This is a genomic window from Pseudocitrobacter cyperus (assembly GCF_039889165.1).
GTDB classification, from domain to species: Bacteria; Pseudomonadota; Gammaproteobacteria; order Enterobacterales; family Enterobacteriaceae; genus Pseudocitrobacter; species Pseudocitrobacter cyperus.
In genome coordinates, this window is record NZ_JAYMYY010000001.1 from 230687 (window position 1) to 459581 (window position 228895).

The window sequence follows — 228895 nt, forward strand, 5'->3', positions numbered from 1 at the left end:
TCACTCTTCCAAAAATTCGATCGAAAACCACTTTGATACCAGCTTCGAGCTTGAAGCCATGCTGGAAAAACGCGTGAAGCGTCAGCTTCTGGAAGAAGTGCAATCTATTTGTCCGCCACATGTCACCATTATGCAGGTGCGTCAGGGGCTGGCTAAAGGTCTGGGGCACGCGGTACTGTGCGCACACCCGGTTGTTGGTGATGAGCCGGTGGCGGTTATTCTGCCAGACGTTATTCTTGATGAATTTGAATCCGATCTCTCCCAGGATAACCTGGCAGAAATGATCAAGCGTTTTGATGAAACCGGCTCTAGCCAGATTATGGTTGAGCCCGTTGACGACGTAACGGCCTACGGTGTTGTTGATTGCAAAGGCGCGCCTCTGGCACCTGGCGATAGCGTACCGATGGTTGGGGTCGTTGAAAAACCAAAAGCGAACGTAGCGCCGTCTAATATGGCTATTGTTGGCCGCTACGTGCTGAGCGCGGATATTTGGCCGTTGCTGGCTAAAACCCCTCCGGGAGCGGGTGATGAAATTCAGTTAACCGATGCCATCGATATGCTGATCGAGAAAGAAACCGTTGAAGCCTACCACATGAAAGGTAAGAGCCACGACTGCGGTAATAAACTGGGTTATATGCAGGCGTTTGTTGAATATGGCATTCGTCATAAGACGCTGGGCGAAGATTTCAAAGTGTGGCTTAAAGACGAGCTGGGTATAGCGAAGTAACTTTTCCACATGATAAGCCGGGTTATCGTACATAACTGTCGATATCCCGGCTTTTTTATTGCCTGGAGATAGGGACGTAAAAAAACAACCCGGTCTGTAGCCAGTCAAAGCACAAACAGATAAAAAAAACCCGCCGAAGCGGGATTTTTTAAGCAATTCAGGATTACTCCTGGATCAGGAAATCATCCAGAGATTTACCTTGCTCATCCATTGCTTTTTTGATTACTGCCGGTGTACGACCCTGGCCAGTCCAGGTTTTAGTTTCACCGTTTTCATCAACGTAGCTGTATTTAGCAGGACGTGCAGCGCGTTTTGCTTTGGTGCCGGATTTAGCGGCAGCCATGCTGTTCAGCAATTCATTAGGGTCAATGCCATCAGCAATCAGCATTTCACGATATTGCTGCAGTTTACGAGTACGCTCTTCGATTTCAGCGGCTGCCGCGTTTTCTTCTTCGCGACGCTCGTTAACAACAACTTCTAATTTTTCCAGCATTTCTTCAAGCGTTTCAAGGGTGCATTCTCTTGCCTGCGCACGAAGAGTACGGATGTTGTTCAAAATTTTAAGTGCTTCGCTCATTGTAGTAATCTCAAACTTATATTGGGGGTGGTTTGTTGAAGTAATAATAGAGCGATAAATTCAGATGTGCAATAGGCAGCAATGTAAGGAATTCAAAATAACGTGTTATTTGGTGCTTTTATTAATATCTAAAAGTTAAATTCTTAGTGTTGCCTCACAACTTTGCCCTGCCTATTGTCTGGGATAACTGAACTATAAGGCGCAGGAATGCTGAGCTATAGGGGAGGAGATAAGGGAGAGAATACTCCGTATGGATAAATATCAACCTTATGTATTAGTCACCTCGTATCAATTTTGTTCGCTTCTTTATAGGTTATGAATGGTTACTATCCTAAATCATATGCCTGATACGTTGTCGAAGCCGCTACCTTACAGTGATAGTAACATTGCGGGTCAGGGGTCGAGCAACATAATAACAGTGTGATACGCCGCATACTGACAATAGCTTCATACAGAAGAAACGTAGCGATTATTCCCTGTGATTTTCCTATTAAATCCATAGTTATGACGATGTTATTATACTGCTATTGACATTTTAATCCTCTGGCGCGGCGGGGTTCACATCACATCGGTATCCGTTCTTGCGTTAAACGATATTTCCTATTTATTGAAGGAACTATTATTTTTGATGTTGGTCGGTGTCGTTGTCGCTCAGGATGAGATTTTTTGGGTAAAGCCACAACTGCCGTGCCCTGGCTGCAAATTATCGTTTTAGGTTGGCTCAACTGGCAGCAGCGCGGAATGATTCATCTTCATTAATGTTTAAACACATCTGCTCAAATACGTTAACCACAAGTTTTGTATGTCCAGAGTCTGGTCAGGATAAAATATGGTACACTGCCGACGTCTGAAAACGTATTGATTAGGGTTTCCCGGCCAATGGCACAACTTTATTTCTACTACTCTGCAATGAATGCAGGTAAGTCTACGGCGCTTCTGCAGTCATCCTACAACTACCAGGAACGTGGGATGCGCACCATGGTTTATACCGCCGAAATTGATGACCGTTTCGGCGCGGGTAAGGTGAGCTCGCGTATCGGCCTCTCATCGCCGGCAAAGCTGTTTAACCAGAATAGCCAGCTATTCGATGAAATACTCGCTGAGAACGCCCGTGAGGCCATCAACTGCGTTTTGGTGGACGAATGCCAGTTCCTGACGCGACAGCAGGTCTACGCGCTCTCTGACGTTGTTGACCAACTGGATATCCCTGTTCTGTGTTATGGGCTGAGGACAGACTTCCGGGGTGAGTTGTTTAGTGGCAGCCAATATTTACTGGCGCTGTCAGACAAACTGGTAGAATTAAAAACAATTTGCTTCTGTGGTCGCAAGGCCAGCATGGTATTACGCCTGGATCAGGAAGGTCGCCCCTATAACGAAGGTGAGCAGGTGGTTATCGGCGGCAACGAACGCTACGTTTCCGTTTGTCGTAAACATTATAAAGAAGCACTGGAAGAGGGCTCTCTGGCTGTCATCCAGGATAAACATCGTCGCAGTCGTTAAACCTCCTGACAACGTCACGATACGCTCCGTTTACGCTGTGCGCTAATCTGGCGTGAGCGGAGAACTCTTCTTTTTTATTCATGCTGTTTATTTGAAATGACGATGTAAAAAAAAGCCCCATCCTGAGATGGGGCTTCGTTTAATGCGCTAGCTTAGCGGGGAATTAAGCGGATTTCTTCGCTTTCTTCTCAGCCTTAACCGGTGCTGCAGTTTCTTTCTTCGCGACGATATCACTTTCTGTAAATTCACGTCCGTAGAAGGTATCCAGCAGAATCTGTTTCAGCTCGGCGATCAGCGGGTAGCGCGGGTTAGCGCCGGTACACTGGTCATCGAAGGCATCTTCAGACAGCTTGTCTACGTGAGCCAGGAAGTCTGCTTCCTGAACGCCTGCTTCGCGGATAGATTTAGGAATACCCAGCTCAGCCTTAACGCTTTCCAGCCATGCCAGCAGTTTTTCGATTTTCGCTGCGGTACGGTCGCCCGGAGCGCTCAGGCCCAGGTGGTCAGCAATTTCAGCGTAACGACGACGTGCCTGCGGACGGTCATACTGGCTGAATGCAGTCTGTTTAGTCGGGTTATCGTTCGCGTTGTAGCGAATGACGTTACAGATCAACAGGGCGTTCGCCAGACCGTGAGGAATGTGGAACTGAGAACCCAGTTTGTGCGCCATGGAGTGACATACACCCAGGAAGGCGTTAGCAAACGCGATACCTGCGATGGTTGCGGCACTGTGAACGCGTTCACGAGCAACCGGGTTTTTAGACCCTTCGTGGTAAGACGCCGGCAGGTTTTCTTTCAGCAGTTTCAGAGCCTGCAGAGCCTGACCATCGGAGAACTCAGATGCCAGTACGGAAACGTAAGCTTCCAGGGCGTGAGTGACCGCATCGAGACCACCGAAAGCACACAGGGATTTCGGCATGTCCATAACCAGGTTGGCATCGACAATCGCCATATCCGGAGTCAGCGCGTAGTCTGCCAGTGGATATTTCTGACCAGTTGCATCATCGGTTACAACAGCGAACGGCGTCACTTCAGAACCCGTACCAGAAGTGGTAGTGACCGCGATCATTTTCGCTTTCACGCCCATTTTCGGGAATTTATAGATACGCTTACGGATATCCATAAAGCGCAGCGCCAGTTCTTCGAAGTGGGTTTCCGGATGTTCGTACATTACCCACATGATTTTCGCAGCATCCATCGGGGAACCGCCGCCCAGCGCGATAATCACATCTGGTTTGAAGGAGTTAGCCAGTTCTGCACCTTTACGAACAACGGTCAGCGTCGGGTCTGCTTCAACTTCAAAGAATACTTCAGTTTCAACGCCAGCCGCTTTCAGCACAGAAGTGATCTGGTCAGCGTAGCCGTTGTTGAACAGGAAGCGGTCAGTCACGATGAGCGCACGTTTGTGGCCATCAGTAATCACTTCATCCAGCGCGATTGGCAGAGAGCCACGGCGGAAGTAGATAGATTTCGGAAGTTTGTGCCACAACATGTTTTCAGCTCGCTTAGCAACGGTTTTCTTGTTGATCAGGTGTTTCGGACCAACGTTTTCAGAGATGGAGTTACCACCCCAGGAACCACAACCCAGAGTCAGGGAAGGTGCGAGTTTGAAGTTATACAGGTCACCGATACCACCCTGAGACGCCGGGGTGTTGATCAGAATACGTGCGGTTTTCATCATCTGACCGAAGTAAGCGACGCGTTCCGGCTGGTTATCCTGGTCGGTGTACAGGCAAGAGGTGTGGCCGATACCGCCCATTGCAACCAGTTTTTCCGCTTTCAGCACTGCATCTTCGAAATCTTTGGCGCGATACATTGCCAGAGTCGGAGAGAGTTTTTCGTGTGCAAACGGTTCGCTTTCATCGACAACTTTTACTTCGCCGATCAGAATTTTGGTGGTCGCCGGGACGGTGAAACCAGCCAGTTCAGCGATTTTAACCGCAGGCTGACCTACGATTGCCGCATTCAGCGCGCCATTTTTCAGAATGATGTCCTGAACGGCTTTCAGCTCTTTGCCCTGCAGCATGTAACCGCCATGGCTTGCAAAACGTTCACGAACAGCGTCATAGACGGAATCAACCACAACAACGGACTGCTCAGATGCACAGATTACGCCGTTATCGAAGGTTTTAGACATCAGAACAGATGCAACGGCACGTTTGATATCAGCAGTTTCATCGATAACAACCGGGGTGTTACCTGCGCCAACGCCGATTGCTGGTTTACCGGAGCTGTATGCTGCTTTAACCATACCAGGACCACCGGTCGCGAGGATCAGGTTGATGTCCGGGTGGTGCATCAGTGCGTTAGAAAGTTCAACAGACGGTTGGTCAATCCAGCCGATCAGATCTTTCGGTGCGCCAGCAGCGATAGCTGCCTGCAGGACGATGTCTGCTGCTTTGTTCGTTGCATCTTTAGCACGCGGATGCGGGGAGAAGATGATGGCATTACGGGTCTTCAGGCTGATCAGTGATTTAAAGATAGCGGTAGAAGTCGGGTTGGTAGTCGGGACGATACCACAGATAATGCCGATAGGTTCAGCGATGGTGATGGTACCGAAAGTGTCGTCTTCAGAGAGGACGCCACAGGTTTTTTCATCTTTATAGGCGTTATAGATGTATTCGGAAGCAAAGTGGTTTTTGATGACTTTATCTTCAATAATACCCATGCCGGATTCGGCAACAGCCATTTTTGCGAGAGGGATTCGAGCATCTGCGGCAGCCAGAGCGGCAGCGCGGAAGATTTTGTCGACTTGTTCTTGAGTGAAACTGGCATATTCACGCTGGGCTTTTTTTACGCGCTCGACGAGTGCGTTAAGTTCAGCGACATTAGTAACAGCCATAAATGCTCTCCTGATAATGTTAAACTTTTTTAGTAAATCATTTGCTCGACAAGTCAGTATAGACAGTGCACTACCAGCTTGCTTAGACCTTAAAGGAACAATTCACAACCCGTTCCCGATTCACTGATTTACTAAAAGAGCTTCGTACTCAAAGAGCCTGAGACATCCGTTTTCAGGTAACCCCTGGGGGCTATCGGCGTAATCAAGATTACTCACTTCTGAGTATGAAATATGTGATCGGCGTCAAGATTATGCCAAGCTGACACCTTTCAGCAGCCCCATTTTAGTAAAGATTGTAAATTGTTAACATATGGTTGTAATGATTAAACGCAGATTAGCATAATTTAAATCAATATATAACATTCTGTATTTTCCGGCTTTTTGTAGAATTTTGATGAAGAATCCTGATAAACAGCGTATCTTCAGCGGAGTTTTTGCATTCATTTTTCGTCAACTACCACTTTTAGTCATGTTTCGGAGTTCGCTGTGACTCAGGTTTTGTTCGATTTTCCGATTTTTGTGAAATTTTTCATTGGCTTATTCGCGTTGGTCAACCCTGTCGGGATCATTCCTGTCTTTATCAGCATGACGAGCTACCAGACGGCGGCGGCGCGCAACAAGACCAATATGACGGCGAACCTCTCGGTTGCCATTATCCTCTGGACATCGCTGTTTCTGGGGGATGGCATCCTGCAACTTTTCGGGATTTCCATTGACTCTTTTCGAATTGCAGGCGGCATCCTGGTGGTGACTATCGCGATGTCAATGATCAGCGGTAAGTTGGGGGAAGATAAGCAGAACAAGCAGGAGAAATCAGAAACGGCAATTCGTGAAAGCGTGGGGGTTGTGCCGTTGGCGTTGCCGCTGATGGCGGGGCCGGGGGCGATCAGTTCCACTATTGTATGGGGCACTCGCTTTCATACGCTGCCTTATCTTGCTGGTTTTACGTTGGCGATTGCGTTGTTTGCCTTCTGTTGCTGGGGGCTGTTCAGAATTGCGCCCTGGCTGGTTCGCTTGTTGGGGCAAACGGGGATCAACGTGATTACCCGTATCATGGGGCTGTTGCTGATGGCGCTGGGGATTGAATTTATTGTCACCGGAATAAAAGCAATTTTCCCCGGGCTCGTTGGTTAACCTCTTTTTATTGACCGGCAGAGACAATCTGCTTTGCCGGTTGCTTAATTATTCGCAAAACATATCGAAAATAGTGCTAAGTCGTTTAATGATAAGTGTTAGTGATAGTTTGAAAAATATTTTAATATCATCAGGTTAACACTGCCCATCTCACCTCGTCCTCCTCTCTTTCATGTTATTTCCCTCACACTATACTGTTACGCTTGCTGTTAGATAATTGAAATGATATTAGTAATTTTGCCAGTCAGGCAGATTAATGTACTAAATAACGAACAAATGTTAATTTTTTGTACATAAAGTGAGCGGTGGCATCCTCACGGAGTTTGTTGTCGGGAAGGGTATTTGTTTGTTATTGAAATATAAGGAAATACCTCTCTTTTATAGGCGCGGACGCTGGCTTGTTATTGAGCGAGATGCCGATGAAAAGAGAATTGCTTAACAAATTTGCAAATTATATTGGCGGCAAAGAAAGCCATTTGGTACTTTCCGGCCTTATACCTTCGCGGTAATAGAAATATAAAGGGTGGCTCGACAGGGGAGACGCCTTGAATGAATCGACGTCAGGTTGCCAAAGAGCGGCCGTAATAAAAAAGTCGGTGATAGCAAGCAGTACAAAAAACTGGCAGACGCAAAAGCTCCTGCGCTGTACAGAGACCCCAAAGGGGATAACAGGCTGGCCTTAGCCAGTAATTATAATGAGCGGAGTATCAACACAATGTCCATCATCACGAAGAAAAGCGTAATCGCTGCGGGAATTTTAACGGCGCTATTGGCAGGGAATGCAGCAATGGCTGCTGATGTGCCCGCAGGCGTACAGTTGGCAGAAAAACAGACGCTGGTGCGTAATAACGGCTCTGAAGTACAGTCTCTCGACCCGCACAAAATTGAAGGCGTTCCGGAATCCAACATTAGCCGTGACCTGTTTGAAGGCCTGCTGGTCAGCGACCTTGAAGGTCATCCGGTAGCTGGCGTAGCGGAGTCCTGGGATAATAAAGATTTTAAAGTCTGGACGTTCCATCTGCGCAAAGACGCGAAGTGGTCTGATGGTTCTCCGGTTACAGCGCAGGATTTCGTGTATAGCTGGCAGCGCTCGGTTGATCCCAATACCGCCTCACCGTATGCAAGTTACTTGCAGTACGGCCATATCGCCAATATTGATGGCATCCTTGAAGGGAAAAAACCGATTACCGATCTTGGCGTAAAAGCCATTGACGATCACACGTTAGAAGTCACGTTGAGTGAGCCTGTTCCCTATTTCTATAAACTGCTGGTTCACCCGTCAACCTCCCCGGTTCCAAAAGCCGCCATTGAGAAATTTGGCGAAAAATGGACGCAGCCTGCCAATATTGTCACCAACGGCGCATATAAATTAAAAGACTGGGTCGTCAATGAGCGTATCGTTCTTGAGCGTAGCCCGACATACTGGGATAACGCTAAAACCGTGGTGAATCAGGTAACGTACCTGCCAATCTCTTCCGAAGTGACGGACGTTAACCGCTATCGCAGCGGTGAAATCGACATGACCTATAACAATATGCCGATTGAGCTGTTCCAGAAACTGAAAAAAGAGATCCCTGACGAAGTTCATGTCGACCCATATCTCTGCACCTATTATTACGAAATTAATAACCAGAAAGCGCCATTCACCGATGTGCGCGTGCGCACCGCGCTGAAACTGGGTATGGATCGCGATATTATCGTTAATAAGGTTAAAGCCCAGGGCGATAAACCTGCGTTCGGTTATACACCGCCGTATACCGATGGCGCAAAATTGACCCAGCCAGAATGGTTTAGCTGGAGCCAGGAAAAACGTAATGAAGAAGCGAAAAAACTGCTGGCTGAAGCGGGTTATACCGCAGATAAACCATTAACGATCAATCTGCTGTACAACACATCTGATCTCCACAAAAAGCTGGCCATCGCGGCCTCTTCTCTGTGGAAGAAAAACATTGGCGTCAATGTTAAACTGGTCAACCAGGAGTGGAAAACCTTCCTCGATACACGTCATCAGGGGACATTCGATGTCGCGCGCGCTGGCTGGTGTGCCGACTATAACGAGCCGACATCCTTCCTGAATACCATGTTGTCAAACAGCTCAATGAATACCGCGCACTATAAGAGCCCGGCGTTCGATAGCATTATGGCGGAAACGCTGAAAGCAACGGACGAGGCGCAGCGTGCTGCGTTGTACGATAAAGCAGAGCAGCAACTGGATAAAGACAGCGCAATTGTTCCGGTTTATTACTACGTGAACGCGCGTCTGGTGAAACCGTGGGTCGGCGGTTATACCGGTAAAGACCCATTGGATAATACGTATACTAAAAATATGTACATTGTGAAGCACTAATGGCAGTACGTGAGGCAGGCATTGCCTGTCTCACTGTGTCTCGCTTATCGCATTATTGAAGGCACTGGCCAAAAGGTACGGGCAATGTTGAAATTTATACTTCGTCGCTGTCTGGAAGCGATTCCGACGCTATTTATTCTTATTACCATTTCATTCTTTATGATGCGTCTTGCGCCGGGAAGCCCTTTCACCGGTGAGCGCACCTTACCGCCAGAAGTTATGGCGAACATTGAAGCGAAATACCATCTGAACGACCCCATCACCACGCAATACTTCAGCTATCTGAAGCAACTGGCGCATGGCGATTTCGGGCCTTCTTTTAAATATAAAGATTATTCGGTTAACGATCTGGTGGCGAGCAGCTTCCCGGTATCGGCAAAATTAGGCGCAGCGGCTTTTATTCTCGCGGTGGTGTTAGGTGTTAGTGCGGGAGTGATTGCCGCGTTGAAGCAAAACACCAAATGGGATTACTCAGTGATGGGGATTGCCATGACCGGGGTGGTCATACCCAGTTTTGTGGTCGCTCCGCTGCTGGTGATGATCTTCGCGATTACGCTGAAATGGCTTCCCGGCGGAGGCTGGAACGGCGGGGCGCTTAAATTCATGATCCTGCCGATGGTGGCGCTGTCGTTGGCTTATATCGCCAGTATCGCGCGTATTACCCGCGGCTCGATGATTGAAGTGCTGCACTCCAACTTTATCCGCACCGCGCGCGCCAAAGGCCTGCCGATGCGGCGGATTATATTCCGTCACGCCTTAAAGCCAGCGTTGCTGCCGGTGCTCTCTTATATGGGGCCCGCGTTTGTCGGCATCATTACCGGTTCGATGGTTATCGAAACCATTTATGGCCTGCCGGGGATTGGGCAACTGTTCGTCAACGGCGCCCTGAACCGCGATTACTCGCTGGTGCTGAGTCTGACCATTCTGGTGGGGGCACTGACTATCCTGTTTAACGCGGTAGTTGATGTCCTCTACGCCGTGATTGACCCCAAAATCCGCTACTGAATCTGGAGTTCGCCATGATATTGAGTAAGAAAAATAGCGAGGCGCTGGAGAACTTCAGTGAGCAACTGGAGGTTGAAGGCCGCAGCCTGTGGCAGGATGCGCGTCGCCGTTTTATGCATAACCGGGCTGCGGTCGCAAGCCTGATGGTTCTCGTTCTGATAGCTCTTTTCGTCACCCTGGCACCGATGTTGTCGCCGTTTTCCTATTTCGATACGGACTGGGGAATGATGTCGAGTGCGCCTGAAATGGAATCCGGGCACTATTTCGGTACTGACTCTTCCGGGCGCGATTTGCTGGTACGCGTGGCTATTGGCGGGCGTATTTCCCTGATGGTGGGGATTGCAGCAGCGCTGGTGGCGGTCATTGTTGGCACATTATACGGCTCGCTTTCCGGTTATCTCGGCGGCAAGGTGGATTCCGTCATGATGCGTCTGCTGGAAATCCTTAACTCCTTCCCGTTCATGTTTTTCGTCATTCTGCTGGTCACCTTTTTTGGTCAGAACATCCTGCTGATTTTCGTGGCCATTGGGATGGTCTCCTGGCTGGATATGGCGCGTATTGTGCGTGGGCAAACCCTGAGTCTGAAGCGCAAAGAGTTTATTGAGGCGGCGCAGGTTGGGGGTGTTTCCACCGCAAGTATTGTCGTGCGCCATATCGTACCGAACGTGCTGGGCGTGGTGGTGGTTTATGCCTCCCTGCTGGTACCGAGTATGATCCTCTTTGAATCATTCCTGAGCTTCCTCGGCCTGGGTACCCAGGAGCCGCTGAGTAGTTGGGGCGCGTTGCTTAGCGATGGGGCCAACTCAATGGAAGTTTCGCCATGGCTGCTGCTGTTCCCGGCAGGGTTCCTTGTCGTGACGCTATTCTGTTTCAACTTTATTGGCGATGGCCTGCGTGATGCCCTCGACCCGAAAGATCGTTAAGGAGAGCCGTGATGAGCGTAATAGATACGGCTAAAGCGCCGCAGACGCAGGCACAAACGGGCCTGTTGCTGGATGTAAAAGATCTGCGCGTCACTTTTAAAACGCCCGATGGCGATGTGACGGCGGTCAACGACCTTAACTTTAACCTGCGAGCGGGTGAAACGTTGGGTATCGTCGGTGAGTCTGGTTCAGGTAAGTCACAAACCGCCTTTGCCCTGATGGGGCTGCTGGCCGGTAATGGGCGAATTGGCGGTTCGGCGACATTCAACGGCAAAGAGATCCTTAATCTGCCCGAGCATGCGCTAAATAAGCTTCGCGCCGAACAAATTTCGATGATCTTCCAGGACCCAATGACCTCGTTGAATCCCTATATGCGGGTGGGTGAGCAGTTGATGGAAGTGCTGATGCTGCATAAGGGCATGCGCAAGGCGGAAGCATTCGAAGAATCGGTAAAAATGCTGGATGCGGTAAAAATGCCGGAAGCGCGTAAGCGCATGAAAATGTACCCCCATGAGTTTTCAGGCGGTATGCGTCAGCGTGTGATGATTGCCATGGCGTTACTGTGTCGGCCAAAACTGCTGATTGCCGATGAACCAACAACGGCGCTTGACGTGACGGTACAGGCGCAAATTATGACTCTGCTTAATGAGCTTAAGCGTGAGTTTAATACCGCGATTATCATGATCACCCACGATCTGGGCGTGGTCGCAGGTATTTGCGATAAAGTGCTGGTGATGTATGCCGGGCGAACCATGGAATATGGCAATGCGCGTGATGTTTTCTATCATCCGGCCCATCCGTACTCTATTGGCCTGCTCAATGCGGTTCCTCGTCTCGATGCGGAAGGTGAATCGTTGCTGACTATTCCGGGGAACCCACCGAACCTGCTTCGTCTGCCGAAGGGGTGCCCGTTCCAGCCTCGTTGCCCACACGCAATGGAAATTTGCAGCAGCGCGCCGCCGCTGGAGTCGTTTGCACCTGGCCGTTTACGCGCCTGCTATAAGCCTGTGGGGGATCTGCTATGAACGCCGTCACTGAAGAAAGAAAAATACTGCTCGAAATTGCGGACTTAAAAGTCCACTTTGATATTAAAGATGGTAAGCAGTGGTTCTGGCAACCAGCGAAAACGCTGAAAGCTGTAGATGGCGTCACCCTGCGTCTGTATGAAGGTGAAACGCTGGGCGTAGTGGGCGAATCCGGCTGTGGAAAATCCACTTTTGCGCGTGCGATTATCGGCCTGGTGAAAGCCACTGACGGACGCGTGGCCTGGCTGGGGAAAGATCTGCTCGGGATGAAGCCGGACGAGTGGCGCGACGTGCGCAGCGATATCCAGATGATTTTCCAGGATCCTCTGGCGTCACTGAATCCGCGTATGACGATTGGCGAAATTATCGCTGAACCGTTACGCACCTACTATCCGAAGATGTCGCGTCAGGAAGTTCGGGATCGCGTTAAAGCCATGATGATGAAGGTGGGGCTGCTGCCGAATCTGGTCAACCGCTATCCGCATGAGTTCTCGGGCGGGCAGTGTCAGCGTATCGGAATTGCGCGAGCGCTTATTCTGGAGCCGAAACTTATCATCTGTGATGAACCTGTTTCAGCGCTGGATGTCTCCATTCAGGCTCAGGTGGTTAACCTGCTGCAGCAGTTACAACGCGAAATGGGGCTGTCGCTGATCTTTATCGCTCACGACCTGGCGGTTGTGAAGCATATTTCTGATCGCGTGCTGGTCATGTATTTGGGCCACGCTGTGGAGCTGGGTACCTATGATGAGGTGTACCACAACCCGCTGCATCCCTATACTAAAGCGCTAATGTCAGCGGTGCCGGTTCCTGATCCGGATCTGGAAAGACAGAAAAGTATTCAGTTGCTGGAGGGTGAACTGCCTTCGCCGATTAATCCCCCGTCAGGCTGCGTCTTCCGTACCCGTTGTCCCATCGCCGGGCCTGAGTGTGCGAAAACCCGGCCAGTGCTGGAGGGAAGTTTCCGGCATGCGGTTTCCTGCCTGAAGGTTGACCCGTTATAATCGCAAGGGCTGGCAGATGTCAGCCCTTTTTCTTATGAGGTCAAACGTGTTGTCCATTCAATCTTTTCGGCGGCGGATATTCCACGCGCTGTTCGATCATCACCATCTTTCAGCCCGACGCTTCGAAGCGCTGTGCGGGGTATTTGCGTTACTCAGCGTAGTGGTGATTTTTATTGAATCAGGCGTCGGAACGACTTATCACCTGACCTATGATGAGTGGCACGTTTTTGTCTGGGTCGAAGTCTTTTTTACTCTGGTGTTTACCCTTGAATATTTGTTGCGTATTTTCAGTTGGCCGCAACCTGCACGCTACGTTTTCAGCATTTGGGGTTTTATTGACCTGGCAACGATTTTGCCGCTGTACGTTATTATGCTGTGGCCGCAAATAGGTATTGATTATCTCTTTGCCTGGCGCGCGATGCGCGTCATTCGCGTGCTGCGAATTTTGAAATTACTGCGCCTGATGCCGGCATTAAATGGCATTTGGGGGGCTATTGTTAAATCACGCCATCAGCTTATTCTGTTCTATGCTTTTATCTCAATTGTCATGGTGGTGGCTGGCGCTTTGATGTATGGCATTGAGGGGCCGGAGCATGGTTTTACGACTTTAAGCACTTCGGTATATTGGGCAATCGTCACGGTAACTACGGTGGGTTATGGGGATATTACGCCGCACACTGCGCCGGGGAGAGCCGTCGCATCGGTACTGATTTTAATTGGCTATTCGGTTATCGCCATCCCTACCGGGATTATTACCTCGCAGATGAGCAGTGAAATTGCCAAACGTCAGTTGGCCAGAATTTGCCCGGATTGCCATCAAAGTGGGCATGAGACTACGGCGAAATATTGTAAAGCCTGCGGTGGGAAATTACCGGATGTATAAAACAAGGGGTAGCGCTGGCTACCCCTTTAACCACTCTTATTCTCGCCAGAGAATATGGCAGAGTTTGTGATCTTTTTCGCGGCACAGCAGAACGCGGGCGAAGATATCGTTAATTTCGCCGCCGTCGGTATCGGCAAGACCAATGACCACTTCGGCGAAGAAGTCCGGGTTCAGATCGAAATCAACATGCTCCTGCCAGTCTTCCGCTGGGTCGAATAACTCCGCACCGCCGCGCTCTTCAAACTGCAAGTTGAACAGAATGACATCGGCTGGATCGAGATTATCAACCGCCAGTTCGAGAAAAATATCGTAAGCCTGTTCGAGTGTTTCGTCTTCGGTCAGGCGATTGTTTAAATCCATATCCATGATGATTACCTGTTTAACATCTGATGGGCACGTTTTACAGCAACGGGCTGAAGAAGTAAAACAGTCGCTCGGCGATACGATGCCAGAACGGACGTTTCATCCACAACCGGGCATCCAGCAGACGGGAGCGGGAGATATAATCATCCTGAACCGCTGCCAGATCGCCGCCAAAGCCGGCATCATCAATCACCAGCGTAATTTCGAAATTGAGCCACAGGCTGCGCATATCAAGGTTTACAGTCCCTACCAGACTTAATTCACCGTCGACCAGCACGCTCTTGGTGTGCAGCAGGCCACCTTCAAACTGGTATATCTTCACGCCGGCTGCCAGCAGTTCAGTGAAGAATGCCCGGCTGGCCCAGCCGACCAGCACCGAATCATTTTTACGCGGCAGAATAATACTGACATCCACTCCACGCTGCGCAGCAGTGCAAATCGCATGCAGCAGATCGTCGCTGGGGACGAAATAGGGGGTAGTCATAATCAGATACTCACGTGCCGCATAGGTGGCGGTAAGCAGTGCCTGATGAATCAAATCTTCCGGGAAGCCCGGGCCGGAGGCGATAGTGTGGATGGTGTGGCCGCTGGCCTCTTCAAAAGGCATGATGTTGGTATCCGGCGGCGGTGGCAGAATGCGTTTTCCGGTCTCAATTTCCCAGTCGCAGGAGTAAACGATACCCATCCCGGTGGCGACCGGGCCTTCCATTCGCGCCATCAAATCAACCCACTGGCCTACGCCGGAGTCCTGTTTAAAGAATCGAGGGTCAACCATATTCATACTGCCAGTGTAGGCAATATAGTTGTCGATCATGATCATCTTACGGTGCTGACGTAAATCCATGCGTCGCAGGAATACGCGCATCAAATTAACTTTCAACGCTTCAACCACTTCGATGCCTGCGTTACGCATCATCGCGGCCCATGGGCTACGGAAGAAGGCCACGCTACCCGCAGAGTCGAGCATCAACCGGCAATGAACGCCGCGTCGTGCCGCCGCCATCAGCGACTCCGCGACCTGATCGGCCATACCGCCGGGCTGCCAGATATAGAACACCATCTCGATATTGTGGCGCGCCAGTTGAATATCGCGGATCAGCGCCTGCATTACATCGTCGGAGCTGGTGAGTAATTGCAGCTGATTCCCCTTCATGCCAGCAATCCCCTGGCGGCGTTCACAGAGCTTAAATAAAGATGACGCCACCGGGCTGTTGTCTTCGGCGAAGATATGTTTACAGGCTTTAAGATCGTTTAGCCATTTTGCTGTTGAAGGCCACATCGCGCGTGCGCGCTCGGCCCGGCGCTTGCCGAGATGCAGTTCGCCCACGGAGAGATAGGCGATGATCCCCACCAGGGGAAGAATATAGATAACCAGCAGCCATGCCATTGCCGAGGGAACCGCGCGGCGTTTCATCAGAATACGCAAAGTTACCCCTGCAATTAACAACCAGTACCCCAGAATAGCCAGCCAACTCACGACGGTGTAAAAGGTTGTCATAGTCAGAAAGTCCTTTTGAAATCGTTTGTTATGAGTTTACGCATCAAGATTCATCTGGCAAATAAAAACGCGAGGGAAAAGCGCTGGTAAGCCGATTTGTCGGGGGTATAATGACGACTCTTCTTCGATAAGAGCGGTAGAAATGAAGCGTAGTAGACCGGAAGTGGGGCGCTGGCGTATGTTGCGTCAGGCGAGCCGCCGCAAAGCCCGTTGGCTGGAAGCTCAGTCGCGTCGTAATATGCGCATCCACTCCATCAGAAAGAGCCTGGTCGGACGGCAGCGTAACTGTTTGTTGTTCGCCATTTACGATCTCTGATGGCAAAAAGGGCACCGCTTGCGGTGCCCGATGTTTTTTCTGCGCTCAGAATACTTTTTTGTAGGGACGCACGGTAACGCGTTCATATACGCCCGCCGCAACATAGGGGTCGTCCTTTGCCCAGGACTGCGCCGCTTCCAGTGATTCAAATTCAGCAATAACCGTAGAACCGCTAAAACCAGCGGCGCCAGGTTCATTGCTATCAACGGCAGGCATTGGGCCTGCGGTCAACAGACGACCTTCATCGTGCAGCAGTTGTAAACGCGCCAGGTGAGCCGGGCGAACGGACTGACGTTTCTCGAGGGTATCGGCGTAATCTTCAGCGTAAATGACGTAAAGCACGGGCAGAACTCCTGTTTTAGTTAGCTGTAAATTACGGTAAGTGAAAGCGGCAACGACTGCAACGCAAAGTTAAGACAATGATAAAGTGGGGTGGCCGGGCGTGCTTTTTTTCAGCAAAAGCGACGGAAACTTGACGGAAGATAAGAAGGCTTATTGAATATGATTGCTATTTGCATTTAAAATCACCTACATCATTTTTCAACAGTAGCGATTATGACTTCAATGACCCTCGATTTACCTCGCCGCTTTCCGTGGCCAACATTGTTGTCCGTTGGTATTCACGGTGCCGTCGTGGCGGGCCTGCTTTACACCTCGGTACATCAGGTTATTGAACTGCCCGCGCCCGCTCAGCCGATTTCCATCACTATGGTTGCGCCTTCCGATCTCGAACCGCCGCAAGCCGTTCAGCCGCCGCAGCCCGTCGTGGAGTCGGAACCAGAGCCTGAACCTGAAGTGGTTCCGGAACCGCCAAAAGAAGCGCCGGTCGTTATTGAAAAGCCAAAACCTAAGCCAAAGCCTAAACCAAAACCGAAGCCGGTGAAAAAGGTAGAAGAGCGTAAACCGGAGGTAAAACCGGTTGAAACGCGTCCATTGTCGACAAGGACGAATGATGCGCCGCCAGCCCGTTCTGTGGCAAATAACCAGACGGGCACCAGTAAGCCGACCATCACCGCACCTACCGGGCCGAAGGCGTTAAACCGTTCGCAGCCGAGCTATCCGCAGCGTGCGCTGGCGCTGCGAATTGAAGGTAAAGTGCGCGTGAAGTTTGATGTGACGGCCGATGGCCGGGTTGAAAACGTTGAGATCCTTTCCGCACAGCCGTCGAATATGTTCGAGCGTGACGTGAAAGCCGCTATGCGTAAATGGCGTTACGAAGCCGGTAAGCCGGGCAATGGCTTAATCATGAATATTGAGTTCCGCCTCAAAGGCGTACAGATGAGCTAAACAGAAAAGCCCCCATGTTTGGGGGCTTTTGCTATCTGATTTACGCTGCCTGATTTACGCTGCCAGCACATTATCGAGCGCTTTCTGCGCAATCACCAGATGTTGCCCCCCGAACAGGATCGCCCGGTTAAACAGGGTATAGAGCTGATAGACCGACTGACGTTCCAGAAAATCTGCCGGTAACGGTGAGACAGATTGATACCCATCATAGATCTGTGGCGGCTGCTCCGGATGCAATGGCAGCATCGCCAGGTCACACTCACGGTCACCCCAATAACATGCCGGATCAAAAATATAGGGGCCGTTGGGGCCGAGCGCGCAGTTATTAGACCATAAATCGCCATGGAGCAATGCGGGTTGTGGTTGATGTGAACTCAGACGTTGCTGGACATGATCGACAATGGCGTCAATATCGCCAAATTCCATACCCTTTTCCGCCGCCAGTTCCAGTTGCCAGCCGATACGCTGCTCGGCAAAAAAGGTGGCCCAGCGTCGTTGCCAGGCATTAGGCTGTGGGGTGGTGGAGAGATCGTTGTCAAAATCGAGGCCAAACTGGGGTTGATCGCTCCACTGGTGGAGTCGGGCAAGCTGTTGCCCCAGCAGGAAAGCATTGTGCGCGTCAAGCGGGCGGGGAGGGAGATACTCCATCACCAGAAAGCTATAGTCGCGATCTGCGCCGACGGCAAAAACCTCCGGTACCGATACGGTTTTGCTGCGTGACAGCAGTTCGAGCTGGTCAGCTTCCGCGGTGAAGATAGGTAATAACTCACGTTCGTCACATTTAACAAAGAGGTCGCGCCCCGCGTAGCGAATGTGCCATGCGGCGTGGATCTCACCGCCTGGCAGTTCGTTGCGCTGCTCGATTTCCCCTTTGCCGAGTTGTTCACTTAACAGGTTACCGATCGCTTGCCACATGATGTCTCTCCCCATGTTTTCTGCCATATCATAAGGTTAGCGCACAAATGCGGTGCAAAAACTCGAACTAACGCACAACCACGACTTAAAATGCCACAACAGCATTTATTGATCTTTCAACCACTGTTCGAATGTGATGACCTCCACCTCTACCGGTTTACCGATGGCGGTGTTGGCAAGGCCGACGACCAGTTCTTTAATTTCTTCAACGGATTGCAGGGTTATTAGCCCAAAGGAGTTGGTGCCAGGCTCATGCACCTTGCCTTCATCATCGCTCAACGTTAGCGTAAATCCGGCTCGCGTCAGGTGATTATTGAGCTCATTGAGTTCGGTTAGCGTCTCTTCCTTGAATTTAATGGTCACGATATAACGGGTGACATCACCGCTCATATTTTCACCTCATTGTTAACAATGGCGTTTGTTAGCATAGTCGAAAGCCCGGATTTCGCGACCCGGGCTGGCGGTTGTTATTACTTACGGGATAAATAGTCGAAGATCTGCTGCGTATTTTCGTGTGAGCACAGGCGGGTGCCTTGGTTGATGGTGGCTGCACTCCCGGCGGCTACGCCGTAACGCACCATCTCATCGAGCCCGGCGTTTTCCGCCAGTTTCAGCACCATTGCCCCAACCATACTGTCGCCCGCGCCCACCGTGCTCTGGCTCTTAATCGGCGGAGGAACGACCTGCACGCAGCTATTTGCGTCAACGGCGAGCGCGCCCTGGGCCCCCAGTGAAACCACCACGCGCTCAGCTTTCCCACTGCGCACGATCTCTTCAGCCGCATTACGGACATCATCAGGCTGAATTAACTTGCGCTGAACGAGTGCGCTGAGCTCCTTCTGGTTGGGTTTTACCAACTCAATGTTACCGATATCCAGTGCGGTAGCCAGCGCGTCGCCGGAACTATCCACCACACAGCGCACACCTTTTTTCTGGGCCGATTTGATCAGTGCGGCAAAGCGTTCGAGACTCACGCCAGGAGGAAGGCTACCGCTGATAACCAACAGTGAACCGGCGTCAATCCGGGTCACTTTCTCTTCCAGCTTGTGGATCTCGTCTTCCTTTAGCGCTGCGCCGGGCATTACGAAGCGATACTGTTCTCCGCTGGTTTCAACGTGAACATGTAAATTCTGGCGCGTCCACTCGCTGGTTTCTACGCATTCAACGTTGACACGTTCGCCAGTCAGCAGGGTCGCGAGATGTTCTCCCGTTGCGCCGCCGACCGGAAAAATTGCTGTCGCTTCGCCGCCTAAAAATGTAATCGCGCGCGCCACGTTGATGCCGCCACCGCCGGGTTCAAATACCGGCGAACTGCAACGGAGTTTTCCTTCCGGATAAATTTGTGGTGTTTGCGTGGCGCTGTCGAGTGATGGGGCGAATGTGAGCGTATAGATTTTAACCATAACGAATACCTCCCTTTATGACCTTACGGCCAGACTTATCTCAGTCAGAATATAAGTCTGGCACCGAAAGGGGGAGAGTGAAAGTAACAACATCATAATTTTCAATAAAATGGATACTTTTACATGCCACTATCTATATGAAATAAAGCGCGTTTTGAGATCGTTCTTATTCAAAAAATGAAAGAAGAATTCATTGCTATGTTATGCGGCGCTTTTTATAATTTGTTACCTTTCTATGGACCGTCTGTCGTTGATCCTCGCGAAAGTTTCCGGGACCGTTAAGGTCTCTTTTTTTGTTGTACGGACTCTTAATAAATGAAGCTTTTGAAGACAGTACCCGCGGCTGTGATGCTGCTGGGGGGCGTGTTTGCGTCAATGTATGCAGCCGCTGATGATTCCGTTTTTACTGTCATGGATGACCCTTCCTCCGCGAAGAAGCCTTTTGAAGGCACCGTTAATGCAGGCTATCTGGCCCAATCGGGTAACACAAAAAGTTCTTCTCTGACCGCTGATTCCACCATGACCTGGTATGGTAATACGACAGCCTGGTCGTTATGGGGAAACGCCAGTAATACCTCTTCGAATGATGAGCGTTCCTCCGAAAAATATGCGGTGGGCGGGCGTAGCCGTTATAACATGACGGATATGGACTACTTATTTGGCCAGGCCAGTTGGCTGACCGACCGTTATAATGGCTACCGCGAACGTGACGTATTCACTGCCGGTTATGGTCGCCAGTTCCTCAACGGGCCGGTACATAGCTTCCGTTTTGAATTTGGCCCGGGTGTACGTTATGACAAGTACACAACCGATGAAACGAAAACACAGGCGCTGGGGTATGCTTCAGGCACCTATGCCTGGCAAATGACGGACACGGCGAAGTTTACTCAGGGCGTATCCGTCTTCGGCGCTGACGACACCACGGTCAATTCAGAAAGCGCGATGAACGTCGCCATCAATGAACATTTTGGCCTGAAAGTGGCGTATAACGTCACCTGGAACTCCGAACCTCCAGCCTCCGCACCGGAGCATACCGACCGCCGTACCACGGTTTCCCTCGGTTATAAAATGTAGTTTTAAACAGGCCGGAATTATTTCGGCCTGTTTGTCATAAATTACGCCAGAGTGTACTATTAAATTCTCAACGCCGTTTTAATTTTAATAAAAAGAAATATTCTCCATAATATCTCCATAATTGATTTTATTGATATATTTTTACTTACTTTGACACGAAAAGCTAAATAATGGGGCTGGTCAAAAGTGTGATCTGGATCTACACTATCAACAAGGGCGAAAAATGACGTCCGGATCCAAAAGTGATAATCAAACCAGAGAATAACCAATATGAAAAATATTAACATCGCAACAGCAGCAGTTGTGCTGTCTGCACTTTCATTCGGTGTATTTGCCGCTGAACCTGCAACGCCTTCTGCCAGTATTCCTGCAACCCAACACGTCGGTATTACCTCCGCACACGACGTAGAAGCGGGCTCTAACATCGCACCTGGCTCCCAGTCCACTGGCCATTCAATGGATGATGCCTTCAATGTACACACCCTGGTTGCGGGTGAGTGGTCCTGATAGTGTTACACCGTAAATAATAAGCGGTTCTTATTGTTGGGTGGTGAGAAAAAACCGGGTAGAGATGTACCGGTTTTTCTGTTTTTGCGTTTTAGCCTATTTGAAATTAATTGTCGGAATCGTCTGTGAAATAGCGAATGCATAATTTTTGCGGTTCTGGTAAGCCGATAGTCATCCTGCCTTTTTGTTTCTTTTACCCTGGTATTAAAATCATCGCGTTGCCATTACGCTATTTTTCCTCTTACTTCTTCAACAATTCGTCCCCGCCCGCATCCCACAGTACCGGGATGGAGGTAAAAGCAGCATCAGAAGCAGGGAAGGGTAATTGCGACTTTAATCACGCAACAATGATGTGTAAACTAGCTTGCGGTGTTATCAGCAGGCGGATGTAGGTGGTGTCTGTACCTCGTATCGGTGCCTCATATTTCGCAGAGTGAAGCGGGAATCAGTCCATAACTTGTTGATAAATTTCATTATATTGTTTTGTATGTGCTCTTTCGTGTGGGGCACCACTGCAAATAAGGACATAACATGCCTGTAATTACTCTTCCTGATGGCAGCCAACGCCATTACGACCACGCAGTAAGCCCAATGGATGTGGCTCTGGATATCGGTCCAGGGCTGGCTAAAGCCACTATCGCTGGCCGCGTTAATGGTGAACTGGTCGATGCGTCTGATGTGATTGAAAACGATGCGACTCTCTCTCTGATTACTGCAAAGAATGAGGAAGGGCTGGAGATCATTCGTCACTCCTGCGCGCACCTGCTCGGCCACGCTATTAAGCAACTTTGGCCGAACACCAAAATGGCTATCGGTCCGGTTATCGACAACGGTTTCTACTATGACGTTGATCTTGACCATACCCTGACCCAGGAAGACATCGATGCGCTCGAAAAACGTATGCACGAGCTCGCCGAGAAAAATTATGATGTCATCAAGAAGAAAGTGAGCTGGCATGAAGCCCGCGAGACTTTTGTGAAGCGTGGTGAAACCTATAAAGTCACCATCCTTGATGAAAACATCGCTCATGATGATAAGCCTGGCTTGTATCATCACGAAGAATACGTCGACATGTGCCGTGGCCCGCACGTGCCGAATATGCGTTTCTGCCATAACTTCAAACTGATGAAAACAGCAGGCGCGTACTGGCGTGGTGACAGCGACAATAAAATGTTGCAGCGTATCTACGGTACCGCGTGGGCAGATAAAAAGGCGCTGAATGCCTATCTGCAACGTCTGGAAGAAGCAGCGAAACGCGATCACCGTAAAATCGGTAAGCAGCTTGACCTGTACCACATGCAGGAAGAAGCGCCGGGTATGGTCTTCTGGCACAACGACGGCTGGACTATCTTCCGTGAACTGGAAGTGTTCGTGCGTTCGAAACTGAAAGAGTACCAGTACCAGGAAGTGAAAGGCCCATTCATGATGGACCGCGTGCTGTGGGAAAAAACCGGCCACTGGGATAACTACAAAGATGCGATGTTCACCACCTCTTCTGAGAACCGTGAATATTGCATCAAACCGATGAACTGCCCAGGCCACGTTCAGATCTTCAACCAGGGTCTGAAATCCTACCGCGACCTGCCGCTGCGTATGGCGGAATTTGGTAGCTGCCATCGTAACGAGCCGTCAGGCGCGCTGCATGGCCTGATGCGTGTACGTGGCTTCACTCAGGATGATGCGCATATCTTCTGTACAGAAGAGCAAATCCGCGATGAAGTGAACGCCTGTATTCGTATGGTCTACGATATGTACAGCACTTTTGGCTTCGAGAAGATCGTCGTCAAGCTCTCCACTCGCCCGGAAAAACGTATCGGTAGCGACGAGATGTGGGATCGTGCTGAGGCGGACTTAGCGGTTGCGCTGGAAGAGAACAACATCCCGTTTGAGTATCAACTGGGTGAAGGCGCATTCTACGGTCCGAAAATTGAATTTACCCTGTATGACTGCCTCGATCGTGCATGGCAGTGCGGTACTGTACAGCTAGACTTCTCCTTGCCGTCTCGTTTGAGCGCCTCTTATGTGGGCGAAGACAACGAACGCAAGGTACCGGTAATGATTCACCGCGCGATTCTCGGTTCTATGGAGCGCTTTATCGGCATCCTGACCGAAGAGTTTGCAGGCTTCTTCCCAACCTGGCTTGCGCCAGTGCAGGTAGTGGTCATGAATATTACTGATTCTCAGTCTGAATATGTTAACGAATTGACCCGTAAACTACAAAATGCAGGCATTCGTGTAAAAGCGGACTTGAGAAATGAGAAGATTGGCTTTAAAATCCGCGAGCACACTTTACGTCGTGTCCCTTATATGTTGGTCTGTGGTGATAAAGAGGTGGAAGCAGGCAAAGTGGCCGTTCGCACCCGCCGCGGTAAAGACTTGGGCAGCCTGGACGTAAATGAAGTGATCGAAAAGCTGCAACAAGAGATTCGCAGCCGCAGTCTTCAACAACTGGAGGAATAAGGTATTAAAGGCGGAAAACGAGTTCAAACGGCACGTCCGAATCGTATCAATGGCGAGATTCGCGCCCAGGAAGTTCGCTTAACTGGTCTGGAAGGTGAGCAACTGGGGATTGTGAGTCTGAGAGAAGCAATCGAAAAGGCTGAAGAAGCTGGAGTAGATTTAGTTGAAATCAGCCCTAACGCCGAACCGCCAGTTTGTCGTATCATGGACTACGGCAAGTTCCTTTATGAAAAAAGTAAGTCTTCTAAGGAACAGAAGAAAAAGCAAAAAGTTATCCAGGTTAAGGAAATTAAATTCCGTCCTGGTACCGACGATGGCGATTATCAGGTAAAACTCCGCAGCCTGATTCGCTTTCTGGAAGATGGCGATAAGGCCAAGATCACACTGCGTTTCCGCGGTCGTGAGATGGCCCACCAACAGATTGGTATGGAAGTGCTGACGCGCGTCCGTGACGATCTGAGTGAACTGGCAGTAGTCGAATCCTTCCCTACGAAGATCGAAGGCCGCCAGATGATCATGGTGCTCGCTCCTAAGAAGAAACAGTAAGGCCATCAAGTAATCATTCCTGTGGGCCTCGGCTCACAGGGTGATTCGCCTTTGTTTCTGTTTATTAACAATGCGAAGTGGAAGTTATTAAAATGCCAAAAATTAAGACCGTACGCGGTGCTGCTAAGCGCTTCAAAAAAACCGGTAAAGGTGGTTTTAAGCACAAGCACGCTAACCTGCGTCACATTCTGACCAAAAAAGCTACCAAGCGTAAACGTCACCTGCGTCCGAAAGCCATGGTTTCCAAAGGCGATCTGGGCCTGGTTATCGCGTGCCTGCCGTACGCATAAGCCGTTAACGTTTTTTTAACTTTTTAATTAGAATAGATACAGGAGAGCACATATGGCTCGCGTAAAACGTGGTGTAATTGCACGTGCACGTCACAAGAAAATTTTGAAACAAGCTAAAGGCTACTACGGTGCGCGTTCTCGCGTTTACCGCGTTGCCTTCCAGGCTGTTATCAAAGCAGGTCAGTACGCTTACCGTGACCGTCGTCAACGTAAGCGTCAGTTCCGTCAACTGTGGATTGCACGTATCAACGCTGCAGCACGTCAGAACGGTATTTCTTACAGCAAATTCATCAACGGCCTGAAAAAAGCCTCTGTTGAAATCGACCGTAAGATCCTGGCTGATATCGCAGTATTCGACAAAGTAGCGTTCACCGCTCTGGTCGAAAAAGCGAAAGCAGCTCTGGCATAAGCCAGTTGAAGAGGGAGCTTGTCTCCCTCTTTTCGTTTCAACACTATCAAAACATTGACTTTTATTGTGGTAAGTCTTTCAATAAACGTCTTACAGTTTTTACCATTAAGGTAACGCAAGCATGAATGCTGCTATTTTCCGCTTCTTTTTTTACTTTAGCACCTGAAACCAGGAGGCTAGCGCGTGAAAGAAGAAACGAAAAACAGCGCCTGAAAGCCTCCCCAGTGGAGGCTTTTTTCGTATGTGCAGCACACAAAAGTTAAGTCCAACGAACCAGTGTCTTCACCGACACAATGAGGAAAACCATGTCACATCTCGCAGAGCTGGTTGCCAGTGCGAAGGCAGCCATTAACCAGGCCTCGGATGTCGCCACGTTAGATAACGTTCGCGTCGAGTACCTTGGCAAAAAAGGGCATCTGACCCTTCAGATGACAACACTGCGTGATCTGCCGCCAGAAGAGCGCCCGGCAGCAGGTGCGGTCATTAACGAAGCAAAAGAGCAGGTTCAGCAGGCGATGAACGCCCGTAAAGCTGAACTGGAAAGTGCGGTACTGAATGCGCGTCTGGCAGCCGAAACCATCGACATCTCTCTGCCTGGGCGTCGTATCGAGAACGGCGGCCTGCACCCGGTGACTCGCACTATCGATCGTATTGAAAGTTTCTTCGGTGAGCTCGGCTTTACCGTGGCGACCGGCCCGGAAATCGAAGATGATTACCACAACTTCGATGCGCTGAATATTCCAGGACATCACCCGGCGCGCGCTGACCACGACACTTTCTGGTTTGACGCTACCCGTCTGCTGCGTACCCAGACCTCCGGCGTACAGATCCGCACCATGAAAGATCAGGAACCGCCTATCCGTATTATCGCGCCGGGCCGCGTTTATCGTAATGACTACGACCAAACGCATACCCCGATGTTCCATCAGATGGAAGGCCTGATTGTTGACAAAAACATCAGCTTCACCAATCTGAAAGGCACGCTGCATGACTTCCTGCGCAACTTCTTTGAAGAAGATCTGCAGATTCGTTTCCGTCCGTCCTACTTCCCGTTCACCGAACCGTCCGCAGAAGTTGATGTAATGGGTAAAAACGGCAAGTGGCTGGAAGTGCTGGGCTGCGGCATGGTGCACCCGAACGTGCTGCGCAATGTCGGCATTGACCCGGAAGTTTACTCTGGTTTCGCCTTTGGTATGGGTATGGAGCGTCTGACCATGCTGCGATATGGCGTGACGGATTTACGTGCATTCTTCGAAAACGATCTGCGTTTCCTCAAACAGTTTAAATAAGGGCAGGGCAAAACAATGAAATTCAGTGAACTGTGGTTACGCGAATGGGTTAACCCGGCCATCGATAGCGAAGCGCTGTCCGGTCAAATCACTATGGCAGGCCTGGAAGTTGACGGTGTTGAGCCGGTAGCGGGCACCTTCAACGGTGTGGTTGTGGGCGAAGTGGTTGAGTGCGGTCAGCACCCGAACGCCGACAAACTGCGCGTAACAAAAGTGAATGTGGGCGGCGAACGCCTGCTTGATATCGTCTGCGGCGCGCCAAACTGCCGTCAGGGTCTGCGTGTGGCTGTTGCTACCATCGGCGCGGTACTGCCGGGCGATTTCAAAATTAAAGCCGCCAAACTGCGCGGTGAGCCGTCCGAAGGGATGCTGTGCTCATTCTCCGAGCTGGGTATCTCCGATGACCATAGCGGTATTATCGAACTGCCGGCAGATGCGCCGATCGGCACCGATATCCGCGAATACCTGAAACTTGATGACAACACTATCGAAATTAGCGTGACGCCGAACCGCGCCGACTGCCTCGGTATCATCGGTGTGGCCCGCGATGTGGCCGTACTGAACAAGTTGCCGCTGGTTGAGCCGGAAATCGTGCCGGTTGCCGCGACCATCAACGACACTCTGCCCATTACCGTCGAAGCCGCCGACGCCTGCCCGCGCTATCTGGGTCGCGTAGTGAAAGGCATCAACGTCAAAGCGCCGACGCCGCTGTGGATGAAAGAAAAACTGCGTCGTTGCGGTATTCGTTCTATCGATGCAGTGGTTGACGTCACCAACTATGTGCTGCTTGAACTGGGCCAGCCGATGCATGCGTTCGATAAAGATCGTATCGAAGGCGGTATCGTGGTGCGCATGGCGAAAGAGGGCGAAACGCTGGTTCTGCTCGACGGTAGCGAAGCCAAACTGAACGCCGACACGCTGGTCATTGCCGACCATAACAAAGCGCTGGCAATGGGCGGCATCTTTGGTGGTGAACACTCTGGCGTGAACGGCGAAACGCAAAACGTCCTGCTGGAGTGTGCATTCTTCAGCCCGCTCTCTATCACTGGCCGCGCGCGTCGTCATGGCCTGCACACGGATGCCTCTCACCGCTATGAGCGTGGTGTCGACCCGGCGCTGCAGTACAAAGCCCTCGAACGTGCCACCCGTCTGCTGATCGATATCTGCGGCGGCGAAGCGGGCCCGGTTATCGATGTCAGCAACGAATCCACGCTGCCGAAACGTGCGACCATCACCCTGCGTCGCAGCAAACTGGATCGCCTGATTGGCCATCATATTGCCGATGACGTGGTGACGGATATTCTCCAGCGTCTGGGCTGTGAAGTGACCGTTGGTAACGACCAGTGGCAGGCCGTTGCGCCGAGCTGGCGTTTCGACATTTCAATCGAAGAAGATCTGGTAGAAGAAGTTGCGCGTCTGTTTGGCTATGACAATATCCCGAACGAGCCTGTGCAGGCTGGTCTGGTTATGGGTAGCCATAAAGAAGCCAATCTGTCGCTCAAACGCGTGAAAACCATGCTGAATGACAAAGGCTACCAGGAAGTGATCACCTATAGCTTCGTTGACCCGAAAATTCAGCAACTCATTCATCCTGGTGAAGAAGCGCTGATCCTGCCGAACCCAATATCCAGTGACATGTCTGCGATGCGTCTTTCTCTGTGGAGCGGTCTGCTGGCAACGGTAGTGTATAACCAGAACCGCCAGCAGAGCCGTGTGCGTATCTTCGAAACCGGTCTGCGCTTTGTGCCTGATACCCAGGCACCGCTGGGTATTCGTCAGGACACGATGCTGGGCGGCGTGATTTGCGGTAACCGCTATGAAGAGCACTGGAACCTGGCAAAAGAGACCGTTGATTTCTATGATTTAAAAGGCGATCTCGAAGCTGTTCTCGATTTGACCGGTAAACTGTCTGATATTCAGTTTAAAGCTGAAGCCAATCCGGCACTGCATCCGGGCCAATCCGCGGCGATTTATCTGAAAGGTGAACGCATTGGTTTCATTGGGGTTGTTCACCCGGAACTGGAACGTAAACTGGATCTCAACGGTCGCACACTGGTATTCGAACTGGAGTGGAACAAGCTCGCAGACCGCGTGGTTCCTCAGGCGCAGGAGATTTCTCGCTTCCCGGCAAACCGTCGCGATATCGCGGTTGTGGTGGCAGAAAACGTACCGGCAGCGGATATTTTGGCCGAGTGTAAGAAAGTTGGCGTAAATCAGATAGTTGGCGTAAACTTGTTTGACGTGTACCGTGGTAAGGGTGTTGCGGAGGGGTATAAGAGCCTCGCTATCAGCCTGATCCTTCAGGATACCAGCCGTACACTTGAAGAAGAGGATATTGCCACTACCGTTGCCAAGTGTGTAGAGGCATTAAAAGAGCGATTCCAGGCATCATTGAGGGATTGAACCTATGGCGCTTACAAAAGCTGAAATGTCAGAATATCTGTTTGATAAGCTTGGGCTTAGCAAGCGAGATGCCAAAGAGCTGGTTGAGCTGTTTTTTGAAGAGATCCGTCGCGCTCTGGAGAATGGCGAACAGGTTAAACTTTCCGGTTTTGGTAATTTTGACCTGCGAGACAAAAATCAACGCCCGGGCCGTAACCCGAAAACGGGCGAAGATATTCCCATTACAGCCAGGCGCGTGGTGACCTTCAGACCCGGCCAGAAGTTAAAAAGCCGTGTCGAAAACGCGACGCCCAAAGAAGAGTAATCTGAACTAACTAAAAAGGCCGCTATGCGGCCTTTTTTCTTTTCTGGCTCGCTTAACCACCGTAAAATCAAACACCTCTCTCGCTGGTACACGGATTACTATGCTGGATTACCTGAATCTTCAGCAGCGGCGCAACCGGCGCTGGCTGATACTGCTGGCGCTGGCGCTCTTCATAGCGTTGACAATCAGCCTGTGCGCCGGCGACCGATGGATCTCCCCTGACAACTGGTTTAGCGCCAGCGGCAAGCTCTTTATCTGGCAGATTCGCCTGCCGCGCACGGTCGCTGTCCTGTTGGTCGGTGCCGCGCTTGCGCTTTCCGGGGCGGTGATGCAGGCCCTGTTTGAGAACCCGCTTGCTGAACCAGGACTTCTTGGCGTCTCTAACGGCGCAGGCGTCGGCCTTATTGCTGCCGTCATGTTAGGCCAGGGTATGCTGCCCGGCTGGGCGCTAGGGCTTTCGGCTATCGTTGGGGCCTTACTGGTCACCTTCGTTCTGATGCGTTTTGCCAGACGTCATCTTTCAACCAGTAAGCTATTATTAGCCGGAGTTGCGCTGGGTATTATCTGTAGCGCAATCATGACCTGGGCGGTCTATTTTTCGACGTCCTTTGACCTGCGCCAGTTGATGTACTGGATGATGGGAGGATTCGGCGGCGTCGACTGGCAGCAGAGCTGGCTGATGCTCGGACTCATTCCGGTGATTATCTGGATCTGCCTGCAATCTCAACCGCTCAATCTACTGGCGCTTGGCGAGAACTCAGCCCGACAGCTAGGCGTACCGGTCTGGTTGTGGCGCAAGCTTCTGGTAATAGCCACAGGGTGGCTGGTGGGGGTTAGCGTGGCGCTGGCGGGCGCGATAGGTTTTGTCGGCCTCGTTGTGCCACATATTTTACGCTTGTGCGGCCTGACCGATCACCGGGTGCTGTTGCCCGCCTGCGCATTGGCTGGCGGGTGCATCCTGCTGGTGGCGGATATCATCGCCCGGCTGGCGCTTTCTGCGGCGGAACTTCCTATCGGTGTTGTGACGGCGACCACGGGAGCCCCCGTCTTTATCTGGCTATTATTGCGTTCTGGGCGCTGACGTTCAGGACATATGCTAATGAGGATATTATGGAAAATTCGATACTGAACATTGAAGTGACAACGATTGATGGCGAGAAAACGACCCTTGAACGTTTCAGAGGGAACGTTCTGTTGATTGTGAATGTGGCATCGAAATGTGGGCTAACGCCACAGTACGAACAGCTCGAAAACCTGCAAACGTCGCTGGAAAGCGAGGGCTTTGCCGTGCTGGGTTTCCCGTGTAATCAGTTTCTGGGGCAGGAGCCTGGCAGCGAAGCGGAGATTAAAACGTTTTGTAGCACGACTTACGGCATTACCTTCCCGATGTTTAGCAAAATTGACGTTAACGGCGAAGGGCGTCACCCGCTATACCAAACTTTAACGCGCGTAGCCCCCAAAGCCATTGCTCCTGAAGGCAGTGAATTTTATGACAAGATGGCCAGCAAAGGGCGCGCACCTGTTCAGGAAGGCGATATTCTGTGGAATTTTGAGAAGTTCCTTGTTGGGCGTGATGGGCATGTAATTGCACGCTTCTCGCCGGATATGACGCCGGAAGATCCCACATTAATCAAAGCGATTAACAAAGCGTTGGTATAGCAATGACTTTGCTGATGCAACTGCAAAATGTCGACGAAGGCACCCGTTTACAGCAATTCAGCGCCGGGGTTGAGGTGGGTGAGATAATCCACCTCGTTGGGCCGAATGGCGCGGGTAAGAGCACGTTACTGGCCCGTATGGCGGGGCTGAGTTCGGGGAAGGGGGTCATAACACTCAACAACAAGCCGTTGGGTGAGTGGAGCGCGCTGGAACTGGCGCAGCATCGCGCCTGGCTTTCCCAGCATCAGACGCCGCCGTTCGCGATGCCGGTCTGGCACTTTCTCCTGTTGCATCAGCACAATAAAACCGACCATGCCCTGAGTTTGCAGGTTACAGAGGCATTAGGCCTGGTAGATAAACTGGGGCGTAATGTTAATCAACTCTCCGGAGGCGAGTGGCAGCGTGTGCGGCTTGCTGCGGTGATCCTGCAAATTCATCCAGCCGGAAATCCTCACGGGCAACTATTACTGCTGGATGAGCCAATGAACAGCCTGGACGTCGCACAACAGGCGGCGCTTGATCGTCTGCTTGATGAACTCCGTAATCAGGGCGTTAGTGTGGTGATGAGCAGCCACGATCTCAATCATACTTTGCGCCACGCCGACAGCGTCTGGCTTCTGTGCAAGGGGCGGTTAATCGCCAGCGGTACAAAGGATGACGTGTTAACGCCATCATCACTCTTTAGCGCCTATAATATTTCTTTTCAGCGACTGGAGATTGACGGTCACCAGATGCTGGTTGCGGGGTAAGATTCCGCGAGGAAAGCCTGGCGACAATAGCGAAACATTAAGTATCACTGCTTACTTGCCAGAGAATAAGTAACCGGGCTAAATTATCGGAAAATTAAAAAACAGAGGATTCGCCGGATATGCGTTTCTGGATTATTTTTATAGCGGCTTTATTTTTGGCTGGATGTAGTCATCACGCGCCGCCGCCCAACCCCAGGTTGTCGGATTCCATTACTGTTATTGCCAGTTTAAATGATCAACTGCGCAACTGGCATGGTACACCTTATCGTTACGGCGGTATGAATCGCCGCGGTATTGATTGCTCTGGTTTTGTTGTCACCACTTTCCGCGATAAATTTGAAATGCAGTTGCCGCGCGAGACGCGCCAGCAGGCGAAAATCGGCAGTGAAATTGATAAAGACGATCTCCTGCCCGGCGACCTGGTGTTCTTTAAAACCGGGTCAGGCGATAGCGGTCTTCACGTGGGGATCTACGATACGGATAACCAGTTTATCCATGCATCGACCAGTCAGGGCGTGACCCGTTCGTCGCTTGATAACGTTTACTGGCGGAAAAAATTCTGGCAGGCGCGAAGGATTTAAAAAGCAAATGAATGAGGGCATTACGGCCCTCATTCGTATTTTAATTAATGCTATTTAAAACACAGTACGACTCATTATTGTTTTCGTTAACAATTATTGCGTAACTTCGTCATAGATTGTATTAATCTGTGATTTTCGATTACAATCATTACATTCCAGCGAGGGAATGCGAAAATAAAACGGAAATGAAAGCAATCCGACTAAAATCAATCAATTCAAATTTATTGTTTTGTGACTTCAGGACCCTTGAAATGGCTTATCGAGAAGGGCTGTCGCAATGATTGTATCCCTTGACCGTGCATGGCGTTCAGAGCTGCTGTTTTTACCTGCCCGAAATGCCGGTGGCAAACTGATTGGTTTGAAAGTCATTGTGCATTTTATTGGTGTAGAAAACGCTGTGCGCATTCCCACCAGTTTGATCTTACCGCGACTCTCCCCCGATGAGGAATTGACCCTGTTCAGGGAAAAGCTGGCGTTGCTGAATACCTGCCAGTTATTTTTTATTCAACACCAGGTGACGGCCTGGGTGGCCATTACACCTGCCATTACCCATGCATTACTCACCGACCCCTCTCTTGCCGCAGAAGTCACACGGTTCTCCTTTATCGAGCTGGTGGCGGCTGAGCGTTTTCCTGGCCTTAATCAGCCTGATGAAAAGCATCCGTTGGTACATCTCGCGCAGATATTTCCGCTGGTGTTATCGAATTTTGGCTCGGGCGAAACATCCACACGCGCGGTTTTTGCAGGCTTGTTTAAGGGCGTTATTCTTGACCGACAGTTTGTACAGCGGCAACTGGCCTCCGCCTCTTTTGAACCTTTTATTCGTGCGATCACCACCCAAGTCCAGCCCTATTGTCAGAGCATTATGATTGCCGGCATCAACGATGACGCGACGCGTCAGCGCGTATTGCCATTTGGTTTTAGTGCGATGTTTGGCGACCTTTGGCCAGCCGTTGCAGAATCATCATTGTTGACGCTGGTACAGGGATAACCCTGCTGATTGCCGGGTGTTTAAACCGGCATTAACTCATACACTATAGGCAGGAGGATCTATGAACCTGTCTTTTAATACCCGCTGGCGTGATGAGTTGCCAGGATTTTTCAGTGAACTGAACCCGACACCGTTGCAGAATGCGCGCCTGGTGTGGCATAACGCGCCGCTTGCCCGGGAACTGGGGCTCGCGGAATCACTCTTTACCCCTGAATACGGCGCGGGCGTTTGGGGCGGTGAAACGCTCCTCCCCGGAATGGCACCGCTGGCGCAGGTTTATAGTGGGCACCAGTTTGGTGTCTGGGCGGGGCAACTTGGCGATGGTCGCGGTATTTTACTCGGCGAACAGCAACTGGCTGATGGCCGCTCGCTGGACTGGCATCTGAAAGGCGCCGGTTTAACGCCATATTCGCGAATGGGCGACGGGCGCGCTGTTCTGCGTTCAACGATCCGCGAAGCACTGGCTTCGGAAGCCATGCATTATCTCGGTATTCCGACAACCCGGGCGCTCTCTATTGTCACCAGCGACACCCCTGTTCAGCGCGAGACCATAGAGCAGGGCGCAATGCTGATGCGCATTGCGCAAAGTCACGTCCGTTTTGGCCATTTTGAACATTTCTATTATCGTCGAGAGATGGACAAGGTGCAGCAACTGGCTGATTTTGTTATTCGCCACCACTGGCCGCATCTGCAACAGGAGCCAGATCGCTATACCCGCTGGTTCCGCGATGTTGTGGCGCGCACAGGACTGATGATCGCCCGCTGGCAGACGGTAGGCTTTGCCCATGGGGTGATGAATACCGATAACATGTCTATCCTCGGATTGACTATCGACTACGGGCCATTTGGCTTTCTGGATGATTATCAACCCGGTTTTATCTGCAACCATTCTGACTACCAGGGGCGCTATAGCTTTGAAAATCAGCCTGCTGTCGGGCTGTGGAATCTGCAACGTCTGGCACAGTCGCTTTCCGGGTTTATCGATGTAGACACCCTTAATGATGCGCTGGATGGTTATCAGCTTGCACTGTTTAGCGAATATGGTTTACGGATGCGGCGGAAACTGGGGCTGTTTAGCGAAGAAGTGGGTGACAACGATCTCCTGAACGCGCTGTTTGCGCTGATGGCGAGAGAGGGCAGTGACTATACGCGAACCTTCCGCATGCTGAGTGAAACGGAACAGTTGAGCGCGGCGTCTGCACTGCGCGATGAGTTCATTGACAGAGAGGCTTTTGATACCTGGTTTACGGGCTATCGCGAACGCTTACAGCGCGAAAATGTCGAGGATGCGGTGCGTCAGCGGGCGATGAAGCAGGTGAACCCGGCAATCGTTTTACGCAACTGGCTGGCGCAGCGGGCAATTGATAGCGCAGAGAAGGGCGATTATCAGGAGCTGCATCGCTTGCACGAAGCGTTGCGCAACCCGTGGATTGACCGGGACGATGACTACGGTCAGCGTCCGCCTGACTGGGGCAAACGTCTGGAAGTGAGTTGTTCCAGCTAACGTTTGCCACCGGCGCTGCCCGCATTGTCGGGCGGCGTTACTTCGTCAAAATCAGCTTTCCCGCCTGCGTCTGGCGCAACAGGTAGTTCTGTCCCTCATGTTCAATAACCACCCGGCCTTCGTGGCCTAACAACGCGTCACTCCTTATCCGTCGGTCATGTTTCTGTGGGCGAGGGGTATTATCTTTAGCGGTCGTTTGCTCTGCGTTATCGTCCATAATCATCAAAATAACACTAATAAAAACAACAATGATAACTATTATCAATAATGATAAAAATGACGCAACACTTATTTAGGGAAATGTTAAACAGAGAGGAGAAAACTTCCCCACCGCGGGTGCGCTGGGGAAGAGCGTATTACAGACGCGTGGCAACAGCGGCGGCGAGTTTTTCCAGCAGTAGCTCTGTGTCTTCCCAACTCAGACACGGATCGGTAATCGACTGGCCATAGGTGAGCGGCTGATCGGCAACAATTTTTTGGGTACCTTCACGCAGGAAGCTTTCAGCCATGACACCGGCAATAGCAGTAGAGCCGTTGCGGATTTGCTGGCAGATATCATCACAAACATCGAGCTGGCGGCGGTGCTGTTTTTGACAATTACCGTGGCTGAAATCCACTACCAGATGTTCCGGCAGATCGAACTGATGCAGCGTATCGCAGGCTGCGGCGATATCTTCGGCATGATAGTTCGGTTTTTTACCTCCGCGCATGATGATGTGCCCGTAGGGGTTACCGCTGGTCTGGTAGATTGTCATTTGGCCATTTTTATCCGGCGACAGGAACATATGGCTGGCACGTGCTGCGCGGATGGCATCCACCGCGATACGCGTGTTGCCATCGGTGCCATTTTTAAAGCCGACCGGGCAGGAGAGCGCTGAGGCCATTTCACGGTGGATCTGGCTTTCGGTTGTACGCGCGCCAATGGCGCCCCAGCTAATCAGGTCGGCGATAAACTGACCGGTCACCATATCGAGAAATTCAGTGGCGGTCGGCACACCCATCGTGTTCACCTGCAACAGCAGTTTGCGCGCCAGTTCAATGCCATGGTTCACCCGGTAGCTGCCATTCAGGTCAGGATCGGAGATAAGCCCCTTCCAGCCAACAACGGTACGCGGTTTTTCAAAATAGGTACGCATGACGATCTCAAGCTGACCCTGGTGTTTTTCACGCATGATTTGCAGGCGGCGGGCGTAGTCCAGCGCCGCGTCGAGATCGTGAATAGAGCAGGGCCCGACAATCACCAGCAGACGACGGTCTTCACCGTTAAGGATCTTTTCAATTCGCTGACGAGAGGCGGTGACGTTTCCGGCAACATCCGGGGAGATGGGGTAGCGCTGAGCTAATTCAGCAGGCGTAACGAGGCTCTCAATACGAGCGGTACGCAATTCATCGGTCTTATTCATTAGGGATCTCAGAAATTTGTTTCTTCACCAGACAAAACGCCGGGAAGTGATGCACATCACGATAAACCAATCCCGGCTGATTTCAAGAGCGGGGCGTCATGTGCATTCATTCACGGCGCTATGATAAACAAATTTATCGTATTGTACTAGTTCATTAGTACATTCTGCGGCTTAATCCCATAATGTCCATGATTTTGGTGGCAATTTCTTCAACGGAATAGTTAGTACTGTTAATCCATGGAATTTGATTTTTGCGATACAGCGCTTCCACTTCCGCCACTTCCATTCGGCATTGGCGCATCGAAGCGTAGCGGCTATTTTCCCTGCGCTCTTCGCGGATTGCCGCCAGGCGCTCAGGATTAATCGTCAGGCCGAACAGTTTGTGTTGCAGTGGCTTGAGCGATGCCGGAAGGATGAGGTTATCCATATCATCGGCGATAAACGGGTAGTTAGCGGCGCGGATACCGAACTGCATCGCCAGATAGAGGCTGGTAGGGGTTTTTCCACAGCGAGAAACGCCAAGCAAAATAACCTGCGCCTGATCGAGATTGCGTAGCGAAATACCGTCATCATGGGCCAGGGTGTAATCAATCGCGGCAATACGGGCATCATATTTCAGTAGATTACCCGGATTAAGCCCGTGGGTGCGATGCGCAACCGGCGTTGGGTCGAGTTTAAGTTCTTCCTGAAGCGGAGCGACCAGCGCCTGCACGATGTCCTGACAAAATCCTTCACATTGCAAAATGATGTCGCGAATTTCCGGAATGACAATGGAGTAGAACACCAGCGGGCGAACGCCGGTTTGCTGATAAATCGCGTCGATCTGATCTTTTACGGCCCGGGCGCGGCTTTCACTTTCAATAAACGGCAGGGTGATGCTGTTGATCACCACCGGAAACTGTGACATCACAGCGTGGCCCAGCACTTCCGCGGTGATGGCGGTACCATCAGAAATATAAAAAACCTGCCGATCGACTGCATTTTCCATTTCAACAATCCAGAAAAGTGAGGTTAATTGTCTGAAAGCATAAATTAAATTCGCAGAAAACCCCACCGCATTTGTCTGATTTGTGAAAGTGGAACGCTATTTTTATTTTTTATGAAAAGTCCGGTTCATTTTTCAAAATAGACAGATTATGCCGCTGATTATTACGCCTTTCCCGCAGAATCAGCGGGTTATATCGTTTCTGGTATCAATCCTAAAAACGAAAAAATTAATTTGCTTGAACGATTCACCGTTTTTTTTGGCTGTTTAAATATGCCAGGATAATTTGAGTAGTCAGTAGTTTCTTAATCACTGCTTTTTTAATCAAAAAAGGATTGTCTCGATGACCAACAATGGCTCGTCAACGCTGGTGCTTTGGTATAACCAACTCGGCATGAATGATGTAGACAGAGTTGGGGGCAAAAATGCCTCCCTGGGTGAAATGATTACAAACCTGTCCGATCTGGGGGTTTCGGTTCCCAACGGATTTGCAACCACTGCCGATGCGTTTAATCAATTCCTCGACCAAAGCGGCGTGAATCAGCGCATTTATCAACTGTTGGATCAGACAGATATTGATGATGTGACCGCGCTGGCGAAAGCCGGTGCGCAGATCCGCCAGTGGATCATCGACACACCTTTCCAGGGCGAACTGGAAACGGCTATTCGTGACGCGTACAACCAACTCTCTGCGGATGACGCAGACGCCTCTTTTGCTGTGCGTTCTTCAGCAACGGCGGAAGATATGCCGGATGCCTCCTTCGCCGGTCAGCAGGAAACCTTCCTCAACGTACAGGGCTATGATGCGGTACTGGTTGCAGTGAAGCACGTCTTTGCATCGCTGTTTAACGACCGCGCGATCTCCTACCGTGTCCACCAGGGGTACGACCATCGCGGTGTTGCGCTCTCGGCGGGCGTTCAACGGATGGTGCGCTCCGATCTTGCCTCTTCCGGGGTGATGTTCTCTATCGACACCGAATCTGGTTTCGACCAGGTGGTATTTATCACTTCGGCCTGGGGCCTGGGTGAAATGGTGGTGCAGGGCGCGGTGAACCCGGACGAATTTTACGTCCATAAACCGACGCTGGCGGCCAATCGCCCGTCGATTGTGCGCCGTACCATGGGTTCCAAAAAAATCCGCATGGTCTACGCCCCGACGCAGGAGCACGGCAAGCAGGTTAAAATTGAAGATGTCCCGCAGGCACAGCGCGATATTTTCTCGTTGACCAACGAGGAAGTGCAGGAGCTGGCAAAACAGGCCGTCCAGATTGAAAAACACTATGGTCGCCCGATGGATATCGAGTGGGCCAAAGATGGTCATACCGGCAAGCTATTTATCGTGCAGGCCCGCCCGGAAACTGTACGTTCACGCGGCCAGGTCATGGAGCGTTACACGCTGCATTCGCAGGGTAAAATCATCGCTGAAGGTCGCGCGATCGGCCATCGCATTGGCGCGGGTAGCGTGAAAGTTATCCATGATATTAGCGAGATGAACCGCATTCAGCCAGGCGACGTGCTGGTGACTGACATGACCGACCCGGACTGGGAACCGATCATGAAAAAAGCGGCGGCGATTGTGACTAACCGCGGCGGAAGGACTTGCCACGCGGCGATTATCGCGCGTGAACTGGGGATCCCTGCGGTGGTGGGCTGTGGCGATGCGACTGAACGCATGAAAGACGATGAGAGCGTCACCGTCTCCTGTGCGGAAGGCGATACCGGTTATGTCTATGCAGATCTGCTCGACTTTAGCGTGAAGAGTTCCAGCGTCGATACCATGCCGGATATGCCGCTGAAGATCATGATGAACGTCGGTAATCCGGATCGCGCCTTTGACTTCGCTTGTCTGCCGAATGAAGGTGTTGGCCTCGCGCGTCTGGAATTTATTATCAACCGGATGATTGGCGTTCACCCACGCGCACTGCTGGAGTTCGATGACCAGGAGCCCGCGCTGCAGAACGAAATCCGTGAGATGATGAAAGGCTTTGACTCACCGAGAGAGTTTTACGTGGGTCGTCTGACGGAAGGGATCGCGACGCTGGGCGCGGCGTTCTACCCGAAAAGGGTGATTGTGCGTCTGTCCGATTTTAAATCAAATGAATATGCCAACCTCGTCGGTGGTGAGCGCTATGAACCGCACGAAGAGAACCCGATGCTGGGCTTCCGTGGAGCGGGTCGTTACGTTTCCGAAAGTTTCCGCGACTGCTTCGCGCTGGAGTGCGAAGCAGTGAAACGCGTGCGTAACGAAATGGGCCTGACGAACGTGGAAATCATGATCCCATTTGTGCGTACCGTCGACCAGGCGAAAGCGGTGGTGGATGAACTGGCGCGCCAGGGGCTCAAACGCGGTGAGAACGGTCTGAAGATCATCATGATGTGCGAGATCCCGTCTAACGCGCTGTTAGCTGAGCAGTTCCTCGAACATTTCGATGGTTTCTCTATCGGTTCCAACGACATGACACAACTGGCGCTGGGCCTTGACCGCGACTCCGGCGTCGTGTCAGAGCTTTTCGATGAGCGTAATGACGCAGTCAAAGCGCTGTTGTCGATGGCTATCCGTGCCGCGAAGAAACAGGGCAAGTACGTGGGCATTTGCGGTCAGGGGCCTTCGGATCATGAAGACTTCGCTGCCTGGCTGATGGAAGAGGGCATCGATAGCCTCTCTCTGAATCCGGATACCGTGGTGCAAACCTGGTTGAGCCTTGCGGAATTAAACAAGTAATCCTCTAAATAAGCCCCCCGGCATGTCAATTCCGGGGGCTTTCTTAAATTTGTTGTATCAGACTCTCCTTATTTGCGACCGATCACACTCCGATAAAAAAACGAAAAAACATAAATCTCCTGCGAAATTAGACAATTGTTGTCGCCATACCTCTTCTGAATACTGGTTTTATTCAACCTGTCCAGGAGAAAGCCATGACCCCGATTTATAAAGATCCTCAGCGCCCGATAAACGAGCGCGTGACCGATTTACTTGCCCGTATGACTCCGGAAGAGAAATTTGCCCAGATGCATGCGTACTGGCTGGTGCTGTCTGAAGATGGGCAACATCGGGAAAGAAGTGACATGAGCGATGAATTTGCGGGCGTCAGCGAACAGGCGTCACTGGCAGAGCGATTAACCCTGGGCGTCGGGCAAATCACTCGCCCGCTGGGTACGCATATTGTTGATGCGAAAACGGGCGTCAGGGCGGCGAATCGGCTGCAAAAAATGTTGATGGAAGAGACGCGCCTTGGCATTCCTGCGCTGTTCCACGAAGAGTGTCTGGTCGGTTTATTGTGCAAAGATGCCACGTTGTTCCCCTCGTCGCTGAATTACGGTTCTACCTGGGATCCTGAGCTGGTTAAACGCGCCGCGCAGCAGATAGGCGAAGAAGCGCGCTCAACGGGCTGTAAGCAGGGGCTGGCGCCGGTGCTGGATGTGTCGCGCGACGTGCGCTGGGGACGTACTGAAGAGACGTTTGGTGAAGATCCCTGGCTGGTGGGGGTGATGGCCTGTGCCTATGTTGACGGGCTGCAAGGCGAAAAACGCGATGTGCTGGCGACGCTCAAACACTATGTCGGGCACTCTTTCAGTGAAGGCGCGCGCAACCATGCGCCGGTGCACCTGGGCTTTCGCGAACTCAACGATACCTTCCTGTTGCCGTTCGAAATGGCGGTGAAACTGGCGAATGCGGGTTCGGTGATGCCCGCGTATCACGATATTGATAATCAACCGGGGCACAGTGATGCATTCCTGCTGACCACTTTGCTGCGGGAACGCTGGGGGTTTGATGGCATTGTGGTGGCGGACTACGGCGGTGTAAGCCTGCTGCATCAGCATCATGGCGTAAGTGCGGATGCTACGCACTCTGCGGCGCTGGCCTTCAATGCCGGTCTGGATGTCGAGCTGCCAAAAGATGATTGCGCGCGTCATCTGGCGCAGGCGCTGGAGCGTGGTCTCATCACGATGGCGAAAGTGGATGAAATCGTCTCGCGCGTTCTGACGGAGAAATTTCGTCTTGGCCTGTTTGAGCACCCGTACACGGACGAAAAGGGGATCGCCCTCCAGTCGCCAGCCACACGGCAGGTGGCCAGAGATGTCGCAACCCGTTCCATCACCTTACTGGAAAACAGCGGTATTTTACCGCTGTCGGGCAAACCTCGCGTGGCGCTGATAGGGCCGACGGCGGACGATCCCCTGGCGCTGTTGAGTGGTTACAGTTTCCCGGTACACCTGATTATCAGCGACATGGTTGACAATACATCCCAGGTTACGACGCCGCTTGCGGCACTACGCACTTATCTGGGAGAGGAAAACATCCGCTATGCCAAAGGTTGTCATATCATCAAAGAGCGTCTGGCGGGCGCGCCGGTGTTCCCTGGCGATAGTTCTGGTAAGCCGATACAGTCGTCACCCGTCTCTCCCGATACCTCGCTTATCAATGATGCCGTGAAGGTGGCGCAGGAAAGCGAGGTGGTGATTGCCTGTGTGGGCGATCTGGCCGGGCTGTTCCAGAGCGGTACGGTAGGAGAAGGTTCTGACACCGATAGCCTGAATCTGCCAGGCGTACAGCAGCAACTGCTGGAAGCGCTGGTGGCGACGGGTAAACCCGTCATTGTGGTCATGACCGGCGGCCGTCCATACAGCCTGCAAGGGCTGGAGTCAAAAGTGGCTGCATTTATGCTGGCGTGGGCTCCCGGTCAGGAGGGCGGCTGGGCGATTGCTGACGTGCTGACCGGGCGTGCAGAACCGCAGGGCAGGTTGGTGGTGAGCGTTCCCAAAAGCGCAGGTGCGATGCCGTTTTACTACAACCACAAACTGAAAAGCGGCGGTACGCCTTTTGCCTTCCATTTTGGTGCGCGCTATCCGTTTGGCTATGGTCAGAGCTGGACTACGTTTGAATATGGCGCACCGACGCTGCTGGCATCGGAAGTCGATATTTGCGGCAATGTCGTGCTGCGCGTGACTGTCAAAAACCAGGGCGAGCGCCGCGGCAGCGATGTCGTACAGGTTTATGTTCACGATAAACTCGCCTCAATGGTACGTCCGCTTCAGGAACTGAAAGCGTTCCAGCGTATTGAACTGGATCCTGGCGCTGAGGCTGTGCTGACCTTTACGGTGCCGGTGGATATGCTCAACTTTACCGGTTTCGATGGTCAACGCCTTGTTGAACCTGGGGAGTTTGAGTTCCAGGTAGGGCGCTCGTCAGCGGACATTCAGGGAGCGGTTACGGTGCGGGTGACGGGTGAGGCGCGGGTGCTGCCGGAGAAATGGAACATGATGAGCCGGTGTGATGTGAAGTAAGCAAAAAAACGGCAGGCAAAACGTGTGTTTTGCGCTGCCGGTTTTTTACGCCTTGTACTGACTCCTCCGTTGTACGATATCCTGGCGAAGCTGGAATTTTTGTACTTTGCCGGAGGCGGTACGTGGTAACGCATCCACAATGACTACGTGTTCCGGATATTTATATTTTGCCACCCGTTTACGGCTAAAAAAGGTGACAATCTCGTCGAGCAGTAGCGTGTCGAACGCAGGTTTGAGCACAACATAGGCGCAGGATCGCTCGCCTAAACGCTCATCCGGCATGGCAACGACGCAGGCGTCGTGAATTTTAGGATGTTGCAAGAGAATATCTTCCACCTCCCGACTGCTGATATTCTCCCCGCCGCGCACGATAATATCTTTTCTGCGCCCGGTAATTTTAATATAGCCCGCTTCATCCATGCGGCAGAGATCGCCGCTGTAGTACCAGCCTTCGTCATCCAGCGCTTTGGCGGTGAGTTCCGGCTCATCAAGGTAGCCCATAAAGACATTGGGCCCGCGTGAAGCTTCTTCACCTTCCTCACCTGGCGGAAGTGTATTCCTCGCGTTATCCACGACCTTGATTTCCACTCCTTCGGCGGCATACCCGTCTGTATTCATCATCCGGGAAATTGAATCATCAAGATTGACCAACGCATGGGGTGAACTCTCCGTCGAGCCGTACACGCTGAGTAAGCGGATACCCCGTTGCTGGCAGCCGTGAGCCACCGTCTTCGGAATGGTGGTGCCACCGCACAGAAAAAAACGCAGGGAGGAGAGGTCTGCCGGTTGTTTTTCGAGGGCGCAGAGCAGGTCATAGACAAAGGGTGTTGCGCCAGGCATGCAGGTGCAGTGTTGTTGTTCAAGCAGGGCGAGGCAGGCGGTTGGCGTAAACACATCCAGCAGTACACTGCGTGCGCCAATCAGAAACGGGGCAGTCACGCCATGCAAAAAACCGGTGGCGTGGCCCAGCGGCGCAGGCATTAAAAACACATCCTGCCAGCTCAGGTTGAGGCGCGCGCAGTAGGCGCGTTCGCTGGCGAGGATATTATTGTGGGTAAGCATGACGCCCTTTGGCATGCCTTCCGTGCCGGAGGTAAACAAAACGGCAGCCAGCTCATCGCCATGGACGTTGGCTGTGCTGGCAAGCGGCGCGTGTTCGGCGAGGATCTGGCTCAGCGCGAGCGAGGTGGTTGCCGGGGCGAGCTTATCGACGCCGACAATCTGCCGCAGATGGGGCAACTGATTTTGCAGGGGAAGGATAAGCTCGACCGGGCGAGTTTGCTTAAACAGGGTTGGCGCGAAGAAAATCTTTGCCTGACATTTGTTCAGCACCCATACCAGTTCCGCTTCTCGCCACGCAGGGAGCAGCGGTACGCAAACCGCGCCGATCTTCAGGCAGGCGATATAGATAAGGGTAAACTCGCACCAGCCTGGCAACTGAAATGCCACCCGATCGCCAGGCTGAACGCCGTTTTGCAGTAGCCAGCTCGCCAGGCTCCCGGCCGCGCGATCCAGTGCTGCGTATGTCCAGGACGCGCCGTGATTATCCACCACGGCGATTTTATCCGGCACGGCCAGCGAAGTTTGCCGCCAGTAGTCGCCCAGTGAGGCGTCGCCCCAAAAGCCAAGCTCGCGGTACTTTTGTCGGCGGCTGGCATTAAACTGCAGTGTGATACTCATTAGTTTATTCTCACTCAATACAAACGATGCTATCTCCTCTTTGTTGACTGTTCGTCAGCCGTAACGGAAATCGACGCCAAAGGTACCCGCCGGATAGTTCCATTTTTCGAGGATGGTTTCGCCGCACAGTACCCGGCAGGTTCCGCACTCGAGACAACCCGCGGAATCAAAATGGATGTTGCCAGCCTCATCCTGCTTGTAGAGCCCGGCGGGGCAGGCGTTCAACAGCTTCCGAAACTCGGTTGCGTCTGGATGATTGGCGAGAACAATATGCGGGTTGCCTTCATCGACATGAAATTTATTGACGCCCAGCTTGACGTCGACGTTAACGCGATTCTCCTGGCTCATAATGCTGTCGCTCCCTTGATGCCGTCTTTCAGTAAATTCATCAGGCCGATTTTTTTCATGTGTGACATCACCATTTTGCGAACTGGCTGATTAGCGCGGCCGTCAATGGTAAACATATCGTTCATGATGTCCGCCAGCATCTGCGGGTACTGGCTGAACAGGCGCGGATTTTCCATCAGCGCAGGTAGTTTGCGAAAATGCTGCATATCGCGGATAACGCAGCCCTGTTCCAGCGCGCTTTTGTATGCTGACAATGTGCCCGAAGAGAAGTCCTGCTGCGCTTTTGCGGCAATTGCCGTGTTGGCCGCCGCTTCGGCAGACGCGATAGCTAAGTCCATCCCGCGCACCGTATAGCCGAGGTTCAGGCAAAAACCGGCGGCATCGCCGACAATCATCACTCCATTGCCAAAGAGTTGCGGCACCATCGCCATTCCGCCCTCAGGCACCATATGCGCCGAATATTCGAGCAGTTTTCCTCCCTTGATAAGAGGGCGAATATCAGGATGCTGTTTAAAATCTTCCAGCATCTGCGGTACGCTCTTTTTCGCATGGGCCATATCGCCCAGCCCGCATGCCAGCCCAAGCGAGACGGAGTCCTGGTTGGTATAAAGAAAGCCGCCGCCCATCAGACCATTCGAAGGTGAACCTGCGAACAACCAGGCCGCCCCCTCATTTTCGTTGAGATTGAAGCGATCTTCGATTTGAGCCGCAGAGAGGGCGATCACCTCTTTCACGCCAACGGCGTAGTGATGTGGCGATGGGGTCGGCACCATACCAAGCGAACGGCCTAACAAGGAATTGACGCCATCCGCCAGAATGACCACGTTGGCTTCAAGCACATCATCCCCGGCCTGTACACCGCAGACCTGGCCGCCTTCCTGAATCAATGCATCAACGCGAACGCCGGGAATAAACTGCGCGCCAGCCTCTTCTGCCTGCGCCATTAGCCAGGGGTCGAAGCGGTTGCGTAGCACTGTCCAGCAATCCTGCGCGGGTGAGTCCGGTCTTTGGCGATGAAAATCGAGTGTGACCGCGCTGTCGTCGGTCATAAAGGCGATCTTTTCACGGGTAACTTTGCGCTCAAGGGGAGCATGTTGCGCAAAACCGGGCATAATATTTTCGAGGCTATGGGCGTACAAACGTCCCCCGGTCATATTTTTGCTGCCTGCTTGATTGCCACGCTCAATGACCAGAACATCCAGCCCCGCTTTCGCCATCACATAAGCCGCCACCGAACCCGCGACGCCGGCGCCTACCACGATGGCATCAAATTTCTCATCCGACATATTTATTCTCCCTTCCTGCTGTCGTCGCCTGGGAATTAACGCAGATGGGCGATCAGTGACGGAACGACCTTGTAGATATCGCCCACCAGCCCGTAATCGGCATAGCTGAAGATGGGCGCGTTTTTATCTTTATTGATAGCGACGATGACTTTCGCGCCGTTTCCCCCCACCATGTGCTGAATTTGTCCGGAAATACCCAGCGCCAGATAGAGATCAGATTTCAACAGGACGCCGGATACCCCGATGTAACGTTCGCGCTCCATCCAGTTTTCCCCTTCGGCAATAGGGCGGGAACAGCCCACTTCCGCACCCAATGCGGCAGCCAGCTCTCGTACCATCGCCAGATCGTCCTGCGCGACCAGGCCGCGTCCCACACCGACCACGCGCTTCGCTTTACTGAGATCCACGCTGCTGAGTGACCTGGCGCGGCGTTCCAGACAAAGAATTTCATGACGCGGGGCAACCCGGACGGCGTTAACCACCGGGCAGCGGTGCGCGGGATTTGCCACGACAGGTTCCATCACGCCCGGAGCGAGGGTAATGATGGTCATTGGTGTATTCAGTTTCTCTTTACCAAAGGCCAGACCACCGTACATACGGTGTTCGGCATACACCGTGCCGTTGTCGATATTGACCGATGTGGCATCATTAACCAGGGCTGCATTCAGCAGAACGCTCAGGCGAACGCCGAGCGCTTTGCAGCGCCGGGTGGCCGACATCAATAACAGCCCGTTGCCTTTCTCGTTGAGTAAACTGACAATGGTTTCAGCATAATTTTCAATTCGTTGCAGGTCATTACTGCTATCCAGCACAATAATGCCATTCGGGGCAAGTGCGGTAACGTGCGCAATATGTTCGGCAGTCACGATGGCAAAAACCTGCTGCCCCCACTGGCGAGCGCCTGCCATTAATTCTGCATAGCGCTCAACATTGTCGCTGAATACCCAGACGTGGGTTAATTGGCTCATGATCTTTTCTCCGTTGGGTTCAGTTCAGGGCTTTCTTCAGATGCTCAGCCAGTTCGGCAATGGCTTCCGGGGAGTCGTTATCCAGCATGATGTGCCGGCGTTCCGCCTGTGGCGGTACACTGATTTCGACAAGCTCCGCCTGCAGCGTTTCCTGATGCCAGTCGATATCGTTTGCTGTCCACTGGATGACGGGTTTTTTGCCTGCACCGAGGATGGCCTTCATGGAGGGGATACGCGGTGCGTTGATGTCTGAGGTGACGCAAATCACGGCGGGGAGGGGGAGCGAGATCACTTCTATATCGTCTTCGAGCGTGCGTTCAACGATAATGCTGTCGCCCTTGCGTTGTATATTGCTTACCGCATTGACGGCGGGGATCTGCAGATATTCCCCTGCCAGCAGGCCCACCTGCTGGGCATAGAAATCGCCGGATCCTTCTCCGAATATGAGCAGGTCGAAGCCAATTTTTTCGACGGCGGCGACAAGGGCGCGGGCGGTTTCTTTCGGCAGTGCATGTTCCAGGTGGTTATCCTGAACCATGTACAGTGCATGCGGCCCCCGGGAGAGTATATCTTTGCGCACTTTCGAGTTTTGCAGCAGCGAACCGCCGACGGTCAACGCCGCAATCTCATCTTCATCGCCAGCCAGTTGTGCTGCAGCCTCAATGGCATTCAAATCGAACTGGCTGATTTTCGCATCGGCGTTGTCAAAACTGAGCGCCCGTTCAGGGGTAATAACAATATCCTGTTCCTCAGGAACCAGCTTAAAACAGGTAACTATTTTCATGGCATCTCCTTTGAGCCTCGAGCTGAAGACACAATTGCGGCCTGCAGCGGCGAAATAGAAATTTGGACTGGAAATAGTGTGCGGCAGCGCGAGCAGAGTTTCGACATGTCAAGCTGTTTTCATTACCAATAATCTTGCAAAAAAATTGCGAGCAACTGAACAAAATAAAATGATGTCATTATTTTCGGTGAGGGAGGACGTATTATCTTGCATGCCAGGCTAATAATCTTGTTTTGTGGGGAAACAGAGGAGTTGTGCAAGGCGAAATCTCGCTCTATGTTATCCCTAATATTTTGCACAGGATGGTTCGCAACCAGTGGAGGTTATTATGTATCAACGTTGCTTTGATAATGTTATGGAAAATATTTTTGAACAGGGAAAAATGCCACGACTCTCACGTTTTGTTATCAGTGATGACCCAAAATGGGAATCTGGTCATCATGTTCATGATAATGAAACGGAACTTATTTATGTCAAAAAAGGCGTTGCCCGTTTAATTATCGACTCTTCCCTGTATGTTGCCCATGCTGACGATATCGTGGTGGTGGAAAAAGGGCGACTACACGCTGTGGCCTCCGATATCAATGCGCCCGCGACCACTTACACATGCGCGCTGCATGGTTTTCGTTTACGTGGCTGGGAGGAAAATCAGCTACTGCAGCCTCACTCCTGCCCGGTAGCCTCGGTGGTACAGGGAAAGGAGGTAATCAAAAGTATTTTTGACGAGCTAAGCGTGTTGTTACCACAAAGTCATAATCTTCCTTCCCTGCATGATGCATTTGCCTATACGCTGACTGTTTTATTTTACGAAAATTTCAAGAATGTCTATCGCTCTGAGCAAGGGGTAATCAGAAAAGATATTCTGATAAAAGATATTCTGGTTTATCTTAATAATAATTATCGAGAGAAAATAACGTTAGGTAATTTATCGAAGAAGTTTCGTGCCAGTGTTAGTTATATTTGTCATGAGTTCACTAAAGAGTATCACATTTCGCCAATAAATTATGTTATCCAGCGGCGAATGACGGAGGCGAAATTTTCACTGACAAATACCGATTTCTCCCTGGCGGAGATTTCAGTTCAGGTAGGTTATGAAAATGTCGACCATTTTACCAAATTATTTCAGCGTCACGTAGGATGCTCTCCGAGTGATTATCGGAAGCAATTTAAAAATTATATGGCTGAGTCAGCCCATTATTCGGGTCATTGCGGGCAATCTCCGCTGTTTATGTAAAATAAGGCGCGCAGTCGCGTACTGCGCGCCTTGCCATTTATTTGTTCTGGTAATCTTTCAGGATTTGTCGACCTGCTACGTAGATCATGATTTCGTCGGTGCCGCCGCCGATACGTTCGCAACGAACATCACGCCAGAAGCGGGAGACACGCGCCTCATCCGTATACCCCAGCCCGCCCATAATTTGAATCGCATCGTCAATCACTTCCATGGCGGTGCGCGCGCAATGAAGTTTCGCCAGCGCTGCACTGGTGCGCAACGACTGTTCCTGATCCGCCTGCCAGGCGACCTTTAGCACCATATTGCGCATGTTTTCTATTTTAATCGCCATCAGGGCCAGCTTTTCCTGGATCATCTGATTATGACCAATCGGTTTTCCAAAGGCGATGCGCTGATTGGCATAGCGGGCAGCGTCTTCGAATGCGCATTCGGCAAAGCCGGTACTGCGGGCTGCGTTAATTAGGCGCTCCATTTCAAAGTTGTACATCACATTGAGGAAGCCCATGCCTTCTTCGCCAACCATATCGCTTTCATCGACCTCGACATCGTCGAGATAGACTTCGCAAGTACTCAGCATGTGCCAGCCGATTTTGTGCAGAGGATTTATTTTAATCCCCGGTTTGCTGGAATCCACCCACCAGAGGGTGAAAGCTTTTTTCGGATCTTTCGGCTCAGGATCGCGCGCCAGCACCAACATGTAGGGGTACTCCTTCGCCCCGGTAATAAAGGTTTTCTGGCCGTTCAGATAAACTTTGCCATTTTTACGGGTGTAGCGGGTGGTGGCGCTATTATTGTCAGAACCCGCCCCCGGTTCGGTTAATGCCAGCGCGTAAGCGGGGTCGCCGGTCTCCAGCGTGCTTTCCGCGGTTTTGCGGAGTTGCTCGGGGGAGCCGAAACGGCGCATGCTGTGAATACACTGGCCATTGGTGATGAGAAAGGCTGGCGCGCCGCATTTAGACACTTCCATCAGCGCCAGCATCTGGGTGACATAATCTGCCGGAATACCGCCGAACTCTTCCGGCACACCAAGCAGGGAGATACCGTTTTCGGCCAGCGCCTGCATAAACTCGCGGGGGTAGGTACCTGTTTGATCGCAGGTGCGGAAGTATTCTTCCGGGAAATGCGTGGTGATCAGTTCACGAATGCTGGCAAGTAACAATTCCTGCTCTTCGGTTAAAGCAAAATCCATCTTCTTACTCCTTCTCGTTGCTCGATTCCGGCAATACAAAGCCCATTGCTGCATCGATAAATAATCGTTTATCCATCATTTTCAGGTCAGGCGAAATAACCGGGACAAAATCCATTCGACCGAGAATGTCTTTTTCCAGATCGGCGCCAGGGGCAATCTCAATTAAGTGCAGACCATCCTCTTTCAACGTGAATACGGCACGTTCAGTGATATAACGCACGTCCAGCCCGCGTTCGAGGGCAATTTTCCCGCTGAAGGTAATTTCGGGTAGTTCACGGATAAATTTATTCACCCGACCTTCCTGAAGAATATTTAATTTGCCGTCGGCAATTTCTGTCTTCAGGCTGCCTGCGGTTAACGTTCCGCAGAACACAATTTTCTTTGAGGTGGCGCTGATATCAATAAAACCGCCGGTGCCCATGATTTTGCCGTTGAATTTATGCACGCCGACGTTGCCGTGGCTGTCAACCTCAGCAAAGCTCAGGTAACAGACATCCAGGCCGCCGCCGTGGTAGAAGTCAAACTGCGAGGTCATATCCAGAATGGCGCGAGTATTGACGTTGGCGCCAAAGGCGATGCCCTGCGAGGTGATCCCACCGATGGGGCCGGTTTCTACTGTCAGGATAAAGTCATCCGCGCAGCCTTCTTCACGCGCGACCAGCCCGATGCCGTCGGCAATGCCAACGCCGACATTACCGACCGCGCCTTTACGCATTTCAAACAGGGCGCGACGGGCGACCAGCTTACGTTGATTCAGGGGGAGGGTGAGTTTGGTACTGTCGTCGAGGGTAAAATCGCCGGAGATAAATCGGTTCACCGGCGCGCCGCCGTAGAGCTGCGTCTGCTCAGAGTCTACCACCACAATATCCACCAGATAACCGGGAATGCGCACGGATTTTGGATGCAGGGTGGCTTTTTTCACCATTTTTTGCACCTGCATCATGACGATGCCGCCGTTGTTATGTACCGCCTGAGCCAGTACCAGCGCATCCAGATACATCACTTCATCTTCAAAGGAGGCATAGCCTTCGCTATCGCAGGTGGTGGCGCGGATAAAGGCGATAGTCGGCGCGATGGCTTTGTAGTAGAGATACTCTTTGTTCTCAATTTCGACCACTTTAATCAGGTCTTCTTTGGTCATTTCGTTGAGCTTGCCACCCTGAAGGCGGGGATCAACAAAGGTGCCAATGCCGATATCGCTGATAATGCCCGGTTGGTGAGCGGCAGAGGCGCGTAGAGTCTGCGTTAATACCCCCTGTGGATAGTTATAGGCGACAATTTTATTTTGTTCGGCTAAATCAGAGATGCGCGGCGATTGTCCCCAGTGCCCGCATAACGCCCATTTCACCAGCCCCTCTTGCGCCAGCGGGCTGATACCGCGATCGGCGCGATCGCCAAGACCAGTCGGGCTGATAATGGATAAATTACGCGGCGTCTGCGTTTGCTTATATTTATCCGCCAGTGCGTTAATTAAGGTTGTGGCTTCCAGAATACCGCCGCCAGCACCCAGAATACACAGAATGTCTTCGTCTTTAATATAATCTATCGCCTCCTGTGCAGAGAGCACAGGTACGCGTCCATTGACGCGCGGTGGTCGTCTGTTTTTCATTGCTACTCCTCGTACAACTCCCGGGCGGGTGCTCTGTGCCGGATTAAGGGCGCAGATAGCCATTGAATATTGACCTCAATATTCACATTTGGGGGTTATATTTTATTGAGAGCGGGGTTTTTAATTCCCGCTAAATTTAAAAACTTAAGCCTGATGCAGAATCGTTAATACCGTGCGCAGGTCGCTTACGGATATTTGCCCTGGCGCCGAGGCCTTCTTCACTGCGCCAAATGTGGCGGCGGAACCAAAGGTTTCTCCCGCCAGGCGCGAAATAACGCCAGATTTTGCCATCGACATAGTGATAATCGGTCGATCGGCAAACTGTTCCTGCATGGCAAGCGTCGCGCTAAGCAGCGTCAGTACATCACTACGATTTTGCGGCATCAGGGCGATTTTGGGGATATCCGCACCCAGTTCCTGCATTTTACGCAGTCGCCGGACTATCTCATCCGCTGCCGGGGTCTTGTGGAAATCATGGTTGGAGATAATGACTTTCACATTTTTGCGCTGCGCGTAGTCAACCGTCGCTTTAACGAGCTCATCACCGGTATACAGTTCGAGATCGATCATATCCACCACGCCACTATCGACAGCGGTGCGATTCAGCGCAATATAAGCCTCGGTAGAGATGGCCTGCTCGCCGCCTTCCTGTGCGCTGCGGAAGGTAAACAGCAGGGGAGTGTGTGGCATGATATCTCTGATAGCCCTGGCAGCTTCCATTACCACATCAACAGAGTCGACATTGGCGAAATGATCCACGCGCCACTCCAGCACATCAAAGTCAGCCTCGCGATAGGCCAGCGCTTCCGCTTTGACGCTGGCGATATCTTTGCCCATCAACGACACAATGATTTTTGGCACACCTTCGCCAATAACGAGGTTCTTAACGCATACGGTTTTCATTGAATACCCTTTTTTATTGACAGATTCAGGCGCTAAATCCCATAACCTGCTTCACATAATCCAGCGGGAAATCTTTCCCCGTCCACAGCTTGAACTGTTCAGCCCCTTGCCATAACAACATGCCGTAGCCATCGATGGTTTTGCAACCCGCTTGTTGCGCCTGTTGCAGAAGTTTTGTCATATGAGGATTGTAAACACACTCAGTGACCAGAAGATCCGGACGCAACAGAGAGATATCGCTGATAAGTGATTCATTTTCCAGCGGTTTCATACCTACTTTAGTGCCGTTGGTTAAAATATCTGCGCTGGCGAGCGCGGCCTCGAAGGCTTGCTTATCGGCCAGGTCTGTCACTGTGACTACGCAGTGGGTGTTTTCATTAACGCGTTTTGCGAACGCCTGCGCCTTGTCGAAAAATTCGTCGCGGCGGTTAAAGATCTTAATCTCTTTCAGCCCTTCGACTGCGCCCTGAGCGCCAATCGCAGTGGAGGCGCCGCCCGCGCCCAGCAGCAGCATGGTTTTACCTTTGATATCGAATCCGCTCTCTTTAATGGCGCGAATATGGCCCGTGCCATCGGTGTTAAAGCCCCGAAGATAGCCGTCATCATTGACAATGGTGTTGATCGCCCCAACCAGTTTGGCGGCTGGCGTCAATTCGTCAACAAATTCACACGCCAGTTGTTTATTGGGCATTGAGACGCCGGTGCCGCGCATTTTGAGTGCTTTTAGCCCTTCAATTGCTCCGGCAAAGGTGCTGTTGTCGACTTCAAAGGCCATATAGGTATAAGGCAACCCGGCTTTTTCCAGCGCCTTATTTTGCATTTCCGGCGACAGGCTGTGTCTGATGGGGTAGGCCATCAGGCCGATCAATTCATATTTAGCGGTTACGTCCATAGCATGACTCCTTTTTATTGAAAATAACGTTCACCCAGCCGGATATCGTTTTGTGGGATATGAAACACACGGTAATAGCGAACGAAAACGATGATGGCGGTTATGAGTGTCAGCAGGGCAAAGGCGAAATCGAGTAAGATGATGTATTGCAGGCCGATTCTGGAGAGGTAGCCGGTGATCAGTGGGATAATAAAGTTAGCCACGCCACCCATCATCATATAGATGCTGGTCACTTTGGCCTTGCTCTTCGGGAAAAACTCCGACATCACCGAAACCCCCAGTTGCAGGATGCCGCCGGCTGCAGAGAAACCGATAACAAACGCACCGCCGTTACAGACCAGCGGAGAGGGATAGAGATAAATAATGGCAGCCGTCACCGTGGCTAACCCGGCGTTAAAAACGTTAGCCCAGATTGGGCGAACCTTTTTTTTCAGCAGTGCGGCAAAGATAAAGACGCAGACCAGCGACCCCATGCTGTAGTAAGAGATGGTTTTTAGCGCCTCCGCCTCCGTCATTCCGGCGAATGCCATGGCATATTTTGGCATCCAGACGACGATGACATAAAACGTAGAAAAGGCGGCAACGCCAAACAGCACCGAGGCGACGCCTTCCAGCCAGACCAGAGGCTTGCTGTTCATTTGCGGCAAATCTTTTGCGATGCTGGCATCAATAGACTGACCAGGGAACCGGCTTCGCAGTAGCATCAGGGTAATCAACACAAACAGGATGCCGGGGCAGATCACGGCATAGCCATACCAGATATTATTAAGCAGCATATAGCTGACGATCATCGGGTAGATCATCTGGCCAAACGAAATCATGGCCTTCACCAGAATGACGGCCGAACCGGAGGCTTTTGGGAAACACTCCATCAGCGCCGGGTAGCCGCCGGTATCAAGGGCCGAGTTGGCAATACCGACGCAAATGGCCAGCCCAAATGCCACCACCAGATTCGGACTGGCGGGAATACCAAAGAAAAAGAGCATATACGAGGCAACGCCCAGTAAAATAATCGCCCGGCGACCAAACTTATCGGACAGCACACCAAAAAAGAGAATACTGATCAGTCTACCGAGACCAATTCCGGAAATTAAATAGGCTATTCCGGCATTGTCCGTGGAAAATTTTTCAGCCAGCGGCGTCATGTTTTGCGCCAGAGTGATAACACTGATGCCGTGTAGAAAATAACTTAAATAAATACAAAAAACCGCCAGGATAAATGGCGTGCCGAACGTCTTATTGTGAGACATTTCCCCGCTCCTTGACTTTGAAATTATTCTTTGCGCGCCACACGTTTCTTTCCGTTGGCGCTTTCCTGTTACTATACGAGGGCAATAAATGCTGGCCTACATAGCATGGCGTTTTAGTTACCAGGTATATTGCATGTTAAAGTGTGAATGTTGTGGTTTATTCCTGTGGTGTGTCCGATATCGTTGTTTTTATCCAGCCTATTTTGCAGGGAGGGATAATAATATTGCATCCAGGTGTATAAGTTCAGAGCGTCAGCATCGGGCGTCGTTTTTCCTCAGCGTAGCTGCGATAACCAAGAAATAACGCCAGTAAAAAACCCAATGCGGCGATAGCGGTGTCAAACCACATAATATCTGCGATGCTTCTTTCTGACAGATGGGCGGTAATCAGGGGGATGGTAAACGTCGCTATGCTGCCTGCGCTGTAGTAAATACCGGTGGCTTTACCTTTTGCGTGGGTAAAGCGAGCCGCCATCAACGTCAAACCAATTTGTACCACGCCGCCTGCCGAGGAAAAGCCGATGACAAAGGCGAAAATGGTCACGACAGTGGCGGTTGGATAGAGACACACGGTGACGAGCGCGATAAACGAGATGAAGGTATACAGCATCAATAACGTGGTGGGGCGAACCGTTTTGCGTACCAGCGGTGCGGTGATCATCACGCACAGCAGAGAGCCGCAGGTATAAATACTCAGCAGCTTAATGGCTGATGTATAAGGCATTCCGGCAATGTGCTGACCATATTGCGCCAACCACTGGCTGATAAGGTAAAACGTCGCCATCGAGACATAGCCATAAAGGGTGTAGCTTGCCAGGTCAACAAACGAACAGTGGGGGGCCTTATCCTCCGTCGGTGATGGCGTACAAGAGCGGGGGCGACCCGGATGAGCAGGAAAGGTGCAGCGCAGCAAAAAGAGGCCATTAAGCAGCATAATGCCCGCCGCGATGATGAATGACCAACCGAACCACAGGTTCGCCCATACCAGCAGGCTGATAATCATCGGCAGCAGGAATTGCCCGGCAGAAACAAACGCTTTAATCAGAATATTGGCGGTGCTGGGGGTATCGGGAAAAGCCTCCATCAGGCTGGGATAGGTACCGGCATCGAGAAAGCTGTTGGCCATTCCGGCAAGAAAACCAAAGGCGTAGGCCATAACAATATTATTTGTGCAGAGAATGCCGAAGAAAAAAATGACATAACAGACCATCCCGGTTAACACAAATGGCCGTCGGCCGAAGCGATCTGACAGAATGCCCGAAAAAAAGAGAATACTTAATCGCCCAATGCCCAGTGACGATATAACAATGGAAACGCCTGCGGCGTCAGTCTGCCATTGTTGTTCCAGCGCCTGCATATTCAGGCTCATCAGTATCACGCCCATGCCATGAACCAGATAATTGAGATAGAGTCCTGCCGCGGTAGGTAAATAAACTATTTTCATTTTGTTTGCTCTGCAGACGTGCAATATCCGGCATGTTCTGCGAAATTAAGGTATGGTCTAATACAAGAATTAGAGGTGAGGTTTTTCAATCATCTATGAAGAAAGCCGCTCCAGATCGTGAGAATAAAGTTCAGCAGCAACGGACTGATAGATTTTCCAGTCAAGAAATTCACCTTGTGAATAAACGCTGCGGAAGGTTTCCAAATCACGAAAAACGCGCATGGTATTATTACCGATACGATGATTAATTTTCTGAATAATCGCATTAATGTGCATGATTCTTTTTTGGCGGATTGCCAGCATTTTTTCAATAATAACGTCGGGGATCGTTTGCCGACCCTCTTCCCACGATTGCCAGGCTTTAATATCGCCATCGCAGGCAACCCAGTTCGCACACTCGTCAATTGTTAACGCTAAAATATGGCGTAATGCTTGTAGCTCATCGGCGTTCATCATTTTGTGCCCTCAAAAAAAGATAGAGCATAAATAGCATTCTTACGTCGTAGCTGGATTGAAGAGGGTCACACTATCTACTGCAACATAGTATGCGTTGCAGGGGGAGAGGGAAGCGCTTAAAAAAAAGCCCATCGTGGGAGATGGGCAAAGACTACACACAGCAATTCATTGTTTCACTCAGGGGATTTCCATGTTTATAAATCAAGCTGTTGATTTATAACCGTGTGCTAATAGTAGGCATGTCACTTTTTCACGTCGATCAGATTCGTCTCAATAGTTAAAATTGTGTGAATGATTTTTAATTGCGCCAGGGGCGGATGCCATCATTTGATGGCATCCGTTAACATTACAAGGGGGGATTGATAAGAAAAACTTAAGTGACGGGCGGTTGTTTACTCTTTTTTATCGCTGACGGCATCAAACTGCTGTAACTCCTCCAGCACCTGATCCGGATCGGTCGTTGGCGGGGGAACTTCATGCAACCAGGCATCAAACAGGCGCCAGGAAACCGCCAGCAGTACCGGGCCGATAAACAGGCCTATCATGCCAAACGCGACCAGACCACCGATAACGCCGGAAAGAATGAGGATCATCGGCAAGTCCGCACCCATACGGATCAGCATTGGACGGATAACGTTATCCATGGTGCCTACCACGCAACTCCATACCAGCAGCACCGTGCCCCAGGTGGTATCGCCTGTCCAGTAGAGCCAGATAATCGAGGGGATGAGCACCAGTAGCGGCCCCAACTGCACCAGGCAGGAGAAGATCATTACCACGGTGAGCAGCGTGGCGTAGGGTACGCCAGAAATAGCCAGGCCAATGCCGCCGAGAATGGCCTGTGCCAGCGCGGTGACGACCACGCCCAGCGCCACGGCGCGAATCGCCTGACCCGCCAGCAGCACCGCCGCGTCACCACGTTTGGCCGCCAGACGGGTTGCAAAATAGCGGATCCCAAATGCCACTTTTTCGCCCTGCCAGTAAAGAAGCGCGCTGAACAGCAGCATTAAACCGCTGTGCATCAGGAAGCGCCCGATGTGCGCCGCCTGACCGACGAACCAGGTGGTCGTGGTGCCGATATACGGGCGCACTTTCGCCATAATGGCGCTGCCGCCCATATCCAGCAAACTGTGCCAGCCCTGATAGAGTTTCGCACCGACAAACGGAATGCTGTTCAGCCAGGCGAGTTCAGGCAGCGTCAACGTTCCTGAGGTAATGTCATGTACCAATGGGGCACTGCCGTCGACAACGCTATTGACCAGCAGCGCAATCGGAATCACGAACAGTAAGAAAAGCAGCAGCGTCATCACCAGCACTGCGAGGCCACGACGGCCAAAAAGAATGCGTTGCAGACGCAACAGCACCGGCCAGGTGGCGATCACGATGGTGGCAGCCCAGGCGAAACCCAGAATAAATGGCTGAACAATCCATAAACAGGCGATGATCATCAGTGCTAAAAACAGCACAGATAGCAGTATTTGCGGTATATCGCGAGGCCGTTGAAACGTACTCATAGATCAGTTTTACCTTCTTTTGTACGCCAGAGCGCTGGCGCGGCGTAAGCCCTTATATTGATAATAATATCAAACTGTTTAACGGGGCGATTTTGCACTTAAATCTACCGGGCGTATAAGAAAAAAATGTGATACAACGATAAATGCGCTACGCAAACGATTAAACATGAGCCTCTTCCTGTGGAAGGCGCGCATGTACAACAACACCAACTATTCAGACAGGGTCAAGCGTGATGATCCCACAAATTTCTCAGGCACCAGGCGTGGTTCAACTGGTGCTGAATTTTTTGCAGGCACTGGAGCAACAAGGTTTTACCGGCGATACCGCCACTCAATATGCCGACAGGCTGACAATGGCAACCGATAACAGCATTTATCAGTTGTTGCCGGATGCGGTGGTGTTTCCCCGCTCGACGGCGGATGTGGCTCTGCTGGCACGTCTGGCAGAGGAAGAACGTTTCCGTTCACTCATCTTCACCCCGCGTGGCGGCGGTACTGGCACCAATGGGCAGGCGCTGAATCAGGGCATCATCGTTGATATGTCCCGATATATGAATCGCATTATTGAAATCAACCCGGAAGAAGGGTGGGTGCGGGTCGAAGCCGGGGTTATTAAAGATCAGCTCAATCAATATCTCAGGCCATACGGCTACTTTTTCTCTCCCGAGCTATCAACCAGTAATCGCGCGACGCTTGGCGGCATGATCAATACCGACGCCTCAGGTCAGGGGTCGTTGGTCTACGGCAAAACCTCCGATCATGTGCTGGGTGTGCGGGCGGTGCTGCTGGGCGGCGACATTCTGGATACGCAGCCGGTTCCGGTCGCGCTGGCAGAAACCCTGGCGAAAGAGCAGTCCGCTTCCGGGCGCATTTACCGCACGGTTTTTGAGGGTTGCCGTGATAACCGACAACTCATCATCGACAAATTTCCAAAACTAAATCGATTCCTCACAGGCTACGACCTGCGGCACGTCTTTAACGATGAGATGAGTTCGTTTGACTTAACCCGAATCCTCACCGGTTCAGAAGGGACGCTGGCGTTTATCACCGAAGCGCGGCTGGATATTACGCCGCTGCCGAAGGTACGCCGGCTGGTCAATATCAAGTACGACTCGTTCAACTCCGCGCTGCGCAATGCGCCGCTGATGGTGGAAGCCCGCGCGCTGTCGGTCGAGACGGTCGACTCCAAAGTGCTTAATCTGGCGCGGGAAGATATCGTCTGGCACTCGGTCAGCGAACTGATTGCCGATGTGCCGGATAAAGAGATGCTCGGCCTTAATATTGTCGAATTTGCCGGAGACGACGAGGCGCTGATTGAAGAGCAGGTGACTTCACTGTGTCAGCGTCTGGATGCACTGATTGCCCGTCAGGAAGGCGGCGTGATTGGCTGGCAACGTTGTAACGAACTGGATGGTATTGAGCGTATTTACGCGATGCGTAAAAAAGCGGTCGGGCTGTTGGGGAATGCTAAAGGCGCGGCGAAGCCCATTCCGTTTGCGGAAGATACCTGTGTACCGCCGGAGCATCTGGCGGATTATATCGTTGAGTTTCGTGCATTGCTCGACGGTCACGGCCTGAGCTACGGTATGTTTGGCCACGTTGACGCGGGTGTGCTGCACGTGCGTCCGGCGCTGGATATGTGCGACCCACAGCAGGAGATCCTGATGAAACAGATCTCCGATGATGTTGTCGCGCTGACCGCCAAATATGGCGGCTTGCTGTGGGGTGAACACGGTAAGGGTTTCCGTGCGGAGTACAGCCCGGCCTTCTTCGGCGAGCAACTGTATGACGAACTGCGGAAAGTGAAAGCCGCATTCGACCCGCTTAACCGACTCAACCCCGGTAAGATTTGCGCCCCGGCGGGCGTGGATGCTCCGATGATGAAAGTCGATGCGGTTAAACGCGGCACCTTTGACAGGCAGATCCCCATCGCGGTACGCACCTCCTGGCGCGGAGCGATGGAGTGTAACGGCAACGGTCTGTGCTTTAACTTCGATGCCAAAAGCCCGATGTGCCCGTCAATGAAGATAACGAACGATCGTATCCACTCTCCGAAAGGCCGCGCAACGCTGGTGCGGGAATGGCTACGCCTGCTTGCCGATCGCGGTGTTGATCCATTACTGCTGGAAAAAGAACTGCCGGAGAAACGCGCCAGCCTGCGTTCGTTGATTGATCGTACCCGTAACTCCTGGCATGCGCGCAAAGGTGAGTACGATTTCTCCCACGAGGTGAAAGCGGCAATGTCCGGCTGCCTGGCCTGTAAAGCCTGCTCGACCCAGTGCCCGATTAAAATTGATGTGCCGGACTTCCGCGCCCGTTTCTTACAGCTCTATCACACGCGCTATCTGCGCCCGGTGCGCGATCATCTGGTGGCGACGGTGGAAAGCTATGCGCCGCTGATGGCGCGCGCACCGAAAACGTTCAACTTCTTTATGAGCCAGCCACTGGTACGTAAGCTGTCAGAAAAGCACATTGGGATGGTCGATCTGCCGATGCTTTCCGCGCCGTCATTGCAAAAACGGCTTACCACCCATCGCTCCGCCAATATGACGCTGGAGCAACTGGAAGCGTTGTCGCCGGAGCAAAAAGCGTTAACGGTGCTGGTGGTGCAGGATCCTTTCACCAGCTACTACGATGCACAGGTCGTGGCCGATTTTATTCGCCTGATTGATAAACTGGGCCTGCAACCGGTGCTGCTCCCGTTCTCACCGAACGGCAAGGCGCAGCACATTAAAGGTTTCGTCACCCGCTTTACCAAAACCGCGCGTAAAACGGCAGATTACCTGAATCGCGTAGCGGAACTCGGCATCCCTATGGTGGGCGTCGACCCGGCTCTGGTGCTGTGCTATCGCGATGAGTACAAGCAGGTGCTGGGTGATAAACGCGGTGACTTTAATGTCATGCTGGTGCACGAATGGCTGCCGCAGGCGCTGGAGGACATTCACAGCCAGGAGTCCGGCGGTGAATCCTGGTATCTCTTTGGTCACTGTACGGAAGTCACCGCATTGCCTGCGGCAACTAAACAGTGGGCGGACATCTTCGCCCGCTTTGGCGCCAGGCTTGAAAACATCAACGTCGGCTGCTGCGGCATGGCAGGCACCTATGGCCATGAAGTGAAAAATCACGAAAACTCCCTCGGGATTTATGCGTTATCATGGCAGCAGGCAATGCAGCGTTTGCCACGCAATCGCTGTCTGGCGACCGGTTACTCATGCCGCAGCCAGGTGAAACGTGTTGAAGGGAATGGCGTTCGCCATCCGTTACAGGCGCTACTGGAGATTATTGGATGATTTGGAGACGACAGACGACTCTCGAAGCCCTCAATGCGATGAATGAGGGGACGATGATGGCGCTACTGGATATTCGTTTTGACGCCATGGGTGAGGATGTTCTGGAAGGCTCAATGCCGGTCGATCATCGTACACATCAGACTTTTGGTTTATTGCACGGCGGGGCTTCTGTGGTGTTGGCGGAAACGCTGGGGTCGGTTGCAGGTTATCTGTGCACTGAAGGCGAGCAGGGCGTGGTTGGGCTGGAAATCAACGCTAACCACATCCGTTCCGTGCGCAGTGGTCGCGTTCGCGGTGTCTGTAAACCGATTCATACCGGACGACGCAACCAGGTGTGGCAAATCGAAATTTTCGATGAAGAGGGGCGATTGTGCTGCACTTCGCGCCTGACGACGGCGGTTGTGTGATCCTGATGAAAAGGCCCAATGTGCTGGGCCTTTTGCTTATTTGACCGTATCGTCTTTAACCGTATCACTCGCGCCATTTTTCTGAACGGACGCGATCCCTTTTTTCGCCGCATCCTTACTTGAGTACATTTCACTGGTCGCAATGGTTTCGTGATTATCGGCCTTTAGTAAAAAATACCACGGCTGCGCAACGGCTTTTTCGGATTTCTTAATAACATAATAACCCATGATTTCTCCCGTTAATTTTGAAGGGGGTCATCAATGATGTAGGTCAGATTTAGCGATCCGGCAAGTCTGCGTACCGTTAGTGTGAGCGAGAGGGGCTGAAAGGTCGAAAAGCTATCAAATAAATAGGCATTAACAATACATCTTTTATTCATCAACCACTTCCAGCGATTACTCTTCCTTAATCTATTATTTTTCAAAGTGTTGTAAAAATATAGCTATCCCGGTTGCCTGTGGATTCAGGGTCTATGCTTATAAAAAGCATCTGTAAAGCGGGTCTGATGAGAATACCCCTGTTGCGGATGGGTTGAAGTGATAATCATTATCACTAACATGGTGTTATGCCTTTGATGGCTTAACCAGTGAGGTAGACCAATGGATGTAGATTCAGGAACCTTTGATCCCAATGATTTCGCATGGCGCGGCCTGACGCTGACGCCCGCTGCGGCAGCGCAAATTCGCAATCTGGTGAGTAAGCAGCCGGGCATTCAGGGAGTGCGTCTGGGTGTTAAGCAGACGGGCTGCGCCGGATTCGGCTACGTGCTGGATACGGTAAGCGACCCCCGTGAGGACGATCTGCTGTTCGAATCTGAGGGCGCAAAGCTGTGGGTTCCCCTTCAGGCCATGCCTTTTATCGACGGCACTGAAGTGGATTATGTGCGCGAAGGATTAAATCAGATATTTAAATTTCATAACCCGAAAGCGCAGAACGAATGCGGCTGCGGCGAAAGTTTTGGGGTATAGGCGGTACGATTATGACGCGCAATACTGAAGCAACTGACGATGTCAAAACCTGGACCGGCGGCCCGCTGAACTACAAAGAGGGCTTTTATACCCGGTTACAAACCGACGAACTGGCCAAAGGAATCAACGAAGAGGTGGTTCGCGCCATTTCGGCGAAACGCAATGAACCTGAGTGGATGCTGGAGTTCCGCCTGAATGCGTTCCATGCCTGGGAGCAGATGAAAGAGCCACACTGGCTCAAGGCAAACTATGCGTCGCTCAATTATCAGGATTACAGCTATTATTCCGCGCCATCCTGCGGTAACTGCGATGAGAACTGCGTATCTGAGCCGGGCGCGGTGCAGCAAACAGGCGCTAACGCCTTCCTGACCGATGAAGTGGAAGCCGCGTTTAACCAGCTTGGCGTACCGGTGCGTGAGGGCAAAGAGGTTGCGGTGGATGCTATCTTCGACTCTGTCTCTGTCGCCACGACCTATCGGGAAAAACTCTCAGAGCAGGGGATCATTTTCTGCTCGTTTGGCGAAGCGATCCACGATCATCCGGAACTGGTTAAACAGTATCTGGGGACGGTGGTGCCCTCCAACGATAACTTTTTCGCGGCGTTGAACGCGGCGGTCGCCTCTGACGGCACCTTTATCTACATTCCGAAAGGGGTGCGTTGCCCGATGGAGTTGTCGACCTATTTCCGTATCAATGCGGAAAAAACCGGTCAGTTTGAACGCACGATCCTGGTGGCGGATGAAGGCAGCTATGTCAGCTACATCGAAGGCTGTTCCGCACCGGTGCGCGACAGCTATCAGCTTCATGCCGCAGTGGTTGAGGTTATTATCCACAAAGATGCGGAAGTAAAATATTCCACGGTACAAAACTGGTTCCCAGGTGATAACAACACCGGCGGCATACTGAATTTCGTCACCAAACGCGCGTTGTGCGAAGGCGAAAACAGCAAAATGTCATGGACTCAGTCGGAAACCGGTTCAGCCATCACCTGGAAATACCCAAGCTGTATTCTGCGCGGTGATAACTCGATTGGTGAGTTCTTCTCGGTTGCACTGACCAGCGGCCATCAGCAGGCGGATACGGGCACCAAAATGATCCATATCGGCAAAAACACCAAATCGACCATTATCTCGAAAGGCATCTCTGCAGGGCAAAGCCAGAACAGCTATCGCGGATTGGTGAAAATCATGCCGACTGCGACGAATGCCCGCAACTACACCCAGTGCGACTCTATGCTGATTGGCCCCGACTGCGGCGCGCATACTTTCCCGTATGTCGAGTGCCGCAACAACAGCGCCCAACTGGAGCATGAAGCGACAACCTCGCGCATTGGCGAAGATCAGTTGTTCTACTGCCTGCAACGCGGGATCAGCGAAGACGATGCCATCTCAATGATCGTCAATGGCTTCTGTAAGGACGTCTTCTCCGAGCTACCTCTGGAGTTTGCCGTGGAAGCGCAAAAACTGCTGGCGATAAGCCTCGAACACAGCGTCGGATAAGCGTTAAGGGAACACTATGTTAAGTATTAAAGATTTGCAGGTTGCAGTTGAAGAGAAAGCGATCCTGCGCGGTTTGAGCCTTGATGTTAAGCCTGGCGAAGTACATGCCATTATGGGGCCGAACGGTTCAGGGAAAAGCACGCTCTCGGCGACCCTTGCCGGACGCGAAGATTACGAAGTCACCGGCGGCGCGGTAACGTTTAAGGGCAAAGATCTCCTTGAACTTTCGCCGGAAGACCGGGCGGGAGAAGGTATTTTCATGGCCTTCCAGTATCCGGTGGAGATCCCAGGCGTCAGTAACCAGTTTTTCCTGCAAACGGCGCTCAATGCCGTGCGTAAATATCGGGGCCAGGAAGCGCTGGATCGCTTCGACTTTCAGGATCTGATGGAAGAGAAAATCAATCTGCTGAAGATGCCGCAGGATCTGCTGACCCGCTCGGTAAACGTCGGTTTCTCCGGCGGTGAGAAAAAGCGCAATGATATTCTGCAAATGGCGGTGCTGGAGCCGGAACTGTGTATCCTCGATGAAACAGATTCCGGGCTGGATATCGATGCCCTGAAGATTGTCGCTGATGGCGTAAACTCGCTGCGCGACGGTAAGCGATCGTTCATTATCGTCACCCACTACCAGCGCATTCTCGACTACATCAAACCGGATGTGGTGCATGTTCTTTACCAGGGGCGGATCGTGAAATCCGGAGACTTCACCCTGGTGAAACAACTGGAGGAGCAGGGCTATGGCTGGCTTACCGAACAGCAGTAACGCACTGCAACAGTGGCATCATCTGTTCGAGGCGCAGGGCGGGACGCGTTCGCCGCAGGCGCGTGAGCATCTGCAACAGGTGCTGCGCTTAGGATTGCCGACGCGTAAAGATGAAGACTGGAAATACACCGCGCTGGACGGTTTGCTCAACAGTCAGTTTGTTGCGCCGGTGGCGACGACGCTTGACGATATCGTCCCGGATTCGCTGGCATTGACGCTGGACGCCTGGCGACTGGTGTTCGTCGATGGCCAGTTTGCGCCGGGGTTGAGTGACCCGCTTGAAGAGAGCGGCTTTAACGTCACGGTTAACAACCTGCGGGAAGGATTACCTGCCGCCATCAACAGCGAGATATTTCTGCATCTGACGGAAAGCCTGGCATCGACGGTAACGCATATTCACGTAGCGCGTAATCAGCGCCCGGCGAAACCCTTGCTGCTGATGCATATCACGCGCGGCCTGGCGAGCGATGAAATGAATACTGCGCACTATCGCCACCATATTCAGCTTGCGACGGGAGCGGAAGCGACGGTTATCGAACACTACGTCAGCCTCAATGAACAGCGTCACTTTACCGGGGCACGTTTCTCGATGGACGTTGCCGACAATGCCCATTTGCACCACCTGAAAATGGGGTTTGAAAACCCGCAGAGCTACCACTTCGCTCATAATGACATTCGTCTGGGACAGGATGCGAGCGCTCATAGCAGCAGCTTCCTGCTGGGGGCCGCCGTCACGCGCCATCACACCAGCACTCAGCTTAATGGGGAAAACAGCACCCTGCGCATCAATAGCCTGGCGATGCCGGTGAAAGCTGAAGTGTGCGACAGCCGCACCTGGCTTGAACACAACAAAGGCTATTGCAACAGCCGTCAGTTGCATAAAACTATCGTCAACGATAAAGGTCGCGCCGTGTTTAACGGCCTGATTAACGTCGCCAAACACGCAATTAAAACCGACGGGCAGATGACGAACAACAATCTGCTGCTTGGCCGACTGGCGGAAGCCGATACCAAACCGCAACTGGAAATCTATGCTGATGATGTGAAATGCAGCCACGGCGCGACGGTGGGGCGTATTGACGATGAGCAACTCTTCTATCTGCGATCGCGCGGAATAAGCGAACAGGATGCGCGCAAGATAATCATTTACGCTTTTGCCGCTGAGCTGACGGAAGCGATCCCTAATGAGGCGCTAAAACAGCAGATCCTGGCGCGTATCGGCCAGCGTTTGCCAGGAGGTGCACAATGACGTTTTCCGTACAACAGGTTCGCGCCGATTTCCCGGTATTGAGTCGGGAAGTGAATGGACAGCCGCTGGCTTACCTTGATTCTGCCGCCAGCGCGCAAAAACCAGAACAGGTGATCCGCGCCGAAGCGGAATTTTATCGCCACGGCTATGCGGCGGTACATCGGGGGATCCACACCCTTAGCGCCGAAGCGACCCAGAGAATGGAAGAGGTGCGCCAGAAAGCCGCGAACTTCCTCAATGCGCGTTCCGCTGAAGAACTGATCTTTGTGCGCGGTACCACCGAGGCTATCAACCTTGTTGCCAATAGCTGGGGGCAGGAGAACGTTCGGGCGGGCGATAACATCATCATCACCGCCATGGAGCACCACGCGAATATTGTTCCATGGCAGATGCTCTGCGCCCGGGTCGGCGCAGAGCTGCGGGTGATCCCGCTTAATCAGGACGGCACGTTGCAGATGGAAAAGGTCGCGCCGCTGTTTGATGAACGCACGAGGCTCCTGGCGGTGACTCAGGTTTCTAACGTGCTGGGAACCGAAAACCCGGTTGCGGCATTGATTGCGCAAGCGCATCAGCACGGGGCGAAAGTGCTGGTGGACGGTGCGCAGGCGGTGATGCATCACCCGGTCGATGTGCAGGCGCTGGATTGCGATTTCTATGCCTTCTCAGGCCATAAGCTTTATGGCCCTACCGGTATCGGCGTGCTGTATGTGAAAGAGGATATCCTGCAGGCGATGCCGCCCTGGGAAGGTGGCGGCTCGATGATTGCCACCGTCAGCCTGACGGAAGGCACCACCTGGGCGAAAGCGCCGTGGCGGTTCGAAGCGGGCACGCCGAATACGGGCGGTATTATCGGACTCGGCGCAGCGTTTGATTACCTCAATGGGTTGGGGCTTGCGGCGATTGGCGAGTATGAACAAACGCTGATGCGCTACGCACTCGATGCGCTGGCTGATGTTCCCGATCTTCATCTTTATGGCCCGTCGGACAGGCTGGGTGTTATCGCTTTTAATCTGGGGACGCATCACGCCTATGACGTCGGCAGTTTTCTCGACAACTACGGCATTGCCGTTCGCACCGGGCACCATTGCGCGATGCCGCTGATGGCTTTCTATCAGGTTCCGGCGATGTGCCGGGCGTCGCTGGCGATGTACAACACCTTTGAAGAGATCGACCGCCTGGTGACGGGGCTGCGGCGTATTCATCACTTATTGGGATAACAGGGAGGAACAATGGCTGCTTTACCGGATAAAGAGAAGCTGCTGCGCAACTTTGGCCGCTGCGCCAACTGGGAAGAGAAGTATCTCTATATCATCGAACTTGGCCAGCGACTCGCGCCGTTAAGCGCTGAGGCGCATAGCCCGGAGAATATTATTCAGGGCTGCCAGAGCCAGGTGTGGATTGTGGTTTCTCGTAATGCTGACGGCGCGGTCGAATTACAGGGCGATAGCGATGCCGCAATCGTAAAAGGGTTGATTGCCGTCGTTTTCATCCTCTATGACAAAATGACGCCGGAAGATATTCTCGCCTTTGATGTCCGCCCGTGGTTTAGCCAGATGGCGCTCACGCAACACCTCACGCCCTCGCGCTCGCAGGGGCTGGAAGCCATGATTCGCGCGATACGCGCGCAAGTGGCTAACTTCAGCTAATATAATATAGACAGCTTTCATACAGTTACGCGAGGCAGGAAGCGCCTCGCTGGCCGTTCTGCTTTCTGGCGGTTTGTCAGTGAATGTGAATAAGGAATCCCATATGAAGCGCGCGTCTCTTATTACTCTTAGCATTTTGGCTGCCCTCAGCGCTGTGCATAGCGCCTGGGCCGTTGATTATCCGCTGCCTCCTGCCAATAGTCGTCTGATTGGCCAGAACCAAACCTATACGGTTCAGGAGGGCGATCGTAACTTGCAGGCCATCGCGCGACGTTTCGACACGGCGGCGATGTTGCTCATCGAGGCCAACAACACGATGGCGCCTGTGCCAAAACCGGGAACGGTTGTGACCATCCCTTCGCAGATGCTGCTACCGGATGCTCCGCGTGAAGGCATCATTGTCAATCTGGCGGAGCTGCGGCTCTATTATTTCCCGCCGGGAGAAAACCAGGTGCAGGTTTATCCCATAGGGATTGGGCTACAGGGACTCGAAACGCCGGAAATGACGACCCGGGTAGGGCAAAAGATCCCCAATCCAACCTGGACGCCACCTGCGGGGATTCGCGCCCGCTCTGCGGCGAAAGGGATAAATCTCCCTGCGGTTGTGCCCGCCGGGCCGAATAATCCGTTAGGGCGCTATGCGCTGCGTCTTGCTTACGGCAACGGCGAATACCTGATTCACGGCACCAGCGCGCCGGATAGCGTGGGGCTGCGCGTAAGTTCAGGCTGTATTCGCATGAACGCGCCGGACATTAAAGCGCTGTTCAGTCAGGTTCGTAGTGGGACGCCGGTGAGGGTGATTAATGAGCCGGTGAAGTATTCGGTTGAGCCAAATGGCATGCGTTATGTCGAGGTTCATCGTCCGCTCTCGCAGAACCCGGAGCAGGATACGCAGAATCTGAGCTTCACGCTCTCGTCCGATTTTACGCAATTTTCTCAGCACACTGATGTGAGCAAGGAGCAGCTCCAGAAAGCGTTGACGCGTCGGGCGGGGTATCCGGTCGCCGTGAGTGCTGAAAAAGGCACAGCACGCGCGACAGAGCCGTCATTATCGATGCAGAGTGATAAGCGTGGTGATGTCGTTGCAGAAGGGGGCGTGTCAGGAACGGTAACGCAATAGCGGGAGATAAATCACAGGCAAAAAAAATGGCGCACAATGTGCGCCATTTTATTACCAGAACTCTTACTTACGGTAAGAGTGAGCCTGGTTGTCCAGACGCTGGTTAGCGCGAGCTGCGTCATCTTTAGCAGCCTGAACGTCGGAACGGATTGCGTTCACGTCGTTGCTCAGCTGGTCAACTTTAGCGTTCAGAGTCTGAACGTCAGAAGACAGCTGATCGATTTTAGCATTGCTGGAGCAACCTGCCAGCAGAGTAGAACCCAGGATTACCGCGCCCAGTACCAGTTTAGTACGATTCATTATAAATACCCTCTAGATTGAGTTAATCTCCATGTAGCGTTACAAGTATTACACAAACTTTTTTATCTTGAGAATATTTTTTTATCCTAAAACCCTTATTTTTGATCGTTCGCTCAAAGAAGCATCGACTTTTCCCCTGATGAAAGAAAAATGCTATGAAAACAGTGGAGTTCCATCGGATTCATCTTAGATAACCAGCATTTAAATAGTGAAATCCGATTTGCTTTTTTATTGAGCATGGTGATTAGAGGTAATAAAAAAAGCGCCCCGAAGGGCGCTTTTTATTCGCATCTGAAATAGATCTGTAAATTATTACAGTACGTGTACGGATGCCGTATTGGTGGTTCCGCTTGGAACCAGTGCGCCGGAAACCATCACGACAACGTCGCCTTTCTGCGCCAGGCCGCTTTCCAGAGCGACTTCTTTACCCAGACGATAGAAATCATCAGTAGAAGAGATTTCTTTCACCAGTTGCGGTACAACGCCTTTGCTCAGTACCAGTTGGCGAGCAGTCGTTTCGTTGGTGGTCAGAGCCAGGATGGTGGCATCCGGGAAGTATTTACGTACTGCGCGAGCGGATTTACCGCCCTGGGTTGCAACCACGATCAGCGGCGCATCCAGTTTTTCAGCCGTTTCTACCGCACCGCGGCAAACAGCTTCGGTGATACGCAGTTTACGGCTGTCGTTGTTGAACTCCAGACGGCTGGTCATCACGCGGTCGGTACGTTCGCAGATGGTCGCCATGATGGTCACAGCTTCCAGCGGGTATTTACCCTTAGCGGATTCGCCGGACAGCATGACAGCATCGGTACCATCCAGGATGGCGTTAGCAACGTCGCCCGCTTCTGCGCGAGTAGGGCGCGGGTTTTTGATCATGGAATCCAGCATTTGGGTCGCAGTGATAACGACTTTACGAGCGCGGATACATTTTTCGATGATCATTTTCTGCGCGAAGATAACTTCTTCAACCGGGATTTCAACGCCCATGTCGCCACGCGCAACCATGATGCCATCAGAAGCTTCGAGGATTTCGTCGAAGTTGTTCAGGCCTTCCTGGTTTTCGATTTTGGAGATGATCTGGATCTTCTCGCCACCGTGTGCTTTCAGGTGCTCACGGATTTCAACAACGTCAGAACGTTTACGGATGAAGGACGCCGCCACAAAGTCAACGCCTTGCTCGCAACCGAAGATCAGATCCTGTTTGTCTTTTTCGGCCAGAGCTGGCAGCGCAATGGAAACGCCCGGCAGGTTAACGCCTTTGTTTTCGCCCAGGTCGCCGTTGTTCAGCACTTTACAGATAACTTTGTTACCTTCGATAGCGGTAACTTCCATGCCGATCAGACCATCGTCAACCAGAACGGTGTTGCCAACGGACAGGTCGGTGGTGAAACCTTCATAGGTTACTGCAACGATTTCGCTGTTGCCGACAACAGATTTGTCAGTGGTGAAGGTGAAAGTCTGGCCTGCTTTCAGAGAGACGTCATTGCCGCCTTCCAGCTTGATGGTACGGATTTCCGGGCCTTTGGTATCCAGCAGGATAGCGGCTTTCTGGCCGGTTTTCTTCATCACGTTGCGCAGGTTCTGGATGCGCTGACCGTGTTCAGCATAGTCACCGTGGGAGAAGTTCAGACGCATAACGTTCATGCCCGCGTCTAGCATTTTGCCTAACATCTCTTCGGATTCGGTTTTCGGACCGATGGTGCAAACAATTTTGGTCTTTTTCATGACAGTCTTAGTCTTTAAGTTGAGTAAGTTGAGAAGGATATGGGAATCTCGCTCCATAAGCGCACGGCCACGGAGTCAAACCGGTGATACGAAACTTGCAACGCCACGCCATCATAAGGATAGGTGACATCAAAAAAGCGTGCAGAGGAAAGTGTGCTAGCGATTCAGCAAACTGAAAGATACGATGTTTTTGTCGGTTATTAATACAGTTCAATGAGCTGAAACCATTCAAGAAAGAATCGGCGCGTATTATACGGTGTTGCAGCGAAAAAAGAAAATAAAAACAGCGTTTCAAAAATTAAAAGACTTGGGTTAACAAAATAAAAACTTTTCCAGTAAGGTATTATAACAACATGAAAATTCTTTTTACCGGGCCAAAGGTCGTAAAGTACGACTTTTGCGTTTCACGCGTTCGTCATTGATGAATTTGATTTATCGCGGATTTAAATCAATAATATTTTGATTATTAATGGAAAAAGGGAGAGATGACGATGGGAAATCTCAGCAAAGATGAAGCGATGTACCAGGAGATGTGCCGGGTAGTGGGCAAAGTTGTGCTGGAAATGCGTGATTTAGGCCAGGAGCCGAAACATATTGTGATTGCGGGCGTTGTGCGCACCGCGCTGGCAAACAGCAAAGTCCAGCGTTCAGAATTAACCCAGCAAGCCATGGAAAAGGTCATTAAGGCGCTTGCAGGGCAGTAATACGTCAGGCAATAACAAATCGCAGAACGGCTTTTACTGCAATATCGCTATGATGCGCAATTAAAGCTTCATCATCAATTTCCGGCAGCGGGCCATCGAGATACAGACTGTTAAAGCTGTAAAAGTTGGAGACCTGATAAAAGCTAAAACTGCTGATGAGGCGATGGACATCACGCGCTTCGATATCCGATTGAAAAATATTCTGCTGCTGGCCACGCTGTAAAATATTTTCAAGCAGGGACAGGGCGCTTTTATTGACCTGCTTAAAGTTGTCCGAGGACAGTAGCCACTTCCCGCGCTGCATATTCTCCATGCAAATAATTCGCATAAAGTCTGCATGGGTGGCGTGATAGCGCACACTCCATTTTACCAGTTGTACCAGTGCCTCCACCGGGGGGCAATTTTCCAGCCCAAGCTGCTGTTCCGTTTCGCGAATGCGCGTATAGACGTACTGCAACACGGCCTGGTAAAGCGCCTCTTTGGTTTTAAAGTAATAGACCACCATACGCTTGGTGGTCTGCGCCTCTCCGGCAATCTGCTCCATGCGTGCGCCAGCCAGCCCATGCTCTGCAAAAATGGCGATCGCGGCGGTGAAAATCCTCTCTTTCAGAGAATGCGCTTCATCGTGAACAACGGTGGACATAACAACTCCTGTTTTTTCCAAGAACAAAAAATACACGTAATGATCACAATTTGGCAACCAAACATGGCAGGAATGAACCAAATGATTCATATTCATTCCATCTATTCGTCATAACAGGGGAAGCCGATGCTGCGCTCTATTGCCACTGTTTCGATCTCCGGAACATTGCCTGAAAAACTGAGCGCCATTGCGGCGGCGGGCTATCAGGGTGTTGAAATCTTTGAAAACGATCTGCTCTATTATACCGGTACGCCCGCTGAGATCCGAACGCTGGCCGACGATCTGGGATTAAAAATCACCTTATTTCAGCCTTTTCGTGATTTCGAAGGGGAGAGCCGCGAACAGTTTGCCGCCAACCTTGAGCGAGCACGGCGTAAATTTGCGCTGATGCATGAGTTGGGTTGCGACACGCTGTTGTTGTGCAGCAATGTCTCTCCCCATTGCTCCGCAGATTTTGACCTTCAGGTGGCGGATCTGCGCGCCCTGGCGACGCTTGCGGAGCAGGAAAATATTCGCATCGGCTATGAAGCGCTGGCGTGGGGAACGCATGTTAACCACTGGTATCAGGCGTGGGAGCGGGTAAAGGCAGTCAATAGTCCGGCGATGGGTATCGTACTGGATAGCTTCCATGTTCTCTCACTCGGCGACAACCTGAAACGGCTCGATGACGTGCCGCTGGAGAGCATAACCTTTCTGCAACTGGCGGATGCGCCGCTGATGAAAATGGATGTGCTTGAGTGGAGCCGCCATTTTCGATGCTTCCCTGGGCAGGGTGAGCTTCCGCTGATTGAGTTTGCCAGTGAACTGACCCGTCGGGGCTATCGCGGGCCCTGGTCGCTGGAAATCTTCAACGATGGTTTTCGCGCCTCTCCCAACGGCGCGACGGCAAAGGATGGCTACCGTTCATTGCTGTGGCTGGAGGAGCAAACCCGGCAGGCGTTAGGGCAGACCGATGCCGACCTGTTTACCTCCCGGCCTTTGCCGCAGTGGCACGGGATGGAATTTATTGAATTTGCCGCAAGCCCGTCTGATGCGAAAAAACTGGGAATGATGCTGGCCGGGATGGGCTTTCGCCAGACCGGGATGCACCGCTCAAAGCAGGTGGCGTTGTGGTGCAACGGCGAGGCGCGGGTTGTCATTAATTATCAACCCCATAGCTGGGCTGACCACTTCTATCAGCGTCATGGGGTTTCGCTTTGCGCGATGGCTCTGCGCGTGAGCGACAGCGCGTCGGTGATCGCCCGCGCGCGCGCTTATGGCTATGCCACCTGGCAGGGGGAGGCGGGCCCGAATGAAAGTACGATCCCGGCCGTGTGCGCACCGGACGGTAGCCTTATCTATCTTATTGATGAAAATCAGAATATTTACACCCAGGACTTCAATCTGACGCCCGATGAAAACCCAGGCGGCTTCACTGGCATTGATCATCTGGCTCTGGGAATGGAAGCCGATAGCCGTGATAACTGGGTGATGTTCTTCCGTTCTGTCTTTGGTTTTGTTCTGGAGCATGAACAAACCATGCCCGATCCCTACGGTCTGGTGCGTAGCCTGGCGGTGCAAAGCCCGCAGGGCAATATTCGTTTCGCGCTCAATATTTCGCAAAGCCGCGCTACGCAGATCGCACGTTCGGTGGCCTGCTATCAGGGCGCGGGCTTACAACATGCGGCCTTTTCCTGCCGTGATTTATCGCAAGCGCCGCCTTTCGCATCGTCTATCGCATTACCTGTTCCGGCAAACTACTACGACGATTTAGTCGCGCGTTTTGGTCAGCCGGAAATGATGGCAACGCTGAAGCAGCAGCAAATCCTCTATGACCGTGACGCGCAGGGCGGGGAGTTTTTCCATCGCTATAGCTGGCCGTTCAGTGAAGGTCGCTTCTTTTTTGAATTGACCGAAAGGCGGGAAGGTTACGCCCAGTATGGGGCAGCAAACGCCGCTGTACGCCTTTCGGCGATGCAGTACCGTCAGTTGCTGTAGCTGTACCAACCGGTTCACTCCGGAGTAAGACCATAACAATAAGCATTCATCTGCACTCTACAACGACAGGTAAGCCCTATGAACACATATAGCCATAATCGCGTGGCGACCGCTGAGGCGGTGGCGGTGGTTCCCCGCACCAGGCGGCGGATTGTCATTCTTGCGCTGCTGGCGGCAGGAACGATGATTAACTATCTCGACAGAACCGTATTAGGCATAGCCGCCCCGCAGCTTACCCAGGAGCTGGGGATCGGCGCGGCCATGATGGGGATTGTCTTTTCAGCGTTTGCATGGACTTACGCGCTGGCGCAAATCCCGGGCGGGATGTTTCTCGACCGATTCGGCAATAAAGTGACCTATTTTCTGGCGCTGAGTTTCTGGTCACTGTTTACATTGCTTCACGGTTTTGCCATCGGCCTGAAAACACTATTGCTATGCCGCTTCGGCCTTGGAGTCAGTGAAGCGCCGTGCTTCCCGGTGAATAGCCGGGTTGTCAGCGCCTGGTTTCCGCAACAGGAGCGGGCGCGCGCTACGGCGGTTTACACCGTGGGCGAATATCTGGGGCTGGCCTGCTTCGCGCCGCTTCTGTTCTGGATCATGGACGGCTTTGGCTGGCGCACCCTGTTCATTACCGTTGGCCTCTTCGGATTACTGTTTGCGCTGGTGTGGTGGCGCTGTTATCGCGAGCCGCACGAGGATAAACGTCTTAGCGAGCAGGAGCGTCATTACATCGAGGAAGGCGGTGGCATCACCACGGGCACCGAGAAAAAGACCCACTTTAGCTGGCCGCTTATCCGCCAGTTACTGGCGAAAAGACAGATCCTTGGCGCGAGTATCGGGCAGTTTGCCGGTAATACCGTGCTGGTTTTCTTCCTCACCTGGTTCCCAACCTATCTGGCGACCGAACGGCATATGCCGTGGCTGAAGGTCGGTTTCTTCGCCATCCTGCCATTCCTGGCTGCGGCGGGCGGCGTCATGTTCGGCGGTTGGGTATCGGATAAAATTCTCAAAGCGACGGGCAGCGCCAATATCGGGCGCAAATTACCCATCGTGGTGGGATTGCTGATGGCAAGCTGCATCATCACCGCCAACTGGCTGGAGAGTGATACGGCGGTGATCCTGGTGATGTCTTTCGCTTTCTTTGGTCAGGGGATGGTTGGGCTCGGCTGGACGTTGATCTCTGATATGGCGCCGAAAGGGCTGGGCGGCTTAACCGGCGGGCTGTTTAACTTCTGCGCCAACCTCGCGGGCATACTTACGCCGCTGGTGATCGGCTTTATCGTCGCCGCATTTGGCAATTTCTTCTATGCGCTGATTTACATCGGCGGCGCGGCGCTGCTGGGCGTGGTGGCCTATCTCTTTATTCTTGGCGATGTGAAACGTATTGAACTGGATAATCCACAGGGAGAATGACATGCAGATTAGCGGGCACACGCGCTTAATAGCCCATCTTGGCTATCCGACTGAAGGCTTTAAAGCCCCAATGATCTACAACCCCTGGTTTGCGGAGCAGGGCGTGGACGTCAAAGTGGTGCCGGTTGGGGTAAAGCCTGAAGATTATGCGACGCTCGTTCCGGCGCTGTTCACGATGAGCAACATCGCGGGGGCGCTGGTGACGATGCCGCATAAGATTGCCACCTGCGCGCTGATGGCGCGGCTGAGCCCAACGGCCACGATTGCTGGCGCGTGTAATGCCATCCGTCGCGAGGCGGATGGCTCATTAACTGGCGAGATGTTTGACGGCGATGGTTTTGTCCGCGGCATTCAGCGTAAAGGTTTTCAGACGCAGGGAGCCCGGGCGCTGGTGGTAGGCAGCGGGGGAGTGGGTTCGGCCATTGCCGCTTCGCTGGCGGCGTCGGGCGTTTCAGCTTTAACGCTCTATGATAACCGCCCGGAGGTTGCCGGAGCGCTGGCCACACGATTACAGGCGCACTACCCACGGTTGAAACTCACGCTGATGAGCAACGATCCCACCGGACATCACCTGGTGGTGAACGCCACGCCGCTTGGCATGAACCCTGATGACCCGCTACCGTTGCCCGCAGAGCGGCTGACGCCGGAGATGTTCGTCGGTGAGGTGGTGATGAAGCAGACGATCACGCCATTGCTAAAACTTGCCAGGGAACACGGCTGCGCAATCCAGCAGGGGACAGATATGTTGTTCGAGATGATCCCCGCGTATCTCGATTTCTTCCATCTGCCGGTGGCGACGCCGGAGCAGTTGCGTAAACTGGCGCAACTGGATTAACCCATTGAGAGCCTGATGCGAAGCGCCACCCGGCAGCCTTCCCCGGGTGCGTGTCGCGCATAATCCCGCTAGAATAGCGTTTTGTTTCGGACTTTTTGTCATGTTACCCACCTTAACGCTTTTCGCCGCCGGCAGCCTGCGGCGTGCTTTTCTTCCGCTGAGTGAACGTTTCACTGCGCAAACCGGTATCGTGGTGAATGTTCAGTTTGGCCCGGCGGGACTGTTGCGCGAACGCATAGAAGCAGGAGATGTTTGTGATGTGTTCGCCTCGGCTAACGCCCAACATCCGCAGACTCTGGTTGAACATGGTCTGGCGCGGGAAAGCCAGATTTTTGCCCGCAACACCTTGATCCTGACTGCACACCGCCGCTGTCAGGGCGACGCCTTAACGCTCCTGCGCGACCCCGCTCTGCGGCTGGCAACGTCCACGCCGGGCTGCGATCCTTCCGGCGACTACACCTGGCAGTTGTTTGATAATCTTGATGCCCTTGAACCGGGTCTCGGCGAGCAGCTAAAAGTTCGAGCCAGGCAGTTAGTCGGGGGACGTGATTCACTCGTCATCCCGCCAGGAGAAATCGCCGGTGGATGGTTAATCCATCAGGATCTGACCGATCTGTTTATCGGTTATGCTCACTATGCCGCGGCCCTGACGCACGATAAAAGTTTGCGTGTGGTCACGTTACCGCAGGCGCAGAGCCTACGCTGTGAGTATCACATCGCGCGGATTGCGCAGAGTGAAAATGCGCAGAAACTGTACGCCTTTATTCTTGCTGAAGAGGGGCAACGTTGCCTGCGCGATGCGGGTTTTTTAGCGGTGAATTGAGAACAGCGGGGCCAGCACCGGGCAGGCATAATCATCAAGCTGAACTCTGCGCACTGGCAGGCCGTAGGCGCGTTGTAGATTGACTTCCTGAACGACCTCGTGGGTTGCCCCCGCCAGCCATTCGCCGTCAGGCAACAGCAATAGCGTGTGGCTGGCAATTTGTAACGCATGTGTGGGGTCGTGAGTAGTAAACATCACCGTTCGCGCCTGCTGGTGCGCCAGGTTACTGATCAACTGAAGCACCGTCTGCTGATTGGCGAGATCCAGCGCGGAACAGGGCTCATCCAGTAAAATATTCTGGCTGGCGCTCACCAGCGCTCGCGCAATCATCACCAGTTGTTGCTGACCGCCGGAGAGCGCATGGAATGGCGCATCAGCGAGGCCACCAATATTCAACGCTTCCAGCGCCAGCATCACCTGTTGCTCATCTTCCCGCTTCGGCTGCGCAAACAGGGCGATATGCCGCGCGCGGCCCATCAGGACGACATCCCGTACCCGCCAGGCGAAGGCCGGACGAAAAGACTGCGGCACAATGGCCGCGCCGCCAGAAACATGCACACTGCCGGAAATTGCCGGTAGCACGCCGGTTATCGTATCGAGTAGCGTACTTTTCCCTCGTCCGTTTGCCCCTATAATGGCCCAGATTTCGCCGGCATGGCAATGAATGCTCATCGGCGAAAACAGCGGCTGGTCATGACCATATTCAAGGGTTGTCAGGGAGAGTGAGGATGTCATGGGCGGGCTCCTTTTCGGGCGTTGCGCACCAGCAACAGTGTAAACAGCGGTGCGCCAATCAACGCGGTGATAATGCCGATGGGGATCTCTGCTGCCGTCAGCGTGCGCGCCGCATCGTCCACCACAATCATAAAACTGCCGCCTAACCAGAAGGCGGTTGGCAGCAGACGACGATGATCCGCCCCGGAGAGTAAGCGCGCCAGATGCGGGATCACCAGCCCGACCCAGGCAATACTGCCGCTCACCGCCACCTGTGCGGCGACCAGCAGGGCGCAGCAGACCAGCACGCCACGACGTAACGGTGTCACGTTTATACCTAATGCGGATGCGTCTTTGTCATCGAGTGACAGCAGATTGATGCGCCAGCGCAGCATAAACAGAATTGATGCACCAATACCCACCGGAAGCGCCAGCATCAGCGTTTTTTGCCAGTTGGCGGTGGCGAAACTGCCAAGCAGCCAGAATACGATGTTAGGCAGTGTCTCTTCAGTATCGGCGAGATACTGCATCAGGCTCACCAGAGCCGCGAAAAAACCGCTCAAAATAATCCCGGCAAGGATGAGGATAAGTGTGCTTTCCTGACGCCCAAACGCGGCTATCAGATAGACCAGATACAGCGCCAGCAGGCCAAAGAAGAAAGTCGAACCCATCATCAGCGGCGCGCTGAACCCGCATAAAATCGCCAGTGTTCCGCCGAAAGCTGAACCCGAGGTGACGCCGATAATGTGCGGGTCGACCAGCGGGTTCTGGAATACGCCCTGAAGTGTGGCACCAGACAAGCCAAGAGCGCCGCCCGCCAGCAACGCCATCAACAGGCGCGGTAAACGTACTGACCAGACAATCTGTTGCGCAATATCCGCAGGCGCACCGGGGTGAAAGAGTTGCCAGAGCACAGTGCCCAGCGGGAGCGGATACTGACCAAAACAGAGTGAGATGACGGCAAGAGAGAGGGTGAGCAGCACTAACCCACTCTGAAGTGCCAGCGGTTGATTACGGCTGAGCATGTGCCTGCCAGTCTGTGCGGTAGAAACATTGATAGTAAGACTGAGCCTGAGCGTCGACGTCGACGTTTTTATAGCGCTCAGGATAGAGTTTCTTCGCCATCCACAGTTCGCCAATCGCCAGTGCTTCCGGCATCGGGTAGCCCCAGGCTTTGGCGTATTCCGGCATCAACCAGACGCGATGATTTTTTACCGCGTCAATCGCCTGCCATTGCGGGTCCGTGGTTATCTCTTTCACCACTTCAGGGTAGCGATCCTGCACGAAAATGACCTGCGGGTTCCACTGTAAAACCTGTTCCAGCGAGACCTGGCGCGCCCCTTTAACCGACGCGGCTGCCACGTTCATCGCACCAGCATGCTCCATCATCAACCCGGTATATTTTCCCGAGCCGTAGGTGTTGAGATCCGGGTTCGCCATGTAAACGCGGACTCTTTTACTCGAGGCAATATCGGCCACCGGGGCATTGAATTTCTGGCGTGCTTTAAAGGTGTAATCAATCAGCGCTTCAGCCTGCTTACTGCGGTTAACCACTTCACCAATCAGGCGGATACCCTGTTTTAACCCTTCGTTATAGGCGCGTTCTTCATCCGCCATTGTCGGGTTCATTTTATTCTTTTCGCCTGTGGCATCTTCGCGCAGGGAAACTGCTATTACTGCTACGCCGGCATTCTGGATCTGTTGGATCATCGCCGCAGGCGCATAGTTCGCGACGAACACCACCTGCGGATGGAGCGCCAGCAGGCTTTCGATATTCACCTGCGTCAGGTCGCCAGGCATTGGCAGGGTGGTTATGTTCGGCATAAATCGCGCGAAATCAGGGCCAAGTTGTTTTTTCCAGCTACTGAGAACGCCAACCACGTCTTTATCGGCGTCTAACTGCACCAGCAGATTGAGCGTTTGGTGTTGCAGAACCACCACGCGGTTAACGGTATCGGGCAGGGTGACCTGACGGCCAAGCTGGTCGGTAAGGGTGCGATCCGCCAGGGCGGGTGAAGCAACGGCAAACGTGGCGCAGAGCAGCGCAATGCCGGGGAGCAGACGTTTTATATTCAACATGGAGTGACTCTTTGAGACGGGAAGTTACGGTGTATATTTGAATATATAACGGTGGTGATTGCAAATGGTTGTGGGGGAGGTACCTATTAATTTCTGGAGAAGGGTGCGCGATGGGGCCCTCACCCCGGCCCTCTCCCGCAGGGAGAGGGGGCGCGATCGGTTGCGGAAGAGGGTTAGGGTGAGGGGTGCTCGTAGATAATCTCTTGCTCTTCCATGCGTTCCTCAATCTGCTTCGCCACGCGTTGCAACGCAACCAAATGCTTCGCTGCCGCCTGTTCGATAGTCATCGCTTTGGCGATATATACCAGGTTTAAACACCCCATGACCCGTCCCTGACTGCGCACCGGCACGGCAATCGAGGCGATTTTTTCCTCCTGTTGCCAGCCGCCAAAGTTTTCGCCATAGCCATTATGGCGGGTGCGTTCCAGAATCGACGCCAGCTTCTCCGGTTCACGTGCCAGTTGATACTCTGGCTCGGGTCGGCTGGCCAGCATGTCAATAATTGGCTGTCGCTCCTGCTTTGCTGAAAACGCAAGCCAGGTAATACCGGAGGCTGTCAGCAGCAGCGGCAGGCGTCGGCCCACCATCGCACGGTGAAAGGAGAGGCGGCTGAAACGGTGGGTGGTTTCACGCACGACCATCGCGTCAACGTCGAGAGTGGTTAAATCTGTCGGCCAAATGACCTCGCGCAATAATTCGCCAAGTAAAGGTGTTGCAAGTGCAGAAATCCAATGTTCGTCACGAAATCCTTCACTCAACTGCCGAACTTTCATCGTTAAACGGAAGCTATCGTCGGAAAGACTGCGTCTGACATAGCCCTCATCCTGGAGCGTCTCCAGCAACCGTCGCACGGTAGTGCGATGCAGGCCGCTAAACTCTGCCAGCGTCGCGGTTGATGCGCCCCCGTCGAATTTATTTAACAAGTTTAGTAACAATAACCCTCGGGTTAATCCGCGTACCGTTTTGTATTCCGTCGTCTCGTCGTTCTTCATATTTCCTGACAATTCTATAGTTAAAACAACTGTGTGCACCTGGTGCACATTTGCATCTGTTTTGATTGTAGCCTAAATCGGCGGACATATACTGAGCGCATTATAAAAATATATTCACATCAATTTAACAAATGACGGCGTAACGATGTTTGCGCATGTGATTTGGCCCGAGAAGTGAGGTAATGAAATGACAACGACGAATCCCGATATCCAGCCCGCCGTCCAGCAGTCCGCTCAGGTTGCCATAATCGGTGCAGGCCCGGTTGGCCTGATGATGGCCAACTATCTGGGTCAGATGGGTGTTGAAGTGCTGGTTGTCGAAAAGCTCGACAAACTGATCGACTATCCGCGCGCCATCGGTATTGATGACGAAGCACTGCGCACCATGCAGTCTGTCGGCCTGGTGGATAAAGTGTTGCCGCATACCACGCCGTGGCATGCGATGCGCTTCCTGACGCCGAAAGGGCGCTGTTTTGCTGATATTCAGCCGATGACCGACGAATTTGGCTGGTCGCGCCGAAACGCCTTTATCCAGCCGCAGGTTGATGCGGTGATGTATCAGGGGTTAACACGCTTCCCAAATGTCCGCGTGCTTTTCTCCCGAGAACTGGAAGCGTTTAGCCAAAATGGTGACAGTGTCACTATTAATCTGCAGTGCCCGGAAGGCAAGCGTGAGACGGTGAAAGCCGACTGGCTGGTGGCCTGCGATGGCGGGGCGAGTGTGGTGCGTCGCACACTCAACGTTCCGTTTGAAGGTAAAACCGCGCCGAACAAGTGGATTGTCATTGATATCGCCAACGACCCGCTGGCGACCCCGCATATTTATCTGTGCTGCGACCCTGTGCGGCCCTACGTCTCTGCTGCACTACCGCACGGTGTACGTCGTTTTGAATTTATGGTGATGCCGGGCGAAACCGAAGAACAGCTCAGCGAGCCGCATAATATGCGCCAGTTGCTGAGCAAGGTACTGCCGAACCCCGATCACGTTGAACTGATTCGCCAGCGCGTATACACCCACAACGCGCGTATTGCTGAACGTTTTCGTATCGATCGAGTGTTGCTGGCAGGCGATGCGGCGCACATTATGCCCGTCTGGCAGGGCCAGGGTTATAACAGCGGGATGCGCGACGCCTTCAACCTCGCCTGGAAACTGGCGCTGGTTGTTAACGGCAAAGCTGGTGAGTGTCTGCTCGACACTTACCAGCAGGAGCGCCGCGATCACGCCAAAGCGATGATCGATTTATCCGTCACCGCCGGCAACGTGCTTGCCCCGGCGAAGCGCTGGCACGGAAGCGTGCGTGATGGTGTCTCCTGGCTGCTGAACTACATCCCGCCCGTCAAACGCTACTTCCTCGAAATGCGCTTTAAGCCGATGCCGCAGTACCGCGAAGGGGCGCTGGTGATCGATAAAAACGCCAAAACCTCCCCGGTAGGTAAGATGTTTATCCAGCCCAAAGTCACCCGCGAAAACGGTGATGTGTTACTGCTTGATGATGTGATTGGCGCAAACTTCGCCATTATCGGCTGGGGTTGTAACCCTTGCTGGGGCATGAGTGACCAACAGATTGCCCGCTGGCGCGACCTGGGGACGCAATTTATTCAGGTGGTGCCGGATGTGCAGATCCGCACGCCGCAGGATAACGTCGACGGCGTCATCCGTATTGGCGATACCGACAATCGTCTGAAAACCTGGTTTGCCGCGCAGGACGCATCACTTGCCGTAATCCGCCCGGATCGCTTCGTTGCCGCGCTGGCCATTCCGCAAACGCTGGGTAACACCCTCAATCAGCTTGCAAGCGTAATGGCGTTGCAGACCGTCGCATCCTCCTCTCCTGTTGAAAAGGTGGCCTGATATGAACGCATACCTTCACTGTCTTTCCCATACCCCGCTGGTGGGGTATGTCGACCCGGCACAGTCGGTGCTGGATGAAGTCGATGGCGTGGTTGCCGCTGCACGGGAACGTATTGCCGCATTTGATCCTGAGCTGGTGGTGTTATTCGCGCCCGATCACTACAACGGCTTTTTCTACGATGTGATGCCGCCGTTTTGCCTGGGCGTGGGCGCCACGGCGATTGGCGATTTCTCCAGTGCGGCGGGTGAACTGCCGGTGCCAACGGACATCGCCGAGGCCTGCGCGCACTACACCATGAAAAACGGTATTGACCTGGCGGTTTCTTATTGTATGCAGGTGGATCATGGTTTTGCACAGCCGCTGGAGTTTTTGCTCGGCGGACTGGACACGCTGCCGGTGCTGCCGATCTTTATCAACGGCGTCGCCACGCCGCTGCCGGGTTTCCAGCGCACCCGCATGATGGGGGAAGTGGTTGGCCGCTTCCTGACCACGCTGAATAAGCGTGTGCTGATCCTCGGCTCCGGCGGTTTGTCCCATCAACCACCGGTACCGGAACTGGCAAAAGTGGACGCGCATATGCGCGATCGCCTGCTGGGCAGCGGCAAACATCTGCCGCCGGACGAGCGCGAACTGCGCCAGCGTCGTGTTATCGAAGCCGCGGAAAAATTTATTGAAGATCAGAAGAGCCTGCACCCGCTCAACCCGGTCTGGGATAACCAGTTTATGACCCTGCTGGAGCAGAAACGGCTGGGAGAGCTGGATGCCGTCAGCAACGAAGAGCTTTCAGCCATTGCCGGAAAATCCACCCATGAAATTAAGACCTGGGTCGCCGCGTTCGCCGCGCTGTCGGCCTTTGGCGACTATCGCACCGAGGGGCGCTACTACCGTCCGATCCCTGAGTGGATCGCCGGTTTTGGCTCCCTTAGCGCCCATTCTCAGAATGAATTTGCAGGAGAAAAATAATGACTTATCAACCACAAACTGAAGCTGCAACCAGCCGTTTTCTCAATGTTGAAGAGGGGGGGCAGACGCTGCGCATCCACTTTAACGACTGCGGACAGGGCGACGAAACCGTCGTGATGCTACACGGTTCCGGCCCGGGCGCGACGGGTTGGGCCAACTTCAGCCGTAACATTGACCCGCTGGTGGAAGCAGGGTACCGCGTTATCCTGCTGGACTGCCCGGGCTGGGGTAAAAGCGACACGATCGTCAACAGTGGTTCTCGCTCGGATCTCAACGCCCGCATTCTGAAAAGCGTTGTTGATCAACTGGATATCCAGAAAGTGCATCTGCTGGGTAACTCTATGGGCGGGCACAGCGCGGTGGCGTTTACCCTGACCTGGCCGGAGCGCGTTGGCAAACTGGTATTAATGGGCGGCGGTACGGGCGGTATGAGTCTGTTTACGCCAATGCCGACGGAGGGGATCAAACTACTCAATGCCCTCTACCGCGAGCCAAACATCGAAAACCTGAAGAAGATGATGAATATCTTCGTCTATGACCCGAGCGATTTAACAGAAGCGCTGTTTGAAGCGCGTCTCAACAATATGCTGGCGCGTCGCGATCACCTGGATAACTTTATTAAGAGCCTGGAAGCCAACCCGAAACAGTTCCCGGATTTTGGCCCGCGCCTGAGCGAAATCAAAGCGCAAACCCTTATTGTCTGGGGCCGTAACGACCGCTTCGTCCCGATGGATGCGGGGCTGCGACTGCTTTCCGGCATCAATGGTTCGGAGCTACACATTTATCGTGACTGCGGCCACTGGGCGCAATGGGAGCATGCGGACTCCTTTAACCAGTTGGTACTTGATTACCTCAAGCGCGCGTAAGGAGCCGTTATGTCTACTCCATCACTGGAACAACTGGCCGCCGCGCTGCGTGAGGCCGAACAAAAAGGGCAGGCTATTGAGCCGCTGCGCGACATTATCGGCCTCGATAATGCCGAAGCGGCCTACGCTATCCAGAATCTCAATGTGGAATATGCGGTGGCGAAAGGCCGTCGCGTGGTGGGACGCAAGATTGGCTTAACCCATCCGAAAGTGCAGCAGCAACTGGGGGTTGACCAGCCGGACTTCGGCACGTTGTTCGCTGATATGTGCTATGGCGATAACGACACCATTCCGTTTGAACGTGTGATGCAGCCGAAAATTGAAGCGGAGATCGCGCTGGTGCTCAATCGCGATCTTCCCAACGTTGATACCACCTTTGATGAGCTGTACGGCGCCATCGAATGGGTGCTTCCGGCGCTGGAAGTCGTAGGCAGCCGGGTTCGCGACTGGTCAATCAAGTTCGTCGATACGGTGGCGGATAATGCCTCCTGCGGCGTATACGTCATTGGTAGCCCGGCAATGCGCCCGGCGGGGCTGGATCTGAAAAATTGCACCATGCGCATGACCCGCAATAACGAAGAGGTCTCCAGCGGGCGCGGCAGCGAATGCCTGGGGCATCCGCTTAACGCCGCCGTCTGGCTGGCGCGCAAGATGGCGAGCCTTGGCGAACCGTTGCGGGCGGGCGATATCGTACTCACCGGGGCGCTTGGCCCGATGGTGGCGATTAATCCGGGCGATCGTTTCGAGGCTCTCATTGAGGGTATTGGTTCTGTGGCAGCCACGTTCTCTGCCGCACAAAAAGGAAGTCAGTCATGAGTAAGATAAAAGTCGCCATCATCGGTTCGGGCAATATCGGCACCGATCTGATGATCAAAATTCTGCGCAACGGCAAGCACCTTGAAATGGCGGTGATGGTTGGGATCGACCCGGCATCTGATGGCCTGGCGCGTGCGCGTCGCATGGGCGTTGCCACCACTCACGAAGGCGTCAATGGCCTGATGGCGATGCCGGAATTTGCCGATATCGACATCGTCTTCGATGCGACCAGCGCTGGCGCACACGTAAAAAATGATGCCGCACTGCGCGCGGTGAAGCCCAATATCCGCCTGATCGACCTCACACCTGCGGCCATTGGCCCTTACTGTGTACCGGTGGTGAATCTTGATAAAAACCTCAGCCAGGGCAACGTGAATATGGTGACCTGCGGTGGGCAGGCGACCATTCCGATGGTGGCGGCGGTTTCCCGCGTGGCGAAGGTACATTACGCGGAAATTATCGCCTCTATTTCCAGTAAATCCGCCGGGCCAGGAACGCGCGCGAACATTGATGAATTTACCGAAACCACCTCGCAGGCGATTGAAGTGGTGGGCGGCGCGGCGAAAGGTAAAGCGATCATTATTCTTAACCCGGCAGAACCGCCGGTGATGATGCGCGACACGGTGTATGTCCTGAGCGAAGACGCCTCGCAGGTCGAAATTGAGGCCTCAATTGAAGAGATGGCCGCCGCGGTGCAGGCCTACGTGCCGGGCTATCGCCTGAAGCAGAAGGTGCAGTTTGAAATTATCCCGCAGGACAAACCTGTCACTATTCCAGGTATCGGGCAGTTCTCCGGGTTGAAAACGGCGGTGTATCTGGAGGTGGAAGGCGCGGCTCACTATCTGCCTGCCTACGCCGGCAACCTCGATATCATGACTTCAGCGGCGATGTCGACGGCGGAAAAAATGGCGCAAACCATGGTGAAAGCAGCAGGAGAAGTGGCATGAACGGTAAAAAACTCTATATCTCCGACGTCACGCTGCGTGACGGCATGCATGCTATCCGTCACCAGTACTCGTTAGAACATGTTCGCCAGATAGCCAAAGCGCTGGACGACGCGCGCGTGGATTCTATCGAGGTAGCGCACGGCGATGGTTTGCAGGGCTCCAGCTTTAACTACGGTTTTGGCGCGCACAGTGACATTGAATGGATTGAAGCGGCTGCCGATACGGTGAAACACGCCAAAATCGCCACCCTGCTGATCCCGGGCATCGGCACGTTGCATGACCTGAAAGCCGCGTATCAGGCCGGGGCGCGCGTGGTACGCGTGGCAACCCACTGTACTGAAGCGGATGTCTCCGCACAGCATATCGCGTTTGCCCGTGAGCTGGGGATGGACACGGTTGGCTTCCTGATGATGAGCCATATGACCACTCCGGAAAACCTGGCAAAACAGGCGAAGCTGATGGAAGGCTATGGCGCAACCTGCATCTATGTGGTGGATTCTGGCGGCGCGATGAATATGAATGATATTCGCGACCGTTTCCGCGCACTAAAAGATGTCCTGAAGCCGGAAACACAAACCGGGATGCACGCGCACCATAACCTGAGCCTTGGCGTGGCGAACTCGATTGTGGCGGTAGAAGAGGGTTGTGACCGTATTGACGCAAGCCTGGCAGGAATGGGCGCGGGGGCAGGGAATGCGCCGCTGGAAGTGTTTATTGCCGCAGCGGATAAGCTTGGCTGGGATCATGGCACCGATCTGTATGCGTTGATGGCCGCGGCAGACGATCTGGTGCGTCCATTGCAGGATCGCCCGGTGCGTGTCGATCGCGAAACCCTGGCGCTGGGCTATGCAGGTGTTTACTCAAGCTTCCTGCGCCACAGCGAAGTGGCGGCGCAGCGCTATGGTTTGAGCGCGGTGGATATTCTGGTTGAACTGGGTAAACGCCGGATGGTCGGCGGCCAGGAAGATATGATTGTCGATGTCGCGCTCGACCTGAAAGCCAAAGCATAAGTCATAACAGAAACGCCGCGCCCGCCAGCTTTTAAGCCCGGCGGGCGCGTTTGCAAGGAAAAATAATGGCGCGGCTGACAATGTATCAGCCGCCTTTCACCTGTCACCCTCGCAAAGGTAATGCTATGTCGAACAAAACCCCTACACACCTGATTACCACCATCGGTCTCTGTTTTTTGGTTGCCCTGATGGAAGGGCTGGATTTACAGGCGGCAGGCATTGCCGCCGTGGGCATCGCGCAGGCTTTTGCGCTCGATAAAATGCAGATGGGCTGGATCTTCAGCGCCGGTATACTCGGCCTGCTGCCCGGTGCGCTGGTCGGCGGTATGCTGGCCGACCGCTATGGACGCAAACGCATTTTGCTTGCATCCGTTGTGTTGTTCGGGCTCTTTTCAATCGCCACTGCACTGGCGTGGAGTTTCCCGACGCTGGTTTTCGCGCGTTTGATGACCGGTGTGGGGCTCGGCGCGGCGCTGCCTAACCTCATCGCGCTGACCTCAGAAGCCGCAGGCCCGCGTTTTCGCGGCACGGCGGTGAGCCTGATGTACTGCGGTGTGCCGATTGGCGCAGCGCTGGCGGCGGCACTCGGATTTAGCGGCCTGGCGCAGGCCTGGCAAACCGTATTCTGGGTCGGCGGCGTGGTGCCGTTGCTGTTGGTGCCGCTGTTGATGCGCTGGCTGCCGGAATCGCAGGCCTTCACCCATCAAGCCACCGCGGCGCCTGCGCCACTGCGTGCGCTGCTGGCACCCGGTACCGCGTCTTCTACCTTGCTACTGTGGCTTTGCTATTTCTTCACCCTGTTAGTGGTGTATATGCTGATTAACTGGCTGCCGATGCTGCTGGTCGATCAGGGGTTTAGCAGCTCGCAGGCGGCGGGCGTGATGTTTGCTCTGCAAATTGGCGCGGCGGTGGGGACGCTGATTCTCGGCGCGTTGATGGATAAACTGAGCCCGATGCGTATGTCGCTGTTGATTTACAGCGGCATGCTGGCCTCGCTGCTGGCGCTAGGCTCGGCACAATCGCTGACCACGATGCTGCTCTCCGGCTTTGTCGCCGGGCTATTTGCCACGGGCGGGCAGAGCGTACTTTATGCGCTGGCGCCCCTGTTTTATCGTACTGAAATCCGCGCTACGGGCGTAGGAACAGCGGTGGCGATTGGCCGACTGGGCGCCATGAGCGGCCCACTGCTGGCGGGCAAAATGCTGGCGCTGGGTACCGGTACCGTCGGGGTGATGGCAGCCTCTGCGCCGGGGATTGTTTTAGCCGGTGTCGCGGTGTTCTGGTTAATGAATCGCCAGAAGCAGGAACCGACCGCGATTGAAGCCTCTTAAGCGCAATTTTTCCGGGCGGCGCAATGCTGCCCGGCCTATCAATCGCACCCCGTTTTGACCCTCTTGCCTGGCTTTTTCCGAGTTAATACAATAAAAAACGTAATCACCTTGAAAGAGAAGGAGTAAGTCGCTCATACTCTTACACAGTCTCATGTGCATAAGAAAAGCCTGAAGATAAATAACAGGTATTCGCCCGGCCGCATAATTAAGGAATCCCTCATGGCAGAAGTAACTATTTTCAGCAAAATTATTCGTCGCGAAATCCCGTCGGACATTGTTTATCAGGATGAGCTGGTTACTGCGTTCCGCGATATCTCCCCGCAGGCGCCGACTCACATTCTGATCGTGCCTAACATCCTGATTGCCACCGCCAATGACGTGGCGCCTGAACATGAACAGGTGCTGGGGCGTATGGTGACCGTGGCGGCGAAAATTGCCCGTGACGAAGGTATTGCTGACGATGGCTATCGTCTGATCATGAACTGCAATCGCCACGGCGGGCAGGAAGTCTTCCACATTCACATGCATCTGCTGGGCGGTCGTCCGCTGGGGCCGATGCTGTCACATAAAGGTTAAGTGATGAAACCTGGCTATCCAGGCGCGCTGCTGGCGGCATTTTTGCTGGCGGGTTGCGGCTCGCATCCGGAAATTCCGGTGGGCGATCAACAAACGCTGGTGATGGAGTCGAATGTCCTGGCCGCAGGGATCAGCGCGGAAAAGCCTGAGCTTTCCCGCTCAGAGATTCAGGCTACCGCCAGCGCGAAGCTATTCAATGAAAGGCGTGAACCTGTCACCCTTCATTATCGTTTTTACTGGTATGAAGCCAGAGGGCTGGAGATGCACCCCCTTGAAGCGCCGCGTACTGTTACCGTCCCGGCAATGGGCTCAGTAACCTTGTACGGCAGCGCGAGCAGTCTGGGTGCGCATAAAGTCCGACTTTATCTTTATTTGTAAGGGGTAGACTGGAATGACTAAATTGCGTCGCTATGCGTTAATCTCGGCACTGGCGATCCTCCTTTCCGGGTGTGTGGTGAAACAAGAACAACCCGCACCGGTGGAAGAGGCGAAGCCAACACCACAGCAGCCTGTCGAGCCGCAACCACCGGTGCCGACGGTGCCTTCTGTACCGACGATTCCGCAGCAGCCAGGCCCAATTGAGCATGGCGGCGAACAACCGGCGCAGCCGACACCGCGTGTTCGTCACTATGACTGGAACGGCGCGGTGCAACCCATGGCTGGCAAGATGTTGCAGGCCAGCGGGGTAAATGCAGGCAGTATCTTGCTGGTCGACAGCGTCAATAACCGCACCAACGGTTCGTTGAATGCCGCTGAAGCGACCACTGCGCTGCGTAACGCTCTGGCCGGTAACGGTAAATTCACACTGGTTTCCGCCCAGCAACTGGCGGTCGCCAAACAGCAGCTTGGCCTCTCGCCGCAAGATAGCCTCGGTTCGCGCAGTAAAGCGATGGGGATCGCCCGTAACGTCGGCGCACAGTATGTGCTCTACAGCAACGCTACCGGCAATGTGAACGCGCCGGTGCTTAAAATGCAGCTTATGCTGGTGCAGACGGGCGAGATTATCTGGTCAGGTAGCGGTGCCGTTACGCAACAATAAGCTCACGCGTGACGATATTCTGTCACGCTATTTTCCGCACTATCGCATCGTCGCCAGCCCGGGATTTTCCGGGCTGAGCGGCAGTAGCTGCGTTATCGCTCACGGTGAGCAGCGACGGGTTCTGCGCCAGCACCACACGGCGCAGCTCCCGGAGTTTCACTTCCTTCGCCAGTATCACGCGCTCTCTCGTTTACCTGCCCGGCTCGCGCCAAAGCCACTTTTTTATACACCAGGCTGGATGCTCGTTGAATTTTTAGCCGGAGAGGTAAAAAGCGTGCTGCCTCCCCCTCGTCAACTCGCGTCTCTCCTGTATTATCTGCATCAGCAGCCGCGATTTGGCTGGCGCATCTCGCTTCTGCCCCTGCTGGAAGGTTACTGGGCGCAGTGCGACCCGGCTCGCCGCACGCCGTTCTGGCTGCGTGTATTGCGGCGTTTGCGCGCGCAGGGAGAGCCCCAGCCGCTGCGCCTTGCGCCATTGCATATGGACGTTCACGCGGGCAACATTGTGCACACCCGGTCTGGGCTGCGGCTGATCGACTGGGAGTATGCCGGGGACGGTGATATCGCGCTGGAGCTGGCCTCCGTATGGATGGCTGACGCGCAGCAACGTCGTAATCTGAGCGATGCGTATGCGCAGTGCGCGAATATTGCGCCAGCCATGCTCTGGCAACATATTTTACGCTGGCGGCCATGGGTGCTAATGCTTATGGCAGGCTGGTATGAGTGTCGCTGGCAACAGACCGGCGACAAACAATTTATCACGCAGGCAGATGCAACATGGTGTCAGTTAAAGGAAAAACGATAAGAGAGGTCAGTGTGGGTCCGGTAATGTTGGATGTGGAAGGCTATGAGCTGGATGCGGAAGAGCGCGAGATTCTGGCGCATCCGCTGGTGGGCGGCCTGATTTTATTTACCCGTAACTATCATGACCCGGCGCAATTGCGCGAACTGGTGCGCCAGATCCGCGAAGCGTCGCGCAACCATCTGGTGGTGGCGGTCGATCAGGAGGGCGGTCGCGTACAGCGTTTCCGTGAAGGGTTTACCCGCCTGCCTGCTGCACAATCCTTTGCCGCAGTGCTGGGTGAAGAAGAGGGTGGACGTCTGGCGGTTGAGGCCGGTTGGCTGATGGCCAGCGAAATGATCGCCATGGATATTGATATTAGTTTCGCCCCGGTGCTGGATGTTGGACACATCAGCGCGGCAATTGGTGAACGCTCTTATCATGCCGACCCGCAAAAAGCGCTGACAATGGCGCGTCACTTTATTGATGGCATGCATGGCGCGGGGATGAAAACCACCGGGAAACACTTCCCGGGCCACGGTGCTGTAACCGCCGACTCCCATAAAGAGACGCCGCGCGATCCACGCAGCGAAGCGGAAATTCGCGCTAAAGATATGGCCGTATTCCAGACCCTGATCACGGAAAACAAACTGGACGCGATTATGCCTGCTCACGTGATTTACAGCGACGTTGACCCGCGCCCGGCAAGCGGGTCGCCACACTGGCTAAAAACTGTCTTACGCGGTGAGCTGGGCTTTGACGGCGTGATTTTTTCGGATGATTTGTCGATGGAAGGCGCGGCGATTATGGGCAGCTACGCGGAGCGCGGCCAGGCATCGCTGGATGCGGGTTGCGATATGATCCTGGTCTGCAATAATCGTAAAGGTGCGGTCAGTGTTCTGGATAACCTGTCGCCGATCAATGCAGAGCGTGTTACAAAATTGTATCATAAAAGTTCATTTACGCGTCAGGCGTTAATGGATTCCCCCCGCTGGAAGACGGTCAGCGCGCAACTGGAGCAGCTCCACGAACGCTGGCAGGAGATGAAAGCAGGCCATTAACCCTCCCGCTAAGGGAGTTGTGGTGAGGATCAGATGATTATCTATTTGCACGGTTTTGACTCGAATAGCCCAGGCAACCATGAGAAGGTGTTGCAGTTACAGTTTATCGACCCGGATGTGCGGTTGATTAGCTACAGCACGTTGCACCCGAAACACGATATGCAGCATCTGCTAAAAGAAGTCGATAAAATGCTGCAACTCAATGTTGACGATCGCCCGTTGATTTGCGGCGTTGGTCTGGGGGGCTACTGGGCTGAGCGTATCGGCTTTTTATGCGATGTGCGGCAAGTGATGTTTAACCCTAATCTGTTCCCTAATGAGAACATGGAAGGGAAGATAGACCGCCCGGAAGAGTATGTGGATATTGCCACGAAATGCGTGAATAACTTCCGCGAAAAGAACCGCGATCGCTGTCTGGCGATCCTCTCCCGGCAGGATGAGGCGCTCGACAGCCAGCGTTCTGCGCAGGAACTGCATCATTTCTACGAAATCATCTGGGATGACGTTCAGGGTCACAAATTTAAAAACATCTCTCCGCATTTACAACGTATCAAAGCATTTAAGACTTTAGGCTGATCGCCGTTTTCACGCCCCGTCCTGGGGCGTGAAATGTTAAATTTCCCTCTTTATCATCGGTAAAAATCCCACTTAACGCTAAAGTTGCTTAACTTCTGCGCGGTAAAACTTGATGCATATCAAATTTGGTATGACCAATGCACCGTTCATGTTATTCTTCGTGATGCTGAATGGTTTCCGGATAGTAACTTGTTGTTAGATAAGAGCTATTTTAATAACTTTTAATTAACAATTGGTTAATAATTTTAGAGGGGGTCACGTGACTACACCAATCAAAAGAATCGTAATTGTGGGTGGTGGCGCTGGCGGCCTGGAACTGGCTACTCAACTGGGTAGAAAGCTTGGCCGGAGTAAAAAAGCAAAAATTACGCTGGTGGATCGTAACCACAGCCACCTGTGGAAGCCGCTGCTGCACGAAGTGGCGACCGGCTCGCTGGATGAAGGCGTGGATGCGCTGAGCTACCTGGCACATGCGCGTAATCACCATTTCCAGTTCCAGTTGGGCTCGGTGATGGATATCAACCGTGAAGCCAAGACCATCACCATTGCCGAACTGCGCGATGAGAAGGGCGACCTGCTGGTACCGGAACGTAAGCTGGCTTATGACACGCTGGTGATGGCGCTGGGCAGTACCTCCAACGACTTCAACACGCCGGGCGTGAAAGAGCACTGCATTTTCCTGGATAACCCGCATCAGGCGCGTCGTTTCCACCAGGAGATGCTGAATCTGTTCCTGAAATACTCCGCGAATCTGGGTGCGAACGGTAAAGTTAACATCGCCATTGTGGGCGGTGGTGCGACCGGGGTTGAGCTTTCCGCCGAACTGCATAATGCGGTTAAACAACTGCACAGCTATGGTTATAAAGGCCTGACTAACGATGCGCTGAATGTCACGCTGGTAGAGGCGGGCGAACGCATTCTGCCCGCGCTGCCGCCGCGTATCTCAGGGGCGGCGCATAATGAGCTGACCAAAATGGGCGTTCGCGTGTTGACGCAGACGATGGTCACCAGCGCCGATGAAGGCGGCCTGCACACCAAAGACGGCGAGTACATTCAGGCTGACCTGATGGTATGGGCGGCAGGGATTAAAGCGCCGGACTTTATGAAAGAGATTGGTGGCCTGGAAACAAACCGAATCAACCAACTGGTGGTGGAGCCGACATTACAGACCACTCGCGACGCTGATATTTACGCGATTGGCGACTGCGCTTCCTGTGCACGACCGGAGGGGGGTTTTGTTCCACCGCGTGCTCAGGCCGCACACCAGATGGCGACCTGCGCGCTGAACAATATTCTGGCGCAGATGAAAGGCAAAGAGCTGAAGCCGTATGCGTATAAAGATCACGGTTCGCTGGTTTCTCTCTCCAATTACTCGACCGTGGGCAGCCTGATGGGCAATCTGATGCGCGGCTCTATGATGGTTGAAGGGCGCATTGCGCGTATGGTGTATATCTCACTGTACCGTATGCACCAGATTGCGCTGCACGGGTATATCAAAACGGGCCTGATGATGCTGGTCGGCAGTATTAACCGTGTTATCCGCCCGCGCCTGAAACTGCATTAATGTTACAATTCGGCCCAGCGCTCTGTTGGGCCGTTTTCAGCAGAATGTTCGTTGACTAACGGAAATCCCCGCTAAGACTCCTCCGAATCACGCCGATTTGTGGTTTTATCTCGCACTTTTCATCCGCTTTCTGATTTGCTAACCCCCTCGCCAAGTTGCAGAATTGTTACTATCAGCAACAAAGGAGGATCTCCCGTGAATAAATCGATGTTGGCGGGTATAGGGATTGGCGTTGCCGCCGCGCTCGGTGTGGCGGCGGTTGCCAGCCTGAACGTGTTCGACCGTGGCCCGCAGTATGCTCAGGTCATTTCGGCGAAACCTATCAAAGAAACGGTTAAAACTCCGCGAGAAGAGTGCCGTAACGTGGCGGTCACTCATCGCCGCCCGGTGCAGGATGAAAACCGAATCGCCGGTTCCGTTCTTGGCGCTGTCGCAGGCGGCGTGATTGGTCACCAGTTCGGTGGTGGACGCGGGAAAGACGTCGCAACGGTTGTGGGGGCGTTAGGTGGTGGCTATGCCGGGAATCAGATCCAGGGCTCGATGCAGGACAATGATACCTACACCAGCACCCAGAAACGCTGCAAAACCGTATATGACAAATCCGAGAAGATGCTTGGTTATGACGTGACCTATAAAATTGGCGACCAGCAGGGGAAAATCCGCATGGATAAAGATCCGGGAACGCAAATCCCGCTGGATAACAATGGCCAATTGATTCTGACTAACAAAACGTAAAAATAGCGTTAATGTTGTTTTAGCCCCTCATTCGCTCAGGCTGAGGGGCTTTTTTTTGCTCAACTAGCTGTTAACCATATGCGGCCACAGCCCAAGCGTAGTACGCGTAATCTTCATCAGCGTGTCAAAGCTTGCGCCTTCGCGCGCGCTAATCGACATTCCCTGCAGTACACAGCTTAAGAACAGCGCCAGCTCATTCACATCTTTCCCGGCCGGGATTTCACCTTTCTCCTGACGATGCTGTAAAAATTCGCGCAGCGTCTGCTCCTGAACGGCATGGCGGGATTTAATCGTTTTAGCAATCTCTTTGGATGAGGAAGCCAGCGCCGCAGAGGTGTTTATCATAAAGCAGCCCGCCGGGGTGTCTTTGCTGGTGTAGCAGGTGGCGACAGCGGTGAAGTAATCATTCAGTGCCTCAATCACACTCTTATCGTCGCAACAAAGTCTGGCTTCGTGCTTCGCGGCGAAGTGAGCAATATAGTGATCGAGAACGGCACGGAATAGCCCCTCTTTGTTCACAAATTCTGCATACAGGGTCGGTGCTTTTGCGCCCGTGGCCTCTACGAGATCGGAGAGTGATGTGGCTTCGTAGCCATGCTGCCAGAAAAGCGTCATGGCTTTGTCCAGCGCGGCTTCCCGGTCAAATACTTTTGGTCGGCCACGGCCCTTTTTAGCGCAACTTTGCGTCTCAGTTGTCATCGTGCCGTTGTACCTCTTTCGGTTTTAATGAACGCTCATTATAAAAATAATCATCTCAGGCTGCCAGCGCTGAATCCTCAAAAATAAATAATTCATATGGGTATGAAAAATAGGCATATTTTAATTATTTAAATGATCGTTATAAAAATCAAGTTGACGAGTGATCCAGATCTCATTATGATTACTTTATCGATCGTTAAGTTAATAAAGTTTGCTCTACATCATAGTTCATCTGCATAGGTCATAATCATGAAAAACGTAAAAACCCTGGCACTCGCCGCTGTTCTGAGTTCTCTGTCATTCGCAAGTTTCGCTGCGGTTGAAGTTCAATCTACCCCGGCGGATCAGCATAAAGTGGGTACCATCGCGGCGTCAGCCGGCCCGAACCTGGCTTCTCTGGAAGAGCAGTTGTCCCAGAAAGCTGACGAAATGGGCGCAACGTCGTTCCGTATCACTTCTGTAAGTGGGCCGAACAATCTGCACGGTACGGCTGTTATTTATAAATAAGCATTAACTCCCTCATTAATGCCGTTATAAAAGCCACTGCTATAAAAAAGCCCTGAGTGATTCAATCACTCAGGGCTTTTGCTTATCTGTTTATTGCGCTACATCGATTGCTGTTCCACGTCATGATGGCGAGTGACCTCGACCGGCATGCCGGAACGTAGCTCCATAGCGTGACGCATAACTTCAGCATTGGTCTGCGCTTGTTCTTTAAACGCTTTCATTGTGTCGTTGAGCACGATGGGTTGCGTTTTAGGGTCATCGTCAATGTTTTTTGACAGGGGCTGATGCACTTCAACCAGATGAACGCCGCCCGGTTCAACAGAGGCCTTAATTGGCGTATTGATAATATTCACCTTCGTACCCGGCGTGACTTTTTCAAACAGGGTGCGGATATCGCCGTCACGCAGACGAATACAACCGGAACTGACGCGCATGCCGATCCCGAAGTCCGCATTCGTTCCATGCAGCAGGTAAACGCCGCCATGAGCCGCTAAGCGAATGGCGTGATGGCCCATTGGGTTATCCGGCCCGGCAGGCATCACCGCAGGCAAAATAATCCCTTGTGCTTTATAACGGGCGCGAATATTCGCCGTTGGTGTCCAGGTCGGGTTGGCACGTTTATCCGAAACGGTAGTTACCATGGTCGGTGTGACGGTCGTACCGCCAAGCTGACCAATGCCGATAGGGTAAACGGTGACTTTATTGCTGCCAGGCGGGTAATAGTAAAGGCGAAGCTCGGCCAAATTGATGACAATACCTTCACGCGGCACATCCGGCAGCAAGGTTTGCAGCGGGATGGTCAGTACGCTTCCTGCCCGCGGTACGTAAGGGTCGACACCCGGGTTAGCCTGCAGTAATGCAAGAAAGCCAACGTTATATTTTTTAGCGATTGCCTCAAGCGAGCCGCCGTCATTCTCCACCACATGATAGCGGTTTTCCCCCACCAGGCGGCTACCGTTGGCCGGAAGAGGCCAGGTATTGGCACTTGCGGGCAGGCTCCACGCCACGGTAGCGGCAAGCGTGACTCCCATCACCCAACGCGTAAAAGCTCTTTGTTTACTCATCATGTTCATCCACTTAACAAGTCGCTAAAACATAAACGGATATTATGATTGCAGGAAGTGTCTGGAAGTGACGGGGGAGTGCAAGTATGTGTAAATGTTTCCTGTCGGGCCGCCCCTGCTAACAAGGGCGGCAAGGTTGATCAGAATGTCATTTTGACAGTGAACTGTACTTCGCGTGGGTCGCCAATCTGGTTACTGAGATTATTAGTGCCGATCGATGACGTGTAGTAAGTCTTATCAAACAAGTTCTTAACATTGACCTGCAGGGTCACGGGATATTTTAGTTTCATTTTGTAGGCGGCGAATGCGTCAGCAACGGCATAACCCGGTAAGTAGTAATCTGCGCCGTTGGTGCCGGAACGGCGACTGGCTGCGTGGCCGCCGCCGCCAATGGTTAACGTATTGCTATCGATAACATTGTGGAAGTCCCATGTCAGGAACAGAGACCCCGTATGGCGAGGAACATTTGGCAGGGGTGTTCCGGCGTAGTCCGGATCCTCAAGAACTTTGGCGTCCGTGTAACCATAACTGGCAATCACGTTCATATTTTCCGTCAGCGAGCCCGCCACATCCACTTCCAGGCCGCGCGAACGCACTTTCCCTGCGGTTTTCGCAACGGTTTCATTACCGATCTCTTCGGTATAAAGTACATTTTTTTTGTGAATATCAAACAGTGCGATATTGGCGGTTACGCCATCAAAGAGGTCGAACTTCGCACCAAGCTCATAGGCGGTCGACTCTTCCGGCGGCAGATTACCGATATTGCTGGCAATGGATGACTGCGGCATAAACGCCTGAGAAACGTTGCCAAATAATGAAACTGACGGCGACAGTTTGTACACCAGGCCGAATTTTGGCGTCAATTTTTCATCGCGGCTGTCGGTGTTAACGTTAAATGGACGACCTTTTCCGGCATACAGGGTGTAATACTGATAACGCGCCCCGGCAACGGCAATCCATTTGTCGGTTAGATATAATGCATCCTGCACATAGGTAGCGTAATTTTCCTGTTTGGTTCGCTGATCGCTGTCGGATTGTGAAACGGTGGTACATTTTCCGACGGTTCCGTAGACAGGGTTATAAATATTGAATCCTTTGACGTTACTACAGCGAATCATATCCGTGCGTAGTAAGTCGTAATTCTCGTATGACACACCCGTCAGAATTTCATTGTAGAAACCACCGATGACGACATTACCCTGAAGATCCGCACGGGTGGAGTGCATGCGCTGTGTTGACCCCTGAGTGGCATCGACGCGGCGCGTCAGGTCGCCGGTGGAGGAGTCATAGGCAGTCACGCGGGCCTGGTTGTCATCATATTTATCCTGACTGAAACTGTAATCGAAACGTGCCGTCCATTCGCTATTAAGACGATACTCGGCGTTAAGTTGCGCCAGATCGGACTCACCGTTGGTTTCATTAAATGGCTCATCGAAGCGGACTTTACGCGGTACGTTGACGGCATGCCCGGTATCGAGATCGAAAATAGTCCCACGATCGAACGGCGTGCGGTAATTACGATGCGAGTACGCTACATTCACAGTGGTATTATCGCCAAACCAGGTAAGGGAAGGGGCGATAAAGCTGCTCTGCTCCTTGCCGAAATTACGCCAGTAATCTTCATGTTGATATTCGCCTACCAGACGGTAAGCCAGGCGAGTGCCCTCAATAGGGCCGGTGACATCGATCTGACCCGTGCCGCCGCCAAAACTGCTGGATGTCGCGGAAATCTCCCCGGAAAAATGCTGCTCCGGGCGTTTCGTGACGACGTTAATTAACCCACCGGGATCAAGTATCCCGTACAGTGTTGAGGCGGGGCCTTTTAACACTTCCACGCGGGAGGTGGCGGCGTTAAAACTGCGTGGCAGCACGGTGCGCAGGCCGTTGGTCATGATGGAACCATCGCGGTTGGCGCCGAAACCCCGACGGGTGAAGGCATCCTGCGTGCCGCCCAGCGTATTGGTCTGCACCACGTTGGCGACGTTATACAACGCTTCATCGAGGGTCGTAGCATGCTGATCGCTTAACACCTGATCGCTTACCGTGTTCACGACCTGTGGAATATCCAGCATTGGCATTGAAGTCAGCGTTGCGGTGGAGGTGCTGAGTGGCTGATAGCCCTCAGTGACGTTTTTATCCGCCTGTGCGACGTCGGCATTGACCGTCATCGTCTCTTCTGTCGGTTTTTCCGCATCCGTTGCTGCGCTGGCTGAAAAGCCCAGAAAAAGAAGTGAAAAAAGCGCATAACCCTTTTTACCCGTGAACGACGGGGATAGCTGTGTCATCTGTCTGTTTCCCATAAAAAAGCCGCCTCATCTGGCAGCTAAATCACAAAAAGTCGTTGCCCAAAAAAAGTGTGGCTTACCTGATTGCGGCACAAAAGTGCGCTCAGGATTGTAATTGAGAATCATTCAACCATGTGTGGATGTAGTAGTAAACGTTTTAACTAAGAAAAAAAGATGAGCGTTCAGGCGAGTGGTTTAACGCTAATTTTGTGCAGGGGTGTTGTTTTATTTATCTGATAAATAGAGTTTTTATTGGTTTTTACATGATGAGTAAGATGCAGGGGCAAGACAATGGTGCGTGAAGTAATGGCGCTATTGACTACTACATAACGAGACGGCATGATCAAAAGAGAATGAGATTTATTACAATTTAAGCCCAGGCCGCATTGGCCGGAGAGTAAAACCATGCCACAACGGCAATCGACGCACGCCGAACAGGGCATTGTGCTGGAATCATTAAGCGCGGGTTACGGCAGCCAGCGTATCGTCAATGACATCAACCTAACGCTTCCTGCCGGAAAGCTGACCGTTCTGGTTGGCGCCAACGGTTCGGGCAAATCAACGCTCCTGAGTACGATATCGCGAATGCTGAAGCCGCAAGGGGGTAGCGTGCGATTAAACGGCAACGATATTCACCAGCAGCCCACAAAAACGGTTGCCCGTCAGCTAGGCATCCTGCCGCAATCTCCACTGACGCCGGAAGGCTTAACGGTATTTGAACTGGTTTCACGCGGTCGATACCCCTGGCAGGGGCTGATTCGCCAGTGGTCGGATGATGACGAACGCGCAGTGGAAGAGGCATTAACGCTCACAGGAACCACCGCCTTCGCGCACCAGCCCGTCGACAGCCTCTCCGGCGGCCAGCGTCAGCGCTGCTGGATTGCGATGGCGCTGGCACAACAAACACCAACGATTCTGCTGGATGAGCCCACGGCCTGGCTCGATCTGCGCTACCAGGTTGAGATCCTGCAATTGTTGCAGCGCCTGACCCGCGAGCTTCATCGCACGGTGGTGACTGTTCTGCACGATCTCAACTTCGCTGTGAACTACGCCGACACCCTGGTATTGATGAAGCAGGGACGCGTCGTTGAGGTGCTGGACGACCTTTCGCGCTGTACGCCTGAGTTGATTCGCGACGTCTTTGATGTCGATGTACAGCGGGTGGTCAACCCGCAAAACGGCAAGCCTCTGTTTATGCCTTTTCGCGCCGTCACGGGGCCGGACTGATGGCGGTTGATACTTTCTCACTTCGCCATTCGCGCAGTCGTGGTTTACTGGCACTTTTGTTGATATCAGGTATTTTGCTGGCGAGCGCAATCATTCACCTGGGACTGGGGGCGCGAACCATTGCGCCGCGCACGGTTATTGAGGCGCTGCTGGACTACGACCCGCGTAATTTCGACCATCGGATTATTGTTAGCCTGCGCCTGACGCGTCTTTTAGCCGCAATATTGACCGGTGCAGCGCTCGGTGTTGCCGGAATGCTGCTGCAAACGGTGATCCGCAATCCACTGGGAGAGCCGCATATTCTTGGGCTGAACGCCGGTGCGACGCTTGCGGTGGTAATCGGTTCGGCGCTGGGAATTTCCTCTGCACAGTGGGGACTTCTGCAACCATTAATTGCTGCTGCGGGTGCCGGAGGACTTTTCGCTCTGGTGATGTTCACCGCCAGTGCCGGGCGTAGCGGCCCGACGGCGATGAAAATTACGTTATGCGGCGTCGCGCTTTCGGCGTTTGCTTCCGCTGTGAGTGCGGCAATCCTTATCCTTGATGAACAAACCTTACAGGCGATACGTACCTGGCTTGCGGGCGATCTCGCAGGGATTAGTCCGGAGATGCTGCGCATCGCCTGCTTGCCGATGGCTGCCGGCCTGCTATTGGCTTTTCTGCTTGCGCCGCGGATCGCGCTACTGACATTGGGTGACAGCGTCGCCACGGGGTTGGGTGTCCACACTGGCTACACGCGCGCGCAGACGGTTATTGTTATTGCGCTGCTTTGTGGTGCGGCGGTATCGATTGCCGGGCCGATTGGGTTTATTGGACTCGTGGTGCCGCACATTGTGCGCCATCTGGTGGGGCACTCACTGCGACACGGTCTGCTGATGGCGATGCCTGTCGGGGCGTGTCTGTTATTGCTGGCGGATATTTTTGCCCGCTGGTTGTTGGCTCCGCAGGAACTGGCGACGGGCGTGATGACCGCACTGGTCGGCGCACCGCTGTTTATCTTTATCGCGACGAGGTATTTCAAATGAATAACGTCGTTGCGCGTGCCGGATTCCGTCGCTATACCCTGGGTTCTTTGCAGTGGCTGGTTCGCCCGCGGACGCTGAAAATAGCGGCATCGCTGGCGGTGTTCACTTTGCTGCTTGTGCTCTACGGTATCACGCGTGGATCGTTACCCATTCCGACCAGCGCTATTGGCAAGGCTCTGTTTTCAGCAGAGATACTCTCCCCACAACAGTCGACCATTGTACTCGACATCCGTCTGCCGCGTTTGCTGATGGCGGTGCTGTGCGGTGGCATGTTGGGGCTGGCGGGTGCGGCAATGCAGTCGATCACCCGTAACGGACTCGCCGATCCGGGATTGATCGGCGTGAAAGAAGGAACCAGCGTAGTGGTGCTCATGTTGCTGCTGCTGTTTCCATCCGTGAGTCTGGTCTGGCGGCCGCTTGCCGGGATGGCGGGGGGACTGTTGGTCGCCCTGTTGGTCATCGTTCTGGCGCGGGATCTCTCGCGACCACGTTTTATCCTGGTTGGTATCGGTGTCTCCTGGGCGTTGTCGGCCGTAATGGGCATTTTCATCACTACCGCCGATATCCGTGATGTGCAGACGGCGATGACCTGGCTTGCCGGGAGTCTGCACGCGGCAACCTGGCCGCTGCTGGGGGTAGCGCTGCTGTGGGCGCTACCGGCGGCGATCGTCCTCTACGCGACTGCGCGTGCGGCAGACGTCGCGCTGCTGGGAAATCAGCTTGCCAGTGGGCTTGGCGTTAATCTAACCCGTTTAACCTGGCTGCGATTTTTTGCGCCGGTGCTGTTGACGTCAGCGAGCGTCTCCTGCGTCGGAAGCCTCGGTTTCGTTGGTCTAATGGCACCGCATATGGCGCGTTTTTTGCTGCGTGGCGGCCAGGTTGCGCTTCTTAGCGGCAGTGCGCTGATTGGCGCGCTGCTGGTGTTGATTGCGGACACGGTAGGGCGGCTGGCTTTCGCGCCATTACAAATCCCGGCGGGTATCGTGATTTCCCTGTGCGGTTGCCCCTTCTTTATTTTGTTGTTGTGGCGTCGACGAGACGTTTTATAAGGATCAGATTATGCGTTGGCTGTTACTTGTGCTTGCTGGTGTGGCTGCATCGGCAGGTGCGCAAACTCAATCGTTTACCGACGATCTCGGGCGCGTCGTTCAGGTGCCTGTACATCCTCAGCGGATTGTGTCGCTTCACGACCTTGATATCACCATCCCGCTAATTGAACTGGGCGTGCCGCCCGTTGCCAGTCATGGCCGAACGCGCCCGGATGGTAGTCACTACCTGCGCTCCAGCGAGCAGTTAACCGGTATCGATTTTGATAACAGCCAGATCGCCTTTATTGGTACCGCCGATATCGATTTAGAGGCGATAGCGGCAGCGAAACCGGATCTCATCATTACTGAGCCCAACCGTAACGTGCCGGTAGAGCAACTGGAGAAGATCGCGCCAACCGTCAGTATTGACCATTTACTGGGTAGCGCGCCGCGCATATATCGCAAACTGGCGCAACTGACCGGCACCCAGGCGCGCCAGGCGGTGCTGGAGCGACGCTATCAGGCGCAAATCGCCCAGCTAAAGCAGACGATAGATACGCATAAAATCACCGTGTCGGTATTGCAGGCCAATAATGGCAAAGTCACCGTGCATCACAGTTACCATACGCTCGGACGCGTGCTGCGCGATGCGGGTTTTCGCTTTCCACCACTGATTGACGCGATACCCGACGGGCAACGCATTGACGTCAGCGCCGAACAGCTCCCGGATCTGGACGCTGATTTTATCTTTGCCACTTATCGTTCTGACACCGGGGGCAAGCCGCAGGATGAGCTACAGGCAATGGATAAAGTGATGCCGGGCTGGTGCGATTTTATGCGCGCCTGCCATATGGGACGCTATATTTTGCTGCCGCGCGAAGAGGTGATCTCTAACTCGTATGCTGCCCTGAGCCTGGTTGTGGCGCAGGTGCAGTCGCATATTGCCGGACGCCCGATGCCAGGAGACAAAAAATGACGCAGTTACCGCAGCGCAAAGAAAAACGCCGCGTCGATTTGTTCGGTGAGCGGTTGCGCAGCCGGGGGGCGCAGCTTTCGCCGCGTCTGCTGGCGGTGGTGCAATGGATTGATGGACACCGTGAAGCCGTGTTGGATCACACGGCGATGGAAATCGCCCATGCAACACAAACGTCGGATGCCACGGTCGTGCGCGCTATTCAGGCTCTGGGGTTTGCCGGACTACGGGATTTGAAACAGACCATGGCGCACTGGTTTGGCCCAACCGCGACCTCCTCGGAGAAAATGGTGTCAACGGTGAGCGAGCTAAACTGCGATGTACACTCCAGCATCGATTTTGTGCTGGAAGGGCATCAGCGCGCCTGTGAAATGCTGGGACGCCTGCATAACCGCGTCGCCATAGCTCAGGCGGTCGCCTTACTCAGTGAGGCGAGACAGGTAGGGTTATTTGGCATCGGCGCATCGGGGATCCTGTCCGAATATACGGCACGTCTGTTCAGCCGCATCGGGCTGCCCTCATATGTACTTAACCGCACGGGTTTTAGCCTGGCAGAGCAGCTTGTTTCAATGCAGCGCGGCGATGTGCTGATTATGATGGGGCAGAAATCGCCGCACAGAGAAGGGATGACGACCCTGAGCGAAGCGAAACGACTGGGTATTCCGGTCATTTTGCTGACGCAGGCGACAGAGTCGCGCTTCAGCGAGTTATCTGAGGTAGTGATTGAGGTACCGCGTGGTGAAAATGGGCGAGTACCGTTGCATGGCACGGTAATGGTCTGTCTGGAGATGCTGGTTCTGAGTGTCGCCTCGACAACTTCCCAGCGGACAATTCGTTCGATGAAGCGAATCAACGAGTTACACCGCTCGATTGGTAAATCATCAGGTCGTAAATAATTTGTGTCTTAGCTCTACGACATAAACCTGCGTGAGATCTCATTTTTGTTTATCAAAGGAAGATATCGCCGCTAATACTATTTTCAGCCGTGAAAAATCACGTTACATTAATTCCATGCTTGAGAATATTCTTAGATGATTCTCAGCTTATTTGGATGTGTAGGAGGCTGATAGAAATAACAACTTATCAATGATGGATGAGTTCTTATCAGCACCTTCACAGGATTTTCTCACAGGACGTGAGGTATACACGGATGAAACGAACTCTTCAGTTTGGCCTGATGGCCGCGCTTATTGCTTGCCCGATACTCGCGGGCGCCGCTTCCGGTGGTGTCATACATTTTCGTGGCATGATTGTTGAAGATGCCTGCAATATCAAACCTGACAACGGCGTTGTCCACGTCTCCTGTTACCGTGAGGGTAAACAGCATCGTGAGACCCATTTGTTAAATCAGAATACTCAATTTAATATCATGCAGGATATTGCTACCACACAACTGTACCCGGTTGCTGACCATCCTGAATTACAGGTATTACAGATTACTTATCGCTGAGTGACACCGTATTATGAGTAATGAAATATTCATTACTCATAATGCGTTTTTATTTAATTTTTTTATTTAAAAGTAAGTAATGACAGGGGAATAAGTAATTAAAGGTAAAGAGGGGAGTAAAACTGAGAATGGTGCGTTCGATTGGACTCGAACCAACGACCCCCACCATGTCAAGGTGGTGCTCTAACCAACTGAGCTACGAACGCATAATGGTGCGTTTAATTGGACTCGAACCAACGACCCCCACCATGTCAAGGTGGTGCTCTAACCAACTGAGCTATAAACGCAAAATGGTGCGTTCGATTGGACTCGAACCAACGACCCCCACCATGTCAAGGTGGTGCTCTAACCAACTGAGCTACGAACGCATTGTTGCCGTGACAACGGGGACGAATATTAGCGACACAGGCGGGATGTGGCAAGGGGAAAATGTGCAATTTCATGTGACTGGAGAAGTTTTACGCATATCTGGTGTATTTTTCTGCTGTTAGGGAATATTCGCTAACCAGCCGGTTACAGTGCCGAATCCGGATGACTTCATGATGCAGACGTTTGTTGAATAGTGGAGTGTTATAATATAACATTCCATTTTTTTGCAGCAAACGAGGAAAAAATTGTGCTGAATCATCTGGGAAAAGTTTCACTGGCGCTGGCGGTATCGTTAATGAGCGCAGGTGCGTTTGCCCATGGCAATCACAGCCATGGGGTTCCGTTAACGGAAGCGGAGCAAAAGGCTGCGAACGGGATTTTTGCCGATCGCGATGTGAAAGACCGTTCGCTTAACGATTGGGAAGGGGTGTGGCAATCGGTAAATGCGTTACTGCTGGCAGGCGATCTTGATCCTGTCTTCAAACAGAAGGCGGAAAAAGAAACGGGTAAAACAGCCGGTGAAATTAAAGACTATTATCGCAAAGGCTACGCGACGGATATTGATACCATCGGTATTGAAAACGATGTGATGGAGTTCCACGCTGGCGATAAGGTCAGCGCGTGTCACTATCGCTATGCCGGACATAAAATCCTGACTTACGCGTCAGGCAAAAAGGGAGTGCGCTATCTTTTTGAGTGTCAGGATGCAGCATCGGATGCGCCAAAATATGTGCAGTTTAGCGACCACACGATAGCCCCGCGCAAATCCGCGCATTTCCACATTTTCATGGGCAATAAATCTCAGGATGCGCTGTTAGAAGAGATGGATAACTGGCCGACATATTACCCGTGGCAACTGACTACGGCGCAGGTGGTTGACGAAATGCTCCATCATTAATGAAAACAGCCGCGGATGCGGCTGTTTGAGTGTTATCGCGACGCGCGTTGTAAAATAAGCGTCGCTGGCTGGCGCTGCAAAAAGCGCATTCTCAACATCATCATAATAGCTGCTGAGGTCAGGCCGATAATAAAGCCCAGCCAGAATCCTGCAGGGCCCATTCTGTCAACAACGATGTCGGTAAGTGCCAGTACGTATCCGCTCGGTAAACCCAGCACCCAATAGGCGATGAAGGTAATAAAGAAGATGGATCGCGTATCTTTATAACCGCGAAGGATCCCACTGCCGATCACCTGAATGGAGTCAGAAATCTGGTACAGCGCCGCCAGCAACATCAGTTGCGCGGCAAGCGTTACCACTTCCGGGTTGTCGTTATAAAGCAACGCGATATGCTCGCGCAGCGAAACGGTGAAAATCGCCGTGATCACCGCCATGCACACGCCAACACCAAGACCTGTCCACGCTGACGTTTGCGCCTCCAGTGTAGAACCCTGGCCGAGACGGAACCCCACTCGAATTGTGACGGCCGCAGCCAGTGACATAGGCAGAACAAACATCAACGAGCTAAAGTTGAGTGCGATCTGGTGGCCTGCGACGTCGACAATACCTAACGGCGATACCAGCAGCGCGACGACGGCAAATAGGGTGACTTCAAAAAACAGCGCCAGTGCGATGGGTAAACCCAGTGCAACCAGGCGTTTGAGCACGACAGTATCGGGTTTAATGAAGCGTTCGCTGTTGCGAATATCACGCATTGAACCCGCGTGCTTCACATAATAGAGCATACTGATGAACATCACCCAATAAACTGCCGCCGTGGCGACGCCACAGCCTACGCCGCCGAGCTCCGGCATGCCGAAATGGCCATAGATAAAGATATAGTTCACCGGAATGTTGACCAGCAGGCCAATAAAACCCATTACCATCCCCGGCTTGGTTTTCGCCAGTCCTTCGCACTGGTTACGCGCGACCTGGAAGCAGAGATAGCCAGGCGCCCCCCAAAGCAGGGCGCGCAAATAGCCGACCGCTTTATCTGCAAGTGCAGGGTCAATATTATGCATTGAGCGGATAATATAGCCCGCGTTCCACAGTACCACCATAATCAGAATGGAAACCAACCCCGCCAGCCAGAAGCCCTGACTAACCTGCCCGGCAATACGCTCGCGTCGCCCGGAGCCGTTAAGCTGTGCGATCACCGGCGTCAGCGCCAGCAGCAGGCCGTGACCAAACAGAATCGCTGGCAGCCAAATAGAGGTACCAATGGCGACAGCCGCCATATCGGTTGCGCTGTAGCCGCCTGCCATCACGGTATCAACAAACCCCATTGCCGTTTGGGCAACCTGCGCGAGAATCACGGGGATAGCCAGAGCCAATAACTGACGCGCTTCGCTAAAATACTTCTGCACGTGAACACCTATATTTTTTGTTATTTGAGAGACAGAAAAGCCGCCTGAACAGGCAGCAAGAAGATAATAAAGAGGATTGCCAGCTATTGTAGCGGGGATTTGCCATTAAGCCAGTCTAAAAATCGTCGACTTTACGCTGAGGCTGGCAACCTGTTTGGGCAACTGTTATTGTTCGTATCAGAAAATACGGTGTGGGCTGAACCCTCGCCGGAGTGATTATCGAAGGAGTTAAGCGCATGTTTACTGGTATTGTGCAGGGCACGGCAAAAATCGTGTCCATCGATGAAAAACCGAATTTCCGTACTCACATCGTTGAGTTGCCGGACTACATGCTGGATGGCCTGGAAACGGGCGCATCGGTGGCGCATAACGGCTGCTGCCTGACCGTCACTGAAATTAAGGGTAATCAGATTAGCTTTGATCTGATGAAAGAGACGCTGCGCATCACCAATCTGGGTGACGTAAACGTGGGTGATGTGGTGAACGTTGAACGCGCCGCGAAATTCAGCGATGAAATTGGCGGGCATCTGATGTCGGGCCATATTATGACTACCGCTGAAGTGGCGAAAATAGTCACCTCGGAAAACAATAAGCAGATCTGGTTTAAAATCCAGGATCCTTCACTGATGAAGTACATTCTGTACAAAGGCTTTATCGGTATTGACGGGATTAGCCTGACAGTAGGTGAAGTGACGCCGACGCGTTTCTGTGTGCATTTGATTCCGGAAACCCTGCAACGCACGACGCTGGGCGCGAAACGCCTGGGCGATAAAATCAATATTGAGATAGACCCGCAGACGCAGGCCGTGGTTGATACGGTAGAGCGTGTACTGGCGGCGAAAGAGGCCGCAGCGATAGCGGCGGCACAGCCTGAAGTATAAAAAAATCCCCCGGCGCATTCCGGGGGATTTTTTTATCGTGCAACGCGCAATCCGTTTTCGACTCCGCGAGAGAACACCACCTGCCACAGATGAATATCGCGTGCACGAAACGCACCTGCACAGGCATTAAGGTAGTAAGTGAACATCCGCTTGAAGCGCTCAGAATAGTTATCGGCAATTTCCGGCCAGCTCTGGATAAAACGCTCATGCCAGGCCATCAGCGTCGTATCGTAGTCGGCACCAAAGTTGTGCCAGTCTTCCATCACAAAATGTGGCTCGCTGGCATTGGCAATATGGCGCACGGAGGGCAAACAGCCGTTCGGGAAAATGTATTTATTAATCCACGGATCGACGTTCAGATCGGTACGTTTTGAACCGATGGTATGGAGCAGAAACAGGCCGTCAGGCTTCAGGTTACGATCCACCACTGAGAAGTAGGTCGCGTAGTTTTTCGGCCCGACGTGCTCAAACATACCGACAGACACGATGCGGTCAAATTTGTCATCAAGATCGCGATAGTCCTGCAATAAAATGGTGACATCCAGCCCTTCACAACGCTGCTGCGCCATCTTTTGCTGCTCTGCGGAAATCGTCACGCCTACGACGCTTACGCCGTATTGTTCGGCCATATACTGCGCCAGCCCGCCCCAGCCGCAGCCGATATCGAGCACCCGCATACCGGGTTCTAATTTCAGCTTTTGACAAATCAGATTAAGTTTCGCCTGCTGAGCCTCTTCAAGCGTTTGCGCCTCTTTCCAGTAACCGCAAGAGTACTGCATGAAGGGATCCAGCATACGGCTGAAGAGATCGTTACCGAGATCGTAATGTTCTTTACCCACCATCCAGGCGCGCTTTTTACTTTGAAGATTGAACAGACGAGCAGCGGCGATACGCAACGTATCTTTTAGATGGCGCGGCAGTTGATTTTCCAGCCCGGCGCGTAGCACTTTGTGAAAAAAGAGATCCAGACGCTCGCATTCCCACCAGCCGTCCATATAACTTTCACCCAACCCCAGTGAACCTTCCTGCAAAACACGCTTAAAGAATTGGGGATTTTTCACCTGCAAGTCGGCAGGGCCGTTACCGTTAATTTCGATGCCCGCCCGGCTTAACAATTCGTTGGTGATGCGGTACCAGTCATCATTCGGTACGCTAACTTCTTCTATACACGATGAGCTCATAGCTTCTCCATCCGACCCGGTGATCAGAACCTTAAAACAGCGTAGACGCTTTTTTGAGTTTGTGAGAAATCTCACGGATAGCCCGTGAGCCTGCTATCCGACGTAGCACAGAGGAAGGGAGATTACCCTTGCCGAAATGACCATCCATGGAGAACCGGGAGGCGTCCTCCTCCCGTTAAAAATAATAACGTCTGTAATTATGTGATACGGATCCAGTATAGGACGCAAAATCTACTGATTCAATTAAAAATCTTAGCAAACTAATTACGGCTTCATAACATTGATATTTATCATTTTATGCGCGAGATGATTCCTTTGGTGAATCATTTTCGACAATGCGCGCGCCAGCCTGCATCTTGTAGCCGATACCTGCGAGCACAACGGTGGCCACCATCACGCTGGTGGTCGCCAGCAGAGGTGCGGCAATCAATGATGAAACGACCAGACTGGCGAGGAAGCACAGCCCCAGTTGCAGCGTATTTTGTAAGGCGGCCGCACGCCCGGTAGCCTGCGGGAATGGGCGCAGAGCGCGGGCGACGACGATAGGATAGATAGCGCCGTTTGCCATTGCCATCACGCAGAACGGGATCAGCAGGGCGGTCAGCGAGACATGCGGTGTCAGACCGACGCCCCAGGTGGCAAACACGCTAATGGCGAACAGCATCAACAACCACGGCAGGAGCTTGCCGCCATCCCATTTTTGCAGCGCCGCGCGGCAGCCGTAGCCGCCTATCAGGAAGGCGATGGTCTGCGGAACATAGCTCAGACCAATGGCTGTCGGGCTGTAACCCATGGCATTGAGGATAAATGGCGACCCGGTCAGCCAGGCAAAGAAGCTGGCGGAACAGGCGGCGTATATCAACACGTTGCCGCGGTAATCCTGACTGCGCAGCAGCTTCATAAAGGTCAGTTTGTCCGGGTTTGCGGACACTTTCGGGTGGGCGGGCTTCAGGCGCAGCGCCGGGATCATCAAAATCAGCGTAATGATAAACAGCGTGGTGAAAATAGCCTGCCACTCGAAGTGATGCAGGATCCAGCTTCCCAGCAGGGGGGCCAGTGCCGGAGAGAGGCCAACCAGCGGCATAATCGTGGCGAAAATACGGTTGATACGCTGCGCCGGATAGTAGTCTGTGACCATTGCCTGCCAGGTGACAGCCGCTGCGCAGACGCCGACCGCCTGGATAAAACGCAGCACCAGCAGTATGCTGGCATCGCGCACCCACAGCATTCCCAGGCAGCCGAAGGCGAAAATCGCCAGGCCTGTTAACAAAATCGGTTTGCGGCCATAACGGTCAGAGAGCGGCCCCCACAGCAGTTGCGCGATAGCAAATCCGGCAAGGAACAGACTCAGGCTGGCACTGACGGCAGACGCCGGTGTTTGCAAATCGCTCTGAATGGCGGCAAAGGCCGGAAGATACATATCAGTGGCCAGGAAGCCCAATACGCTCAGGCCCGCCAGCCAGACTAAAAATCCTTTCCCAGGTTGCATAAAAACGCCTTTTCTTGTGTCGGAAGAGGCTGAGAGTGTAGAGAGTGAAATCTGGCTTGTGAAACGCTAATATTTGCGGCCTGGTTTCAAAAATTTTGTAGGCAGAGCATGTGGTCTGAATATTCACTGGAAGTGGTTGATGCCGTTGCGCGTAACGGCAGCTTTAGCGGTGCGGCGAATGAACTGCACCGGGTACCTTCAGCAATCAGTTACACGGTGCGGCAACTGGAAGAGTGGCTGGCGGTTCCGCTGTTCGAACGCCGTCATCGCGATGTTGAGCTGACGCCTGCGGGGGCGTGGTTTTTGAAAGAAGGGCGTTCTGTTATCAAAAAAATGCAGATCACTCGTCAGCAGTGCCAGCAAATTGCCAATGGCTGGCGCGGTCAACTGGCCATTGCGGTTGATAATATCGTCAGGCCTGAGCGCACCCGGCAGATGATTGTCGATTTCTATCGGCACTTCAGTGATGTTGAACTGCTGGTTTATCAGGAAGTGTTCAACGGCGTCTGGGATGCGCTGGCAGATGGCCGGGTTGAGCTGGCGATTGGCGCGACGCAGGCGATCCCCGTTGGGGGGCGTTATGCCTTTCGCGATATGGGTATGCTGAGCTGGCAGTGCGTGGTGGCAAGCCAGCATCCTCTGGCGAAGATGAGCGGGCCATTTAGCGATGATACATTGCGCAACTGGCCTTCGCTGGTGCGTGAGGATACTTCGCGCTCGTTGCCAAAACGAATCACCTGGCTGCTGGATAACCAGAAACGGGTTGTGGTACCAGACTGGGGCTCTTCAGAGACCTGTTTATCCGCGGGGCTTTGCGTCGGAATGGTGCCAGAACATTTTGCGCGTCCGAAGATAGACACGGGCGAGTGGGTGGCACTGGAACTGGAAAACCCTTTTCCGGATGCGGCTTGTTGTCTGACGTGGCAGCAAAACGATACATCTGTAGCGTTAGGCTGGCTGCTGGACTATCTGGGCGACAGTGAAACGCTGAACAGCGAGTGGCTGCGAACGCCGGAAAATGGCGTTCGCAGAGAGCCTTAACGACGGTAATCGCGGAAGGGGCCGTCGGCGACGGAACGGCGCTCGATGAGGCGCGGATGGACTTCAATCGACTGCGACTCTTCGCGTTTGCTGACAATTCTGTCCATCAGCATATTAAAGGCGGTTTCCCCGAGGGAGTCTTTAGGCTGGTGGATAGTGGTCAACGCCGGCGTAAAGAAGCGAGAGTTGCGCACGTTGTCGTAACCAATCAGGGAGATATCCTGCGGGACGCGTAGTCCCATTTCATCAGCGGCGCAGAGCGCACCCATCGCCATGACATCACCACCGCAGAAAATGGCCGTCGGACGCGGATTCTGCGAGAGGATTTGCTGCATGGCGCGATAGCCGGATTCAGGCTCGAAATCACCCTGAACGATCCAGTTGGACGGCACATTAATATGCATCTCTTCCATCGCTTTCATAAAACCGGCCAGGCGGCCCGCACCGGTGTTACGCTCAAGCGGGCCGGGGATGACGCCAATTTCGCGGTGGCCACGTTCCACCAGATAACGGCCTGCCATATAGCCACCTTCGAAGGCGTTATCAATGACCGAGTCAGTAAAATCAGCTTTGGCTTCGCCCCAGTCCATCACCACCATCGGAATATTGCGATACTCTTCCAGCATCTGCAGCAGCGATTCCGGATATTCAGAACACATCACCAGCAGGCCGTCTACGCGCTTTTGCGCCATCATAGAGAGGTAAGCGCGCTGCTTCTCAAGATTGTTCCAGGCGTTGCCAAGGATCAGGGTATAGCCTTTCTGAAAACAGTTTTTCTCAACGGCTTCAATTATTTCAGCGAAGTAGGCCGCTTCACTACTGGTTGCCAACAAACCAATGGATTTGGTGTGATTGACTTTCAGACTACGGGCGACGGCGCTTGGAGAGTAGTGGAGCTCTTTGATTGCCGCCCATACCGCTTCCCGCGTATCCTCGGCGACAAAGCGCGTCTTGTTAATCACATGTGATACAGTTGTAGTGGAAACGTTTGCGCGTTTCGCTACATCTTTAATAGTTGCCATTCCATCTCACTCCAGACCCGGGCCTGCCCCCGTTCGATTAACTACGAAAACGTTTGCCTTCACTCACCCTGACGCAATGTTATGAATTGCGGTTCGCCGGGAAAACGACACAGGACGACAGGAGGGGGTCAATGGCCGATACACTTATAAATTAGCGTCGAATTTTGTCTGATCTTTGGCAAAAGTGGAAGCGCAAAATCGGTTATCGTGTGAAATCAGAGAAGATTTTTGCTATTAAGTGTGCAAAAATGATTTAACTCACTTTTGGTGTGGTGATAACAAGGAGAAAAATTGATGAGTACTGAACTGAAGATGTCAATTACCACGACGGTTATTACGCTGGCGCTGATCGTGGCGGCCGGGCTAACTGCCGTCCTGCATTAATTCATTTCGCAGGGAGAGTTCACTCTCCCTCACTTCAATTCCTCATATCGATTGTTATCACATCAGCAAAACTATTTTGCTAATTTGTACACTTCTGTTTTTTTGTGATCGATGTCATGCTTTTGCCTTCAGTTGTCACGCCGTCCAGATTTGCGGCAAACCGGAGTCATTGCATGAAAGTCAATTTTCCCTTACTGGCGTTAGCCATTGGCGCATTTGGGATTGGCACCACCGAATTTTCGCCGATGGGGCTCTTACCTGTTATCGCTGAAGGGGTTGATGTTTCAATTCCTGCCGCAGGTATGTTAATCAGCGCCTACGCTGTAGGGGTGATGGTGGGTGCGCCGCTGATGACGTTACTGCTCTCCCATCGTGCGCGGCGCAATGCCTTAATCTTCCTGATGACGATTTTCACCCTCGGCAATGTGCTCTCGGCTATCGCGCCGGATTACACCACCCTGATGCTCTCGCGCATTATTACCAGCCTCAACCATGGCGCATTCTTTGGCCTGGGCTCGGTGGTTGCGGCAAGCGTGGTGCCAAAACACAAACAAGCCAGCGCGGTCGCCACTATGTTTATGGGGCTGACGATTGCCAACATCGGCGGTGTTCCCGCAGCCACCTGGCTTGGCGAAACCATCGGCTGGCGGATGTCGTTCCTGGCAACGGCGGGTCTTGGCGTGATTTCGATAGTTAGCCTGTGGCTCTCGTTACCGCAGGGCGGGGCAGGTGAAAAACCGGATGTGAAACGCGAACTTTCGGTGCTGGTGCGCCCGCAGGTGCTTTCCGCTTTGCTGACGACGGTGCTCGGTGCGGGAGCGATGTTTACGCTCTATACCTATATTTCGCCGGTATTGCACACCATTACCGATGCATCCTCTACCTTTATCACATTGATGCTGGTGCTGATTGGCGTCGGTTTTTCTCTGGGGAACTACCTCGGCGGTAAGTTTGCCGATCGTTCCGTCAGCGGCACGCTGAAGGGATTTTTGTTGCTTCTGATGTTGATAATGCTGGCGATACCGTTCCTTGCGCGCACGGAAATCGGTGCTGCGGTCAGCATGGTTATCTGGGGAGCCGCGACCTTCGCTGTCGTGCCACCACTGCAGATGCGTGTGATGCGTGTGGCTCATGAAGCGCCAGGGCTCTCGTCTTCGGTTAATATCGGGGCGTTTAATCTGGGCAATGCGTTGGGCGCAGTTGCGGGCGGAGCGGTAATTTCCGGCGGCCTGGGTTACAGCTTTGTGCCGGTGATGGGGGCGATTGTGGCAGGGCTGGCGCTGTTGTTGGTATTTTTCAGCAGTCGCTCACAGCGTGAAGAGATTATCGTTAGCCAGTAACAGAAACGCAGAAGGGGTTTCCTTCTGCGTTATTTCATTATGCCGCCAGATTTTCAGCAACAAACGCCCAGTTCACCAGCGCCCAGAAGTGCTCCAGGTAGCTGACGCGCGCGTTGCGGTAATCAATATAGTAAGCATGTTCCCACACATCGACGGTCAGCAACGGTTTGGCATCCGTCGTCAGCGGGGTTCCCGCGTTTGACGTGGAGACAATCGCCAGGCTGCCGTCTGCTTTTTTCACAAGCCACGTCCAGCCGGAACCGAAGTTCTTCGCAGCCGCATCGCTAAATTGTGCTTTAAACTCGGCAAAGCTACCGAAAGAACGGTTGATGGCTTCAGCCACTGCGCCAGTCGGTTCGCCGCCTGCGTTTGGTGCCAGGCAGTGCCAGTAGAAGGTGTGGTTCCAGACCTGTGCTGCGTTATTGAACACGCCGCCTTCAGAGGTGCGAATGATCTCTTCCAGCGATTTGCCTTCAAACGCCGTACCTTTCACCATATTGTTCAGGTTGGTGACGTAAGTCTGGTGGTGTTTTCCATAATGATACTCGAGCGTCTCGGCAGAAATGTGCGGCGCCAGAGCGTCTTTGGCATACGGTAATGCAGGTAATTCGAACGACATTGCTACTCTCCTTTTTATAGTTAATTACCCCAGTAACCTTGTACTGAGTGTGGATAGAGTAACAAATTAAAAGGTGTGATAAAAGAGAAGGTTACCCTGCCAGCAGTCTGGCAGGGCAGGGTTTAGCGGATGGTTTTCGGGGTCATGACGCGACGCGCGCCCACGTAGTGGCGATCCCAGTAATCTTCGCTGAGAGACGTTATCTGGATATCACGGCCGGTACGCGGAGACTGAATAAATTTCCCGCCGCCGATATAAACACCGACATGATCGGCGGTGCCGCGTCCGCGGGTACGGAAGAACACCAGGTCGCCGCTTTCCAGCTCACCGCGATCGATTGCCCGGGCATCGCGCAGGTGGTACATCTCGTTTGCCGTGCGTGGGATACGGAATTTCACCAGATCTTTATAGGCGTAGTAGACCAGTCCGCTGCAATCAAAACCGGTGCGCGGGGAACTGCCGCCCCAGCGGTAGGGTTTACCGATCTGATCCATGAGTTTATTCATCGCGGTTTTCTGCGCTTTTTGCACCCGTGCTTTATGCGCTTCAGCGATAGTTAACGGTTTGCTATCCACTGCGCGGGTGGTACAGGATTTCTTATGGCCCTTGCGCACCACGCATTTGGTGGTGACATTTGCCGCGGCTGTTTTCATCGTGCTGCTCTTGCTGCGACGCGTGGTTGTCGTTTTACTTTTACTGGCGACGCGCGCGGTGCGGGATGATTTACTGGCGGTCGAGGCGATTTTTTTGCTTGCCGGAGCGTGAGTAGCCGTTTTTTTACTGGCTGAAGGGGTGGATTTCTTCTTGCTGCTGCTTTTGCTGACGGTGCTTTTCTTCTTCCGTTCGCTTCCTTTCGCAGAAAGCGATTTCGGCGTCGCCGTTGCTTTCGTATGACCGGAAGCCTGTGAGAGCGGCGAGAATGTTAATGATGAAAACAGCAAAGCACAGAGCGTGATCGACATTTTTTTTATCCGCGCCACTGAGCAATCCTCTGAGTATGGAGGCATAAAAGTCATGCCTGAGTATGATTTACAAAACGCATCGATTCTAATCCATATAAACCAATAATGTTAATAGCGATTTTGTATCTAAAAGAATGTTTCGTTAGCAAGTGCAAAAAAAAGCGCCAATTGAAACAGGAATAGCCAAAAAAAGCGGAATTTTTCAGCATCTGACCGTTAAAGTGATATTTCTAAGGCAACTTCTGATGACATTCGGTAAAATAGTAAAGAGTGAACAAAATGTTATTTTCCGTCTGCGGTCTGAAACGCTACAATGTCAGACTACATGTGGTATCAGAAGTTAAGGAAGTAAGACAATGAGCACAACTATTGAAAAAATCGAACGTCAGATCGCTGAGAACCCCATCCTGCTGTATATGAAGGGTTCCCCGAAACTGCCAAGCTGCGGTTTTTCCGCACAAGCTGTTCAGGCGCTCTCTGCCTGTGGCGAACGTTTTGCTTACGTAGATATCCTGCAGAACCCGGATATTCGCGCTGAGCTGCCGAAATATGCTAACTGGCCGACCTTCCCGCAACTGTGGGTTGACGGAGAGCTGGTTGGCGGCTGCGATATCATCATCGAGATGTACCAGCGCGGCGAACTGCAGCCACTGATTAAAGAGACTGCGGCAAAATATAAAGAAGAAGAGCCGAAAGCGGAGTGATTCGTGAGCGTCGCTCGTCGGCGAAAATGCAGAAGCGACCTGAAACGGTCGCTTTTTTTACGCGTGTTACTCGGCAGGCATCGGCAGCGGCCAGCCACCCAGACGTTTCCAGCGGTTCACGATTTCGCAGAACAATTGTGCGGTTTGTTCTGTATCGTATAACGCCGAGTGTGCCTGTTCGGCATCAAACGTCATTCCTGCCGCCGCGCAGGCTTTAGAGAGTACCGTTTGCCCTAATGCCAGCCCGCTCAGCGCCGCCGTATCAAAGGTCACGAAAGGGTGGAAGGGGTTGCGTTTCAGATTCGCGCGTTCAGCGGCCGCCATCATAAAGCTGTGATCGAAGGTTGCGTTATGCGCCACCATAATGGCACGGTTACAGCCGCTGTCTTTAATACCTTTACGTACCATTTTGAAAATGGCATGCAGCGCGTCATGTTCGCTCACCGCGCCACGCAGTGGGTTGGAAGGATCAATACCGTTAAATGCCAGCGCTTCTGGTTGCAGGTTCGCACCTTCAAACGGCTCAACATGGAAATGTGCAGTGGTGTCCGGCATCAACCAGCCATCTTCATCCATTTTCAACGTGATTGCTGCGATTTCGAGCAGAGCATCAGTTTTGGCGTTGAATCCGGCGGTTTCAACATCAATCACCACGGGATAAAAACCGCGAAAACGGTCGCACAGACCATTCAGTTGCGCATTGTCGGACATTAGAATCTCTTAACCTGAAAAAAGTAGCGCGCATTATGGCAAATTTTGCCAGGGGATGCAGTAAAAGCGGATAAAAGAACGGGCGCCGTAGCGCCCGTGGGAGATTAGTTGCCAAGACCTTTGCCGGCATCTTTTTCTTCAATCAGTTCGATTTTATAACCGTCCGGATCTTCAACGAAGGCAATGACGGTGGTGCCGCCTTTTACCGGGCCCGCCTCACGGGTCACGTTGCCGCCACTCTTGCGGATACGCTCGCAGGCTTCAGCAGCGTTGTCTACGCCAAGCGCGATATGCCCGTAAGCGGTGCCGAGATCGTAGTGATCAACGCCCCAGTTATAGGTGAGTTCAATCACCGCTTCATCTTTTTCATCCCCGTAGCCCACGAAGGCGAGGGAGTATTTGTACTCAGGGTTTTCGCTGGTACGCAGCAGTTTCATACCCAGGACTTTGGTGTAAAACTCGATGGAGCGTTGCAGGTCGCCGGCACGAAGCATGGTGTGTAATAAGCGCATAATTTCCTCAAATAATCATTATTTAAAACAAAACATTATTTTAGTATAGCGGCGGATCCCTGCCGCTATCAATGCACGATTACAGCGTTGGGTAGTCGGTATAACCTTCGGCGTCACCGCCGTAGAAGCTTTCCGGGCGCTGCGGGTTGAGTTCCGCTTTATGCTGCAGGCGAGCCACCAGATCCGGGTTGGCGATATAAGCGCGGCCAAAGGCAACGGCATCAATTAACCCTTTCTTAATCAGATCTTCTGCTTTTTCCGCTGTATAAGCACCAGCACCGATGATCACACCCTGGAAACGCGCACGGACTTTCTCGCGGAAGGTTTCGCTGTACGGCTCGCCGCCAGCCCAGTCCGGTTCTGACATATGCAGGTAAGCAATACCGCGTTTACCCAGTTCTTCAATCAAATAGAGCGCATCCGATTCTTCGTTCGGGCCGTTGTCGACGTTCTGGAAAGTACCAATTGGTGACACACGGATCCCAATTCGGTCGGCACCCCATTCTTCAATCGCCGCATCCACCACTTCCAGCACCAGGCGAGCACGGTTTTCTACGCTGCCGCCGTACTGGTCGGTACGATGGTTAGAGGACGGTGACAGGAACTGGTGCAGCAGATAACCATGCGCGGAGTGCAGTTCGACCAGGTCGAAACCGGCTTCGCGGGCATTGGCGACCGCCTGACGGAAATCATTAACAATTCCCGGGATCTCTTCCGTTTCCAGCGCTCTTGGCATGGAGGTATCGACGCGAATGGCATGGCCATTTTCATCACGCAGAGAAGTACGCGTACCCGCGCTCAATGCAGAAGGGGCGACAGGCGCCAGGCCACCCGGTTGCAGGCTGGTGTGAGAAATACGCCCTGTATGCCAGAACTGCACCGCAATACGGCCACCTTCAGCGTGAACGCCGGCGGTGATTTTCTGCCATGCGGCGATTTGCTCGGCGCTATACAGACCCGGTGCGCCTGCATAGCCTTTTGCCTGGGCGGAAATTTGTGTCGCTTCGGAGATGATCAACCCGGCACTTGCCCGCTGGCGGTAGTACTCAGCCATCAGCGGTGTCGGGATATCACCAGGCTCAATGCTGCGTAAGCGGGTGAGTGGGGCCATAAAGACCCGGTTCGGGACAGTGACAGCGCCCACTTTCAGTGGGGTGAACAGTTTTTCTTGCGACATGGTGACTCCTGAGTAGACCGGTCGTCTAGTGAATAAGTAAATTAAAACGCCCTTAGGGTGCGGGCGTCGCAATGATCGTTTTGGCGTGAGCCAGTGCGCTTTCCAAAGGTGTTGAACTGCGCGAAATCTTGGCCTGAAGGTTAGAACCCAGCCAGAGAGAGTAGAGCACCTCCGCCTGGGTATAGGCATCACCGTCAAACAACAGACAGCCGTGACGGCGGCCATTCTCCAGCGCCTTCGCCAGCAGATGGATAATCTCACTGGCGCCTTTATTCATTTCTGTGCGCATGTCTTCTGATAGATCGCACACTTCAGCCGAGAGCTTCACGGTCAGACAACCGCCAATCTTTCCCTGCTGACAGAACTGGTTAATAGCCTGTTGGTAGTAGGCCAGCAAACGATCGCGATACGTCCCTTCACCTGTGGTGAAGTGCTGCTCCAGCCGCTGATGATAATCGGCAAAATGACGTTCAAGCATCGCGACGCCAAAGGCTTCTTTCGAGCGAAAATAGTGGTAGAAGGAGCCTTTCGGAACCTCCGCCGTTTTTAACAACTCGCTCAGCCCCATTCCCGTAAAACCGCGTTGCATGCAAAGCCGCTCACCGGTTTCCAGAATATGTTCGCGCGTATCGTGTTCAGTATGTTTGCTCATAGCCAGACAATCTAATAGACCAATCGGTCTAGTGCAAGTTTTTTTACGTTTTCCCATCTTCAACAAAGGTTGCAGAGCGCGCAGTAAACGTCTTCAATGAGTAAATAGTGATGTAACAGGAGGCCAACGTGGCGGAGCAACTGGAGTTCTTCCCGGTGCAGAGTCCGTGCCGGGGTATTTGCCAGAGTGATGAACGTGGATACTGCCGAGGTTGTATGCGTAGCCGCGATGAGCGTTTTAACTGGCAAAAGATGAGCGATACGCAAAAGCAGGAGGTTTTACGCCTCTGCCGTCAGCGTTTGCTGCGCAAAATACGCGCAAACAAATCGGGTGATGCTGAAGAACCTCAGCAACCTTCACTGTTTTAGCGCCAGAATTGCGTATACTCATGACAAATTTTCGTTGAGGAAGCTGTTATGGTTCAGCGTATTACCCTGGCGCCGCAAGGGCCGGAATTTTCACGTTTCGTCATGGGTTACTGGCGGTTGATGGACTGGAACATGTCCGCCCGTCAGTTGGTCAGTTTTATAGAAGAGCACCTTGACCTGGGCGTCACCACTGTCGATCACGCTGATATCTATGGTGGATATCAGTGCGAAGCGGCATTTGGTGAGGCAATGAAACTGGCGCCGCATCTGCGTGAACGGATGGAAATCGTCACCAAGTGTGGTATCGCCACCACGGCGAAGAGCGAAAACGTACTGGGCCACTATATCACTGATAGTAAACATATTATCAGCAGTGCAGAGCAGTCGTTAACCCTCCTGGCGACTGACCGCCTGGATCTCCTGCTGATCCACCGTCCGGATCCGCTGATGGATGCCGATGAAGTGGCGGAAGCGTTTCTGAACCTGCATCAAAGCGGCAAAGTGCGCCATTTCGGCGTGTCTAACTTTACGCCTGCGCAGTTTACGTTACTGCAATCCCGTTTGCCGTTTACGCTGGCAACCAACCAGGTCGAAATTTCACCGATTCATCAACCGACGATTCTTGATGGCACGCTGGATCAACTCCAGCAGATGCGCATTCGTCCGATGGCGTGGTCTTGCCTGGGCGGCGGTCGCCTGTTTAATGATGATGAGTTCCAGCCATTACGCGATGAGCTGGCGAAGGTGGCAACCGAGTTGAATGCCGCCAGTATTGAGCAGGTGGTTTACGCGTGGGTGATGCGTTTGCCGTCGAAGCCGTTGCCGATTATTGGCTCTGGTAAAATTGAGCGTGTCCGTTCGGCGGTTGACTCGCAGTCGCTGGAGATGACGCGCCAGCAGTGGTTCCGCATCCGTAAAGCCGCTCTGGGTTATGACGTTCCCTGAGTGATTTCTCCGACTTCCGGTTAAAACGGTGTCCCTGGTTTACACTTAACAGGGACACGATAAGAACGGAGGTCTCATGAAACGATTTACTCTGACAGTGCTGGCGCTGGCTTTCTGTGCCGGAGCCCAGGCTGCGGGCGAGAATGTTGAAATGAATCTCGTCACTTCCCAGAGCGTCGGCCAGTCAATTGGCAGTATCAAAATCAGTGAAACCGATCAGGGGCTGGAGTTTGCTCCTGACCTGAAGGCGCTGCCGCCGGGAGAACACGGTTTCCATATCCACGCTAACGGCAGTTGTCAGCCGGCAATCAAAGACGGCAAACCGAGCGCCGCAGAATCTGCTGGCGGCCACTTCGACCCTGAGAAAACGGGTAAACATGAAGGGCCGGATGGTAAAGGGCATCTGGGGGATTTACCTGCGCTGGTGGTGGATAAAGACGGTAAAGCCACCACCCCGGTGTATGCGCCTCGCCTGAAAAAATTCTCCGATATTGAAGGTAAAGCGCTGATGATCCACGTTGGCGGCGATAACATGTCCGATCACCCCAAACCTCTTGGCGGCGGTGGCGCACGTTATGCCTGTGGCGTCATTAAGTAGCGCTCTTGCTATCGGTCATCGGTGCCAGTTCCAGTTGCGACAATGAACAGTGCAGGCGCCAGACCATCGAAGCCAGTTCACGTGCCGCCGGTTGATGATGGTGAGATAACACCTCGGAGATCCGTTGCAGCTCGTGAAGTGACGTGGTGAGTGGGCGAAGCCGTACGCCGCGCTCACTCATCACATCACGCAACAGACCGATACAGAGGTCGCGCACCTGCGCCAGCGGGTCGGAACGCGTTCCCCAACTACGTAACTGCCATACGACGTGGCTGCAATTCAATAACACCACGCCCCAGCGCAAAAGCCAACGCCGCGCCTGTTCATCCTTACTGTTACTGAGCTGGCTGATATGATGGTAGACCAGCGATTCAAATTCATGCTCGCTGTTATTTGGACTGCGGCTCAGTTGGTCGATAAAGTTACGCCGTAACGCTCTGATGTGCCGACGGCTTTTACGCGCGTCAGAACCTGGTGTTAACACCGCAAAAGCCATCCAGGCGAGGCCAACGCCAAGGATTTTGGCCAGATTATCATTGAGAAAATCTGCGAAGTCATAAACCGGGGGATTCGTTACGGCGATAAATGACCCCATAAAAACAATCAGTTGCCCCCACAGCGCGGCACGTTTTGGCATCTGTAACTTCAATAACTGCATGGTGGTTAACAGCGGGAACAGGAACAGCAAAAATTGCCACAAATCAGTTATTTGCACCATCAGACCGAACTTCACCATAAAACTGAAGATAGACAGCAGCAGCAGCGTGCGCATCAGCAGAGTCAGAGAGTTAAACGGTGAAGGAGAGACGGAATAAAGAACGCAACAGATAGCGGCGAGCGTTAATGCTGCGGCACCTGACTCCCATTGTGTGCTGATTGCCCATGCGCCGACGACAAGCAGGGAGCAGAAAGTCCGGAAACCGTTCCAGATAGCTTCTGCGTGATCCGTGTGACGCATTAACGCCGGAGCCTTAGGAATGGCAAATTCTGACACCGCGGTGGCGTTTTCCAGCCGCGACAACCAGCGGCTGCTGGCGAGGTAGACACGGCAAAAATAGCGCAGGCGATCCCAGAAAGCGCGATGGCGATAATCCTGCGGATCGCGAGGCGCCAGCGGGGCGATGATTCTTGCAACCGTGTAGATATCGCAGCCTGGTCGAGCCAGGGCTGACAACAGTTGTTCGATGACTGTACGAATATTTTCAGGTGGATCGGGCCAGTTAAGCAGCATGCGCCGTAAACTGGAGATCACGCTGGTTAAGCGAAGTTGCTGATGCAAAAGGGCGTTGAGCAATGAGTTTTGCTGACGAAAGCGATAGTGGCTCCAGAAGGCCTGGATACGAAGCAAATTCATGGTCAGGATCTGGCTAATCACGCTTTCATGGGCCGCGCGAATGGCATCGGTCGTGACGGGTTGCCACAGCATGCTGGCATGCTCCAGCAGGCGCGCATGCATGTTTTTTAGCGCAGTCAGTAGTGCAGTGCCATCTGAGGTGCTGGGCAGGATCATCATCATTAACCCGCCGCATAATATGCCGACAATGACTTCACAAACGCGCGCCTGTGCGATAGTCCATAATTCAGTGGCATCCGCTACATTAATGACCGGGAAGGCGATTATTGCGCAGGTGTAGCCTGCAAGCTGGAAGGCGTAGGCCACGTTGTTGGTGAACATGGCGCAGGCCCAGGTGCAGAACCCCAGCCAGCCCGCCATACAAATCAAAAACAGCCATGGGTCGGTTAGCGTATGCCCGGCGATGATCACCGCAGCCCAGGCACCGAACAGACTGCCGGCAATACGGCCAAAACTTTTGCTGATAACCCCACCGACGGTGGGAAAACTGACCACCGCCGCAGAGGTCATCGCCCAGTAGGGTTCATCAAGTTGAAGATAATAGGCGATACTCAGCGCCAGACACATGGCGATGCCGTTACGTAATGCGTATCGCCACTGCGCTGGCGTTGCCTTAAACCAGGGCAGTGAGGCCCAGTTCAGGCCTGATAAGGTCATTTTTTGCCGCCGATCGATACAGAGCAGGTGGTGCCGGCTACCAGAACGACGTCGGCAGGCAGGCTGTCAAAATCGATACGTACCGGCACACGCTGCGCCAGACGAACCCAGGGAATATTGGGTTTGATGTCGGCCACAAGGCTGCTGTCACTCTCCAGGCTCTGATCGTAGATAGCACGACCAATGCTGTTAACGTGACCCTGTAACGTTTTACCATTACTGTAGAGCTGGATAGAGGCGCTGTCGCCCGGAGCAATATGGCGCAGCTTAGTCTCTTCAAAATAGCCCACCACGTAAAACGAATGGCTGTCGATCAGAGCGAAGATGGGCTGGCCCTGAGTGGCATAGTTACCGACGCGGGTGGAGAGGTTCGTCACCCAGCCGTCCACCGGAGCTTTTACTGCCGTTTGCTGTAATTGCCAACGGGCGTGTTCCAGCTCAGCGGCAGCCGCATCAAGGGTCGCCTTTGCGGCCTTCACCGACATATTGGCCGTATCGAGATCTTCTGCCGAAATGTAGTTATGTGGCAAATTCTGGCGGCGGGTTGCTTCGTGATTGGCTTTCACAAGGTCGGACTGTGCCTTTGCCAGTTGCGCTTCGGCGTTCATCACCGCGATACGCCACGGCGTTGGGTCAATCTCAAACAGCAGTTCACCCGCTTTAACGAACTGGTTGTCTTTAACATTCAAAGCCAGAATGCTGCCTGAAACCTGTGGTGTGATATTGACCTGTTCAGAGCGTACTTTGCCGTCGCGTGTCCAGGGTGATTGCATGTAGTAGTTCCAGCACAGCCAGACTGCGACGGCAGCCAGTGCTGCAACCAAAAGCGTTGAGAAGTATTTTAATTTTTTCATCAGGATAGCGTCACCACAGAACCAGAATCATCAGCGCAAAGCACACGGATAGGGCAAACAGAGAGAGATCCATCAGCAAGGGATGCCAGATATCGCCCGCATACATCCAGTCGCGAAGTTGCTGGTGGGCAACCAGCCAAATCAAAAAGCCGAGCAGAGCGGCTTTAAATAATGGTGGGAAATAGATAGACGCACCAACCACGAGGTCTTGCAGCGGTAGTCCCGGGATCTGAAGAATCGACTTCACAAGCAGAAATCCTTTGCAATTGAAGAGTTATGACTCGATAGTGAGTGTAACGCTAACGAAATACAGACAATTTTAACACAGTGTAAATCATTGCTCTGCGTTGCGCTTATGCAGCAATACATTTGTTTTGAGTATTTAAATACTGCACACTATTCTAAAATCAGTATAATAACTTAGCAAGCTAATTATAAGGAGATGAAATTGGAATCGCCATTAGGTTCTGATCTGGCACGGTTGGTGCGCATTTGGCGTGCTCTGATCGACCATCGCCTCAAACCTCTGGAACTCACACAGACACACTGGGTCACGCTGCACAATATCCATCAGTTGCCCCCGGAGCAGTCGCAGATCCAGTTGGCTAAAGCGATAGGTATCGAGCAACCGTCACTGGTGCGTACTTTGGATCAACTGGAAGAGAAAGGGCTTATCTCTCGCCAGACGTGTGCCAACGATCGCCGCGCTAAGCGTATAAAACTTACTGAAAAAGCTGAACCGCTGATCGAAGAGATGGAAGCGGTAATCAGTAAGACCCGGGGTGAAATTCTGCAGGGGATTTCGCCAGAAGAGACTGAGCAACTGATTGCATTGATCCATAAACTGGAACAAAACATAATCGATCTGCAATCGCGCGATTGATAGCGTTCCTGATAAGCCCTGTCTTATGGCAGGGCTTTTTAATGCCTTATTCCCAGATGACTACGCGGTTACGCCCGGCAGCCTTAGCGCGATACATCGCTTCATCTGCACGACGCACACACTCCTCAACGTTGACGCTGACATCTGTGGCAGTGAAAACCCCCATACTGATGGTAATCGACTCTGGCAACTGTGAATTGCTGCTTTGGGCATCCTGATTAGCAATCGCTAAACGGATACGCTCAGCGATACCTTCGGCGACGGACGAAGATGCGCCGACAAGCAGCAAGGCAAACTCCTCTCCGCCAATACGCGCAGCAATATCATTCTGGCGCACTGAATCCTGCAATACCTTTGAGACAAACTGAATGACTTTGTCGCCCTGGAGATGACCATATTTGTCGTTGATGCGCTTGAAGTGATCAAGATCGCTGACAATCACCGAGATAGGCTGGCCGCTGGCCACCTTCGGCATCAGTGAGGTAAAGGTGTCATAGAAGTAGCTGCGGTTAAAAAGCTGAGTCAGCGGGTCACGAATCGAATTTTGATACGAGTGGATGTATTTGGTGTTGGACTGACGATAGAGCGTAAAGACATCACAGAGCAGCACCAGAATCAAAAACAGGGTGGAGATGGTCTCGAACAGCCGGGCTTCATACCAGGTATAACCCGCGCTATGCCCTGAAGACATCAATACGATCAGTGTAAAGATGTAGCAGGCGCAGAAGAAGGCACCACTGTACCAAAATATATTATTGAGCTGAGTCACAATCAAAATGGACAGTAATGCGATGACCCATAATGCGACCAATCCCCAGCCCAGTCGTTCACCCCAGAGTTGGGTGAACTGATAGGTATTATTATCGACAAAATCAATGCGTAATGCTTCATAATGGCTGGAGTAGAGCCAGGATAATAAAAGCATTGCCGCCGTAAAGATGATAATCCCTACGAGAATGATCGTATGGATTTTAATTGTATGCATCTGCCTTTTTTTAAAGGCATACAAAATGACGGCGAATATAAACAGGAAAGCCATCATGATATTTCTGAAAAAATAAAAAATTAACGTATCGTTATAGTTAACCTTTGTCAGCCCGGTGCACATAAACCAGTCGGGAAAACTGTTCAGCGTCCCGAGCATAAGAAGGGCAGACCCCGCGAATGCTAAGGCTATGGGGGTGAGGTAGAGGCGATGTTTGTCACAGGAATATTTCATCACCATAAACGCCGCAATCATGGTATGAAAAACCATTAAAAACATGGTCAGAATGGGGAACAGCAGTGGTGCAATCGTAGGGGTACGATGAATTATTGCGGTTGAGAAATGATCGAGGATGATGATCCCCATAATGCAAATCGTGAAGTAAACCAAAAAGCGCTGTAACGGAAACTTCAATTTCATCAGCATAGACGGCATTCCAATTATTCGGAGTGAAAATATCCACGAAACCCAGGCATCCAGCCCGGTGGGATTAATCTTAATGCCTTTTATTTGAAAGAATATTGTTTTTGCGCAAATAATAATTACTACAGATGACTTATTTATATTCGCCGGATGAATGAATATAAATCCGCCTGAAGATGGGTAAAGAATTGTCAATCAAAAGGGAAAAGCGTGACCCGGGCAGGTCACGCCAAAACGTTTAGCGCGGGGAAACCGTCACCTGGCTGCCGTTGCTCGCCATCACGACGCGCTGACCAACAGAGAAGCGAGTATCGCCCTGTTTTTGCACAACCATGATGGTATTGCCGTCATCTTTACGGATTTCCAGCTCAACACCCTGGGTTTTATTCATCGCGCCCTGAACACCCTGGCCGGCAACGCCGCCCGCAACTGCGCCTGCTGCGGTTGCCAGTGAACGACCTGTACCGCCGCCGATAGTATTACCGAGGAAGCCACCCAGTACCGCGCCGCCGATAGCACCAATAACGTTGCTATCATCACCGCCCTGAATTTGTACCGGACGCGTGTTAACGATGGTTCCGTAGGTTACATTCTGAACCTGCTTGGCCTCGGAAGCGGAATAGACATCTCCTGACAGACCGCTGCTGCTCACGCACCCTGCTAGCGATAAACCAATCATTGAAGCGGTCAAAACACGTAACATCATTTATGAATCTCCTGTTCACCAAGACATGCTCTTGCGAGCATTTGTATCAGGTAATTATATGGTATTTATACATTGCAGGTTATATATTCTGCACGTCTATGGGTAGAGAGTAACGTTTAATCACTTAACCAAGGTTAAACACAACGCCTGAAGGCCGCATGTTTTTTATCCGTCCGCGGTACTGCAGCATAAAATATCACTAAATATTATTATTGCATCATAGATTTAGATATCGCTTTATGGTGGAGTGTCATTCCACCGCTTATGCAACTAAGGAAGGCGTATGAAATCAGGCCGTTATATTGGCGTGATGTCGGGAACCAGTCTCGACGGGGTTGATGTTGTACTTGCGGCTATCGAAGAAAGCAGAGTCGCACAATTGGCCAGCCTCTCTTTCCCTATCCCCATCGCCCTCAAAGAGGCGGTGCTGGCTGTTTGTCAGGGGCAGCAGTTGACTTTGTCGCAGTTTGGTCAACTGGATACGCGTCTGGGCAGGCTATTTGCCGATGCGGTTCTGGCGCTGATAGCGCAGGAGCAGCTTCAGCCGCAGGACGTCGTCGCTATCGGCTGCCATGGTCAAACCGTTTGGCATGAGCCGACAGGTGACGCGCCGCACACGTTGCAAATAGGCGACAATAATATTATTGCTGCGCGCACTGGCGTTACCGTCGTAGGTGATTTTCGTCGTCGTGATATTGCGCTGGGCGGGCAGGGCGCGCCGCTGGTTCCTGCGTTTCATCATGCGTTGCTGGCGCATCCGACTGAGCGCCGGATGATCCTCAATATTGGCGGTATCGCTAATCTCTCGCTGTTAACGCCGGGCCAGCCGGTTCGTGGTTTTGATACCGGGCCGGGCAATATGCTTATGGATGCCTGGATCTGGCGAAACTTACAAAAACCCTACGACCAGGATGCGGCCTGGGCCAGTGAGGGGAAAGTACAGCTCCCGTTATTGCAGGAGATGTTGTGCGATCCCTACTTTGCCGCGCCTGCGCCAAAGAGTACCGGGCGCGAATACTTTAACTTAGGCTGGCTGGAGCGCGTGTTACAGCGTTTCCCTGGCCTGCGCGCGCAGGATGTCCAGGCGACGCTTGCGGAGCTAACCGCAACGACTATCAGCGAGCAGGTGTTACTCAGCGGCGGCTGCGACAGGCTATTGGTGTGTGGTGGAGGAGGCCGTAACCCGATGGTGATGACGCGACTGGCGGGTATGCTGCCGGGTACCGAGGTGGCGACGACGGATGAATATGGCGTCAGCGGTGATGACATGGAAGCGCTGGCCTTTGCCTGGCTTGCGTGGCGCACAATCGCGGGGTTGCCGGGGAATCTGCCGTCTGTTACCGGCGCATCCCAGGAGAGCGTGCTGGGGGCAATTTTTCCAGCTAACTCAACGCAAATCAGAGTTTACTGAAATCATCCCGGTGTGCTGCGCGATACACTCAGGAAAAGGGAGGAATCCTACCTCCTCTGGACCTGGAAAGTCGTAAGGCACGCCAATGAAAAAACTACTTATCGCGGTTATTCCCCTAATGCTGGCTGGTTGCAGCACTTACAACCAGTTTATGGAACGGATGCAGACCGACACGCTGGAATACCAGTGTGATGAGAAACCCTTGACCGTCTCGCTGAACAATCCTCGCCAGGAAGTCAGTTTCATCTATGACAACAAGCAATTGCACCTGCCGCAAGGTTTGTCAGCCTCCGGGGCACGTTACACCGACGGCATTTATGTTTTCTGGTCGAAAGGCAACGACGCTACCGTCTATAAACGTGACCGTATCGTGCTGAATAACTGCCAGTTACAAAACCCTAAGCGTTGAGATTTTCACCCAGGCAGCGCACAATAACGCTACCTATTTCCTGACAATCACAATCGCTATGTCCGATAACGACGAATTGCAGCAAATTGCGCACCTGCGCCGAGAGTACACCCGTGGCGGCCTCCGCCGCCGCGATCTTCCCGCTGACCCGCTGACGCTGTTCGAACGCTGGTTGTCTCAGGCATGTGAGGCAAAACTGGCCGATCCTACGGCGATGGTGGTCGCGACCGTCGATGAAAACGGACAACCTTTCCAGCGCATTGTTTTGCTCAAGCACTATGATGAAAAAGGGATGGTGTTCTACACCAACCTCGGCAGTCGTAAGGCGCACCATCTGGAACATAATCCGCGTATAAGCCTGCTGTTCCCCTGGCATATGCTGGAGCGTCAGGTGATGGTGACGGGCAAAGCTGAGCGTCTCTCTACGCTTGAAGTGGTCAAATACTTCCACAGCCGCCCGCGCGATAGTCAGATAGGCGCCTGGGTTTCAAAACAATCCAGCCGTATTTCCGCCCGCGGTATCCTCGAAAGCAAATTCCTTGAACTGAAGCAGAAATTCCAGCAGGGTGAAGTGCCGCTGCCGAGCTTCTGGGGAGGCTATCGCGTCTCCATCGAGCAGATGGAGTTCTGGCAGGGGGGTGAACACCGTCTGCACGATCGTTTTTTATACCAGCGCGATGAGAACGCCTGGAAAATCGACCGCCTGGCTCCTTAAGGACGAAAATTGTTGTGTTAAGCGCTGGTGCTGAAAGGGCTGGCGCTTTATTCTATGTCTCTTTCGCATAGGCGAAAAGTCGTGTACCGGCAAAGGTGCAGTCGTTTTATACATGGAGAATTTGATGGCAAGCAGTAACTTGATTAAACAATTGCAAGAGCGGGGCCTTGTAGCCCAGGTGACGGACGAGGAAGCGTTAGCAGAGCGACTGGCGCAAGGCCCGATCGCGCTCTATTGCGGCTTTGATCCCACCGCTGACAGCTTGCATTTGGGGCATCTTGTTCCATTGTTATGCCTGAAACGCTTCCAGGAAGCTGGCCATAAGCCAGTTGCTCTGGTAGGTGGCGCGACCGGTCTGATTGGCGACCCAAGCTTTAAAGCTGCCGAGCGTAAACTGAACACTGAAGATACGGTTCAGGAGTGGGTGGATAAAATCCGCAAACAGGTTGCGCCGTTCCTCGATTTCGATTGTGGCGAAAACTCGGCCATTGCCGCGAATAACTACGACTGGTTCGGCGGCATGAATGTGCTGACGTTCCTGCGTGATATCGGCAAGCACTTCTCCGTTAATCAGATGATCAACAAAGAAGCGGTTAAGCAGCGTCTGAACCGCGACGATCAGGGTATCTCCTTTACTGAGTTCTCCTATAACCTGCTACAGGGTTATGACTTTGCCTGCCTGAACAAACTGCACGGCGTTGCGTTGCAGATTGGCGGCTCTGACCAGTGGGGCAACATCACTTCCGGTATCGATCTGACCCGTCGTCTGCATCAGAATCAGGTCTTTGGCCTGACGGTTCCGCTGATCACCAAAGCTGATGGCACCAAATTTGGTAAAACAGAGGGCGGCGCGGTATGGCTCGATCCGAAGAAAACCAGCCCGTATAAATTCTACCAGTTCTGGATCAACACCGCGGATGCTGACGTTTACCGCTTCCTGAAATTCTTCACCTTCATGGACATTGCAGAGATCAACGCTCTGGAAGAGGAAGATAAGAACAGCGGTAAAGCTCCGCGCGCCCAGTACGTTCTGGCCGAGAAGGTCACCCGTCTGGTGCACGGCGAAGAAGGCCTGGTGGCGGCAAAACGCATTACCGAAAGCCTGTTCAATGGTACGCTGAGCGCGCTGAGCGAAGCAGACTTCGAACAACTGGCTCAGGATGGCGTACCAATGGTCGAAATGGAGAAGGGCGCGGATCTGATGCAGGCGCTGGTGGATTCCGAGCTGCAACCCTCTCGTGGTCAGGCGCGTAAAACTATCGCCTCTAATGCGGTCACCATCAACGGTGAGAAGCAGTCCGATCCTGAATATACCTTCAGCGAAAGCGACCGCCTGTATGGCCGCTATACGCTGCTGCGTCGTGGTAAGAAAAACTACTGCCTGGTTTGCTGGAAGTAAATTCAGCTAATCAGGAGGGGCGTGGGAAACCACGCCCTTTTTTTATCGCTTATTTAAGACCTTCCGCTGCCATTGCAGCCGCCACGGCAGGACGTGCCGCAACGCGCGCCATATACGCCGCAATATGTTTATACCCGCTCATTTCCAGCTTCACTGCGAACGCCCAGCGCAGCACGGTAAACAGATAAGCATCGGCAATGGTAAACCGTGATCCACCGATCCACTCACACTTTTCAAGTTCGCTGTCGATATATGCCAGTTTCTTGTCCAGCAGCGCCCGTACCGTCGGTTTGTATTCTTCCGGCGTGTCCGGACGGAACAGGGGGGTAAAGCCTTTGTGCAGTTCGGTGGCGATAAAGTTGAGCCACTCCAGGGTCTTATAGCGGCTGATGCTGCTTACCGGCGCCAGAAGCTGACGATCGGCTACTTTGTCAGCGATATACTGCATGATTGCCACGCCTTCGGTCAGCACGGTGTTGTCGTCTAACTGAAGCGTAGGAACCTGCCCTTTGGGGTTGGTTTGCAGAAAATCTTCTCCGGTTTCCGTTACTTTCTTTTGCAGGTCGACGCCGACCAGGGTGAAATCCAGCCCGCTTTCTCGTAGGGAAATGTGGGAAGCAAGGGAACAGGCGCCGGGCTTATAAAACAGTTTCATAGCTAACTCCTTCAGGCTGATGTACGCGGATTTTTATCGTGTGCCACGTAAGGTGACGGCAGGCATCTGGCTATGTTAGTGCCACCAGGGACAAAAAAAAAGCCGTTAACTCGCGTTAACGGCTTAAATTCAAATGTTTCCCGATGACATTACGCGGAAGCAGTTTCCTGCGCAGTAACGGTTTTTTCGTCGTCCTGGGTCATACGGTTCAGTTTAGATGCGGTAAGCAGCATCAGCACAGCGATAACACCGGTGACGATACCAATCTGCATAAACACTTTACCGTACACGTCCAGTGAGAGCAGCGGGTCAGTTACGTTTTCCGGTACAGCCATCAGGTTAGCAATACGGCCAGCGATAATTGCGGCACCCGCCGTGGTCAGGAACCAGCTACCCATGATGAAGCCCATCAAACGCTGTGGAACCAGTTGAGCGACCATCGCCAGACCCAGGCCGGAAATCATCAGCTCACCGATACTCTGCAGCGCATAGCTCAGGATCAGCCAGTTAACGGAAACGATACCGGCATCAGTAGCGAATTTTGCACCTAACGGCAGCACCAGGAATGCGCCAGAACAGAGCACCATACCGATGGCGAATTTGTGCGGCATCGGCAGACGGTCGCCCATCTTGTTGTAGATAGCGGCCAGAATCGGGCTACCAATGATGATCCAGAACGGGTTCAGCGCCTGATACTGCTCTGGCTCGAACGCGATACCCAGAATAGAGTGCTCAACGTTACGAATCGCAAAGAAGTTCAGGGACGTCGGCATCTGGCTGTACAGAACAAAGAAGACAATCGCTTCCAGCATCAGAATGAACGCGACAATCATTTTACGACGCGCAGCACCCTGCATGGAGAAGGCTTCTTTACCGAAAATTACCACGATACCCAGTGCGACAACGCCGAGAACCATACGAGCGATGTCCTGATTGTGCAGCAGCCAGGTTGCGATAGTCACCAGTACGACAACGCCCACGATGGTCAGCAGCAGGTTGCGGTAGTTGATCGGCTCAAAGTCAGGTTTGGAACCGTACTGTTTCACCCAGCGCTGGCAGAAAGCGAAGTTAACGACGGTAATCAGCATACCGACAACGCTCAGCGCGAATGCGACGCTCCAGCCGAATTTCGCAGCCAGCCACGGAGTTGCCAGCATAGAGAAGAAGGAACCGATGTTGACGGACATATAGTACATGGTGAATGCACCGTCCAGACGCGGATCATCTTTGTCGTAGCAGGTAGAAAGCAGGGAAGACGGGTTCGCTTTGAACAGGCCGTTACCGACCGCGATGGTCGCCATACCCATATACACGATAGCCGCGTCATGACCTGACCATGCAACCAGCGCATAACCGATCGCCAGCACGATTGCGCCCAGCATAATAACGCGTTTAGTCCCGAGAACTTTGTCGCCCAGCCAGCCGCCGATAGCGACTAAACCGTAAACAAGGGCACTGAACGAGGAGAATAACGTAATCGAGTCAGCTTCGGACATACCCAGTTGTTTAACCAGGTAGACAGCCATAATACCTTGCAGGCCGTAGTAACCAAAACGCTCCCAAAGTTCGATCGAAAAGATCAAATAGAACGCTTTTGGTTGTTTAAAAGCGTTCAAACTTACGCTTTCAGTTGGTTTATTGTTTGCAGTAGACACATATACCTCTTTTTTTACATCCCATCTTAACGGGGCGTTACTGGACGGAGATTCGTAGCGATATCCGCCTTTATAGTTATTCTGGAGGGGGAAACGGGGAGTAATGTTCACTATCCGGTGCTTTCACACAAGGCCTTTGTCATACTCTGTTACAAATACGTAAGTTACTACAAATGACCAGATATCTAAATGTTATTCAGATTTAAATTTTATGCGCGGCCGATAGTTAGCGTTTTCCTCTGTTAAAGTGCGTGATTATGGGGGCAGCAACGATATGTTCTACTGATTAGCTTCTGAGGCAGTGATATAGCCTGGATTCTGAAAAATAACTGGTTGATCGTCTTGTATCATTCTGATGAAACATTGAATTACCAGGCGTAATCGACGGGAAAGATAACATCGAGATAACATACTGTTGCTGAGTTGATCAAAACGTCCGCAATATAGAAATTTCAGGTGGCAAAAAAAGAATTAACCGGAAAAAATGTTTAATCAGTGGAGTTTCTACCAATAATTTCTGAAAAACTAAGGATTAAGATCGAAACGGCAGAAAAAAAGTGCGGCGTGGGTTAAGCGGCCGCACCATCAGGGGAGACTAAATATCGACTTTTTCTTTAAATTCGCAGAGATCTTCGATGATGCAGGAGCCGCAGCGTGGTTTGCGGGCAATACAGGTGTAGCGCCCGTGCAGAATTAACCAGTGGTGACAATCGACCTTAAATTCAGCCGGAACCACCTTCAGCAGTTTCTCTTCGACCTGCTCAACGTTTTTCCCTGGCGCAAACTGGGTGCGGTTACAGACGCGAAAAATATGCGTATCGACGGCGATAGTCGGCCAGCCAAAAGCGGTATTGAGTACCACGTTCGCCGTCTTACGACCTACGCCCGGCAGGGCTTCAAGCGCTGCGCGATCTTCCGGTACTTCTCCGCCGTGCAACTCCAGCAACATCCGGCAGGTCTTAATGACATTCTCGGCCTTGCTGTTAAATAACCCAATCGTTTTGATGTAGGATTTCACGCCTTCGACGCCCAGCTCAAGCATCGCCTGTGGTGTATTGGCGACCGGATAGAGTTTGGCCGTTGCTTTATTCACGCTCACATCGGTGGCCTGCGCAGAAAGCAGCACGGCAATCAGCAGCTCGAAAGGAGAGCTGAAATTGAGCTCGGTCGTTGGGTGCGGATTGTTGTCCCGCAGGCGGCTTAGGATCTCCAGCCTTTTTGTCTTATTCATTATGCCTTCTCAGCAGTCTCAACGCCGACATCCGTTGCCGTTACGGCTTTTGCCTTGCGTTGTTTAGTCCGTTCATCAATAAGATATTTAATCGCCAGCAGCATGCCAAGGCCAATAAAAGCGCCCGGCGGCAACATTGCCAGCAGGAATGGCGTGTCCGTATGAAAGACCTCAATGCGCAGCGCTTTCGCCCAGCTTCCCAGCAGACCGTCGGCGCCATCGAACAGGGTACCATTGCCCAAAAGCTCGCGAATCGAACCCAACACAAACATGGTACAGGTCGCCCCCATACCGATGGCAAAACCATCCAGTGCGGAGAGGGCTGGCCCTTTTTTCGCGGCGAAGGCTTCTGCGCGACCCACAACGATGCAGTTGGTGACGATAAGCGGGATAAAAATCCCCAGCGACTGGTAGAGACCGAACGCGTAGGCGTTGATTAACATTTGTACCGCACTCACTACCGAGGCGATGATCATCACATAGATGGGTATGCGGATCTCCGCGGGCGTCCAGCGGCGCAGGCAGGAGATGGCAAAGTTGGTCAGCGTTAGCACCAGGGTGGTTGCAAGGCCAAGGCCCAGCGCATTGGTTGCGGTGGACGTAACGGCCAGTAAAGGGCACATTCCCAATAACTGAACCAGTGCGGAGTTGTTCTTCCACAGACCCTGGACAATAACCTCTTTTACTTCGCTCATGGTTTACTCTCCACAGGCCTGCAGGCTGGTTAGTTGAGTCGGCAGCGTTTCAGCATACAGCCCGGCACGCTTCACCGCGTTAACGACGGCGCGAGGGGTAATGGTTGCGCCGGTGAATTGATCAAATTGCCCGCCATCTTTCTTTACGGCCCACGTCGAATCACTTTCGCCTTTAATGGTTTTGCCGGCAAAGTGGGTGATCCAGTCGGAAATTCTCAGCTCAATTTTATCGCCAAGACCCGGGGTCTCGTGGTGTTCAGTTACGCGGCTACCCAGCACGGTACCGCTGAAGTCAGCGCCGACCAGTAGTTGAATGGCGCCGGAGTAACCATCTGGCGCGGTGGCTTCCATCACGGCGGCGACGGGCTGGTCGTCCTGACGCGCGATATAGATTTTGTGCACGCCTTTGCCAAGCTCAGCTGCGCTTACCAGATAGCAGCTTTGCAGCAGATCGTTATTATAGCGGTCCGCAGGAATAACCTGCTGAAACAGCGCATTTTGCTGACTCGCTGCCTGATCGGCGATGGTATTTTTGGTCAGTTGATCGATAGCCGCGGTCAGACCGGTCGAGCCCGTGGCAAACAGCGCCAGGGTCACTCCATGCTTACGCATCGTTTTTAACATCATCTATCCTCAGCGATGGCCGTAAACGCGCGGACGCGTGTAGTAATCAATCAGCGGCACGGTAATATTCGCCAGCAGCACTGCAAAGGCGACACCGTCCGGATAACCGCCGAAGCTGCGGATAAGCCACACCAGTAGCCCGGCCAGTGCGCCAAAAATCAGACGTCCACGATTTGTCGTAGAGGCGGTGACGGGGTCTGTCAGAATAAAAAATGCGCCGAGCATGGTCGCGCCCGACAGTAAATGCATCTGTGGTGAGGCGACATCCTGTGGGTTGAATAGCCAGCCCAGCGTGGCGCAGACCATCAGACTTGCCAGAAAACTCAGCGGAATATGCCAGCGAATCGCGCCTTTCCACAGTAAAAACAGGCCGCCCGCCAGGTACGCAAGGTTAACCCATTGCCAGCCAATGCCAGCCAGCGCGCCGTGATAGATGGAGGACTGCATGATAGCGTCCACCGTATGGCCTGCATGGCGTGATGTTTTAAAGGTGTCCAGCGGAGTGGCCTGGCTAATACCATCAACGCCCATTTTCAGGGCATTCATATCCTGACCCATCGAGGTGTGACCGGTAAAAATCACCTGTAGCGCATCGAGGAAACCGGGGGTTGTCGCCGCGATTTCGTGCGGTGGCAGCCAGGATGTCATCTGCACCGGGAAGGAGATCAGCAGTACGACGTAACCAATCATCGCCGGGTTGAACGGATTCTGCCCCAAACCGCCATAGAGTTGCTTGGCGATGATCACTGCAAAGGCCGTTCCCAGCACCACCATCCACCAGGGGGCAAAAGGTGGAATACTGATGGCCAGCAGGACGCCGGTGAGCCATGCGGAATTATCCGCCAGTGTGGTTGCGATGGGTTGTTTGCGCAGACGCAGCACGAATGACTCTGTCGCCCAGGCGGTAAGCGAAGCCAGCAAAAGCTGGATCAGGGTTCCCCAGCCAAAAAACCAGCTTTGCACAGCAATACCGGGCAGGGCGGCCAGTATCACCAGCATCATGATGCGCGATGTCTGGCGCTGGTTATGGGTATAAGGGGAGCTTGCTATCTTGAAAACCATTTATTCCTCGTTAACAGCCTGCGCGGCTTTTTTCGCCTGAACGCGGGCAATGGCTGCCGCAACGGCTGCTTTGCGTGGGTCATCATTAGCGGCCGATTCACTGGTGGCCTGCTGTTCGGCTTTGCGCGCTTTAGCGCGGGCGATAGCGGCCTCCACGGCGGCTTTGCGCGGGTCGGGCGTTTCGCTTACGCTCGCGGGTTCACTGGTGGCCTGCTGTTCGGCTTTGCGCGCTTTAGCGCGGGCGATAGCGGCCTCCACGGCGGCTTTGCGCGGGTCGGGCGTTTCGCTTACGCTCGCGGGTTCACTGGCGGCCTGCTGTTCGGCTTTGCGCGCTTTAGCGCGGGCGATAGCGGCCTCCACGGCGGCTTTACGCGGGTCGGGCGTTTCGCTTACGCTCGCGTGTTCACTGGCGGCCTGCTGTTCGGCTTTACGCGCTTTAGCGCGGGCGATGGCGGCTTCCACGGCGGCTTTACGCGGGTCGGGCGTTTCGCTTACGCTCGCGGGTTCACTGGCGGCCTGCTGTTCGGCTTTGCGCGCTTTAGCGCGGGCGATGGCGGCTTCCACGGCGGCTTTGCGCGGGTCGGTCACTTCATCACTGACGGACTGCTGTTTTTCGGCCTGTGCCGCGCGCGCTTTGGCTTTACGTGCTTCACGCGCGGCGATAACCGCGCTGTTATCAGGCAGCGCCCCGGCTTTGACGATTATAGGTTGCGCTGCCTGTTGTTGTTTATCCCGAACGCGTGCCAGAGCCGCATTAATGGCATCCTGGTCTTTTGCGGCTGGCTGTACGGCCGCTTTTTTGTGGCGTTCTGCGCGGGCGATTTTATCCCGCTCAAGGCGATGCTGACGCGCTTCGAATCTTGCTTTAGCTTCCGCTGCGCGCTGCTCTTCCTGGCGAATCGCTGAGATTTCGGCCTTCTCCTGACGGAAATACTGCACCAGCGGAATACTGCTTGGGCAAACCCACGCGCAGGCACCGCATTCGATGCAGTCTGCGATGTTATGCGCAGTGGCTTTATCGTGCTGTTGTCCTTTGCTAAACCAGTAGAGCTGTTGCGGCAGCAGATCGGCCGGACAGGCATCGGCGCAGGCGCTGCAGCGGATGCAGCTTTTCTCCGCTTCCGGCTCGCCCATCTCTGCTGCCGACGGCGCCAGCAGGCAGTTGGTAATTTTGACTACCGGCACATCGAGCCAGGGGAGGGTAAAGCCCATCAATGGCCCGCCCATAATCACCAGTTGCTCGCCGGAGGGGCAAAAACCCGCATGTTCAAGCAGATGACTTACCGGCGTACCCAACCGGGCCCAGACATTGCCCGGGCGGCTGACGGATTCGCCAGTTAAGGTCACTACGCGTTCGGTCAGCGGTTCACCATCAATAACCGCGCGTTTTACCGCAAACGCCGTTCCGACGTTCTGCATCAAAACGCCGATATCAGAGGAGCGTCCGCCGTGCGGAACTTGCTTCCCGGTAAGAATTTGCGTGAGCTGTTTTGCGCCACCGGAGGGGTATTTGGTTGGGATCACGCGCAGACTGATATCATGCGCGTCCGCCAGCACCGCCCGCAGCATGGAGATCGCCTGCGGTTTATTGTCTTCGATGCCGATTAAGATCTGCCGGGGTTGCAGAATATGACCAAGGATACGGATGCCTTCGATCACCTGCGCCGCGCAGTCCTGCATCAGTCGATCGTCTGCGGTGATGTAAGGCTCACATTCGGCGGCATTAATGATAAGCGTGGTGATTTTATCACCGCCTCCGCGCAGTTTTGTTCCCGTCGGGAAACCCGCGCCGCCGAGACCGGCTACACCAAATTGATGGATGCGTTCAATAAGCTCTTCACGCGAACGGCTCTGATAGTCGCTCCAGCCTTCGAGGTTAATCCACTGGTCTTCGCCATCGGCATCAATAATAACGCTCATTTCCGGTAGCGCCGAAGGATGAGCCGTGGCATGAGGTGCAATCGCAACCACGGTACCTGAAGTTGGCGCATGTACCGGAAGCATGCGCCCCCAGCCGCGGGTCAGCGGCTGACCGCGCAGTACATGGTCGCCAGGCTTAACGCTCAGTTCGCCTTCAGCGCCGATATGTTGTTTCAGAGGAATGACAAAACGTTGCGCGAGGGGAACCTGGCGCAGCGGTGTGCCATTAGACTGAGTTTTCATTTCCGGTGGGTGAATACCCCCATCGAAATCCCAGATTTTCTCTTTTCTGAACGCGGAAAATAACTTAAGCATGTTGTTCCACAGGAATATTTCGTACCGGGATCGTTTGTAAATCCCATTTCCAGCTTTCGGTGGTGGTGGCAACCGGACGCAGTTCAATACATTGGGTTGGGCAGGGGGCAACGCAGAGGTTGCAGCCAGTGCACAGGTCGCTCATGACGGTGTGCATTGCGCGGGTAGCGCCCACAATGGCATCCACCGGACAGGCCTGAATACATTTGGTGCAACCGATACAGTTGTCCTCGTCGATAACCGCCAGCATCCGGGCCGGTTCCTGGGCGGTGTCATCACCATCGATAGGTTGAGGATCGACATTAAGTAACTCGGCAATTTTCAACATGACCGCTTCGCCGCCGGGAGCGCAACAGTTGATCTTCTCGCCATTGCTGACGGCTTCAGCATAAGGACGGCAGCCGGGGTAGCCACACTGCCCACACTGGCTTTGCGGCAACAGTTCATCAATTTTTTCAACCACCGGGTCATCTTCCACCGCAAAACGGCGGGAGGCGTAACCCAGTATGACGCCGAAAATCAGCCCTAATACGCTGATTGCGGCGACAGCTATCCAGAACGTCATCATTACAACTTCACCAACCCGCTAAAGCCCATAAACGCTAACGACATTAATCCGGCGGTGATCAGGGCAATTGCGTTGCCGCGAAACGGGGCGGGAACATTCGAGACCACCAGGCGTTCGCGTATCGACGCAAACAGCACCATCACCAGAGAGAAACCGACCGCAGCAGAGAACCCGTACAGCGCGGACTGTAAAAAGTTATGGCCGAGGTTGATATTCAGCAGCGCCACACCAAGAACGGCACAGTTCGTGGTGATGAGCGGTAAAAAGATCCCCAGCAGGCGATACAGCGCAGGGCTGGTTTTGCGCACCACCATTTCGGTGAATTGCACCACGACGGCAATCACCAGAATAAAGGCCAGTGTGCGCAGATAAATCAGATTAAGCGGAATCAGTATCCAGGTATCAATAAGCCAGGCGCAAATGGAAGCCAGCGTCATCACAAAGGTGGTCGCCAGCCCCATGCCCATCGCCGTTTCCAGCTTTTTAGACACGCCCATAAACGGGCAAAGCCCAAGGAACTTCACCAGGACGAAGTTATTTACCAGCACGGTACCGATAAAAAGCAATAAATAGTCAGTCATCATTCGACCTGTTACAAAAAAAGCCTCCCATTATCGACGAAAGTGTAATCATCGACAACAGGGCGAGTGTGTGGTTATTACGGATTCACAAAGGTGCGCCGCACACGGGATGAGCGTTTCAGATAGGGGACAATTAGCGCCGCCGCAGCCAGCGGAAGCAGCAGTTGGCGCAGCGCTATCACATCCGATACGGGCGCGAAAGCGAAGGCTTTCAATGCCAGCAACAATGAAACCAGCAGCCAGATAATATAGTGTTTAGGCACATTGCTACGACGCTTAAAGAAAGCGATTGTCAGCCACAGTGTGTAGTACCACATGGCTATCACGAACGCTAAAGAAAGCACCCACAGCGCCAGATTCATACCACTTTGGGCTTTGAGCAGGCTCAGGATCTGTGGCTTGAGCAGGGCATCGGCGAACATCAGCAGTTGTATGCTAATGCTGAGCAGCGCAACTAATAGCCACGCCAGCGGCCCCAGCAGCCATCCACCAATACGTTCTGCAGAAGTTGACGACATTTCGTCTCCTGATTATCAGCGTCAGTTATTAATATGGCCGTGGAGTATAAGCAACTGACGCTGAAGATAACAATAGTTACTGCACGTAATGCCAAACGGATTTTGGCACCTGGCCAATATCGAACAAACGGCCGCCAGAAACCAGTTCGGCACGGCGGTGATCCGCAGCGCGGTACATGTTGATTAAATCGTTGGTATCGGAGAGCGAATAGTTAAGATGATCATAAAGTTTTTCGAGATTTTCCAGAGAGCTGACTTTACGGAATTTCAATAAATAATCCAGGACGGTCATTTGAAGGTATCCATTTTATAATGTTAGATCGCACCCGGTTTGTGCACGCGCGAAAGCGCAGCAGCAATGGCGCGTAGCTCAGTTTTACAACCAGTGTATCGACACCCGTTTTTGGTGAGAGTTCCGCCAAACCGTGGCCCACTCTCTGCGGGTCAGCCTTAATTATTTGGGTATTAAATAACAAATACAAGAGGAGAAAATGACGTTATTGATTTATCTCAGGAAATACGCTGCTGGCATTTAATTGTTCGGGCGTCGAATGACGCCCGGAATGATTAGCGCACGCCGCCGTGGCTTTCGATGACGCCTTTATACCAGTAAAAGCTTTTCTTACGTTTACGGGCCAGATTTTGCTGGTGATCAACATAGACAAAACCATACTGCTTTTTGTATCCGTTAAGCCAGCTCAGAAGATCAATAAACGACCACGGGTAATAACCGCGGATATCCGCCCCCAGTTCGATGGCTTTTTCCAGGGCTTCAATATGCATGCGTAAATAATCGATACGCGATTGATCGACTATTTCACCATTGATTATCGGGTCTTTGGCCCCGAGCCCATTTTCAGTAATGTAAACAGGAATATCACCGTAACGCGCTTTCACCATCATGATGCCGTCCGTCAGCCCCTGAGGCCATATCTCCCAGTCCCAGTCGGTATAGACGCCATCCGGGTTGCGGACAAATTTAAATAGCCCTTTGAAACCAAATTCGCCACCGCTATTTTTTTCGCCGCTGTTATTGGCCTGAGTTCGGGTTTCATCCGGATTGGCGGTGACGGTTTCCCGGCGATAATAGTTCAGCCCGATAAAGTCGCAACGGTTGTCGCGCAACAGTGCGTCATCGCCCGGGGCAAAGCGAGGGACGCCCCACAAAGCCTGTGTTTTCTCCAGCAACTCAGCAGGGTAACTGCCTTTTAGCACCGGATCATAGAACCAGTGAGTGTGAATGGCGTCTGCAAGCTCGCTGGCGGCGATATCTTCGGGAGAGTTTGTCAGTGGGGTATGAGGCTGCAGAACATTGACAAAACCAATTTCACCGTTGACTTTCATTTCGCGAAACGCTTTAACTGCCAGCGCGTGGGCGATAAATACCTGATGACAGGCCTGAATTGCGCGAGCGGGATCGTTAACCGAAGGCGGGTGGCTGCCGGTGATATAACCGTGACCAATGAAGACGATGGTTTCATTAAATGTCGCCCAGAGTTTTACCCGGGAACCAAAACGCGCATAGCACAGACGCGCATACTCTTCGAAGGCCTCGGCGGTGGAACGCACTTCCCAGCCACCTTCGTCCTGCAGCGCCTGGGGTAAATCCCAGTGATAGAGGGTAATCATTGGCTCAATATTATGCGCCAGCAGGGCATCGATCAGGTCACTATAAAATTTTACCCCGGCTTCGTTAATTTTGCCGCGGCCTGCTGGCAACAGACGGGGCCAGGAGATGGAAAAACGGTAACTCTGAAGCCCCATTTCAGCCATTAGCGCGACATCTTCCTGCATTCGATGATAGTGATCGACCGCCACATCACCGTTAGTGCCTTGATAAGTGGTGCCGGGGAGATGGGAAAAGACATCCCAGATGGACAGCCCCTTGCCATCTTCATCATGTGCGCCTTCAACCTGATATGCCGCAGTTGCAGCACCCCAGAGGAAATCTTTCGGAAAAACAGCCATGTCACTCTCCTTATCTGTGCGATAAGACGAGTGTAAGGAGGGGAGATATTGGGTTGCAACCGGTTTCAGAAACCGGTTGCATAGTTGCGATCGCCGTCACTCTCCGGGCGAGTTATTTGCTTTGTACCGCAGCGATAGGTTCGGGCGGCTGATAGTTATCAATATGATGAGCAATAACAAGAAGAAGAACGCTAACGCTAAGGACGGCCCAACCAATCAGTTCAACAATCCGTGTGAAGACAATAGACATAGTAATTCAGATACATTCGACAAATTAAATGATACGGACGAAGATCTTACCTCGCCTGGCGTACAACGCAAGAGGGAAGCGGAAACGATTCAGAATTTTTCACGCTTTTCCGATAATTACCCGTTTCCGTAAAACATATTGTTATTAATCTGTTGTTCACTACCCTGATATGTTGTGAAATAAGAAATCGATTACCCGACGCCGGGCGCTTCACGGAGTCGGACTAAAACAGTACAGATAAGAGGCTACTATGAGTGACAGTATTCGTGTCGGATTAATTGGTTATGGCTATGCCAGTAAGACCTTCCATGCGCCGCTTATCAGCGGAACGCCCGGGCTGGAACTGGCAGTGGTATCAAGCAGCGATGCCGACAAAGTAAAAGCAGACTGGCCCAACGTGAGCGTGGTCTCTGAGCCCAAACATATTTTCACCGACCCGACTATCGATCTGGTGGTCATTCCTACGCCTAACGATACCCATTTCCCGCTGGCGAAAGCGGCACTGGAAGCGGGTAAACATGTCATCGTCGATAAACCCTTTACCGTGACACTGTCACAGGCGCGTGAACTGGACGCACTGGCGAGAAGCGAGGGGAAACTGCTTTCCGTTTTCCACAACCGCCGCTGGGACAGCGATTTCTTAACAGTTAAGGGGCTGATTAACGAAGGTAAACTGGGTGAAGTCGCCTATTTTGAATCTCACTTTGACCGCTATCGCCCGCAGGTTCGTAACCGCTGGCGTGAGCTGGGCGGGCCAGGAAGCGGGATCTGGTACGATTTGGGGCCGCACCTGTTGGATCAGGCTATCAACCTGTTCGGCCTGCCGGTGAGTCTTTCGGTCGATCTGGCGCAACTGCGTCCTGGCGCACAGGCCACGGATTACTTCCATGCGGTGCTGGCTTATCCACAACGACGGATTGTGCTGCACGGAACACTGCTGGCCGCAGCGGAAACCGCGCGTTATATCGTACATGGCTCGCGTGGCAGCTATGTAAAATATGGTCTCGACCCGCAGGAAGAGCGGCTGAAAAATGGCGAACGCTTGCCGCAGGAGGACTGGGGTTATGATATGCGCGATGGCGTACTGACCCGAGTGGAAGGCGAAGAGCGGGTTGAAGAGTCATGGTTAACCGTGCCGGGGAACTATCCCGCCTACTATGCGGCTATCCGCGATGCATTAAACGGCACAGGCGAGAACCCGGTTCCGGCTAGTCAGGCGATCCAGATTATGGAATTGATTGAATTAGGAATTGAGTCGGCAAAACATCGTGCGGTGTTGTCACTGACCTGATGCGCTGGCGAAACTCACTGCACTCAGGTAGCCCGGTAAGCGTCTCGCTACCGGGCAAATTTTTACTCTTATTTTACTCGTGCCCGCAGTGCGGCTTTCTCAGCATCTGACAGGAACGCTATCTCCAGGCCGTTGATCTGCGCCTGACGAATTTGTGCTGGTGTTAACCCGGTAGCCGGAGCGGCCACCCGATACTCGTGTTGAATATCAATCCCCTGAACAGCCGGGTCGTCCGTGTTGATGCTGGCCAGAATGCCGTGCTCAAGGAACGTTTTCAGCGGATGCTGCGCCAGCGATGGCACGGTGCTGGTCTGAATGTTAGAGGTCAGGCAGGACTCAACGCCAATACGCTGCTCAGCCAGGAAATCCATCAACTTGCGATCTTCCACCGCTTTTACACCGTGGCCGATACGCTCAGCCCCCAACTCGCGAATGGCCTGCCAGATGCTTTCCGGGCCAGCCGCTTCACCGGCGTGAACGGTAATACGCAGGCCGGCATCGCGTGCGCGGTTAAAGTGGCTCAGGAACAGACTACCAGGGAAGCCGAGTTCGTCACCCGCCAGATCCAGCGCGGTGATGCCATCGCGGTGTGACAGCAGGGCGTCCAGTTCGCGAAGGCAGGCGCTCTCGCCGAAGGTACGGCTCATAATACCGATAAGACGCGCTTCAACGTTGAAATCACGACAGCCCTCACGTACACCGGCGATCACCGCTTCAACCACGCCTTCAACAGGAAGCTGGTGGGTCATTGCCATATAGCCCGGGGAAAAGCGCAGCTCTACGTAGTGCAGCCCATTGTTAGCGGCGTCTTCGATATTTTCATAGGCAATGCGGCGGCAGGCATCGAGGTCGGCAAGGACTTTTACACCCCAGTCGAGTTTGCTTAAAAAGCTCACCAGGTCTGGTTCGTTACTGGTGACTTGTACATGAGGAATCAATGCTTCAAGGGTAGATGCCGGGAGAGTTAAATTATGCTGACGACCGAGATCGAGAATAGTTTGGGCGCGAATGTTTCCATCAAGGTGGCGATGAATGTCGGTGAGGGGGAGCGTAGTATCAATCATGGTCGCACTCTTTTTTAGATTAAGTGCGCGCTATTATAAAAACATTTCACTGTAAAAATCTATTTGCGCAACGAAAAATTATCATTGCGCAAACCCCTCAGCGTAGCGTATTGATTGCGGCAATCAGTCGTTCTACGCCTTGTTCAAGCTTTGAACGAGGGCAACCCGCGTTCAGGCGGATGAATCCATTGCCTTCCTCGCCGTAGGTATAGCCCGGCATGATCGCCACTTTTTGCTGTTTGATGAGAACATCCTGCAACGCTTTATCGTCGATGCGCAGCGGACGAAGATCGACCCACGCCAGGTAAGTTGATTCAGGCATGGCCCAGTTTAGCTCAGGAAACGCGGCATTCAGGCTCCTGGCAATGTAGTGCATATTATCCTGCAAGTAGGTACGCAGCGCATCGAGCCACGGTTCACCCTTGCGATAGGCGGCGATATGCGCCACTAAAGCGGGTACGGAGGGTGAGGAAAGACCATCGCGGTTCTTCAGCGCGTTCAGGTAATCATTACGTGTAGTTTCATCGGCGATCAGGCCATATGCCCCGGTAAAGGCGGGAATATTGAAACTCTTTGAGCCGGAAGTGAATAGCGCCCATGGGCTGCGCGCGACATCACACCATGGAATGTGCTGATGATTGCCCCACACCATATCCATATGGATCTCATCGCTGATAACGCGGACGCCATGTTTTTCACACAGACCAGCCATCACGTTCAGTTCCTCCCGCGTCCACACCTTACCGGTGGGGTTATGCGGGCTGCAAAGCAGCAGGATTTTATTTTGCGGTTGCGCTAATACGGCTTCCAGTTTCGCCATATCACAGAACCACTGGTTATCGATTTTCTCCAGCGGCACCCCAGCAATCTGACGCTGATTACCGGCAATGGTTTTAAAGAAAGCATCATAAGCCGGAGTATGCACCACAATACCGTCACCGGGGGCCGACCACTGGCGAATCATTTCGGCCACCATATAGATGACGGATGGCCCATAAACAATACTTTCCTTGTCGATAACGCTATGAAAACGGCGGGCAAACCAGTGCACGATGGCGGGCGGAAACTCATCGTTTTTCCAGCGGCTGTAGCCAAAAACGCCATGTGCCAGGCGTTGGGTCAACGCATCGAGAATGCAGGGCGCGGTGGCAAAGTCCATATCAGAAATGGTAAACGGAAGGAGGTCGGCATCACCAAAACGGTCGGCGACATAATCCCACTGGGTGCACCAGGTGCCATGCCTGTCGATCGCCGTTGAAAAGTCAAACATGTGAAATCCTTAACTGTGAGCGAGAACGCTATTTTGCCCCTGCAACCGGCAGGGGCAAAGGGCGTTTTATGCCTGAACGGTATTCATCAGTATCGCAATCTCATCTTTAACGGATTGCACCTGCGGGCCAATCACAACCTGTAGATTGTGCTGGTTCAGTTGCACCACCCCAATTGCGCGGTTGGCTTTCAGCGCTTCAACATCGACTTTCGACATATCCTCTACTGACAGGCGCAGACGAGTAATGCAGTTGTCGAGCGTCACGATATTATCTGCACCGCCTAACGCTGCCAGAATCGCCGGTGTGTTATAGCCCGATTTACCGATCGTGCCGCTCACCGCTTTTTCGATAGCGCTGCTGTTTTCAATATCGCGACCCGGCGTTTTGATGTTGAAGCGGGTAATGGCGAAGCGGAAGATAGCGTAGTACGCCACGAACCAGATGATTGCCACCACCGGCACCATATACCACTTCGTGGAGAGTCCGTGCAGAATACCGAATACCACGAAATCAATGACGTTGCCGTCAGTGTTGCCAATGGTGACGCCGAGAATCGCCATCATGGTAAAGCCCAGACCCGTCAGCAGCGCGTGGATGACGTAAAGCACCGGCGCAACAAACAGGAACAGGAACTCCAGCGGTTCTGTGGTGCCGCCAACCACGCAGGCAATCACACCGGAAATCAGCAGACCTTTAATTTTGTGACGGTTTTCCGGGCGAGCACAATGGTACATCGCCAGCGCAGCGCCAGGCAGGCCGCCAAGAAAGGCCGGCATTTTCCCCTGAGAAAGGAAGCGGGTGGCGCTTTCAGAGAAACCGTGGGTTTCCGGACAGCTTAATTGTGCCTGGAAGATGGTCAACGCGCCGCTGACCGTGTGGCCGCAAACGTCCATGGTACCGCCCGCTTCGGTAAAGCGAATGAGCGCGACAAGAATGTGGTGCAGGCCAAACGGTAGTAATAAACGTTCACCGGTACCGAATATCATCGGGCCGAAGTCGCCCGCGCTGTTGATAACGTGACCCAGTGCGTTGATCCCCATCGCAAAGACCGGCCAAATCAGCGGGATCACCAGGCCGACCAGGCCTAATACGACAGTCGTGATAATCGGTACGAAGCGGGTGCCGCCAAAGAATGCCAGCGCATCCGGCAGACGGATGGTGTGAAAACGCTCGTGCAGAAGCCAGACGATGATCCCGGCGATCACCGCACCGAGGATCCCGGTGTCGATAGACTGAATACCGAGGATATTCTGGATATTGTTAGCTTTCAGGATTGCGGCGTCGGTGGTTGGCAAAATGCCTTTGGCGGTCAGCCAGAAGTTAACCGCCAGGTTCATTACTGCATAGCCAACAAAACCGGCGAAGGCGGCGACGCCTTTGTTTTCACGCGCCAGCCCCAGTGGGATGGCGATACAGAACATCACCGGCAGGAAGCTGAATGCAAAAGAGCCGACTTTGCTCATCCAGATAAAGAGTGCCTGCAGGAAGGGTGTATCAAGCCATGGCAGGAGTGTGAGTACGTCATGGCTGCTTAACGAGCTGCCGATCCCCAGCATGATCCCGCAGAAGGACAGCAAGGCGACGGGCAGCATGAATGTCTTGCCAAGCTGTTGAAAGAACTCCCACAATGTGACTTTTTGCGCTGCTCTGGTCGTCATTGAACGACTCCTTGTACAAAAAATGGGTTGAAAAGGCCGTGGAGCGCAAGATAAAACGTTTTACCCAATTTTAGTGCGAGTGAAATCACATAATGAAATGATGATAACGTTTATAAAGTATCTTATTAGGTAAAACGTTTTATCGATCACTTAAAAGGAATCGCCAGTCCCTATGGCAATTGCAAAAAAAGTTACGATCAATGATGTCGCCCTGGCTGCGGGTGTGTCGGTGAGTACTGTCTCGCTGGTACTGAGCGGGAAAGGGCGGATCTCCAGCGCGACCGGTGAGCGGGTGTCTCAGGCTATCGACCAGTTGGGATTTGTGCGTAATCGGCAGGCAGTGTCTCTGCGCGGCGGTCAAACCGGTGTGATAGGGTTGATTGTCGGATCGCTGTCGTCACCGTTTTATGCGGAGCTGACGGCGGGACTGACGGCATCCCTTGAGTCACAGGGCAAAATGGTTTTTCTGACCCAGGGCGGGCGTAAAGGTGAAAATATGCTGGCGCGTTTTGATGCGCTGGTGGCTCAGGGCGTGGACGGGGTAGTAATCGCCGGGGCGGTGGATCAGGCATGCGAGCTGCGGGAAAAAGCGGAAGTGTCGCAAATCCCGCTGGTGTTTGCCTCCCGGGCCAGCTATCTCGATGAAGTGGATTTGATCCGCCCGGATAATATGCAGGCAGCACAACTGGTGACGGAAGATTTAATCCGCCGGGGCCATCAGCGTATTGCCTGGCTCGGCGGTCGGAGTGCATCGTTAACCCGTGCAGAGCGTGTTGGCGGCTACTGTTCCACCCTGATTAAGTACGGCCTGCCGTTTCACAGTGAATGGGTTATCGAATGCGAGTCCAGCCAAAAGCAGGCTGCGGAGGCGATTACCGCTCTGCTGCGCCATAACCCGACCATTACCGCCGTGCTGTGCTACAACAATGTGATTGCGATGGGAGCCTGGTTTGGCCTGATGCGCGGCGGGCGTCAAAGCGGGGAAGAGAGCGTCGAGAGCTATTTTGACCAACGCGTGACGCTGGCGGCGTTTGCTGAAGTCCCTGAGGCTGCGCTGGATGATGTTCCGTTAACCTGGGTAACGACGCCGGCGCGTGAAATGGGTCAGAGTGTGGCGGAGCGGATTTTACAGCGGATCGAGACCGGGCAGATGTCGGCGCGTAATGTGATTATGCCGCCACGGCTGGTGGCAAGAAAATAGCCCCTCGGTTGAGGGGCTACGTGGTTTACTGCGCCGGCGCCGTGACAGGCGGCTCGCTCGGTGTTGCAGGAGCTTGCGGTTCGCTTTCCTGAATCGCCGGTGCCTGTAAACCGAACATCCCGGCAAATTCGTCCAGCGGCATCTTATTGCCATTGAGCGTTACCATTCCGTTAGCGTACTGCAGGCTGGATGTCACCTGGTTATCTTCGGTGGAGGTCAGGCGGAACATCTGGCCCATTGCGGCAAAGCCTTTAACCTGCTGACTTGCCAGCTTACTGGCTTCTTCCTGCTGATAACCTTCCAGTTTCGCTATCTGGGTCATAAATTCGGTTGCCATATCCATCGGGATCACCAGTTTACCGTCCAGCGATTTCACCAACGTGTCAACCTGCTGGGCGAGCGTTTGAACCGGCTGTGTGGACTGGGTTGGATCTTTCAGCAATAGCGACAGATTCAGCGTGGTTTCACCCTTGCTGTTTTTCCAGCTCAGCGGTGCGACGGTAATTGACGGGTCGCCTTTCAGCAGTACCGGCAGAGCGCTGAAGAACGCTTCGGTGATTTTTTCCTGATACAGTTCCGGGTTGTTTTGCAGATCCGGTTGCGCGAGCAGTGCCTGTGCCTGGGCGTTATATTGCTGGCTAAACTGGTGCCACGCCTGGCCGTCGATATTGCCGACTTTCAGCGTCAGTTTGCCGCTGCCCATGTCCTGGCTTTGTAGTTTCAGGCTGTTAACCGCGTAATCCAGTTGGCTGTTAACTTTTTTACCATCGTCAGAAAGGTCGGATTTACCATCCAGCGTCATGCCTTCCAGAACGGTCAGCTCTTTGCCTTCCACCGAGACCGAGACTTTATCCAGGCTGATTTTCTGGTTGCCGATGCGTTCGTTAAAGCTCGCCAGTTTGCTGCTGCCTTCGGTTTTCAGATTATTGAAGGTGAGCTGTACTTTCTGATTGTATTCGTTGACCGCGTTCACCAGGGCGCTTTCCGCTTCCCCGGTGAGAGAGACAACGTTGCCATCACGGTCAGCCGAAAGTTCAAAATCACCGCCGCTAAACGCGACTTTCTCGGCCTCTTTCTCGTAGTTCAGCGGTTTGAGGTTGATAGCAGAGTGCGTGTCGCCGCTGTAGCTGATTCGGGTATCGACCACAAACGGCGTTTCGCCTTTTGCAATATCAAACAACGGCTTTGTGACGTCGTTATTGACCAGCGTGGTATTCACCGAAGCCATCGATGGAAGGAGATTAAAACGTTTTAGCGCCGCCAGCGGGAACGGGCCATGATCGACATCTTCATTCAATACGACGCTTTGACCCGGTTTCAGCAGGGCTTTCTCTGCGCCAGCGATTGGCTTCACTACCATTTTGAGTTGGCTGCTAAAGATGCCGCGCTGGTAATCCTGATAGCTTAGCTCCAGGCCTGCTTCCGGAGCAGTACGTTTCAGTTGGTCATTGGCCTGTGCCACCATGTCCGCAAAACGGCTTTCCAGTTGTTTTCCGGTGTACCAGGCTCCGCCCGTCCAGATAACACCCAATGCAACAACAACCCCAACAGCGACCAGCGATTTTTTCATAGCATTTATCCATAAATTGAAACCGGGCGAGATCGTCTCGCCCGGTTATGACATAAGGCTGTATTTAAGATTAGCAAGCCCACGCTAAAACTTCAGTATTTACTTCAGCTTATTATAGACCCGCGCCAGATTGCCGCTGCCGCTTACCTCAACCGGTGATTCCGCGGCGCTGATAAATGCCGATTCTCCTGGCTTCAACGTGAGCGACTTTCCGTCTTTAGTGAGGGTGGCTTCGCCTTGTACACAGAACAGAATGGCGGCGCTCTGCTGGGCAATGATGGTCGGCTGTGCGCTGAGATCGTGCAGTGAAAAAGCGAAATCGTCGACCGGGATCGGGAAGTCCAGCTCTGGGCCATTTTTCACCGGCTGGGTCAGCAACTCCGCGGCGGGTTTGGCAACAAATTTTACGTTGGCAACCAGTTCCGGAATATCGATATATTTCGGCGTCAGACCGGCGCGCAGGACGTTGTCAGAGTTGGCCATCACTTCCAGCGCGGTGCCCTGAAGGTAAGCGTGCGGCGTTTCGGCGAACAGGAACATCGCTTCGCCTGGATTGAGTTTCACCACGTTTAACAGCAGCGGCGAGAACAAGCCGCTGTCGTCCGGGTAAAATTCAGAAATCACGCGGATGGTCTGCCAGGGTTCGCCATGTTGATTTTCCAGTGCGGAACGCAGGATTGCCAGCGCGTGAGCTTTCTCTTCTCCCTGCATATTCAGCAGGCTGGCGAAGAGGGCGCTCAGACGCTCGCCGTTCGGATTTTCCAGGAAGTGCGCAATGGCCTGGTGCGCACCGGCAACGGGTTGCAGCAGGGATACAATCTCGCTGAACTCGCGAAACGCATTCATCGCCAGGAAAGGGGTCAGTGCGAAGACCAGCTCAGGTTTATGGTTCGGATCTTTATAGTTACGTTCAGCAGCATCCATTGGGATCCCAGCCGCGTTCTCTTTAGCAAAGCCAATTTCCGAGGCGCGTTTGTTCGGGTGCACCTGGATGGAGAGCGGCTGTGCGGCGCACAGGACTTTAAACAAGAACGGCAGTTCGCCAAAACGGTCAGCGACATCGCGGCCCAGAAGCGTCGCTTTGTCCGCATCAATCACCTCGCGCAGCGAACGCACGACGCCCTGGTTATCGGTGATTTTTGAGCTGCTTTTCGGATGCGCGCCCATCCACAATTCGGCCATTGGCAGATTATCGGGGTTGGCGATTCCGTAGAGTTCCGTTAACGCACTTTTACTGCCCCAGGCGTAGTTTTGCACTGAGTTAATGAGTTTTTGCATTATCAAGCCCTGTATCAATGTGGATTCTTTGGCGGTATTAAAGCAATAAATGCGCTTCGGCGTCACCGGAAAAATAAAAAGTCGTACTAGTCTCAGTTTTTGTTAAAAAATTGTGTACGATAGGGTGACTCGCTTTTGAGCCGGGCAAATGGATTCGTGCTCTGCATGTTTGCCCTGGATACGCAAAAACATTACCTGAAGCAGTAAGTGAGAATACAATGTCGAACAAACCTTTTTACTATCAGGATCCTTTTCCACTGAAAAAGGATGAAACCGAGTATTACCTCCTCAGTTCCGATTACGTCTCCGTCGAAGAGTTTGCCGGCCAGGAAGTGCTGAAAGTTGACCCGCAGGCCCTGACGCTCCTTGCCAAACACGCCTTCCACGACGCCTCCTTTATGCTCCGTCCCGCACATCAGCAGCAGGTGGCCGATATCCTCAGCGACCCGGAAGCCAGCGAAAACGATAAGTACGTGGCGCTCCAGTTTCTGCGTAACTCTGACATCGCTGCTAAAGGCATTCTGCCAACCTGTCAGGATACCGGCACGGCGATTATCGTCGGTAAAAAAGGCCAGCGCGTATGGACGGGCGGCGGTGATGAAGCTGCCTTGTCGCGTGGGGTATATGACACCTTTATTGAAGATAACCTGCGCTACTCGCAAAACGCCCCGCTGGATATGTACAAAGAGGTTAATACGGGCACCAACCTGCCAGCGCAGATTGATCTCTACAGCGTTGATGGCGACGAGTACAAGTTCCTGTGTGTGGCGAAAGGCGGCGGTTCTGCCAACAAAACCTATCTTTATCAGGAAACCAAGGCGCTGATCACCCCGGCAAAACTGAAAAATTACCTGGTTGAGAAAATGCGGACACTCGGGACTGCGGCCTGCCCGCCGTATCACATCGCGTTTGTGATTGGCGGCACGTCTGCGGAAATGACGCTGAAAACCGTGAAAATGGCCTCAACCAAATATTATGATGGCTTGCCGACGGAAGGGAACGAGCACGGTCAGGCGTTCCGCGATATTGAACTCGAAAAAGAGTTGCTGGTAGAGGCGCAAAATCTTGGTCTTGGCGCACAGTTCGGCGGCAAATACTTTGCTCATGACATCCGCGTGATTCGTCTGCCGCGCCATGGCGCTTCCTGCCCGGTCGGCATGGGGGTCTCTTGCTCCGCAGACCGTAACATTAAAGCCAAAATCAACCGCGACGGTATCTGGATCGAAAAACTGGAGAGCAACCCGGGTAAATACATTCCGGAATCACTGCGTAAAGCGGGCGAGGGTGAAGCGGTCAAAGTTGACCTCAACCGCCCGATGAGCGAAATCCTCAAACAGCTTTCGCAATATCCCGTCTCCACGCGCTTGTCGCTTTCCGGCACCATTATCGTTGGCCGCGATATCGCCCATGCGAAACTAAAAGAACGCATGGATAGCGGCGAAGGTCTGCCGCAGTACATTAAAGATCATCCGATTTATTACGCAGGCCCGGCCAAAACGCCGGAAGGCTATGCCTCTGGTTCGCTTGGCCCAACCACGGCGGGGCGTATGGACAGCTACGTTGACCAGCTTCAATCGCATGGCGGCAGTATGATCATGCTGGCGAAAGGCAACCGTAGTCAGCAAGTGACCGACGCCTGCCACAAGCATGGTGGTTTCTACCTCGGTAGCATCGGCGGCCCGGCAGCGGTACTGGCGCAAAGCAGTATCAAGAGTCTGGAGTGTGTGGAATACCCAGAACTGGGAATGGAAGCCATCTGGAAAATCGAAGTGGAAGACTTCCCGGCGTTTATTCTTGTCGATGACAAGGGGAATGATTTCTTCCAGCAGATTCAGGCCTCGCAATGCACCCGCTGCGTGAAATGAGATAGCCGCCCTACGGGGTAATGCTAGTCAGTTAAGGGCAGATTTACTTTCCGGTATATCTGCCCGTAGCACTCCTTGTTCACACCACCCATATAGATGCCACCAACACCATGCAGCCTTTGGGCTAACAGCAGAAGCCTAAGTTTCTGAAACCGATGAGTCCCCGCTGGAAATCGGCGAATCGGAGAATGGAAGACAAGGTCAGGCCGCCATGGATGGCGGACTGAGGCGAACCGAGACAGGACGTCGAGTTTCGCCGTGCCGCAGGCTGGAGTTCGGAGATGAGCGCAGTGTGAAGCACCGATTTCCCCGCGGGGCCGCGGGGATTGCGAAGGGGGGCGCGGTCGCCCCCCTTTGCCCGTTCACTGACGCTGATGTTTCATGTTCTGCAAAACATAAAGTGAACGGAATTTCGCGCATAACTGACAAGCATTACGCCCTACGGGGCGGTTTTTTTATCCATAAAGGCGTAAAACCTTCCATAATTAAAAATGGTTTGCATGAGCAATGTCACTTCACAATCACTTTGATATCAAGGAGAAAGTAATGACAACGACACGCCGCGAGAACGACTCAATGGGTCATATCGACGTCCCTCTCGACAAATTATGGGGCGCCCAAACCCAACGATCGCTGGAGCATTTTCGTATCTCTACCGAGAAAATGCCGGTCTCGCTGATCCACGCTCTGGCGCTGACAAAGCGCGCGGCGGCGAAGGTAAACCAGGATTTAGGCCTGCTGTCGGCAGAGAAAGCGGCCGCCATTATTCGTGCGGCGGATGAAGTGTTGGCAGGTGAACATGCCGATGAGTTTCCGCTGGCAATCTGGCAAACCGGCTCGGGTACGCAGACCAATATGAACATGAACGAAGTGCTGGCCAACCGGGCAAGCGAGCTATTGGGTGGCGTGCGCGGAATGGAACGCAAGGTTCACCCTAATGACGATGTGAACAAGAGCCAGAGTTCTAACGATGTTTTCCCCACCGCGATGCATGTGGCGGCGGTGATTGGCCTGCGGACTCAGCTTATCCCACAGCTAAATATGCTGAAAACGACCCTGCATCAGAAATCGGAGGCCTTCCGGGATATCGTCAAAATTGGCCGCACCCATCTACAGGATGCGACGCCGCTGACGCTGGGGCAGGAGTTTTCCGGCTGGGTGGCAATGCTTGAGCACAATCTGAAGCATATCGAACTGAGTCTGCCGCACATTAGCGAACTGGCGCTGGGTGGCACGGCGGTTGGCACTGGCCTGAACACCCACCCTGAATATGCCGTTCGTGTGGCGAAAGAACTGGCGGAATTTACTCATCAGCCTTTTGTCACCGCCCCTAACAAATTTGAAGCGCTGGCAACCTGCGACGCGCTGGTTCACGCCCACGGCGCGCTGAAGGGTTTAGCCGCGTCGCTGATGAAAATCGCTAATGATATCCGCTGGCTGGCTTCCGGCCCGCGCTGTGGTATTGGCGAACTTGCCATTCCTGAGAATGAGCCGGGTTCCTCCATCATGCCCGGAAAGGTCAATCCGACCCAGTGTGAAGCGATGACCATGCTGTGCTGCCAGGTGATGGGGAATGATGTGGCTATCAACATGGGCGGTGCGTCGGGGAACTTTGAGCTGAACGTCTATCGCCCGATGATCATCCATAACTTCCTGCAATCCATCCGTCTGCTGGCCGACGGCATGGAGAGCTTCAACGAACACTGTGCGCAGGGGATCGAACCCCGGCGCGAGCGAATTGATCGGTTGCTCAATGAGTCGTTGATGCTGGTGACGGCCCTTAACACACATATTGGCTACGACAAAGCCGCCGAAATTGCTAAAAAAGCGCATAAAGAAGGGCTGACCCTGAAAGCCTCGGCACTGTCGCTTGGCTATCTGACGGAAGCCGAGTTCGACAGTTGGGTTCGCCCGGAAGCGATGGTTGGTAGCCTGCCTGTTAAAAATTAATCGGTCGCCAGCCACAGGTGCAGCCGCGGGATAATCAACTGTAGCGGCTGCGCCAGAGGTTTATGGCGATACTGAACGTTATCGGCGTCGTAATTCAGCAGCTCGCCTAAATCGGGCACGCTGACCCCACCTCTGCCGGACACCAAAGCAATCAATGGCGCGGGGCAGGCATACTGTACCTGTTTCTGCTCCCCCGCATACCAGACCCGCGCAATGGGCTGGACTTTCACCGGGCGCTTGATCTTCAGCCGCGCCTTCTGCGGCAGCGCCGCCACATCCTGATACTCCCGTTCCAGCTTTGCCTGCCACTGCTCACGCGTCCATGGCGGCACGGAACGCGGCGAACGCAGGCTTTTTTCTAACTGCGCCAGCACCTCGTCGCGGGTGAGATTTTTGATGATATGTTTATTCGCCCAGCCAAAACGGATGGTGCTCGGATCGTCCAGCAGGGTGAGAGTGCGATAGGCATTGAGCGTGATAAGCCCGGGCAGATGGCGGTGAACCCAATCAAAACGGGCAACGGAAGGTAGCCCGGAATCGACGGTGATAATCTTCTCAAACTCGGCTTTCAGCTCATTTATGCGGGAAATACGGTCTCGCAGCGCCTCGTGTTGTGACGTTGTCACGTTAAGGCAAATAGCGCCGGGCAGACGCACGGCGGCTTTGCTGCTGCGGGCCTCCGACTGCTGTTGGATAAACAGATGGCCGAAGTGCTGTAATGCCATAACCAGCGCGTTTTTACCTATATGCTGTACGACCGCAATTTCTGACAACGGCGCATGTTCATCTTCTTTGCGCACTTCCGGCAACTCAAAAATGCGCGCCGCCAGTAAACGGCATTCTGCCAGTTGTTCACGTACAGCGAGCAGCTCGCGTTCAAGCAGGCGAAAGGTACTGGTTAAGCGTTCGACAAGGTCATAACTGGCCATATCACCCTCATTAGTTACAACATACTTTTTGATTGTTGCACTATAGCCCGGGATTAAGCTCTGTGCAAACTCTCGTCAGGCAGCGGGGGGAAAGGAGATGTGATGATAGACAGGCCAGCTCAGGCTGAAATTTGCACCGCCCAGTTCGCTGCTGTCACAATAGACGTTACCGCCCATCGCCACGGCAATCGAGTGGGCGATGGCCAGCCCCAGCCCGCAGCCGCCGGTTGCCCGATCGCGGCTTGGGTCGAGGCGTACAAACGGCTCGAAGACCCGCTCTCGTTCGGCAGGCGCGATGCCGGGGCCATCATCCTCTACGCGCAGACAGGCCTGGTTTCCCTCAAGAGTCAGGCTGACCTGAATGTGTTTCCGGCTATAGCGCAGGGCATTATTGATGAGATTATCCAGCACGCGTTCCATCAGGCGCATATCGAGAGCACCATAGTCGCCGGGCATCAGTTGTTTCACAGAGAGTACTCGCTCAGGCGTGACGGCCTGAACATCTTCAATATGCGAAGCCAACCAGGCAGGCAGATTTGGCGTGGTCAAAGAAAGCTCGGTTTGCGGGCGATCGAGGCGTGCGTAAGTCAGTAGTTCCTCAATTAATGCTTCCAGTTGGCCGATATCGCGGTTCAATGCTTGTGATTCCGCTTCGCTCAGGTTTTCGCTCATCTCCAGACGATAACGCAGCCGAACCAGCGGCGTGCGAAGTTCGTGGGCGATACCGTCGATAAGCTGTTTCTTACTGGCAATCAGCGCATTGATGTTGTCCGCCATTTGATTAAACGCCACGCCCAGTCGCTCAAAGCTCGACATACTGTCGAAATGAATGCGTTCGCCAAGATGCCCTTCTCCGAAGCGCTGAGCCGCGTTCTCAATACGCAGCATGTCCTGCCAGTGAGGGCGCATCCAGATAAACACCGGGAAGGCGAGCGAGATGGCGATAAAGGCCATCAGCGCCACATCGAACAGGCGCATCTCATGTAAAAAATAGAGGTAGGGCACCGGGCCAACCGCCAGCACGTAATGACTGCGCGGAATACGCTGGATAAAGGTGTACTGATCGTCGAGGGCGACAATATCGCCTGCGCGGAGGTGTTTCATCGACACATCCGCAAGATGAAATTTACTCAGCGGCTCAATACGAAGATCAAATGAGAGATTGAGATCCAGCTCTTTTAACGTCTTATTCCAGTCACGCGGGGGGATTTCCCGCAACTCACTGCGCATCAGGTAGAGTGAGCTTTTCATCAAATCGTCCAGAGACTGACGACCGGCGCGCTCCGCGGTGAATTTGTATACCAGCCCGACCAGCATGGTCATCACCAGAAAGCAGACGAACAGTAGCAGGTAAAACTGCACGAACAGTTTTTTCACGGTAGGTTTTCCCAGGCGTGCGGTGCGAACAAATAGCCTTTATTGCGCACCGTTTTAATACGATACGGTTCAGTCGCGCTATCCAGCAGTTTTTTACGCAGTCGGGAAATGGCCACGTCGACGCTGCGATCCATCCCATCGTAGCTTACACCGCGCAGGTTCTTCAGCAACGCATCGCGATCCATAATTTGCCCGGCATGCGTTGCCAGTTCCCACAGCAGGTCAAAATCGGCCGTAGAAAGCGTGATTACCTCGCCGCTCAACTCCACCTGACGGTTAACCGGGTCAATGGACAGCGTACCGAAACGAATCGCTTTATGAGGCGTTAACGTGGGAAGGGGTGATATCCCCACAGCAGAGGGCGCATGCTGGCGCAGGTGCAAACGTACACGGGCAAGCAGAACGGCGGGTGGGGTGGTTTTCAGAATGTAATCGCTGGCGCCCATTTCCAGAGCCAGAATATGATTCATATCGCTGTCGAGTGAGGTCAGCAGCACAATCGGGCCCAGCCACTGGCCGCGCAGATCACGGCACAGGGTCATGCCATCTTTTCCGGGCAGCATGATGTCCAGCAGGACGAGGTCTGGTTCTTCCCGGGCGATAGTCGCTTCGGCGTTATCCCCACGGGGTTCGACCACGACTTCCATATCGTGCTTACCCAGATAAGCGGCGATCAGTTCGCCAACTTCCGGATCATCCTCGACGAAAACGATCTTATTCATCTGCTCAGGAGTGCCTAAAAGATTCAACATACACCCGTCGTGTTTTACCTTCCATTAATCATTCATAAACAAGATTAATTCCGCTATGCTGCGAACTCATCTTGTTGGTTGGCTGAAGAAAAATGGCACTGCTGATTAAAGCGCTGTTGGGTGCGCTGGTGGTCTTGCTGATAGGGATTTTGGCAAAAACAAAAAATTACTACATTGCCGGGTTAATCCCGCTCTTTCCGACGTTTGCGATGATAGCCCACTATATCGTCGCCAGTGAGCGCGGTACCGAAGCGTTGAGGGCGACTATCGTTTTCGGTATGTGGTCGATCATTCCCTATTTTCTGTATCTGTTGTCGCTGTGGTATTTCACCGGTTTTCTGCGCCTGCCGCTGGCGCTGGCAGGAGCCGTGGCATGCTGGAGCCTGAGCGCCTGGCTGCTAATCCTGGTCTGGAGCCGTTTCCACTAAGCGAGCGGACGCCCTCCGTCCAGTGCAAATGTGCGCCCGGTCACGTAGCAACTGGTGAGCAGGTAATCGACTAAATCGATGACCTCTTTTTCGCCTGGCGCGATTTTCATCAGTGATTTATTCAGCGCCTGCTGACGATAGGTGGCGTCATCGGTTTCATTAAACAGGATCAGCGACGGGGCTATGGCGTTCACTTTCACTTCCGGCGCCAGCTTTTTGGCAAACGAGCGTGTCATATTGTCGAGAGCCGCTTTGCTGGCGGCATAGGCGATATGCTTATCGCTGCCGCGCTCAACGACGTAGTCGGTAAAATGAATGATATCGCTGGCGGCGTGCCCATGACCGCGCAGCAGGCTTTCCAGCGCATGATTTAGCAGGTAGGGAGCGTTGACGTGAACCTGCATCATGGCGTGCATGACGTCGCTCAGCGGCAGGCGAGGACTCTCTGCGACCCAGGCGCTGGCGTTATGAATGATCGCCCGCAGGCCGGAACACCTTTTTTTCACTTCTTCCCCAAAAGCAATGATCCCACCGTCGGTGGAAAAATCGGCCTGGATGCAGACAGCGCCAGCTTTTTCTAACACATCGATGGCGGGCAGGTGGGTGCGGTAGCTGACCATCACCGGCTGTTGCTGATTAAGCAAATGGTGGGCCAGCGCAAGGCCGATGCGACGGCCTGCGCCGGTAATGAGAATGGGGCGCGAAAGCGGCTCTCCCATCGTCGTCTCCTTATCGTTTAACGATGGGGATAACGTTACCCCATCAGCATCCATGTTGCCGGTACAGCGGCAACCAGTAATAAGCCAATTAATGCCAGTTCACGGCGTTTAAGTAGCACATTGTCAACATGCGTGCGACGTGCATAGATAAACACCAGCAGACCCGGAGCATACAACACCACTGATAACAGCAGGTGCATCGGCCCGGAGGCATAGAGTAACCATAAGCCATAAATGCAGGCACCGACACCTATTGCTTTGTGCAGAGGGCGTTGAGCAATTTTCAGCAAGAAGGCGCCGACGAGAAAATAGGGAACCAGAATCATCTCGGAAGCGATGGTGAGCAGGGTATTGTAATCCGAACCTGTCAGCCAGATCAGCACCAGGCTTGCCTGGACGCTGATATTGGTCAGCCAAAGCGACGCCGATGGCGCATTGTTGGCATTCTGCCGGGCAAACACGCGGGGGAAGGCTTTATGCGTGGCCGCCAGCAGCGGCACTTCCGCCGCCATAATCGTCCAGCTCAGGTATGCCCCACAGACCGAAACAATCAGCCCGGCGGCAATGACGATTTCGCCCCAGGAGCCCATCATTTTCACCATCAGGCCTGCCATTGATGGGTTACGCATCTGCGCCAGTTCCGGACGTGCAACGACACCAAGTGAAAGCAGCGTCACCAGCAGATAAACCCCGAGTGCGGAGAGAACCGCCAGCAGCGTGGCGCGTCCCACATCTTTTTTATTACGCGCCCTGGCAGAAACAACAACCGCACCTTCCACACCGATAAACACCCACAGGGTGATCAGCATGGTATTTTTCACCTGCTCCCATACCGGCACGCCGAGCTCAATGCCGGTAAAATCCAGTGAGAAGGTGTCCAGATTAAAGGCAATCGCCGCCAGTACGATGAATAACCCGAGCGGCACCAGTTTCGCCAGCGTGGCGACCAGATTGATCCCTGCGGCTGTTTGTACACCGCGCAGCACCAGAAAGTGGACAATCCACAGCAGAACCGACGCGCCAACAATCGACTGCCAGGTATTCCCGTCACCGAACAGACGCAGCTCCGGTGTATCGGTAAAGAAGCTTAGCGCCGAGAAGACGATAACCAGATAGGAGACGTTGGCTATTACCGCACACAACCAGTACCCCCACGCCGAGCAGAAACCGATCAGTTCGCCAAAGCCTTCACGCGCGTAGGTAAAGATGCCGCCATCGAGGTCTGGGCGAATGCGGGTCAGGATGAGCATGGCAACAGAGAGAAACAGGATCCCAACGCCGGTAATCGCCCAGCCGATAAGCAATGCCGCCGGGCTGGCAACGCCTGCCATGTTTTGCGGAAGGCTGAAAACGCCCGCACCGAGCATAGAGCTCAGGACGAGGGCGGTCAGGGCACTTAAGCCGAGTTTCTTTTCCATGAGGATCCTGTTGTACACACCATCAAACCAGAATATTTATTTGGCGAAATCGCATAAAAATGGAAGATTGCGCCAGGCGCGGGATTTTACGAAGTGTGGCGGGTGCATGCAATCAGTTCGGACGGAAAACGAAAAAAAAGGCGGCAAGCGCCGCCTTTCTGCACAAATTTGCTTATTTGTAGAGGTCGGCGCTGATAGTGACGTTGCCGCCACGTTCCTGCCACTGACGCGTAATGTGGTAGTACTTTGCGCCTTTCTTCGCTGCACGTTTGGCAACCTGGTAAGAAACTTCTGACATATTGCCGTAGTTACCGGTGAACTTCACGCTATCAAACGGAATCATCTGTGCGGCGGTGATTTTATTGAGTTCTTCAATTTTTGTCCCGTCCGGAAGCGTGACAGTGTAACGCCCACCTTTAGAGGACTGGGTTTCGAAGAAGAGGCCGACGCCAGTACCCGCACCCACGGATGCGGAGGTGGCAACGCCCGGAATTTCCACGGTTTTCGCTTCTTCACCGCCTTTAGCCAGCTTCTCGCGACCCGCTTCTGAATCAGCCGGGATGGCATCCGGGCTTTGCAGAACGCGTTTTTTCGCATCTTCTTTATAGATGAATGCGGTGATGCGCTGGTTGCCGCCCTGGTTGGCATCAACCTGGCGAACGATATAGAACGAGTAAGCCCCTTTCGCTTTTGCCGCTTTGGTGATGGCGTCATTCACTTCTGGCTGACTGCGGTAGAAGCCCTGAATAGTGACGGTATCGTAAGGTTCCAACGCAACAGCCTGATCTTTTGGCAGTTCCATCACGCCGTTAATGATACGGTTTTTCGGCGCATCGGCTTTGGCGGCATCGTCTTTATAGAGATCGGCCGTTACGCGCAGGTTACCGCCACTACCGTAATCAGACGTATCAACCACATAAAAAGAGGCGGCGCCTTCTTTATCTGCTTTACGGGAAACTGCCTGAACTGCATCGCCAATGGCATTGAAGCGGCCGGTAACCACGACGCGGTCGTAGGGTTTCAGTGCGGCTGCTTGCTCCGGCGTCAATTCCGTCGCTGCAAAACCGGGCACAGCCGCGGCAGACAACAGAGCGGACACGAGGAGAGTGTTCTTAAGCTTCATAAAAATAATCCTTCGCCTTGCGCAAACCAGGTACTGGTGTTGTTGTTGTTGACTGAAAACCCGGTGATTATTGCATTTAAAACGGCTCATTGTCTGCGTGATTTTTCACATCAGATGCGAAGCGCTTAACTGTTTTGAATAACTTTTTCCGATATGTTGAAAAAACAGGCTGTTGACCGGAAAAGCTGGTTATCTATATCACTTTTTAAAGTTAATATAATGTTAAATCGCCAATTTGTACTGGCGAATAATCGTGTTTTGCCGCCTCGCTTAAGCGAATTATCAGGCCTGGATATCAATTTGAGGTAAATATCCCTGACCTGACTTATAGAAAGTAATTTTTCCTGCATAAAATCAAAAATAGTGTTTTCAGGTTGTAGATCACAACGGTCATTTTCAGTAGGTTATAGAAAGTTTGTTACTGTTTTATTTTTGGGTTGCTGAACGCTTGCACATTTATTGCGCCAGCGGTTCTCACCCCTATGACGGCAAACCATCATTAAAAACCGATGGAAGGGAAAACTATGCGTATTGGTGTACCAAAAGAGAGGTGGGCCCAGGAGACGCGAGTGGCGGCGACACCGAAAACGGTGGAACAACTGCTTAAACTTGGTTTCAGCGTGGCTGTTGAAAGCGGCGCGGGCAAACTGGCGAGTTTTGAGGATGAGGCGTTTACTCAGGCGGGCGCGGAAATTGTTGATGGCGATAACGTCTGGCACGCCGATGTTATTCTGAAAGTCAACGCGCCCCTCGAAGAAGAGATTGCGTTGCTTAATCCTGGAACGACGCTTATCAGCTTTATCTGGCCGGCGCAAAATCCGGAATTAATGGAAAAATTGGCCGCGCGTAGTATTAACGTAATGGCGATGGACTCGGTGCCGCGTATCTCCCGCGCGCAGTCGTTGGATGCGTTAAGTTCTATGGCTAACATCGCTGGTTATCGCGCGATTGTCGAAGCTGCGCATGAATTTGGTCGCTTCTTTACCGGGCAGATCACCGCTGCGGGTAAAGTGCCGCCAGCGAAAGTGATGGTTATCGGCGCGGGCGTTGCTGGTCTTGCTGCCATTGGCGCGGCTAATAGCCTTGGCGCGATTGTACGCGCATTTGATACTCGCCCTGAAGTTAAAGAACAGGTGCAGAGTATGGGGGCCGAATTTCTTGAGCTCGACTTCAAAGAAGAAGCGGGCAGCGGAGATGGTTACGCCAAAGTGATGTCAGACGCTTTTATTAAGGCGGAAATGGAACTCTTCGCCGCTCAGGCGAAAGAGGTTGATATTATTGTCACCACGGCGCTGATCCCAGGTAAACCTGCACCGAAGCTGATCACCCGTGAGATGGTGGACTCCATGACGCCGGGTAGTGTGATTGTTGACCTTGCGGCGCAAAACGGCGGTAACTGTGAATACACCGTTGCGAATGAAGTCGTAACTACTGCAGGCGGCGTGAAAGTCATTGGCTATACCGATCTGCCGGGCCGTCTGCCCACGCAATCCTCCCAGCTTTATGGCACGAACCTGCTCAACCTGCTGAAACTCCTGTGCAAAGAGAAAGATGGCTCGGTGAACATCGATTTCGATGATGTCGTCGTGCGTGGTGTAACGGTCGTTCGCGAAGGTGAAGTTACCTGGCCTGCGCCGCCGATTACCGTTTCAGCACAGCCTCAGGCTGCGGCCAAAACCGTTGAGGCGCCAAAAGAGCCGGAAAAACCCGTTTCTCCGTGGCGTAAATATGCGCTGTTTGCGCTGGCGATTATTCTGTTTGGCTGTCTGGCAAATGTTGCACCGAAAGAGTTTCTCGGCCACTTCACCGTCTTTGCTCTCTCCTGCGTCGTCGGTTACTACGTTGTCTGGAATGTCTCTCATGCGCTGCATACTCCGCTGATGTCGGTGACTAACGCCATCTCCGGGATCATCGTCGTGGGGGCATTGCTGCAAATTGGCGACGGTGGTTGGGTAAGCTTCCTGAGCTTTATCGCGGTGCTGATCGCCAGCATTAATATTTTTGGTGGTTTCACCGTCACTCAGCGCATGCTGAAAATGTTCCGGAAGAACTAAGGGGTAGCACATGTCTGGAGGATTAGTTACTGCTGCATACATTGTTGCCGCAATCCTGTTTATTTGCAGTCTGGCCGGTCTCTCGAAACACGAGACCTCTAAGCAGGGGAATACGTTCGGTATAACCGGTATGGCGATTGCGCTGATCGCCACCATCTTTGGCCCGGATACGCATAATGTTGTCTGGATAATTGTCGCGATGGTTATTGGCGGCGCAATTGGCATTCGTCTGGCAAAGAAAGTCGAAATGACCGAAATGCCGGAACTGGTGGCCATTCTGCACAGCTTCGTTGGCCTGGCGGCGGTATTGGTCGGCTTTAACAGTTATCTGCATCACGATACGGGCATGGAACAGATCCTGGTGAACATTCACCTGACGGAAGTGTTCCTTGGCATCTTTATCGGTGCGGTCACCTTCACCGGCTCTGTGGTGGCATACGGTAAACTGTGCGGCAAAATTTCGTCTAAACCGCTGATGCTGCCGAACCGTCATAAGCTGAACCTGGCGGCGCTGGTGGTTTCCTTCCTGCTGCTGGTGGTGTTCGTGCGCACTGACAGCGTTGGCCTGCAAGGGCTGGTGCTGGTTGTCATGACGGCTATCGCACTGGCGTTTGGCTGGCATCTGGTCGCCTCCATTGGCGGTGCGGATATGCCGGTCGTTGTGTCAATGCTGAACTCTTACTCTGGTTGGGCGGCAGCGGCGGCGGGCTTTATGCTCAGCAACGACCTGCTGATCGTGACCGGGGCGCTGGTTGGTTCTTCCGGTGCGATCCTGTCTTACATCATGTGTAAAGCGATGAACCGTTCATTCTTTAGCGTGATAGCAGGCGGCTTCGGTTCCGACGGCACCTCTACCGGTGCTGACGAAGAGATGGGTGAATATCGCGAAATCAATGCTGAAGATACCGCGGATATGCTGAAAAATTCACACTCAGTGATCATCACCCCAGGCTATGGTATGGCGGTGGCTCAGGCACAATATCCGGTCGCAGAGATCACCGAAAAACTGCGCGCGCGCGGCATTAAGGTACGTTTTGGTATTCACCCGGTGGCTGGTCGACTGCCTGGTCATATGAACGTGCTGCTGGCGGAAGCGAAAGTGCCGTATGACATTGTGCTGGAAATGGATGAAATCAACGACGATTTCAGCGATACCGACACGGTGCTGGTTATCGGTGCCAACGACACCGTCAACCCGGCCGCGCAGGACGATCCGAAGAGTCCGATCGCAGGCATGCCTGTTCTGGAAGTGTGGAAGGCGCAGAACGTTATTGTCTTCAAACGCTCCATGAACACCGGTTACGCCGGGGTGCAGAACCCGCTGTTCTTCAAAGAGAACACACACATGCTGTTTGGTGATGCGAAAGCCAGCGTGGATGCGATTCTGAAAGCGTTGTAATGAGCTAATGTGTTGGAGACCGTCTCCTTCGGGGGGCGGTTTTTTTTTGTTCTGGTTTGCTTTTGGTCAAAAAATAGCCTTCACAATGTGATATACTTCACAGGTTCCTTCAAAAACAGAGGCTTTTATGGATACCGAATTGACCCCCGCACAGTTGGCTGTTGAATTTCTCCGTCGCGACACCACAGTGCTAACGCCTGCGCAGTACCTCAAGAAACTGAAACAGCTCGAACTGGAATTTGCCGATCTGATGGCGCTTTCTTCCCTTGAGCTAAAAGAAGAGATCGACCTGGCCTGGCGTTACGGTATTCATTAATGCAGCGCCGCTGCAAAAAAATAAACCCGCCGAAATGAAATGGCGGGTTTATTGTTTCTGACGTCAAAGCGACAGACTAATCGTCTTCGTCATCATCTAATTCGACCGGTGTTTCATAATCATTAGGCTTAATTGCCAGCAGGTCGCAGCGCAGGTGGTCGATAACCTGTTCCGCAGTATTACCGAGGAACGCCGCAGAAAGCCCCGTTCGGCCAACGGTGCCCAGAACGACGACGCCTGCCTGAAGATGCTCCGCCAGATCCGGAATGACTTCTTCCGGTAGCCCTTTCTCTACGTGAGTGAATTTCTCATCAATACCATATTTTTGGCGCAGTGCTTTCATCGCCAGCAAATGCTGACCGCGAATCGCATCGTTATAAACGCTCGGGTCAAAATCAGGTAATTCAATGGCGATATTAATCGGCGTAACAGGGTAGGCGCCAATCAAATGGACTTCGGTATGGTTAACCAGTTGAGCCAGCTCCAGCGTCTCTTTCACCAGCCTGTCATTGAGCGCGTTATGATACGGCTCTTCACTGGCAAGATTAACCGCCACCAGCGCTTTGCCGCCTTCAGGCCATGGCTGGTCTTTTACCATCCATACCGGACACGGACATTTGCGCAGCAGATGCCAGTCAGTTGGAGTGAAAATAACGGATTCCAGTTTGTCGTGCTGGTGCGCCATTTTTAGCAGCAAATCATGACCACCGCTGAGGACTTCCTGAATAATGGCTTCGAAAGGACGATTGTGCCAGACCACTTTTATCTCAATCGGCACACCCGATTCAATATAGAATTTTGCCTGCTCGCGGATCCATGCGCTACGTTGGCTAATAACCCCCTGGCGCATTGCTGTTCGCTCATCAGGAGACAGCAGCGTGGTCATTTCATACGAAAAGTCATAGATAGGCAGAAAAGCCTTTATGGTGCCACCAATCCGTTGATGTAGATAAACGGCACGTCGTAATGCAGGCTGATCGTCCTGGTTAGGATCGATGGCTACCAGCATGTTTTGATACTTGGCCATACAGGGTCTCCTTACAACTGTAACCTCAGTTCGTAAGTAAAAGATAACTCATATGGATTGAATGAAACAGGGGATGACCTTCGCAAGATCAATAAATGAGGAAAATTTATTGGTTCGGGGGAGTATTGAACTCCGCTTAAAATTTTCGGCGCGAAGCAGCGTGCTAAACAAAAGGCCGCATTTCTGCGACCCTGATATTTCCCACACTTATGCGTGAAGAAACGCTCTCATCACCCAGGCGACTGCAATACAGCCGAGGGTCCATTGCACAACAAAACTCATACTAACAACCTACTTTTATTTCTACGGGTCTCTCTGACCTCAGTCGGTTAAGGTACTGCTGTATGTGATCAATATCTAGTTTTTTGGGAAGTTTTCGGTAACTTAAATATGAATTTTCCTCATGTCTGCTGAATTTTTCTCGTTTGCCTGCCGGCATTTGCTGTGTGAAGGTGGTCGTATAGCCATCTGGAAGTCTATTAATTAAATTATAAATAATCACGCTCGGCAATGGCTGGCCGGACGTTGAGGAGATCGCATGCAAAATCAACACGCCCCATTCCGCGCAGATGTCGTTGGCAGCTTTTTACGTCCGGAAGCCATCAAGCGTGCCCGCCAGCAGTTCGCGCGTGGCGAAATTTCGGCCCAGCGCCTGCGTTCTGTAGAAGATGAGGCGATTCGCCACGTTGTTGAGCAGCAGTGCGCGTGTGGTCTGCACATTGTCACAGATGGTGAATTGCGCCGGGCCTGGTGGCACTTTGACTTCTTTGATGGCTTGCAGGGTGTTGAACGCTATGACGCGCAGAAGGGGATTCAGTTTAACGGTGTGCAGACAAAAGCGCATGGTGTGCGGGTCATTGGTAAACTGGGGTTCGGCGATCACCCAATGCTGGAAGATTTTCGTTATCTGAAAAGCATCAGCGGTGATGCCACCGCAAAAATGACCATCCCAAGCCCCAGCGTACTGCATTTCCGTGGTGGGCGTAAGGATATTGATGCCACTGTGTACCCAAATCTGGATGAGTATTTCGATGACCTCGCATTAACCTGGCGCGAGGCTATTCATGCATTTTATGCTGCCGGTTGTCGTTATTTACAGCTTGATGACACGGTGTGGGCTTATTTATGTTCGGACGCCCAGCGTCAACAAATTCTCGAACGTGGTGAAGACCCTGATACTCTTGCACGTATTTATGCCGGGGTAATTAATAAAGCACTGGAGAATAAACCAGCCGATCTGACTATCGGTTTGCATGTTTGTCGCGGTAATTTCCGTTCCACATGGATTTCCGAAGGGGGTTATGAACCGGTGGCGGAAATATTATTCGGTAGTGTTAACGTTGATGCGTTTTATCTTGAATATGACAATGACCGTTCAGGCGACTTTGCCCCCCTGCGATTCGTGCGTCCGGGGCATCAACAGTTGGTGCTGGGGTTGGTGACGACCAAGAATGGGCAACTGGAAAATCCACAGGGTATTAAAGATAGGCTGCAGGAAGCCGCGCAATATGTCGCGAAAGATCAAATTTGTTTGAGCCCCCAGTGTGGTTTTGCCTCTACGGAAGAGGGAAATACACTGACGGAAACGCAGCAATGGGACAAAATTAAACTGATCGCTGAAATTGCCGGGCAGGTTTGGTGAGTTATTCAGAAATACCCTGGATAATGTGAAATAGATGAAAGAATTATCGTACTCATATATCAGTGTCTGCACGAATCGGTAAGAATGATTTATCCGATTGATATTTGCGAATATACGGATGGGGGGACGGGGGGTAAATTTCCCTCCCGAACCCGTTGAAGGTCTGCAAAAAAATATCATTCCGTGGCTTCTGCCAACAGAAAATTCCTCAACTATACTGCATTTGATTCTGACGTCGCCCGGCTGTTATCGGCAAGCGGCGCAGGTGATTTTTGTGCAGAACAGACCTTCATCTTCTTGTGTACCACTTTATGTTAACGGCAGTTAATCGACACATGAGGTTATATTTATGGCATTCGTAACGACTAAAGATGGCGTCAACATTTTCTTTAAAGACTGGGGCCCGAAAGAGGCACAACCTATTGTTTTTCATCATGGTTGGCCATTAAGTGCCGATGACTGGGACAACCAGATGCTGTTTTTCCTCGCTGAGGGATTTCGGGTTATCGCTATCGACCGTCGTGGACATGGCCGTTCCGATCAGGTGAGTGAAGGGCACGATATGGATCACTACGCCGCGGATGCTTCTGCGGTGGTTGAACATCTCGATCTGCACAATGCCGTTCATGTTGGACACTCTACTGGCGGCGGCCAGGTGGCCCGTTATGTCGCGAAATTTGGACAACCGCAGGGTCGCGTGGCGAAAGCGGTGCTGGTCAGTGCGGTTCCGCCATTAATGGTCAAAACGGATGCGAATCCGGGGGGAACACCTGTTGAAGTCTTCGATGGGTTCCGCAAGGCGCTGGCCGCCAACCGTGCGCAATTCTATCTTGATGTGGCAAGTGGCCCATTCTACGGATTCAATCGCGATGGTGCGGAAATTTCTCAGGGGACAATCCAGAACTGGTGGCGTCAGGGTATGATCGGTAGCGCGAAGGCGCATTATGAAGGAATTAAAGCCTTCTCTGAAACCGATCAGACCGACGATCTGAAAGCTATCACCGTACCGGTGCTGGTGCTTCAGGGTGATGACGATCAGGTCGTGCCTTATAAAAACGCGGCTATTTTGCAGGATAAGTTACTGCAGAACAGCACGCTCCACATTTATCCTGGCTATCCACATGGTATGCATACCACACATGCCGATGTGATTAATGCCGATATCCTGAAATTTATTCGCGGTTAATTGCCTGATGGCGCTACGCTTATCTGGCCTACTAATGATTTTGCAAGAGTAGGTCGGGTAAGCGTAAGCGCCACCCGACGCTATCGGGGAAGGGCGTTATTCAGGCAACATTACGAGTATGACCAGCCAGTACGGCCAACGCATCGCTGTTTTCGATAGTGATGTATTTACCTTTCACCGCCAACATGCCGCTTTTCTGGAAACGGCCAAGCAGGCGACTGATGGTTTCAACGGTCAGACCGAGATAGTTACCGATGTCGCCACGGGTCATCGTCAGACGAAACTCACGCGGTGAGAAACCACGCTGTGCGAAACGACGAGAAAGGTTGTAGATAAACGCCGCCAGACGCTCTTCCGCATTCTTTTTCGACAGCAGCAGGATCATATCCTGATCGCCTTTGATCTCGCCGCTCATCAGACGCATCATCTGCTGACGCAGATTCGGCATTTTCCCGGAGAGGTCATCCAGAGTTTCAAATGGAATTTCGCACACCATTGATGTTTCCAGCGCCTGGGCAAAACTTGGGTGATGCCCGGTACCAATGGCGTCAAAGCCGACCAGATCGCCTGCAAGGTGAAAACCAGTGATTTGCTCGTCACCTTGTTCAGTGATGGTGTAGCTTTTTATCGTGCCTGAACGGATCGCGTACAGCGACTTCAGTTCATCACCTGCTTTGAACAGGGTTTGACCCTTCTGGATAGGCTTTTTACGCTCAATAATATTATCCAGTTGATCAAGCTCATGTTCATTAAGAGTGAACGGGATGCAAAGCTGGCTGATGCTGCAATCCTGACAGTGGATAGCACAACCGCCAGACTGAATGCGTCGTATAATTCGCTTTTCCGGGATCATAAGTCTGCTCAAGCCGTAATTGATATTAGTCAATTTTAACATCTTTTTGCTGGGCAGGTAAGTAGCGAAGTCCTGATTCACCTAATATTAAAATGGTAAATAATCCGTCAGTTTTATCTGGTTGATAAATAATATGTTATTTGCCACTTTTGGGAGCGATTGACGTAAAAGGTTCCTTAAAACGGCACATAAAATCAAAGAAGCAGATAACCTTCGTGGCGTAAAAGCCACTCTTTTCGTTGTACGCCGCCTGCATAGCCGGTCATGGTGCCGTTTCGTCCAATGACGCGATGACAGGGCACCACAATACTCACCGGATTCGAGCCGTTAGCGGCACCCACCGCACGCGCAGCGCCCGGACGCCCCAACTGTTCGGCAAGCTGCCCATAGTGCATCACCTGACCGCACGGAATAGCGCGCAGTGCCTGCCAGACTTCACGCTGAAAAGGCGTTCCCGCCGTGGCGGTGGGTAACGTCTCAATAACGCTGAGATCTCCCGCAAAATAGTCCGCGAGTTTATGGCTCAAACCGCCGGGATTTTGCGAGGCTACCCGGGAATAGCCTTCAGCACGATAATGGATCTCCAGGAGTTGCTCCATTCGGTCGCTATGCTCTTCCCACTCTATTGCGCGCAAGTGGAATGTTTCATCGCACAGAATCCAAAGCGGCCCAAGCGGAGTGGCAATTTTATCTTCAAGCAAAGTTAACATGGGTTATCTACCTGTTGTTAAAGCAGAAATTTTGCACAGAATAGCATGCCTGAGAGAGCTGGATAAATACTCCTGAATTGTCATCCGGGAGGAGTCATTGGCAGGGAAGAAGGAAAAAAGAAAAACAGGGATTCGACGACATCCTCGAACCCCAGAGTAAAAAATCCGCGTCTCCGAACTGTTCCCGCATTTTTATCCGTATTGCAGATACGCTATTTATAATGACTTTCGTTCGGTTTACCAGAAAAATGAAAGTGACGCATTTCACGATTTGATAACAAAAATAACATATTTGTAACTGCGCGGTTTGCGTTTAGTTTTGTTGAAATCTTCAGCCACTAAGTGATGCAATAAGCGGTCACACGCGGCAGCGCCTGTAGGGAAGGAAAACGCATTGAGGCGCTAAGCCTGCATCGTTATAGTAGGGCGTCCGTTGCTACCAGGGAGATTCTTATGAACCTTGACGACAAATCACTGTTCCTTGACGCCATGGAGGATGTCCAGCCGTTGAAACGCTGTCATGATGTCCACTGGCAGCCCGCCCGCAACACGCGAGCGCCGCAGCGTATTGACGCACTGCAACTTGATAATTTTCTCACCACCGGTTTCCTTGATGTTATTCCGCTGGCCACACCGCTTGTCTTCAAACGCGAAGGTTTGCAAACTGGCGTACTCGATAAACTGCGGCGAGGGAAATACAGCCAACAGGCGAGCCTGAATTTATTGCGTCAGCCGGTCGAACAGTGTCGGCAGAATCTTTACGCGTTTATCGTGCAGGCGCAAAAAGAGGGCATGCGTAACCTTCTGATTATCCACGGTAAAGGTAAAGACGATAAGTCGCACGCCAATATCATTCGCAGCTACCTGGCACGCTGGCTAACGGAATTTGACGCGGTGCAGGCTTATTGCAGTGCGCTGCCGCATCATGGCGGCAGCGGGGCATGCTACGTGGCGCTGCGTAAGTCTGAAGAGGCAAAAGAGGAGAACCGGGAGCGCCACGCTAAACGCAGCCGCTAGCGCAGCAACAGTGAAAGTTCTGCCGCGGCTTTTTGCAGTTCCGGGAGGATCCTTTCCAGTAACTCCTCTGCCGTTACCTGGCCTGCGTGAACGCCGACGTTGAGTGCCGCTTCGACCTGTCCCTGCGGGTTAAACAGCGGCACCGCAAGCGAGCGCAGGCCCATTTCCAGCTCTTGATCGTTTAGCGCATAACCCTGCTGGCGTACCTTTTTTAGCTCACTTTTTAATTTGCTGACCGAGGAAATTGTCTGGGGCGTATAACGAATCATGGTGATGCGCGCCAGCATATCGTTTAGTTTCTCTTCCGGCTGATAGCTCAGCAGAACGCGCCCCATTGATGTTGACCAGGCGGGCAGACGGCTGCCGATATCCAGATCAATGGTCATAATCCGGGAACTGGAGGCCCTGGCGATATAAAGGATGTCGTCGCCATCCAGCGTGGCAATCGAACAGGACTCATTAAGCATATCGCTTAGGTGTTTTAGCACCGGCTGAGCGGCTCGCGCCAGCGGCGTCGAGGCAAGCCAGGCGTGGCCCAACGACAATATGCGCGGACGCAACTGAAAGTTTTTGCCATCTTCGGCGTAGACAAATCCAAGCTTACCCAGCGTATATAAACAGCGACGCACGGCCGCGCGCGGAATCCCCGTCTTCTGGCTGATCTGCGATATCGACATCAAACGCCGCTGCGGCGTAAAGGCCTGAATAACCTCAAGCCCCCGCGCCAGCGACGCCATAAAGTTAGGGTCGCCTTTAAAGGGATCACCATCGCCCTTCAGAATATCGTCCGGATGCTTCTCCATTTTCCTCTCCGTATTTGCCATCGATCACATTCTTTCACTTAAGATACATGATGTTCGATTATCGCACCATATTTCGATTATCGCCCTTGACCAGCATCGTTAAGCGGGTCACATTTTGTTCGAACAACGAATAAAAGTGCGATAACCGCACATCAAGGAGCAACCTGATGATTGATAAAAGCGTATCGACCCTGGTCGATGCTGTCGCGGGGATCCCCGATGGGGCGACCATTATGATTGGCGGTTTCGGGCCCGCCGGGCAACCGACTTACCTGATTGATGCCCTGATTGAGCAGGGGGCGCGAGACCTGACCATTATCAATAACAACGCCGGTAACGGTGAAATTGGTCTGGCGGCTCTGCTGAAAGCCGGGCGTGTACGCAAAATGATCTGCTCATTCCCGCGCCAGGTCGATTCACAAATTTTCGACGACCTCTATCGCCGTGGCAAGGTGGAGCTGGAACTGGTACCGCAGGGCAACCTGGCAGCGCGTATTCAGGCGGCCGGCTCCGGCCTCGGCGCAGTTTTCACGCCAACAGGCTACGGTACGCCGCTGGCGGAAGGTAAAGAGACGCGAGAAATCGATGGCCGTCATTACGTGCTGGAGTATCCCATCAAAGCCGATTTCGCGCTGATTAAAGCACATCAGGCTGACCGCTGGGGCAACCTGGTCTATCGCAAAGCCGCACGTAACTTCGGGCCGATTATGGCGACGGCCGCCAAAACGACCATTGTCGAAGTGTCGAACATTGTCACTCTCGGTGAACTGGATCCGGAAAACATTATCACCCCGGGGATTTTCGTTCAGCGCGTCTTCTCGCTGGAAAACCTTGTTGCACACGCGCAGCGCGCATAAGGAGCCTTCAATGCAAAAATTGTCACGCGACGATATGGCGAAACGCGTCGCCGAGGATATCCCGGAAGGGGCCTACGTTAATTTAGGGATTGGCCTGCCAACTCGTATTGCCAACTACCTGCCGGCAGATAAAGAGATTTTCCTGCATAGCGAAAATGGGCTGTTGGGCATGGGGCCAAAACCGCAGCCGGGGGAAGAAGATCCGGAACTCATTAACGCGGGTAAAGAGTATGTCACGCTGCTGGAAGGCGGCTGCTTTTTCCACCACGGTGACTCGTTTGCCATGATGCGCGGCGGCCACCTGGATATCTGTGTACTCGGTGCGTATCAGGTTTCCGCCAGTGGCGATCTGGCGAACTGGAGCACCGGCGCGCCGGATGCCATTCCAGCGGTGGGGGGCGCGATGGATCTGGCGATTGGCGCTCGTCAGGTCTTTGTGATGATGGATCATCTCACCCGTGATGGTGAATGTAAGCTGGTGGAGCACTGTACTTATCCGCTGACTGGCGTGGGCTGCGTTAGCCGCATCTATACCGACCTTGCAGTCATCGACATAACCGACCAGGGCCCCGTTGTTCGTGAAATTTTCAATGACCTCTCTTTTGAAGCGTTACAGCGTGTCACACCGGTGAAGCTGATTAATGCACAAGTAGCGGAAACCGCATAAGGAACTATGATGAATCAGGCATTTATCTGCGATGCGGTGCGTACACCGTTTGGTCGTTTTGGCGGCACATTATCCGGTGTTCGCGCCGACGATCTTGGTTCGCTGCCGCTGAAAGCCTTGCTGGAACGCAACCGGGGTCTGGATCCTGCGCGTATTGATGACGTGATTTACGGCTGTGCTAATCAGGCAGGGGAAGACAACCGCAACGTCGCGCGCATGGCTCTGCTGCTGGCTGGTTTACCGGAAACGGTGCCCGGTAGCACGGTTAACCGTCTTTGCGGCTCAAGCCTGGATGCCATTGGCGTCGCGGCTCGCGCCATCAAAAGTGGCGAAACACAACTGATGATTGCCGGCGGTGTGGAGAGCATGTCGCGCGCGCCGTTCGTGATGGGTAAGGCGGAAAGCGCATTTAGCCGCAGCATGAAAATGGAAGATACCACCATCGGCTGGCGCTTTATCAATGCGCAAATGAAGGCGCTTTACGGTGTCGATTCAATGCCAGAGACGGCGGAAAACGTGGCGACGGAATTTGGTATTTCCCGTGCCGATCAGGATGCCTTTGCTCTGCGTAGCCAGTTACGCACGGCACAGGCGCAGGCGAGCGGCATCTTTAATGACGAACTGATCCCGGTTTCCATCCCACTGCGTAAAGGCGAACCGCTGAGTTTCACTCAGGACGAACACCCCCGTAGTACATCGCCTGAGGCACTGGCAAAACTGCGGGGTGTCGTTCGCGCTGACGGTACGGTGACGGCGGGTAATGCTTCCGGCGTCAACGACGGGGCCTGTGCACTGCTGCTGGCAAGCGAACAGGCGCTGACGCAGAACGATCTGCAACCGCTTGCGCGTGTTGTTGGCGTAGCGACGGCAGGCGTGGCACCTCGCATTATGGGCTTTGGCCCCGCGCCCGCGGTGCGCAAGGTGCTGGCGCAAACCGGGTTAACGCTTGGCCAGATGGATGTGATAGAACTGAATGAAGCCTTTGCCGCGCAAGCGCTGGCGGTACTGCGCGATCTGGGTTTGCCGGATGATGCCGCGCATGTTAACCCGCACGGTGGCGCAATTGCCCTGGGGCATCCTCTGGGCGCTTCCGGTGGACGTCTGGCGATGACGGCGGCGTATCAACTACGTCGTACCGGTGGTCGCTATGCACTGTGCACCATGTGTATTGGTGTGGGTCAGGGGATTGCTCTGATCATTGAACGCGTTTAAGGAGCTGGAATGAGTTTGTTGACCCCGTTATTGCGCTCGGGTGCGGTAACGGATCTTTTCACCGATGAACAGGTCGTGCAGGGGATGCTGGAGTTTGAGGCCGCGCTGGCGCGGGCGCAGGCTCAATGCGAGGTGATCCCCGCAACGGCGGTGACGCCAATCGTCGATGCCTGCCATTTCCAAAATATCGATTTCCCGTCGCTGGCCGTGGCGGGGGCGAATGCCGGAAATCTGGCCATCCCGTTAGTGAAACAACTGACCCTGGCCGTGAAAACGCAGTCCCCTGATGCCGCGCGTTACGTTCACTGGGGAGCGACCAGTCAGGACGCCATCGATAGCGGGCTGGTGCTGCAATTACGCGCGGCGCTGACGCAAACGCAATCGGATCTTTCGTCGCTCATCGCTATCCTGGCACAGCAGACAGAACGGCATCGCGCCACCCTGATGCCGGGACGTACCTGGATGCAGCATGCGCTACCTATCACTTTTGGCCTCAAGCTCGCCGGAACGCTGGATGCGCTGTTGCGCTGGCAGGAACGGCTAACGCAGATGCGAAAACGTGTGCTGGTGCTGCAATTCGGCGGCGCGGCGGGAACGCTGGCATCCCTGAAAGAGAAGGGGCCGCAGGTCGCGGAGGAACTGGCGAAAATTCTCAAACTGGGGCTTGCGGATACACCGTGGCACAGCCAACGCGATCGGTTACTGGAAGTGGGGGCGTGGTATGCCGGGCTGTGTGGGACACTGGCGAAATTTGCCAACGATTTCTCTTTATTAATGCAGACAGAAGTGGCGGAAGTGAGCGAGCCAATCATCGAAGGGCGCGGCGGTTCGTCGGCAATGCCGCATAAACGCAACCCGGTAGGCTGCGCGGCGATACTCACGGCGGCGCAACGCACCCCGGGGCTGATGGCGACGCTCTACGCCAGCCAGATCCAACAGCATGAACGCGCGCTAGGCGGCTGGCAGGCGGAGTGGGAGGTTCTGCCGGAACTCATTTCACTGGTCGGCGGCGTGATGGCGCAGAGTAACACTATCGTGCGTGGCATGCAGGTGAATCCGCATAAAATGCGTGCGAACCTCGATATCACTCATGGCCTGATTATGGCGGAATCGGTCACTCTGGCGCTGGCGGCGTTTGTTGGAAAGGCCGATGCCCATCATCAGATAGAAAAATGTTGCCATCAGGCTATCGACCAGCAGAGGCCGCTGCTTGCGCTGCTGCAAAACGACCCGCAGATCGCGCAATATCTTTCTGCCGCTGAGCTTGCGCAATTGTTAGATCCCGCCACCGCGTTGGGTAGCAGCGACCATTTTGTGCGCCAGGTGCTGGCGCGTTACAAGGAGCAGTGTCATGAACATTCACTACCAGATTGACGGGCCGCAAGATGCGCCTGTGATTGTCCTTTCAAACTCCCTTGGCACTTCGCTTTCCATGTGGGAGCCGCAGATAGCGACATTAACGCAGCAATTTCGCGTGCTGCGTTACGATACTCACGGCCACGGGCAGACGGAAAAACGCGGCAAAGTGACGCTCGCCCAACTGGGCGAGGATGTTATTTCGCTGCTCGATCACCTGAATATCGCCAAAGCACATTTTTGTGGGATTTCGATGGGGGGGCTGACCGGGATCTGGTTGGCGCGCTTTGCGCCTGAACGTTTCCACTCTGTAAGCGTCGCAAATACCGCGGCAAAAATCGGTGAACAGTCCGCCTGGCTTTCCCGTGCTCGCACGGTTCGGGAAGAGGGCATGGACGTGGTTGCCGCCGGTTCTGCGGATCGCTGGTTTACCGGGGAGTTTCGCCAGCATCAGCCGGAGACGGTAGAACAACTTGTCCACCAGCTTGCCCGTTCAGAGGCGGAAGGCTATGCCGAGTGTTGTGAAGCGCTGGCGGCAGCCGATATGCGCGGCGAAGTGGCGGCGATTACCGTCCCCGTGCTGATTATCGCAGGCGAACAGGATCCGGTGACAACCGTCGCGGATGCTGATTTTCTTCACCAGCAAATCCCGGGTTCGCAGGAAGTGATATTACCTGCGTCGCATCTTTCTAACGTAGAAGCCGCCGGGGCATTTACCCAATCTCTCGTGACTTTTATTCGGGGGTTGAATGGACGATAAATCACGCTACGAGCAGGGAATGACGGTTCGCCGTAAGGTTCTGGGTGATGCGCATGTGAACCGCACGGTGGAAAATCTGACGCCGCTTAATGGCGAGTTTCAGGAGTTCATCACCCGCTACGCGTGGGGCGAAACCTGGACACGACCTGGGCTCGATCACCACACACGCAGCATGATTACCATTGCGATGCTGATTGCACTTAACCGCGAAGCTGAACTGAAAATGCATCTTCGCGCCTCGTTCAACAATGGCGTCACTCGTGATGAACTGAAAGAGTTGATTATGCATTCGGCGTTGTACTGCGGTCTGCCTGCGGCCAATGCGACGATGCATCTGGCGCAGCAGGTTTTTGATGAAATGGATGCAAAGCAGGGGTAAGCGCGCATAAAAATGCCAGCCTGAGGGCTGGCATATACTGTGAGTGTTATATTGTATTATCGCAAAGCGGCTGATGAAGTGCTGCAGTGTCTTCAATAAGCGTCTCTTGTGTCAGATAATGGTCTGCGACGCCCGCTATCACTATCAATAATATTAATATTACTAATGCAGATTTTAACCGCCTCCTTTCCCTGATTCGGCGTTGATTTGTCGCGTTAATAATCGGTACCGCCTCTCTCATGTGAAGCCTTGCCCCACAGCTTGACGAATAACCGCGTGCACAGATCTTTCATTACTTATTCAAACCCAGTTTGTAACGCGATGGCGCAGGTTTGCTCTCCGGCAATTCATTTAGTTGGTGAATACTCCACGAAAGTGTTGGTGATGTCCATATTTAGCTTAAGGACAACCCCGGTGAATCACTTAGCTGTGTATGAAACAGGCACTTTTCCTGGTTTTTTCCCGCTTCACTATTTTGTGAACCCATCGGAGTTGTGTTGAGGAAAAATATTGCATTGTGCGCGTAAAAGGGAGCAAGGAGGCAGGTATCAGGATGAGCGTATTTGAAAAAATGGTGATTTTCTATCTGGTTATTGGCTGCGTTTGTGGGCTTATCACCTGGTCTCTGGCCCGCGATAAACCCGCTATTCGCTTTCTTAGCGCCATTTTAATTGGCGCGACCTGGCCGCTAAGCTTTCCCGCGGCGTTGCTGTTTTCTCTGTTTTAAGCGCAAACCGCTTTTTTGACATACCGGGGGCGACGTGCGAGGATGCGCGCCGTTATTCACTCTGGTATATAAATTAATGATGAACAAATCGGTATTTTGCGTCGTTGCATTGACGGCGTTAATAGGTGTTGGGACGTTCTACTCCGCTAATCAGGCGGTTAAATGTGCACAATCAGCGAGCCCTGAAGCCGCATGCATGGCATCCGCGTGGGATATGGAAAAGGTCAATCCTTTGCCGCAGTACAGCCCGGATAACGGCGTGTTTGAGCCCGTCGCAAAAACGGTATATACCGCGATACTCCCTGGTGAGTGAGGGGCAAAAAATCAAAAGCAGACAGCACACTGCTTTTGATTTTTTTTAGCTAAACCCTCAGGAGATCCCGCTAAAGCGGGCGAGCAGCAATGAAACCAGACCCACTGCCGCGACTACATTAATCAAGACAACGGTTTTGCTTGAGACGTCCATTAGTGTGCCCTTTATCAGTTAACCAGAGGATTTATAGTTCGCATTTCTCAGTTTCGCAATACTACTAATTAGTGGTGATGAATCAGAAACACAGGCGTGACGGGGAATACTCCGTTTGTACTCCGTTAGTCCAGCTTGATCTACATCAAAAAAAATAGCATATTGCGCCCGATTGTTAATTTATTATGCGGGCAAGCAGGATGACGCTGTACCAGAATATGCTGATTTTTTATGCCATGATGGCGACGCTTTGTGCTTTTATTACCTGGTTCCTGACCAAAGAAACCCTCACCATCCGCCTGATGGCCACCGTATTGATTGGCGCCACCTGGCCCTTTAGCTTCCCCGTCGCACTGATGCTATCGTTGTTCTGAATCCAGGGCTTCGCTGGTAATCTTCGAATGTTCAAATGTGGGAGTGGAATACGCACCGCCCACATTCGCACACTTCATTGCCGCTCACATTCCCGCGAGCAGGCGTTGTAATGCAACGCGCGCCTGCGGTGTGATCCCATAAATATCAATCGCGTCGCCGCTTTCGCTGGCGCGGGTGAAAAGCGCCACCAGCCAGTCGTAAACGTAGCGGCTGGCAGCGTGTACGGGTTGCTCCTCCAGACGGGTCAGACGGCCAGATAAGCGTGGGGCCGCTGATGCAAAAATAGCGCTCCCCTGGGCAATTCTGCTGGCAGGGCGCTGTGTTTCACTTACGTTCGTATAGCCAAGCCAGGCGATGAAATTACCGACAATGGCCCGCAGTTGCGAGGCTCCGGCCTGCTGACGAGTGGCGGCTGCCTGTAACTCGCCGGCCAGGTCAAGATGACAACCAATAGCAATGAGCGTGTCTGCAAGCTGTTGCAGGGTATCGCCCGTGATGCCCAGGCGTTGCGCATTCGCGCGCTGACGACTCCAGTGACGCAGGTGCTGACACCATAATCGCCAGCTCAGGGTGCCCGCATCGATGCGAGCCTCCGGTTTTAGCGACGGTTCGTCTGATACCGCAAAAAGATCCACATCTGTACGGAACAGGCCGCTGACGTTGCCTTCCCGAACCTGCCGGGTCGCAGTGAGCGCGCTGAAGTGCTCAAGCGGCGGGAGTAACCCTTCGAGCAGTTCGCCGTGGCGGGAGGCCTGTGCCTGTAACGCCTGAATCATTGATCGGGGACTGACGGGGTGAGAAAGCACAGGCCGTAATAGCACGGCAAGTTGCTCCTGATATCGCGCCGTCAGGTCGCTCAGTCGCCGTTCGCGCGCTGACGCGGATGTTGCGCAGGTTAACCATTCAATCAATCGTTGCAGACTGTGGCTATCAAAGGCGTGAAGGGTTCCCCAGCGCTGACCCAGTTTTCCGACCAGTTGCTGTACCGCTTCATCGTGATTAACGTTGCGGACAATACGATCGTCGTGAGGCGTAATGGCCCATACCAGTCCCGGTAATCCGCCATCCTGTTGTGGCTGGATGGTTTCCACCCACCGGGTAAGCATTTTCGCGGTATGGGGGATATCACTGCGCTGCGCTGCGGCGTTACAGATAAGCAGCAGATCCGGTTGCTGCTGCTGCCGATACCCCTCCGGCAACCAGTGACATTTACTGGCCCAAAGCGCATTCGCATCACAGGCCTGCGGTGCGGGAATATCAATTAAATCCACACTGCGCAACGCATGCTCTTCGCAGTTCAGCACCAGTTCAAATGTCAACAGGGCAAGCGTCGTGCCGGAGAGCGTAACGGTTTGCAGGCCAGGCAACTGAACAATGACGGTCTGTTCGCAGGTACTGTCAGCCAGCAGAAAACCGTCCGCGGGCAGCATAAAATCATCAATCAACAGGCTGAGTGGAGCATGAACGTCCTGACTGTACCCCAGCAGATGCAGGGCGCGTACCAGCGACTGCCACTGCAGGGTCAGTTCCTGCTGATCGCCCCACAGTAGCGACCAGGCCTGAATACGCGTATCGGGATCAAGTGCAGGAAGCAGTTCGGCAAACTGATACCAGCCGCCATCATCAATTTCCTGCCGTGCTGACGGGGCTGTACTTTGCCAGTAACGGGCAACGCCCGCGGCCTCTTCCGCGGTTACAGCGGCAGTCGTTTGGGGTTGGCGCAGCATCTGCAGCGACGCCAGACGCTCAGTAAACGCTTTCCGGTTCAGCGGTCGGCTGGTGCCGTTCTGTCGCGCATAATCGATAAAAATCTGCGCGAGCTGCGCTTCCCGAAGCAGGCGTAAACGCAGAGGAAATGCGGCATCGGCCGTCGGGCTTTGGTGAGTGAAACGAATGGCCATCTGACTGAGTTGATGGCCTGGGTTAATATGGCTGAGGTAATCGAGCCGTTTTTCTCCGCAGACAATCGGCAACTGGCCATCATCACCTGCGCGTAACGCCGTCAGCAGCCAGCTTTTCGCCGCTCTTGAATGCCCCCAAAGCGCGATACTACAGCGTTGTTGACGCGTCTCTTCCACGGCCTGTTGCTGCGCGCTGAGCGTGAGAAGATGCAACAGCAGCGCGTCAGCATCCGCATCCAGCCCCGGGGCTGTCACTCGCGTTGTCGCAATCCACTCCATTACCGCTTGTGCTCTGTTCATGCTAAATACACGCTCCCGCTATCGATCCAGTAATGGCTTCCGCGATGTCGACGGTCAGCCAGTGTGTTGAGTTTCAGCGTCAGGGCTGATACAGGCACCGGCGTACCGTCATTCAGCCAGGCATCGCTCAGCGCGAAAGCCATCGCGCCTTCGCTTTTATTGTCGCCCTGTAGGGTTAAACGCACCTGCAAAATGCCATCCCCGGCGATATTCCGGGCCAGTTCCGGTGAATTAATGCTCAGGGTATAGAGAGGCGTGGCGGGCCAGCGCGTATTTTCCAGTTGACGAAAACCCAGCGTTACGCTGCCGCGAAGCGGGAAATGCAAACGGGTATCGAGTTTTACACCCGGCTTATCGAGATCCAGATCCTCATACCAGACATTCTCATCGCGCAGAATGTTGACTGTTTTATCCAGCACGCCCAGATAACGCACAGTGGAGTAGGCACCGATATCTGCGGCTTTAAAATTAAAGTGCGGCAGGCGTAAATCGAGCGCCAGGCTGCACAGCATGGCGCCAACGGCAGCGGTCGATTTCGGATTTCCGATGCGTCCCTGTTCACTGAACGGATACCATTCGTGAACCGGATAACGATCGAGCCAGACCATCCGGTTAACCGGTACGGGCTGTAAGTAGCGAATTAGCGCTTGTACTGCGGGCAGACAACCCGGTCGCCCGGTTATCAACAGAACGTCGCAGGTGTAGTGGGTGATCGCTTCGCACAGTGCATGCAGCGGGGCTGTGAGAGAAAACTCGCCACCCAGCATAGCGTCATGCAGTGTGCGGAACGAGACGGCTAGCGGCACCGCGAGGAGATCGAACGCCTCGCAGCCCGCAGGCAGTGCATGTCCCACGGCCTGGCTGACATAATTGATGACGTTTTGCGTCAGCGGCTGATCCAGTAGTTCGCCAAAGGTGGTGTGCAGGCCGGCTAACGGGTCATTAATATCGCTCGCCTCCCAGGCGGCAAGCAGGGCGTGGCCAAGGGGAATAAAGAGCTGCAAAACGGTCTGCTGGCGCAGGATGGCCTGCGCATCGAGTCGCCCGGAGTCGCCAAATAGCGTGGCCATTAGCGCGGCGGCATCGCTCACCCCGGCCTGTTGTAAATGTGTCTGAAGCGCCGGGAGAATGCAGCGTTGGATAACATCAAGCAGGATGTCATCACCCGCCACCTTAAAACCTTCACGGAATAACAGTTGCGGCGTGATTTTGACATTGCCGCCAGTGCCGTCATCCAGTTGATACTGGGTAATCGCCATATCCGTCGTGCCGCCACCGATGTCGATAGAGGCGATACGCAGCGTTCGTTCGCGCGCAATGCCAGGCTCCGCCGGGCGATCTGTTCGGGCGAGTGAGGAAAACAGGGCTTCAGTCTGCCCGGAAAAATGAGAGATCGCCTCGTTGTAGAGCCACACTAGCTGCCCGCAACTGGCTTCATCCCACTCCATCTGGATCTTCGGCAGTGGAACACGGCTTTTCCTGGCATCAAATTCATCATCCTGCGGATGCCAGCCCAGCGCTTTCCACACCAGTGCCAGAGCATCCGCCATACGTCGGCGAAAAATTTCACGTTCCTGTTTTGGCATGGCGGACGGAAGCGTCAAAATTATGGTGCGTAACTGACGCACAGAGGCAGGAAAGCCAAGACGCAGACGTGTCGCCACGCTGTTGATCTGCCCCAGCGCCTGAGCCAGCAGTTCGCACAGCATATGGGTCATAAGCGTGCTGCGGCTATAGTGTGGCGAAAAAACGGGCATCCGCTCTTCAGGTGGCAGGGTAAAGAGGGGCTCGCCATCATCGTTCATCAGGTTCATCAGCGGGAAGGCGGTGGCCAGCGGTTCGCGCTGCGTTCGGCTGTTCATCTGGCTGAAGCGCCAGCTTTGTACCGCAGGCGTCTGATCCCACAGGTAGCGGCGGGGGCTGGAAAGACCGCTATAACCCTCGGTTCCTGCCCGTTGCATCGCCAGTTTTCGCGCTTCATCGCCGACGCGAACCAGTGAAGGCCAGATAAATGCGTTCTCGCGCCCGCTTTCTACCGAAAAATGCTGTTTGCCAAAACGAGCCTGTGCAAATTCGATTCGGCTGGTGAACATTGGCGCATTCAAAAACTGCGGCTGGCTGAGTGAGCGAACCTGCAACTCTGCGGTTTGCCGTAAGCCATCGTTCGCATCGCCATGATCTTCAATAAGTACCCCACAGGTATGCGTGTTGCCAACATCCAGAATGAGATCGACAGGAATCGCAGGGGTACTAAGCGAAGTGGTTACTAACTTAATCTCCGGGACGATCAGTTGTTCGCCCAGCATTGTCAGGATATTCAACCAGTGACCCTGATACTCAAACAGGCGCAGCGCCTGCGCCAGTTCATGTTCGGTACGCGGTTCGTGGAGTGTTAGTGCCTGGCTGAAGGCCTCGCGCAGCCAGCCGTCTACCCAGGTTTGGTCAACAAAATGGGCAACTTCCGCATCCTGCCAGGCCAGCGCAAATCGTGTGCCATTGAGGATATCGTTCTCTACAGGGGCAAGCGAGGCCTGTGGATTGTCGGTCTGGCTATCGAACGCCAGCGTGACGCGGTGGCTGTGTCCAGCGCTGTCGGGCGTTTCCAGTTTACGGATCTGTACGCGAGCCCAGTTATCCGGCCCCTCGATAAACGTGCGCGGAGGGTTAAAGCGTAAAAAGGGCAGCGGCAACCAGACGCCGTCCAGCAACGCCAGCGAATGATGCAGATCGAGCGTGCTCTCGGGCTTAACCACCTCGGGCTGATTGCGTTCTTCGTCTGCCAGCGTGTAGCGCAAATTAGCGGCATCCCAGGCCAGACGTAGCAGTGGCCCGTTAGCCGTTTTACGCACGAAGCGACCCACGCCCGGCGAACTCTGCGGCGTTAAGCCGAAGTCGAGAAATTGCACGCCGCTATTGGCGATAAGCGTAACGCTTTGTTTGTAATCGCAAAGAGTGACCAACATCGTCAGACCCCGATTTTCTTAAAGGTGACAGGAACCGTCGTATCTGCGCGATAGCGCGCGGTACAGTCGGCGACATGATTACCGCCTGCCTTGCAGGAGATCTCTGGCATTGGGAAGCGTGAACCATCGCTACAGCGGGCTGTGCCGCGACTTTTAATCAGCAGTTCGCCGTTTTGATGCAGCCCGGCGAAAATTGCCACCCGACAAACAACGTTGTCCCCGTGAACCAGTCGCGCGGTACCTTTGTTTTTTTCGATTTGATAGCGCAGGGACGGTGCATTTTTCATCGTCAGCAACAGGCGCCAGTTGCCATCGAGGAAACGGGTCGTTCCCGCCCGAAGCTGATCGGGCTCCATAACCAGCGCATCTTTAGCGATAGGTTCAATAACGACATCCGGTACGACCACAGGCGCGACGCTGAGGCTGGCATGCTGCAAAGGCAGCGTGGCGGTGAGCATCGGCTGAACGGGAGAGACCACTGGTGGCTGTTGCGCGATTGCCGGCGCAGGGGGGGCAGGCCAGAACTGCGGGGCGAGGACAGCCGCAATTACCGCAGCGGCAATGGGCAACATCCAGCGCCAGCGTCGTCTCGGGCGAGGAACCTCGGGCGCAGGCGCTGCTGACTCGACTTCAGGCTCGGGGGTGGGGCGCGACAGGGTGACGACAACGGGTTCAGGGTCGGCCAGCAGAGGGGCATCGGCCTCATTAAAGGCCAGCGTGTGCTCTTCAGGCTCATCGTCGAACGGCAGTGAGACAATGACTGGCTCCTCCTTGACGGGACGCAGACAGGCCAGCACGTCATCACGGGTATTTTCGTTAAGGTTAACAAAGCCCCAAAAGCTGATAACCGGTTTGCCATCGACCAGAAAAAGGTGATTTTCGCCAGGAAATTGCAGCGCTTTTTCCAGCAGAGCGCCGAATAGCTGCCGGGCGGGTTTATCCGATTGCAGGCACTGACGCGAGAGAGTGCCGATAGCTTGCTGGATCTCTTCAAGTTCACTCAGCGCATTTTCGCGCAGGCTATTATCAGCCGCTTTCCAGCTTATTACGCTGCCTTCGACTGGCGAATACCAGGCGACACGGTCGCCTTCATCATTAAGTTGTGGGATCGCTAAACATTCCGCAATAGCAGAATGTCCGCGTAAGCGGAGCGTTTCCCGCACCTGGTTTGCTGAATCAAAGACGGCCTGTCCGCCACCGCCAACAGACTGAAAATCGTCAAGATTTCCGCTGCGTAAAAGAGTTTTTGCCACGTTGTTGCCCTATAGACTTCTTCACGCTGTTACTTTACACAATTGGCATGAGTGACAAACGGACGATGAAAGGCGAAAAGTGGCCAATTCTCGATGAATTAAGTGAAATTAAAACGGTTGGTGAAGAATGCAGCGATGCTATCCACTTTTGCATAACCTGAGATAAATTGGTTATTTGCCAGTTTTTTGACCCTGTGCTGTTATTAAAGGCCATATAATAAAACAGCAAGGCTTATAACCATGTCTACAGGGAAAACAGTGCTCGCGTTGGCGTTGAGCGCATTATTACCGGCAAGCGCCGCATGGGCGGCGAATAATGACACACTGATCTACTGCTCTGAAGCGTCCCCTGAATCGTTCAACCCACAAATCGCCAGTTCTGGCCCATCTTTCGTCGCCAGCTCGCAGGTGCTGTATAACCGTTTGATTAATTTTGATCCGGTTAAAAATACGCCTGTCCCGTCGCTGGCGACGGAGTGGAAAATTTCACCGGACGGCCTGACTTATACCTTCACGCTGCGTCAGGGCGTAAAATTCAACAGCAATAAATTCTTCAAACCGACCCGCGATTTTAACGCTGATGATGTTATTTTCTCCGTCCTGCGCCAGAAAGACGCCAGTCACCCTTACCATAATGTTTCGCAGGGCAGCTATGAGTATTTCCATGATGTCGGCCTCGATAAACTGATCAAAGAGGTGAAAAAGCTCGATGATTATCATGTTCAGTTTGTCCTCAATCAGCCGAATGCTGCATTTCTTGCCGACTGGGGGATGGATTTCGCATCGATTCTTTCCGCGGAATATGCTGATGCGATGCTCAAAAAAGGGACACCGGAAAATGTCGATAACTGGCCGATTGGCACCGGGCCTTATGCGTTACAGCAGTACAAAGTGGACTCATTAATCCGCTATATTGCGAATCCGAATTACTGGGATGGCGAAGTACCGACCAAACACCTTATTTTCTCCATCACCCCCAATGTGCAGACTCGCCTCGCGAAGCTTGAAACCAACGAGTGTCAGATCATCCCAGCGCCATCTCCGGTGCAGTTTGATGAAATTAATCAGCATAAAGATTTAACCTTGCATAAGGTTGATGCACTGAATGTTGGCTATCTGGCATTCAATACCGGGAAAAAACCGTTTGATAACGTGCTGGTGCGTCAGGCGCTGAACTACGCCACGGATAAGCAGGCAATTATTAAAGCCGTATTCCTCGATTCCGGTACGGTGGCGAAATCACCGATCCCGCCGAATATGCTGGGCTTCGATAAGGGGCTGAAGGATTACAGCTATGATCCGGAAAAAGCGAAAGCGCTCCTGAAGCAGGCTGGCCTGGAGAAAGGTTTCACCGCCACCCTGTGGTCGATGCCGGTACAGCGGCCCTATAACCCGAACTCACGGCGTATTGCTGAGATGATTCAGAGCGACTGGGCGAAAGTCGGCGTGAAGGCCAAAATTGTTTCTTATGAGTGGGGCGAGTATCTCTCCGGGATGCGGAAGGGTGAGCACGATACCGCGTTGTTTGGCTGGATGTCCGATAATGGCGACCCGGATAACTTTGCCGGTACGCTATTGGGTTGCGGAAGTATTGAAAGTGGCTCTAATGCCGCACGCTGGTGTAATAAGGCGTATGATGAACGGGTGAAAAAAGCGCTGCTCGACAGCGACCCGGCGAAGCGTGCGGCGCTCTACACCGAGGCGCAGGAAATTTTTTATCAGCAGGCTCCGTGGATTGCGCTGGCGAACGGAAAAACGTTCTATGCTACGCGTAGCAACGTGACGGGGTACAGCGTAAGCCTGATGGGCAGCGACTTTTCGAAAACGAAAATCAATTAAGGAGTGGGTATGTCACATCTGGATGAAGTGATTGCGCGGGTTGATGCCGCGGTTGCCGAGAGTGTGATCGCGCATATGAATGAACTGTTGGTCGCGCTTAGCGATGACCCTGAACTCAGCCGTGACGATCGCTATACGCAACAACAGCGTTTGCGCACAACGATCGCTCATCACGGTCGTCAGCATAAAGAAGACGAGGAAGCACGACGCGATCAGCTTACCCGCAGCGGCACCATTCTGTAAGGCTTAAAACTGGCGTCTGGCAACAAGCCAGGCGCCTATCACCAGCAGCAGCGCGCCACATACCGGGCCGATTAACGCCCGCCACGCAATGCCCTCACTTTTCACGATATCCATCACCAGCCCGCCGATAAGCTGACTGGCAACCAGCACTGCGATCGTGGTTGCCGCGCCAACATATTGATAACCACTGATGCTGGCAAAAACGAAAAAAGACCCCAGCAGGCCGGGGATCAGCGTCCACCATTTGACGGCTGATACCAGTTCGCCCATGCCCGCGACACCATATTTCAGCAGCAAAATGCTGATGAACAGCACAATCCCTACCAGCGAATTGAGCAGCATGGCGATCAGGATGGTTGAGGAGGTTTGGGTAATGCGCACCATCAACGTATTCTGGATCACCAGCCCGATACCGGCAGCGACCAGAAACACTAAGGTGAGGGAGCTGTTCATGCTTTTCCATCCGGATCGGTGCGATTGTCGAGCTGGAGTTGCATGAAGGTTAGATCCAGCCAGCGGCCAAATTTGGTGCCTACCTGCGGCATTTGCCCTGTCGTCACGAAGCCTAAGGTTTCATGCAGATGTAGCGAGGCGGCATTTTGTGCCTCAATGCCTGCGACCATGACATGCTTGCCACGACGGCGAGCTTCTGCAATCAGCGCTTCGAGCAGCGCACGTCCCAGCCCTTTGCCCTGGTGATCCGGATGGACATAAACGGAGTGCTCGACGGTGTGACGGAAGCCCTCGAAAGCGCGCCAGTCACCATAAGAGGAATAGCCCGTTACCACCCCATTTTCCTCACTTACCAGCACCGGGAAACCGGCAAACTCGCGCGCCTCAAACCAGGCGATGCGGTTATCGGTATCCACCGTCTTATCGTTCCAGATGGCTGCGGTGTGCACCACGGCGTGGTTATAGATTTCGGCAATGGCCGCACAATCTTGTTTTGTCGCAAATCGAATATTCATGACTTGAACCTCAGAAAATGTTCACTATAGTATTACGATATGAATACTATTGAAGACAACTTAAATCAACGGATCGGTGCAAGAATCCGTCTTGAACGTGAATCACGCGGCTGGTCGTTAAGCGACCTCGCCGAGCGCGCGGGCGTTTCTCGCGGCATGATCCACAAAATTGAACGTGGTGAGAGTAGCCCAACGGCTGCGCTGCTGGCTCGTTTGTCCGGCGCTTTTGGTATTAGCATGTCTACGCTGATTGCGCGAGCGGAGATGCAGGAGGGCAAGCTGCTGCGTTTCGCCGACCAGCCGGTGTGGCACGATCCGCAAACCCAATACCTGCGCCGCCATGTCTCACCGCGCAGCGATCTCCCCATTGATCTGGTTCAGATTGAGTTACCTGCCGGGAGCGATATCCCTATGCCCGCGTCGGCCTATGCGCTGGCGCGACAACTGATCTGGCTGACGCAGGGCGAACTGGTATTTGTTGAGGGCGATACGCGCCATGAGATGCGCGCGGGGGACTGCCTCGAACTGGGGCCGCCGAACGACTGCCGCTTTATTAATGAAACGAAAGAGGTCTGCACCTATCTGGTGGTGAGACTTAATACGCCGCCATCCTGATACGCCAGCGGGATTTAGTGGTGGGAATCTCCACAGCGTTATTTTTCGTATTGCGCTGGAACCGTAACATCGAAAATGGCGTGATAATTACGCCTTTTTTTTCGTGCAAAAATATCATAAAACGCTTTAATATAGAGTAACAGAAGCGTTGATATAAAACGCTCAGACAACGATGTGACTTTTTGTAAATTTATTCACTCTCCATCATCAGGAAATGTAGCACCGTTCCACAAAATATAACCTTATTTAAGATATGGCCCATCCTGGTCATGACGATGAGAGCGACATTTATATGTTTGATTTTGTCAAAGCACAAAGATTGAGTCTGACTCAACAGGTAGAACAGAATTTAAAGAATGCATTAATCGTGGGAGCCCTCCGGCCGGGGGCAAGACTGATTACAAAAGAAATCGCAGAAAGTCAGGGGATTAGCATTACCCCTGTACGAGAAGCGTTGCTGCGACTGGTCTCCTCCGGGGCGTTATATGCGGCTCCGGCGCAGGCGTTTTTAGTCCCTGAGCTAAATCTGGAACGCTATAATGAAATCCAGAAAATACGTAAAAAACTGGAAGGGATGGCGGCAGCGGCGGCTTCTGAAAAAATGACCGCAGAAAAAGTAAGTCAATTGCAGCAGCTCGTCCGGCACTTTCATCAAATAAAAAGCAGTGGCGATATGGCTAAAACGTTACAGGCGAATTATCAATTTCGGTTTTGCCTCTATGAATTTGCCGAGATGCCAACGTTAACCGCGCTTATAGAACAGCTTTGGGTGCGGATTGGGCCCAGCTTCAATTATTTGTATCCGCATGCTGATGAAACTTTCTATCAAAAGGAGTTTTATCAAACGCTGTTATTAGCCCTGGCGCAGGGCGCGCAGAAAGAAAGTCATGATGCGATGTGTGAAGTGATCGAAGAAAGCGGAGCGTTATTACAACAACAATACATTAATTAATTTCAGGTATTAATTAGTCTGGATTAATATTACGGCTGAACTTTAGCGAAAATTAAATACTTTTGCCGACCCTCTCCGGAACAGAGAGGGGCGGGCGAAGTATTACTCGAATGTCCAGCCGACATTCAGCCCAACGCCGTAGTTCCTTCCCGGAGCCGGTTCATAGTAACGACCGTTTGATTCATTCACGATCACCGAACCGACGTACTCTCTGTCGAACAGGTTATCGACGCGGCCGAAGAGATCCATATTCAGTTTCCCGATATTGAATTTATAGCCGGTGTTCAGGCCGACAACAGTCCAGGAGGGCGCTTTCGCGGTGTTTTCATCGTTGGCCATGATATCGCTCAGATAACGGATATCTGCCCCTGCGTACCAGCCACTTTCCGGCTCGTATCCCAGTGACGCAAAGCCCATGTTGCGAGCGATCCCCGGCATACGGTTGCCGTTACAGTTGCTGTCGTCACACACGTTAGTGCGATAGGTGGCATCAAGCCATGTCCATGCTGCTTTGGCGCGCCAGTTTTCAGCAAATTGCTGATCAACCGAGAACTCAGCCCCCTGACGGCGCGTTTTCCCGGCGTTTTTGTAGCTGGTACGCCCGCCGCTGCTGGTGTCGGTGACAATTTCGTTATCCGTGTTGGTCTGGAACAGGGCGACGGAGAGCAACCCGTTGCCAATGCGGGTTTTACTACCTATTTCAACGGTATCGTTAGTGGATGGCTGAAGATCAAAATTTAAGCCGCTTTTGCCGTCAGAACGGTAGGAGAGTTCGTTAATCGTCGGCGTTTCAAAACCGCGTCCCGCGGAAAGGTAAACGTTCCATGCATCGTTCACCGCATACTTTAATGAACCCGCAGGAAGCCATTTGTGATAGTTGGCATCGCCGCTGTCGTTACCGTTATCGGCGGTGATGTAATGATCGTTGGAATCGAACCAGACGGAGCTATAGCGAACGCCGGCATCAAGGCTGAGTTTGTCCGTTAACTGCCACTGAGTCTGCAGATAGGGGTCGAGGTTCCACATCAGATTGCGCTCATTACGTCGCAGGTCGCCTTTTTGCCCGTACACTGGCGTGTTGCCGTTCATCACAAAGTTTTCATAACCCTTACGCTGCTCGCTCATGTTCTCGTAATCGAGCCCGGTCGTGAAGGTGACTGGCACCAGCAGTTCACCACGGTGTGTCCAGCGGGTATCAATTCCCTGGTAATGACGGGTGAGTTCAATTACACCGCCCGCGTGAGTTGGGTTAAGCTGCGGTGCGCGCGGAATCGATTGATACTGCGTGGTTTCGCGCTCGCCGGCGTAAAGCATCATGCTCAGATCGTCATTTTCCGTTAATTGTCGGTCATAACGTAAGCCCGCCTGGGTCTGCTTGATAGTTTTACGCGTGTGATACTGCTCCGCGCGCGGCGACTGCTGCGGGTTGTCACGCCACTCGCTTTCGGTTAATCCGCCGGCATCATCCGCTTTGATATCCACACTGTTGAACAGCAGGGTCAGCTTGCTGGCATCATCGATGCGCACGCCCAGTTTGGCATTTGCCAGATTTTTTTGTGCGCCGCTGCGATCGCGATAGCCGTGTGTCGAAAAACGGCTGGTGGAGACGGTGTAGTCGACGTCCCCCGCCTGAGTGCCATCACCCACCGCGCCGGTGGCTTTCATGCCATAACGCCAGCTCCCAAAGCTGCCGTAGTAACTGCTGGCTTCGATGGTCGGCGGCTGCTGGCCGGTTTGCGTGTTGACATTGATTACGCCGCCGGAGGAGTTGCCATAAAGTGCAGAGAAGGGGCCGCGCAGGACGTCGAGGCTTTCAACGCTGTTAATGTCGATGTTTGAGGTTTGCCCCTGACCATCCGGCATGGTGGCAGGTATACCATCGACATAAAGACGCAGCCCCCGCACGCCAAAAGTGGAACGGGCGCCGAAGCCGCGAATCGACAACTGGAGATCCTGTGCATAGTTCTGACGATTCTGCACCTGTAAACCCGGCACCTCTCCGAGTGATTCAGAGAGATTCACCCGAGGCGCGGCGTGGCGCATCTCGTCGCCGTTTACCACGCTGACAGCAGCAGGCGTATCCAGCTCTGATAATGTTTTAGGGGCGGCGGTGACAATAATCGTTTGCTCATCGGCCGCAAAAACGGCCGGGGAAAAGATGAGCGGAAAGAGAAGCGCCGGAAACGAAGCTGAACGTACATTTATGATTTTCATTAGAAACCCGCAAAACGAACCAAATGGAACATATCCCTGTTATGGTAATACGTATGTAAACACATTGAAAACTTTAGTGGCATTTTGCGTTAAAGGAGATATCAAAAGATGAAAAAATTTATCCACTACAGGGAATTAAGTCTCCACTTTGTGTGAATTAATGATTACTATTCGCATCTACAAAACACCGTGCAATGACGCGGCGGAGAATGAAGCTTTGTGAAGCAGTAACATATTGGTCTATCAAAGGGAGTCGTCATGTCATTACGTCAATTGTCTGCACCGCGTTTGCGCCGTTCGTTATTCCTGAGCACGTTACTACTGGCGGGCAGCTTCAGCGCCCATGCGGCAGAAGAGATGCTGCGCAAAGCGGTCGGTAAAGGGGCTTATGAAATGGCCTATAGTCAGCAGGAAAACGCGCTCTGGTTGGCTACATCACAGAGCCGTAAACTCGATAAGGGCGGCATTGTTTACCGTCTCGACCCTGTGACGCTTGAAGTTACGCAGATAATCCACAACGATTTAAAACCGTTCGGTGCCACAATCAACAACCAGACCCAGACGCTGTGGTTTGGCAATACCACCAACAGCACCGTGACGGCGATTGATGCTAAAACCAGCGAAGTGAAAGGGCGCCTGGTACTGGATGATCGCAAACGCAGTGAAACGGTTCGCCCGCTGGCGACGCGTGAACTGGCCGTTGATGAGAAAACCAACACGGTCTACGTCACCGGCCTGGGTAAAGAGAGCGTGGTCTGGGTGATTGATGGCGAGAAGCTGGCGCTGAAAACGACCATTGAGAACACCGGCAAAATGGGGACGGGCCTGGCGGTGGACTCCGATAAGCAGCGCCTGTATGTGACTAATGGTGATGGCGAACTGGTGACTATTGATACCGCGACTAACAAGATTCTGGAACGTAAGAAACTGCAGGATGACGGTAAAGATCACTTCTATATCAACATTAGCCTGGATAAAGCGGCACAGCGCGCCTTTATTACCGATTCCAAAGCGCCACAGGTGCTGGCGGTCGATCTTAAAAGCGGCAAAGTTCTGGCAACCATCGACACTCCGGAAGCGCTGGGCGTACTCTACAACCCGACGCGTGATGAGGTTTACGTGACTCAGCGTAAAGCGGGCACGGTATCGGTGATTGATGCGAAAACCTACAAGGTAACTAAAACCATCCAGACGCCAACGTTCCCGAACAGCCTCGCGCTCTCCGGCGACGGGAAAACCCTGTATGTGAGCGTGAAGCAGGCGTCAACCCGTGAGAAAGAAGCAACCCAACCGGACGATGTCATTCGTATTGCTCTGTAAATAAAAAAGGTCGCTCAGGCGACCTTTTTTATTGATGTGTTCGTATTATTGCGGTGCAGAACTGTGGATCTCATGGACACGCTTACGCACGCCAAACCAGCCAACAATCAGCAGGATGGCAATGACCGGAACAGAAGCGATGGTGTAAGTACCGTTCGGGTAGTCAAACGCCATCAGCACCAACACGCTGAACAGGAACAGCAACGTCAACCAGGAGGTGAAAGGCGCACCCGGTAGCTTAAAGCTGATGTCTGCGGCTTTACCCTCTTTAATCGCTTTGCGCAGACGCATCTGGCAGACCACGATAAAGGCCCAGGAGGCGATGATCCCCAGCGAGGCAACGTTCAGTACGATTTCAAAGACCTGCGAAGGCACCAGATAGTTGAGGAAAACCCCCACCACATACACGCCAAGTGTCGCCAGAATCCCCGCGTAAGGTACCTGCTGGCGGCTCATTTTAGACATAAATTTCGGCGCGGATCCTCCCATCGACATGGAGCGCAGGATACGTCCGGTCGAGTAGAGGCCAGAGTTCAGACTGGAGAGCGCCGCCGTCAGTACCACCACGTTCATCACGTCGCCCATGTAGGGTACGCCCAGTTTAGAGAAGAACGTAACGAACGGGCTTTGACCTGCCTGATAGGCGTTCCACGGCAACAGCAGTACTAACAGCGCGACGGAGCCGACATAGAACAGGCCGATACGCCAGATGACACTGTTGATGGCGCGCGGTACGGTATTTTCCGGATCTTTGGCTTCCCCGGCGGCAGTCCCGACCAGTTCAATGGAGGCAAAGGCAAAGACGACGCCCTGAACCAACACCAGCGCAGGCAGCAGTCCGTGTGGGAAGAAGCCGCCATTATCCGTTATCAGGTGGAAGCCGGTGGTGTTGCCGTCCAGTGGTTTTCCGCTACCGAGGAAAATCGTGCCGACAACCAGGAAAGCCACAATAGCCAGAACCTTAACCAGAGCGAACCAGAACTCCATTTCAGCAAACCATTTTACGCCGATCATGTTCATGGTGCCGACGATCGCCAGCGCGCCCATTGCAAATACCCACTGTGGCACATCGCCGAATGCGCCCCAGTAATGCATGTAAAGTGCGACGGCCGTGATGTCGACGATCCCGGTCATCGCCCAGTTGACGAAGTACATCCAGCCTGCGACGTAAGCGGCTTTTTCACCAAGAAATTCCCGGGCATATGAGACGAAACTGCCGCTGGAAGGGCGATGCAGAACCAGTTCGCCCAGCGCTCGCAGTATAAAGAAAGAGAAGATGCCACAAACCAGATAAACGATAGCCAGCGATGGGCCTGCCATCTGTAAACGCGCGCCCGCGCCGAGAAACAGGCCGGTACCAATCGCGCCGCCGATAGCAATCATCTGGATCTGACGATTGCCCATCGCTTTGTGATAACCCTCTTCGTGGGAGTTGAGCCAGCGGCGTTTCGCCGCGCGCTGCTCCTCGGTGGTGTTGTGCTTTGTATTCATTAATTTTATACCTGCTTACCTGTCAAAGTCCTTCACGGATGTCCTGTTCCCCGGCGCAATAACAAACGATTGCGCGGGTAGCAAAATATGCTGTCTTTCTCATGATTCTGATGCCGAGATAAGACAAACATGGCGCAGCATCCTACACAAAACGCCAAATTGACGCAAAAGATTGATGCAGGATCCCAGGCCCAGCGCACACCGCAGCAGGCCGCGATTCAGCAGGAGTAGAGCAGACCGTCATTGATGAATTATGCACATGGGGCCTTTCATCTTTTAGCGTCTAATGTTTACGTTTGAATTGCGTTACTGTTGTGGCACACCGAAGAGGAGAAGCAGATGAAAATTATTCGTAGTGGGTCGTTGCCGTCAATAAAAGGGCCTGAAAGCTGGTTTACGGGTACGGTCAGAATTGATGCACCATTTCAGGCTGAAGAACCGGCAAAAGTGGGCGGTGCTACGGTGACGTTTGAACCTGCGGCGCGCACGGCATGGCACACTCATCCACTTGGCCAGACGCTTATCGTTACCCAGGGGCGCGGTTGGTTACAGGAGTGGGGGAAAGCGCCGGAAGCGCTGAATCAGGGAGATATCGCCTGGATCCCACCGGGTGTGAAGCACTGGCATGGGGCTTGCGCGGAAACGGCGATGACCCATATCGCGATTGCAGAAGCGGAAAACGGCAGCCCGGTTACGTGGCTCGAACAGGTGACAGAGGAACAGTATAAGGGCTGCTAATGTTAGCCTGATATAGAGATGAGCGAGCTTTCCCGCCGGGGGCTCGCTTTTTTTATTCCTTTATCTTGTCTGAAGTGAATGGATTCTGAAAATTTGCCTGTGGGTTTAAAGCCTGACAGGAGAAGTATACTCTTCAGTCTTGCAGATAATGGTAATCAGAGGAGGCATGCTTTTCTGAAATTATTCTGTTCTGATTAATTCAATGGATATATGAAAAGGGTCGGGAGATGTTTAAACAAATTATGATCGCATCGGTGTTGATGATGTCGGTGGTCATCCCTTGTAGCGCGACGCGTACTGAGACCGGGCAAAACGGAAATATCATCATTGGCATCCTTGGCCCGGACGAGGGAAATGACCTTGCGCATACGACTTGTGTGTTGAGTCGTTCAGGAAAAACCGATACCGGGAACGTAGAATATCTTGAGGGTGCGTACTGCCCGGTGGGGGCAAAAGAATGTGACTACTACGCCGTGATGAAGTTGAACGGTATAGAAACAAGGCTCAAGCAAGTCGCGTCAACTGAACGCTCGGCGGTGTATTCCAACGGTAATATCACGCTGAATACGCAACAAACGCCAATTCATGCTGAAACAGCAGACGATGAAGGAAGTGATTATAAGTTTGTGATGGTAATTAGAACGAAAGGTGTTGAGAAGCGGGTTGAAATGGAGGGGTATTGTGGGGTGTAAAGGGTGCTTACGATATTATTAAATCAGAGCGGATACAGCGCTGCGTGATAATAAATTAATCTAAATCATAAACGCGCAAGGGAGAGTGCGGTTAAGGTAGAGACTCGCAGGAACGCGCCATAGCGTAGCTTATTCATTCAGGACAGGATGTCGCATTAATGAAATCATACCGCTCACTCTATCTTGCCGTCACGCTCCTCGCCGCCTTTAGTGCGCAAAGCGAAACGGCTATTCCTCCGGATGTTCAGCGTTTTATCGATGAAGCCGAAATATGTCAGCATCTGGCAGGGGAATGGGAGCCGTCACTCCCGGAACAACAGCAGAAAGAGATAAAGGCCGGTGTTGCCGAGCACTGCTCAAAGGCGGAGAAACAACTTCCTGCATTACGCGCTAAGTACAGCGAAGAACAGGATATCCTGGCGATGATTTCGGGATATTCGTTATGACCTTACATCGCCGATATCGCGGCAGTTAACGCACAATTTAACAACCCACCTGCCGAACCTGTGGTAGCTTTAAACCTCTTTTAACAAGGAGCCTGCTATGCCACACGTTGATATCAAAAGTTTTCCCCATGAACTGACCAGCGAACAGACCGAGGCGCTGGCGGCGGATATTACCGAGGTGATCATTCGCCATCTGCACAGTAAAAACAGTTCCGTGAGCGTCGCCTGGACGCAGGTTCAGCCAGATGCGTGGAAGGAAATTTGGGATAGCCAGATTGCCCCGCATATGGACGAGCTGATTAAGAAACCTGGCTATAGCATGTAATGTCTGTCCGGGTGGTATACGCCGCCCGGTACAGCGTGCTCAATCCAGCGCTCTTACCCGTTTTCCACTGGTGACAAATGTTCCTGCGCCGAGATGATGCAGAGTATTGCGTTTGTCATCGTCAAACAGCCATCGCCCCTCGCTAAACGCATTGCCATCCGCAGCCGCTGAGACCACTTCGCCAAAGAGTGTGTCGTATTTTTCGGCGGCGGCATGTTCTGGTAACAGACGGCACTCCATCCATGCCAGACATTTCTCCTCAATCACCGGCAGCCCCAGCACCGGGCCGTTAATGGCAGGAATGCCGTAGCTATTGAATTTATCCTCGTCGCGCCCGGAAATACTGCCAACGGCGTATGTCCAGTTGGTGGCGGCAACGCCGGGAACCACAATTCCAAATGCGCCGTTATGTTCGATCAACTCGCGCGACCAGGTGCTTTTATCCACCACAATCGCAATACGCGGAGGATCAAATTCAACGGGCATGGACCAGGCGGCTGCCATCACGTTGCGTCGTCCGCTCTTTTCGTCTTTGCTGGTGATAAGGATCGTCGGGCCATGGTTCAGCAAACGGCTGGCGTGTCTTAGTTCAACAGGGCGGAAATGACTCATTGGATATCCAGTTAAGCAGTTGTACATCATAATATTAATGTCGCATCCCGGCCATAAAGCAAGTATGTGCAACGCCAATGCTGGCATTGCCAAACTTACCGCACAAAAACGCCAATAGCAGGGCAAAAATGGGTTATAAGTACTGCACCGAAATGAAAGGAATGAATTATGACGCCATTTTTACACGCCTATTTCACCCGTATTGGCTGGGAAGGTATGCCTGAACCCACCGTCGATACGTTGCGTAAACTGCATTTGCTGCACAACGGAGCCATTCCTTTCGAGAACCTTGATGTACTGCTGCCCCGAGAAATACAGCTTGACGATCAGTCGTTGCAGGACAAGCTGGTGACAGCCCGTCGCGGCGGATATTGCTTTGAGCAAAACGGCCTGCTGGAGCGTGCGCTGCATGAACTTGGCTATACCGTTCGCAGTTTGTTAGGCCGCGTGGTGCTGGCGAATCCACCGCAGTTGCCGCCGCGAACGCATCGCCTTTTGTTGGTGGATGTAGAAGGGGAACGCTGGATAGCGGATGTCGGCTTTGGGGGACAGACGCTCACTGCGCCGATTCGTTTGCAGGCCGATCTTGAGCAGACTACGCCACATGGCGATTACCGTTTATTACGTGAAGGAATGAACTGGACGCTGCAGTTCCGTCATCACGAGCACTGGCAGTCGATGTATATTTTTACCCTCGATAAGCAGTATTTTGCCGATCATGTAATGGGGAATTTCTGGTCAGCACACTGGCCACAGTCGCATTTTCGTCACCATTTATTGATGTGTCGCCATTTGCCTGAGGGGGGCAAACTCACATTAACCAACTTCAGTTTCACCCATTGGGAGAAGGGGCATGCCGTCGAGAAAACGCGGCTCGCAGATGTATCTGCTCTGTATGAAACCCTGCAGACCCGTTTTGGACTGGGTGTCGATGACCCACGTCATGGGTTCAGCGAAGCGGAACTGGCTGCGGTGATGGCGGCGTTTGATACCCATCCGGAGGCAGGGAAGTAGGTAGCAAAGGGGATTTGAGCCGAAAGAGGAGCCCGGTACGCTTGCGCTACCGGGCAGAATTTATCAGCGCCGCGATCTCACAATCTGATAGCGTCGCGTCACATACTCAATCGGTGCGCTCCAGACATGTACCAGACGGGTGAACGGGAACAGCAGGAAGATGGTCATTCCCAGCACTAGGTGCATACGGTAGATAAACGCCACGCCGTCCAGGTGCGCCGATGCGCCGCCCTGGAAGGTGACTACCGACTGCGCCCAGCCGACCAGCTTCAGCATTTCGCTGCCGTCCGGGTGTTGTGCGGAGAAGGGAATGGTCGTCAGGCCGAGGATGCACTGCAACAGCAGAATGCTGAGGATCAGAATATCTGCCGTACTGGACGTTGCTCTCACGCGTGGGTTGGTGAGACGGCGCACCAGTAGACCCGCACCGCCCACCAGCGTCAGTACGCCGCAGACGCCGCCGAGGATCATCGCCATTTGCTGTTTTACGGCAATCGGCAGGAACCAGGCGTACATCCAGTGGGGCGTCAGCATGCCGAACAGGTGGCCGAAGAAGATCCCCAGAATCCCGACGTGAAATAAATTCGACCACAGCACCATGCCGCGCTTGTCGAGCATCTGGCTGGATGAGGCGCGCCACGTATACTGGCCATAGTCATAGCGTACCCAACTGCCGAGTAAAAATACTGTGCCGCAAATATAGGGGTAAATGTCATAGAAAAAGACATTGAGAAACTGGATCATTTCGGGCCTCCGGCACGGACGTCTACGTACTGCGGCGCGACGTCCTGGCTAAAGCGTCGTTGATAGCTTTGCAGTGGGGAACTGTCACAGGCGGTGGCATTATCTTCGATAAATTTCACCTGTTCCTCTTCCCACACCGCATCAAGCGCCTGGCGGGTGTCGTCTCTGGGTTCAGCCGAAACCTGTTTCGTGACACTGTCACTTGAAAGCGCGGTATTGGCGATGATCAACAGTGCGTCAAAAATCTGATACCACGGGGCTTCACGCTGCTTCAGCCTGCCACCCAGCAGCGCCAGGATTGGCGCCACGTTTTGTAATCCATCCTGCGCATCGTGCGGCGGCAGAATACTGAGGTATTCCAGATAGAGCGGAAGATAATCCGGCAGTTCGCGGCAGTCGATTTGCAACCCGGCTTTTTCATACTGGGCCATTAAATCGACCATCGCCTGGCCACGGTCGCGCGACTCGGCGTGAACGTGTTCAAACAGCAACAGCGAGGTGGCGCGCCCGCGTTCAAAAAATTCACACCACTCAGCCTGTTTATCCAGCAGCGGCGTGTTCAGATGTTGCACCACGAAGGGCAGCAGCATCGGCGCATCGCGCTCAACCAGTTCAATGAGCTCGTCGCGATTCTCCCAGCATACTTCATCAGGATATTCCAGCAGCAGGCCAATCACTTTCAGGATTTGCATTATTCGCCTCCTCCTGCATCCACCGCGTCAATGTTGATGGCATCGATTCGCTGGCTGTTGAACAGATTAAATTTAGTATCGGAACCGTGGCAGCCATCGCCAAAGGTGAAGCCGCAGCCGTTACGTTCCGGGAAGGCGTCGTGCGCCATTTCACGGTGGCTGGTGGGGATCACAAAGCGATCTTCGTAGTTAGCAATTGCCAGATAGCGGTACATCTCTTCGACCTGTTCCACGCTCAGGCCGACTTCCTCCAGCGCGCGGGTATCGGTAACGCCTTCCACGGTTTGCGAACGTTTGTAGTGACGCATCGCCATCATGCGTTTCAGTGCCCGCAAAACCGGGCCGGTATCGCCGGCGCTGAGCATATTAGCGAGATACTGTACCGGAATGCGCAGGCTCTCAACCGCCGGTAATACGCCGCCGTTGCGCGGCAGGCCGCCGGCATCGGCAACGGACTGGATCGGTGACAGAGGCGGCACATACCAGACCATCGGCAGGGTGCGATATTCCGGGTGCAGAGGCAGCGCCAGTTTCCAGTCCATCGCCATTTTATAGACCGGTGAACGCTGGGCGGCTTCAATAACGTTTTGAGGAATGCCCTGTTTCAGCGCCTCTTCAATGACAGCCGGGTCGTTCGGGTTGAGGAACACATCGCACTGACGTTCATAGAGATCCGTTTCATGTTCGGTGCTGGCTGCTTCTTCAATTCTGTCGGCGTCATAAAGCAGTACGCCAAGATAACGGATACGCCCGACACAGGTTTCTGAACAGACGGTAGGCTGCCCGGATTCAATTCGCGGATAGCAGAAAATGCATTTCTCCGATTTACCGCTCTTCCAGTTGAAGTAGATTTTTTTGTATGGACAGCCGCTGATGCACATACGCCAGCCGCGGCATTTATCCTGATCTATCAGCACGATACCGTCTTCTTCGCGTTTGTAGATGGCGCCGCTCGGACAGGTGGCGACGCAGCTTGGGTTGAGGCAGTGCTCGCAAAGGCGCGGCAGGTACATCATGAAGGTGTTTTCGAATGCGCCGTACATCTCTTTTTGCATCGACTCGAAGTTGCGATCGTGGGCGCGTTTATCAAATTCGCCGCCGAGCAACTCCTCCCAGTTCGGGCCCCATTCGATTTTATTCATGCGTTTGCCGCTAATCAGCGAGCGCGGGCGGGCGGTGGGCAGGTGTTTGCCTTCCGGTGCGTTATGCAGGCTCTGATAATCGTAGGTAAACGGTTCATAATATTCATCAATACCCGGCAGCACCGGGTTGGCGAAGATTTTCGACAGCAGCCCAAGTTTGCTGCCGAGACGCGGCGTCAGTTTTCCGCTGATCCCGCGAATCCAACCGCCTTGCCACTGCTCCTGATCTTCCCAGTTTTTGGGATAGCCAATGCCTGGCTTGGTCTCGACGTTGTTAAACCACGCGTACTCCATGCCTTCGCGGCTACTCCAGACGTTTTTGCAGGTCACCGAGCAGGTATGACAGCCGATGCATTTATCAAGATTCAGTACCATCCCAACTTGCGAACGTATTTTCATTTTTTCGCCTCCTGTACCTGGTCGTTACCTTCACCATCCAGCCAGTCAATATTTTTCATTTTGCGGATCATGATGAACTCATCGCGGTTCGAGCCGACCGTACCGTAATAGTTAAAGCCGTAGGCGAGTTGCGCGTAGCCGCCAATCATGTGGGTGGGTTTCGGGCAGACGCGGGTAACGGAGTTATGGATACCGCCTCGCAAACCGGTCACTTCTGAGCCTGGAATGTTCATAATGCGCTCCTGAGCGTGATACATCATGGTCATGCCCGGCGGGATACGCTGGCTTACCACCGCACGCGCGGTGAGTGCGCCGTTGGCGTTAAAGGCTTCGATCCAGTCGTTATCCACAATTCCCAGCTCTTTGGCATCCGTTTCGCTGATCCACACAATTGGCCCGCCACGAGACATGGTCAGCATCAGCAGGTTTTCGCTGTAGGTCGAGTGGATGCCCCATTTCTGGTGCGGCGTCAGGAAGTTAAGCGCTTTTTCCGGGAAGCCGTTCGGCGGCACTTCCTTCATGTGTGTAACGCTGCGGGTGTCGATAGGCGGACGATAGGCCACCAGCGCTTCGCCAAAGTCGCGCATCCAGGCGTGATCCTGATAAAGCTGCTGACGCCCGGAGACGGTGCGCCAGGGGATCAGCTCATGCACGTTGGTATATCCCGCGTTATATGAGACATGCTCGCTTTCAAGCCCTGACCAGGTTGGGCTGGAGATGATTTTGCGCGGCTGCGCCTGAATATCGCGGAAGCGAATTTTTTCGTCTTCCTTGTTCAGCGCCAGGTGGGTGTGGTCGCGCCCGGTAAATTCCCCCAGAGCCTGCCAGGCTTTTACCGCGACGTTGCCGTTGGTTTCCGGCGCCAGCGTGAGGATCACCTCAGAGGCATCCAGCGCGGTGTCAATTCTGGGTCGCCCTTTGGCCGGGCCATCGAGCTTGACGTAATTCAGCTTGCCAAGGAAATCGACTTCAGGCTGTGTCTTCCAGCTAATCCCTTTGCCGCCATTACCCAGTTTATCCATGAGTGGCCCAAGGGAGGTGAAACGTTCATAAGTGGCCGGGTAGTCGCGTTCAACGGCAATAATATTGGGCGCCGTCTTACCCGGAATGAGGTCGCACTCACCTTTACGCCACTCCTTGATATCAAACGGTTGCGACAGTTCCGCCGGGGAGTCATGCTGCAACGGCAACAGCACAATATCGGTCTCCTGACCGAGATGGCCCTGACACACTTCGGAGAACGATTTGGCGATACCTTTGTAGATCTCCCAGTCGCTTTTCGACTCCCATGCCGGGTCGACGGCGGCGGAGAGTGGGTGGATAAACGGGTGCATATCCGAGGTGTTCATATCGTCTTTTTCATACCAGGTCGCGGTAGGCAGAACGATATCGGAAAAAAGACAGGTGCTGGACATACGGAAATCGAGCGTCACCAGCAGATCAAGCTTGCCTTCAATCGCCGCCGTTTGCCATTCGACTTCTTCCGGTTTTACATCATCCGTCGACCCCAGTTCCTCACCCTGGATACCGCTATCGGTGCCCAGCAGGTACTTGAGCATGTACTCATGGCCTTTACCGGACGACCCCAGCAGATTTGAACGCCAGATGAACATATTGCGCGGGTGGTTTTTACCGTTGTCCGGCTGTTCGCAGGCCATGCGGATATCGCCTGATTTCAGCGACCGGGCAGTGTAATCGGTGGGGGAAACGCCAGCGGATTCCGCCATCCCTTTGATATGCAATGGGTTAAGATTAAGCTGCGGCGCTGAGGGTAGCCATCCCATTCGCTCGGCACGAACGTTAAAGTCGATCAGATGACCGGTATATTTACCCGGGTCGGCCAACGGCGAGAGCAGTTCCTGCGCCGTCAGTTTCTCATAGCGCCACTGGCTGGCATGATTATAGAAATAAGAGGTGCTGTTCATGTGACGCGGCGGACGAGTCCAGTCCAGCGCGAAGGCCAGCGGTAACCAGCCGGTTTGCGGACGTAACTTCTCCTGGCCGACATAGTGCGCCCAGCCGCCACCGCTTTGGCCCACGCAGCCGCAGAACACCAGCATGTTGATCATCCCGCGGTAGTTCATATCCATGTGGTACCAGTGGTTAACACCGGCACCCAGAATAATCATTGAACGTCCGTGGGTTTTATTGGCGGTATCGGCAAACTCACGCGCAATGATCTCAATGTTTTTGCGCGGTACGCCGGTGATTTGCTCGGCCCATGCCGGGCTGTAGGCTTTGATCTCCTCATAGCTACTTGCGGCGTGCTCATCGTTAAGACCGCGATCGAGGCCATAGTTCGCCAGCACCAGATCGTAGACGCTGACCACCAGGCCACTTTGACCATCAGCGAGTGTTAACTGTTTTGCCGGAAGCTGACGTACCAGGATCGGCTCCTGTTTTACGCTGCGGAAATGCGGGTTTTCGTTGCCGCCAAAGTAGGGGAAAGCGACACCTGCCACCGTATCGCGCGTCTCCAGCAGTGACAGGGTTAACTCTGTTTCCTGGCCTGCGGCCACGGGTTCCAGATTCCATTTTCCTTTTTCACCCCAGCGGAACCCGATCGAACCGTTGGGCACAACCAGTTCACCAGCAGCGTTATAAGCGACGGTTTTCCACTCCGGGTTATTGCTTTCGCCAAGGCCATCCACCAGGTCAGACGCGCGGAGCATGCGGCCTGGCACATAAGAGCCGTCATCACGCGCATCGAGCATCACCAGCATTGGCATATCGCTGTAGCGGCGGCAGTAGTTGAGGAAGTATTCGCTGGGGTTATCCAGATGAAACTCTTTGAGGATCACATGCCCCATCGCCATAGCGAGGGCGCTATCGGTACCCTGTTTGGGGGCCAGCCAGTGGTCGCATAGTTTCGCCACTTCCGAATAGTCCGGCGTGATGGCGATCGTTTTAGTGCCTTTGTAGCGCACTTCAGTAAAGAAGTGGGCGTCTGGCGTGCGGGTTTGTGGGACATTAGAGCCCCAGGCGATGATATAGCTGGAGTTGTACCAGTCGGCGGATTCCGGCACATCCGTTTGCTCGCCCCAGGTCATCGGCGAGGCGGGTGGCAGGTCGCAGTACCAGTCGTAGAAACTCAGACAGGTGCCGCCTATCAGCGACAGATAGCGCGTACCGGCGGCGTAAGAGACCATCGACATCGCCGGGATCGGCGAAAAGCCCGCCACGCGATCCGGGCCATAGTTTTTAATCGTCCAGACGTTAGCCGCGGCGATAAGCTGATTCAGCTCTTTCCATGAGGAACGAACGAATCCCCCTTTGCCGCGGGCTTGTTTATAGCTCAGGCATTTCTGCTTATCGCTCATGATGGCATCCCAGGCCAGCACCGGGTCGCTATGCTGGTTGAGTGATTCGCGCCATAGCTCAATGAGTTTTTTACGTGCCAGAGGATATTTCAGGCGGTTGGCGCTGTAGAGATACCAGGAGTAACTGGCGCCACGCGGGCAGCCTCGGGGTTCATGATTCGGCAGGTCAGGGCGGGTGCGCGGATAGTCAGTCTGCTGGGTTTCCCAGGTGACCAGGCCATTCTTGACATAGATTTTCCAGCTACAGGAGCCGGTACAGTTCACGCCGTGGGTGGATCGCACTATTTTGTCGAACTGCCAGCGCTGGCGATAGCTGTCTTCCCAGTCACGGTTGGTATGAAACTCCTGCCCGTGTCCATTGGCGAAGGTTTCGCCTTTTTGTTTGAAATAACGAAAGCGATCCAACAACTTACTCATGACATTTCTCCTGCCGGGGGAAAGCGATTTCCCCGTGGTTACACTGCTCAGGTATTTTTGATTATTGAGATGACGCTTTGCGGCGACCGTAAACCAGCCAGGTCACCAGCACGCAAACGATGTAGAAAACGAGAAAGACTTTCATTGCGCCAACCGGTGAACCGGTCAGCGCCAGGGAGGTGCCGAAGGCTTTGGGGATAAAGAACCCGCCAACAGCGCCGATAGCGGAGATAAACCCCAGTGCGGCGGCGGTGTCGGTCACGGCAGCGTGTTGCGCTTCTTCATCGCTGCCGCCGCGTTTTTTGATTTTCTCGATGGTGAGCTGGCGGAAGATCACCGCAATCATCTGGAAGGTTGAACCACTGCCGAGCCCGGCGGTCAGGAACAGCCCCATAAAGACCACGTAGAAAGCCAGGAAACTGCCGAGTCCTGAACCCGGCAGGGTCAGGAACAGCAATGCGGTAAACAACGCCATCAACACGAAGTTGACAAGCGTCACGCGCACACCGTCGAGGCGGTCAGAGATAACCCCGCCAAACGAACGCGCCAGTGCGCCAATAAACGGCCCGAAGAAGGCCAGCTTGAGAATATTCACCTCCGGGAACTGGGTTTTCGCAAGCATCGCGAAGCCCGCAGAGAAACCGATAAATGAGCCGAAGGTGGCGAGATAGAGCAGGCTCAGCAGCCACATATGGCCGCTCTTCAGTACCGGGAGTTGTTCTGCGATCGACGCTTTAGAACTGGCAATATCGTTCATGCCAAACCAGGCGGCAATGGTGGCGATTAAGAGCAGCGGAGCCCAGATCCAGGCGGCGTTAGTGAGCCACATTGAGGAGCCGTCTTCCTGAGGGATGCCGTGAACGCCCAGAAAAGTGAAGATGGGCAGGAAGATAACCAGCGGCGCGGCAAGCTGCATCACGCTGACCCCAAGATTCCCCAGACCGCCGTTGATCCCGAGCGCGCTCCCTTGCTTCGCTTTTGGATAAAAAAAGCTAATGTTTCCCATGCTTGAAGCAAAGTTGGCGCCCGCGAAACCGCATAGTAACGCAATGATTATAAACACCCCGAAAGGGGTATTTGGGTTTTGAATGGCAATACCTAGCCAGACGCAGGGAATAATCAATATTACCGTGCTTAATACCGTCCAGTAGCGCCCGCCGAATATAGGTACCATAAAGGAGTAGGGCACACGTAAAATAGCGCCGGAAAGAGACGGGAGCGCGGTTAATAAAAAGAGCTGATCGGTGGTGAAATTAAAACCCACTTTATTGAGATTTACCGCAACTGCACTGAATAACATCCAGACACAGAAGGCAAGTAATAGGCAACTTACTGAAATTATGAGGTTTTTTCGGGCTATTTTTTGGCCTTTATTCTCCCAAAATGCGACATTTTCCGGTTTCCATGTGGTTAAAAGATAATGATTATTTTTCTCATCTTGTTGTGACATATCACCCTCGACGCGCCAGTAATTAATGAAAAATAAGCAATATTGACAGCCGCACGATGTAAGTCGGCTTATCCGTAAATAATCGGTTTTATTGGTATCCAGAAAGAAGGATAGATAAGAAAAGCCCGCCCTGAGAAGGACATGGATATTATCAGAGATAACAATTGTTACTGATTGTAACTGTGTGGTTGCTTATTTGTAACTTTTAACGGCAGGGTAGCCCGCAGCGATGCGCATATTGGGCCTGTTTATTCTACAACTGTAGCGACAGTTCCATTGCCGCTCGTCTTAATGGATCCAGCGCTTTCTCTTTCAGCGCTCTGGCATCCATGCTGCTGGCGGGGACGCCGACATTCATCGCCGCAACGATTTGCCCACTGCGGGAAAGTAGCGGCACCGCCAGGGAACAGAGCCCGACCTCTATTTGTCGATCGGCGAGGGCGTATCCTTGAATACGCACGCGCGCTATTTCGGCACGCAGTGAGTCTTTGTCGCAAAGCGTATGTGGGGTATAGCGAATCAATGAGGCTCGTGACAGTGTCACTTCAAGTTGTTCTTCCGGCAGCGCACTGAGTAACACGCGTCCCATGGATGTTGCCCAGGCGGGTAAACGACTACCGCGCCCCAGATCGATGCTCAGCAGATTATTCACAGCAGTACGCGCAATATAGAGAACGTTATCGCCATCAAGCGTCGCGGCAGAACAGGATTCATTAAGCTGTTCGCCTAACGTATCAAGGGTGTGTTGAGCGGCTTTCGCCAGCGGCGTCCCGGCGAGATAAGCATGGCCGACGGCCAGCACGCGCGGCAGAAGCTCGTAGGTACGGCCATCGGGAGTATGCACCATGCCAAGTGCGGCCAGGGTGTATAAACAACGGCGAACGGCGGCCCGGGAGATCTGGGTTTTTTGACTAAGTTGTGAGATTGTTAATCGCTGCCGCTGAGGGGTAAAGGCATTCAGCACTTCCAGACCACGGGCCAGAGACAACATAAAGTTAGGATCCCGCTCAGCCTGCCTGGCAGTAAGGGAGTCTTTGATTTCATTGCTCATTTCAACCCTCTCCAAAAAGGGGTAAGGATGATTACAGAGCCACTATACAGTGTGGATGCAACGGCTGGCAGGAATCTCCCTAATATCCCACGAAGATCACATTATTAACCGTCATATAACAAACGCGTCGATAATCGCACAACATTTCGATTATCGTCGTTGACCACCTGTGTGGTGAAAATCTATTGTCAAGAACAAGGTTATCGTCCCCTGCGGGTGATAAGACCAGAACAATAAGAAGTAAAAGGAAGAGAGATGAGCGCCACGATAGAACATATTGAAAGCTGGCTGGTGGATGTGCCCACCATCCGCCCTCACAAATTATCAATGACCACAATGGGGTGCCAGACGCTGGTGATTATCCGTCTCACCCGCTCGGATGGGGTCATCGGGATCGGTGAAGCCACCACGATTGGCGGCCTGAGCTATGGCGTTGAAAGCCCGGAATCCATCAAGCTCACCATTGATGGCTATCTGGCGCCGCTGCTGCAGGGGCAACCCGCGGATAATCTTCAGGCGCTGCTATACCGCATCGAAAAAAGCGTAAAGGGTAATACCTTTGCCAAATCCGCCATTGAAACCGCGCTGCTGGATGCGCAGGGCAAAGCGCTGGGCGTACCGGTCTCTGCGTTACTTGGCGGTGCGCTGCACACTTCAATTCCGGTGCTGTGGACGCTGGCAAGCGGCGATACGGCAAAAGATATTGCCGAAGGGGAGAGCCTGCTGGCTTCACGCCGCCATCAGGCCTTTAAACTGAAAATTGGCGCCCGTGAGCTGGCGACAGATCTCAGGCATACGGCGGCGATCGTCGAGACGCTGGGCGATCGCGCCAGCATCCGCGTTGATGTTAATCAGGCCTGGGATGCAAGCACCGGAGCGAAAGGCTGCCGTGAACTGGCAGCGATGGGAGTCTCTCTCATTGAACAGCCGGTTTCAGCCCGTGATAACGCGGCACTGGTACGTTTAAGCCAGCAAATAGAGACGGCGATTCTGGCCGATGAGGCGGTCTCAACCCATTTCGATGGCTATCAACTGGCACAGCAAGGTTTTACCGGTGCGTATGCGCTAAAGATAGCCAAAGCGGGTGGGCCACAAAGCGTGCTGAAGCTGGCGCATGTCGCGCAGGCGGCAGGTATCGGCCTGTATGGCGGCACCATGCTGGAAGGAACCGTAGGCACCGTTGCTTCTTTACATGCCTGGTCGACGTTGCCGCTGGCGTGGGGAAGCGAGATGTTTGGCCCGTTGCTGTTGAAAGATGACGTCATCAGCGTACCGCTGACCTTCGCAGACGGCCACGTTACGCTGCCGCAGACCCCCGGGCTTGGCGTGGAGCTGGATGAAGATAAATTGCGTTTTTATACGCGCAAAGGATGAGGTAGAAAATGTTATTTAAAGTTGAAATGACCGTTAATATACCGCTGAATTTTCCGGTAGAACAGGCGGATGAAATAAAGAAAAAGGAAAAGGCGTATTCACAGCAGTTGCAACGTGATGGAAAATGGCGTCATATCTGGCGTGTTGCCGGGTTATATTCCAATGTCAGTATTTTTGATGTGCAGGATGCTGACGAATTGCATCAAATTTTAATGGGATTGCCGCTTTATCCATTTATGGATATTCAGGTTGATGCTCTTTGCCGCCATCCATCCTCTATTCACGACGACGACAAATAAAATAATAACTCTCGTGTCGGGAATTATCCCGACACACTCTGTATCCTGCAAGCAATAACCAGTGAGATAAAAATATGACAAACTCATTCGTACAACAAGACGAAGTCCAGGCATTATTACGTGAAAGCGCAGGTTTAAATTCACCGGAAGGTAACGAGCGTTTTAAAGCGATTACCCACCGCCTGCTGGAAAATATTTGTAGCTTAATTGATGACTATAATGTGACCCAGGAAGAGTTCTGGCATGCCATTAATTATCTACATGAGCTGGGAGGTCGTCAGGAAGCGGCGCTGCTGGCGGCGGGACTGGGGCTGGAGCACTTCCTCGATCTGCGCCAGGATGCCATTGACGCCGCGCAACGTCGTGAAGTCGGGGGCACCCCGCGCACCATCGAAGGCCCGCTGTACGTTGCTAATGCGCCGCTGGCACAGGGGTATGATCGGATGGACGACGGTAGTGATCCGGGTGAAACCCTGTGGTTGCACGGTGTGGTGACGGATACCAAAGGCCAGCCAGTCGCCAATGCTATTGTTGATATCTGGCATGCCAACACGCTGGGCAACTACTCTTTCTTCGATCAAAGCCAGAGTGATTACAACCTGCGTCGCCGCATCCAGACCGGCGCTGACGGGCGCTACAGTGTGCGCACGATTATGCCGTCCGGCTACGGTTGCCCACCGGATGGCCCTACGCAAAAACTGCTGGACAAGCTGGGTCGCCATGGCAATCGTCCTGCTCATATTCACTTCTTTGTTTCCGCGCCGGGGCATAAACATTTAACCAGCCAGATTAACTTTAACGGCGATGAATATCTGTGGGATGATTTTGCATTTGCTACCCGCGACGGTCTGATTGCCGATCCGGTAAAAATTAACGATGAGCGTAAAATTCGCGAGCGTAATCTGGAAGGCCCGCATACGGAAATTAATTTTGACTTTACCTTATGTAAAGCATTATCCGCAGAAGATGAAGGCCGTATTACGCGTTCCCGCGCCAAAGAATAATTACGAGTAAGCAATTCACCTGCATTTTTATATCCTTGCAATTACGGGAGAAACCGTTATGCAAAAAACACTAACATCGCTAAAAGACAAAATCAGCAATGCACTGGTTGTTGATCGTGAAAATCATATTTATCGCTGTCATCGTTCAATATTTACCGATCAGGCGTTATTTGATTTTGAAATGAAACATATCTTTGAGGGCAACTGGGTTTTTCTGGCGCATGAGAGTCAGATCCCTGAGGCGGGGGATTATTACACCCTGACGCTGGGACGCCAGCCGGTAATCATTACCCGCGACAAAAAGAATGAGTTACACGCCATGATTAACAGTTGCGCCCACCGCGGCGCCATGTTGTGTCGTCGTAAAACGGGTAATAAAAGCTCCTTTACCTGTCCGTTTCATGGCTGGACATTCAGTAATAACGGTCGGCTTTTGAAAGCCAAAGATGAGAGCACCGGCGGTTATCCTGAAAGCTTCAAACATGAAGGGTCACATGATCTGAAAAAGCTGCCGCGTTTTGAATCCTATCGCGGCTTTCTGTTCGGTAGCCTGAGTGACGATGTACAACCGCTTGCTGATTATCTTGGCGAGACCCGGAAGATTATCGATCTGATTGTCGATCAAGCTCCGGAAGGGCTGGAAGTGTTAAAAGGCTCCTCCAGCTATGTTTACGAGGGTAACTGGAAACTGGGGGCTGAAAATGGCGCTGATGGCTATCACGTCAGCGTTGTGCACTGGAATTATGCCTCGACCATGTCACGGCGTAACTATGAGGCGGAAGGAACCCATGCCGTGGATGCCAACGGCTGGTCGAAGAGCGTCGGCGGCGGCTACGGCTTTGAAAATGGTCATATGCTGCTGTGGACGCGTGCGCTGAACCCGGAAGTGCGGCCGGTATTCGCCCATTACGAGCGTTTGAAGGCAGAGTTCGGTGACAATCGCGCCGGGCAGATGGTGAATGAAACCCGTAATTTGTGTCTTTATCCCAACGCCTATTTGATGGATCAGTTCTCGACGCAAATCCGCGTTATTCGTCCGATTTCCGTCGATAAAACGGAAGTGACCATCTGGTGTTTCGGCCCGAAAGGAGAATCAGATAAAGCTCGCGCTCTGCGTATTCGTCAGTATGAAGATTTCTTTAACGTCAGCGGTATGGGAACGCCGGACGATCTCGAAGAGTTCAGCGCCTGTCAGCGCGGTTATCTGGGGGAAAATCTGGCGTGGAGCGATCTGAGCCGCGGGGCGCTGCATTGGGTGGATGGCCCGGATGAGCACGCCAATGAATCCGGATTTCGGCCGATTCTCAGCGGCGTGAAATCCGAAGATGAAGCGCTCTACATCGCGCACCATCATCACTGGCAAACGGTGATGCTTGAAGCGGTGCAAAAAGAGCAGCAGCGCTACGATTCGTCGATTACCCAGCGCGTGGAGGTGGCCGATGCTGACCTATGAGCAGGTAAAACAGTTTTTGTATCACGAAGCGCGTTTGCTCGACGACCGGCAGTGGGATGAGTGGATCGCCTGCTACAGCCCGAAGGTCGTCTACTGGATGCCAGCCTGGGGGGATGACGACAAACTGACCACCGACCCGCAGCGTGAAATCTCGCTGATTTACTACCCGAGCCGCGACGGGCTGGAAGACCGCGTTTACCGCATCAAAACCGAACGCTCGGGCGCCAGTACGCCGGAACCTCGCACCACGCATATGATCAGCAACATCGAGATCCTCGGTGAGAGCGAACAGGGCGTGGAGGTGCGCTACAACTGGGTGACGTACAGCCATCGCTATCAACAGACGGATAGCTATTTTGGCACCACGTTTTGCACCCTGATTGCCGGAGAAGGTCTGCCGCAGATTGTGCGTAAAACGGTGCGTCTGAACAACGACTACATCCGCCAGGTTATCGATGTTTACCATGTTTAAGAGGTGCTTATGAGCTATACCATAGCGCTCAATTTTGAAGACGGTGTAACCCGTTTTATTCAGTGTCACGCCGGGGAGAAGGTTCTTGATGCCGCCTATCGCCAGAAAGTGAATCTGCCGATGGACTGCTCAGACGGCGTGTGCGGCACCTGTAAGTGCCACTGCCCAAGCGGGGAATATTCTCTGGGGGATGATTACCTGGAAGAGGCGCTGGACGACGATGAGGCGCAGGCGCGCCAGGTTCTGACCTGTCAGATGATCCCGGACAGCGATTGTGTGCTGGATGTGCCGGTTGCCGCAGCGGCGTGTAAAACGGGGATTTCATCGTTTAATGCCACGGTGAAACGGGTGACGGCGCTGTCGGAAAGTGCCATTGAGCTGGTGGTGGGGGCCGGTGAGGAGCTTAACTTCCTGCCGGGTCAGTACATCAATATTCAGGTGCCGGGTACGCCACAGGTGCGCGCCTACTCATTTAGTTCGTTACCAGGCACGACAGAGGGAAGTTTTCTGATCCGTAATGTACCAGGCGGGTTGATGAGCCAGTGGCTGCGTCATCAGGCCGAGGCTGGAGCATCGCTGAGTTTGACCGGGCCGATGGGGAGTTTCTATCTTCGCGGCGGTGAACGCCCGTTGCTGATGCTGGCGGGTGGTACCGGGCTGGCACCGATGCTGTCGATGCTGCATACCTTGGCGCAGCAGCAGAGCACGCGCCCGGTGACGCTGCTTTATGGCGTAAATGGCGATAATGACCTGGTGATGAGCGACCTGCTGGATGCTTTCGCGGACAAGCTGCCTGGTTTTAGCTGGTTGCCGGTGGTCGCCGACAGCGAAAGTACCTGTCCGCAGAAAGGTTACGTCACGGAGCATTTTACCAGCAAGATGCTCAACGATGGCGACGTGGATATTTACCTCTGCGGGCCGCCGCCGATGGTGAATGCCGTCACCGCCACGTTACAGTCATTGGGCATTAACCCGACAGGGTTCTGGTATGAGAAATTTATCGCCAGCCAGAGCGCTGCGGCCTAAGGAGCAGTCATGAGATTCAGCAATAAAGTGATGGCGATCACCGGGGCGGCGCAGGGTATTGGCCGCCGCACGGCGGAGCTGGCGGCAGAACAGGGCGCGTCGCTACTGTTAATCGACCGTTCGACATATGTGCATGAACTGGCGGCAACACTGTCGGCCGCCGGGCATCAGGTTCTGGCGCTGGAAGCAGATCTGGAGCAATGGGAGAGTACCACGCAGGTATTTGCGGCGGGGATTGCCCATTTCGGGCGCATTGATGCCCTGGTGAATAATGTCGGGGGTACTATCTGGGCACGGCCTTTTGCCGACTATCAGCCTGCGCAGATTGAAGCTGAAGTGCGCCGTTCGCTCTTCCCTACGCTGTGGGGGTGTCGCGCTGTGCTGCCATATATGCTGGAACAGGGGAAAGGCAGTATTGTAAATATTTCCTCGGTGGCCACCGCAGGCGTGAACCGGGTACCGTACTCAGCGGCGAAGGGCGGCGTAAACGCCCTGACGCGTTCGATTGCGATGGAGTACAGTCAGGCCGGTATTCGTATCAATGCCGTTGCACCGGGCGGAACCGAAGCGCCGGCGCGATTAACGCCGCGTAATACCGAACAACCGAGTGAGCAGGAAAAGGTCTGGTATCAGCAGGTGGTGGATCAAACGGTGCAGAGTAGCTTACAACACCGTTACGGTACGCTGGATGAACAGGCCCACGCGATCCTGTTCCTTGCCAGCGATGAAGCCAGCTATATCACCGGCGTTGTATTACCTGTCGCCGGGGGCGATCTCGGTTAACGCCGGGTCGCGTACCAACAGAGCAGGGAGCCTGCGCAGACCATGCAGGCTCCCTGCCAGAATGCCCACGACAGGGATTCGCTCAGCAACAGCGCCGCCAGCGCGGCAGAAAGCACGGGGGTCAGATAAGAGGCTGTCGCCAGCAGGCTGACGTTGCCGTGCAGGATCCCCACGTTCCACGCCGCATAACCAAACCCCAGCGCAACCGCGCACATCCCGAGCTTAATCATCACCGGCAGGCTGAATACCATGTCCGGTTGTTCGCTAAGCAGAAACTTCACCCATAATGTGGCGGCGGTCAGCAGAATAAACAGGGTGATACCGTTTTTACCCTTTGCGTATTTGGTTGTCACGGTACAGTAGGCGGCCCAGATAAATGCCCCGGTAAACGCCAGAATATAACTCAGCGGGCTGGAGATAACATTGCTGATAATTTCATCAATATTCAGGCCGCGTTCGCCACCTAACACCCAACTCACACCGAGCAGTGATAATACCAGTCCGGGAATAATTAAATAGTTACTTTTTTGGCCGTTGAAAATAATGGCGAACAGAATTGTCAGGCTCGGCCATAAATAATTTACCATTCCAACTTCAATCGCCTGCTGGCGAGTACTGGCGAAGCCGAGTGATAGCGCAAGGCATATTTCATAGCTGACGAACAGGACACATCCCATCAGTAGATAGCGGCGCGAAAACTGACGAATATCGGGGAAACCGACGGTAAGCATCAGCAACAGGCCGCTCAGAGTGTAGATCATCGCCGCACCGCCAACCGGCCCCAACCCTTCGCTGACGCCCCGAATCAGCCCGACCATGGTGCTCCATAAAATAATTGCCACCAGGCCAGTCAATGTCGCTTTCTTTTTATTCATGACAAATTGAGATGTGTGAAATGGGCAAACCTCGTTTATAGCATTTTTTGCACACCAGTGGAGAATAATTTCCTGTGCCTTTACTCCTAAAGGATTAATTAAAGTCAATGACTTTGACTATTAAGGGGGCAAGCGTATTTGAGTTTGATTTGACGCAAAAAATGCAGGGACATAACTGTTACTTTCCCCGCCACGTTACATTCCAATAACGAGGAAAGCAATGGACGTCAGCCGCAGGAAATTTTTTAAAATCTGCGCGGGTGGTATGGCGGGTACAACGGCAGCGGCGCTGGGCTTTATGCCTAAAATTGCGCTGGCTCAGGCACGTAATTTTAAACTGCTGAAAGCTAAAGAAGTCCGTAATACCTGTACTTACTGCTCTGTAGGTTGTGGGCTACTGATGTATAGCCTTGGCGATGGTGCCAAAAACACCCGTGAAGCCATTTATCACATCGAAGGCGACCCGGATCATCCGGTAAGCCGCGGGGCGTTATGCCCGAAAGGGGCGGGTCTGCTGGATTATGTCCACAGTGAAAACCGTCTGCGTTATCCGGAATATCGTGCGCCTGGTTCGAACAAATGGCAGCGTATTAGCTGGAACGAAGCGTTCGAGCGTATTGCGAAACTGATGAAAGCGGATCGCGACGCCAACTTTATCGAGAAAAACGATCAGGGCGTGGCGGTGAACCGCTGGCTGTCGACCGGGATGCTTTGCGCATCGGCGGCAAGTAATGAGACTGGCATGCTGACGCAAAAATTCGTGCGCTCACTCGGCATGCTGGCGGTAGATAACCAGGCGCGCGTCTGACACGGACCAACGGTAGCAAGTCTTGCTCCAACATTTGGTCGCGGTGCGATGACCAACCACTGGGTTGATATCAAAAACGCCAACGTTGTGATGGTAATGGGCGGTAACGCCGCAGAAGCGCATCCGGTGGGTTTCCGCTGGGCGATGGAAGCCAAAAACAATAACGATGCGACGTTAATCGTCGTCGATCCACGCTTCACGCGTACAGCGTCGGTTGCCGATATCTACGCACCGATTCGCTCCGGTACGGACATTACTTTCCTGTCCGGCGTGCTGCTGTATCTGATTGAAAATAACAAAATTAATGCGGAATACGTCAAAAGCTACACCAACGCCAGCCTGCTGGTGCGTGATGATTTCAGCTTTGAAGACGGCCTGTTCAGCGGTTATGACGAAAGCAAGCGCCAGTACGACAAAACGTCCTGGAACTATCAGTTTGATGAAAACGGCTACGCTAAACGCGATGAGACTCTGACGCATCCTCGCTGTGTGTGGAATTTGCTGAAGCATCACGTTTCACGTTATACGCCTGATGTTGTGGAAAACATCTGTGGTACGCCAAAAGCGGACTTCCTGAAGGTGTGTGAAGTGCTGGCTTCCACCAGTGCGGCCGACCGGACGACCACCTTCCTGTATGCCCTGGGCTGGACTCAACATACGGTAGGCGCGCAGAACATCCGCACTATGGCGATGATCCAGTTGCTGCTGGGGAATATGGGGATGGCAGGCGGCGGCGTGAACGCCCTGCGCGGTCACTCTAATATCCAGGGCTTAACCGATCTCGGTTTACTCTCTACCAGCCTGCCGGGTTATCTGACGCTGCCGTCGGATAAACAGACTGACCTGCAAACGTATCTTGCGGCTAATACGCCGAAAGCGACGCGTGCCGACCAGGTGAACTACTGGGGCAACTATCCGAAGTTCTACGTCAGCCTGATGAAAGCGTTCTACGGCGATGCGGCGCAGAAAGAGAATAACTGGGGCTTTGACTGGTTGCCGAAGTGGGATCAGGCCTATGACGTCATCAAATATTTCAACATGATGGATCACGGTAAAGTGAATGGCTATATCTGCCAGGGCTTTAACCCGGTCGCCAGTTTCCCGGATAAAAACAAAACCGTCCGCGCGCTGAGCAAACTGAAATATATGGTGGTGATTGATCCGCTGGTGACAGAAACCTCGACGTTCTGGCAAAACCATGGCGAATCAAACGACGTTGACCCGTCCGCGATTCAGACCGAGGTTTTCCGACTGCCGTCCACCTGCTTTGCTGAAGAAGATGGCTCTATCGCTAACTCTGGTCGCTGGTTGCAGTGGCACTGGAAAGGTGGGGAAGCACCGGGCGAAGCGCTCAATGATGGTGAAATCCTGGCCGGTATTTATCATCGTCTGCGCAGTATGTATCACGCAGAAGGCGGTAAAGGTGTTGAGCCGTTGCTGAAAATGCGCTGGAACTACAAACAGCCGGATCGCCCGGAATCAGAAGAGGTGGCCAAAGAGAATAACGGCTATGCGCTGGAAGATCTCTATGACGCCAACGGGCAACTGGTGGCGAAAAAAGGTCAGCTACTGAGCAGCTTTGCACTGTTGCGCGATGACGGTAGCACCTCTTCCTCCTGCTGGATTTACACTGGTAGCTGGACAGAGCAGGGCAACCAGATGGCCAACCGCGATAACGCCGATCCATCAGGCCTGGGGAATACCCTCGGCTGGGCATGGGCGTGGCCGCTGAACCGTCGGGTGCTTTATAACCGTGCGTCTGCCGATCCTCAGGGCAACCCGTGGGATCCGAAACGGATGTTAATTAAGTGGAACGGCGCAAAATGGGTCGGGAACGATATTCCTGACTTTAATACCGCCGCACCCGGTAGCGACACCGGGCCATTTATTATGCAACCGGAAGGTATGGGCCGCCTGTTTGCCATCGATAAACTGGCAGAAGGGCCATTCCCGGAACACTACGAGCCGATGGAAACGCCGCTGGGAACCAACCCGTTGCACCCGAACGTTATTTCGAGCCCGGTCGTTCGACTGTACGAAGACGATGCGCTGCGGATGGGGAAAAAAGATAAATTCCCTTACGTCGGGACGACCTATCGTCTGACCGAGCATTTCCACACCTGGACCAAACACGCGCGCCTCAACGCGATTGCGCAACCGGAACAGTTTGTGGAGATCAGCGAAAACCTGGCGAAGGCGAAAGGCATTGCCAATGGCGATCGTGTCACCGTCAGCAGCAAGCGTGGTTTTATTCGCGCCGTTGCCGTGGTGACGCGTCGTCTGCAAACGCTGAACGTTCACGGTCAGCAGGTGGAAACCGTGGGGATCCCACTGCACTGGGGGTATGAAGGCGTGGCCCGTAAAGGTTATATCGCCAATACCCTGACGCCTAACGTCGGCGATTCGAACTCGCAAACGCCAGAATATAAAGCGTTTCTGGTGAACATCGAGAAGGCTTAAGGAGCGAACGATGGATATGCAATCTCAGGATATTATCAAACGCTCTGCGACAAACCCAATAACTCCCGCGCCGCGCGCGCGGGATTATAAAGAGGAAGTGGCAAAGCTGATTGATGTTTCATCCTGCGTAGGCTGTAAAGCCTGCCAGGTGGCCTGCTCTGAGTGGAATGATATCCGCGATGAAGTAGGTCACTGTGTGGGGGTTTATGATAACCCGGCAGATTTGAGCGCTAAATCCTGGACGGTAATGCGTTTTAGCGAAACCGAACAGAACGGCAAACTGGAGTGGCTGATCCGTAAAGATGGCTGCATGCACTGTGAAGATCCGGGCTGCCTGAAGGCGTGTCCGTCTGCCGGGGCTATCATCCAGTATGCCAACGGGATCGTCGATTTCCAGCAGGATAACTGCATTGGTTGCGGCTACTGCATCGCCGGATGTCCGTTTAATGTCCCGCGCCTCAATAAAGAGGATAACCGGGTATACAAATGTACTCTGTGCGTTGACCGCGTCAGTGTCGGTCAGGAGCCTGCCTGTGTGAAAACCTGTCCTACCGGGGCGATTCACTTCGGCACCAAGAAAGAGATGCTGGACGTGGCGCAGGAACGTGTTGATAAGCTGAAAGCGCGCGGCTACGCCAATGCGGGAATTTACAACCCGCAGGGCGTGGGCGGCACCCATGTGATGTATGTGCTGCATCATGCGGATCAGCCGGAGCTGTATCACAAGCTACCGAAGGATCCGAGCATCGATACCAGCATCAACCTGTGGAAAGGCGCGCTGAAGCCGCTCTCTGCCGCCGGGTTCATCGCCACCTTCGCCGGGCTGATTTATCACTACATCGGCATTGGCCCGAATAAAGAAGTGGACGACGACGAAGAGGATGACAGCCATGAGTAAGTCGAAAATGATTGTGCGCACCAAATTTATTGATCGCGCCTGTCACTGGACGGTGGTTATCGCTTTCTTCCTGGTGTCGCTGTCGGGGATCTCATTTTTCTTCCCGACGCTGCAATGGCTAACGGAAACCTTTGGTACGCCGCAGATGGGGCGTATTCTGCACCCATTCTTTGGTGTGCTGATTTTCGTTTTGCTGATGCTGATGTTCTTCCGTTTTGTGCATCACAACATCCCCGACAAACAGGATATTCCCTGGATTAAAGGGATTGTTGAGGTTCTGAAAGGGAACGAGCATAAAGTGGCGCGGGTTGGTAAATACAATGCCGGGCAGAAAATGATGTTCTGGACCATCATGAGCATGATTTTCGTGCTGCTGGTGACGGGGATTATCATCTGGCGTCCGTACTTTGCGCAGTACTTTCCGATTCAGGTTGTACGTTACAGCTTACTGCTGCATGCGACATCGGCCATTATTTTGATTCACGCTATCCTTATCCATATGTATATGGCGTTCTGGGTAAAAGGATCGATTAAAGGCATGATCGAAGGGAAGGTGAGCCGCCGATGGGCGAAGAAACACCATCCGCGCTGGTATCGTGATGTCGAGCGTATGGAAGCAAAGAAAGAGACTAACGAAGGGCTGTAACCGCCTGACGTGGTAAACGCTCCCCCGTGCTGCAAGGTGCGGGGGATTTTTGCATTCAGGTGTTGGTGATCAGTGCGTCGATGGCGTGGATGACGTCGTTGCGCGCGTTTCTCAGGTTGCAGATGTAGTCTGAGGGAGCGATGGTTTTTGTTTTGATGCTGGTCAGCATCGGGGCGCATAACACCAGTTTTTCAAAATCAATATTGATATTTGGTGCAATCGCCTGCTGCCATTTTGGTAATAAATAGTTGTTCGCCATTGGCATGATGATCCGCGTTGCTAAATCTTCGTAATAATCGTTTTGAACAATCATATAGTAGGGCCATATTGCGTTAGTTAATGACGATGGATTTCTGTAAATATCGAATTGTTCTGCCATTAGATCACCTTAAAAAAGTCGTCATCCGTGAAAGCACCATATTTCTCTACAAGCTCATTCATCGCTTGCATGAACTCCTTATCATGCTGCTGTTTTTGTGCTTCAGCGTTCATGCACCTTTCCCCATGGCTGGTAGGCTGCCCGCTATGCGTGTTCTTCATTGCAGTGGTTTTCATGTTTTTCTCCTCGTTGGCAATGTGCTGATTATGTCCCTGCTAATTGAAAAAACAAGATGAATTTATCGTCACTTTATTATTCTGCGTATCGCCTTCCATAAAATAGCAATGTTCTGCAACTGGCCCCGGTATTCAATTATTAAACTGAATATATGGACAATCTTCCCGGCGGGGGATTCGCTGCTGGTCTGGTGGAAATGAATGTTTAATAATAGATGCCGTAAATAATTCACGCGTGGTTGTGGTATGAAAAAGACGGTTTTCTCGTTAGCACTGGGTACATTTGGTTTAGGAATGGCAGAGTTCGCGATTATGGGGGTGCTGACGGATCTGGCACGCGATACGCAGATCTCCATTCCTGCGGCGGGGCATATGATCTCTTTCTATGCTTTTGGCGTGGTGATTGGCGCGCCGGTTATCGCGCTTATCTCCGGGCGGTTCTCTCTGAAAAATATTCTGCTGTTCCTGGCGGCGCTCTGTGTGATTGGCAATGCGATGTTCACCTTTTCGACATCCTACATCATGCTGGCCATCGGGCGCCTGGTCTCGGGTTTTCCGCACGGCGCTTTTTTCGGGGTTGGGGCGATTATTCTGTCGAAGATTGCGCCGCCCGGTAAAGTGACAATGGCGGTAGCCGGAATGGTGTCCGGGATGACGATTGCAAATTTGCTCGGCATTCCTCTCGGTACCTGGCTTGGGCATGCGTTTAGCTGGCGTTATACCTTTTTACTGATCGCGGTTTTTGATGTCCTGGTGATTGCATCAATCATTTTCTGGGTTCCGGATCTATTTGATAAATCAGATGCGCGTTTAAGTGAGCAATTTCGTTTCCTGAAATCGCCGGAACCGTGGCTTATCTTTCTGGCAACCCTGTTCGGGAATGCGGGCGTTTTTGCCTGGTTTAGCTTCATCAAGCCTTACATGCTGTATGTTTCCGGCTTCAGCGAAAGCTTTATGACCTTCATTATGATGTTTGTCGGGCTCGGAATGGTGTTGGGTAATATCATTAGCGGCAAACTGTCGGCGCGTTTCAGTCCGTTACGGATAGCGGCGACCACCGATGGCATTATTGTGCTTTCGTTGCTGATGCTGTTTGTGTTTGCTGACGTTAAAGGGGCGTCGCTTAGCTTTGCATTTATCTGCTGCGCGGGGCTGTTTGCACTCTCTGCGCCACTACAGATTTTATTGCTGCAAAATGCGAAGGGCGGCGAAATGTTAGGGGCGGCAGGTGGGCAGATCGCGTTTAATCTCGGCAGTGCGGTCGGTGCATACTGTGGTGGGATGATGTTGATGCTGGGCTTTGCTTATCACTATGTGGCGTTACCGGCGGCGCTGCTTTCGTTCTCGGCGATGTCGGCTCTCCTGGCCTATGGATATGTCAAAAATCGTCGTTCGGGCGCGGTAATCACTCCCTCTGCGTAGAGAGGGAGTGTTCGGGCTTACTTACGGAAATCAATGACCATACGGCCACGGATCTGGCCCTGTTCCATCTCTTTGAAAATGGCGTTGATATCGTTCAGCGGGCGAGAGGTCACTTTCGGTACCACTTTGCCTTCGGCGGCAAACTGGAAGGCTTCAGTCAGATCCTGACGGGTACCTACCAGTGAGCCCACAACCTGAATACCATCAAGTACCAGACGTGGAATATCGAGGCTCATCGCTTCCGGCGGCAGGCCGACGGCAACCACGCGGCCACCGGCGCGGACGGCGTCAACGGCAGAGTTAAACGCGGCTTTTGCAACAGCGGTAACCACGGCTGCGTGAGCGCCACCGGTTTTTTCCTGCACCTGTTTTGCTGCATCCGGGCTACGGGAGTTAATAATCAAATCGGCGCCCATGCTTTCCGCCAGTTTTAACTGCTCGTCATTGACGTCAAGAGCGATAACTTTGGCATTGAAAACATTTTTTGCGTATTGCAGCGCCAGGTTGCCCAACCCGCCCAGGCCGTAGATGGCTATCCACTGACCCGGCTTAATACCAGAAATTTTCACCGCTTTATAGGTGGTCACGCCTGCACAGGTGATACTACTGGCCGCCGCAGATTCCAGTCCGTCAGGCACTTTGACAGAGTAGTCTGCGGTGACGATGCACTCTTCCGCCATGCCGCCATCGGCGGTATAACCGGCGTTGACAACTTCGCGACACAGAGTTTCGTTGCCGCTGTTACAATATTCGCAGTGGCCACACCCCTGGAAGAACCATGCCACGCTTGCACGGTCGCCCGGTTTCAGAGAGGTAACACCTGGCCCGACTTCTTTCACAATCCCGATGCCTTCATGGCCCAGAATGACGCCGGTTTTATCACCGAAATCGCCATTCTTTACATGGAGATCTGTATGGCAAACGCCACAGCATTCCATTTTCAGCAGGGCTTCACCATGCCTGAGTGGGCGCAGGGTGCGTTCGGTGACATCAACCTGATGATCTTTAGTGACGACAGCAGCCTTCATGTCTTTCTCCTTTTTTGATGAATTTCTGCGGAGTAATGTGATGAGTACTCCATAAGAATTAATGAATTTGTACGCCTGATCATATGGATTTTCAATATAATCCCATAATTCTATTGAAAATTATGGGTATTAACCAAAATGTCTCGTTAATATCACTAATGTATGTATGGTTTTTCCGGCGGACTTTTCCGCCGGATGTTGGTTACAGTTTAGAGTGAATCCGGGCGATTTCCTGTCGCCAGCTCTGTTGCAGTTGTGGCTTCTGATGCTTTGGCTTGCGGGCCAAATCTTCCGCTAAACGAGATTCCAGCTCAATGAGCCGCTCCAGCAGCAAATCATCATCCTCACTCTGTTCCCCGGGTGTGACGGATAGAGGCTTTGCCGGAAGAGTGGCATGCTGATCGCGTAGCTGTTCAAACGCCTCATCGGCATCATGCCATTCACTCAGATGCCCCTCCTCAATCAACCAGAAACGGTTACAACTGGCCGTGATGAGCTGGCGATCGTGACTGACCAGCAGCACACCACCTGTAAACTGCTTCAGTGTCTCTGCGAGAGCCTCTTTACCTTCAATATCAAGGTGATTAGTTGGTTCATCCAGCATTAACAGGTTGTACCGTGCAAGAGAAAGCCCAACAAACAACAAACGAGAGCGTTCACCGCCACTGAGTGTATGTACGGGTTGATTGTGGCGTAGCCAGGGAAATCCGGCGCGCAAAAGTGACATTTTGCGTACTTCCTGAGAGGGGGCGAAGGGCTCAAGCGCGGTAAGCAACGTGGCGTCATCGGGCAATTGATGTAATGTCTGGTCATAATAGCCGAGCGTCATTCGCGGATGCAGTTTGAGCGATTCATCAGTGTCCTGCGCGCCATAACGTTGCCAGATTGTACGCAGCAGGGAGGACTTACCGCTTCCGTTGCGCCCTAACAGAGCAACCCGATCGCCGCATTTCAGGCGTGCGAGGGGAATGTTAAACAATGCGGGCAGCCCGGGGTGTGCGGAAACAGACAGAGAGGTTGCTTCCAGCAGGCGATCGGCTCGCAGCGTTTCACCGTGCAGGGAGAGTGTCCACGGAGAGCCGGTAGTCAGTTCTGTCTGATTGTCTTTCAGACGGGCGACCTGTTTTTCCATCTGTTTGGCTTTTTGCGCGAGGCCTTCGTTATCGTAAACCCGACCCCAGTTCGCCAGCCGTTTGGCGCTGGCGGTAACGCGTTCGATCTCCTTTTGTTCGGCTTTGTATCGCAAAGCGTCACTTTCATCTTTTGCGGCCAGCGCTTCCCGCGCACGGCTACAGGGAAGGGCAAAGCTATGCAATGTTTTATCGCGCAGGATCCAGCTCCCATTCGTCACCGTATCCAGAAGCTGCCTGTCATGTGACACAAGGATAAAACTACCGGGCCAGTTCAGTAAAAATTGTTCAAGCCAGAGTAGCGTCGGCAGATCGAGATGGTTACTGGGCTCGTCCAGTAAAAGGAGGTCTGGTTGCCGGATTAACGCCCGCGCAAGCATCAGGCGAGTATGTTGGCCACCGCTCAAGGTTGCCGAGGGTAATGCGGTTTGTTCGAGGGTAAAACCCATATCCGCCAGCAGGCTTTCGGCGCGCCATTTTTCGGCTTCCTGCTCGCTGTGCGGCATATCGGCAAGAACTGCCTCAAGCAAGGAGAGTGGATAAACCGATTCGGGAAGATGTTGCTCTACACGCGCCATCAGGCAGCGATTGGCCAGCGCTACGCTACCGAATGCAGGAGCCTGACTACCGTCCAGCACTTTCAGCAGTGTGCTTTTCCCGCAGCCGTTATCGCCAAGCAGACCAATGCGGTCGCCTTTCTTAAGGGTAAAGGAGAGGGCATCGAACAGTGTGCCAAATGCAGTATCAACACGTAAATTTTGTGCAGTAAGTAGTGTACTCATTGTCGCTTACTCAAGAATTACAGGCGTAGAAACGCCTCGTCAAACATCGCTGACGATAACCTGGTAAGCCCGAGAGAAGGGAATAGGGGAAGAGTCTTCGCTCAAGCCTCCGTTATCGCAGCACGATATCGGTAACGCTTGAGCTGGCACGATCGCCAAATGTATGTGAAACATTGAAAATTTCACAGTACAGCATAATTAACCTCCTTATATATTCTCAGTGTGAACGGGACGTTATGCAGTGTAGCGAGCTTCTCTCTTTTTCGCCAGATGGCTGGTGGATGAACATTCATTAGTTACAACATACATATTGGTGGCTTTAATTCTGAACCATCAGAGATCGTGCCTACATCTTTGTCATACAGAAAGGGTGGGACGAAGCCCACCCGAAGGATTAGATGGATGTGCGACGATAGTTGCGGTATTCCGGCAGCCAGAAATTCTCTTCAATTGCCTGCAGAAGCGCGTCGGCAGACGTTTTCACCGCAACGTCCTGTTGCTGAGCCATTTTACCCACCGCAAAAGCAATATCGCGCGAAACCTGATGAATATTTTTAAGTTCCGGTAATACCAGGCCTTCACCGGTATTCGCCAGCGGTGAGTGTTTTGCTAAGGTTTCGCTGGCCGACATCAACATTTCATCCGTAATTCGCGTAGCGCCTGAAGCAATGACACCAAGACCAATACCCGGGAAGATATAGGAGTTGTTGCACTG

Annotated in this window: 221 protein-coding genes, 3 tRNA genes, 1 other RNA gene and 1 other annotated feature (2 of these 226 cut by a window edge); of the genes, 120 read left to right on the top strand and 105 right to left on the bottom strand. The window is 53.0% G+C overall.

Features of this window, described 5'->3' with window-relative positions; translation table 11 throughout:
• On the top strand, positions 1-727 hold the 3' portion of the coding sequence (gene galU / locus VSR74_RS01130; RefSeq protein WP_347792991.1) for a UTP--glucose-1-phosphate uridylyltransferase GalU. 182 nt of this gene lie to the left of the window's left edge; 727 of the gene's 909 nt are visible here — the last part of the coding sequence; its start codon lies off the left edge, out of view; its stop codon occupies positions 725-727.
• 163 nt (positions 728-890) lie between these two features.
• Here galU and hns read toward each other — a convergent pair whose 3' ends face one another.
• A complete protein-coding gene (gene hns, locus VSR74_RS01135) occupies positions 891-1304 on the bottom strand; it encodes a histone-like nucleoid-structuring protein H-NS (RefSeq protein ID WP_347792992.1) in 414 nt (137 codons plus the stop codon).
• Between the two features lie 879 nt (positions 1305-2183).
• Here hns and tdk point away from each other — a divergent pair.
• Positions 2184-2804, top strand: coding sequence for a thymidine kinase (tdk, locus tag VSR74_RS01140; RefSeq protein ID WP_347792993.1), 621 nt, complete (start codon positions 2184-2186; stop codon positions 2802-2804).
• A 163-nt stretch (positions 2805-2967) separates the two neighbouring features.
• On the opposite strand, the gene adhE is transcribed toward tdk, so the two are convergent.
• A complete protein-coding gene (gene adhE, locus VSR74_RS01145) occupies positions 2968-5646 on the bottom strand; it encodes a bifunctional acetaldehyde-CoA/alcohol dehydrogenase (protein WP_347792994.1) in 2679 nt (892 codons plus the stop codon).
• Positions 5647-6132: 486 nt separating this feature from the next.
• Between adhE and VSR74_RS01150 the strand changes: the two genes are divergently transcribed.
• The 7 genes from VSR74_RS01150 to VSR74_RS01180 all read left to right on the top strand — a co-directional run bounded on the left by VSR74_RS01150 (position 6133) and on the right by VSR74_RS01180 (position 13964).
• The gene (locus VSR74_RS01150; RefSeq protein WP_347792995.1) at positions 6133-6780 is read left to right on the top strand and encodes a YchE family NAAT transporter; all 648 of its coding nucleotides are present in this window, start codon (positions 6133-6135) and stop codon (positions 6778-6780) included.
• A gap of 715 nt (positions 6781-7495) precedes the next feature.
• Positions 7496-9127: an oligopeptide ABC transporter substrate-binding protein OppA gene (gene oppA, locus VSR74_RS01155; RefSeq protein ID WP_347792996.1), complete on the top strand. Its 1632-nt coding sequence runs from the start codon at positions 7496-7498 to the stop codon at positions 9125-9127.
• 84 nt (positions 9128-9211) lie between these two features.
• Positions 9212-10132 (top strand): oligopeptide ABC transporter permease OppB, encoded by a 921-nt coding sequence (gene oppB / locus VSR74_RS01160; protein ID WP_347792997.1) that lies wholly within the window; start codon positions 9212-9214, stop codon positions 10130-10132.
• A gap of 14 nt (positions 10133-10146) precedes the next feature.
• The gene (gene oppC / locus VSR74_RS01165) at positions 10147-11055 is read left to right on the top strand and encodes an oligopeptide ABC transporter permease OppC (protein ID WP_347792998.1); all 909 of its coding nucleotides are present in this window, start codon (positions 10147-10149) and stop codon (positions 11053-11055) included.
• A gap of 11 nt (positions 11056-11066) precedes the next feature.
• The gene (gene oppD / locus VSR74_RS01170; protein WP_347792999.1) at positions 11067-12080 is read left to right on the top strand and encodes an ABC transporter ATP-binding protein; all 1014 of its coding nucleotides are present in this window, start codon (positions 11067-11069) and stop codon (positions 12078-12080) included.
• Positions 12077-13081 carry a murein tripeptide/oligopeptide ABC transporter ATP-binding protein OppF gene (gene oppF / locus VSR74_RS01175; RefSeq protein WP_347793000.1) on the top strand — a complete coding sequence of 335 codons (1005 nt, stop codon included), beginning with the start codon at positions 12077-12079 and terminating at the stop codon, positions 13079-13081. The genes oppD and oppF overlap by 4 nt, the downstream gene beginning before the upstream one ends.
• Before the next feature lie 16 nt (positions 13082-13097).
• Positions 13098-13964 (top strand): ion transporter, encoded by an 867-nt coding sequence (locus VSR74_RS01180; protein WP_347793001.1) that lies wholly within the window; start codon positions 13098-13100, stop codon positions 13962-13964.
• Between the two features lie 36 nt (positions 13965-14000).
• On the opposite strand, the gene VSR74_RS01185 is transcribed toward VSR74_RS01180, so the two are convergent.
• Both VSR74_RS01185 and cls read right to left on the bottom strand, forming a co-directional pair.
• The gene (locus VSR74_RS01185) at positions 14001-14330 is read right to left on the bottom strand and encodes an HI1450 family dsDNA-mimic protein (RefSeq protein WP_347793002.1); all 330 of its coding nucleotides are present in this window, start codon (positions 14328-14330) and stop codon (positions 14001-14003) included.
• A gap of 34 nt (positions 14331-14364) precedes the next feature.
• Entirely contained in the window at positions 14365-15825 is a 1461-nt protein-coding gene (gene cls / locus VSR74_RS01190; RefSeq protein ID WP_347793003.1) for a cardiolipin synthase, read from the bottom strand.
• Positions 15826-15967: 142 nt separating this feature from the next.
• Between cls and VSR74_RS01195 the strand changes: the two genes are divergently transcribed.
• Positions 15968-16141 carry a YciY family protein gene (locus tag VSR74_RS01195; RefSeq protein ID WP_347793004.1) on the top strand — a complete coding sequence of 58 codons (174 nt, stop codon included), beginning with the start codon at positions 15968-15970 and terminating at the stop codon, positions 16139-16141.
• Positions 16142-16186: 45 nt separating this feature from the next.
• On the opposite strand, the gene VSR74_RS01200 is transcribed toward VSR74_RS01195, so the two are convergent.
• Positions 16187-16483, bottom strand: a complete 297-nt coding sequence (locus VSR74_RS01200; protein WP_347793005.1) for a YciI family protein — start codon at positions 16481-16483, stop codon at positions 16187-16189.
• A gap of 222 nt (positions 16484-16705) precedes the next feature.
• Here VSR74_RS01200 and tonB point away from each other — a divergent pair, with 222 nt between their 5' ends.
• Positions 16706-17428 (top strand): TonB system transport protein TonB, encoded by a 723-nt coding sequence (gene tonB / locus VSR74_RS01205; RefSeq protein ID WP_347794332.1) that lies wholly within the window; start codon positions 16706-16708, stop codon positions 17426-17428.
• Between the two features lie 54 nt (positions 17429-17482).
• Here the strand turns inward: tonB and VSR74_RS01210 are convergent, their stop codons facing one another.
• The 3 genes from VSR74_RS01210 to pfkB all read right to left on the bottom strand — a co-directional run bounded on the left by VSR74_RS01210 (position 17483) and on the right by pfkB (position 19746).
• On the bottom strand, positions 17483-18343 hold the full coding sequence (locus VSR74_RS01210) for a fructosamine kinase family protein (protein ID WP_347793006.1): 861 nt from the start codon (positions 18341-18343) through the stop codon (positions 17483-17485).
• A 105-nt stretch (positions 18344-18448) separates the two neighbouring features.
• Positions 18449-18733 (bottom strand): type V toxin-antitoxin system endoribonuclease antitoxin GhoS, encoded by a 285-nt coding sequence (gene ghoS, locus VSR74_RS01215; RefSeq protein WP_347793007.1) that lies wholly within the window; start codon positions 18731-18733, stop codon positions 18449-18451.
• Positions 18734-18813: 80 nt separating this feature from the next.
• Entirely contained in the window at positions 18814-19746 is a 933-nt protein-coding gene (gene pfkB / locus VSR74_RS01220; RefSeq protein WP_347793008.1) for a 6-phosphofructokinase II, read from the bottom strand.
• Between the two features lie 315 nt (positions 19747-20061).
• On the opposite strand from pfkB, the gene VSR74_RS01225 reads away from it, so the two are divergent.
• The 16 genes from VSR74_RS01225 to selO all read left to right on the top strand — a co-directional run bounded on the left by VSR74_RS01225 (position 20062) and on the right by selO (position 34512).
• The gene (locus tag VSR74_RS01225) at positions 20062-20820 is read left to right on the top strand and encodes a DUF481 domain-containing protein (RefSeq protein ID WP_347793009.1); all 759 of its coding nucleotides are present in this window, start codon (positions 20062-20064) and stop codon (positions 20818-20820) included.
• A gap of 270 nt (positions 20821-21090) precedes the next feature.
• On the top strand, positions 21091-21327 hold the full coding sequence (locus VSR74_RS01230; RefSeq protein WP_347793010.1) for a YdgH/BhsA/McbA family protein: 237 nt from the start codon (positions 21091-21093) through the stop codon (positions 21325-21327).
• Positions 21328-21858: 531 nt separating this feature from the next.
• Entirely contained in the window at positions 21859-23787 is a 1929-nt protein-coding gene (gene thrS / locus VSR74_RS01235) for a threonine--tRNA ligase (RefSeq protein ID WP_347793011.1), read from the top strand.
• Positions 23788-23790: 3 nt separating this feature from the next.
• Entirely contained in the window at positions 23791-24333 is a 543-nt protein-coding gene (infC, locus tag VSR74_RS01240) for a translation initiation factor IF-3 (protein ID WP_043000875.1), read from the top strand.
• Between the two features lie 92 nt (positions 24334-24425).
• Complete coding sequence (gene rpmI / locus VSR74_RS01245) at positions 24426-24623, top strand: 50S ribosomal protein L35 (protein ID WP_001124225.1); 198 nt, start codon at positions 24426-24428, stop codon at positions 24621-24623.
• Between the two features lie 52 nt (positions 24624-24675).
• Entirely contained in the window at positions 24676-25032 is a 357-nt protein-coding gene (gene rplT, locus VSR74_RS01250; RefSeq protein WP_000124850.1) for a 50S ribosomal protein L20, read from the top strand.
• Positions 25033-25148: 116 nt separating this feature from the next.
• Positions 25149-25273 (top strand) — a sequence feature (Phe leader region).
• Positions 25154-25198 carry a pheST operon leader peptide PheM gene (gene pheM / locus VSR74_RS01255; protein WP_001386830.1) on the top strand — a complete coding sequence of 15 codons (45 nt, stop codon included), beginning with the start codon at positions 25154-25156 and terminating at the stop codon, positions 25196-25198. (Overlaps the previous feature by 45 nt.)
• Before the next feature lie 64 nt (positions 25274-25337).
• On the top strand, positions 25338-26321 hold the full coding sequence (gene pheS, locus VSR74_RS01260) for a phenylalanine--tRNA ligase subunit alpha (protein ID WP_108476850.1): 984 nt from the start codon (positions 25338-25340) through the stop codon (positions 26319-26321).
• Positions 26322-26336: 15 nt separating this feature from the next.
• Entirely contained in the window at positions 26337-28724 is a 2388-nt protein-coding gene (gene pheT / locus VSR74_RS01265) for a phenylalanine--tRNA ligase subunit beta (protein WP_347793012.1), read from the top strand.
• Positions 28725-28728: 4 nt separating this feature from the next.
• Positions 28729-29028 (top strand): integration host factor subunit alpha, encoded by a 300-nt coding sequence (gene ihfA, locus VSR74_RS01270; protein ID WP_003030571.1) that lies wholly within the window; start codon positions 28729-28731, stop codon positions 29026-29028.
• 100 nt (positions 29029-29128) lie between these two features.
• Entirely contained in the window at positions 29129-30109 is a 981-nt protein-coding gene (gene btuC, locus VSR74_RS01275; RefSeq protein WP_347793013.1) for a vitamin B12 ABC transporter permease BtuC, read from the top strand.
• A gap of 29 nt (positions 30110-30138) precedes the next feature.
• Positions 30139-30687 (top strand): glutathione peroxidase, encoded by a 549-nt coding sequence (locus VSR74_RS01280; protein ID WP_347793014.1) that lies wholly within the window; start codon positions 30139-30141, stop codon positions 30685-30687.
• Between the two features lie 2 nt (positions 30688-30689).
• Positions 30690-31436, top strand: coding sequence for a vitamin B12 ABC transporter ATP-binding protein BtuD (gene btuD / locus VSR74_RS01285; RefSeq protein ID WP_347793015.1), 747 nt, complete (start codon positions 30690-30692; stop codon positions 31434-31436).
• Between the two features lie 119 nt (positions 31437-31555).
• A complete protein-coding gene (locus VSR74_RS01290; RefSeq protein WP_347793016.1) occupies positions 31556-32017 on the top strand; it encodes an NlpC/P60 family protein in 462 nt (153 codons plus the stop codon).
• A 277-nt stretch (positions 32018-32294) separates the two neighbouring features.
• Positions 32295-33008, top strand: coding sequence for an EAL domain-containing protein (locus VSR74_RS01295; protein WP_347793017.1), 714 nt, complete (start codon positions 32295-32297; stop codon positions 33006-33008).
• 61 nt (positions 33009-33069) lie between these two features.
• Positions 33070-34512: a protein adenylyltransferase SelO gene (gene selO / locus VSR74_RS01300; protein ID WP_347793018.1), complete on the top strand. Its 1443-nt coding sequence runs from the start codon at positions 33070-33072 to the stop codon at positions 34510-34512.
• Between the two features lie 37 nt (positions 34513-34549).
• Here the strand turns inward: selO and hemP are convergent, their stop codons facing one another.
• The 3 genes from hemP to ppsR form a co-directional block, all read right to left on the bottom strand.
• Positions 34550-34729 carry a hemin uptake protein HemP gene (gene hemP, locus VSR74_RS01305; protein ID WP_347793019.1) on the bottom strand — a complete coding sequence of 60 codons (180 nt, stop codon included), beginning with the start codon at positions 34727-34729 and terminating at the stop codon, positions 34550-34552.
• Positions 34730-34868: 139 nt separating this feature from the next.
• The gene (gene aroH, locus VSR74_RS01310) at positions 34869-35915 is read right to left on the bottom strand and encodes a 3-deoxy-7-phosphoheptulonate synthase AroH (protein ID WP_347793020.1); all 1047 of its coding nucleotides are present in this window, start codon (positions 35913-35915) and stop codon (positions 34869-34871) included.
• Positions 35916-36069: 154 nt separating this feature from the next.
• Positions 36070-36903, bottom strand: a complete 834-nt coding sequence (gene ppsR, locus VSR74_RS01315) for a posphoenolpyruvate synthetase regulatory kinase/phosphorylase PpsR (RefSeq protein ID WP_015964190.1) — start codon at positions 36901-36903, stop codon at positions 36070-36072.
• 340 nt (positions 36904-37243) lie between these two features.
• Here ppsR and ppsA point away from each other — a divergent pair, with 340 nt between their 5' ends.
• Together ppsA and VSR74_RS01325 are read left to right on the top strand one after the other, a co-directional pair.
• Positions 37244-39622 carry a phosphoenolpyruvate synthase gene (gene ppsA, locus VSR74_RS01320; protein WP_347793021.1) on the top strand — a complete coding sequence of 793 codons (2379 nt, stop codon included), beginning with the start codon at positions 37244-37246 and terminating at the stop codon, positions 39620-39622.
• Between the two features lie 194 nt (positions 39623-39816).
• Positions 39817-42186 (top strand): glycoside hydrolase family 3 N-terminal domain-containing protein, encoded by a 2370-nt coding sequence (locus tag VSR74_RS01325; protein WP_347793022.1) that lies wholly within the window; start codon positions 39817-39819, stop codon positions 42184-42186.
• Positions 42187-42231: 45 nt separating this feature from the next.
• Here VSR74_RS01325 and fadK read toward each other — a convergent pair whose 3' ends face one another.
• The 5 genes from fadK to VSR74_RS01350 are packed head-to-tail and all read right to left on the bottom strand — an operon-like array spanning position 42232 to position 47252.
• A complete protein-coding gene (gene fadK, locus VSR74_RS01330; RefSeq protein ID WP_347793023.1) occupies positions 42232-43866 on the bottom strand; it encodes a medium-chain fatty-acid--CoA ligase in 1635 nt (544 codons plus the stop codon).
• 54 nt (positions 43867-43920) lie between these two features.
• Entirely contained in the window at positions 43921-44214 is a 294-nt protein-coding gene (locus VSR74_RS01335; RefSeq protein WP_347793024.1) for a ferredoxin family protein, read from the bottom strand.
• Positions 44211-45500, bottom strand: coding sequence for an FAD-dependent oxidoreductase (locus VSR74_RS01340; protein WP_347793025.1), 1290 nt, complete (start codon positions 45498-45500; stop codon positions 44211-44213). The genes VSR74_RS01335 and VSR74_RS01340 overlap by 4 nt, the downstream gene beginning before the upstream one ends.
• Before the next feature lie 35 nt (positions 45501-45535).
• The gene (locus tag VSR74_RS01345; RefSeq protein ID WP_347793026.1) at positions 45536-46468 is read right to left on the bottom strand and encodes an electron transfer flavoprotein subunit alpha; all 933 of its coding nucleotides are present in this window, start codon (positions 46466-46468) and stop codon (positions 45536-45538) included.
• A gap of 19 nt (positions 46469-46487) precedes the next feature.
• On the bottom strand, positions 46488-47252 hold the full coding sequence (locus VSR74_RS01350; protein WP_347793027.1) for an electron transfer flavoprotein: 765 nt from the start codon (positions 47250-47252) through the stop codon (positions 46488-46490).
• 328 nt (positions 47253-47580) lie between these two features.
• On the opposite strand from VSR74_RS01350, the gene VSR74_RS01355 reads away from it, so the two are divergent.
• Entirely contained in the window at positions 47581-48486 is a 906-nt protein-coding gene (locus VSR74_RS01355) for an AraC family transcriptional regulator (RefSeq protein ID WP_347793028.1), read from the top strand.
• Between the two features lie 37 nt (positions 48487-48523).
• Here the strand turns inward: VSR74_RS01355 and VSR74_RS01360 are convergent, their stop codons facing one another.
• From VSR74_RS01360 to ydiK, 9 genes are all read right to left on the bottom strand, one after another.
• A complete protein-coding gene (locus VSR74_RS01360) occupies positions 48524-49675 on the bottom strand; it encodes an acyl-CoA dehydrogenase (protein WP_347793029.1) in 1152 nt (383 codons plus the stop codon).
• 4 nt (positions 49676-49679) lie between these two features.
• On the bottom strand, positions 49680-51284 hold the full coding sequence (locus VSR74_RS01365; RefSeq protein WP_347793030.1) for an acyl CoA:acetate/3-ketoacid CoA transferase: 1605 nt from the start codon (positions 51282-51284) through the stop codon (positions 49680-49682).
• A gap of 144 nt (positions 51285-51428) precedes the next feature.
• Positions 51429-52187, bottom strand: a complete 759-nt coding sequence (gene aroD / locus VSR74_RS01370; RefSeq protein WP_347793031.1) for a type I 3-dehydroquinate dehydratase — start codon at positions 52185-52187, stop codon at positions 51429-51431.
• Positions 52188-52212: 25 nt separating this feature from the next.
• Positions 52213-53079 (bottom strand): quinate/shikimate dehydrogenase, encoded by an 867-nt coding sequence (gene ydiB, locus VSR74_RS01375; RefSeq protein ID WP_347793032.1) that lies wholly within the window; start codon positions 53077-53079, stop codon positions 52213-52215.
• A 14-nt stretch (positions 53080-53093) separates the two neighbouring features.
• Positions 53094-54329, bottom strand: coding sequence for an MFS transporter (locus tag VSR74_RS01380; protein ID WP_347793033.1), 1236 nt, complete (start codon positions 54327-54329; stop codon positions 53094-53096).
• A gap of 244 nt (positions 54330-54573) precedes the next feature.
• A complete protein-coding gene (locus VSR74_RS01385; RefSeq protein WP_347793034.1) occupies positions 54574-55773 on the bottom strand; it encodes an MFS transporter in 1200 nt (399 codons plus the stop codon).
• Between the two features lie 93 nt (positions 55774-55866).
• On the bottom strand, positions 55867-56226 hold the full coding sequence (locus VSR74_RS01390) for a YdiL family protein (RefSeq protein ID WP_347794333.1): 360 nt from the start codon (positions 56224-56226) through the stop codon (positions 55867-55869).
• Between the two features lie 119 nt (positions 56227-56345).
• Positions 56346-56453: antisense sRNA RprA (rprA, locus tag VSR74_RS01395), an RNA gene on the bottom strand.
• A gap of 168 nt (positions 56454-56621) precedes the next feature.
• A complete protein-coding gene (gene ydiK, locus VSR74_RS01400; RefSeq protein ID WP_347793035.1) occupies positions 56622-57743 on the bottom strand; it encodes an AI-2E family transporter YdiK in 1122 nt (373 codons plus the stop codon).
• Positions 57744-57976: 233 nt separating this feature from the next.
• On the opposite strand from ydiK, the gene ydiJ reads away from it, so the two are divergent.
• Together ydiJ and menI are read left to right on the top strand one after the other, a co-directional pair.
• The gene (gene ydiJ / locus VSR74_RS01405) at positions 57977-61033 is read left to right on the top strand and encodes a D-2-hydroxyglutarate dehydrogenase YdiJ (protein WP_347794334.1); all 3057 of its coding nucleotides are present in this window, start codon (positions 57977-57979) and stop codon (positions 61031-61033) included.
• Positions 61030-61440, top strand: coding sequence for a 1,4-dihydroxy-2-naphthoyl-CoA hydrolase (menI, locus tag VSR74_RS01410; RefSeq protein ID WP_347793036.1), 411 nt, complete (start codon positions 61030-61032; stop codon positions 61438-61440). The genes ydiJ and menI overlap by 4 nt, the downstream gene beginning before the upstream one ends.
• Before the next feature lie 36 nt (positions 61441-61476).
• Here the strand turns inward: menI and VSR74_RS01415 are convergent, their stop codons facing one another.
• The gene (locus VSR74_RS01415; protein ID WP_347793037.1) at positions 61477-61668 is read right to left on the bottom strand and encodes a YegP family protein; all 192 of its coding nucleotides are present in this window, start codon (positions 61666-61668) and stop codon (positions 61477-61479) included.
• A gap of 372 nt (positions 61669-62040) precedes the next feature.
• On the opposite strand from VSR74_RS01415, the gene sufA reads away from it, so the two are divergent.
• The 7 genes from sufA to ldtE all read left to right on the top strand — a co-directional run bounded on the left by sufA (position 62041) and on the right by ldtE (position 68686).
• Positions 62041-62409: a Fe-S cluster assembly scaffold SufA gene (gene sufA / locus VSR74_RS01420; RefSeq protein ID WP_347793038.1), complete on the top strand. Its 369-nt coding sequence runs from the start codon at positions 62041-62043 to the stop codon at positions 62407-62409.
• 11 nt (positions 62410-62420) lie between these two features.
• A complete protein-coding gene (sufB, locus tag VSR74_RS01425; RefSeq protein WP_347793039.1) occupies positions 62421-63908 on the top strand; it encodes a Fe-S cluster assembly protein SufB in 1488 nt (495 codons plus the stop codon).
• Between the two features lie 16 nt (positions 63909-63924).
• A complete protein-coding gene (sufC, locus tag VSR74_RS01430) occupies positions 63925-64671 on the top strand; it encodes a Fe-S cluster assembly ATPase SufC (RefSeq protein WP_347793040.1) in 747 nt (248 codons plus the stop codon).
• Complete coding sequence (gene sufD, locus VSR74_RS01435; protein WP_347793041.1) at positions 64646-65920, top strand: Fe-S cluster assembly protein SufD; 1275 nt, start codon at positions 64646-64648, stop codon at positions 65918-65920. The genes sufC and sufD overlap by 26 nt, the downstream gene beginning before the upstream one ends.
• Positions 65917-67137 (top strand): cysteine desulfurase SufS, encoded by a 1221-nt coding sequence (gene sufS, locus VSR74_RS01440; RefSeq protein ID WP_347793042.1) that lies wholly within the window; start codon positions 65917-65919, stop codon positions 67135-67137. Before sufD ends, sufS begins: the two co-directional genes overlap by 4 nt.
• A gap of 12 nt (positions 67138-67149) precedes the next feature.
• Complete coding sequence (gene sufE, locus VSR74_RS01445; RefSeq protein ID WP_347793043.1) at positions 67150-67566, top strand: cysteine desulfuration protein SufE; 417 nt, start codon at positions 67150-67152, stop codon at positions 67564-67566.
• A 103-nt stretch (positions 67567-67669) separates the two neighbouring features.
• Complete coding sequence (gene ldtE, locus VSR74_RS01450) at positions 67670-68686, top strand: L,D-transpeptidase LdtE (protein ID WP_347793044.1); 1017 nt, start codon at positions 67670-67672, stop codon at positions 68684-68686.
• Between the two features lie 63 nt (positions 68687-68749).
• Here the strand turns inward: ldtE and VSR74_RS01455 are convergent, their stop codons facing one another.
• From VSR74_RS01455 to ynhH, 3 genes are all read right to left on the bottom strand, one after another.
• Positions 68750-68986, bottom strand: coding sequence for a major outer membrane lipoprotein (locus VSR74_RS01455; protein WP_007374746.1), 237 nt, complete (start codon positions 68984-68986; stop codon positions 68750-68752).
• A 312-nt stretch (positions 68987-69298) separates the two neighbouring features.
• Positions 69299-70711, bottom strand: a complete 1413-nt coding sequence (pykF, locus tag VSR74_RS01460; RefSeq protein ID WP_347793045.1) for a pyruvate kinase PykF — start codon at positions 70709-70711, stop codon at positions 69299-69301.
• 7 nt (positions 70712-70718) lie between these two features.
• A complete protein-coding gene (gene ynhH, locus VSR74_RS23290; protein WP_459349915.1) occupies positions 70719-71006 on the bottom strand; it encodes a protein YnhH in 288 nt (95 codons plus the stop codon).
• Between the two features lie 196 nt (positions 71007-71202).
• Here ynhH and fumD point away from each other — a divergent pair, with 196 nt between their 5' ends.
• The gene (gene fumD, locus VSR74_RS01465) at positions 71203-71415 is read left to right on the top strand and encodes a fumarate hydratase FumD (RefSeq protein ID WP_347793046.1); all 213 of its coding nucleotides are present in this window, start codon (positions 71203-71205) and stop codon (positions 71413-71415) included.
• 4 nt (positions 71416-71419) lie between these two features.
• Here the strand turns inward: fumD and VSR74_RS01470 are convergent, their stop codons facing one another.
• Positions 71420-72058: a TetR family transcriptional regulator gene (locus tag VSR74_RS01470; protein ID WP_347793047.1), complete on the bottom strand. Its 639-nt coding sequence runs from the start codon at positions 72056-72058 to the stop codon at positions 71420-71422.
• Positions 72059-72184: 126 nt separating this feature from the next.
• Here VSR74_RS01470 and VSR74_RS01475 point away from each other — a divergent pair, with 126 nt between their 5' ends.
• The 4 genes from VSR74_RS01475 (at position 72185) to modA (ending at position 77106) form a co-directional block, all read left to right on the top strand.
• On the top strand, positions 72185-74035 hold the full coding sequence (locus VSR74_RS01475) for a bifunctional sugar phosphate isomerase/epimerase/4-hydroxyphenylpyruvate dioxygenase family protein (protein WP_347793048.1): 1851 nt from the start codon (positions 72185-72187) through the stop codon (positions 74033-74035).
• Positions 74036-74113: 78 nt separating this feature from the next.
• The gene (locus VSR74_RS01480; RefSeq protein WP_347793049.1) at positions 74114-75448 is read left to right on the top strand and encodes an MFS transporter; all 1335 of its coding nucleotides are present in this window, start codon (positions 74114-74116) and stop codon (positions 75446-75448) included.
• A 1-nt stretch (position 75449) separates the two neighbouring features.
• Positions 75450-76283, top strand: a complete 834-nt coding sequence (locus VSR74_RS01485) for a shikimate dehydrogenase family protein (protein ID WP_347793050.1) — start codon at positions 75450-75452, stop codon at positions 76281-76283.
• Positions 76284-76383: 100 nt separating this feature from the next.
• Positions 76384-77106 (top strand): molybdate ABC transporter substrate-binding protein, encoded by a 723-nt coding sequence (gene modA / locus VSR74_RS01490; RefSeq protein ID WP_347793051.1) that lies wholly within the window; start codon positions 76384-76386, stop codon positions 77104-77106.
• Here the strand turns inward: modA and VSR74_RS01495 are convergent.
• The 4 genes from VSR74_RS01495 to VSR74_RS01510 all read right to left on the bottom strand — a co-directional run bounded on the left by VSR74_RS01495 (position 77092) and on the right by VSR74_RS01510 (position 80891).
• Positions 77092-77841, bottom strand: a complete 750-nt coding sequence (locus tag VSR74_RS01495; RefSeq protein WP_347793052.1) for an ABC transporter ATP-binding protein — start codon at positions 77839-77841, stop codon at positions 77092-77094. The two genes, modA and VSR74_RS01495, sit on opposite strands and share 15 nt — an antisense overlap.
• Positions 77838-78845: a FecCD family ABC transporter permease gene (locus tag VSR74_RS01500; RefSeq protein ID WP_347793053.1), complete on the bottom strand. Its 1008-nt coding sequence runs from the start codon at positions 78843-78845 to the stop codon at positions 77838-77840. The genes VSR74_RS01495 and VSR74_RS01500 overlap by 4 nt, the downstream gene beginning before the upstream one ends.
• On the bottom strand, positions 78832-79899 hold the full coding sequence (locus VSR74_RS01505) for an ABC transporter substrate-binding protein (RefSeq protein ID WP_347793054.1): 1068 nt from the start codon (positions 79897-79899) through the stop codon (positions 78832-78834). The genes VSR74_RS01500 and VSR74_RS01505 overlap by 14 nt, the downstream gene beginning before the upstream one ends.
• 173 nt (positions 79900-80072) lie before the next feature.
• Positions 80073-80891 (bottom strand): DNA-binding transcriptional regulator, encoded by an 819-nt coding sequence (locus VSR74_RS01510; protein ID WP_347793055.1) that lies wholly within the window; start codon positions 80889-80891, stop codon positions 80073-80075.
• Between the two features lie 187 nt (positions 80892-81078).
• On the opposite strand from VSR74_RS01510, the gene VSR74_RS01515 reads away from it, so the two are divergent.
• From VSR74_RS01515 to VSR74_RS01585, 15 genes are all read left to right on the top strand, one after another.
• On the top strand, positions 81079-82743 hold the full coding sequence (locus tag VSR74_RS01515; protein ID WP_347793056.1) for a bifunctional 3-(3-hydroxy-phenyl)propionate/3-hydroxycinnamic acid hydroxylase: 1665 nt from the start codon (positions 81079-81081) through the stop codon (positions 82741-82743).
• 1 nt (position 82744) lies between these two features.
• Positions 82745-83707: a 2,3-dihydroxyphenylpropionate/2,3-dihydroxicinnamic acid 1,2-dioxygenase gene (mhpB, locus tag VSR74_RS01520; protein WP_347793057.1), complete on the top strand. Its 963-nt coding sequence runs from the start codon at positions 82745-82747 to the stop codon at positions 83705-83707.
• Positions 83707-84573: a 2-hydroxy-6-oxonona-2,4-dienedioate hydrolase gene (mhpC, locus tag VSR74_RS01525; RefSeq protein ID WP_347793058.1), complete on the top strand. Its 867-nt coding sequence runs from the start codon at positions 83707-83709 to the stop codon at positions 84571-84573. Before mhpB ends, mhpC begins: the two co-directional genes overlap by 1 nt.
• A 9-nt stretch (positions 84574-84582) precedes the next feature.
• The gene (gene mhpD, locus VSR74_RS01530; protein ID WP_347793059.1) at positions 84583-85389 is read left to right on the top strand and encodes a 2-keto-4-pentenoate hydratase; all 807 of its coding nucleotides are present in this window, start codon (positions 84583-84585) and stop codon (positions 85387-85389) included.
• Positions 85386-86336 (top strand): acetaldehyde dehydrogenase, encoded by a 951-nt coding sequence (gene mhpF, locus VSR74_RS01535; RefSeq protein WP_347793060.1) that lies wholly within the window; start codon positions 85386-85388, stop codon positions 86334-86336. The genes mhpD and mhpF overlap by 4 nt, the downstream gene beginning before the upstream one ends.
• Positions 86333-87346 carry a 4-hydroxy-2-oxovalerate aldolase gene (gene mhpE / locus VSR74_RS01540; protein WP_347793061.1) on the top strand — a complete coding sequence of 338 codons (1014 nt, stop codon included), beginning with the start codon at positions 86333-86335 and terminating at the stop codon, positions 87344-87346. The genes mhpF and mhpE overlap by 4 nt, the downstream gene beginning before the upstream one ends.
• A gap of 125 nt (positions 87347-87471) precedes the next feature.
• Complete coding sequence (gene mhpT, locus VSR74_RS01545) at positions 87472-88677, top strand: 3-(3-hydroxy-phenyl)propionate transporter MhpT (protein WP_347793062.1); 1206 nt, start codon at positions 87472-87474, stop codon at positions 88675-88677.
• Between the two features lie 219 nt (positions 88678-88896).
• On the top strand, positions 88897-89253 hold the full coding sequence (gene hinT / locus VSR74_RS01550; protein WP_347793063.1) for a purine nucleoside phosphoramidase: 357 nt from the start codon (positions 88897-88899) through the stop codon (positions 89251-89253).
• Positions 89254-89256: 3 nt separating this feature from the next.
• A complete protein-coding gene (locus VSR74_RS01555; protein WP_347793064.1) occupies positions 89257-89631 on the top strand; it encodes a YcfL family protein in 375 nt (124 codons plus the stop codon).
• 22 nt (positions 89632-89653) lie between these two features.
• On the top strand, positions 89654-90292 hold the full coding sequence (lpoB, locus tag VSR74_RS01560) for a penicillin-binding protein activator LpoB (protein ID WP_347794335.1): 639 nt from the start codon (positions 89654-89656) through the stop codon (positions 90290-90292).
• Positions 90273-91097 carry a thiamine kinase gene (thiK, locus tag VSR74_RS01565; RefSeq protein WP_347793065.1) on the top strand — a complete coding sequence of 275 codons (825 nt, stop codon included), beginning with the start codon at positions 90273-90275 and terminating at the stop codon, positions 91095-91097. The genes lpoB and thiK overlap by 20 nt, the downstream gene beginning before the upstream one ends.
• An 11-nt stretch (positions 91098-91108) precedes the next feature.
• Positions 91109-92134, top strand: coding sequence for a beta-N-acetylhexosaminidase (nagZ, locus tag VSR74_RS01570; protein ID WP_347794336.1), 1026 nt, complete (start codon positions 91109-91111; stop codon positions 92132-92134).
• A 33-nt stretch (positions 92135-92167) separates the two neighbouring features.
• A complete protein-coding gene (ycfP, locus tag VSR74_RS01575) occupies positions 92168-92710 on the top strand; it encodes an alpha/beta hydrolase YcfP (RefSeq protein ID WP_347793066.1) in 543 nt (180 codons plus the stop codon).
• A 259-nt stretch (positions 92711-92969) separates the two neighbouring features.
• A complete protein-coding gene (locus VSR74_RS01580; protein ID WP_347793067.1) occupies positions 92970-94274 on the top strand; it encodes an NAD(P)/FAD-dependent oxidoreductase in 1305 nt (434 codons plus the stop codon).
• A gap of 195 nt (positions 94275-94469) precedes the next feature.
• Positions 94470-95009: a glycine zipper 2TM domain-containing protein gene (locus VSR74_RS01585; protein ID WP_347793068.1), complete on the top strand. Its 540-nt coding sequence runs from the start codon at positions 94470-94472 to the stop codon at positions 95007-95009.
• A gap of 63 nt (positions 95010-95072) precedes the next feature.
• Here the strand turns inward: VSR74_RS01585 and VSR74_RS01590 are convergent, their stop codons facing one another.
• Positions 95073-95708: a TetR/AcrR family transcriptional regulator gene (locus VSR74_RS01590; protein ID WP_347793069.1), complete on the bottom strand. Its 636-nt coding sequence runs from the start codon at positions 95706-95708 to the stop codon at positions 95073-95075.
• Between the two features lie 249 nt (positions 95709-95957).
• Between VSR74_RS01590 and bhsA the strand changes: the two genes are divergently transcribed.
• Positions 95958-96215: a multiple stress resistance protein BhsA gene (gene bhsA, locus VSR74_RS01595; protein ID WP_347793070.1), complete on the top strand. Its 258-nt coding sequence runs from the start codon at positions 95958-95960 to the stop codon at positions 96213-96215.
• Positions 96216-96313: 98 nt separating this feature from the next.
• Here bhsA and ldtC read toward each other — a convergent pair whose 3' ends face one another.
• Both ldtC and VSR74_RS01605 read right to left on the bottom strand, forming a co-directional pair.
• A complete protein-coding gene (gene ldtC, locus VSR74_RS01600) occupies positions 96314-97282 on the bottom strand; it encodes a L,D-transpeptidase LdtC (RefSeq protein WP_347793071.1) in 969 nt (322 codons plus the stop codon).
• A gap of 137 nt (positions 97283-97419) precedes the next feature.
• On the bottom strand, positions 97420-99564 hold the full coding sequence (locus tag VSR74_RS01605) for a TonB-dependent siderophore receptor (RefSeq protein ID WP_347794337.1): 2145 nt from the start codon (positions 99562-99564) through the stop codon (positions 97420-97422).
• A gap of 405 nt (positions 99565-99969) precedes the next feature.
• Between VSR74_RS01605 and VSR74_RS01610 the strand changes: the two genes are divergently transcribed.
• The 6 genes from VSR74_RS01610 (at position 99970) to VSR74_RS01635 (ending at position 105267) form a co-directional block, all read left to right on the top strand.
• Entirely contained in the window at positions 99970-100791 is an 822-nt protein-coding gene (locus tag VSR74_RS01610; protein ID WP_347793072.1) for an ABC transporter ATP-binding protein, read from the top strand.
• Positions 100791-101816 carry a FecCD family ABC transporter permease gene (locus VSR74_RS01615; RefSeq protein WP_347793073.1) on the top strand — a complete coding sequence of 342 codons (1026 nt, stop codon included), beginning with the start codon at positions 100791-100793 and terminating at the stop codon, positions 101814-101816. Before VSR74_RS01610 ends, VSR74_RS01615 begins: the two co-directional genes overlap by 1 nt.
• Positions 101813-102865, top strand: a complete 1053-nt coding sequence (locus tag VSR74_RS01620) for a FecCD family ABC transporter permease (RefSeq protein WP_347793074.1) — start codon at positions 101813-101815, stop codon at positions 102863-102865. The genes VSR74_RS01615 and VSR74_RS01620 overlap by 4 nt, the downstream gene beginning before the upstream one ends.
• A 10-nt stretch (positions 102866-102875) precedes the next feature.
• Entirely contained in the window at positions 102876-103820 is a 945-nt protein-coding gene (locus VSR74_RS01625; protein ID WP_347793075.1) for an iron-siderophore ABC transporter substrate-binding protein, read from the top strand.
• Positions 103817-104713, top strand: coding sequence for a MurR/RpiR family transcriptional regulator (locus tag VSR74_RS01630; RefSeq protein WP_347793076.1), 897 nt, complete (start codon positions 103817-103819; stop codon positions 104711-104713). Before VSR74_RS01625 ends, VSR74_RS01630 begins: the two co-directional genes overlap by 4 nt.
• A 254-nt stretch (positions 104714-104967) precedes the next feature.
• Positions 104968-105267: a hypothetical protein gene (locus VSR74_RS01635; protein WP_347793077.1), complete on the top strand. Its 300-nt coding sequence runs from the start codon at positions 104968-104970 to the stop codon at positions 105265-105267.
• A gap of 129 nt (positions 105268-105396) precedes the next feature.
• Here VSR74_RS01635 and VSR74_RS01640 read toward each other — a convergent pair.
• The 3 genes from VSR74_RS01640 to VSR74_RS01650 form a co-directional block, all read right to left on the bottom strand.
• A tRNA-Val gene (locus VSR74_RS01640) sits at positions 105397-105473 on the bottom strand.
• Positions 105474-105477: 4 nt separating this feature from the next.
• Positions 105478-105554: transfer RNA gene (locus VSR74_RS01645), tRNA-Val, on the bottom strand.
• Positions 105555-105558: 4 nt separating this feature from the next.
• Positions 105559-105635, bottom strand: a tRNA-Val gene (locus tag VSR74_RS01650).
• Between the two features lie 248 nt (positions 105636-105883).
• On the opposite strand from VSR74_RS01650, the gene zinT reads away from it, so the two are divergent.
• Entirely contained in the window at positions 105884-106534 is a 651-nt protein-coding gene (gene zinT / locus VSR74_RS01655; protein ID WP_347793078.1) for a metal-binding protein ZinT, read from the top strand.
• Positions 106535-106566: 32 nt separating this feature from the next.
• On the opposite strand, the gene mdtK is transcribed toward zinT, so the two are convergent.
• The gene (gene mdtK, locus VSR74_RS01660; protein ID WP_347793079.1) at positions 106567-107940 is read right to left on the bottom strand and encodes an MdtK family multidrug efflux MATE transporter; all 1374 of its coding nucleotides are present in this window, start codon (positions 107938-107940) and stop codon (positions 106567-106569) included.
• Between the two features lie 236 nt (positions 107941-108176).
• Here mdtK and VSR74_RS01665 point away from each other — a divergent pair, with 236 nt between their 5' ends.
• Positions 108177-108821, top strand: a complete 645-nt coding sequence (locus tag VSR74_RS01665; protein ID WP_347793080.1) for a riboflavin synthase subunit alpha — start codon at positions 108177-108179, stop codon at positions 108819-108821.
• A gap of 32 nt (positions 108822-108853) precedes the next feature.
• On the opposite strand, the gene cfa is transcribed toward VSR74_RS01665, so the two are convergent.
• Both cfa and punC read right to left on the bottom strand, forming a co-directional pair.
• On the bottom strand, positions 108854-110002 hold the full coding sequence (cfa, locus tag VSR74_RS01670; RefSeq protein ID WP_347793081.1) for a cyclopropane fatty acyl phospholipid synthase: 1149 nt from the start codon (positions 110000-110002) through the stop codon (positions 108854-108856).
• 295 nt (positions 110003-110297) lie between these two features.
• A complete protein-coding gene (gene punC, locus VSR74_RS01675; protein WP_347793082.1) occupies positions 110298-111491 on the bottom strand; it encodes a purine nucleoside transporter PunC in 1194 nt (397 codons plus the stop codon).
• A gap of 108 nt (positions 111492-111599) precedes the next feature.
• Here punC and punR point away from each other — a divergent pair, with 108 nt between their 5' ends.
• Positions 111600-112532, top strand: a complete 933-nt coding sequence (gene punR / locus VSR74_RS01680; RefSeq protein WP_347793083.1) for a DNA-binding transcriptional activator PunR — start codon at positions 111600-111602, stop codon at positions 112530-112532.
• On the opposite strand, the gene purR is transcribed toward punR, so the two are convergent.
• Positions 112529-113554 (bottom strand): HTH-type transcriptional repressor PurR, encoded by a 1026-nt coding sequence (gene purR, locus VSR74_RS01685; protein ID WP_347793084.1) that lies wholly within the window; start codon positions 113552-113554, stop codon positions 112529-112531. The genes punR and purR overlap by 4 nt on opposite strands.
• Before the next feature lie 294 nt (positions 113555-113848).
• Here purR and cydH point away from each other — a divergent pair, with 294 nt between their 5' ends.
• Together cydH and VSR74_RS01695 are read left to right on the top strand one after the other, a co-directional pair.
• Positions 113849-113938 carry a cytochrome bd-I oxidase subunit CydH gene (gene cydH / locus VSR74_RS01690; protein WP_347793085.1) on the top strand — a complete coding sequence of 30 codons (90 nt, stop codon included), beginning with the start codon at positions 113849-113851 and terminating at the stop codon, positions 113936-113938.
• A 173-nt stretch (positions 113939-114111) separates the two neighbouring features.
• Positions 114112-115278 (top strand): MFS transporter, encoded by a 1167-nt coding sequence (locus tag VSR74_RS01695; protein ID WP_347793086.1) that lies wholly within the window; start codon positions 114112-114114, stop codon positions 115276-115278.
• Positions 115279-115315: 37 nt separating this feature from the next.
• On the opposite strand, the gene sodB is transcribed toward VSR74_RS01695, so the two are convergent.
• Both sodB and VSR74_RS01705 read right to left on the bottom strand, forming a co-directional pair.
• Positions 115316-115897 (bottom strand): superoxide dismutase [Fe], encoded by a 582-nt coding sequence (sodB, locus tag VSR74_RS01700; RefSeq protein WP_347793087.1) that lies wholly within the window; start codon positions 115895-115897, stop codon positions 115316-115318.
• Positions 115898-116019: 122 nt separating this feature from the next.
• Positions 116020-116877 (bottom strand): C40 family peptidase, encoded by an 858-nt coding sequence (locus VSR74_RS01705; RefSeq protein WP_347793088.1) that lies wholly within the window; start codon positions 116875-116877, stop codon positions 116020-116022.
• Between the two features lie 338 nt (positions 116878-117215).
• Here VSR74_RS01705 and grxD point away from each other — a divergent pair, with 338 nt between their 5' ends.
• Positions 117216-117563 (top strand): monothiol glutaredoxin 4, encoded by a 348-nt coding sequence (gene grxD, locus VSR74_RS01710; protein WP_347793089.1) that lies wholly within the window; start codon positions 117216-117218, stop codon positions 117561-117563.
• 66 nt (positions 117564-117629) lie between these two features.
• Here grxD and rnt read toward each other — a convergent pair whose 3' ends face one another.
• The 4 genes from rnt to VSR74_RS01730 form a co-directional block, all read right to left on the bottom strand.
• A complete protein-coding gene (gene rnt / locus VSR74_RS01715; RefSeq protein ID WP_347793090.1) occupies positions 117630-118274 on the bottom strand; it encodes a ribonuclease T in 645 nt (214 codons plus the stop codon).
• A 104-nt stretch (positions 118275-118378) separates the two neighbouring features.
• Positions 118379-118786 (bottom strand): lactoylglutathione lyase, encoded by a 408-nt coding sequence (gene gloA / locus VSR74_RS01720; protein ID WP_347793091.1) that lies wholly within the window; start codon positions 118784-118786, stop codon positions 118379-118381.
• Positions 118787-118865: 79 nt separating this feature from the next.
• Positions 118866-119963 carry an alkene reductase gene (gene nemA / locus VSR74_RS01725; RefSeq protein ID WP_347793092.1) on the bottom strand — a complete coding sequence of 366 codons (1098 nt, stop codon included), beginning with the start codon at positions 119961-119963 and terminating at the stop codon, positions 118866-118868.
• Positions 119964-120015: 52 nt separating this feature from the next.
• Complete coding sequence (locus VSR74_RS01730; protein ID WP_347793093.1) at positions 120016-120615, bottom strand: TetR/AcrR family transcriptional regulator; 600 nt, start codon at positions 120613-120615, stop codon at positions 120016-120018.
• 128 nt (positions 120616-120743) lie between these two features.
• Between VSR74_RS01730 and VSR74_RS01735 the strand changes: the two genes are divergently transcribed.
• The 3 genes from VSR74_RS01735 (at position 120744) to sodC (ending at position 122526) form a co-directional block, all read left to right on the top strand.
• The gene (locus VSR74_RS01735; RefSeq protein ID WP_347793094.1) at positions 120744-120983 is read left to right on the top strand and encodes a DUF1289 domain-containing protein; all 240 of its coding nucleotides are present in this window, start codon (positions 120744-120746) and stop codon (positions 120981-120983) included.
• Positions 120984-121031: 48 nt separating this feature from the next.
• Positions 121032-121928: an aldo/keto reductase gene (locus VSR74_RS01740; RefSeq protein ID WP_347793095.1), complete on the top strand. Its 897-nt coding sequence runs from the start codon at positions 121032-121034 to the stop codon at positions 121926-121928.
• Between the two features lie 76 nt (positions 121929-122004).
• Positions 122005-122526 carry a superoxide dismutase [Cu-Zn] SodC gene (gene sodC / locus VSR74_RS01745; RefSeq protein WP_347793096.1) on the top strand — a complete coding sequence of 174 codons (522 nt, stop codon included), beginning with the start codon at positions 122005-122007 and terminating at the stop codon, positions 122524-122526.
• Here sodC and VSR74_RS01750 read toward each other — a convergent pair.
• From VSR74_RS01750 to VSR74_RS01760, 3 genes are read right to left on the bottom strand one after another with little or no spacing between them, the layout of a single operon-like run.
• Positions 122519-124537: an FUSC family protein gene (locus VSR74_RS01750; RefSeq protein WP_347793097.1), complete on the bottom strand. Its 2019-nt coding sequence runs from the start codon at positions 124535-124537 to the stop codon at positions 122519-122521. The genes sodC and VSR74_RS01750 overlap by 8 nt on opposite strands.
• Positions 124534-125391: an HlyD family secretion protein gene (locus VSR74_RS01755; protein WP_347793098.1), complete on the bottom strand. Its 858-nt coding sequence runs from the start codon at positions 125389-125391 to the stop codon at positions 124534-124536. Before VSR74_RS01755 ends, VSR74_RS01750 begins: the two co-directional genes overlap by 4 nt.
• 10 nt (positions 125392-125401) lie before the next feature.
• On the bottom strand, positions 125402-125638 hold the full coding sequence (locus VSR74_RS01760) for a DUF1656 domain-containing protein (RefSeq protein ID WP_347793099.1): 237 nt from the start codon (positions 125636-125638) through the stop codon (positions 125402-125404).
• Between the two features lie 195 nt (positions 125639-125833).
• Between VSR74_RS01760 and slyA the strand changes: the two genes are divergently transcribed.
• Complete coding sequence (gene slyA, locus VSR74_RS01765; RefSeq protein WP_347793100.1) at positions 125834-126274, top strand: transcriptional regulator SlyA; 441 nt, start codon at positions 125834-125836, stop codon at positions 126272-126274.
• 46 nt (positions 126275-126320) lie between these two features.
• Here slyA and VSR74_RS01770 read toward each other — a convergent pair whose 3' ends face one another.
• The 3 genes from VSR74_RS01770 to slyB form a co-directional block, all read right to left on the bottom strand.
• Positions 126321-127559: an MASE4 domain-containing protein gene (locus tag VSR74_RS01770; protein WP_411914233.1), complete on the bottom strand. Its 1239-nt coding sequence runs from the start codon at positions 127557-127559 to the stop codon at positions 126321-126323.
• Positions 127477-127722, bottom strand: coding sequence for a hypothetical protein (locus VSR74_RS23220; RefSeq protein WP_411914242.1), 246 nt, complete (start codon positions 127720-127722; stop codon positions 127477-127479). The genes VSR74_RS01770 and VSR74_RS23220 overlap by 83 nt, the downstream gene beginning before the upstream one ends.
• A gap of 198 nt (positions 127723-127920) precedes the next feature.
• Complete coding sequence (gene slyB, locus VSR74_RS01775; RefSeq protein WP_108474372.1) at positions 127921-128388, bottom strand: outer membrane lipoprotein SlyB; 468 nt, start codon at positions 128386-128388, stop codon at positions 127921-127923.
• Positions 128389-128671: 283 nt separating this feature from the next.
• On the opposite strand from slyB, the gene anmK reads away from it, so the two are divergent.
• The 4 genes from anmK to tyrS all read left to right on the top strand — a co-directional run bounded on the left by anmK (position 128672) and on the right by tyrS (position 132322).
• Positions 128672-129799: an anhydro-N-acetylmuramic acid kinase gene (anmK, locus tag VSR74_RS01780; protein ID WP_347793102.1), complete on the top strand. Its 1128-nt coding sequence runs from the start codon at positions 128672-128674 to the stop codon at positions 129797-129799.
• 85 nt (positions 129800-129884) lie between these two features.
• Positions 129885-130208, top strand: coding sequence for a C-type lysozyme inhibitor (gene mliC / locus VSR74_RS01785; protein ID WP_347793103.1), 324 nt, complete (start codon positions 129885-129887; stop codon positions 130206-130208).
• Positions 130209-130266: 58 nt separating this feature from the next.
• Complete coding sequence (pdxH, locus tag VSR74_RS01790; RefSeq protein WP_347793104.1) at positions 130267-130923, top strand: pyridoxamine 5'-phosphate oxidase; 657 nt, start codon at positions 130267-130269, stop codon at positions 130921-130923.
• Positions 130924-131047: 124 nt separating this feature from the next.
• Entirely contained in the window at positions 131048-132322 is a 1275-nt protein-coding gene (tyrS, locus tag VSR74_RS01795; RefSeq protein WP_347793105.1) for a tyrosine--tRNA ligase, read from the top strand.
• A 49-nt stretch (positions 132323-132371) separates the two neighbouring features.
• Here tyrS and gstA read toward each other — a convergent pair whose 3' ends face one another.
• The 13 genes from gstA to blr form a co-directional block, all read right to left on the bottom strand.
• Positions 132372-132977 (bottom strand): glutathione transferase GstA, encoded by a 606-nt coding sequence (gstA, locus tag VSR74_RS01800; RefSeq protein ID WP_347793106.1) that lies wholly within the window; start codon positions 132975-132977, stop codon positions 132372-132374.
• 149 nt (positions 132978-133126) lie between these two features.
• Positions 133127-134632 carry a dipeptide/tripeptide permease DtpA gene (gene dtpA, locus VSR74_RS01805; RefSeq protein WP_347793107.1) on the bottom strand — a complete coding sequence of 502 codons (1506 nt, stop codon included), beginning with the start codon at positions 134630-134632 and terminating at the stop codon, positions 133127-133129.
• Between the two features lie 595 nt (positions 134633-135227).
• Positions 135228-135863 (bottom strand): endonuclease III, encoded by a 636-nt coding sequence (gene nth / locus VSR74_RS01810; RefSeq protein ID WP_347793108.1) that lies wholly within the window; start codon positions 135861-135863, stop codon positions 135228-135230.
• Positions 135863-136558, bottom strand: coding sequence for an electron transport complex subunit E (locus VSR74_RS01815; protein WP_347793109.1), 696 nt, complete (start codon positions 136556-136558; stop codon positions 135863-135865). Before VSR74_RS01815 ends, nth begins: the two co-directional genes overlap by 1 nt.
• Positions 136559-136561: 3 nt before the next feature.
• Entirely contained in the window at positions 136562-137182 is a 621-nt protein-coding gene (rsxG, locus tag VSR74_RS01820) for an electron transport complex subunit RsxG (RefSeq protein ID WP_347794338.1), read from the bottom strand.
• Between the two features lie 9 nt (positions 137183-137191).
• Positions 137192-138244, bottom strand: coding sequence for an electron transport complex subunit RsxD (gene rsxD / locus VSR74_RS01825; protein WP_347793110.1), 1053 nt, complete (start codon positions 138242-138244; stop codon positions 137192-137194).
• On the bottom strand, positions 138245-140479 hold the full coding sequence (gene rsxC, locus VSR74_RS01830) for an electron transport complex subunit RsxC (RefSeq protein ID WP_347793111.1): 2235 nt from the start codon (positions 140477-140479) through the stop codon (positions 138245-138247).
• Positions 140472-141047 (bottom strand): electron transport complex subunit RsxB, encoded by a 576-nt coding sequence (rsxB, locus tag VSR74_RS01835; protein WP_347793112.1) that lies wholly within the window; start codon positions 141045-141047, stop codon positions 140472-140474. Before rsxB ends, rsxC begins: the two co-directional genes overlap by 8 nt.
• Entirely contained in the window at positions 141047-141628 is a 582-nt protein-coding gene (gene rsxA, locus VSR74_RS01840; protein ID WP_015964281.1) for an electron transport complex subunit RsxA, read from the bottom strand. Before rsxA ends, rsxB begins: the two co-directional genes overlap by 1 nt.
• Positions 141629-141705: 77 nt before the next feature.
• Positions 141706-142146, bottom strand: a complete 441-nt coding sequence (locus VSR74_RS01845; protein WP_347793113.1) for a DUF2569 domain-containing protein — start codon at positions 142144-142146, stop codon at positions 141706-141708.
• 76 nt (positions 142147-142222) lie between these two features.
• On the bottom strand, positions 142223-142438 hold the full coding sequence (ydgT, locus tag VSR74_RS01850; protein WP_347793114.1) for a transcription modulator YdgT: 216 nt from the start codon (positions 142436-142438) through the stop codon (positions 142223-142225).
• A gap of 275 nt (positions 142439-142713) precedes the next feature.
• Positions 142714-144114, bottom strand: coding sequence for a GH1 family beta-glucosidase (locus VSR74_RS01855; RefSeq protein ID WP_347793115.1), 1401 nt, complete (start codon positions 144112-144114; stop codon positions 142714-142716).
• 112 nt (positions 144115-144226) lie between these two features.
• Positions 144227-144364: a division septum protein Blr gene (gene blr / locus VSR74_RS01860; protein ID WP_347793116.1), complete on the bottom strand. Its 138-nt coding sequence runs from the start codon at positions 144362-144364 to the stop codon at positions 144227-144229.
• A 250-nt stretch (positions 144365-144614) separates the two neighbouring features.
• Between blr and VSR74_RS01865 the strand changes: the two genes are divergently transcribed.
• Positions 144615-145655 (top strand): oxidoreductase, encoded by a 1041-nt coding sequence (locus VSR74_RS01865; RefSeq protein WP_347793117.1) that lies wholly within the window; start codon positions 144615-144617, stop codon positions 145653-145655.
• A gap of 68 nt (positions 145656-145723) precedes the next feature.
• Here VSR74_RS01865 and add read toward each other — a convergent pair whose 3' ends face one another.
• The 3 genes from add to malX form a co-directional block, all read right to left on the bottom strand.
• Positions 145724-146719, bottom strand: a complete 996-nt coding sequence (gene add, locus VSR74_RS01870; RefSeq protein ID WP_347793118.1) for an adenosine deaminase — start codon at positions 146717-146719, stop codon at positions 145724-145726.
• A 97-nt stretch (positions 146720-146816) separates the two neighbouring features.
• A complete protein-coding gene (locus tag VSR74_RS01875; RefSeq protein WP_347793119.1) occupies positions 146817-147989 on the bottom strand; it encodes a MalY/PatB family protein in 1173 nt (390 codons plus the stop codon).
• 66 nt (positions 147990-148055) lie between these two features.
• Positions 148056-149648: a maltose/glucose-specific PTS transporter subunit IIBC gene (malX, locus tag VSR74_RS01880; protein WP_347793120.1), complete on the bottom strand. Its 1593-nt coding sequence runs from the start codon at positions 149646-149648 to the stop codon at positions 148056-148058.
• A 172-nt stretch (positions 149649-149820) separates the two neighbouring features.
• On the opposite strand from malX, the gene VSR74_RS01885 reads away from it, so the two are divergent.
• Positions 149821-150849, top strand: a complete 1029-nt coding sequence (locus tag VSR74_RS01885; protein ID WP_347793121.1) for a Mal regulon transcriptional regulator MalI — start codon at positions 149821-149823, stop codon at positions 150847-150849.
• A 25-nt stretch (positions 150850-150874) separates the two neighbouring features.
• On the opposite strand, the gene VSR74_RS01890 is transcribed toward VSR74_RS01885, so the two are convergent.
• Together VSR74_RS01890 and manA are read right to left on the bottom strand one after the other, a co-directional pair.
• A complete protein-coding gene (locus tag VSR74_RS01890) occupies positions 150875-152419 on the bottom strand; it encodes a YdgA family protein (protein WP_347793122.1) in 1545 nt (514 codons plus the stop codon).
• Between the two features lie 99 nt (positions 152420-152518).
• Positions 152519-153697, bottom strand: a complete 1179-nt coding sequence (gene manA, locus VSR74_RS01895; RefSeq protein WP_347793123.1) for a mannose-6-phosphate isomerase — start codon at positions 153695-153697, stop codon at positions 152519-152521.
• A gap of 218 nt (positions 153698-153915) precedes the next feature.
• On the opposite strand from manA, the gene fumA reads away from it, so the two are divergent.
• Together fumA and fumC are read left to right on the top strand one after the other, a co-directional pair.
• Positions 153916-155562, top strand: coding sequence for a class I fumarate hydratase FumA (gene fumA, locus VSR74_RS01900; RefSeq protein ID WP_347793124.1), 1647 nt, complete (start codon positions 153916-153918; stop codon positions 155560-155562).
• A 546-nt stretch (positions 155563-156108) separates the two neighbouring features.
• Positions 156109-157512 (top strand): class II fumarate hydratase, encoded by a 1404-nt coding sequence (gene fumC, locus VSR74_RS01905; RefSeq protein WP_347793125.1) that lies wholly within the window; start codon positions 156109-156111, stop codon positions 157510-157512.
• Here fumC and tus read toward each other — a convergent pair.
• From tus to rstA, 3 genes are all read right to left on the bottom strand, one after another.
• A complete protein-coding gene (gene tus / locus VSR74_RS01910) occupies positions 157509-158441 on the bottom strand; it encodes a DNA replication terminus site-binding protein (protein ID WP_347793126.1) in 933 nt (310 codons plus the stop codon). The genes fumC and tus overlap by 4 nt on opposite strands.
• Positions 158442-158516: 75 nt before the next feature.
• Entirely contained in the window at positions 158517-159818 is a 1302-nt protein-coding gene (gene rstB / locus VSR74_RS01915) for a two-component system sensor histidine kinase RstB (protein WP_347793127.1), read from the bottom strand.
• On the bottom strand, positions 159815-160540 hold the full coding sequence (rstA, locus tag VSR74_RS01920; RefSeq protein WP_347794339.1) for a two-component system response regulator RstA: 726 nt from the start codon (positions 160538-160540) through the stop codon (positions 159815-159817). The genes rstB and rstA overlap by 4 nt, the downstream gene beginning before the upstream one ends.
• 122 nt (positions 160541-160662) lie before the next feature.
• Here rstA and VSR74_RS01925 point away from each other — a divergent pair, with 122 nt between their 5' ends.
• Positions 160663-160998, top strand: a complete 336-nt coding sequence (locus VSR74_RS01925) for a GlpM family protein (protein ID WP_347793128.1) — start codon at positions 160663-160665, stop codon at positions 160996-160998.
• On the opposite strand, the gene folM is transcribed toward VSR74_RS01925, so the two are convergent.
• The 3 genes from folM to ydgH form a co-directional block, all read right to left on the bottom strand.
• Positions 160995-161717, bottom strand: coding sequence for a dihydromonapterin reductase (gene folM / locus VSR74_RS01930; RefSeq protein ID WP_347793129.1), 723 nt, complete (start codon positions 161715-161717; stop codon positions 160995-160997). The two genes, VSR74_RS01925 and folM, sit on opposite strands and share 4 nt — an antisense overlap.
• Before the next feature lie 35 nt (positions 161718-161752).
• Positions 161753-163135, bottom strand: a complete 1383-nt coding sequence (locus VSR74_RS01935; RefSeq protein ID WP_347793130.1) for an amino acid permease — start codon at positions 163133-163135, stop codon at positions 161753-161755.
• A gap of 172 nt (positions 163136-163307) precedes the next feature.
• Entirely contained in the window at positions 163308-164258 is a 951-nt protein-coding gene (gene ydgH, locus VSR74_RS01940) for a DUF1471 family protein YdgH (protein ID WP_347793131.1), read from the bottom strand.
• 524 nt (positions 164259-164782) lie between these two features.
• On the opposite strand from ydgH, the gene pntA reads away from it, so the two are divergent.
• From pntA to VSR74_RS01955, 3 genes are all read left to right on the top strand, one after another.
• Positions 164783-166312, top strand: a complete 1530-nt coding sequence (gene pntA / locus VSR74_RS01945) for a Re/Si-specific NAD(P)(+) transhydrogenase subunit alpha (RefSeq protein ID WP_347793132.1) — start codon at positions 164783-164785, stop codon at positions 166310-166312.
• A 10-nt stretch (positions 166313-166322) separates the two neighbouring features.
• Positions 166323-167711: a Re/Si-specific NAD(P)(+) transhydrogenase subunit beta gene (pntB, locus tag VSR74_RS01950; protein ID WP_347793133.1), complete on the top strand. Its 1389-nt coding sequence runs from the start codon at positions 166323-166325 to the stop codon at positions 167709-167711.
• Positions 167712-167838: 127 nt separating this feature from the next.
• Complete coding sequence (locus VSR74_RS01955; protein ID WP_347793134.1) at positions 167839-168027, top strand: YdiH family protein; 189 nt, start codon at positions 167839-167841, stop codon at positions 168025-168027.
• Positions 168028-168103: 76 nt separating this feature from the next.
• Here the strand turns inward: VSR74_RS01955 and uspE are convergent, their stop codons facing one another.
• Positions 168104-169054 carry a universal stress protein UspE gene (gene uspE / locus VSR74_RS01960; RefSeq protein WP_347793135.1) on the bottom strand — a complete coding sequence of 317 codons (951 nt, stop codon included), beginning with the start codon at positions 169052-169054 and terminating at the stop codon, positions 168104-168106.
• Positions 169055-169592: 538 nt separating this feature from the next.
• Here uspE and VSR74_RS01965 point away from each other — a divergent pair.
• A complete protein-coding gene (locus tag VSR74_RS01965; RefSeq protein WP_347793136.1) occupies positions 169593-170696 on the top strand; it encodes a cobalamin-independent methionine synthase II family protein in 1104 nt (367 codons plus the stop codon).
• A gap of 349 nt (positions 170697-171045) precedes the next feature.
• Positions 171046-171882 (top strand): alpha/beta fold hydrolase, encoded by an 837-nt coding sequence (locus VSR74_RS01970; RefSeq protein ID WP_347793137.1) that lies wholly within the window; start codon positions 171046-171048, stop codon positions 171880-171882.
• A 100-nt stretch (positions 171883-171982) separates the two neighbouring features.
• Here VSR74_RS01970 and fnr read toward each other — a convergent pair whose 3' ends face one another.
• Both fnr and ogt read right to left on the bottom strand, forming a co-directional pair.
• A complete protein-coding gene (gene fnr / locus VSR74_RS01975) occupies positions 171983-172735 on the bottom strand; it encodes a fumarate/nitrate reduction transcriptional regulator Fnr (RefSeq protein ID WP_015964308.1) in 753 nt (250 codons plus the stop codon).
• Between the two features lie 194 nt (positions 172736-172929).
• The gene (gene ogt / locus VSR74_RS01980; RefSeq protein ID WP_347793138.1) at positions 172930-173445 is read right to left on the bottom strand and encodes a methylated-DNA--[protein]-cysteine S-methyltransferase; all 516 of its coding nucleotides are present in this window, start codon (positions 173443-173445) and stop codon (positions 172930-172932) included.
• Between the two features lie 453 nt (positions 173446-173898).
• Here ogt and smrA point away from each other — a divergent pair, with 453 nt between their 5' ends.
• Positions 173899-174462, top strand: coding sequence for a DNA endonuclease SmrA (gene smrA / locus VSR74_RS01985; protein ID WP_347793139.1), 564 nt, complete (start codon positions 173899-173901; stop codon positions 174460-174462).
• On the opposite strand, the gene VSR74_RS01990 is transcribed toward smrA, so the two are convergent.
• On the bottom strand, positions 174459-175265 hold the full coding sequence (locus VSR74_RS01990; protein WP_347793140.1) for an IclR family transcriptional regulator domain-containing protein: 807 nt from the start codon (positions 175263-175265) through the stop codon (positions 174459-174461). The two genes, smrA and VSR74_RS01990, sit on opposite strands and share 4 nt — an antisense overlap.
• Positions 175266-175432: 167 nt before the next feature.
• On the opposite strand from VSR74_RS01990, the gene VSR74_RS01995 reads away from it, so the two are divergent.
• The 7 genes from VSR74_RS01995 (at position 175433) to VSR74_RS02025 (ending at position 181223) form a co-directional block, all read left to right on the top strand.
• On the top strand, positions 175433-176122 hold the full coding sequence (locus VSR74_RS01995) for a 3-oxoacid CoA-transferase subunit A (protein ID WP_347793141.1): 690 nt from the start codon (positions 175433-175435) through the stop codon (positions 176120-176122).
• Between the two features lie 10 nt (positions 176123-176132).
• A complete protein-coding gene (locus VSR74_RS02000; RefSeq protein WP_347793142.1) occupies positions 176133-176789 on the top strand; it encodes a 3-oxoacid CoA-transferase subunit B in 657 nt (218 codons plus the stop codon).
• A 9-nt stretch (positions 176790-176798) separates the two neighbouring features.
• The gene (pcaF, locus tag VSR74_RS02005) at positions 176799-178001 is read left to right on the top strand and encodes a 3-oxoadipyl-CoA thiolase (RefSeq protein ID WP_347794340.1); all 1203 of its coding nucleotides are present in this window, start codon (positions 176799-176801) and stop codon (positions 177999-178001) included.
• Between the two features lie 9 nt (positions 178002-178010).
• The gene (locus tag VSR74_RS02010; protein ID WP_347793143.1) at positions 178011-179375 is read left to right on the top strand and encodes a 3-carboxy-cis,cis-muconate cycloisomerase; all 1365 of its coding nucleotides are present in this window, start codon (positions 178011-178013) and stop codon (positions 179373-179375) included.
• Positions 179353-180117, top strand: coding sequence for a 3-oxoadipate enol-lactonase (pcaD, locus tag VSR74_RS02015; protein ID WP_347793144.1), 765 nt, complete (start codon positions 179353-179355; stop codon positions 180115-180117). The genes VSR74_RS02010 and pcaD overlap by 23 nt, the downstream gene beginning before the upstream one ends.
• Complete coding sequence (gene pcaC, locus VSR74_RS02020) at positions 180107-180496, top strand: 4-carboxymuconolactone decarboxylase (RefSeq protein WP_347793145.1); 390 nt, start codon at positions 180107-180109, stop codon at positions 180494-180496. Before pcaD ends, pcaC begins: the two co-directional genes overlap by 11 nt.
• A gap of 553 nt (positions 180497-181049) precedes the next feature.
• Entirely contained in the window at positions 181050-181223 is a 174-nt protein-coding gene (locus tag VSR74_RS02025; RefSeq protein ID WP_347793146.1) for a GhoT/OrtT family toxin, read from the top strand.
• Positions 181224-181593: 370 nt separating this feature from the next.
• Here the strand turns inward: VSR74_RS02025 and yncL are convergent, their stop codons facing one another.
• Complete coding sequence (yncL, locus tag VSR74_RS02030; protein ID WP_347793147.1) at positions 181594-181689, bottom strand: stress response membrane protein YncL; 96 nt, start codon at positions 181687-181689, stop codon at positions 181594-181596.
• A gap of 200 nt (positions 181690-181889) precedes the next feature.
• On the opposite strand from yncL, the gene VSR74_RS02035 reads away from it, so the two are divergent.
• Positions 181890-182063 carry a GhoT/OrtT family toxin gene (locus tag VSR74_RS02035; RefSeq protein ID WP_347793148.1) on the top strand — a complete coding sequence of 58 codons (174 nt, stop codon included), beginning with the start codon at positions 181890-181892 and terminating at the stop codon, positions 182061-182063.
• 84 nt (positions 182064-182147) lie between these two features.
• Here VSR74_RS02035 and VSR74_RS02040 read toward each other — a convergent pair whose 3' ends face one another.
• Genes VSR74_RS02040 through VSR74_RS02050 form a run of 3 tightly spaced genes read right to left on the bottom strand, consistent with a single transcriptional unit; the run spans position 182148 to position 188481 of the window.
• Entirely contained in the window at positions 182148-184265 is a 2118-nt protein-coding gene (locus VSR74_RS02040) for a virulence factor SrfC family protein (protein WP_347793149.1), read from the bottom strand.
• The gene (locus VSR74_RS02045) at positions 184262-187228 is read right to left on the bottom strand and encodes a virulence factor SrfB (protein ID WP_347793150.1); all 2967 of its coding nucleotides are present in this window, start codon (positions 187226-187228) and stop codon (positions 184262-184264) included. Before VSR74_RS02045 ends, VSR74_RS02040 begins: the two co-directional genes overlap by 4 nt.
• Positions 187229-187230: 2 nt before the next feature.
• Complete coding sequence (locus tag VSR74_RS02050) at positions 187231-188481, bottom strand: SrfA family protein (protein WP_347793151.1); 1251 nt, start codon at positions 188479-188481, stop codon at positions 187231-187233.
• 240 nt (positions 188482-188721) lie between these two features.
• Here VSR74_RS02050 and VSR74_RS02055 point away from each other — a divergent pair, with 240 nt between their 5' ends.
• A complete protein-coding gene (locus VSR74_RS02055) occupies positions 188722-190320 on the top strand; it encodes an ABC transporter substrate-binding protein (protein WP_347793152.1) in 1599 nt (532 codons plus the stop codon).
• Positions 190321-190329: 9 nt separating this feature from the next.
• Positions 190330-190563, top strand: a complete 234-nt coding sequence (locus tag VSR74_RS02060) for a YdcY family protein (protein ID WP_347793153.1) — start codon at positions 190330-190332, stop codon at positions 190561-190563.
• A gap of 3 nt (positions 190564-190566) precedes the next feature.
• Here VSR74_RS02060 and VSR74_RS02065 read toward each other — a convergent pair whose 3' ends face one another.
• Positions 190567-191016, bottom strand: a complete 450-nt coding sequence (locus tag VSR74_RS02065; protein WP_347793154.1) for a DMT family transporter — start codon at positions 191014-191016, stop codon at positions 190567-190569.
• Entirely contained in the window at positions 191013-191531 is a 519-nt protein-coding gene (locus tag VSR74_RS02070; RefSeq protein ID WP_347793155.1) for a GNAT family N-acetyltransferase, read from the bottom strand. The genes VSR74_RS02065 and VSR74_RS02070 overlap by 4 nt, the downstream gene beginning before the upstream one ends.
• 39 nt (positions 191532-191570) lie before the next feature.
• Between VSR74_RS02070 and VSR74_RS02075 the strand changes: the two genes are divergently transcribed.
• Positions 191571-192146, top strand: a complete 576-nt coding sequence (locus VSR74_RS02075; protein ID WP_347793156.1) for a helix-turn-helix domain-containing protein — start codon at positions 191571-191573, stop codon at positions 192144-192146.
• 292 nt (positions 192147-192438) lie between these two features.
• Positions 192439-193098, top strand: a complete 660-nt coding sequence (locus VSR74_RS02080; RefSeq protein WP_347793157.1) for a GntR family transcriptional regulator — start codon at positions 192439-192441, stop codon at positions 193096-193098.
• A gap of 102 nt (positions 193099-193200) precedes the next feature.
• On the opposite strand, the gene pqqU is transcribed toward VSR74_RS02080, so the two are convergent.
• Complete coding sequence (pqqU, locus tag VSR74_RS02085; protein ID WP_347793158.1) at positions 193201-195312, bottom strand: TonB-dependent receptor PqqU; 2112 nt, start codon at positions 195310-195312, stop codon at positions 193201-193203.
• Positions 195313-195570: 258 nt separating this feature from the next.
• Here pqqU and yncE point away from each other — a divergent pair, with 258 nt between their 5' ends.
• On the top strand, positions 195571-196632 hold the full coding sequence (gene yncE / locus VSR74_RS02090; RefSeq protein WP_347793159.1) for a 7-bladed beta-propeller protein YncE: 1062 nt from the start codon (positions 195571-195573) through the stop codon (positions 196630-196632).
• A 45-nt stretch (positions 196633-196677) separates the two neighbouring features.
• Here yncE and ansP read toward each other — a convergent pair whose 3' ends face one another.
• The gene (gene ansP / locus VSR74_RS02095) at positions 196678-198123 is read right to left on the bottom strand and encodes an L-asparagine permease (RefSeq protein WP_347793160.1); all 1446 of its coding nucleotides are present in this window, start codon (positions 198121-198123) and stop codon (positions 196678-196680) included.
• A gap of 339 nt (positions 198124-198462) precedes the next feature.
• Between ansP and VSR74_RS02100 the strand changes: the two genes are divergently transcribed.
• From VSR74_RS02100 to pptA, 4 genes are all read left to right on the top strand, one after another.
• Positions 198463-198861 carry a (R)-mandelonitrile lyase gene (locus VSR74_RS02100; RefSeq protein ID WP_347793161.1) on the top strand — a complete coding sequence of 133 codons (399 nt, stop codon included), beginning with the start codon at positions 198463-198465 and terminating at the stop codon, positions 198859-198861.
• A 227-nt stretch (positions 198862-199088) separates the two neighbouring features.
• The gene (locus tag VSR74_RS02105; protein ID WP_347793162.1) at positions 199089-199553 is read left to right on the top strand and encodes an adhesin; all 465 of its coding nucleotides are present in this window, start codon (positions 199089-199091) and stop codon (positions 199551-199553) included.
• A 158-nt stretch (positions 199554-199711) separates the two neighbouring features.
• Positions 199712-199999: a hypothetical protein gene (locus VSR74_RS02110; protein WP_347793163.1), complete on the top strand. Its 288-nt coding sequence runs from the start codon at positions 199712-199714 to the stop codon at positions 199997-199999.
• Positions 200000-200096: 97 nt separating this feature from the next.
• On the top strand, positions 200097-200324 hold the full coding sequence (pptA, locus tag VSR74_RS02115) for a tautomerase PptA (RefSeq protein WP_347793164.1): 228 nt from the start codon (positions 200097-200099) through the stop codon (positions 200322-200324).
• Between the two features lie 39 nt (positions 200325-200363).
• Here the strand turns inward: pptA and VSR74_RS02120 are convergent, their stop codons facing one another.
• The gene (locus tag VSR74_RS02120; protein WP_347793165.1) at positions 200364-200936 is read right to left on the bottom strand and encodes a flavin reductase family protein; all 573 of its coding nucleotides are present in this window, start codon (positions 200934-200936) and stop codon (positions 200364-200366) included.
• Between the two features lie 168 nt (positions 200937-201104).
• Here VSR74_RS02120 and nhoA point away from each other — a divergent pair, with 168 nt between their 5' ends.
• Positions 201105-201950 carry an N-hydroxyarylamine O-acetyltransferase gene (nhoA, locus tag VSR74_RS02125; protein ID WP_347793166.1) on the top strand — a complete coding sequence of 282 codons (846 nt, stop codon included), beginning with the start codon at positions 201105-201107 and terminating at the stop codon, positions 201948-201950.
• 63 nt (positions 201951-202013) lie between these two features.
• On the opposite strand, the gene narI is transcribed toward nhoA, so the two are convergent.
• The 6 genes from narI to VSR74_RS02155 all read right to left on the bottom strand — a co-directional run bounded on the left by narI (position 202014) and on the right by VSR74_RS02155 (position 211165).
• Positions 202014-202694: a respiratory nitrate reductase subunit gamma gene (narI, locus tag VSR74_RS02130; RefSeq protein WP_347793167.1), complete on the bottom strand. Its 681-nt coding sequence runs from the start codon at positions 202692-202694 to the stop codon at positions 202014-202016.
• Complete coding sequence (gene narW / locus VSR74_RS02135) at positions 202691-203386, bottom strand: nitrate reductase molybdenum cofactor assembly chaperone (RefSeq protein WP_347793168.1); 696 nt, start codon at positions 203384-203386, stop codon at positions 202691-202693. The genes narI and narW overlap by 4 nt, the downstream gene beginning before the upstream one ends.
• Positions 203386-204927, bottom strand: a complete 1542-nt coding sequence (narH, locus tag VSR74_RS02140; RefSeq protein ID WP_347793169.1) for a nitrate reductase subunit beta — start codon at positions 204925-204927, stop codon at positions 203386-203388. Before narH ends, narW begins: the two co-directional genes overlap by 1 nt.
• Complete coding sequence (locus VSR74_RS02145) at positions 204924-208664, bottom strand: nitrate reductase subunit alpha (protein ID WP_347793170.1); 3741 nt, start codon at positions 208662-208664, stop codon at positions 204924-204926. Before VSR74_RS02145 ends, narH begins: the two co-directional genes overlap by 4 nt.
• Positions 208665-208725: 61 nt before the next feature.
• A complete protein-coding gene (locus VSR74_RS02150) occupies positions 208726-210114 on the bottom strand; it encodes a NarK family nitrate/nitrite MFS transporter (RefSeq protein ID WP_347793171.1) in 1389 nt (462 codons plus the stop codon).
• A gap of 253 nt (positions 210115-210367) precedes the next feature.
• Positions 210368-211165: an IclR family transcriptional regulator domain-containing protein gene (locus VSR74_RS02155; protein ID WP_347793172.1), complete on the bottom strand. Its 798-nt coding sequence runs from the start codon at positions 211163-211165 to the stop codon at positions 210368-210370.
• Between the two features lie 255 nt (positions 211166-211420).
• Between VSR74_RS02155 and VSR74_RS02160 the strand changes: the two genes are divergently transcribed.
• The 7 genes from VSR74_RS02160 (at position 211421) to benD (ending at position 217576) form a co-directional block, all read left to right on the top strand.
• Complete coding sequence (locus tag VSR74_RS02160; RefSeq protein WP_347793173.1) at positions 211421-212539, top strand: muconate cycloisomerase family protein; 1119 nt, start codon at positions 211421-211423, stop codon at positions 212537-212539.
• An 8-nt stretch (positions 212540-212547) separates the two neighbouring features.
• The gene (gene catC / locus VSR74_RS02165; protein WP_347793174.1) at positions 212548-212838 is read left to right on the top strand and encodes a muconolactone Delta-isomerase; all 291 of its coding nucleotides are present in this window, start codon (positions 212548-212550) and stop codon (positions 212836-212838) included.
• A 74-nt stretch (positions 212839-212912) separates the two neighbouring features.
• Positions 212913-213842 (top strand): catechol 1,2-dioxygenase, encoded by a 930-nt coding sequence (gene catA / locus VSR74_RS02170; protein ID WP_347793175.1) that lies wholly within the window; start codon positions 212913-212915, stop codon positions 213840-213842.
• 58 nt (positions 213843-213900) lie between these two features.
• Positions 213901-215295 carry a Rieske 2Fe-2S domain-containing protein gene (locus VSR74_RS02175; RefSeq protein ID WP_347793176.1) on the top strand — a complete coding sequence of 465 codons (1395 nt, stop codon included), beginning with the start codon at positions 213901-213903 and terminating at the stop codon, positions 215293-215295.
• Entirely contained in the window at positions 215282-215767 is a 486-nt protein-coding gene (benB, locus tag VSR74_RS02180; RefSeq protein WP_347793177.1) for a benzoate 1,2-dioxygenase small subunit, read from the top strand. Before VSR74_RS02175 ends, benB begins: the two co-directional genes overlap by 14 nt.
• A 9-nt stretch (positions 215768-215776) precedes the next feature.
• Complete coding sequence (gene benC, locus VSR74_RS02185; protein WP_347793178.1) at positions 215777-216793, top strand: benzoate 1,2-dioxygenase electron transfer component BenC; 1017 nt, start codon at positions 215777-215779, stop codon at positions 216791-216793.
• Between the two features lie 9 nt (positions 216794-216802).
• Positions 216803-217576 carry a benzoate diol dehydrogenase BenD gene (gene benD / locus VSR74_RS02190; RefSeq protein WP_347793179.1) on the top strand — a complete coding sequence of 258 codons (774 nt, stop codon included), beginning with the start codon at positions 216803-216805 and terminating at the stop codon, positions 217574-217576.
• Here benD and yddG read toward each other — a convergent pair.
• On the bottom strand, positions 217573-218451 hold the full coding sequence (gene yddG, locus VSR74_RS02195) for an aromatic amino acid DMT transporter YddG (protein ID WP_347793180.1): 879 nt from the start codon (positions 218449-218451) through the stop codon (positions 217573-217575). The two genes, benD and yddG, sit on opposite strands and share 4 nt — an antisense overlap.
• A gap of 220 nt (positions 218452-218671) precedes the next feature.
• Here yddG and fdnG point away from each other — a divergent pair, with 220 nt between their 5' ends.
• The 3 genes from fdnG to fdnI are packed head-to-tail and all read left to right on the top strand — an operon-like array spanning position 218672 to position 223263.
• Entirely contained in the window at positions 218672-221719 is a 3048-nt protein-coding gene (fdnG, locus tag VSR74_RS02200) for a formate dehydrogenase-N subunit alpha (protein ID WP_347793181.1), read from the top strand.
• Between the two features lie 10 nt (positions 221720-221729).
• Complete coding sequence (gene fdxH, locus VSR74_RS02205) at positions 221730-222617, top strand: formate dehydrogenase subunit beta (protein WP_347793182.1); 888 nt, start codon at positions 221730-221732, stop codon at positions 222615-222617.
• A complete protein-coding gene (gene fdnI / locus VSR74_RS02210) occupies positions 222610-223263 on the top strand; it encodes a formate dehydrogenase-N subunit gamma (protein ID WP_347793183.1) in 654 nt (217 codons plus the stop codon). Before fdxH ends, fdnI begins: the two co-directional genes overlap by 8 nt.
• A 55-nt stretch (positions 223264-223318) precedes the next feature.
• Here the strand turns inward: fdnI and VSR74_RS02215 are convergent, their stop codons facing one another.
• Both VSR74_RS02215 and VSR74_RS02220 read right to left on the bottom strand, forming a co-directional pair.
• Entirely contained in the window at positions 223319-223642 is a 324-nt protein-coding gene (locus VSR74_RS02215; RefSeq protein ID WP_347793184.1) for a CcdB family protein, read from the bottom strand.
• A complete protein-coding gene (locus VSR74_RS02220) occupies positions 223642-223818 on the bottom strand; it encodes a type II toxin-antitoxin system CcdA family antitoxin (protein ID WP_347793185.1) in 177 nt (58 codons plus the stop codon). Before VSR74_RS02220 ends, VSR74_RS02215 begins: the two co-directional genes overlap by 1 nt.
• A gap of 246 nt (positions 223819-224064) precedes the next feature.
• Here VSR74_RS02220 and araJ point away from each other — a divergent pair, with 246 nt between their 5' ends.
• A complete protein-coding gene (gene araJ / locus VSR74_RS02225; protein ID WP_347793186.1) occupies positions 224065-225240 on the top strand; it encodes an MFS transporter AraJ in 1176 nt (391 codons plus the stop codon).
• A 17-nt stretch (positions 225241-225257) separates the two neighbouring features.
• On the opposite strand, the gene adhP is transcribed toward araJ, so the two are convergent.
• From adhP to VSR74_RS02240, 3 genes are all read right to left on the bottom strand, one after another.
• Complete coding sequence (gene adhP / locus VSR74_RS02230) at positions 225258-226268, bottom strand: alcohol dehydrogenase AdhP (protein WP_347793187.1); 1011 nt, start codon at positions 226266-226268, stop codon at positions 225258-225260.
• A 202-nt stretch (positions 226269-226470) separates the two neighbouring features.
• A complete protein-coding gene (locus VSR74_RS02235; RefSeq protein WP_347793188.1) occupies positions 226471-228180 on the bottom strand; it encodes an ABC-F family ATP-binding cassette domain-containing protein in 1710 nt (569 codons plus the stop codon).
• Positions 228181-228574: 394 nt separating this feature from the next.
• Positions 228575-228895 carry the end of an NAD-dependent malic enzyme gene (locus tag VSR74_RS02240; protein WP_347793189.1) on the bottom strand. It continues 1377 nt past the right edge of the window, so only the last 321 of its 1698 coding nucleotides appear in the window; the start codon falls outside the window, past its right edge — the gene reads right to left on this strand; it ends in the stop codon at positions 228575-228577.

Excerpts from the sequence above, each read along its gene's own strand:
- hns (WP_347792992.1), bottom strand. The coding sequence starts at position 1,304 with ATGAGCGAAGCACTTAAAATTTTGAACAACATCCGTACTCTTCGTGCG.
- tdk (WP_347792993.1), top strand. The coding sequence starts at position 2,184 with ATGGCACAACTTTATTTCTACTACTCTGCAATGAATGCAGGTAAGTCT.
- adhE (WP_347792994.1), bottom strand. The coding sequence starts at position 5,646 with ATGGCTGTTACTAATGTCGCTGAACTTAACGCACTCGTCGAGCGCGTA.
- oppA (WP_347792996.1), top strand. The coding sequence starts at position 7,496 with ATGTCCATCATCACGAAGAAAAGCGTAATCGCTGCGGGAATTTTAACG.
- oppB (WP_347792997.1), top strand. The coding sequence starts at position 9,212 with ATGTTGAAATTTATACTTCGTCGCTGTCTGGAAGCGATTCCGACGCTA.
- oppC (WP_347792998.1), top strand. The coding sequence starts at position 10,147 with ATGATATTGAGTAAGAAAAATAGCGAGGCGCTGGAGAACTTCAGTGAG.
- oppD (WP_347792999.1), top strand. The coding sequence starts at position 11,067 with ATGAGCGTAATAGATACGGCTAAAGCGCCGCAGACGCAGGCACAAACG.
- oppF (WP_347793000.1), top strand. The coding sequence starts at position 12,077 with ATGAACGCCGTCACTGAAGAAAGAAAAATACTGCTCGAAATTGCGGAC.
- VSR74_RS01180 (WP_347793001.1), top strand. The coding sequence starts at position 13,098 with ATGTCAGCCCTTTTTCTTATGAGGTCAAACGTGTTGTCCATTCAATCT.
- VSR74_RS01185 (WP_347793002.1), bottom strand. The coding sequence starts at position 14,330 with ATGGATATGGATTTAAACAATCGCCTGACCGAAGACGAAACACTCGAA.
- cls (WP_347793003.1), bottom strand. The coding sequence starts at position 15,825 with ATGACAACCTTTTACACCGTCGTGAGTTGGCTGGCTATTCTGGGGTAC.
- VSR74_RS01195 (WP_347793004.1), top strand. The coding sequence starts at position 15,968 with ATGAAGCGTAGTAGACCGGAAGTGGGGCGCTGGCGTATGTTGCGTCAG.
- tonB (WP_347794332.1), top strand. The coding sequence starts at position 16,706 with ATGACCCTCGATTTACCTCGCCGCTTTCCGTGGCCAACATTGTTGTCC.
- VSR74_RS01210 (WP_347793006.1), bottom strand. The coding sequence starts at position 18,343 with ATGTGGCAAGCGATCGGTAACCTGTTAAGTGAACAACTCGGCAAAGGG.
- ghoS (WP_347793007.1), bottom strand. The coding sequence starts at position 18,733 with ATGAGCGGTGATGTCACCCGTTATATCGTGACCATTAAATTCAAGGAA.
- pfkB (WP_347793008.1), bottom strand. The coding sequence starts at position 19,746 with ATGGTTAAAATCTATACGCTCACATTCGCCCCATCACTCGACAGCGCC.
- VSR74_RS01225 (WP_347793009.1), top strand. The coding sequence starts at position 20,062 with ATGAAGCTTTTGAAGACAGTACCCGCGGCTGTGATGCTGCTGGGGGGC.
- VSR74_RS01230 (WP_347793010.1), top strand. The coding sequence starts at position 21,091 with ATGAAAAATATTAACATCGCAACAGCAGCAGTTGTGCTGTCTGCACTT.
- thrS (WP_347793011.1), top strand. The coding sequence starts at position 21,859 with ATGCCTGTAATTACTCTTCCTGATGGCAGCCAACGCCATTACGACCAC.
- rpmI (WP_001124225.1), top strand. The coding sequence starts at position 24,426 with ATGCCAAAAATTAAGACCGTACGCGGTGCTGCTAAGCGCTTCAAAAAA.
- rplT (WP_000124850.1), top strand. The coding sequence starts at position 24,676 with ATGGCTCGCGTAAAACGTGGTGTAATTGCACGTGCACGTCACAAGAAA.
- pheS (WP_108476850.1), top strand. The coding sequence starts at position 25,338 with ATGTCACATCTCGCAGAGCTGGTTGCCAGTGCGAAGGCAGCCATTAAC.
- pheT (WP_347793012.1), top strand. The coding sequence starts at position 26,337 with ATGAAATTCAGTGAACTGTGGTTACGCGAATGGGTTAACCCGGCCATC.
- ihfA (WP_003030571.1), top strand. The coding sequence starts at position 28,729 with ATGGCGCTTACAAAAGCTGAAATGTCAGAATATCTGTTTGATAAGCTT.
- btuC (WP_347793013.1), top strand. The coding sequence starts at position 29,129 with ATGCTGGATTACCTGAATCTTCAGCAGCGGCGCAACCGGCGCTGGCTG.
- VSR74_RS01280 (WP_347793014.1), top strand. The coding sequence starts at position 30,139 with ATGGAAAATTCGATACTGAACATTGAAGTGACAACGATTGATGGCGAG.
- btuD (WP_347793015.1), top strand. The coding sequence starts at position 30,690 with ATGACTTTGCTGATGCAACTGCAAAATGTCGACGAAGGCACCCGTTTA.
- VSR74_RS01290 (WP_347793016.1), top strand. The coding sequence starts at position 31,556 with ATGCGTTTCTGGATTATTTTTATAGCGGCTTTATTTTTGGCTGGATGT.
- VSR74_RS01295 (WP_347793017.1), top strand. The coding sequence starts at position 32,295 with ATGATTGTATCCCTTGACCGTGCATGGCGTTCAGAGCTGCTGTTTTTA.
- selO (WP_347793018.1), top strand. The coding sequence starts at position 33,070 with ATGAACCTGTCTTTTAATACCCGCTGGCGTGATGAGTTGCCAGGATTT.
- hemP (WP_347793019.1), bottom strand. The coding sequence starts at position 34,729 with ATGGACGATAACGCAGAGCAAACGACCGCTAAAGATAATACCCCTCGC.
- aroH (WP_347793020.1), bottom strand. The coding sequence starts at position 35,915 with ATGAATAAGACCGATGAATTGCGTACCGCTCGTATTGAGAGCCTCGTT.
- ppsR (WP_015964190.1), bottom strand. The coding sequence starts at position 36,903 with ATGGAAAATGCAGTCGATCGGCAGGTTTTTTATATTTCTGATGGTACC.
- ppsA (WP_347793021.1), top strand. The coding sequence starts at position 37,244 with ATGACCAACAATGGCTCGTCAACGCTGGTGCTTTGGTATAACCAACTC.
- VSR74_RS01325 (WP_347793022.1), top strand. The coding sequence starts at position 39,817 with ATGACCCCGATTTATAAAGATCCTCAGCGCCCGATAAACGAGCGCGTG.
- fadK (WP_347793023.1), bottom strand. The coding sequence starts at position 43,866 with ATGAGTATCACACTGCAGTTTAATGCCAGCCGCCGACAAAAGTACCGC.
- VSR74_RS01335 (WP_347793024.1), bottom strand. The coding sequence starts at position 44,214 with ATGAGCCAGGAGAATCGCGTTAACGTCGACGTCAAGCTGGGCGTCAAT.
- VSR74_RS01340 (WP_347793025.1), bottom strand. The coding sequence starts at position 45,500 with ATGTCGGATGAGAAATTTGATGCCATCGTGGTAGGCGCCGGCGTCGCG.
- VSR74_RS01345 (WP_347793026.1), bottom strand. The coding sequence starts at position 46,468 with ATGAGCCAATTAACCCACGTCTGGGTATTCAGCGACAATGTTGAGCGC.
- VSR74_RS01350 (WP_347793027.1), bottom strand. The coding sequence starts at position 47,252 with ATGAAAATAGTTACCTGTTTTAAGCTGGTTCCTGAGGAACAGGATATT.
- VSR74_RS01355 (WP_347793028.1), top strand. The coding sequence starts at position 47,581 with ATGTATCAACGTTGCTTTGATAATGTTATGGAAAATATTTTTGAACAG.
- VSR74_RS01360 (WP_347793029.1), bottom strand. The coding sequence starts at position 49,675 with ATGGATTTTGCTTTAACCGAAGAGCAGGAATTGTTACTTGCCAGCATT.
- VSR74_RS01365 (WP_347793030.1), bottom strand. The coding sequence starts at position 51,284 with ATGAAAAACAGACGACCACCGCGCGTCAATGGACGCGTACCTGTGCTC.
- aroD (WP_347793031.1), bottom strand. The coding sequence starts at position 52,187 with ATGAAAACCGTATGCGTTAAGAACCTCGTTATTGGCGAAGGTGTGCCA.
- ydiB (WP_347793032.1), bottom strand. The coding sequence starts at position 53,079 with ATGGACGTAACCGCTAAATATGAATTGATCGGCCTGATGGCCTACCCC.
- VSR74_RS01380 (WP_347793033.1), bottom strand. The coding sequence starts at position 54,329 with ATGTCTCACAATAAGACGTTCGGCACGCCATTTATCCTGGCGGTTTTT.
- VSR74_RS01385 (WP_347793034.1), bottom strand. The coding sequence starts at position 55,773 with ATGAAAATAGTTTATTTACCTACCGCGGCAGGACTCTATCTCAATTAT.
- VSR74_RS01390 (WP_347794333.1), bottom strand. The coding sequence starts at position 56,226 with ATGAACGCCGATGAGCTACAAGCATTACGCCATATTTTAGCGTTAACA.
- ydiK (WP_347793035.1), bottom strand. The coding sequence starts at position 57,743 with ATGAGTACGTTTCAACGGCCTCGCGATATACCGCAAATACTGCTATCT.
- ydiJ (WP_347794334.1), top strand. The coding sequence starts at position 57,977 with ATGATCCCACAAATTTCTCAGGCACCAGGCGTGGTTCAACTGGTGCTG.
- menI (WP_347793036.1), top strand. The coding sequence starts at position 61,030 with ATGATTTGGAGACGACAGACGACTCTCGAAGCCCTCAATGCGATGAAT.
- VSR74_RS01415 (WP_347793037.1), bottom strand. The coding sequence starts at position 61,668 with ATGGGTTATTATGTTATTAAGAAATCCGAAAAAGCCGTTGCGCAGCCG.
- sufA (WP_347793038.1), top strand. The coding sequence starts at position 62,041 with ATGGATGTAGATTCAGGAACCTTTGATCCCAATGATTTCGCATGGCGC.
- sufB (WP_347793039.1), top strand. The coding sequence starts at position 62,421 with ATGACGCGCAATACTGAAGCAACTGACGATGTCAAAACCTGGACCGGC.
- sufC (WP_347793040.1), top strand. The coding sequence starts at position 63,925 with ATGTTAAGTATTAAAGATTTGCAGGTTGCAGTTGAAGAGAAAGCGATC.
- sufD (WP_347793041.1), top strand. The coding sequence starts at position 64,646 with ATGGCTGGCTTACCGAACAGCAGTAACGCACTGCAACAGTGGCATCAT.
- sufS (WP_347793042.1), top strand. The coding sequence starts at position 65,917 with ATGACGTTTTCCGTACAACAGGTTCGCGCCGATTTCCCGGTATTGAGT.
- sufE (WP_347793043.1), top strand. The coding sequence starts at position 67,150 with ATGGCTGCTTTACCGGATAAAGAGAAGCTGCTGCGCAACTTTGGCCGC.
- ldtE (WP_347793044.1), top strand. The coding sequence starts at position 67,670 with ATGAAGCGCGCGTCTCTTATTACTCTTAGCATTTTGGCTGCCCTCAGC.
- VSR74_RS01455 (WP_007374746.1), bottom strand. The coding sequence starts at position 68,986 with ATGAATCGTACTAAACTGGTACTGGGCGCGGTAATCCTGGGTTCTACT.
- pykF (WP_347793045.1), bottom strand. The coding sequence starts at position 70,711 with ATGAAAAAGACCAAAATTGTTTGCACCATCGGTCCGAAAACCGAATCC.
- fumD (WP_347793046.1), top strand. The coding sequence starts at position 71,203 with ATGGGAAATCTCAGCAAAGATGAAGCGATGTACCAGGAGATGTGCCGG.
- VSR74_RS01470 (WP_347793047.1), bottom strand. The coding sequence starts at position 72,058 with ATGTCCACCGTTGTTCACGATGAAGCGCATTCTCTGAAAGAGAGGATT.
- VSR74_RS01475 (WP_347793048.1), top strand. The coding sequence starts at position 72,185 with ATGCTGCGCTCTATTGCCACTGTTTCGATCTCCGGAACATTGCCTGAA.
- VSR74_RS01480 (WP_347793049.1), top strand. The coding sequence starts at position 74,114 with ATGAACACATATAGCCATAATCGCGTGGCGACCGCTGAGGCGGTGGCG.
- VSR74_RS01485 (WP_347793050.1), top strand. The coding sequence starts at position 75,450 with ATGCAGATTAGCGGGCACACGCGCTTAATAGCCCATCTTGGCTATCCG.
- modA (WP_347793051.1), top strand. The coding sequence starts at position 76,384 with ATGTTACCCACCTTAACGCTTTTCGCCGCCGGCAGCCTGCGGCGTGCT.
- VSR74_RS01495 (WP_347793052.1), bottom strand. The coding sequence starts at position 77,841 with ATGACATCCTCACTCTCCCTGACAACCCTTGAATATGGTCATGACCAG.
- VSR74_RS01500 (WP_347793053.1), bottom strand. The coding sequence starts at position 78,845 with ATGCTCAGCCGTAATCAACCGCTGGCACTTCAGAGTGGGTTAGTGCTG.
- VSR74_RS01505 (WP_347793054.1), bottom strand. The coding sequence starts at position 79,899 with ATGTTGAATATAAAACGTCTGCTCCCCGGCATTGCGCTGCTCTGCGCC.
- VSR74_RS01510 (WP_347793055.1), bottom strand. The coding sequence starts at position 80,891 with ATGAAGAACGACGAGACGACGGAATACAAAACGGTACGCGGATTAACC.
- VSR74_RS01515 (WP_347793056.1), top strand. The coding sequence starts at position 81,079 with ATGACAACGACGAATCCCGATATCCAGCCCGCCGTCCAGCAGTCCGCT.
- mhpB (WP_347793057.1), top strand. The coding sequence starts at position 82,745 with ATGAACGCATACCTTCACTGTCTTTCCCATACCCCGCTGGTGGGGTAT.
- mhpC (WP_347793058.1), top strand. The coding sequence starts at position 83,707 with ATGACTTATCAACCACAAACTGAAGCTGCAACCAGCCGTTTTCTCAAT.
- mhpD (WP_347793059.1), top strand. The coding sequence starts at position 84,583 with ATGTCTACTCCATCACTGGAACAACTGGCCGCCGCGCTGCGTGAGGCC.
- mhpF (WP_347793060.1), top strand. The coding sequence starts at position 85,386 with ATGAGTAAGATAAAAGTCGCCATCATCGGTTCGGGCAATATCGGCACC.
- mhpE (WP_347793061.1), top strand. The coding sequence starts at position 86,333 with ATGAACGGTAAAAAACTCTATATCTCCGACGTCACGCTGCGTGACGGC.
- mhpT (WP_347793062.1), top strand. The coding sequence starts at position 87,472 with ATGTCGAACAAAACCCCTACACACCTGATTACCACCATCGGTCTCTGT.
- hinT (WP_347793063.1), top strand. The coding sequence starts at position 88,897 with ATGGCAGAAGTAACTATTTTCAGCAAAATTATTCGTCGCGAAATCCCG.
- VSR74_RS01555 (WP_347793064.1), top strand. The coding sequence starts at position 89,257 with ATGAAACCTGGCTATCCAGGCGCGCTGCTGGCGGCATTTTTGCTGGCG.
- ycfP (WP_347793066.1), top strand. The coding sequence starts at position 92,168 with ATGATTATCTATTTGCACGGTTTTGACTCGAATAGCCCAGGCAACCAT.
- VSR74_RS01590 (WP_347793069.1), bottom strand. The coding sequence starts at position 95,708 with ATGACAACTGAGACGCAAAGTTGCGCTAAAAAGGGCCGTGGCCGACCA.
- bhsA (WP_347793070.1), top strand. The coding sequence starts at position 95,958 with ATGAAAAACGTAAAAACCCTGGCACTCGCCGCTGTTCTGAGTTCTCTG.
- ldtC (WP_347793071.1), bottom strand. The coding sequence starts at position 97,282 with ATGATGAGTAAACAAAGAGCTTTTACGCGTTGGGTGATGGGAGTCACG.
- VSR74_RS01605 (WP_347794337.1), bottom strand. The coding sequence starts at position 99,564 with ATGACACAGCTATCCCCGTCGTTCACGGGTAAAAAGGGTTATGCGCTT.
- VSR74_RS01610 (WP_347793072.1), top strand. The coding sequence starts at position 99,970 with ATGCCACAACGGCAATCGACGCACGCCGAACAGGGCATTGTGCTGGAA.
- VSR74_RS01615 (WP_347793073.1), top strand. The coding sequence starts at position 100,791 with ATGGCGGTTGATACTTTCTCACTTCGCCATTCGCGCAGTCGTGGTTTA.
- VSR74_RS01620 (WP_347793074.1), top strand. The coding sequence starts at position 101,813 with ATGAATAACGTCGTTGCGCGTGCCGGATTCCGTCGCTATACCCTGGGT.
- VSR74_RS01625 (WP_347793075.1), top strand. The coding sequence starts at position 102,876 with ATGCGTTGGCTGTTACTTGTGCTTGCTGGTGTGGCTGCATCGGCAGGT.
- VSR74_RS01630 (WP_347793076.1), top strand. The coding sequence starts at position 103,817 with ATGACGCAGTTACCGCAGCGCAAAGAAAAACGCCGCGTCGATTTGTTC.
- VSR74_RS01635 (WP_347793077.1), top strand. The coding sequence starts at position 104,968 with ATGAAACGAACTCTTCAGTTTGGCCTGATGGCCGCGCTTATTGCTTGC.
- VSR74_RS01665 (WP_347793080.1), top strand. The coding sequence starts at position 108,177 with ATGTTTACTGGTATTGTGCAGGGCACGGCAAAAATCGTGTCCATCGAT.
- cfa (WP_347793081.1), bottom strand. The coding sequence starts at position 110,002 with ATGAGCTCATCGTGTATAGAAGAAGTTAGCGTACCGAATGATGACTGG.
- punC (WP_347793082.1), bottom strand. The coding sequence starts at position 111,491 with ATGCAACCTGGGAAAGGATTTTTAGTCTGGCTGGCGGGCCTGAGCGTA.
- punR (WP_347793083.1), top strand. The coding sequence starts at position 111,600 with ATGTGGTCTGAATATTCACTGGAAGTGGTTGATGCCGTTGCGCGTAAC.
- purR (WP_347793084.1), bottom strand. The coding sequence starts at position 113,554 with ATGGCAACTATTAAAGATGTAGCGAAACGCGCAAACGTTTCCACTACA.
- cydH (WP_347793085.1), top strand. The coding sequence starts at position 113,849 with ATGAGTACTGAACTGAAGATGTCAATTACCACGACGGTTATTACGCTG.
- VSR74_RS01695 (WP_347793086.1), top strand. The coding sequence starts at position 114,112 with ATGAAAGTCAATTTTCCCTTACTGGCGTTAGCCATTGGCGCATTTGGG.
- sodB (WP_347793087.1), bottom strand. The coding sequence starts at position 115,897 with ATGTCGTTCGAATTACCTGCATTACCGTATGCCAAAGACGCTCTGGCG.
- grxD (WP_347793089.1), top strand. The coding sequence starts at position 117,216 with ATGAGCACAACTATTGAAAAAATCGAACGTCAGATCGCTGAGAACCCC.
- rnt (WP_347793090.1), bottom strand. The coding sequence starts at position 118,274 with ATGTCCGACAATGCGCAACTGAATGGTCTGTGCGACCGTTTTCGCGGT.
- gloA (WP_347793091.1), bottom strand. The coding sequence starts at position 118,786 with ATGCGCTTATTACACACCATGCTTCGTGCCGGCGACCTGCAACGCTCC.
- nemA (WP_347793092.1), bottom strand. The coding sequence starts at position 119,963 with ATGTCGCAAGAAAAACTGTTCACCCCACTGAAAGTGGGCGCTGTCACT.
- VSR74_RS01730 (WP_347793093.1), bottom strand. The coding sequence starts at position 120,615 with ATGAGCAAACATACTGAACACGATACGCGCGAACATATTCTGGAAACC.
- VSR74_RS01740 (WP_347793095.1), top strand. The coding sequence starts at position 121,032 with ATGGTTCAGCGTATTACCCTGGCGCCGCAAGGGCCGGAATTTTCACGT.
- sodC (WP_347793096.1), top strand. The coding sequence starts at position 122,005 with ATGAAACGATTTACTCTGACAGTGCTGGCGCTGGCTTTCTGTGCCGGA.
- VSR74_RS01750 (WP_347793097.1), bottom strand. The coding sequence starts at position 124,537 with ATGACCTTATCAGGCCTGAACTGGGCCTCACTGCCCTGGTTTAAGGCA.
- VSR74_RS01755 (WP_347793098.1), bottom strand. The coding sequence starts at position 125,391 with ATGAAAAAATTAAAATACTTCTCAACGCTTTTGGTTGCAGCACTGGCT.
- slyA (WP_347793100.1), top strand. The coding sequence starts at position 125,834 with ATGAAATTGGAATCGCCATTAGGTTCTGATCTGGCACGGTTGGTGCGC.
- slyB (WP_108474372.1), bottom strand. The coding sequence starts at position 128,388 with ATGATGTTACGTGTTTTGACCGCTTCAATGATTGGTTTATCGCTAGCA.
- anmK (WP_347793102.1), top strand. The coding sequence starts at position 128,672 with ATGAAATCAGGCCGTTATATTGGCGTGATGTCGGGAACCAGTCTCGAC.
- mliC (WP_347793103.1), top strand. The coding sequence starts at position 129,885 with ATGAAAAAACTACTTATCGCGGTTATTCCCCTAATGCTGGCTGGTTGC.
- pdxH (WP_347793104.1), top strand. The coding sequence starts at position 130,267 with ATGTCCGATAACGACGAATTGCAGCAAATTGCGCACCTGCGCCGAGAG.
- tyrS (WP_347793105.1), top strand. The coding sequence starts at position 131,048 with ATGGCAAGCAGTAACTTGATTAAACAATTGCAAGAGCGGGGCCTTGTA.
- gstA (WP_347793106.1), bottom strand. The coding sequence starts at position 132,977 with ATGAAACTGTTTTATAAGCCCGGCGCCTGTTCCCTTGCTTCCCACATT.
- nth (WP_347793108.1), bottom strand. The coding sequence starts at position 135,863 with ATGAATAAGACAAAAAGGCTGGAGATCCTAAGCCGCCTGCGGGACAAC.
- VSR74_RS01815 (WP_347793109.1), bottom strand. The coding sequence starts at position 136,558 with ATGAGCGAAGTAAAAGAGGTTATTGTCCAGGGTCTGTGGAAGAACAAC.
- rsxG (WP_347794338.1), bottom strand. The coding sequence starts at position 137,182 with ATGTTAAAAACGATGCGTAAGCATGGAGTGACCCTGGCGCTGTTTGCC.
- rsxD (WP_347793110.1), bottom strand. The coding sequence starts at position 138,244 with ATGGTTTTCAAGATAGCAAGCTCCCCTTATACCCATAACCAGCGCCAG.
- rsxC (WP_347793111.1), bottom strand. The coding sequence starts at position 140,479 with ATGCTTAAGTTATTTTCCGCGTTCAGAAAAGAGAAAATCTGGGATTTC.
- rsxB (WP_347793112.1), bottom strand. The coding sequence starts at position 141,047 with ATGATGACGTTCTGGATAGCTGTCGCCGCAATCAGCGTATTAGGGCTG.
- rsxA (WP_015964281.1), bottom strand. The coding sequence starts at position 141,628 with ATGACTGACTATTTATTGCTTTTTATCGGTACCGTGCTGGTAAATAAC.
- VSR74_RS01845 (WP_347793113.1), bottom strand. The coding sequence starts at position 142,146 with ATGTCGTCAACTTCTGCAGAACGTATTGGTGGATGGCTGCTGGGGCCG.
- ydgT (WP_347793114.1), bottom strand. The coding sequence starts at position 142,438 with ATGACCGTCCTGGATTATTTATTGAAATTCCGTAAAGTCAGCTCTCTG.
- VSR74_RS01855 (WP_347793115.1), bottom strand. The coding sequence starts at position 144,114 with ATGGCTGTTTTTCCGAAAGATTTCCTCTGGGGTGCTGCAACTGCGGCA.
- blr (WP_347793116.1), bottom strand. The coding sequence starts at position 144,364 with ATGTCTATTGTCTTCACACGGATTGTTGAACTGATTGGTTGGGCCGTC.
- VSR74_RS01865 (WP_347793117.1), top strand. The coding sequence starts at position 144,615 with ATGAGTGACAGTATTCGTGTCGGATTAATTGGTTATGGCTATGCCAGT.
- add (WP_347793118.1), bottom strand. The coding sequence starts at position 146,719 with ATGATTGATACTACGCTCCCCCTCACCGACATTCATCGCCACCTTGAT.
- VSR74_RS01875 (WP_347793119.1), bottom strand. The coding sequence starts at position 147,989 with ATGTTTGACTTTTCAACGGCGATCGACAGGCATGGCACCTGGTGCACC.
- malX (WP_347793120.1), bottom strand. The coding sequence starts at position 149,648 with ATGACGACCAGAGCAGCGCAAAAAGTCACATTGTGGGAGTTCTTTCAA.
- VSR74_RS01885 (WP_347793121.1), top strand. The coding sequence starts at position 149,821 with ATGGCAATTGCAAAAAAAGTTACGATCAATGATGTCGCCCTGGCTGCG.
- VSR74_RS01890 (WP_347793122.1), bottom strand. The coding sequence starts at position 152,419 with ATGAAAAAATCGCTGGTCGCTGTTGGGGTTGTTGTTGCATTGGGTGTT.
- manA (WP_347793123.1), bottom strand. The coding sequence starts at position 153,697 with ATGCAAAAACTCATTAACTCAGTGCAAAACTACGCCTGGGGCAGTAAA.
- fumA (WP_347793124.1), top strand. The coding sequence starts at position 153,916 with ATGTCGAACAAACCTTTTTACTATCAGGATCCTTTTCCACTGAAAAAG.
- fumC (WP_347793125.1), top strand. The coding sequence starts at position 156,109 with ATGACAACGACACGCCGCGAGAACGACTCAATGGGTCATATCGACGTC.
- tus (WP_347793126.1), bottom strand. The coding sequence starts at position 158,441 with ATGGCCAGTTATGACCTTGTCGAACGCTTAACCAGTACCTTTCGCCTG.
- rstA (WP_347794339.1), bottom strand. The coding sequence starts at position 160,540 with ATGAATAAGATCGTTTTCGTCGAGGATGATCCGGAAGTTGGCGAACTG.
- VSR74_RS01925 (WP_347793128.1), top strand. The coding sequence starts at position 160,663 with ATGGCACTGCTGATTAAAGCGCTGTTGGGTGCGCTGGTGGTCTTGCTG.
- folM (WP_347793129.1), bottom strand. The coding sequence starts at position 161,717 with ATGGGAGAGCCGCTTTCGCGCCCCATTCTCATTACCGGCGCAGGCCGT.
- VSR74_RS01935 (WP_347793130.1), bottom strand. The coding sequence starts at position 163,135 with ATGGAAAAGAAACTCGGCTTAAGTGCCCTGACCGCCCTCGTCCTGAGC.
- ydgH (WP_347793131.1), bottom strand. The coding sequence starts at position 164,258 with ATGAAGCTTAAGAACACTCTCCTCGTGTCCGCTCTGTTGTCTGCCGCG.
- pntA (WP_347793132.1), top strand. The coding sequence starts at position 164,783 with ATGCGTATTGGTGTACCAAAAGAGAGGTGGGCCCAGGAGACGCGAGTG.
- pntB (WP_347793133.1), top strand. The coding sequence starts at position 166,323 with ATGTCTGGAGGATTAGTTACTGCTGCATACATTGTTGCCGCAATCCTG.
- VSR74_RS01955 (WP_347793134.1), top strand. The coding sequence starts at position 167,839 with ATGGATACCGAATTGACCCCCGCACAGTTGGCTGTTGAATTTCTCCGT.
- uspE (WP_347793135.1), bottom strand. The coding sequence starts at position 169,054 with ATGGCCAAGTATCAAAACATGCTGGTAGCCATCGATCCTAACCAGGAC.
- VSR74_RS01965 (WP_347793136.1), top strand. The coding sequence starts at position 169,593 with ATGCAAAATCAACACGCCCCATTCCGCGCAGATGTCGTTGGCAGCTTT.
- VSR74_RS01970 (WP_347793137.1), top strand. The coding sequence starts at position 171,046 with ATGGCATTCGTAACGACTAAAGATGGCGTCAACATTTTCTTTAAAGAC.
- fnr (WP_015964308.1), bottom strand. The coding sequence starts at position 172,735 with ATGATCCCGGAAAAGCGAATTATACGACGCATTCAGTCTGGCGGTTGT.
- ogt (WP_347793138.1), bottom strand. The coding sequence starts at position 173,445 with ATGTTAACTTTGCTTGAAGATAAAATTGCCACTCCGCTTGGGCCGCTT.
- smrA (WP_347793139.1), top strand. The coding sequence starts at position 173,899 with ATGAACCTTGACGACAAATCACTGTTCCTTGACGCCATGGAGGATGTC.
- VSR74_RS01990 (WP_347793140.1), bottom strand. The coding sequence starts at position 175,265 with ATGGAGAAGCATCCGGACGATATTCTGAAGGGCGATGGTGATCCCTTT.
- VSR74_RS01995 (WP_347793141.1), top strand. The coding sequence starts at position 175,433 with ATGATTGATAAAAGCGTATCGACCCTGGTCGATGCTGTCGCGGGGATC.
- VSR74_RS02000 (WP_347793142.1), top strand. The coding sequence starts at position 176,133 with ATGCAAAAATTGTCACGCGACGATATGGCGAAACGCGTCGCCGAGGAT.
- pcaF (WP_347794340.1), top strand. The coding sequence starts at position 176,799 with ATGAATCAGGCATTTATCTGCGATGCGGTGCGTACACCGTTTGGTCGT.
- VSR74_RS02010 (WP_347793143.1), top strand. The coding sequence starts at position 178,011 with ATGAGTTTGTTGACCCCGTTATTGCGCTCGGGTGCGGTAACGGATCTT.
- pcaD (WP_347793144.1), top strand. The coding sequence starts at position 179,353 with ATGAACATTCACTACCAGATTGACGGGCCGCAAGATGCGCCTGTGATT.
- pcaC (WP_347793145.1), top strand. The coding sequence starts at position 180,107 with ATGGACGATAAATCACGCTACGAGCAGGGAATGACGGTTCGCCGTAAG.
- VSR74_RS02025 (WP_347793146.1), top strand. The coding sequence starts at position 181,050 with ATGAGCGTATTTGAAAAAATGGTGATTTTCTATCTGGTTATTGGCTGC.
- yncL (WP_347793147.1), bottom strand. The coding sequence starts at position 181,689 with ATGGACGTCTCAAGCAAAACCGTTGTCTTGATTAATGTAGTCGCGGCA.
- VSR74_RS02035 (WP_347793148.1), top strand. The coding sequence starts at position 181,890 with ATGACGCTGTACCAGAATATGCTGATTTTTTATGCCATGATGGCGACG.
- VSR74_RS02040 (WP_347793149.1), bottom strand. The coding sequence starts at position 184,265 with ATGAACAGAGCACAAGCGGTAATGGAGTGGATTGCGACAACGCGAGTG.
- VSR74_RS02045 (WP_347793150.1), bottom strand. The coding sequence starts at position 187,228 with ATGTTGGTCACTCTTTGCGATTACAAACAAAGCGTTACGCTTATCGCC.
- VSR74_RS02055 (WP_347793152.1), top strand. The coding sequence starts at position 188,722 with ATGTCTACAGGGAAAACAGTGCTCGCGTTGGCGTTGAGCGCATTATTA.
- VSR74_RS02060 (WP_347793153.1), top strand. The coding sequence starts at position 190,330 with ATGTCACATCTGGATGAAGTGATTGCGCGGGTTGATGCCGCGGTTGCC.
- VSR74_RS02065 (WP_347793154.1), bottom strand. The coding sequence starts at position 191,016 with ATGAACAGCTCCCTCACCTTAGTGTTTCTGGTCGCTGCCGGTATCGGG.
- VSR74_RS02070 (WP_347793155.1), bottom strand. The coding sequence starts at position 191,531 with ATGAATATTCGATTTGCGACAAAACAAGATTGTGCGGCCATTGCCGAA.
- VSR74_RS02075 (WP_347793156.1), top strand. The coding sequence starts at position 191,571 with ATGAATACTATTGAAGACAACTTAAATCAACGGATCGGTGCAAGAATC.
- VSR74_RS02080 (WP_347793157.1), top strand. The coding sequence starts at position 192,439 with ATGTTTGATTTTGTCAAAGCACAAAGATTGAGTCTGACTCAACAGGTA.
- pqqU (WP_347793158.1), bottom strand. The coding sequence starts at position 195,312 with ATGAAAATCATAAATGTACGTTCAGCTTCGTTTCCGGCGCTTCTCTTT.
- yncE (WP_347793159.1), top strand. The coding sequence starts at position 195,571 with ATGTCATTACGTCAATTGTCTGCACCGCGTTTGCGCCGTTCGTTATTC.
- ansP (WP_347793160.1), bottom strand. The coding sequence starts at position 198,123 with ATGAATACAAAGCACAACACCACCGAGGAGCAGCGCGCGGCGAAACGC.
- VSR74_RS02100 (WP_347793161.1), top strand. The coding sequence starts at position 198,463 with ATGAAAATTATTCGTAGTGGGTCGTTGCCGTCAATAAAAGGGCCTGAA.
- VSR74_RS02105 (WP_347793162.1), top strand. The coding sequence starts at position 199,089 with ATGTTTAAACAAATTATGATCGCATCGGTGTTGATGATGTCGGTGGTC.
- VSR74_RS02110 (WP_347793163.1), top strand. The coding sequence starts at position 199,712 with ATGAAATCATACCGCTCACTCTATCTTGCCGTCACGCTCCTCGCCGCC.
- pptA (WP_347793164.1), top strand. The coding sequence starts at position 200,097 with ATGCCACACGTTGATATCAAAAGTTTTCCCCATGAACTGACCAGCGAA.
- VSR74_RS02120 (WP_347793165.1), bottom strand. The coding sequence starts at position 200,936 with ATGAGTCATTTCCGCCCTGTTGAACTAAGACACGCCAGCCGTTTGCTG.
- nhoA (WP_347793166.1), top strand. The coding sequence starts at position 201,105 with ATGACGCCATTTTTACACGCCTATTTCACCCGTATTGGCTGGGAAGGT.
- narI (WP_347793167.1), bottom strand. The coding sequence starts at position 202,694 with ATGATCCAGTTTCTCAATGTCTTTTTCTATGACATTTACCCCTATATT.
- narW (WP_347793168.1), bottom strand. The coding sequence starts at position 203,386 with ATGCAAATCCTGAAAGTGATTGGCCTGCTGCTGGAATATCCTGATGAA.
- narH (WP_347793169.1), bottom strand. The coding sequence starts at position 204,927 with ATGAAAATACGTTCGCAAGTTGGGATGGTACTGAATCTTGATAAATGC.
- VSR74_RS02145 (WP_347793170.1), bottom strand. The coding sequence starts at position 208,664 with ATGAGTAAGTTGTTGGATCGCTTTCGTTATTTCAAACAAAAAGGCGAA.
- VSR74_RS02150 (WP_347793171.1), bottom strand. The coding sequence starts at position 210,114 with ATGTCACAACAAGATGAGAAAAATAATCATTATCTTTTAACCACATGG.
- VSR74_RS02155 (WP_347793172.1), bottom strand. The coding sequence starts at position 211,165 with ATGAGCAATGAAATCAAAGACTCCCTTACTGCCAGGCAGGCTGAGCGG.
- VSR74_RS02160 (WP_347793173.1), top strand. The coding sequence starts at position 211,421 with ATGAGCGCCACGATAGAACATATTGAAAGCTGGCTGGTGGATGTGCCC.
- catC (WP_347793174.1), top strand. The coding sequence starts at position 212,548 with ATGTTATTTAAAGTTGAAATGACCGTTAATATACCGCTGAATTTTCCG.
- catA (WP_347793175.1), top strand. The coding sequence starts at position 212,913 with ATGACAAACTCATTCGTACAACAAGACGAAGTCCAGGCATTATTACGT.
- VSR74_RS02175 (WP_347793176.1), top strand. The coding sequence starts at position 213,901 with ATGCAAAAAACACTAACATCGCTAAAAGACAAAATCAGCAATGCACTG.
- benB (WP_347793177.1), top strand. The coding sequence starts at position 215,282 with ATGCTGACCTATGAGCAGGTAAAACAGTTTTTGTATCACGAAGCGCGT.
- benC (WP_347793178.1), top strand. The coding sequence starts at position 215,777 with ATGAGCTATACCATAGCGCTCAATTTTGAAGACGGTGTAACCCGTTTT.
- benD (WP_347793179.1), top strand. The coding sequence starts at position 216,803 with ATGAGATTCAGCAATAAAGTGATGGCGATCACCGGGGCGGCGCAGGGT.
- yddG (WP_347793180.1), bottom strand. The coding sequence starts at position 218,451 with ATGAATAAAAAGAAAGCGACATTGACTGGCCTGGTGGCAATTATTTTA.
- fdxH (WP_347793182.1), top strand. The coding sequence starts at position 221,730 with ATGGATATGCAATCTCAGGATATTATCAAACGCTCTGCGACAAACCCA.
- fdnI (WP_347793183.1), top strand. The coding sequence starts at position 222,610 with ATGAGTAAGTCGAAAATGATTGTGCGCACCAAATTTATTGATCGCGCC.
- VSR74_RS02215 (WP_347793184.1), bottom strand. The coding sequence starts at position 223,642 with ATGGCAGAACAATTCGATATTTACAGAAATCCATCGTCATTAACTAAC.
- VSR74_RS02220 (WP_347793185.1), bottom strand. The coding sequence starts at position 223,818 with ATGAAAACCACTGCAATGAAGAACACGCATAGCGGGCAGCCTACCAGC.
- araJ (WP_347793186.1), top strand. The coding sequence starts at position 224,065 with ATGAAAAAGACGGTTTTCTCGTTAGCACTGGGTACATTTGGTTTAGGA.
- adhP (WP_347793187.1), bottom strand. The coding sequence starts at position 226,268 with ATGAAGGCTGCTGTCGTCACTAAAGATCATCAGGTTGATGTCACCGAA.
- VSR74_RS02235 (WP_347793188.1), bottom strand. The coding sequence starts at position 228,180 with ATGAGTACACTACTTACTGCACAAAATTTACGTGTTGATACTGCATTT.